The sequence below is a fragment of the Sphingobium sp. BHU LFT2 genome (assembly GCF_018604485.1).
Taxonomy (GTDB): Bacteria; Pseudomonadota; Alphaproteobacteria; order Sphingomonadales; family Sphingomonadaceae; genus Sphingobium; species Sphingobium yanoikuyae_A.
The window spans coordinates 1-222876 of record NZ_JAFCGW010000001.1 but is presented as its reverse complement, the minus strand read 5'-3'; the positions used below and the strand labels follow the sequence as shown (position 1 = coordinate 222876).

218 protein-coding genes, 2 tRNA genes, 2 pseudogenes and 3 riboswitches (1 of these 225 only partly in view) are annotated in these 222876 nt (G+C 66.2%); of the genes and pseudogenes, 119 read left to right on the top strand and 103 right to left on the bottom strand.

The genetic code is table 11. The features are described 5' to 3' along the window. The 7 genes from JQK15_RS01100 to JQK15_RS01070 form a co-directional block, all read right to left on the bottom strand. Positions 1-953, bottom strand: partial view of a sensor domain-containing diguanylate cyclase gene (locus tag JQK15_RS01100; RefSeq protein WP_214862989.1) — the 5' portion only. It extends 43 nt beyond the left edge of the window; the window shows 953 of its 996 coding nt (coding positions 1-953); its start codon is at positions 951-953; the stop codon falls past the left edge of the window. Positions 954-1090: 137 nt separating this feature from the next. Then, positions 1091-1363 (bottom strand): HPr family phosphocarrier protein, encoded by a 273-nt coding sequence (locus JQK15_RS01095; RefSeq protein WP_004208085.1) that lies wholly within the window; start codon positions 1361-1363, stop codon positions 1091-1093. Next, positions 1360-1764: a PTS sugar transporter subunit IIA gene (locus JQK15_RS01090; protein ID WP_004208084.1), complete on the bottom strand. Its 405-nt coding sequence runs from the start codon at positions 1762-1764 to the stop codon at positions 1360-1362. The genes JQK15_RS01095 and JQK15_RS01090 overlap by 4 nt, the downstream gene beginning before the upstream one ends. Before the next feature lie 22 nt (positions 1765-1786). Beyond that, positions 1787-2725, bottom strand: a complete 939-nt coding sequence (gene rapZ / locus JQK15_RS01085) for an RNase adapter RapZ (protein WP_004208083.1) — start codon at positions 2723-2725, stop codon at positions 1787-1789. Then, the gene (locus JQK15_RS01080) at positions 2722-3156 is read right to left on the bottom strand and encodes an HPr kinase/phosphorylase (protein WP_004208082.1); all 435 of its coding nucleotides are present in this window, start codon (positions 3154-3156) and stop codon (positions 2722-2724) included. Before JQK15_RS01080 ends, rapZ begins: the two co-directional genes overlap by 4 nt. A 117-nt stretch (positions 3157-3273) precedes the next feature. After that, positions 3274-4869 (bottom strand): sensor histidine kinase, encoded by a 1596-nt coding sequence (locus JQK15_RS01075; RefSeq protein WP_004208081.1) that lies wholly within the window; start codon positions 4867-4869, stop codon positions 3274-3276. Continuing rightward, complete coding sequence (locus JQK15_RS01070; protein ID WP_214862987.1) at positions 4838-5542, bottom strand: response regulator transcription factor; 705 nt, start codon at positions 5540-5542, stop codon at positions 4838-4840. Before JQK15_RS01070 ends, JQK15_RS01075 begins: the two co-directional genes overlap by 32 nt. Before the next feature lie 284 nt (positions 5543-5826). Between JQK15_RS01070 and JQK15_RS01065 the strand changes: the two genes are divergently transcribed. The 3 genes from JQK15_RS01065 to JQK15_RS01055 all read left to right on the top strand — a co-directional run bounded on the left by JQK15_RS01065 (position 5827) and on the right by JQK15_RS01055 (position 8857). Then, complete coding sequence (locus tag JQK15_RS01065) at positions 5827-7428, top strand: phosphoenolpyruvate carboxykinase (RefSeq protein ID WP_017501612.1); 1602 nt, start codon at positions 5827-5829, stop codon at positions 7426-7428. A gap of 126 nt (positions 7429-7554) precedes the next feature. Next, on the top strand, positions 7555-7872 hold the full coding sequence (locus tag JQK15_RS01060; RefSeq protein WP_004208078.1) for a hypothetical protein: 318 nt from the start codon (positions 7555-7557) through the stop codon (positions 7870-7872). Positions 7873-8008: 136 nt separating this feature from the next. Continuing rightward, entirely contained in the window at positions 8009-8857 is an 849-nt protein-coding gene (locus JQK15_RS01055) for a ferredoxin--NADP reductase (protein WP_010335536.1), read from the top strand. Positions 8858-9025: 168 nt separating this feature from the next. Here the strand turns inward: JQK15_RS01055 and JQK15_RS01050 are convergent, their stop codons facing one another. Both JQK15_RS01050 and JQK15_RS01045 read right to left on the bottom strand, forming a co-directional pair. Continuing rightward, a complete protein-coding gene (locus JQK15_RS01050; protein ID WP_214862985.1) occupies positions 9026-10861 on the bottom strand; it encodes a DUF885 domain-containing protein in 1836 nt (611 codons plus the stop codon). A 138-nt stretch (positions 10862-10999) separates the two neighbouring features. After that, positions 11000-11494: a hypothetical protein gene (locus JQK15_RS01045; protein ID WP_214862983.1), complete on the bottom strand. Its 495-nt coding sequence runs from the start codon at positions 11492-11494 to the stop codon at positions 11000-11002. Positions 11495-11586: 92 nt separating this feature from the next. On the opposite strand from JQK15_RS01045, the gene JQK15_RS01040 reads away from it, so the two are divergent. The 3 genes from JQK15_RS01040 to JQK15_RS01030 all read left to right on the top strand — a co-directional run bounded on the left by JQK15_RS01040 (position 11587) and on the right by JQK15_RS01030 (position 13441). Then, positions 11587-12801 (top strand): tetratricopeptide repeat protein, encoded by a 1215-nt coding sequence (locus JQK15_RS01040; protein WP_214862981.1) that lies wholly within the window; start codon positions 11587-11589, stop codon positions 12799-12801. Positions 12802-12900: 99 nt separating this feature from the next. Further along, positions 12901-13137: a type II toxin-antitoxin system ParD family antitoxin gene (locus JQK15_RS01035; protein ID WP_185703973.1), complete on the top strand. Its 237-nt coding sequence runs from the start codon at positions 12901-12903 to the stop codon at positions 13135-13137. Positions 13138-13150: 13 nt separating this feature from the next. Continuing rightward, complete coding sequence (locus JQK15_RS01030) at positions 13151-13441, top strand: type II toxin-antitoxin system RelE/ParE family toxin (RefSeq protein ID WP_214862979.1); 291 nt, start codon at positions 13151-13153, stop codon at positions 13439-13441. Positions 13442-13553: 112 nt separating this feature from the next. On the opposite strand, the gene JQK15_RS01025 is transcribed toward JQK15_RS01030, so the two are convergent. Then, positions 13554-14000 (bottom strand): NfeD family protein, encoded by a 447-nt coding sequence (locus JQK15_RS01025; RefSeq protein WP_214862978.1) that lies wholly within the window; start codon positions 13998-14000, stop codon positions 13554-13556. Between the two features lie 451 nt (positions 14001-14451). Further along, positions 14452-15423 (bottom strand): SPFH domain-containing protein, encoded by a 972-nt coding sequence (locus JQK15_RS01020; protein ID WP_214862977.1) that lies wholly within the window; start codon positions 15421-15423, stop codon positions 14452-14454. 77 nt (positions 15424-15500) lie between these two features. On the opposite strand from JQK15_RS01020, the gene JQK15_RS01015 reads away from it, so the two are divergent. After that, a complete protein-coding gene (locus JQK15_RS01015) occupies positions 15501-16316 on the top strand; it encodes an HpcH/HpaI aldolase/citrate lyase family protein (protein ID WP_214863910.1) in 816 nt (271 codons plus the stop codon). Between the two features lie 16 nt (positions 16317-16332). Further along, positions 16333-17268 (top strand): lactate/malate family dehydrogenase, encoded by a 936-nt coding sequence (locus tag JQK15_RS27235; protein WP_010335543.1) that lies wholly within the window; start codon positions 16333-16335, stop codon positions 17266-17268. A gap of 14 nt (positions 17269-17282) precedes the next feature. Here JQK15_RS27235 and JQK15_RS01005 read toward each other — a convergent pair whose 3' ends face one another. Beyond that, the gene (locus JQK15_RS01005; protein WP_214862976.1) at positions 17283-18236 is read right to left on the bottom strand and encodes a quinoprotein relay system zinc metallohydrolase 1; all 954 of its coding nucleotides are present in this window, start codon (positions 18234-18236) and stop codon (positions 17283-17285) included. Next, positions 18233-19057 (bottom strand): quinoprotein dehydrogenase-associated SoxYZ-like carrier, encoded by an 825-nt coding sequence (locus tag JQK15_RS01000; RefSeq protein ID WP_214862975.1) that lies wholly within the window; start codon positions 19055-19057, stop codon positions 18233-18235. Before JQK15_RS01000 ends, JQK15_RS01005 begins: the two co-directional genes overlap by 4 nt. Before the next feature lie 104 nt (positions 19058-19161). On the opposite strand from JQK15_RS01000, the gene JQK15_RS00995 reads away from it, so the two are divergent. Together JQK15_RS00995 and JQK15_RS00990 are read left to right on the top strand one after the other, a co-directional pair. After that, positions 19162-19698: a rhodanese-like domain-containing protein gene (locus JQK15_RS00995; RefSeq protein ID WP_251007507.1), complete on the top strand. Its 537-nt coding sequence runs from the start codon at positions 19162-19164 to the stop codon at positions 19696-19698. An 88-nt stretch (positions 19699-19786) separates the two neighbouring features. Next, on the top strand, positions 19787-20230 hold the full coding sequence (locus JQK15_RS00990; protein WP_037512780.1) for a pseudoazurin: 444 nt from the start codon (positions 19787-19789) through the stop codon (positions 20228-20230). 63 nt (positions 20231-20293) lie between these two features. Here JQK15_RS00990 and JQK15_RS00985 read toward each other — a convergent pair whose 3' ends face one another. From JQK15_RS00985 to JQK15_RS00970, 4 genes are read right to left on the bottom strand one after another with little or no spacing between them, the layout of a single operon-like run. After that, on the bottom strand, positions 20294-22798 hold the full coding sequence (locus tag JQK15_RS00985; RefSeq protein ID WP_136186658.1) for an ABC transporter permease: 2505 nt from the start codon (positions 22796-22798) through the stop codon (positions 20294-20296). A 24-nt stretch (positions 22799-22822) separates the two neighbouring features. Next, positions 22823-23515 (bottom strand): ABC transporter ATP-binding protein, encoded by a 693-nt coding sequence (locus JQK15_RS00980; protein ID WP_004208064.1) that lies wholly within the window; start codon positions 23513-23515, stop codon positions 22823-22825. An 11-nt stretch (positions 23516-23526) separates the two neighbouring features. Continuing rightward, positions 23527-24843 (bottom strand): efflux RND transporter periplasmic adaptor subunit, encoded by a 1317-nt coding sequence (locus JQK15_RS00975; protein ID WP_251007506.1) that lies wholly within the window; start codon positions 24841-24843, stop codon positions 23527-23529. A gap of 52 nt (positions 24844-24895) precedes the next feature. Further along, positions 24896-25096, bottom strand: a complete 201-nt coding sequence (locus JQK15_RS00970) for a hypothetical protein (RefSeq protein WP_004208062.1) — start codon at positions 25094-25096, stop codon at positions 24896-24898. A 183-nt stretch (positions 25097-25279) separates the two neighbouring features. Here JQK15_RS00970 and JQK15_RS00965 point away from each other — a divergent pair, with 183 nt between their 5' ends. Continuing rightward, positions 25280-26689: a sigma-54-dependent transcriptional regulator gene (locus JQK15_RS00965; RefSeq protein WP_214862974.1), complete on the top strand. Its 1410-nt coding sequence runs from the start codon at positions 25280-25282 to the stop codon at positions 26687-26689. Then, the gene (locus tag JQK15_RS00960) at positions 26679-28019 is read left to right on the top strand and encodes a sensor histidine kinase (RefSeq protein ID WP_214862973.1); all 1341 of its coding nucleotides are present in this window, start codon (positions 26679-26681) and stop codon (positions 28017-28019) included. Before JQK15_RS00965 ends, JQK15_RS00960 begins: the two co-directional genes overlap by 11 nt. Positions 28020-28037: 18 nt before the next feature. On the opposite strand, the gene JQK15_RS00955 is transcribed toward JQK15_RS00960, so the two are convergent. After that, positions 28038-29084, bottom strand: a complete 1047-nt coding sequence (locus JQK15_RS00955) for an NADP(H)-dependent aldo-keto reductase (RefSeq protein WP_099233684.1) — start codon at positions 29082-29084, stop codon at positions 28038-28040. A 201-nt stretch (positions 29085-29285) separates the two neighbouring features. On the opposite strand from JQK15_RS00955, the gene JQK15_RS00950 reads away from it, so the two are divergent. Next, positions 29286-29936, top strand: coding sequence for a DedA family protein (locus JQK15_RS00950; protein ID WP_004208058.1), 651 nt, complete (start codon positions 29286-29288; stop codon positions 29934-29936). 117 nt (positions 29937-30053) lie between these two features. Further along, positions 30054-30707 carry a YjbE family putative metal transport protein gene (locus JQK15_RS00945; protein WP_048937702.1) on the top strand — a complete coding sequence of 218 codons (654 nt, stop codon included), beginning with the start codon at positions 30054-30056 and terminating at the stop codon, positions 30705-30707. 163 nt (positions 30708-30870) lie between these two features. Here JQK15_RS00945 and JQK15_RS00940 read toward each other — a convergent pair whose 3' ends face one another. From JQK15_RS00940 to JQK15_RS00925, 4 genes are read right to left on the bottom strand one after another with little or no spacing between them, the layout of a single operon-like run. After that, on the bottom strand, positions 30871-31914 hold the full coding sequence (locus tag JQK15_RS00940; RefSeq protein WP_214862970.1) for an AbrB family transcriptional regulator: 1044 nt from the start codon (positions 31912-31914) through the stop codon (positions 30871-30873). Between the two features lie 4 nt (positions 31915-31918). Next, positions 31919-33220 (bottom strand): CitMHS family transporter, encoded by a 1302-nt coding sequence (locus tag JQK15_RS00935; protein WP_097384243.1) that lies wholly within the window; start codon positions 33218-33220, stop codon positions 31919-31921. A gap of 34 nt (positions 33221-33254) precedes the next feature. After that, a complete protein-coding gene (locus tag JQK15_RS00930; protein ID WP_214862968.1) occupies positions 33255-34745 on the bottom strand; it encodes an OprO/OprP family phosphate-selective porin in 1491 nt (496 codons plus the stop codon). 2 nt (positions 34746-34747) lie between these two features. Further along, positions 34748-35821 (bottom strand): ABC transporter substrate-binding protein, encoded by a 1074-nt coding sequence (locus JQK15_RS00925; RefSeq protein WP_214862966.1) that lies wholly within the window; start codon positions 35819-35821, stop codon positions 34748-34750. Positions 35822-35927: 106 nt separating this feature from the next. Between JQK15_RS00925 and JQK15_RS00920 the strand changes: the two genes are divergently transcribed. Together JQK15_RS00920 and JQK15_RS00915 are read left to right on the top strand one after the other, a co-directional pair. After that, the gene (locus JQK15_RS00920; protein WP_004208051.1) at positions 35928-36581 is read left to right on the top strand and encodes a response regulator; all 654 of its coding nucleotides are present in this window, start codon (positions 35928-35930) and stop codon (positions 36579-36581) included. Continuing rightward, positions 36571-37983 carry a sensor histidine kinase gene (locus tag JQK15_RS00915; protein ID WP_214862964.1) on the top strand — a complete coding sequence of 471 codons (1413 nt, stop codon included), beginning with the start codon at positions 36571-36573 and terminating at the stop codon, positions 37981-37983. The genes JQK15_RS00920 and JQK15_RS00915 overlap by 11 nt, the downstream gene beginning before the upstream one ends. A gap of 97 nt (positions 37984-38080) precedes the next feature. On the opposite strand, the gene JQK15_RS00910 is transcribed toward JQK15_RS00915, so the two are convergent. After that, positions 38081-40117: a tetratricopeptide repeat-containing sulfotransferase family protein gene (locus tag JQK15_RS00910; RefSeq protein ID WP_214862962.1), complete on the bottom strand. Its 2037-nt coding sequence runs from the start codon at positions 40115-40117 to the stop codon at positions 38081-38083. A 448-nt stretch (positions 40118-40565) separates the two neighbouring features. On the opposite strand from JQK15_RS00910, the gene JQK15_RS00905 reads away from it, so the two are divergent. Together JQK15_RS00905 and JQK15_RS00900 are read left to right on the top strand one after the other, a co-directional pair. Further along, positions 40566-43193: a TonB-dependent receptor gene (locus JQK15_RS00905; protein ID WP_214863904.1), complete on the top strand. Its 2628-nt coding sequence runs from the start codon at positions 40566-40568 to the stop codon at positions 43191-43193. 50 nt (positions 43194-43243) lie between these two features. Further along, on the top strand, positions 43244-43516 hold the full coding sequence (locus tag JQK15_RS00900; protein WP_125987416.1) for a hypothetical protein: 273 nt from the start codon (positions 43244-43246) through the stop codon (positions 43514-43516). Between the two features lie 4 nt (positions 43517-43520). On the opposite strand, the gene JQK15_RS00895 is transcribed toward JQK15_RS00900, so the two are convergent. From JQK15_RS00895 to ubiG, 3 genes are all read right to left on the bottom strand, one after another. Next, a complete protein-coding gene (locus JQK15_RS00895) occupies positions 43521-44114 on the bottom strand; it encodes a YdeI/OmpD-associated family protein (protein ID WP_214862960.1) in 594 nt (197 codons plus the stop codon). Positions 44115-44257: 143 nt separating this feature from the next. Continuing rightward, positions 44258-44791 carry an energy transducer TonB family protein gene (locus JQK15_RS00890; protein WP_125999715.1) on the bottom strand — a complete coding sequence of 178 codons (534 nt, stop codon included), beginning with the start codon at positions 44789-44791 and terminating at the stop codon, positions 44258-44260. Positions 44792-45176: 385 nt separating this feature from the next. After that, the gene (gene ubiG / locus JQK15_RS00885; RefSeq protein ID WP_214862958.1) at positions 45177-45911 is read right to left on the bottom strand and encodes a bifunctional 2-polyprenyl-6-hydroxyphenol methylase/3-demethylubiquinol 3-O-methyltransferase UbiG; all 735 of its coding nucleotides are present in this window, start codon (positions 45909-45911) and stop codon (positions 45177-45179) included. A 351-nt stretch (positions 45912-46262) separates the two neighbouring features. Between ubiG and JQK15_RS00880 the strand changes: the two genes are divergently transcribed. The 4 genes from JQK15_RS00880 (at position 46263) to JQK15_RS00865 (ending at position 50732) form a co-directional block, all read left to right on the top strand. Then, the gene (locus tag JQK15_RS00880) at positions 46263-47528 is read left to right on the top strand and encodes an aspartate kinase (protein ID WP_004208043.1); all 1266 of its coding nucleotides are present in this window, start codon (positions 46263-46265) and stop codon (positions 47526-47528) included. A gap of 224 nt (positions 47529-47752) precedes the next feature. Continuing rightward, positions 47753-48766, top strand: coding sequence for an NAD(P)H-dependent flavin oxidoreductase (locus JQK15_RS00875; RefSeq protein ID WP_017501365.1), 1014 nt, complete (start codon positions 47753-47755; stop codon positions 48764-48766). Positions 48767-48851: 85 nt separating this feature from the next. Beyond that, positions 48852-49610: a hypothetical protein gene (locus JQK15_RS00870; RefSeq protein WP_214862956.1), complete on the top strand. Its 759-nt coding sequence runs from the start codon at positions 48852-48854 to the stop codon at positions 49608-49610. Between the two features lie 201 nt (positions 49611-49811). Then, the gene (locus tag JQK15_RS00865) at positions 49812-50732 is read left to right on the top strand and encodes a DNA/RNA non-specific endonuclease (protein ID WP_214862954.1); all 921 of its coding nucleotides are present in this window, start codon (positions 49812-49814) and stop codon (positions 50730-50732) included. Between the two features lie 7 nt (positions 50733-50739). Here the strand turns inward: JQK15_RS00865 and JQK15_RS00860 are convergent, their stop codons facing one another. After that, positions 50740-51177 (bottom strand): winged helix-turn-helix transcriptional regulator, encoded by a 438-nt coding sequence (locus tag JQK15_RS00860; protein ID WP_214862951.1) that lies wholly within the window; start codon positions 51175-51177, stop codon positions 50740-50742. Positions 51178-51278: 101 nt separating this feature from the next. Here JQK15_RS00860 and JQK15_RS00855 point away from each other — a divergent pair, with 101 nt between their 5' ends. Next, on the top strand, positions 51279-52019 hold the full coding sequence (locus JQK15_RS00855) for an SDR family oxidoreductase (protein WP_214862950.1): 741 nt from the start codon (positions 51279-51281) through the stop codon (positions 52017-52019). Positions 52020-52146: 127 nt separating this feature from the next. Next, complete coding sequence (locus JQK15_RS00850; RefSeq protein WP_017501361.1) at positions 52147-52467, top strand: DMT family transporter; 321 nt, start codon at positions 52147-52149, stop codon at positions 52465-52467. Here JQK15_RS00850 and JQK15_RS00845 read toward each other — a convergent pair. Next, positions 52439-53134 (bottom strand): winged helix-turn-helix transcriptional regulator, encoded by a 696-nt coding sequence (locus tag JQK15_RS00845; RefSeq protein WP_214862949.1) that lies wholly within the window; start codon positions 53132-53134, stop codon positions 52439-52441. The two genes, JQK15_RS00850 and JQK15_RS00845, sit on opposite strands and share 29 nt — an antisense overlap. 113 nt (positions 53135-53247) lie before the next feature. Here JQK15_RS00845 and JQK15_RS00840 point away from each other — a divergent pair, with 113 nt between their 5' ends. From JQK15_RS00840 to JQK15_RS00820, 5 genes are read left to right on the top strand one after another with little or no spacing between them, the layout of a single operon-like run. Further along, entirely contained in the window at positions 53248-53694 is a 447-nt protein-coding gene (locus JQK15_RS00840; RefSeq protein ID WP_169860156.1) for a VOC family protein, read from the top strand. Between the two features lie 30 nt (positions 53695-53724). Continuing rightward, positions 53725-54087, top strand: a complete 363-nt coding sequence (locus tag JQK15_RS00835; RefSeq protein WP_010337556.1) for a DUF1428 domain-containing protein — start codon at positions 53725-53727, stop codon at positions 54085-54087. Between the two features lie 31 nt (positions 54088-54118). Then, positions 54119-54910: a VOC family protein gene (locus tag JQK15_RS00830; protein WP_214862948.1), complete on the top strand. Its 792-nt coding sequence runs from the start codon at positions 54119-54121 to the stop codon at positions 54908-54910. Next, positions 54910-55401: a VOC family protein gene (locus tag JQK15_RS00825; RefSeq protein WP_010337558.1), complete on the top strand. Its 492-nt coding sequence runs from the start codon at positions 54910-54912 to the stop codon at positions 55399-55401. The genes JQK15_RS00830 and JQK15_RS00825 overlap by 1 nt, the downstream gene beginning before the upstream one ends. After that, a complete protein-coding gene (locus JQK15_RS00820) occupies positions 55398-55865 on the top strand; it encodes an SRPBCC domain-containing protein (RefSeq protein ID WP_214862947.1) in 468 nt (155 codons plus the stop codon). The genes JQK15_RS00825 and JQK15_RS00820 overlap by 4 nt, the downstream gene beginning before the upstream one ends. On the opposite strand, the gene JQK15_RS00815 is transcribed toward JQK15_RS00820, so the two are convergent. Both JQK15_RS00815 and JQK15_RS00810 read right to left on the bottom strand, forming a co-directional pair. Then, entirely contained in the window at positions 55828-56802 is a 975-nt protein-coding gene (locus JQK15_RS00815) for a hypothetical protein (RefSeq protein ID WP_214862946.1), read from the bottom strand. The genes JQK15_RS00820 and JQK15_RS00815 overlap by 38 nt on opposite strands. Positions 56803-57375: 573 nt before the next feature. Continuing rightward, a complete protein-coding gene (locus JQK15_RS00810) occupies positions 57376-58647 on the bottom strand; it encodes an oligogalacturonate lyase family protein (RefSeq protein WP_214862944.1) in 1272 nt (423 codons plus the stop codon). A gap of 239 nt (positions 58648-58886) precedes the next feature. Between JQK15_RS00810 and JQK15_RS00805 the strand changes: the two genes are divergently transcribed. The 4 genes from JQK15_RS00805 (at position 58887) to JQK15_RS00790 (ending at position 63369) form a co-directional block, all read left to right on the top strand. Next, complete coding sequence (locus tag JQK15_RS00805) at positions 58887-59195, top strand: BA14K family protein (RefSeq protein WP_251007505.1); 309 nt, start codon at positions 58887-58889, stop codon at positions 59193-59195. A gap of 74 nt (positions 59196-59269) precedes the next feature. After that, on the top strand, positions 59270-60016 hold the full coding sequence (locus JQK15_RS00800) for an EF-hand domain-containing protein (protein ID WP_214862940.1): 747 nt from the start codon (positions 59270-59272) through the stop codon (positions 60014-60016). A 14-nt stretch (positions 60017-60030) separates the two neighbouring features. Continuing rightward, positions 60031-62754 carry a TonB-dependent receptor gene (locus tag JQK15_RS00795; protein ID WP_214862938.1) on the top strand — a complete coding sequence of 908 codons (2724 nt, stop codon included), beginning with the start codon at positions 60031-60033 and terminating at the stop codon, positions 62752-62754. 78 nt (positions 62755-62832) lie between these two features. Continuing rightward, positions 62833-63369, top strand: a complete 537-nt coding sequence (locus JQK15_RS00790; RefSeq protein WP_214862936.1) for a hypothetical protein — start codon at positions 62833-62835, stop codon at positions 63367-63369. Between the two features lie 68 nt (positions 63370-63437). Here the strand turns inward: JQK15_RS00790 and JQK15_RS00785 are convergent, their stop codons facing one another. Together JQK15_RS00785 and JQK15_RS00780 are read right to left on the bottom strand one after the other, a co-directional pair. Next, a complete protein-coding gene (locus JQK15_RS00785) occupies positions 63438-64604 on the bottom strand; it encodes a pyridoxal phosphate-dependent aminotransferase (protein ID WP_048937677.1) in 1167 nt (388 codons plus the stop codon). A gap of 144 nt (positions 64605-64748) precedes the next feature. Beyond that, positions 64749-65906, bottom strand: a complete 1158-nt coding sequence (locus JQK15_RS00780; RefSeq protein WP_004208021.1) for a pyridoxal phosphate-dependent aminotransferase — start codon at positions 65904-65906, stop codon at positions 64749-64751. 196 nt (positions 65907-66102) lie between these two features. Between JQK15_RS00780 and ptsP the strand changes: the two genes are divergently transcribed. The 10 genes and pseudogenes from ptsP (at position 66103) to JQK15_RS00735 (ending at position 78969) form a co-directional block, all read left to right on the top strand. Then, positions 66103-68376 (top strand): phosphoenolpyruvate--protein phosphotransferase, encoded by a 2274-nt coding sequence (gene ptsP, locus JQK15_RS00775; RefSeq protein ID WP_004208020.1) that lies wholly within the window; start codon positions 66103-66105, stop codon positions 68374-68376. Positions 68377-68450: 74 nt separating this feature from the next. Beyond that, positions 68451-69389, top strand: a complete 939-nt coding sequence (locus tag JQK15_RS00770; RefSeq protein WP_214862934.1) for a helix-turn-helix domain-containing protein — start codon at positions 68451-68453, stop codon at positions 69387-69389. Between the two features lie 96 nt (positions 69390-69485). Beyond that, the gene (locus JQK15_RS00765) at positions 69486-70427 is read left to right on the top strand and encodes a tol-pal system YbgF family protein (protein WP_004208018.1); all 942 of its coding nucleotides are present in this window, start codon (positions 69486-69488) and stop codon (positions 70425-70427) included. 10 nt (positions 70428-70437) lie between these two features. After that, the gene (tilS, locus tag JQK15_RS00760) at positions 70438-71385 is read left to right on the top strand and encodes a tRNA lysidine(34) synthetase TilS (protein WP_169860165.1); all 948 of its coding nucleotides are present in this window, start codon (positions 70438-70440) and stop codon (positions 71383-71385) included. A 130-nt stretch (positions 71386-71515) separates the two neighbouring features. Continuing rightward, positions 71516-71708: pseudogene (locus tag JQK15_RS26720) on the top strand (hypothetical protein). Positions 71709-71808: 100 nt separating this feature from the next. Beyond that, complete coding sequence (gene ftsH, locus JQK15_RS00755) at positions 71809-73755, top strand: ATP-dependent zinc metalloprotease FtsH (protein ID WP_004208015.1); 1947 nt, start codon at positions 71809-71811, stop codon at positions 73753-73755. Positions 73756-73930: 175 nt separating this feature from the next. Then, positions 73931-75553 carry a family 43 glycosylhydrolase gene (locus JQK15_RS00750; RefSeq protein WP_214863902.1) on the top strand — a complete coding sequence of 541 codons (1623 nt, stop codon included), beginning with the start codon at positions 73931-73933 and terminating at the stop codon, positions 75551-75553. Between the two features lie 159 nt (positions 75554-75712). Next, positions 75713-77170 carry an IMP dehydrogenase gene (guaB, locus tag JQK15_RS00745; protein ID WP_010336239.1) on the top strand — a complete coding sequence of 486 codons (1458 nt, stop codon included), beginning with the start codon at positions 75713-75715 and terminating at the stop codon, positions 77168-77170. Positions 77171-77182: 12 nt separating this feature from the next. Then, the gene (locus JQK15_RS00740) at positions 77183-78358 is read left to right on the top strand and encodes an RsmB/NOP family class I SAM-dependent RNA methyltransferase (RefSeq protein ID WP_214862933.1); all 1176 of its coding nucleotides are present in this window, start codon (positions 77183-77185) and stop codon (positions 78356-78358) included. A gap of 92 nt (positions 78359-78450) precedes the next feature. Further along, positions 78451-78969, top strand: coding sequence for a tetratricopeptide repeat protein (locus JQK15_RS00735; protein ID WP_037517267.1), 519 nt, complete (start codon positions 78451-78453; stop codon positions 78967-78969). Position 78970: 1 nt separating this feature from the next. On the opposite strand, the gene JQK15_RS00730 is transcribed toward JQK15_RS00735, so the two are convergent. From JQK15_RS00730 to JQK15_RS00720, 3 genes are all read right to left on the bottom strand, one after another. Continuing rightward, positions 78971-79471, bottom strand: a complete 501-nt coding sequence (locus JQK15_RS00730; RefSeq protein ID WP_214862930.1) for a GNAT family N-acetyltransferase — start codon at positions 79469-79471, stop codon at positions 78971-78973. A 75-nt stretch (positions 79472-79546) separates the two neighbouring features. Next, positions 79547-80182 (bottom strand): hypothetical protein, encoded by a 636-nt coding sequence (locus JQK15_RS00725; protein WP_004208008.1) that lies wholly within the window; start codon positions 80180-80182, stop codon positions 79547-79549. 94 nt (positions 80183-80276) lie between these two features. Further along, entirely contained in the window at positions 80277-81713 is a 1437-nt protein-coding gene (locus JQK15_RS00720) for a sigma-54-dependent transcriptional regulator (protein WP_214862928.1), read from the bottom strand. Between the two features lie 154 nt (positions 81714-81867). Here JQK15_RS00720 and JQK15_RS00715 point away from each other — a divergent pair, with 154 nt between their 5' ends. The 6 genes from JQK15_RS00715 to JQK15_RS00690 all read left to right on the top strand — a co-directional run bounded on the left by JQK15_RS00715 (position 81868) and on the right by JQK15_RS00690 (position 86204). Then, entirely contained in the window at positions 81868-81993 is a 126-nt protein-coding gene (locus tag JQK15_RS00715; RefSeq protein WP_010336245.1) for an aa3-type cytochrome c oxidase subunit IV, read from the top strand. A gap of 36 nt (positions 81994-82029) precedes the next feature. Then, positions 82030-83154 carry an NAD(P) transhydrogenase subunit alpha gene (locus JQK15_RS00710; RefSeq protein WP_214862926.1) on the top strand — a complete coding sequence of 375 codons (1125 nt, stop codon included), beginning with the start codon at positions 82030-82032 and terminating at the stop codon, positions 83152-83154. A gap of 138 nt (positions 83155-83292) precedes the next feature. Further along, positions 83293-83649 carry an endonuclease domain-containing protein gene (locus tag JQK15_RS00705; RefSeq protein WP_214862924.1) on the top strand — a complete coding sequence of 119 codons (357 nt, stop codon included), beginning with the start codon at positions 83293-83295 and terminating at the stop codon, positions 83647-83649. Position 83650: 1 nt separating this feature from the next. Beyond that, a complete protein-coding gene (locus JQK15_RS00700; protein ID WP_004208003.1) occupies positions 83651-83935 on the top strand; it encodes an NAD(P) transhydrogenase subunit alpha part 2 in 285 nt (94 codons plus the stop codon). Beyond that, complete coding sequence (locus JQK15_RS00695) at positions 83935-85356, top strand: NAD(P)(+) transhydrogenase (Re/Si-specific) subunit beta (protein ID WP_037517256.1); 1422 nt, start codon at positions 83935-83937, stop codon at positions 85354-85356. The genes JQK15_RS00700 and JQK15_RS00695 overlap by 1 nt, the downstream gene beginning before the upstream one ends. 155 nt (positions 85357-85511) lie before the next feature. Then, positions 85512-86204: an aspartate/glutamate racemase family protein gene (locus JQK15_RS00690; RefSeq protein WP_214862922.1), complete on the top strand. Its 693-nt coding sequence runs from the start codon at positions 85512-85514 to the stop codon at positions 86202-86204. A gap of 22 nt (positions 86205-86226) precedes the next feature. Here JQK15_RS00690 and folP read toward each other — a convergent pair whose 3' ends face one another. Beyond that, entirely contained in the window at positions 86227-87351 is a 1125-nt protein-coding gene (gene folP / locus JQK15_RS00685) for a dihydropteroate synthase (RefSeq protein ID WP_214862920.1), read from the bottom strand. Between the two features lie 80 nt (positions 87352-87431). Continuing rightward, positions 87432-88565, bottom strand: a complete 1134-nt coding sequence (locus JQK15_RS00680) for a site-specific DNA-methyltransferase (RefSeq protein ID WP_010336249.1) — start codon at positions 88563-88565, stop codon at positions 87432-87434. A 288-nt stretch (positions 88566-88853) separates the two neighbouring features. On the opposite strand from JQK15_RS00680, the gene JQK15_RS00675 reads away from it, so the two are divergent. Continuing rightward, positions 88854-89192 carry an ArsR/SmtB family transcription factor gene (locus tag JQK15_RS00675; RefSeq protein WP_004207998.1) on the top strand — a complete coding sequence of 113 codons (339 nt, stop codon included), beginning with the start codon at positions 88854-88856 and terminating at the stop codon, positions 89190-89192. Between the two features lie 70 nt (positions 89193-89262). Here the strand turns inward: JQK15_RS00675 and JQK15_RS00670 are convergent, their stop codons facing one another. The 8 genes from JQK15_RS00670 to JQK15_RS00635 form a co-directional block, all read right to left on the bottom strand. Continuing rightward, complete coding sequence (locus JQK15_RS00670; RefSeq protein WP_214862918.1) at positions 89263-89691, bottom strand: DUF2147 domain-containing protein; 429 nt, start codon at positions 89689-89691, stop codon at positions 89263-89265. 135 nt (positions 89692-89826) lie between these two features. After that, positions 89827-90816 (bottom strand): type II secretion system F family protein, encoded by a 990-nt coding sequence (locus JQK15_RS00665; protein ID WP_004207996.1) that lies wholly within the window; start codon positions 90814-90816, stop codon positions 89827-89829. A gap of 18 nt (positions 90817-90834) precedes the next feature. After that, positions 90835-91833 (bottom strand): type II secretion system F family protein, encoded by a 999-nt coding sequence (locus JQK15_RS00660; protein ID WP_017501236.1) that lies wholly within the window; start codon positions 91831-91833, stop codon positions 90835-90837. Between the two features lie 62 nt (positions 91834-91895). Continuing rightward, positions 91896-93191 (bottom strand): P-loop NTPase, encoded by a 1296-nt coding sequence (locus JQK15_RS00655; protein WP_214862916.1) that lies wholly within the window; start codon positions 93189-93191, stop codon positions 91896-91898. Between the two features lies 1 nt (position 93192). Continuing rightward, positions 93193-93846: a CpaD family pilus assembly protein gene (locus JQK15_RS00650; protein WP_214862914.1), complete on the bottom strand. Its 654-nt coding sequence runs from the start codon at positions 93844-93846 to the stop codon at positions 93193-93195. Between the two features lie 16 nt (positions 93847-93862). Then, positions 93863-95386: a type II and III secretion system protein family protein gene (locus tag JQK15_RS00645; protein ID WP_214862912.1), complete on the bottom strand. Its 1524-nt coding sequence runs from the start codon at positions 95384-95386 to the stop codon at positions 93863-93865. Position 95387: 1 nt separating this feature from the next. Further along, entirely contained in the window at positions 95388-96401 is a 1014-nt protein-coding gene (gene cpaB, locus JQK15_RS00640; protein WP_125987484.1) for a Flp pilus assembly protein CpaB, read from the bottom strand. A gap of 51 nt (positions 96402-96452) precedes the next feature. Then, positions 96453-96926 (bottom strand): A24 family peptidase, encoded by a 474-nt coding sequence (locus tag JQK15_RS00635; protein ID WP_010336255.1) that lies wholly within the window; start codon positions 96924-96926, stop codon positions 96453-96455. 49 nt (positions 96927-96975) lie between these two features. On the opposite strand from JQK15_RS00635, the gene JQK15_RS00630 reads away from it, so the two are divergent. Genes JQK15_RS00630 through JQK15_RS00620 form a run of 3 tightly spaced genes read left to right on the top strand, consistent with a single transcriptional unit; the run spans position 96976 to position 99227 of the window. Further along, positions 96976-97929 (top strand): alpha/beta hydrolase, encoded by a 954-nt coding sequence (locus tag JQK15_RS00630; protein ID WP_214862910.1) that lies wholly within the window; start codon positions 96976-96978, stop codon positions 97927-97929. Beyond that, positions 97926-99029, top strand: coding sequence for an NAD(P)/FAD-dependent oxidoreductase (locus tag JQK15_RS00625; RefSeq protein WP_214862908.1), 1104 nt, complete (start codon positions 97926-97928; stop codon positions 99027-99029). The genes JQK15_RS00630 and JQK15_RS00625 overlap by 4 nt, the downstream gene beginning before the upstream one ends. A 21-nt stretch (positions 99030-99050) precedes the next feature. Continuing rightward, a complete protein-coding gene (locus JQK15_RS00620) occupies positions 99051-99227 on the top strand; it encodes a YegP family protein (RefSeq protein WP_004207987.1) in 177 nt (58 codons plus the stop codon). A 39-nt stretch (positions 99228-99266) separates the two neighbouring features. On the opposite strand, the gene rnhA is transcribed toward JQK15_RS00620, so the two are convergent. Genes rnhA through ispH form a run of 3 tightly spaced genes read right to left on the bottom strand, consistent with a single transcriptional unit; the run spans position 99267 to position 101664 of the window. Next, positions 99267-99713, bottom strand: a complete 447-nt coding sequence (gene rnhA, locus JQK15_RS00615) for a ribonuclease HI (RefSeq protein ID WP_004207986.1) — start codon at positions 99711-99713, stop codon at positions 99267-99269. Continuing rightward, the gene (gene thrB / locus JQK15_RS00610; protein ID WP_214862906.1) at positions 99710-100699 is read right to left on the bottom strand and encodes a homoserine kinase; all 990 of its coding nucleotides are present in this window, start codon (positions 100697-100699) and stop codon (positions 99710-99712) included. The genes rnhA and thrB overlap by 4 nt, the downstream gene beginning before the upstream one ends. Positions 100700-100704: 5 nt before the next feature. Beyond that, positions 100705-101664, bottom strand: coding sequence for a 4-hydroxy-3-methylbut-2-enyl diphosphate reductase (gene ispH / locus JQK15_RS00605; RefSeq protein ID WP_214862904.1), 960 nt, complete (start codon positions 101662-101664; stop codon positions 100705-100707). 167 nt (positions 101665-101831) lie between these two features. Between ispH and JQK15_RS00600 the strand changes: the two genes are divergently transcribed. From JQK15_RS00600 to tatC, 9 genes are all read left to right on the top strand, one after another. Next, entirely contained in the window at positions 101832-102440 is a 609-nt protein-coding gene (locus tag JQK15_RS00600) for a hypothetical protein (protein WP_214863899.1), read from the top strand. 129 nt (positions 102441-102569) lie between these two features. Beyond that, positions 102570-104297 (top strand): arginine--tRNA ligase, encoded by a 1728-nt coding sequence (gene argS / locus JQK15_RS00595; RefSeq protein WP_214862903.1) that lies wholly within the window; start codon positions 102570-102572, stop codon positions 104295-104297. A 19-nt stretch (positions 104298-104316) separates the two neighbouring features. Continuing rightward, positions 104317-105036, top strand: a complete 720-nt coding sequence (locus JQK15_RS00590; protein ID WP_004207980.1) for an SPOR domain-containing protein — start codon at positions 104317-104319, stop codon at positions 105034-105036. Between the two features lie 55 nt (positions 105037-105091). Then, complete coding sequence (gene nagZ / locus JQK15_RS00585) at positions 105092-106102, top strand: beta-N-acetylhexosaminidase (RefSeq protein ID WP_214862902.1); 1011 nt, start codon at positions 105092-105094, stop codon at positions 106100-106102. A gap of 17 nt (positions 106103-106119) precedes the next feature. Next, positions 106120-106893: a segregation and condensation protein A gene (locus tag JQK15_RS00580; RefSeq protein WP_214862901.1), complete on the top strand. Its 774-nt coding sequence runs from the start codon at positions 106120-106122 to the stop codon at positions 106891-106893. A 17-nt stretch (positions 106894-106910) separates the two neighbouring features. Beyond that, a complete protein-coding gene (gene scpB, locus JQK15_RS00575) occupies positions 106911-107492 on the top strand; it encodes an SMC-Scp complex subunit ScpB (RefSeq protein WP_010336265.1) in 582 nt (193 codons plus the stop codon). 28 nt (positions 107493-107520) lie between these two features. Next, the gene (locus JQK15_RS00570; protein WP_004207976.1) at positions 107521-107760 is read left to right on the top strand and encodes a twin-arginine translocase TatA/TatE family subunit; all 240 of its coding nucleotides are present in this window, start codon (positions 107521-107523) and stop codon (positions 107758-107760) included. A gap of 26 nt (positions 107761-107786) precedes the next feature. Then, entirely contained in the window at positions 107787-108251 is a 465-nt protein-coding gene (locus JQK15_RS00565; RefSeq protein WP_214862900.1) for a twin-arginine translocase TatA/TatE family subunit, read from the top strand. Then, positions 108248-109039, top strand: coding sequence for a twin-arginine translocase subunit TatC (gene tatC, locus JQK15_RS00560; RefSeq protein ID WP_214862899.1), 792 nt, complete (start codon positions 108248-108250; stop codon positions 109037-109039). The genes JQK15_RS00565 and tatC overlap by 4 nt, the downstream gene beginning before the upstream one ends. A gap of 35 nt (positions 109040-109074) precedes the next feature. Here tatC and JQK15_RS00555 read toward each other — a convergent pair whose 3' ends face one another. Further along, positions 109075-109203, bottom strand: a complete 129-nt coding sequence (locus JQK15_RS00555; RefSeq protein WP_004207973.1) for an entericidin A/B family lipoprotein — start codon at positions 109201-109203, stop codon at positions 109075-109077. A gap of 373 nt (positions 109204-109576) precedes the next feature. Continuing rightward, positions 109577-110599, bottom strand: a complete 1023-nt coding sequence (locus JQK15_RS00550) for a cell wall hydrolase (protein WP_502956772.1) — start codon at positions 110597-110599, stop codon at positions 109577-109579. Positions 110600-110752: 153 nt separating this feature from the next. Between JQK15_RS00550 and JQK15_RS00545 the strand changes: the two genes are divergently transcribed. The 22 genes from JQK15_RS00545 (at position 110753) to JQK15_RS00440 (ending at position 135752) form a co-directional block, all read left to right on the top strand. Beyond that, positions 110753-111745: a cysteine synthase A gene (locus JQK15_RS00545; RefSeq protein ID WP_037510479.1), complete on the top strand. Its 993-nt coding sequence runs from the start codon at positions 110753-110755 to the stop codon at positions 111743-111745. Positions 111746-111787: 42 nt separating this feature from the next. Continuing rightward, positions 111788-112105, top strand: coding sequence for a hypothetical protein (locus JQK15_RS00540; protein ID WP_004207970.1), 318 nt, complete (start codon positions 111788-111790; stop codon positions 112103-112105). 6 nt (positions 112106-112111) lie between these two features. Then, positions 112112-113335 carry a Gldg family protein gene (locus JQK15_RS00535; protein ID WP_214862898.1) on the top strand — a complete coding sequence of 408 codons (1224 nt, stop codon included), beginning with the start codon at positions 112112-112114 and terminating at the stop codon, positions 113333-113335. A gap of 183 nt (positions 113336-113518) precedes the next feature. Then, complete coding sequence (locus JQK15_RS00530; protein ID WP_004207968.1) at positions 113519-114016, top strand: division/cell wall cluster transcriptional repressor MraZ; 498 nt, start codon at positions 113519-113521, stop codon at positions 114014-114016. Further along, positions 114013-114960, top strand: coding sequence for a 16S rRNA (cytosine(1402)-N(4))-methyltransferase RsmH (gene rsmH / locus JQK15_RS00525; protein WP_214862896.1), 948 nt, complete (start codon positions 114013-114015; stop codon positions 114958-114960). Before JQK15_RS00530 ends, rsmH begins: the two co-directional genes overlap by 4 nt. After that, positions 114957-115610: a hypothetical protein gene (locus tag JQK15_RS00520; protein ID WP_004207966.1), complete on the top strand. Its 654-nt coding sequence runs from the start codon at positions 114957-114959 to the stop codon at positions 115608-115610. Before rsmH ends, JQK15_RS00520 begins: the two co-directional genes overlap by 4 nt. Continuing rightward, positions 115610-117313: a peptidoglycan D,D-transpeptidase FtsI family protein gene (locus JQK15_RS00515; RefSeq protein WP_214862894.1), complete on the top strand. Its 1704-nt coding sequence runs from the start codon at positions 115610-115612 to the stop codon at positions 117311-117313. The genes JQK15_RS00520 and JQK15_RS00515 overlap by 1 nt, the downstream gene beginning before the upstream one ends. Then, the gene (locus tag JQK15_RS00510; protein WP_214862893.1) at positions 117313-118755 is read left to right on the top strand and encodes a UDP-N-acetylmuramoyl-L-alanyl-D-glutamate--2,6-diaminopimelate ligase; all 1443 of its coding nucleotides are present in this window, start codon (positions 117313-117315) and stop codon (positions 118753-118755) included. Before JQK15_RS00515 ends, JQK15_RS00510 begins: the two co-directional genes overlap by 1 nt. Continuing rightward, complete coding sequence (locus tag JQK15_RS00505; RefSeq protein WP_010336274.1) at positions 118752-120143, top strand: UDP-N-acetylmuramoyl-tripeptide--D-alanyl-D-alanine ligase; 1392 nt, start codon at positions 118752-118754, stop codon at positions 120141-120143. Before JQK15_RS00510 ends, JQK15_RS00505 begins: the two co-directional genes overlap by 4 nt. Continuing rightward, a complete protein-coding gene (gene mraY / locus JQK15_RS00500) occupies positions 120143-121216 on the top strand; it encodes a phospho-N-acetylmuramoyl-pentapeptide-transferase (RefSeq protein WP_017501213.1) in 1074 nt (357 codons plus the stop codon). The genes JQK15_RS00505 and mraY overlap by 1 nt, the downstream gene beginning before the upstream one ends. Before the next feature lie 4 nt (positions 121217-121220). Further along, positions 121221-122534 (top strand): UDP-N-acetylmuramoyl-L-alanine--D-glutamate ligase, encoded by a 1314-nt coding sequence (murD, locus tag JQK15_RS00495; RefSeq protein WP_214862892.1) that lies wholly within the window; start codon positions 121221-121223, stop codon positions 122532-122534. Between the two features lie 62 nt (positions 122535-122596). Next, the gene (locus tag JQK15_RS00490) at positions 122597-123799 is read left to right on the top strand and encodes an FtsW/RodA/SpoVE family cell cycle protein (RefSeq protein ID WP_010336276.1); all 1203 of its coding nucleotides are present in this window, start codon (positions 122597-122599) and stop codon (positions 123797-123799) included. Continuing rightward, positions 123796-124962, top strand: a complete 1167-nt coding sequence (gene murG, locus JQK15_RS00485; RefSeq protein WP_017501212.1) for an undecaprenyldiphospho-muramoylpentapeptide beta-N-acetylglucosaminyltransferase — start codon at positions 123796-123798, stop codon at positions 124960-124962. The genes JQK15_RS00490 and murG overlap by 4 nt, the downstream gene beginning before the upstream one ends. Before the next feature lie 139 nt (positions 124963-125101). Further along, positions 125102-126529 carry a UDP-N-acetylmuramate--L-alanine ligase gene (murC, locus tag JQK15_RS00480; RefSeq protein WP_037517193.1) on the top strand — a complete coding sequence of 476 codons (1428 nt, stop codon included), beginning with the start codon at positions 125102-125104 and terminating at the stop codon, positions 126527-126529. After that, complete coding sequence (locus tag JQK15_RS00475; protein ID WP_004207957.1) at positions 126529-126726, top strand: hypothetical protein; 198 nt, start codon at positions 126529-126531, stop codon at positions 126724-126726. The genes murC and JQK15_RS00475 overlap by 1 nt, the downstream gene beginning before the upstream one ends. 5 nt (positions 126727-126731) lie before the next feature. Beyond that, positions 126732-127640 (top strand): UDP-N-acetylmuramate dehydrogenase, encoded by a 909-nt coding sequence (gene murB, locus JQK15_RS00470; RefSeq protein ID WP_502956783.1) that lies wholly within the window; start codon positions 126732-126734, stop codon positions 127638-127640. Further along, positions 127637-128593 carry a D-alanine--D-alanine ligase gene (locus JQK15_RS00465; RefSeq protein WP_214862890.1) on the top strand — a complete coding sequence of 319 codons (957 nt, stop codon included), beginning with the start codon at positions 127637-127639 and terminating at the stop codon, positions 128591-128593. Before murB ends, JQK15_RS00465 begins: the two co-directional genes overlap by 4 nt. After that, positions 128586-129548: a cell division protein FtsQ/DivIB gene (locus tag JQK15_RS00460; protein WP_214862889.1), complete on the top strand. Its 963-nt coding sequence runs from the start codon at positions 128586-128588 to the stop codon at positions 129546-129548. Before JQK15_RS00465 ends, JQK15_RS00460 begins: the two co-directional genes overlap by 8 nt. A 3-nt stretch (positions 129549-129551) precedes the next feature. Continuing rightward, positions 129552-130835: a cell division protein FtsA gene (gene ftsA, locus JQK15_RS00455; RefSeq protein ID WP_004207952.1), complete on the top strand. Its 1284-nt coding sequence runs from the start codon at positions 129552-129554 to the stop codon at positions 130833-130835. A 108-nt stretch (positions 130836-130943) separates the two neighbouring features. Next, complete coding sequence (gene ftsZ, locus JQK15_RS00450; RefSeq protein ID WP_017501206.1) at positions 130944-132410, top strand: cell division protein FtsZ; 1467 nt, start codon at positions 130944-130946, stop codon at positions 132408-132410. 252 nt (positions 132411-132662) lie between these two features. Continuing rightward, entirely contained in the window at positions 132663-134591 is a 1929-nt protein-coding gene (locus JQK15_RS00445) for a tetratricopeptide repeat protein (RefSeq protein ID WP_214862888.1), read from the top strand. Between the two features lie 9 nt (positions 134592-134600). Next, complete coding sequence (locus JQK15_RS00440; protein ID WP_185703890.1) at positions 134601-135752, top strand: deoxyguanosinetriphosphate triphosphohydrolase; 1152 nt, start codon at positions 134601-134603, stop codon at positions 135750-135752. Between the two features lie 110 nt (positions 135753-135862). Here JQK15_RS00440 and JQK15_RS00435 read toward each other — a convergent pair whose 3' ends face one another. From JQK15_RS00435 to JQK15_RS00420, 4 genes are all read right to left on the bottom strand, one after another. Beyond that, a complete protein-coding gene (locus JQK15_RS00435) occupies positions 135863-136294 on the bottom strand; it encodes a hypothetical protein (RefSeq protein WP_214862886.1) in 432 nt (143 codons plus the stop codon). A gap of 278 nt (positions 136295-136572) precedes the next feature. After that, positions 136573-137814, bottom strand: a complete 1242-nt coding sequence (locus JQK15_RS00430; RefSeq protein ID WP_214862884.1) for a hypothetical protein — start codon at positions 137812-137814, stop codon at positions 136573-136575. 90 nt (positions 137815-137904) lie between these two features. After that, on the bottom strand, positions 137905-138135 hold the full coding sequence (locus JQK15_RS00425; protein ID WP_214862883.1) for an arsenate reductase/protein-tyrosine-phosphatase family protein: 231 nt from the start codon (positions 138133-138135) through the stop codon (positions 137905-137907). Next, a complete protein-coding gene (locus JQK15_RS00420) occupies positions 138132-140471 on the bottom strand; it encodes a GH92 family glycosyl hydrolase (protein WP_214862882.1) in 2340 nt (779 codons plus the stop codon). The genes JQK15_RS00425 and JQK15_RS00420 overlap by 4 nt, the downstream gene beginning before the upstream one ends. A 115-nt stretch (positions 140472-140586) precedes the next feature. On the opposite strand from JQK15_RS00420, the gene JQK15_RS00415 reads away from it, so the two are divergent. Then, complete coding sequence (locus JQK15_RS00415; protein ID WP_214862881.1) at positions 140587-141288, top strand: glutamine amidotransferase; 702 nt, start codon at positions 140587-140589, stop codon at positions 141286-141288. Positions 141289-141306: 18 nt separating this feature from the next. Here JQK15_RS00415 and JQK15_RS00410 read toward each other — a convergent pair whose 3' ends face one another. From JQK15_RS00410 to JQK15_RS00400, 3 genes are read right to left on the bottom strand one after another with little or no spacing between them, the layout of a single operon-like run. After that, positions 141307-142329: an SMP-30/gluconolactonase/LRE family protein gene (locus JQK15_RS00410; RefSeq protein WP_214862880.1), complete on the bottom strand. Its 1023-nt coding sequence runs from the start codon at positions 142327-142329 to the stop codon at positions 141307-141309. Then, positions 142326-143429, bottom strand: coding sequence for a Gfo/Idh/MocA family protein (locus JQK15_RS00405; RefSeq protein WP_214862879.1), 1104 nt, complete (start codon positions 143427-143429; stop codon positions 142326-142328). The genes JQK15_RS00410 and JQK15_RS00405 overlap by 4 nt, the downstream gene beginning before the upstream one ends. Before the next feature lie 28 nt (positions 143430-143457). Beyond that, positions 143458-143727: a helix-turn-helix domain-containing protein gene (locus JQK15_RS00400; RefSeq protein ID WP_004211034.1), complete on the bottom strand. Its 270-nt coding sequence runs from the start codon at positions 143725-143727 to the stop codon at positions 143458-143460. A gap of 296 nt (positions 143728-144023) precedes the next feature. Between JQK15_RS00400 and JQK15_RS00395 the strand changes: the two genes are divergently transcribed. The 10 genes and pseudogenes from JQK15_RS00395 (at position 144024) to JQK15_RS00350 (ending at position 154000) form a co-directional block, all read left to right on the top strand. Then, positions 144024-145370, top strand: a complete 1347-nt coding sequence (locus tag JQK15_RS00395; RefSeq protein ID WP_004211035.1) for a GntT/GntP/DsdX family permease — start codon at positions 144024-144026, stop codon at positions 145368-145370. A gap of 84 nt (positions 145371-145454) precedes the next feature. Continuing rightward, on the top strand, positions 145455-146132 hold the full coding sequence (locus JQK15_RS00390) for a FadR/GntR family transcriptional regulator (RefSeq protein ID WP_017501752.1): 678 nt from the start codon (positions 145455-145457) through the stop codon (positions 146130-146132). Between the two features lie 132 nt (positions 146133-146264). Beyond that, positions 146265-146549: a hypothetical protein gene (locus JQK15_RS00385; protein ID WP_214862878.1), complete on the top strand. Its 285-nt coding sequence runs from the start codon at positions 146265-146267 to the stop codon at positions 146547-146549. 99 nt (positions 146550-146648) lie between these two features. Next, positions 146649-146749: riboswitch (glycine riboswitch) on the top strand. Between the two features lie 176 nt (positions 146750-146925). Further along, entirely contained in the window at positions 146926-148089 is a 1164-nt protein-coding gene (gene gcvT / locus JQK15_RS00380; protein ID WP_214862876.1) for a glycine cleavage system aminomethyltransferase GcvT, read from the top strand. Between the two features lie 26 nt (positions 148090-148115). After that, positions 148116-148487 (top strand): glycine cleavage system protein GcvH, encoded by a 372-nt coding sequence (gcvH, locus tag JQK15_RS00375; RefSeq protein ID WP_004207946.1) that lies wholly within the window; start codon positions 148116-148118, stop codon positions 148485-148487. A 131-nt stretch (positions 148488-148618) separates the two neighbouring features. Further along, positions 148619-149977: an aminomethyl-transferring glycine dehydrogenase subunit GcvPA gene (gene gcvPA, locus JQK15_RS00370; protein ID WP_069337091.1), complete on the top strand. Its 1359-nt coding sequence runs from the start codon at positions 148619-148621 to the stop codon at positions 149975-149977. Beyond that, a complete protein-coding gene (gene gcvPB / locus JQK15_RS00365) occupies positions 149974-151545 on the top strand; it encodes an aminomethyl-transferring glycine dehydrogenase subunit GcvPB (RefSeq protein WP_214862874.1) in 1572 nt (523 codons plus the stop codon). Before gcvPA ends, gcvPB begins: the two co-directional genes overlap by 4 nt. 73 nt (positions 151546-151618) lie before the next feature. After that, the gene (locus JQK15_RS00360) at positions 151619-152335 is read left to right on the top strand and encodes a DUF938 domain-containing protein (protein ID WP_214862872.1); all 717 of its coding nucleotides are present in this window, start codon (positions 151619-151621) and stop codon (positions 152333-152335) included. Between the two features lie 407 nt (positions 152336-152742). Beyond that, a pseudogene (locus JQK15_RS00355) lies at positions 152743-153042 on the top strand (DUF938 domain-containing protein); the annotation flags it as partial. Positions 153043-153118: 76 nt separating this feature from the next. Further along, positions 153119-154000, top strand: a complete 882-nt coding sequence (locus JQK15_RS00350) for a hypothetical protein (RefSeq protein ID WP_214862870.1) — start codon at positions 153119-153121, stop codon at positions 153998-154000. Here the strand turns inward: JQK15_RS00350 and JQK15_RS00345 are convergent. The 8 genes from JQK15_RS00345 to JQK15_RS00310 all read right to left on the bottom strand — a co-directional run bounded on the left by JQK15_RS00345 (position 153957) and on the right by JQK15_RS00310 (position 164405). Beyond that, positions 153957-155948: an ATP-binding protein gene (locus tag JQK15_RS00345; protein ID WP_004207939.1), complete on the bottom strand. Its 1992-nt coding sequence runs from the start codon at positions 155946-155948 to the stop codon at positions 153957-153959. The two genes, JQK15_RS00350 and JQK15_RS00345, sit on opposite strands and share 44 nt — an antisense overlap. Before the next feature lie 122 nt (positions 155949-156070). After that, positions 156071-157303, bottom strand: coding sequence for a serine palmitoyltransferase (gene spt / locus JQK15_RS00340; RefSeq protein WP_010336299.1), 1233 nt, complete (start codon positions 157301-157303; stop codon positions 156071-156073). Positions 157304-157436: 133 nt separating this feature from the next. Then, positions 157437-157682, bottom strand: a complete 246-nt coding sequence (locus tag JQK15_RS00335) for an acyl carrier protein (protein ID WP_010336300.1) — start codon at positions 157680-157682, stop codon at positions 157437-157439. Between the two features lie 164 nt (positions 157683-157846). Further along, on the bottom strand, positions 157847-158125 hold the full coding sequence (locus JQK15_RS00330; protein ID WP_004207936.1) for an ETC complex I subunit: 279 nt from the start codon (positions 158123-158125) through the stop codon (positions 157847-157849). 56 nt (positions 158126-158181) lie between these two features. Next, on the bottom strand, positions 158182-160632 hold the full coding sequence (hrpB, locus tag JQK15_RS00325) for an ATP-dependent helicase HrpB (protein WP_214862868.1): 2451 nt from the start codon (positions 160630-160632) through the stop codon (positions 158182-158184). 118 nt (positions 160633-160750) lie between these two features. Then, a complete protein-coding gene (locus JQK15_RS00320; RefSeq protein WP_214862866.1) occupies positions 160751-162268 on the bottom strand; it encodes an arylsulfatase in 1518 nt (505 codons plus the stop codon). 123 nt (positions 162269-162391) lie between these two features. Then, positions 162392-163171, bottom strand: coding sequence for a TSUP family transporter (locus JQK15_RS00315; RefSeq protein WP_214862864.1), 780 nt, complete (start codon positions 163169-163171; stop codon positions 162392-162394). A 208-nt stretch (positions 163172-163379) separates the two neighbouring features. Beyond that, positions 163380-164405, bottom strand: coding sequence for a polyprenyl synthetase family protein (locus JQK15_RS00310; RefSeq protein ID WP_214862862.1), 1026 nt, complete (start codon positions 164403-164405; stop codon positions 163380-163382). Between the two features lie 161 nt (positions 164406-164566). Here JQK15_RS00310 and JQK15_RS00305 point away from each other — a divergent pair, with 161 nt between their 5' ends. Continuing rightward, a complete protein-coding gene (locus JQK15_RS00305) occupies positions 164567-164845 on the top strand; it encodes a chorismate mutase (RefSeq protein ID WP_004207932.1) in 279 nt (92 codons plus the stop codon). A gap of 5 nt (positions 164846-164850) precedes the next feature. On the opposite strand, the gene JQK15_RS00300 is transcribed toward JQK15_RS00305, so the two are convergent. The 7 genes from JQK15_RS00300 to JQK15_RS00270 all read right to left on the bottom strand — a co-directional run bounded on the left by JQK15_RS00300 (position 164851) and on the right by JQK15_RS00270 (position 171100). Next, entirely contained in the window at positions 164851-165825 is a 975-nt protein-coding gene (locus JQK15_RS00300) for a cupin-like domain-containing protein (RefSeq protein ID WP_214862860.1), read from the bottom strand. 72 nt (positions 165826-165897) lie between these two features. Then, positions 165898-166800 (bottom strand): DMT family transporter, encoded by a 903-nt coding sequence (locus tag JQK15_RS00295; protein WP_214863895.1) that lies wholly within the window; start codon positions 166798-166800, stop codon positions 165898-165900. 45 nt (positions 166801-166845) lie between these two features. Then, the gene (locus JQK15_RS00290) at positions 166846-168306 is read right to left on the bottom strand and encodes a GntP family permease (protein ID WP_214862858.1); all 1461 of its coding nucleotides are present in this window, start codon (positions 168304-168306) and stop codon (positions 166846-166848) included. Further along, positions 168299-169333 (bottom strand): patatin-like phospholipase family protein, encoded by a 1035-nt coding sequence (locus tag JQK15_RS00285; protein ID WP_037517156.1) that lies wholly within the window; start codon positions 169331-169333, stop codon positions 168299-168301. Before JQK15_RS00285 ends, JQK15_RS00290 begins: the two co-directional genes overlap by 8 nt. A gap of 107 nt (positions 169334-169440) precedes the next feature. Further along, positions 169441-170088 (bottom strand): heme exporter protein CcmB, encoded by a 648-nt coding sequence (locus tag JQK15_RS00280; RefSeq protein WP_010336308.1) that lies wholly within the window; start codon positions 170086-170088, stop codon positions 169441-169443. Beyond that, positions 170079-170696, bottom strand: a complete 618-nt coding sequence (gene ccmA, locus JQK15_RS00275) for a heme ABC exporter ATP-binding protein CcmA (RefSeq protein WP_214862856.1) — start codon at positions 170694-170696, stop codon at positions 170079-170081. Before ccmA ends, JQK15_RS00280 begins: the two co-directional genes overlap by 10 nt. Then, positions 170693-171100, bottom strand: coding sequence for a metallopeptidase family protein (locus tag JQK15_RS00270; protein ID WP_004207924.1), 408 nt, complete (start codon positions 171098-171100; stop codon positions 170693-170695). The genes ccmA and JQK15_RS00270 overlap by 4 nt, the downstream gene beginning before the upstream one ends. Positions 171101-171140: 40 nt before the next feature. Here JQK15_RS00270 and JQK15_RS00265 point away from each other — a divergent pair, with 40 nt between their 5' ends. The 3 genes from JQK15_RS00265 (at position 171141) to JQK15_RS27230 (ending at position 173967) form a co-directional block, all read left to right on the top strand. Next, positions 171141-171431, top strand: a complete 291-nt coding sequence (locus JQK15_RS00265; RefSeq protein ID WP_004207923.1) for a 4a-hydroxytetrahydrobiopterin dehydratase — start codon at positions 171141-171143, stop codon at positions 171429-171431. A 35-nt stretch (positions 171432-171466) separates the two neighbouring features. Then, positions 171467-171576, top strand: a riboswitch (SAM-I-IV-variant riboswitch). 57 nt (positions 171577-171633) lie between these two features. Beyond that, the gene (locus tag JQK15_RS00260) at positions 171634-172680 is read left to right on the top strand and encodes a threonine aldolase family protein (protein WP_017501772.1); all 1047 of its coding nucleotides are present in this window, start codon (positions 171634-171636) and stop codon (positions 172678-172680) included. 237 nt (positions 172681-172917) lie between these two features. After that, positions 172918-173967, top strand: a complete 1050-nt coding sequence (locus JQK15_RS27230; protein ID WP_214862854.1) for a hypothetical protein — start codon at positions 172918-172920, stop codon at positions 173965-173967. A 7-nt stretch (positions 173968-173974) separates the two neighbouring features. Here the strand turns inward: JQK15_RS27230 and JQK15_RS00250 are convergent, their stop codons facing one another. From JQK15_RS00250 to JQK15_RS00240, 3 genes are all read right to left on the bottom strand, one after another. Next, entirely contained in the window at positions 173975-174472 is a 498-nt protein-coding gene (locus tag JQK15_RS00250; RefSeq protein ID WP_026109311.1) for a hypothetical protein, read from the bottom strand. Beyond that, positions 174469-176802 carry a patatin-like protein gene (locus JQK15_RS00245; RefSeq protein WP_214862852.1) on the bottom strand — a complete coding sequence of 778 codons (2334 nt, stop codon included), beginning with the start codon at positions 176800-176802 and terminating at the stop codon, positions 174469-174471. The genes JQK15_RS00250 and JQK15_RS00245 overlap by 4 nt, the downstream gene beginning before the upstream one ends. A 793-nt stretch (positions 176803-177595) precedes the next feature. Further along, positions 177596-178297 carry an endonuclease/exonuclease/phosphatase family protein gene (locus JQK15_RS00240; RefSeq protein ID WP_048937476.1) on the bottom strand — a complete coding sequence of 234 codons (702 nt, stop codon included), beginning with the start codon at positions 178295-178297 and terminating at the stop codon, positions 177596-177598. An 89-nt stretch (positions 178298-178386) separates the two neighbouring features. Between JQK15_RS00240 and radA the strand changes: the two genes are divergently transcribed. Beyond that, positions 178387-179754 (top strand): DNA repair protein RadA, encoded by a 1368-nt coding sequence (radA, locus tag JQK15_RS00235; RefSeq protein ID WP_048937564.1) that lies wholly within the window; start codon positions 178387-178389, stop codon positions 179752-179754. A 10-nt stretch (positions 179755-179764) separates the two neighbouring features. Continuing rightward, the gene (locus JQK15_RS00230) at positions 179765-180289 is read left to right on the top strand and encodes a CvpA family protein (RefSeq protein ID WP_037512407.1); all 525 of its coding nucleotides are present in this window, start codon (positions 179765-179767) and stop codon (positions 180287-180289) included. 463 nt (positions 180290-180752) lie between these two features. Here the strand turns inward: JQK15_RS00230 and JQK15_RS00225 are convergent, their stop codons facing one another. Genes JQK15_RS00225 through JQK15_RS00210 form a run of 4 tightly spaced genes read right to left on the bottom strand, consistent with a single transcriptional unit; the run spans position 180753 to position 184644 of the window. After that, the gene (locus tag JQK15_RS00225; RefSeq protein WP_136186738.1) at positions 180753-181649 is read right to left on the bottom strand and encodes an NAD-dependent epimerase/dehydratase family protein; all 897 of its coding nucleotides are present in this window, start codon (positions 181647-181649) and stop codon (positions 180753-180755) included. Between the two features lie 24 nt (positions 181650-181673). Further along, positions 181674-182804 (bottom strand): glutamate 5-kinase, encoded by a 1131-nt coding sequence (gene proB, locus JQK15_RS00220; RefSeq protein WP_214862850.1) that lies wholly within the window; start codon positions 182802-182804, stop codon positions 181674-181676. A 34-nt stretch (positions 182805-182838) separates the two neighbouring features. Then, entirely contained in the window at positions 182839-183933 is a 1095-nt protein-coding gene (obgE, locus tag JQK15_RS00215) for a GTPase ObgE (RefSeq protein WP_004207911.1), read from the bottom strand. 30 nt (positions 183934-183963) lie between these two features. Continuing rightward, complete coding sequence (locus JQK15_RS00210) at positions 183964-184644, bottom strand: TetR/AcrR family transcriptional regulator (protein WP_038292432.1); 681 nt, start codon at positions 184642-184644, stop codon at positions 183964-183966. Between the two features lie 54 nt (positions 184645-184698). Between JQK15_RS00210 and JQK15_RS00205 the strand changes: the two genes are divergently transcribed. Further along, positions 184699-185226 carry a GNAT family N-acetyltransferase gene (locus JQK15_RS00205; protein WP_214862848.1) on the top strand — a complete coding sequence of 176 codons (528 nt, stop codon included), beginning with the start codon at positions 184699-184701 and terminating at the stop codon, positions 185224-185226. Between the two features lie 36 nt (positions 185227-185262). On the opposite strand, the gene JQK15_RS00200 is transcribed toward JQK15_RS00205, so the two are convergent. From JQK15_RS00200 to rplU, 3 genes are all read right to left on the bottom strand, one after another. Continuing rightward, positions 185263-185838 (bottom strand): GNAT family N-acetyltransferase, encoded by a 576-nt coding sequence (locus JQK15_RS00200; protein ID WP_214862846.1) that lies wholly within the window; start codon positions 185836-185838, stop codon positions 185263-185265. Positions 185839-186122: 284 nt separating this feature from the next. Further along, on the bottom strand, positions 186123-186392 hold the full coding sequence (rpmA, locus tag JQK15_RS00195) for a 50S ribosomal protein L27 (RefSeq protein WP_004207902.1): 270 nt from the start codon (positions 186390-186392) through the stop codon (positions 186123-186125). Between the two features lie 27 nt (positions 186393-186419). After that, positions 186420-186716, bottom strand: coding sequence for a 50S ribosomal protein L21 (gene rplU, locus JQK15_RS00190; RefSeq protein WP_004207901.1), 297 nt, complete (start codon positions 186714-186716; stop codon positions 186420-186422). A 190-nt stretch (positions 186717-186906) separates the two neighbouring features. Here rplU and JQK15_RS00185 point away from each other — a divergent pair, with 190 nt between their 5' ends. The 3 genes from JQK15_RS00185 (at position 186907) to ybaL (ending at position 189171) form a co-directional block, all read left to right on the top strand. After that, a complete protein-coding gene (locus tag JQK15_RS00185) occupies positions 186907-187290 on the top strand; it encodes a hypothetical protein (protein WP_097384165.1) in 384 nt (127 codons plus the stop codon). Between the two features lie 53 nt (positions 187291-187343). Next, positions 187344-187472 (top strand): hypothetical protein, encoded by a 129-nt coding sequence (locus JQK15_RS27225; protein WP_257211493.1) that lies wholly within the window; start codon positions 187344-187346, stop codon positions 187470-187472. A gap of 64 nt (positions 187473-187536) precedes the next feature. Then, a complete protein-coding gene (gene ybaL / locus JQK15_RS00180) occupies positions 187537-189171 on the top strand; it encodes a YbaL family putative K(+) efflux transporter (protein WP_214862844.1) in 1635 nt (544 codons plus the stop codon). Positions 189172-189243: 72 nt separating this feature from the next. Here the strand turns inward: ybaL and JQK15_RS00175 are convergent, their stop codons facing one another. The 7 genes from JQK15_RS00175 to JQK15_RS00145 form a co-directional block, all read right to left on the bottom strand. After that, the gene (locus JQK15_RS00175; RefSeq protein WP_004207897.1) at positions 189244-190980 is read right to left on the bottom strand and encodes a DEAD/DEAH box helicase; all 1737 of its coding nucleotides are present in this window, start codon (positions 190978-190980) and stop codon (positions 189244-189246) included. Positions 190981-191296: 316 nt separating this feature from the next. Next, complete coding sequence (gene rplA, locus JQK15_RS00170) at positions 191297-191995, bottom strand: 50S ribosomal protein L1 (RefSeq protein ID WP_004207896.1); 699 nt, start codon at positions 191993-191995, stop codon at positions 191297-191299. A 4-nt stretch (positions 191996-191999) separates the two neighbouring features. Then, positions 192000-192431 (bottom strand): 50S ribosomal protein L11, encoded by a 432-nt coding sequence (gene rplK / locus JQK15_RS00165; protein WP_004207895.1) that lies wholly within the window; start codon positions 192429-192431, stop codon positions 192000-192002. 269 nt (positions 192432-192700) lie between these two features. After that, positions 192701-193237, bottom strand: coding sequence for a transcription termination/antitermination protein NusG (nusG, locus tag JQK15_RS00160; RefSeq protein WP_004207894.1), 537 nt, complete (start codon positions 193235-193237; stop codon positions 192701-192703). 36 nt (positions 193238-193273) lie between these two features. Continuing rightward, a complete protein-coding gene (secE, locus tag JQK15_RS00155) occupies positions 193274-193477 on the bottom strand; it encodes a preprotein translocase subunit SecE (RefSeq protein ID WP_004207893.1) in 204 nt (67 codons plus the stop codon). A gap of 173 nt (positions 193478-193650) precedes the next feature. Continuing rightward, positions 193651-193726: transfer RNA gene (locus JQK15_RS00150), tRNA-Trp, on the bottom strand. A 63-nt stretch (positions 193727-193789) separates the two neighbouring features. Further along, on the bottom strand, positions 193790-194695 hold the full coding sequence (locus tag JQK15_RS00145; RefSeq protein WP_017499834.1) for a YihY/virulence factor BrkB family protein: 906 nt from the start codon (positions 194693-194695) through the stop codon (positions 193790-193792). Between the two features lie 159 nt (positions 194696-194854). Between JQK15_RS00145 and JQK15_RS00140 the strand changes: the two genes are divergently transcribed. Beyond that, positions 194855-196003: a GGDEF domain-containing protein gene (locus JQK15_RS00140; protein WP_214862842.1), complete on the top strand. Its 1149-nt coding sequence runs from the start codon at positions 194855-194857 to the stop codon at positions 196001-196003. 58 nt (positions 196004-196061) lie between these two features. Here the strand turns inward: JQK15_RS00140 and JQK15_RS00135 are convergent, their stop codons facing one another. From JQK15_RS00135 to JQK15_RS00110, 6 genes are all read right to left on the bottom strand, one after another. Next, a complete protein-coding gene (locus tag JQK15_RS00135; RefSeq protein WP_214862841.1) occupies positions 196062-197285 on the bottom strand; it encodes a dihydroorotase in 1224 nt (407 codons plus the stop codon). Next, a complete protein-coding gene (locus JQK15_RS00130; protein ID WP_214862840.1) occupies positions 197282-198277 on the bottom strand; it encodes an aspartate carbamoyltransferase catalytic subunit in 996 nt (331 codons plus the stop codon). The genes JQK15_RS00135 and JQK15_RS00130 overlap by 4 nt, the downstream gene beginning before the upstream one ends. A 54-nt stretch (positions 198278-198331) precedes the next feature. Then, a complete protein-coding gene (locus tag JQK15_RS00125) occupies positions 198332-199942 on the bottom strand; it encodes a phytoene desaturase family protein (protein WP_214862839.1) in 1611 nt (536 codons plus the stop codon). Beyond that, positions 199939-201099, bottom strand: coding sequence for an aromatic ring-hydroxylating oxygenase subunit alpha (locus tag JQK15_RS00120; RefSeq protein WP_214862838.1), 1161 nt, complete (start codon positions 201097-201099; stop codon positions 199939-199941). The genes JQK15_RS00125 and JQK15_RS00120 overlap by 4 nt, the downstream gene beginning before the upstream one ends. An 83-nt stretch (positions 201100-201182) precedes the next feature. Further along, the gene (locus tag JQK15_RS00115; protein WP_017499828.1) at positions 201183-201698 is read right to left on the bottom strand and encodes a phosphoribosyltransferase; all 516 of its coding nucleotides are present in this window, start codon (positions 201696-201698) and stop codon (positions 201183-201185) included. Then, complete coding sequence (locus tag JQK15_RS00110; RefSeq protein WP_026108894.1) at positions 201695-202687, bottom strand: bile acid:sodium symporter family protein; 993 nt, start codon at positions 202685-202687, stop codon at positions 201695-201697. The genes JQK15_RS00115 and JQK15_RS00110 overlap by 4 nt, the downstream gene beginning before the upstream one ends. Before the next feature lie 98 nt (positions 202688-202785). Here JQK15_RS00110 and JQK15_RS00105 point away from each other — a divergent pair, with 98 nt between their 5' ends. After that, on the top strand, positions 202786-203544 hold the full coding sequence (locus JQK15_RS00105) for an enoyl-CoA hydratase (RefSeq protein ID WP_037519131.1): 759 nt from the start codon (positions 202786-202788) through the stop codon (positions 203542-203544). A gap of 24 nt (positions 203545-203568) precedes the next feature. On the opposite strand, the gene JQK15_RS00100 is transcribed toward JQK15_RS00105, so the two are convergent. Beyond that, complete coding sequence (locus JQK15_RS00100; protein ID WP_010336335.1) at positions 203569-204471, bottom strand: DMT family transporter; 903 nt, start codon at positions 204469-204471, stop codon at positions 203569-203571. Between the two features lie 27 nt (positions 204472-204498). Between JQK15_RS00100 and JQK15_RS00095 the strand changes: the two genes are divergently transcribed. Further along, positions 204499-205065, top strand: coding sequence for a helix-turn-helix domain-containing protein (locus JQK15_RS00095; protein WP_251007503.1), 567 nt, complete (start codon positions 204499-204501; stop codon positions 205063-205065). Positions 205066-205291: 226 nt separating this feature from the next. Here JQK15_RS00095 and JQK15_RS00090 read toward each other — a convergent pair whose 3' ends face one another. The 3 genes from JQK15_RS00090 to JQK15_RS00080 all read right to left on the bottom strand — a co-directional run bounded on the left by JQK15_RS00090 (position 205292) and on the right by JQK15_RS00080 (position 206923). Continuing rightward, positions 205292-205744: an immunity 53 family protein gene (locus tag JQK15_RS00090; protein WP_251007502.1), complete on the bottom strand. Its 453-nt coding sequence runs from the start codon at positions 205742-205744 to the stop codon at positions 205292-205294. Positions 205745-205920: 176 nt separating this feature from the next. Then, positions 205921-206244, bottom strand: a complete 324-nt coding sequence (locus JQK15_RS00085; protein ID WP_010338154.1) for a hypothetical protein — start codon at positions 206242-206244, stop codon at positions 205921-205923. Between the two features lie 169 nt (positions 206245-206413). Beyond that, positions 206414-206923 (bottom strand): MarR family winged helix-turn-helix transcriptional regulator, encoded by a 510-nt coding sequence (locus tag JQK15_RS00080; protein ID WP_004207880.1) that lies wholly within the window; start codon positions 206921-206923, stop codon positions 206414-206416. Positions 206924-207085: 162 nt separating this feature from the next. Between JQK15_RS00080 and JQK15_RS00075 the strand changes: the two genes are divergently transcribed. The 5 genes from JQK15_RS00075 (at position 207086) to cobJ (ending at position 211009) form a co-directional block, all read left to right on the top strand. After that, positions 207086-207160, top strand: a tRNA-Gln gene (locus JQK15_RS00075). Positions 207161-207337: 177 nt separating this feature from the next. Then, a riboswitch (cobalamin riboswitch) is annotated at positions 207338-207549 on the top strand. 280 nt (positions 207550-207829) lie between these two features. Continuing rightward, a complete protein-coding gene (locus tag JQK15_RS00070; protein ID WP_214863890.1) occupies positions 207830-208882 on the top strand; it encodes a ferredoxin-like domain-containing protein in 1053 nt (350 codons plus the stop codon). Continuing rightward, positions 208882-209511: a precorrin-8X methylmutase gene (locus tag JQK15_RS00065; protein WP_214862835.1), complete on the top strand. Its 630-nt coding sequence runs from the start codon at positions 208882-208884 to the stop codon at positions 209509-209511. Before JQK15_RS00070 ends, JQK15_RS00065 begins: the two co-directional genes overlap by 1 nt. Further along, the gene (gene cobI / locus JQK15_RS00060) at positions 209508-210230 is read left to right on the top strand and encodes a precorrin-2 C(20)-methyltransferase (RefSeq protein ID WP_169860228.1); all 723 of its coding nucleotides are present in this window, start codon (positions 209508-209510) and stop codon (positions 210228-210230) included. Before JQK15_RS00065 ends, cobI begins: the two co-directional genes overlap by 4 nt. Beyond that, a complete protein-coding gene (gene cobJ / locus JQK15_RS00055; protein WP_214862834.1) occupies positions 210227-211009 on the top strand; it encodes a precorrin-3B C(17)-methyltransferase in 783 nt (260 codons plus the stop codon). The genes cobI and cobJ overlap by 4 nt, the downstream gene beginning before the upstream one ends. Here the strand turns inward: cobJ and JQK15_RS00050 are convergent. Beyond that, positions 210970-211734, bottom strand: coding sequence for a cobalt-precorrin-6A reductase (locus JQK15_RS00050; RefSeq protein WP_214863888.1), 765 nt, complete (start codon positions 211732-211734; stop codon positions 210970-210972). The two genes, cobJ and JQK15_RS00050, sit on opposite strands and share 40 nt — an antisense overlap. Between JQK15_RS00050 and cbiE the strand changes: the two genes are divergently transcribed. From cbiE to JQK15_RS00020, 6 genes are all read left to right on the top strand, one after another. Then, positions 211733-212941 (top strand): precorrin-6y C5,15-methyltransferase (decarboxylating) subunit CbiE, encoded by a 1209-nt coding sequence (cbiE, locus tag JQK15_RS00045; RefSeq protein WP_214862833.1) that lies wholly within the window; start codon positions 211733-211735, stop codon positions 212939-212941. The genes JQK15_RS00050 and cbiE overlap by 2 nt on opposite strands. Beyond that, entirely contained in the window at positions 212938-213300 is a 363-nt protein-coding gene (locus JQK15_RS00040) for a cobalamin biosynthesis protein (RefSeq protein WP_214862832.1), read from the top strand. Before cbiE ends, JQK15_RS00040 begins: the two co-directional genes overlap by 4 nt. After that, positions 213297-214082 carry a precorrin-4 C(11)-methyltransferase gene (gene cobM, locus JQK15_RS00035; protein WP_214862831.1) on the top strand — a complete coding sequence of 262 codons (786 nt, stop codon included), beginning with the start codon at positions 213297-213299 and terminating at the stop codon, positions 214080-214082. Before JQK15_RS00040 ends, cobM begins: the two co-directional genes overlap by 4 nt. After that, positions 214079-215383 (top strand): cobyrinic acid a,c-diamide synthase CobB, encoded by a 1305-nt coding sequence (locus JQK15_RS00030; protein WP_214862830.1) that lies wholly within the window; start codon positions 214079-214081, stop codon positions 215381-215383. The genes cobM and JQK15_RS00030 overlap by 4 nt, the downstream gene beginning before the upstream one ends. After that, positions 215383-216135 carry a precorrin-6A synthase (deacetylating) gene (gene cobF, locus JQK15_RS00025; protein ID WP_214863886.1) on the top strand — a complete coding sequence of 251 codons (753 nt, stop codon included), beginning with the start codon at positions 215383-215385 and terminating at the stop codon, positions 216133-216135. Before JQK15_RS00030 ends, cobF begins: the two co-directional genes overlap by 1 nt. A 131-nt stretch (positions 216136-216266) precedes the next feature. After that, positions 216267-216968, top strand: a complete 702-nt coding sequence (locus tag JQK15_RS00020; RefSeq protein WP_214862829.1) for a TetR/AcrR family transcriptional regulator — start codon at positions 216267-216269, stop codon at positions 216966-216968. A 60-nt stretch (positions 216969-217028) separates the two neighbouring features. On the opposite strand, the gene JQK15_RS00015 is transcribed toward JQK15_RS00020, so the two are convergent. The 3 genes from JQK15_RS00015 to JQK15_RS00005 all read right to left on the bottom strand — a co-directional run. After that, complete coding sequence (locus tag JQK15_RS00015) at positions 217029-219299, bottom strand: arylsulfatase (RefSeq protein WP_214862828.1); 2271 nt, start codon at positions 219297-219299, stop codon at positions 217029-217031. A gap of 171 nt (positions 219300-219470) precedes the next feature. Further along, entirely contained in the window at positions 219471-222383 is a 2913-nt protein-coding gene (locus tag JQK15_RS00010; RefSeq protein WP_251007501.1) for a TonB-dependent receptor plug domain-containing protein, read from the bottom strand. Positions 222384-222675: 292 nt separating this feature from the next. After that, positions 222676-222876 (bottom strand): penicillin acylase family protein (locus JQK15_RS00005; protein WP_214862826.1); only part of this gene is annotated, 201 nt, incomplete at its 5' end.

Sequence of the window (222876 nt, the reverse complement as noted above, 5' to 3'; positions counted from 1 at the left end):
TTGCGACCGCCATGCTTGGCCGCATAGAGGGCGACATCGGCGGCGGCGATCCAGGCGTCGCTGCTGGTCCGGTCTGGCCCGATCTCGGCAATGCCGAAGCTGGCGGTGACGCGCAGCGGCGGGATGTGGGCGATTTCCAGCGCGGCGATGGCATCGCAGAAACGCTGGGCGGCAGCCCCGGCCTGCGCTGCGTTGCTCTCGGGGAGCAGCACGCCGAACTCTTCCCCGCCCAGCCGCCCCAATATGTCGTTCGGGCGCTTGGTCCGGTCGCAGCAGGCGGCGACCTCGCGGATCACGACATCGCCGGCCGGGTGGCCGTGGGTGTCATTGACCCGCTTGAAATGATCGATGTCGAACAGCAGCAGGCTGGCCGGACGCGCATAACGGCGGAAGAGGGCGATATGCTTGTCCATTTCCGCCACGAAGGCGCGGCGGGTGAGGGCGCCGCTCAGATGGTCGCGCTCGGCGATGCGGCGCAGTTCCAGTTGCTCCACCACCAGAGCGCCGAGATTTTCGAGGATGGCGATCTGGCCGGGATCAAATTCGCGCGGCACGGTATCGATCGCGCAGAGGGTGCCGACATTATAGCCGTCGGGCGTCGCCAGCGGGACGCCGGCATAGCTGCGGATATTGGGATCGCCGGTGACCAGCGGATTGCTGCTGAACCGCTGGTCGGAACAGGCATCGGGGACGACCATCGGCACACGGTCGCGGATGGTGTGGTTGCAGAAGGCGATGTCGCGCGGGGTTTCGGTCGCGTCGATGCCGGTGCGCGACTTGAACCATTGGCGATCGCCGTCGATCAGCGACACGACCGACATCGGCACGCCCAGGATCGACCGGACAAGCTGGGTGATGCGATCAAAGGCGGGCTCGGGCGGCGTGTCGAGAATTTCGTAGCGGCCGAGCGCGGCCAGGCGGGCGGCTTCGTCGTTCAATTTCGTGTCGAGCATGGCGCCTATCCACTTGAACCGGTGGCGAATGCTGCCTCCCGATCAGCGGTCGCCCTATGTCGCAAGATGGGGCGGCGGGGCCGTGACGTCAATGTCGGGATGGGAACCCGTCGCGGCAACGCGGCCGCTGGTCGCGCCTATTCCTCGCCGAACTTGTCTTCGACCAGGGCGACGAGCTGGTGCAGGCTGTCATGCGCGTCGGGGCCGGCGGCGCTGATGGTGATGCTGTCGCCCATGGCGGCGCCGAGCATCATCAGGCCCATGATCGACGTGCCGGTGACTTCGCTGCCATCCTTGCTGACGGTGATCTGGGCGGGCAGGCCGCTGGCCAGGGTCACGAATTTCGCGCTGGCGCGGGCGTGGAGGCCGCGCTTGTTGCTGATCCTGACTTCCCGGCTGATATCATTCATGAGGTGCTGCCCAGCAATTCCGATGCGACGCTGATATATTTCTGGCCTGCTTCGCGGGCAGCGGCGACGGCGGCGCGCACGTCCATCACCTTGCGGGCGCTTTCCAGGCGGATGAGCATGGGCAGGTTGATGCCCGCGATCACCTCGATCTCGCCGGCCTTGAGCAGCGAGATGGCGAGGTTGGAGGGGGTGCCACCGAACAGGTCGGTCAGCAGGATGACGCCAGCGCCGTCATTGACGCGCGCGACCGCCGCCGCGATGTCCGCGCGGCGCAATTCCATGTCATCCTCCGGCCCGATGCAGATCGTTTCGATCTGCTGCTGCGGTCCCACGACATGTTCCATGGCCACGACGAATTCCGTCGCAAGCGACCCATGGGTGACGAGTACGAGTCCGATCATCTGCTTCCGCGGCCCACCTTTGTCATGATATTGCTTTCGGGCCTCCCGGTCTGCGCTTCTCCAGACTGTCCTGGGGCGCTGATTCCATATTGCGGTGCGAGACGGTGGGCGAAAAGCCCGCATCTTGCAAGTATCTAGCGACATGTTCGGCGACATGGACCGAGCGGTGGCGCCCGCCGGTGCAGCCGAAAGCCACGGTAATATAGGTTTTGCCCGCTTCGGCGTAGCGCGGCAGCAGGGTCGTCAGCAGATCCTGGATCTTGCCCAGCGCCTCCTGATAGGCAGGGTCGGCCTGGATATAGGCGGCGACATCGGCGTCGAGGCCGGTCTTGGGACGCAAATCCTCGTCCCAGAAGGGGTTACGCAGGAAGCGCATGTCGAACATCAGGTCGACATTGCGTGGCACGCCGCGCGAATAGCCGAAGGAGAGGATGGTCAGCACCGGGTCGGAGAGCTGTTCGCGGGCGAAGCGGGCGCGCATTTCCTGCTGTAGCGCATTGGTCGACAGGCTGGTGGTGTCGATCAGCTGGGCCGACCAGCGGCGCAGCGGTTCGGTCAGTTCGCGTTCGCGGGCGATGCCGTCGGCGGCCGGGCGATCCTGCGCCAGCGGGTGGCGGCGACGGGTTTCGGCATAGCGGCGTTCCAGCTCGGCGCCCGAGCAGTCGAGGAACAATGTCTCGATATCATGGCCGTGCCGTTCGCGCAGCGCCTTGATCCGCTGGACGATGGCATTGGCGTCGAAGCCGCGGGTGCGTGCGTCGATGCCGAGCGCCAGCGGCCGGTCATCCTCCCCGCCATGACCGGCGGGCAGGGGCGTGTCGAGCAGGCGGTCGAGCAGCACCAGCGGCAGATTGTCCACCACTTCCCAGCCCATATCCTCCAGCGTCTTGAGCGCCGTGGTCTTGCCGGCGCCCGACAGGCCGGAGACGAGCAGGATGGTCTTGGGCGCGCTATCGCTCATGTCTTGCCCAGGGCCTTGAGCGCGAGTTCGACCTTGATCGGGGCGGACGCCTCATGCGCGACGACGGCGACCAGCGGAATTTCGACCCCGGCGATGGTGCGGGTGGCGGCGTGCATCGGCATGCGTTCGACCGTTTCGGCCAGGTCGACGATCAGCGCCACCGGCGAATCGCCGACATGGGGCACGGGCACGATGCCGATGCCGCGCACTTCCATCTTGCCGCTGATGGTTTCGGGGGCGGTGGCGATCAGCCGGCCGTCGACCCGCTTGAGCAGGGTATAATCGTCGGAAACCAGCGTCGCACCGCGATCGATCAGGCGCAGGGCAAGGTCGGACTTGCCCATGCCGCTGGCGCCATAGAGCAGCACCGAGCGTCCCTCGATCGCGACGGTCGTTGCGTGAAGCGTCTCTGATGAAAGTGCCCGCACCATGTTCCCCTGCCTTCCTGCTTCTAGCCCCAGTTCGCCGCGTTGGAAATCGAATTGCGTCGATTCACGCGACATCGCAGCGGAGCATTGTGGCCAGCAGGAATGAACAGCTTATTGCTTTCATTCGGACATTATGCCGGGGTCGCGTTCCACGGCCATGGGCAGACGGACGATGAAGCGGGCGCCGCTCAGCCTATCCTCGCGGTCGGCGATGCTGATCTTGCCCTGATGCCCCTCGACGATCGAGCGGGCGATGGCGAGGCCGAGGCCCGAATGCTTGCCGAACGCCTCGCCTTCCGGGCGGACGCTGTGGAAACGGCGGAAGACATGCTCGCGCTCGCCCTCGGGCACGCCGGGGCCTTCATCCTCGACGCTGACCAGCACTTCATTGTCGGCAACGGTGGCGATGATCTGGACCAGCCCGTCGTCGGGCGAGAAGGAGATGGCATTGTCGATCAGATTGTCGAGCACGCGCACGATCCGCTGTTCCTCGCCCAGAACGACCGCGACTTCCTTGCGCGGGCGGGCGAAGGCGAGGCGGATACCGCGTGGCACGCCGCGTGCTTCGCGCGCTAGCACCATGCGTTCGATCAGCAGGCCAAGGTCGATCGGCTCGAACCGGGTGCGGGATAATTGGGCGTCGATGCGGGAGGCTTCGGCGATGTCGGTGACGAGCCGGTCGAGCCGGCGGACATCATCCTGTGCGATCGCCATCAACTGATCGCGCAGGTCCGGCCGGTCCACCCGTTCGAGCGAATCGAGCGCGGAGCGGAGCGAGGCGATCGGGTTCTTGAGTTCATGGCTGACGTCGGCGGCGAAGGCGTCGGTCGCGTCGATCCGCTGGCGCAGCGCATGGCTCATGTCCGACAGGGCGCGGGCGAGCATGCCGATCTCGTCGCGCCGCTCGGGCAGGCGGGGCACGGTGACTTCACGCGCGCGGCCGAGGCGAACGCGCACGGCGGCACGGGCCAGGCGCTGGAGCGGCTGGACGATGGTGCGGGCGAGGAACAGCGACAGCAGCACCGAGGCGAGGACGGCGGCGGCCAGCACGATGCCCAGGCGCAGCCGTTCGGCGCGGACGATGCGGGTGATGTCGCGCGCATTTTCGGTCGCGAGCAGGCCCGAGCCGTCGCGCACGGCGACGGCGGCCGAAATCATGAAGGTGCGGTCGGGCGCGTAGCGGTTCATCGCCTGGGGCTGGCGCGTCTTGGCGGCCAACACCAGTTCGGGCCAGGCGCTGGCGCGATCGACGGCGGGTTCCTCGAAATTGGGCGGGCGATCGGCGGAGACGACGCGGTCGACCGCCTTGTCGAGGAAGCGGGCGACATGGCGCTGCCATTCTTCTTCCGAGGGCAGGCGCAGCCGGTAGCGCGGCGCATCCATGGCGAAGCTGTCGGCCATCAGATTGCCAGCCGCGTCATAGCGGCGCACCCGGTCGCCGGTCTGGCGCGCATAGGCGGCGATCAGCGCATTCTGCCGGTCGGCAGGCGCATTTTCCAGGCCGATGGCGAGCAGCTTCAGCTCGCGCGCCGACTGTTCCAGCCGATCGTCGACGATCCGCGTGCGATAGCTGTCCAGATAGAAGAAGCCGCCCGCCAGCAGGGCGAGCGCGAAGACATTGACCGCCAGGATGCGCGGGGTGAGGCTCAATCGCCCCGACCAGCGCACCGCGAGCGGCGCGTCCTCATTCTTCGGAGAAGCGGTATCCGGCGCCATAGAGCGTGTCGATTGCGTTGAAGTCAGGGTCTACCTCTCGGAATTTGCGACGCAGCCGCTTGATATGGCTGTCGATCGTGCGGTCGTCGACATAGACGTCGTCCTGATAGGCGGCGTCCATGAGCTGGTTGCGATTCTTCACCACGCCGGGCCGTGCAGCAAGGGTTTCCAGGATCAGGAACTCGGTGACGGTCAGCGTCACATCCTTGCCGTCCCATTTCACCCGGTGGCGGGGCGGGTCCATCTCCAGCCGGCCGCGCACGATCGGATCGGATGGCGGCTCATCGGCGGCTTCGGGCGTGCGGCTGATTTCTGCGCGGCGCAGGATGGCGCGGATGCGCGCGATCAGCAGCCGCTGCGAGAAGGGCTTGGAGATATAATCATCCGCGCCCATGGCCAGGCCCAGCGCCTCGTCCAGCTCGTCCGCCTTGGAGGTCAGGAAGATGACCGGCATCTGGCTCTTTTCGCGCAGGCGGCGCAGCAGTTCCAGCCCGTCCATCTGCGGCATCTTGATGTCGAACACGCCAAGGTCGGCCGGATTTTCGGTCAGCGCCTTCAGCGCGGTTTCCGGGTCGGTATAGATGCGCGTGACGAACCCTTCGGTTTGCAGCGCGATCGACACCGACGTCAGGATATTCTTGTCATCATCCACCAGCGCGATGGTTGCGGTCATGCTGCGTCCCGGAACGTCATGATAAAATGGGTGAAGGCATCCAGCGTTAGACGATGGCCGCCGGGCCTGCAAGGAAGGGGCGTTGCAATTGTTGCTGCGACCCGTGCGTCGTTTTTCGGGACGGGCTGTGGTTCGCCCCTATTTGACGGCCGTAACGCAAAGCCCTATGCCGGTATGGCTTGAAGGGGAGGATGTCCGCGCGACAAGGATCGCGGCGCTCCCGGACGGGCCGGTCGCATAAAAAGACAAGCGACTAAGGGACTTTTTACATCAGGAGCTAAGGCGTGCAGGCCAAATCCTCAATCACCCTGGTCGACCAGGGCATCTCCACCCATGCCACCCAGTTTTGGAACCTCGGCACCGCGCCGCTGGTCGAGGCCGCGCTTGCCAATGGCGAGGGCATTTTGGCCAAGGACGGCCCGCTGGTCGTCAAGACCGGCAAGCATACCGGCCGCAGCGCCAGCGACAAGTTCATCGTCCAGGATGCCGAGACGCAGGACACCGTCTGGTGGGGCAAGACCAATGTGCCGATGACGCCGGCGCATTTCGCCGCGCTGAAGGAGGATTTCTTCAAGGCGCTGGGCGAGAAGGACAAGCTCTATGTCGCGGACCTCTATGGCGGGTCGCAACCCGAATATCGGGTCAATGTGCGCGTCATCAACGAGTTCGCCTGGCATAATCTGTTCATCCGCACCCTGCTGGTGCGGCCCGAGGCGCAGGCGCTGGCCGACTTCGCGCCCGAATATACCATCATCGACCTGCCGACCTTCGTCGCCGATCCGGCGCGCCATGGCTGCCGCAGCGAGACGGTGATCGCGGTCAACTTCACCGAGAAGCTGATCCTGATCGGCGGCACCCGCTATGCCGGCGAGATGAAGAAGTCGGTGTTCGGCATCCTCAATTATCTGCTGCCGACCAAGGGCGTGATGCCGATGCACTGTTCGGCCAATATCGGCCCGAATGGCGACACGGCGGTCTTCTTCGGCCTCAGCGGCACCGGCAAGACGACGCTGTCGGCGGATGCCAGCCGCACCCTGATCGGCGATGACGAGCATGGCTGGTCGGACCAGGCGGTCTTCAATTTCGAGGGCGGCTGCTATGCCAAGATGATCAACCTGTCGGCCGAGGCCGAGCCGGAGATCTTCGCCACCACCAAGCGTTTCGGCACGGTGCTGGAAAATGTCGTGATCGACGAGGAAAGCCGCGAGATCGACCTGGACGACAACTCGCTGGCGGAAAATAGCCGCGGTTCCTACCCGATCGACTTCATCCCGAACACGTCGGAGAAGAATCTGGGGCCGGTGCCCAAGAACATCATCTTCCTGACCGCTGACGCCTATGGGGTTCTGCCGCCGATCGCGCGGCTGACCCCGGAACAGGCGATGTATCACTTCCTGTCCGGCTATACCGCGCGCGTCGCGGGCACCGAGATCGGCGTGACCGAGCCGACCGCCACCTTCTCGACCTGCTTCGGCGCACCCTTCATGCCGCGCCATCCCAGCGTCTATGGCAATCTGCTGAAAGAGCGGATCAACAAGGGCGGCGTCACCTGCTGGCTGGTCAACACCGGCTGGGCTGGTGGCAAGGCGACCATGCCGGGGATCAAGCGGATGCCGATCAAGGTCACGCGCGCGCTGCTCAACGCCGCGCTCGACGGCAGCCTGAACAGCGCCGAATTCCGCACCGATCCCAATTTCGGGTTCGAGGTGCCGGTGGCGGTCAATGGCGTCGACAGCCAGATCCTCGACCCGCGCGCGATGTGGGCGGACAAGGACGGCTATGACGCGACGGCCGCGACGCTGGTGAAGGCCTTTGTCGACAATTTCGCCCAGTTCGAGGAGCATGTCGACGATGGCGTGCGCAGCGCGGCGCTGACGGCGGCCTGAATGGGCGCCTGATCGGACGCAGCAATGTAGTGAAGGGGCCGGGGCGGGAACGCTCCGGCTCTTTTGCTTTTGGCGGGGCGCGCGGCGGTGCTATGCTGTCCGCCTATCATGGCAGCGGAGATTAGCATGGGCATGTTCGACAATCTGATGGGCAATCTGGGCGGGCTGGAAGCGATCGCGCAGAAGGTCGGGCTGGAGCCGGAACAGATGCAGGGCCTGCTGAACGAGATCGGCGCCAAGATCGGCAGCGGCGAAACCAGCGTGTCGGCACTGGCAGAGACGGCGGCCGAACATGGCGTGTCGGCCGATGCGCTGCAACAGCTGCTGGGCCAGTTTGGCGGGCCGGAGGCGATATTGGGCCAGCTCGGCGGCTTCCTGGACCGCGATGGCGACGGCAATCCGCTCAATGAGCTGAGCGGCCTGGCCAAGGGGCTGTTCGGCTGAACAGGGTGCGGCGCGGGCCGGCAAAGCCGGCCCTTGGTTGCCCCCAAGTTTTTTTGGCCTTGCCTTCGCGATGCGGTGGGGCCATTTGCGGACTACACCATTATTGCGAATGATCCGCAACTAGCGCCGCCCGATCATGGCGGCGCCGACGAAATGCAAGGATAAGGTCTTGACCGACGTGACGATCGAAAAGCCGGTTCTGGAACCCACCGGCGCGCTTTCCGTGGAAACCGTGCTGTCGGTGAAGCACTGGAACGAGCATCTGTTCAGCTTCCGCATCACCCGCCCGGCAAGCTTCCGCTTCCGCTCGGGCGAGTTCATCATGATCGGCCTGAAGGGCGATAACGGTAAGCCGCTGCTGCGCGCCTATTCGATCGCCAGCCCCGCCTGGGACGAGGAAATCGAGTTCCTGTCGATCAAGGTGCAGGACGGTCCGCTGACCAGCAAGCTGCAGAAGATCGAGCCGGGCGACCAGATCTATCTGGGCCGCAAGCCGACCGGCACGCTGGTGACCGACGCGCTGCTGCCGGGCAAGCGGCTGTTCATGCTGTCGACCGGCACCGGCCTCGCGCCGTTCCTTAGCCTGCCGCGCGACCCGGATGTGTATGAGTTTTACGAGCAGGTCGTGGTGGTGCATTCGGTGCGCCGGGTGAGCGACCTGGCCTTCCGCGACGAGATGGAAGGCAAGTGGGCCGAAGACCCGCTGGTGTCGGAACAGGCCGCCGGCCAGTTCCATTATGTGCCGACCGTGACGCGCGAAGAATTCCCCAACAATGAGCGCATCGACAAGCTGGTCGAGAGCGGCAAGCTGTTCGAGGGGATTCCGGGCGCGGCGAAGTTCGATCCCGAAACCGACCGGATCATGATGTGCGGCAGCATGGAGATGATCAAGCAGTTCGCGGCCTATTTCGAGGAGCAGGGCTTCACCGAAGGCTCCAACGCGGCGCCGGGGCAGTTCGTGATCGAGCGCGCGTTCGTCGGTTAAGGGCTGACGTTAGAGAGATAGGAAGGGCCGGGGGAGCGATCCTCCGGCCCTTTTTTGTTGCGTCAGGTCCGTTCGTCCTGAGCGAAGTCGAAGGACGCGCCGAGCGGAGCGAGGTGCCTCACTGCGTTCGGCAGAAGGCTTCGACTTCGCTCAGCCCGAACGGTTCTTTTACGCCCCTTTCCGGCCCGCGACATAGGCGTCGACATTTTTCGCCAGCACGGTCATCGGCACACCGCCGCCCTTGACCACGGCGTCGTTGAACAGACGGAAGTCGAACTTGTCGCCCAGCGCCTGTTGAGCCATTCCGCGCAGGCGGACGATTTCGCCATGGCCGACCTTGTAGCCGCAGGCCTGGCCCGGCCAGGCGCAATAACGGTCGACCTCGCCCTGCACATCCTCGACGGTGGAGCCGTTGGTGGTGGCGAACCAGTGGATCGCCTGTTCGCGGGTCCAGCGCTTGGCATGAAGGCCGGTGTCGACCACCAGGCGGCAGCAGCGATAGGCGATCGACTGGAGATAGCCCAGCCGCCCGGCGACATCGCCGTCATAGGCGCCCAACTCGTCGCCCAGCTGCTCGGCATAGAGCGCCCAGCCCTCCGAATAGGCGTTGAAGGCGAGCATGGAGCGGATCAGGGGCAGCCTGTAGGTATATTCGCCCTGCCAGATATGGCCCGGAATCCCCTCATGATAGCAAAGCGTCGGCAGCGAATAGCGCGGCCAGATGCTGGTATCGCGCAGGTTGATATAATAATTGCCCGGCACGCTGCCGTCGATCGTGCCCGCGCCGGCATAGGCGCCCGGCGCCCCGGCCTCGATCTCCACCGGCACCCGCTTCACCACCAGCTTGGCCGGCACCAGAGTCGCGAAGGCGCGGGGCAGGCGGGTGCGGATATCGGCCAGGCGCCCGTCGATATAGGAGAGGATCTGCTGGCGACCCTTGTCGTCATTGGGGAAGAGATAGCGCGGATCCTTGCCCATCGCCGTCATCCGCTCGCCCACGGTCCCCTTGGTCATGCCGAGGGATTTCAGCAGCCGATCCATTTCCGACTGAAGGGCCTTGAGCTGTTCCTGGCCCAGCGCATGGACTTCGTCGGGCGACATGGTGGTGGTGGTGCCGGCCTGGAGCGCCCAGCCATAATAGGCATCGCCCTGCGGCAGTTTCCACACGCCCGCATCCATGGTGGCGGTGGTGCGCTGGCGGGTGAGTTCGGCGGCCTGGCGGGCGAGGGCGGGGGCGATGGCGGTGCGGGTGATCTGCTGCGCCTTGGCGGCATGGTCGCCCCGCATGTCGCGGGTGCGGCGCGCGATCGAGGCGACCGGCACCCACTGGTCGATCGGCTGGCCCTGCACCGCCTTCATCTGGCCCAGCGTCTTGTCGAGCAGGAAGGCGGGGGCCACGACGCCGATGCCGGCATCATGCTTCAGCCGCTCGGTCTCACCGTCGAGATTGGCGGCATATTGGGTGAGGCGTTCGAGATAGGCGTCGGCGTCGGCCGGGGTGGCGATGGCGTGATTGGCGTCGAGGAAATCGGGCGTCTCGATGAAGGCGCCGGTATTCTGCGCAACGGCATAGGGCGCGTTGCGATAGGACCAGTTGCTGTTCATCATCGCCATGTCGCCAAAGGGGAAGGCGAAGCCGGCATCGGCCAGTTCATGGGCGGCGCGCACTACCTCCACATCGGTGCGGGTGGCGGGGGACAGGGCGTCGAGATCGACGGCGCGCAGCTGGGTCAGGCGATCCTTCACATGGGCGGCGATCCGGGCCTGGCCGGCCGGGCTCTTGTCGCCCAGGCGCGCTTTGAGCGGGGCGCGGGCGCCGGTATCGAGGCCAAGGCCGCTGGCCGTTTCGGGCGCATCGGCCAGCATCGCCTCGGCCATGCCGGCGAGCAGCGCTTCGGCGCGAGCGTCGGCTGTCGTTGCCTGCGCCAGGGCGCGGGCGGGGAGGGCGGACAGGGCGAGGGCGGAGGAGCCGGCGACGAGGAAATCGCGGCGGGAGGTCGTCATGGGGGTTGGGTCTCCGTAGGAAATCACGCGGCTGGCGCGATTTCCGAGTCATCCGGCGGGGCGCCGGGTTGGAAATCGCACTCTTAACTTCGCATATTTCCCGCACATTTCGACATCTTATTTCCTACCCGCGACAGATCATAATAATCGGGCGATGCAGCCAAGGTCGATCTCCGGCGCGCTGATCGAGAGTTCCGCAACCAGATCGCGCAGGGCGATGCGCTGGCGATGGGGCATGGCGGCGCGGGCGCCGCTGCGCTCGGCACAGATGGTGCGCATCGCCGCCAGCATCACCCGATTGTCGGGCGCGCGGCGATGGCCGACTACCACGCCGCGCCGGACGACGGGGCGGACCTGCGCGCAGCGGGTCAGGGCGATCGCCTGGGCACGGGCGGCATCCAGCCCCATTTCCAGCGCCCAGTCCCAGGCGGCGGCAAAGCTCTCTGCCCCCTGTTTCTGCCGCAGCTGATAGGCCGAGCGCGGCGAACAGCCGACGCTGCGCGCCGCCTGCGCCACCACGCCACAGCGCGCCAGCATGTCGATGAAGGCCCGCTGCGCGGCCGGCGACCAGCCCGACGCGCGCCGGCGCAGCATCGGGACGGAGGTGAAGTGGAGAAGGGGCATGTCGGTCATGCCAGCGAGGCTATCATGGGGGTGGAGGTGTAGGACAGGGAACGACATATGGCCTGCTTGCAGAAATTCATTTCATGGGGCAATCGCATGGAATGTTGCCTGAAATGCCGGTTCAAGGCTGGATTCTGATTGCGCTTGCTGCCGCGGCTTATACGCCTGCGCTGTATGTCTACCGTTATTTGTCCGATAGCCCGGCGCGACACGACGTGACTGCTCCTCCAAAGGATTTCAGTTGGCGGACTCCTCAGCACTTCTATCGAAATGTCCTGATCGTCATTGGACTGGTTGCGTTGGCCAGCTTCATCTTCACATCCACTGCCGAAAATTTCGCGCGATCACCTTCCTTTTTTCCGCTGTTGATTGCAGCAGGCGGTCTTTGGTCGCTGTGGACGGTATATAGAGGGATAGTTTGCGGACAGATCGAACCGCTGGTTCGCGGTTTTTCACGGATTTATGAGCGAACTGAGCAACCCAAGCGTTTCTGGGTTTCGGTGGCCTGGAATGGCTTTCTGGGGTGTCTGTTCCTCTGGCTGGCTTTTGTGACTGCTGGCGAAGCGCCGGATCGTGCGATGCGCGGCAAATGCTCAAATTATGAAGACCATTTCTCACCGAGCGAGGCTGTAGCCGCCTGTAATCAGTTGCTGGCAGGTGATGCGCGCGCCAGCGATCGGTCAGACTTTCTGTTATCGCGGGGTAATGCCCATTACGAACTTAAACATTATCGGCAGGCTCAACGCGATTATGCGGAGTCGATCCGGCTTGATCCCGAAAGCTCCGCTGCCTGGTATAATTTAGGTCTGGTCTATGGGGGCTTGGGTCAGCCAAACCAAGCTTTGGATGCCTATACCAAGGCAATATCTTTTAACGATCGGAACGACGAGGCTTATGCGAACAGAGCAGCGCTCTACCTGAACAGGCAGGAGTTCGATCTCGCAATCAAGGATTTCAATCGAGTAGTTGAGCTGAAGCCTGACGACCCCGAAGCTCTGGAAAATCGCCGGCTCGCATATGCCTGGAAAAAGGATCAGGCCAAGGCGTGGCAGGAGCTTGGCGCTATTGCTGCAGTCGATGAGGAAAGCACTGTTCTTTTGCACCAGAAGGCGTTGCTCAGTCTCAAGGTCAACGATCCGCGCCGGGCAATTGAATATCTTACGCAGGCGATAGCGGGCAATGGTCGCGACAGGTGGGCAATCACCTTGCGCGCGGAAATTTACGATCGTCTTGGCGAGACCGAAAAGGGCAAGGCGGACACCGAAAGGCTCTTGGAATTGAACCGGCTCGATGCAGGGCATGGGCGGCAGCATTGAGAGGCGCAAAGGATACGCTGGTTCTCAACATTGCCTCCAATTGAGCTGTAATATTTTTTGGTATATCCTTGTCTCGCTCTGCGACAGGAAGGTGCGGCGATGGCGCGCAACACATCGGTGACGATCGGCGATCATTTTACCCGCTTCATCAGCGATCAGGTGCAGACCGGTCGCTATGGATCGGCGAGCGATGTCGTGCGGGCGGGGCTGCGTCTGCTGGAAGAGCATGAGGCGCAGGTGCAGGCGTTGCAGGCGGCGCTGATCGCCGGGGAGGAGTCGGGCGCGGCGACGCCGTTCGATTTCGAGGCGTTCAAGGCGGCCAAGCGCGGCTGTTGAGGCGAGCGGGGCGGTGAGACGGCTGCTTTTTACGCCGGCGGCGCAGGCCGACCTGTCCGACATCTGGGATTATAGCGCGGCGACCTGGGGCGTGGATCAGGCTGATCTCTATATCGATGCGATCCGCGATGTCTGTCTGGCATTGGCGGATGGGCGGCGGCCGGGGCTACCGGTCGATGTGCGGCCCGGCTATCGCAAGGCGCCAGCGGGATCGCACATGATCTATTATCGCGACGGTGGCGATCATCTGGCCATTGTCCGTGTCCTGCATGGGCGACAGGATACGGGGCGGTATTTGGCCTGAAGGAGCGGTCGCTCCGCTCGTTGTGGTGCGCGCGCGTGGTGCTACGATCGGGGACGAGTGCTGAATGGATCCCGGATCAAGTCCGGGATGACGGTGGTTTATTGGGGTGGGGTCAGGTGCCCTCCACCCGCAGCACTGCGCCCTCGGCCCCGGTCACGCGGACCCGCGCGCCCGCTTCGCTGTCCGGGCCGCGGGCGGTCCAGACGCTGTCGCCGACCTTGACCCGGCCTTCGCCGCCGCGGATCGGCTCCACGACGGTCACCAGTTCGCCGATCAGGCGGGCGGTGCGGTCGTTGAGATTGGGGTCGGTCGAGGGCACCGGATTGTCCACATACCAGCGCCGCCCGGCCCAGACCGAGGCGACGCAGAGCGCGGCGAAGATCAAGAGCTGGAGCGGAATGCCGATCGGCAGCGCCAGCGCGGCGAGGCCGGTGATGGCGGCGGCGATCGCGATCCAGATCAGGAAGACGCCGGGGATCAGCACCTCCGCAATCGCCAGCAGCGCGGCGAAGACCAGCCAGGCCCAATGATCCTGGAGCATGCTGAGCCAGTCGGTCATGGGGTGGTCCTGTGGTTGGTGGGGTGGGGTGTTTTTATGTCATCCCCGCGGAGGCGGGGATCCATCTCAGGACATGTCGGGCTTGAACCAAGGTGGGGAGATGTCGAAGAGAGGCGCGGGCCTCTCTTCGACCCGCTTTCGCGGGAATGACGGGGGTGGGTGGGGCCAAACACAATCCGTTCGGGCTGAGTTTGTCGACGCCCTTTTCCTTTGGAAGAAAGGCGCCCCCTTCGACTGCGCTCAGGGGAGGCTTCGACTTCGCTCAGCCCGAACGGTGTTTGGGGTGAGCGTTGCGCTGTGCGCTTCTCGACTTGGCTCGAAGCGAACGGAGGTGGTGGGCGCTTCGGGATGGTGGGGGTGGTTCGGGCGCGCGGGATGGCGATGGGGTGTGCGGTGGCCCAGCCGGCTTGGCCTGGCAGTGCTGCCCGATGGCCTCGCATCGCCACCTTCCTCAGCCCTGGGTCTGGCCGAACGGCCCCCGGCGTGGCGCGGCGGGTGGCGTTGGCTGGGTGGGGGTGTCGCCCAGCGCTTCCTTGGCGAGTTGGCCGATGCCGCCGAGCGTGCCGATCAGCTGGGTCGCCTCGACCGGGAAGAGGATGGTCTTGGCATTGGGCGAGGTGGCGAATTGTTGCACCGCGTCGGTATATTTCTGGGCGATGAAGTAATTGAGCGCCTGCGGATTGCCGGCCGCGATCGCGTCCGACACCATCTGGGTCGCCTTGGCTTCGGCTTCCGCCTCGCGCTCGCGCGCCTCGGCATCGCGGAAGGCGGCTTCGCGGCGGCCTTCGGCTTCCAGGATCTGCGACTGTTTCTGGCCCTCGGCGCGCAGGATCTCGCTGCTTTTCAGGCCCTCGGCCTCCAGGATGTTGGCGCGCTTCTCGCGCTCCGCCTTCATCTGCCGGCCCATGGCGTTGACGATGTCGGCGGGCGGGCGGATGTCCTTGAGTTCCACGCGGGTGATCTTGATGCCCCAGGCGTTGGTGGCGTGATCGACCACGGAGAGGAGGCGGGCGTTGATCTCGTCGCGCTTCGACAGGGTCTCGTCGAGGTCCATCGAGCCCATCACGGTGCGCAAATTGGTGGTGGCGAGCTGCATGATGGCGACATAGAGTTCGGACACTTCATAGGCCGCCTTGGCGGCGTCGAGCACCTGGAAGAAGACCACGCCGTCGACCGACACCATGGCATTGTCCTTGGTGATGATTTCCTGCCCCGGAATGTCGACGACCTGCTCCATCATGTTGATCTTGCGACCGACGGCGTAGAAGAAGGCGGGGTAGAAATTGAGGCCGGGCTTCGCCACCTCGGTAAAGCGGCCGAAACGCTCGATGGTATATTGATAGCCCTGCCGCACCACCTTGACGCTGACCGCCAGGTAGAAGAGCACCAGAAACGTGACCGTGAGTGCGAAGGTCGTCACCATATGTCCTCCCCAGAGAAGGGGATCACTATGGCGGCTATTCGTTAACGGGAAAAGGCAAAGTGATGGAGAGACATAAGATGCAGTTGCGCCACGCCCGATCCCTGCTGTTCCTGCCCGCGTCCAACCCGCGCGCGGTGGCCAAGGCACGCACGCTGCCGTGCGACATGGTGATCCTCGACCTGGAGGATGCGGTGCCCGACGCGGACAAGGCGGCGGCGCTGGACGCGGCGGTGGAGGCCGTGGGCGAGGGCTTTGGCGGGCGGCTGATGGCGGTGCGGATCAATGTCGAGGGGATGCCGTCGCACGGGGCGGAGATGGTGGCGCTCAAGCGCACCGCGGCCGACTATGTGGTGCTGCCCAAGGTCGAGAATGCCAAGCAGGTGAAGGATGTCTATTCCGTCGCGCAGAAGCCGGTGATCGCGATGATCGAGAGCGCGAAGGGCGTGCTGGCGGCGCCGGCGATCGCGGCGGGCGAGGGCTGTGCCGCATTGTTCGTGGGCACCAATGACCTGCGCAAGGATCTGAGCATTCCGCCGTCGGCCGGGCGGGCGGGGCTGGCCCATGTGCTGCAAAGCGTGGTGCTGGCGGCGCGGGCGGCGGGGATCGCGGTGTTCGACGGCGTGTTCAACCGGCTGGACGACGAGGCGGGGCTGGAGGCGGAATGCGCCGAGGGCCATGGCTTCGGCTTTGACGGCAAGACGCTGATCCACCCCGGACAGGTGCCGGTGGCGAACCAGGCGTTCGGCCCGGATGCGCAGGCGGTGGCGGATGCGCGCCGGCTGATCGAGGCGGCGACCGGCGGGGCCGAGCGCTTCGAGGGGCGGATGATCGAGGCGATGCATGTCGACGAGGCGCGGGCGCTGGTGGCGCGGGCGGAGGCGGTCGGGCAATAGCGAAAGGCGACAAGGCATGGCGGTACGGTTCGACAAGGTTGCGATCATCGGGACCGGCCATGTCGGCGCCACGGCCGCCTATGCGATGATGCTGCGCGGGCTGTTCACGCAGATATTGCTGATCGATGCGGACGGGCCGCGCGCACAGGCCGAGGCGCTGGACATTGCCGACGCCAATGCGCTGGCGCGGCCGGCCCATGTCCTGCGCGGCGACTATCGGGATGCGGGCGACGCGGCGATCGTCGTCATCACGGCCGGCGCGACCACCCATGGCGAGGAAAGCCGGCTGTCGGTTGCCGGACGCAGCGCCGCGATCGTGGCGGATTGTGCGCGGCGGGTGGTGGAAGCGGGCTTTGGCGGGGTGATGATCGTCGCGTCCAACCCGGTCGATGCGATGGCGCAGGTGGCGCAGCGCGCGTCGGGGCTGCCGGTGGGGCAGGTGATCGGCACCGGGACGCTGCTCGACAGTGCGCGCTTTCGCCGGCGGCTGGCCGACCGGCTGGGGGTGGCGCCGGTGTCGGTCGAGGGACAGGTGCTGGGCGAACATGGCGACAGCGAGGTGGCGGTCTTTTCGGGCGTGCGGATCGGCGGGGTGACGCTGGACCAGTTTCGCGGTGGCGCGGTGCTGGACCGGGCGGAACTGGCGCATGAGACGATGCGGGCGGGCTATGCGATCAACTATGGCAAGGGCCATACAAGCTATGGCGTGGCGACGGCGATCGTGCGGCTGTGCGAGGCGGTGCGGCGCGACGAGCAGGTGGTGCTGCCGGTGTCGACCCTTGCCCATGGCGAATGCGGCGTGGCGGGCGTCTATCTGAGCCTGCCCTGCGTGATCGGGGCGCTGGGGGTGAGCCGGGTGCTGGCGCCGGACCTGGACGCGGAGGAACGGGCGGCGCTGCGGGCGTCGGCAGCGGTGCTGCAGGGCATCATGGACGGGCTGGAATCCCATTGAAAAATCGCCGGCGATCATCCCTCCGGCAGGTCCACCCTGGGCAGAAGTTCCGCCTCCAGCGCGGGATAGAGGTGAGCGACGCTGCGTTGCAGTTCGTAGCGGGCGGCGGCGATGGTGGCGAAGCGGTCGGGGATGGGGAGGGTGCCGGCCTCCACCATGTCGAGGCCGGACCGCACGGCGGTGCGCAGCGTCGCATCGAGCCAGTCGAGCCAGTCGCGGGTCTGGGCGATGGCGCGGGTGCCGCCGGGATCGAACGGGCCATGGCCGGGGATCGCCGCCTTGTGCGGCAGCTTTGCGAGCGCATCCAGGCTTTCGCGCCAGCGGGCGAGGTTTGCGGTCGGGGTGCTGGGCGCGCGGTCGAGGAAGAGCAGGTCGCCCGCGATCAGCGTGCCGGTGCGTTCGTCCAGCAAGGCGAGATCGGCATTGCTGTGGCCGGCGAGCGGCAGCAGTTGCAGGCGGCGGCCGCCGAAATCCTCCGCCGGCTGGTCGATCCGCCGCCCCGGCAGGGCGAGGTCGGTGCCGCGCATCCAGTCGCCGAGCAGGCGATAGAGCGCATCGGAAAAGCCGCGTCCGTCCCGTTCCATGTCGGTGATGGTGCCGGGCAGGGCGGCGACGATGGCAGGATCGAAGGCGGTGATGCCCATGCCATGGTCGGGATGGAGATGGGTGACATAAACGCGCACGACCGGCTGGCCGGTCAGCGTCTCCGCCACTTTCCCGAGCATATGGCCATAGCGGATCGACGGGCCGGCATCGACCAGCAGCGTGCCGGCCGGGGTGGCGATGATCGTAATATTGGCGATCGCGCCGCCATTGGCGAACAGCATCGGTTCGTCGGCGCCATGGATCATCCACAGGCCATCGGCGACCGGCTGCGGATCGATGCGATAATCGTCCGGTGCGGCCCCGGTCAGCAGCGGGAGGGCGCCGGTCATGCCGGCCAGCGCCTGTCGGCGGCTGAGCATCATCGGCCGGTCGCGCCGGTGGCAGCGGGCAGGGGCGATTGGCGGGCGACCGTCACCTTGGCGAGATAGGCGCGGCCATTGGTGTCGCGCGCAGCGATGGAGAGCGTGTCGCCGGGATGGGCGCGGGGCATCAGGGTGATGGCGGGGTCTTCGGCGACGGCGGCCCATATCTCCATCTGACCGAGCAGCCGGCCGTCAGGGCCGGTCACGCGCATCTGTTCGATATGATAGGTCGGGATATTGGCGACGAAGCCGGTGTCCATCGGATGGCGGAAGGTGACGCGCAGCCGGCTGGCGCCGTCGGCCATCGGCCAGGCTTCGCCCCGCATTTCGCCCAGATGCTGGGCCCAGTCGCCCTTCACCCGGCTGACCGGCGGGGCTGAGCAGCCGCCGCCCGCCGCATCGACCCAGCCGCCGCTGACCAGCCATTGGCCGTCCGCCAGTTGCACCGCGCCGCGCACCGGGGTGCGCTGGTCGAGCTTGATGCGTGTGGCGACATAAGGTTCGGCGCCGTCGGGCCGATAATCGATGGCGATCGGGATGGGATTGAGATCGGCGAGGATCAGCATGCGCCTGATTGGATCGAGGCCGCGCGCGTCGAGCGCGACCGGGAAGCTGCGCTGGTTTTCCGCGATTTCGGGATAGCTGACCTTCACGCGCGGATCGAAGCGGACCGGATCGTCGCCGAAGATGGTCTGCGCATGGGCGGTCCACATGGGCGAATGCAGCGGATCGGCGGGATAGGGCGCGCGGGCAGGCGCGATGCCGCCGCTTGCCAGCAGGCAGGACATGGCCATGGCTGTCAGGATCTTGCGCCTGTTCATCCTCTTCTCCCAAAGTCCATGCCTAGCGCCGGACGAAAGACGCTACCATTGCACCTTGGGTCATGATGTCTGGAGAGAGTGGCATGCGGGCGAGGATGAGGCTGATGGCGGCGCTGCTGCTGGTGCCGGGCCCAGTGCAGGCGCAGATGCAGGCGCAGGAGGCGGAGTTGTTCGATGCGGCGGGCTATCGCATCGCTTATTATCGCGGACCCGTGCATCGCCCGCCCGAGGGGGTGGGCAGGATCGCGCCGGCCGCGATCGCCGGGCTGCGGCCGGATATCGACATGATCCTGATCGATGTGCTGCCGGCCGAGGGTGGCCATCGCGCGGCGGACGGACGCTGGCAACTGGCGCAGCCGCATGAGAGCATCCCCGGCGCCCACTGGTTTCCCGAAAGCGGGCGGGGTGCGCCGACGCCGGATATTACCGACTGGTTCGCGCGCGGGGTTGCGCGGCTGACCGGCGGGAAGCGCAACCGGATGATCGTCACCTTTTGCCGCGCGGATTGCTGGATGGGCTGGAATGCGGCGCGACGGCTGCGGGTGATGGGCTATCGCAATATCTGGTGGCTGGCCGAGGGGACCGACGGCTGGCGAGATCTGGGCCGCGAGCTGAAGCCCGTACAACCCGCGCGCCGATAGGACCAAAGGTCAATTGTCTGGCCCCCGTTTTTGGGCATGTTGCACGCTAACGGGGTAGTTCAAACCATTGATTTTCGGGAGAGAGTAAATGCTTCATCGTTCGGTGCTGGCGATCATCGGCGGCCTGGCCATGGCCAGTGCGATGCCGGCCGCGGCCAAGGACATCACCGTCCATATGAAGAACAAGGGCGCCGATGGCGCGATGGTGTTCGAACCGTCCTTCGTGAAGGCGGCGCCGGGCGACGTGATCCATTTCCAGCCGACCGATCCCAGCCATAATGCCGAGACCATCTCTACCATGCTGCCGGCCGGCGCGACGCCGATGAAGGGGGCGATGAACAAGGAGGCGGTGCTGACTGTCAGCAAGCCGGGCCTCTATGGCATCAAGTGCATGCCCCATTATTCGATGGGCATGGTGGCGCTGGTGCAGGTGGGCAAGCCGACGGCGGCCGATGTGACGGCGGCCAAGGCGGTCAAGCTGCCGCCCTTCGCCGCCAAGCGGATGAATGCGGCGCTCGCCCAGGTGAAATAAGCGCGGGCCAGTCCCGCAGACAGGCAGGCCGGTCATCCACCAGGATGGCCGGCCTGTTTCCTGTCATTCGTAGCGCAGCGCGTGGATCGGGTTGGTGCGCGCGACGCGGAAGCTGTGCGCGCCGATGGTCAGGATCGCGATCAGCAGCGCCAATCCGCCGGCCAGCAGGAAGGGCAGGGGCGTCAGCGCGATGCGGGAGTCGAAGCCGTTGAGCCAGTCGCGCATCACCCACCAGGCGACCGGCCAGGCGATGAGGTTGGCGATCAGCACCGGGCGGGTGAACTGCCAGACCAGCAGTTGCACGATCTTGCCCGTGCTGGCGCCCAGCACCTTGCGGATGCCGATTTCCTTGGTCCGGCGCTGCGCGGTGAAGGCGGACAGGCCGAACAGGCCAAGGCAGCCGACGATCACCGCCAGCAGGGCGAAGGCGGCGAAGGCCTGGGCCCGTGCTTCCTCGGCATGATAGACTTCGCGCACGATATCGTCGCTGAAGCGCGCGCTGAAGGGCACTTCGGGAGCGAGCCGCTTCCACACGCTTTCGATCCGCGCCAGCACCGTCGCCGGATTGCCATGATAGCGGATCAGCATTTCGTTATGATTGTCGCGATCGAAGAGGAAGAAGATCGGGTCCATCGGATCGCGGATCGAGCGGAAGCGCGAATCCTGGACGACGCCGATGATGGTGATGGGCACGCTGCCGCCAAATTCGTCGCGCACCAGGCCGCCGCGGACCTGCTTGCCGATCGCGTCCTGCGGTGAGGCAAAGCCCAGCCGCTTGACCGCCAGTTCGTTGACCACGGTATTGGCGCCGCGCGCGGCAAAGGCGCGCTCGGCCTCCGGAACCTCCGGGAAGGGACGGGTGATGTCGTCGATCGGCCGGTTGATGTCGAAGCTCCGCCCGGCAAGCAGCTTGATGCCCATCGTGTCGAAGAATTTGGTGTCGACCTGATAGATGCCCATGCTGATCGGCTCTTCACGGCCGGGCACCAATATGCCGCTATTGGTGTTGTTGGTGGTGCTGATGCCGATATTGGTGCGGCCGACCGAGGTCACGCCGTCGACCTTCTCGATTTCCCGCACCATCGTGTCGAGCACCGGGTCGAGCTGGCGGCGGCTGATGCCCGAAATCTGGATCAGTCCCTCGCGCTTGTAGCCGGGATCGGAATTGCGGGCGTAGAGGGTCTGGGCATAGACCACCGCCGTGCAGATGATGAGGCCGATCGACACGGCGAACTGGGCGACGACCAGCGCGCTGCGCAGCCGGCCCGATCCTTCGGCATCGGCCGCCGACTTGTTCGCCTTGAGCACGCGGGCGGGCTGGAAGCGGGACAGGTAGAAGGCGGGATAGGCGCCGCCGGCCACGCCAACCAGCAGCACCAGGCCGATGATCGGCAGGATGAGGCCGCCGCTGCCGAAATAATGGAGGCTGAGGTCCGCGTCGAGGAAGCGGCTGACCAGCGGCAACAGCAATTCGGTCAGCGCCAGCGCGACCAGCATCGCCACCGCCGAGACCAGGATGGATTCGCCGATGAATTGCAGCACCAGCTGGCGGCGATTGGCGCCCAGCACCTTGCGCAGCGCAACTTCCCGCGCGCGCTGGCTGGCGCGGGCGGTGGCGAGGTTGACGAAGTTGACGCAGGCCATGCCCAGGATCAGCAGGGCGACGATGGCGAAGGTGATGATCGAGCCGCGATCATTGCCCGGCGTCATCGACCCGTTCTGGGCCCGGCCAAGATGGACGTCGCGGACATTGACCAGGGCGAAGTTCATGTCGTCGCCCTGGTTGAAGCGACGGCCGCCGAAAAACTGGTCGGGGATGTTGCGCTTTTCCCATTGCGGCAGCTGGGCATTGATCGCCTTGACGTCGGCGCCGGGCTTCAGCCGGACATAGATCCAGCCCGATTGCCAGCCATATTGGCTGAGGAAATCGGGCGTCTGCGCCCAGTAGCTGGGCGGATCATAGCGGGCGAGCATGGTGAGCTTGAGGTGCGAGGCCTTGGGCAGATCCTTGAGCACGCCATTGACGCGATAGTCGGTCGAGATGCCGCGCGAGATGAGCGTTAGCGTCTGGCCCATCGGGTCTTCGCTGCCGAAGCGGCGCTTCGCCTCGCTGTCGGTCAGCACCATGTCGCCGGGCTTGGCCAGCGCGGTGCGCGGATCGCCCTTCACCAGCGGCAGGTCGAGCACGTCGAACACCGGGCCGTCGACGAATTTCATGTCGTCCACTTCGGTCGCGACGCCGTTGCGCAGCACGACTGGCCCCGCCGAAAGCAGATGGACGGCCGCCGCGATCTGCGGGAAATCCTTCCGCAGCGCCGCCTGCGCGACATAGGGCGCCATCTGCAGGTTGTTTTCGCGGCCACCATGCGGATCGGTATAATAGGTCTGGAACTGGAAGGTCCGGTCCGCCTGCGGCATCCAGGCGTCGAAGGTCAGTTCATTGCGGACGAACAGCAGGATGATGAGGCAGGCGGCCATGCCGGTCGCCAGCCCCAATATGTTGATCGCCGCATAGGTGCGGCTCTTGAGCAGCGACCGCAGGCCGACCGTCAGATAATTGCGCCACATGGGAAGTCTCTCCGTCTTGGGCTATCAGGCGGCGCGGCGCCGTTCCTGCAGGATGCGGCCGTCCAGCATGTGGACGACGCGGCTGGCATAATCGGCATGGGCGGGCGAATGGGTGACCATGACGATGGTCGATCCTTCGGCGTTGAGCGTCTGGAGCATCTTCATCACTTCCTCGCCATGGCTGGTGTCGAGATTACCGGTCGGTTCGTCGGCCAGGATCAGGCGCGGTTCGGACACCAGCGCGCGGGCGACGGCGACGCGCTGCTGCTGGCCGCCCGACAGCTGGCTGGGCCGGTGGCGGGCGCGATGGGCGATGCCGACCCGGTCCATCACCGCCTCGACCTTCGCCTTGCGCTCGGCGGCGGGCATGGCGTGATAGAGCAGGGCGAGTTCGATATTCTCGGCCACGCTCAGTTCGTCGATCAGGTTGAAGCTCTGGAAGATGAAGCCCAGATGTGTCTTGCGGATGCCCGCCAGCCTGGGTTCGGGCAGGCCGGCAATCTCGGTGTCGCCAAAACGGTAGGAGCCGCTCGACGGGCTGTCGAGCATGCCGATCATGTTCAGCAGGGTCGACTTGCCGCAGCCCGACGGGCCCATGATCGCGACAAATTCGCCCTGGAAGATGTCGAGGTCGATCGCGTCGAGCGCGGTGGTTTCGACCATGTCGGTGCGATAAACGCGGCTGAGTTCACGCAGGCTGAGCAACGCTTGGGTCATGTCTTTGCCTTTCACTTCTTTTCGAGGACCAGCCGATCCTTGTCGGCAAACCCGGTATAGGGGGATGTGAGCACCTGCTCGCCGGGCTCCAGCCCGTCGAGAATCTCGATATAGTCGGCGTTGCGCCGGCCGAGGCGCACGGCGCGCTTCACCGCCTCGCCGCCGTCGGGCGTCACCACGAACACCCAGGCACCGCCGGTGTCATTGTAGAAGCTGCCATTGGGGATGAGGCGCGCGCGCACCGGATCGCCCAGCGTCAGCTTGGCCTGGAGCGTCTGGCCGCGCTGGATCTGGGGCGGTTCGCCGTCGAGGAACTGCAGGTCGATCTCGAACTGGCCGTTGCGCACGGTCGGATAGATTTTTGCGACCTTCATCCGATAGCTCTTGCCGTTCCAGTCGACCGTCGCGGTCTGGCCGAGCTGGACGCGGGGCAGGTAGAATTCGTCGATCCCGGCAACCAGCTTGTTGCGGCCGGGGCTGTCGATCTGGCCCAGCCGCTCGCCGCGCGCCATCGACTGGCCGACCTGGATCGAGAAGGCGGAGACGGTGCCGGCGACCGGGGCGCGCAGATTGAGCGCCTCCAGGCTGGCGCGGGCGACGCCGAGGCTGGACTGGAGGGTTTCGGCCGAGGCGCGCAGCTGGGCGAGCTGGCTGGTCTGGAGCCGCTCGTCGGTCTGCTGGGTGCGGGCGAGGACGGCCCGGCGATCGCGCTGATAGCTGAGGTCGTCGCGCGTGTCGGCAAAGGTCCGGCCGGCGACGAAGCCGCGCGCGGCCAGCGGCGCTTCCCGCTCATATTGGCGCTGCGCCTTCTTGAGGTCGAGATCGGCCTCCAGCATGGCGCGCTTGTTGGTGAGCCGGTTCTGCGACAGCGCCAGTTCCTGGCTGCGCATGGAATTGAGCTGCTGCGTCACTTCGGTCTGGCGGGCGAGGACCGACAGTTGCAGTTCGGCGTTGGACAGGCGGGCGAGCAACTGGCCCTTCTGGACGGTGGCGCCATCCTCGACCAGCACCTCTTCGACCCGACCGCCCTCGATCGCATCGAGATAGACGGTGATGAGCGGGGTGACGCGGGCGCGCAGCGGCAGGAAATCGTCGAACCGGCCCTGGCTGACGGTGGAGACGACGATGCGGTCGGCCGGCAGGGTCTGGCTGTTGCTGCTGGGCATATAATACCAGGCGGTGCCGATCAGCGCGATCGCGCCGGCGGCGCCCAGTGCAACCTTGGCGCGCAGCGGCAGGGTCTTGCGCGCCACCACCCGGTCCATCGCGCCGCCACTGGTGGGCGCGGCGGCCCGCGGCGTTTCGCTCGGCATGCTGACGACGCTCATGCGCGGCGGCTCCACTGTCCGATTTCGAACATTGCTTGTCCGATACCGAACATCAGGCGAGGAAGGGCTTGCAGCCGGTGCCGGCGCGGGCGGGACAGCGGAGATGCCCGGCCTCGGCCGCCATCTGGCGCGGCGCTTCGCAGCCGAATGGCCGGGAAGCGGCCTGCGGCGCGGCCATCACCAGCAGGGTGGCGGCGATGCCGAGCAGGATCGAAAGCGGTTTTGACAGCGAGGAGCCGGGCCGGCGATACATTGTCAGTCTCCATCTGAACTTGGGGCACATGCCCTTTGCCGGATGCTTCGCAAGCGGCGTGCCAGTTGCCTTTTTGCGGGCATGTGCGGGACGGGATCCGGGCCGTGACGGGTCTGGCACGGATATTGATTGCACGGTTCCGGACAGGCGCTGTACGGGAGCGAACGGATGACAGAGGGGCGGATGACACAGGAGAAGCCATTTGAGCTGTGCGTCGTCATCGATGATGATGACGACATATTGCTGGCCGCGCGCCTGTTGCTGCGCGCGATCTTTGGCGAAGTGCTGACCTTCCGCGACCCCGAATCCGCCTTTGCCGCGACCGCCGGCCTGACCCCCGAAGCAATCCTGCTCGACGCCAATTTCTCGCGCGGGGCGACCAATGCGGCGGAAGGGTTCGAATGGCTGGGCCGTTTCCTGGCGCGCGATCCGCAGGCGGTGATCGTGATGATTACCGCCCATGCCGGGGTACAGGTCGCGATCGAGGCGATGAAGCGCGGCGCGACCGATTTCGTGACCAAGCCCTGGTCGAACGAGCGGCTGCTGGCGACGGTGCGCACGGCCGCAGCGCTGCGCGCGTCGCGCAAGGCGGTGGCGCAGAAGGACAAGGTGGCGATGATCGCGGCGGCGCCGGCAGGGGAGACGCCGCTGCTCGGCACGTCACCGGCGATGGCGCGGGTGCAGCAACTGATCGACCGTGCCGCGCCGACCGACGCCAATGTGCTGATCCTGGGCGAGAATGGCACGGGCAAGGAATTGGTCGCGCGCGAACTGCATCGCCGATCGCGCCGGGCCGAGCGGATCATGCTGCCGGTCGACCTGGGCGCGGTGGCCGAAAGCGTGATCGATTCCGAATTGTTCGGGCATGTGAAGGGCGCCTTCACCGATGCGCGGTCCGACCGGATCGGGCGGTTGCAGGCGGCCGATGGCGGCACCCTGTTCCTGGACGAGATCGGTAATCTGCCGCTGCACCTGCAGCCCAAGCTGCTGACCGCGCTGGAGCAGCGCAAGGTGACGCCGGTGGGCGCCAACAAGCCGGTGGCGGTGGACATCAGGGTGATCGCCGCGACGAACCTGAGCGCCGGGCAGATCGCGGACGAGGGGCGGTTCCGCCAGGATCTGCTGTTCCGGCTCAATACGGTCGAGATAGTGCTGCCGCCGCTGCGCGAGCGGCGCGAGGATATTCCCGCGTTGATCGCCCATTATCATGCGCTCTATGCCCGCAAATATGCCCGGCCGGTGCATCCGATCGCGCCCGAGCTGATGGCGGCGCTGGTCGCCTATGACTGGCCGGGCAATGTCCGCGCGCTGCGCCATGCGATCGAGCGGGCGGTGATCCTGGCCGGGGACGCACCCTTTGGCATCGAGGATATCCCGCTGCGCAACCATGGCAGTCCCGAGCCGGTCCGGATCGACCGGGCCGCCGTGGTGGAGGCGCCGCCACCGCCCGACGACATGAATCTGGAACGGGTCGAGCGGCGCCTGGTCGAGACCGCGCTGATGAAGCATGGCTATAATATCTCCAGCGCCGCCGCCGAGCTGGGCCTGACCCGCGCCTCCCTCTATCGCCGCATGGAAAAACATGGGCTTTGATCGGCGCTTCTCGATCGGCCTGGCGCTGCGGCTCGTCATGGCCATGGCCTGCCTGGCGGCGCTCGCCTGGGCGCTGATGACGCCGGACCTGGGCGCCGTGCGCATCCTGTGCGCGATCGGCGCGGCGGTCAGCGCGATGGCGCTATGGCATCATGTGCGCCGCGCCAATTTCGAACTGGCCCGCTTTGTCGAGGCGATCGAGTTTGGCGACCTGCAGGCGCGCTTCGCCCGGCCGGGATCGGACAGCGGCTTTGACCAGTTGGGCGCGGCGCTCGATCGCGGCATCCGAAAGCTGCGCGACGATCGGGTGCGCTTGCAGGAGGCGTCGCGCTTCTACGAGGCGCTGGCCGATGATGCGCCCGCCGCGCTGCTGACGATCGCGCCCGATGGCAGGATCGAACCGGTGAACAAGGCGGCGCGCAAGCTGTTCAACCGCCATGCCGGGGTGCGGCCGGACGATTATGCCCCCTATGGCGGCCATTTCGCCGCGACGCTGACCGCGCTGGAGCCGGGGCGCAGCCAGACCATGTTGATCGAGACCGATATCGGGCCGCAGCGCGTGCTGATCCGCTGCGCCAGCCTGACCCGGCTGGGCGGGGCGACGCGGGTGATTGCGGTGCAGGTGATCCAGCAGGCCCTGAATGCGGTCGAGGTGGCGGCGCAGAGCGACCTTATCCGCGTGCTGACGCATGAGATCATGAATTCGATGACGCCGGTGACATCGCTCGCCCGCACCGCGTCGGACCTGATGGCGCAGGCGGACGATGGCGACGATCCGCTGATCGCCGATGCCCGTGCCGCCGTCGATACGCTGGCCCGGCGCGCCGACGGGGTGATGCATTTCGTCGAAACCTATCGCACCATCACGCGCCCGCCGCTGGTCGATCGCCGGTTGTTCGCGGCGCGGCCCTTTGCCGACGAACTGGCCAAGCTGTTCGCGGCCGATGCCGATCGCGCGAGCGTGCATCTGGAGGTGCGGGTCAGCCCGGCCGACCATCGCATCGATGCCGATCCCGACCTGTTGGCGCAGGTGGTCATCAACCTGCTGCGCAATGCGGCGGATGCGGCCGAATGCCATCGCGACCGGCCGGAAGTGTCGCTGAGCATCGCCGCGATCAGCGCCGGGCGCACCCGGATCGAGGTGGCGGACAATGGCCCCGGCGTGCCCGAGGCGCTGCGCCACGACATCTTCCTGCCCTTCTTCACCACCAAGAAGACCGGCAGCGGGATCGGCCTGAGCCTTGGCCGGCAGGTGCTGCTGGCGCATGACGGCACGATCGAGATCGACAGCGCGCCGTCGGGCGGCGCGCTGTTCCGGCTGACGCTGTAGCGCGGCGGCCGGCCCCGATCAGGGGCAGGGGTCGGGCAGGTCGCGATGCACCGCCTCGATCGCGGCGATGGCGTCGGCGCTGAGCGTCAGGTTGACGCTGTCGATGTCGGCCCTGAGCTGGTCCAGCGAGGTCGCGCCGATGATCGTCGCGGTGACGAACGGGCGGCTGTTGACATAGGCGAGCGCGAGCTGGGCGGGATCAAGGCCATGGGCATGGGCGATCGCGACATAGCGGGCGGCGGCCGGTGCCTGGCCGGGCAGATCGTAGCGGACGAACTGGCGCGCGACGTCGCGGCGGGTGCCGGGCGCGATCACCCCGCCCAGATATTTGCCGGTCAGATTGCCGCCGGCGAGCGGCGAATAGGCGAGCAGGCCGACATCTTCACGCAGGGCAAATTCGGACAGGCCGATTTCGAACACGCGGTTGAGCAGATTATAGGCGTTCTGGATCGACGCGATACGGGGCAGGCCCTGGTCCCGCGCCAGGCGCAGATATTCGCTGACGCCCCAGGGCGTTTCGTTCGACACGCCGACATGGCGGATCTTGCCCGCCTTCACCAGATCGGCAAGGGCATCGAGCGTTTCCTCGATCGGGACGGTGTCGGGCCGGTCGGCCAGGGCGGACAGGCCGCGCACGCCGAAGGAGGGGACCGGCCGGTCGGGCCAGTGGACCTGATAGAGATCGATATAGTCGGTCTGCAACCGGCGCAGGCTGTCGTCGATTGCCTGTTCAATGTTCCGGCGGTCCAGCCGGTCCGCGGTGCGGATGCCGCGCGAGGGATCGCGGGCGGGGCCGGCCACCTTGGTCGCCAGGATGATGTCGTCGCGCTTCTTCCGCCCGGCGATCCAGCTGCCGATATAGGCTTCGGTCAGGCCCTGGGTGTCGCGGCTGACCGGAGTGACCGGATACATTTCGGCGGTGTCGATGAAATTGACGCCCTGGCCGACCGCATAGTCGAGCTGGGCGTGCGCTTCGGCTTCGCTGTTCTGCGATCCCCAGGTCATGGTGCCAAGGCAGATCAGGCTGACCCAGAGGTCGGTGCGACCGAGCGTGCGATATTCCATATGTCATGGCCCTTTCGTGGCAAGCGACTGGTTTCTAGCCGTTTGTCGGGAAATGCAAAGCCATGGCGGGATCGGTTGAGAAACTATCATTGACAGCATCCGTCCGGCCGCAGACAGGAAACAGCTCGTCCATCGGTTAACCAAAGGCTCATCGGATCGCCCTAGGTTGCGACTCCTTCCCTGTTGGTGCGTTGATCGAGCATGTCTGACCTGTCTGATCTCATCCTGGACATGATTACCCGCTATGGCTGGTGGAGCGGGCCGATCATCGGCGTGCTGGCCTTTTTCGAATCGCTGGTGGTGATCGGGCTGTTCGTGCCGGCGATCGCCACGATGATCGCGGTCGGCGGGCTGATCGGGGCGGGGCTGGTCGATCCGGCGCCGGTGTTCGCCTGCGCCGTGTTCGGCGCGATCCTGGGCGACTGGGTATCCTATACGCTGGGGCGGTCGGTCGGGCCGGCCATCTATCGCCATCGCTGGCTGCGCGGGCATCGGCTGGCCTTTGCGCGGGCGCGGCTCTTCTTTCGCCGCTATGGCTTCATCTCGGTGCTGCTCGGCCGCTTCCTGGGGCCGGTCCGTTCGACCGTGCCGGTGGTCGCGGGCGTGGTGAAGATGCCGCATGGCCCGTTCCAGATCGCCAATATCCTGTCCGCCCTGCTGTGGGTGCCGGCGCTGCTGCTGCCCGGCTATCTGGCCGGCGGCCGGCTGACCCATTTCGATTTCGAGGCGGAGCATTTCGCGATGATGGCGCTGGGTCTGTGCCTGGTGCCGCTGCTGCTGGGGTGGCTGGCGATCCGTTTCTTCAACAAGCCGCGTCAGCGGCATCGCACCATGTCCGCACAGCGCGGCTGAAAGGTTGATGACAGGCTGCTTCGCTAATCGGCGGCGGCCCAATTCACACCCAATAGGCTGTTCGCTGCGGCGGTGATGTTCTTCACGTCGTTGCCTTGCGGGACGGCGAGAGGATTTATGAACGACATCTGGACTCACATAGTCGCCGATTTTTCCAATCTCGGCTCTCCATCCGCGCTGGCCGCCTTTGGCCAGGTCGTGCTGATCGACATCATGCTGGCGGCGGACAATGCGATCGTCGTCGGCGCGCTGGCGGCCGGCCTGCCGCCAGCGTCGCGGCGCAAGGTGATCGCGATCGGCGTGATCGCCGCGCTGGTGCTGCGCATCGCCTTTGCCCTGCTGGTCACGCAGCTGATGCAGCTTGTCGGCCTGGTCTTTGCCGGCGGCCTGCTGCTGGTCTGGGTCGGCTGGAAGATGTGGCGCGAACTGCGCGCGCATGGCGAACCGGAAGATGCCGAGGATATTGCCGGAAAGGCGGCGCCCAAGGGCTTTGCCCAGGCGGCCTGGGCGGTCGCGATCGCCGACGTCAGCATGAGCCTGGACAATGTGCTGGCGGTGGCCGGCGCGGCGCGGGAGCATCCCGGTATCCTGGTGATCGGCCTGGTCCTGTCGGTGGCGCTGATGGGCGTGGCGGCGAACCTGCTGGCCCGCGTGATCGAACGCTATCGCGCGATCGCCTATTTCGGCCTGATCGTGATCCTCTATGTCGCCGGCAAGATGATCTATGAAGGCGCGATCGACCCGGCCACGGGCCTCATCACCCTGTTCTGAGGCCCTGTTTGGAAAATGCGCGGAAGAGCGCATTTTCGATGCGGCACCGGCCCGCGCCCCCACCCGACCTCCCATCAGGATACCATGTCTGGGCGGTCGGGTGGGGGTGCGGGCCGGTGCGGATGAGCCAGAGGCGCATTTCCAAATAAGAAGGCGGGGCCGGTCAGTCGGCCCCGCTGTTCTTTCCCATGGAGGCAAAGCCGAGCGGCGCGCCGATCAGCACCAGGATGACGCGGGTCAGATGGTGGATGACGACGACGCCCGGCTCCAGCGCCAGGCTGAGCGCAACCATGCTCATTTCGGCGAGACCGCCCGGCGAATAAGCGAGCGTCAACAGCACCGGATCGACCCCGGCCAGCGTGCCGATCCCCGCCGCCCAGGCAAAGGTGACGGCCAGCAGGATCGCCGTCGACCCAGCCGCCAGCGCCAGGATGCGCAGCAATTCCTTCAGCGTCAGGCCGACGAAGCGGCAGCCCATAGTGGCGCCAAGGCCGACCTGTGCCGCGGCCAGTGCCCAGCCGGGAATGCGGAAATCGGCCAGGCCGCTCATATGCACGGCGGCGCTGACCGCCAGCGGCCCGACCAGATGCCAGGCGGGCAGGCGCAGCAGCCGGCCGATCAGCAGGCCCAGAAGCGCGCAGCCCACGCCCCAGAAGAGCAGCGACCAGCTGGCGACATCGCCGGTCACCGGCGTGATGGCGCTGGCCGCGACCGGTGCATGGTCGAGCCGGATCAGGAAGGGCAGGATGAAGACGACGAGGAAGATGCGCGCGCCATGGATCAGGCCGATGGCGCGTTCGTCGGCGCCGCGTTCGGCGCCCATCACCACCATTTCGGCAATGCCGCCGGGCATGCCGGCGAAATAGGCGGTGGCCGGATCGAACTTCGCGACCTTGCGGAAATAGGTGACGCACAGCAGCGCAGCGGTGGCGAGGAAGAAGGGCAGGGCGGCGAGCGGGATGATCCAGTCGCGCGCCTGTGGCAACAAATGCGGGCCAAAGCTGCTGCCCAGCACTACGCCGATCACCGCCGCCATCGGGCGGCGGGTGGCGGCGGAGGCCTGAATCGGCAAACCGGCGACGCTGGCGACCGCGCAGGCCGCCATCGATCCGAGCACCCAGGGCAGTGGCGCATGGATCGACCAGAAAAGCGCGCCGCCGGCCGCCCCGACGGCAAGCGCCGCCAGGAAGCGGAGGAGTGTGTCCAATCCCCTAGGCGACAAAGGGGAAGGCCAGGGCGATCATGCCGACCAGGGTCATGACGATGCCGACCGCGGCGGCGGGCAGCAGGGTGAAGCGCTGATGATCGGCCAGGTCCACGCCCGCCAGGCTGACCAGCAGATAGGTCGAGGGGACCAGCGGGCTGAGCAGATGGACCGGCTGGCCCATCAGCGAGGCGCGGGCGATCGCCATCGGTTCGACGCCATAATGGGCGCCGGCTTCGGCGAGGATCGGCAGCATGCCGAAATAGAAGGCATCGTTGGAGATGAAGAAGGTGAAGGGCATGGAGAGCAGGGCGGTGATCGGCGCCATATAGGGGCCGAGCGCGGGCGGGATGACGCCGACGACTTCCTTGCTCATCGCCTCCACCATGCCGGTGCCGCCGAGGATGCCGGTGAAGATGCCGGCGGCGAAGATCAGCGACACGACCGACAGGACATTGCCGGCATGGGCGGCGATCCGTTCCTTCTGCTGGGCGACGCCGGGATAGTTGACGATCATGGCGATGGCGAAGGCGATCATCATCAGCACCGAGAGCGGCAGCACGCCCCAGACCAGCAGGACGAGCAGCGCCACCACCAGCAGGCCGTTGAACCAGCGCAGATGCGGCCGGCGCGCTTCGGGATATTGCGAGACGCCCAGGTCCGACGGGGCGACCGACTGGCGCGCCTGCACCTTGCCGAGGCGGCGGCGTTCCTTGATCCCGAACCAGAAGGCGAGGCCGAGCAGGAAGGCAAGGCCGGCGATCATGCCGGGGATGAGCGGCAGGAACAGGGTGGCCGGGTCCAGTTTCAGCGCGCTTGCGGCGCGGGCGGTCGGCCCGCCCCACGGGGTCAGGTTCATGATCCCGCTCGTCACCATCAGCAGGCAGACGAGGTAGAGCCGGTTCATGTCGAACCTTTTGTAGAGGGGGAGCAGCGCAGCGATGGTGATGATGTAGGTGGTCGACCCGTCGCCGTCGAGGCTGACGACCGAGCAGAGCACCACCGTGCCCAGCAGGATCAGCAGCGGATCGCCATGCACGATCTTCACCAGCCGGGCGACCAGCGGGTCGAACAGGCCGGTGTCGGTCATGGTCGAGAAGAAGAGGATGGCGAACAGCAGCATGACGCCGGTCGGCGCCAGATTCTTGATGCCGTCGATCATCATGTCGCCAAGGCCGGCGGCCTGACCGGCGATCACGCCGAACAGCGAGGGGATGACGATCAGCGCGACCAGCGGGGTCATCCGCTTGGTCATGATCAGCGTCATGAAGGTGGCGACCATCAGGAAGCCGAGCAGGGCAAGATTCATCGCTGCGTCCTTGAGGGGGCTGGAGGAAGGAGGATCAGAAGGTCACGCCGACACGGGCGCTGACGGTCTGGCCGTCATCGCCGCCCGTGTAGGTGCCGGCGCGGTTGTTGGTGTGCCACTGGATGCCGTTGAGCTGGATCCGGGTGAAGCTGTTGAGATACCAGTTGACGCCCAGCGTCGCGGCCCAGCCGTCGCCGCCCAGCACCAGGTCGGTATAATCGAGATTTTCGTAGCGGGCGGTCAGCTCGATCGCGCCGAGGCCGCCGTCCAGTACGGGATCGAGCACATTGGGCTGGCCGAAGCTGCCGAGGCGCGGGTTGTAGGGCGGCAGTTCGCCGGTCAGGAACAGGCCGCTCGACAGGCTCCAGGCCTTGCTTTCGAAGCTGGGGCGTCCGCCGTCGAGGCGCGCGATGCGGCGGCCGGCCTCACCCATCACCCACAGGCCGCCGACATAGCCGCCCAGTTCCGCGCCATAGCCGGTGGTCGAGCGGCCGCCGAGCAGTTCGCCGGTGGTGACGCGGACCGCGCCGTTGAAGCGGCCGCCGATGACGGTGCTGCGGGTCAGCGTGGTCGCGGCGGAGGACAGGGCTTCGTCGAAGAACCAGCCGCCGACATGGAGCAGCGAGCGATCGGTCCTGATCGGGTTCCAGTGCGCACGGCCGCTGAAGGTGCGGCTGTCATTGGTCGCCTGTTCGCCATCGACGCGGTCGCCGGTCACGCTGAGCGAGGCATGCCAGTTGGGGCCGAACATGCGGCCCATGATGCCGATGCCGTAGAAGCCGCGCTGCGGGATGATGGCGGTCGACACCACGCCCCGTTCCAGGAAGGGGGTGGAGTCCGAACCGGTGCTGCCTTCGAAGGCGCGGTCGTTGAACAGGTGCCCGGCGCGCACGTCATAATCGACCTTGCTGCTGATCTTGTTGCGATAGCCCAGGAAGGCGGTGACGATGTCGACCTCATTCTCCGAAAAATCGCTTTCGAACTGGTAGAAGAAATGCGGGCCGACGCCGCCTTCCAGACCCAGACGCAGCGCGCGCATGCCGGTCGTCGTGGTGTTGCGGCCGCCATATTTCGACCCCATGGTCGAGCTGACGTCGACCAGGATGCGACCGCGCGGCTTGTAGGTGAAGACGCCGTCGGCCGAGCGGAAGACGGGCAGGCCCGCGCCCCATTCGGTGGTGACGCCGGACGGATTGGCGGCGACCGCGCGGGCCTGGGCCACGTCGATATCGGCCGGGCCGGGGGGCACGATCTGCGGCGCGAAGGGGGCGATGACCAGCGGCTGGGCCGTGTCCTGCTGCGCCATTTGTGGCGCGGGCTGCGCAGCGGCGGGGGGCGTCGCGGCCTGGGCTGCGGCCTGCTGCCCCTCGATCTTGTCGAGCCGGGCCTTGAGCGTGGCGATCTCGGCCGCCTGGGCCTTCACCAGTGCGGCCAGGTCATCGGCGCTGGGCGCCTGGGCGAGGGCGGGCGTGGCGACGATCAGTGCCAGCACGGCGCAGCCGCCGCGCAACATCAGATGGGACATGCTTATCGGGCTCCGGAAACGAGGGCCGCCTGCCATTCGCGCAGGAAGCGCTGGCGCGTGAGGCGGTCGAGATTGACGAGAAGCTGCGGGCCGACGCGGATCGAGCGGGCCTGGGCAGCGGGCAGGCGGCGGCCGTTGATATCGGTCCGCACCGGCCAGAGGCTATGTTGCGCGAGCAGCGATTGCCCTTCGCGTGAGAGGAGGAAGTCGAGGAACAGCTTGGCTGCGGCGGGGTGCCGCGCCTCGCGCGCGATGAAGGCGATGCGCGACATCACGATGGTATAATCTTCGGGAAAGACGACGCCGATGCGCGGGTCGCGGCGGGCGCGTTCCTGCGCGTAGGAGCCGATCACATTATAGGCGATCGAGAATTTGCCTTCGGCCACGCCGCGCAGCATCGGTTCGGTGGTGATGTGCAGTTGCGGCCGGGTCGCGGCCATCGCCTCCACCAGCGAACCGGTGTCGCGGGTGATGGCATAATCCTGCGTCAAATAGAGATAGCCGGTGTTCGAGCGGGCAGGATCGAAGGTCGTGACCTTGCCGGTCAGCGCCTTGCGATCCTTGCGCAGCATCGCCTCCAGCGCGGCATGGCTGCGCGGCGGATTGGCAATCGCCTTCTTGTTGTAGACATAGGCGATTGGCTCTGCGGTGACGCCAAAGCCCATATTCTTCCATACCGCATTGGCGGGCAGGGCGGGCTTTTCCGGACTGGCATAGGCCTGGGCAAAGCCATCGTTGATGAGCTTGACCTGCTGGTCCATCGCCGACGACCAGACCAGGTCGGCCGACATCCGGCCGCTGCGCGCCTCGGTCGAGAAGCGGCGGAACATCTCGTTCGACCCGAGGTCGGAATAGCTGACGGTAACGCCGGGATAGCGGCGCTGGAACGCCAGGATGACCGGTGCCATTTCCGACGTGTCGGCATTGGCATAGACGATGACCTGCCGTTCGGCACGGGCATCGCCGATCAGATCGTCATAGGAACGCGGATAGCCGGTTGGCCTTTGCGCTACCGCTGTCGCGCTGGTGACGGACAGGCTTGCCAGCGCCGCCACTATCTGAATAACCCTTCGCATCGACCCTGCTCCTCACATGTTCCGTTCTTCTGTCGGATTGGGAGAGGCAGTTACGAAGCCAAGCTGTCATCAACCTTTCAGCATCGGGTGCCCTATTCGGATTTTGATGATCGAGGATGACGCCGCACTGGCGCGCAGCATTGCAGCCCTGCTGCGGGCGGGCGGCCATGCGGTGGACCATGTCGCGACCGGCGAGGATGCGCTGGCGGTGGTGGGCGGGGAACCCTATGCGCTGGTGATACTGGACGTGGGCCTGCCCGATATCGACGGCTTCACCGTATTGGCGGAATTGCGCCGGCGCGGCGAGAAAGTGCCGGTGCTGATGCTGACCGCGCGCGATGCGCTGGACGACCGGGTGCGGGGGCTGGACCTGGGCGCCGACGATTATCTGCGAAAGCCCTTCGAGCCGCAGGAACTGGAGGCGCGGGTGCGGGCGCTGGGGCGGCGGCGGGGCGGCGATCCGACCCCGGAAATCACGGTCGGGCCGCTGACCATCAATCGATCGACCGGGGCCGCCGATGTCGCCGGACGGGCGCTGGACCTGCGCCGGCGCGAGCTGGCGGTGCTCGAGTCGCTGGCGACCAGGGCCGGGCAGGTGGTGCCGCGCGAATTGCTGATCGGCGAGGTGTTCGGTTTTGACGAGCCGGTCGGCAGCAATGCGATCGAGGTGCATGTGACCCGGCTGCGCGGCAAACTGGCGCCCGACGGGCCGGGTATCCGCACGGTGCGCGGCGTGGGCTATATGCTCGATGCCCAATGAGGGACGGCCATCGGGCGAGGGGCGGGCCATTGCCCTGCGCACCCGCCTGCTGGCGGCGATGCTGGGACCGATGCTGGGCGCGGCGGCGATCATCGGCGTGGGCGGCGCGACGCTGATTTCCGACGTCGTCCGCCGGACCAACGACCGGGTGCTGGGCGGCGCGCTGGGCGCGATCGCCGAAACCGTGCAGGTGGAGCGGGGCGAGGTGACGCTGGACCTGCCGCCCGCCGCTTTCGGCATGCTGGAGAATAGCGAGCGGGACAATGTCTATTACCGGATCGCGGTGGGCGGCACTTTGCTGACCGGCTATGCCGATCTGCCCGCGCCCGACCCGCGGACCATGCCGGTCGACCAGCCGCGGTTCCGCTTTGCCCGGTATCGCGGGCAGGACATTCGCATCGGCGAGGTGAAGCGCAGCCTACCGCGGATCGCCGACCCGGTGATCGTGCAGGTGGCCGAGACGCTGGATAACCGGCGGGCGCTGATGCACCGGCTGATGATCGCGCTGCTGATCGGCGAACTGACGCTGGTGGGGGTGGCGATCCTGCTGCTGCGGCCGGCGCTGGGCTGGAGCCTGCGGCCGTTGCTGCGGCTGCGGCGCGCGGTCGAGGTGCGCGATGGCGGCGCGCGGCCGGATTTCTCGGCGCTGGATGCGGGGCCGCTGCCGAGCGAATTGCGGCCATTGGCGCGGGCATTCAACCGGCTGCTGCGCCAGCTGGACCAGGCGACGGGGGGCGTGCGCCGCTTCACCGCCGATGCCTCGCACCAGATGCGCACGCCGATTTCGGTGCTGAAGGTGCAGATCGAGCTGGCGCGCCGGGGATCGCGCGAGGCGTTCGACGAGATTGCCGATGCGGCGCAGCGGCTGGAGCGGCTGGTGACGCAGTTGCTGGCGCTGGCGCGGGCCGAGGAGGCGGGCGCATCGCCGCCGCTGGAGACGGTGGACCTGAAAGAGGTCAGCGCAGTGGTGGTCAACCGGCTGATCAACCAGGCGATCCAGGCGCATGTCGAACTCAATCTGGAGGCGTCGGACGCGGAAAGCTATCGCGTCGAGGCGCATCGCACGCTGGTGTTCGAGATATTGGCCAATCTGGTCGATAATGGCATCCGCTATAACCGGCCCGGCGGCACGGTGACGATCGCGCTGGCGCAGGGCGAGGATGCGACCCTGATGACGGTCAGCGACGACGGCCCCGGCATTGCGGTGGAGCATCGCGACAAGGTTTTCGAGCGCTTCTTCCGCGTGGGCGGCGCCAGCGCGCCGGAGGGGACGGGGCTGGGCCTTGCCATCGTCCAGTCCGCCGCGTCGCGCATGGGCGCGCAGGTGGAGATTGTCGAGGGTGGCGCGGGTACGCATATCCGCGTGCGCTTTCCGCGACGGGCGGAGAATGGCGGGGTTTAGCGCGCGTCTGCCCACTCGTGCGCAGGCGGCCGCTTCATGGCGCACCCATCCCCGGCCCCTCCCTGGAAGGGAGGGAGGGGAGCAAAGGCGCGCATGATCAGCGCGGCGGCAGGTCGGGATAGCTGTGCGCGATCGGCCCCAGTGCGTCGGCCAGCGGGGCCAGCCAGGGTTCGAAGCGCCGCCAATGATCGACGCCGCCGGTATAGATGGGCTGGCGCACCTGTTCGGAACTGGCGGTGCGCACCGCCCGGTCGGTCTGCCAGAAGGACAGGCAGGCCGCCTCGAAATCGAGGCCGAGATAGGCGAGCAGCCGGTCGACCTCACCCGGCGTGTCGGCGACCATCTGTTCGTAGATGACGCGATGGACCCGGCCCGGCGCGGCCGCGTCATAGGCGGCCATCAGCGCGACATAGTCGCGATAATAAAGGCCTATGTCGGTGAGGTCATAGGTGAAGGCCTGGCCGCGCGCGAAATGCTGTTTCCAGCCGGAAAAGCAGCAGCCCATCGGATGGCGGCGCGCGTCGATGATGCTGGCATTGGGCAGGATCAGCTTGATCAGGCCGACATGCTGCCAGTTGTTGGGCATCTTGTCGATGAAGCGCGGCTTGCCGCTCTGGCGGTGGACGCGGGTCTGTTCGACATATTCCTCGCCCAGACGCTGGCGGTCGGCCGAGGTCAGCGACGCCGCCATGGCCGCGAAATCGGCAAATTCGCCATCGTCCACCCGCGATTGCAGGCGGCTGGCGATCATCATCATCTCGGGCAGTTCCATCGTGCCTTCGACCTGGCTGTGGCTGGCGAGGATCTGTTCGACCAATGTCGATCCGGAGCGCGGCAGGCCGACGATGAAGATCGGGTCGGGCGCGGGACAGCCGCCATCGCCCATGGCGGCGATGTAGGGCGCGCTGAAGGTCGCGGCGGTGGCCGCGACTTCGGTGGAAAATTCGCCGGCATCGTGGCGGATCATGGCGCGGCGCAGACGGTTGCCGGCGTCATAATGGCGGAAGGCGGCTTCGTCCGCCTTGCGATCCTCCTGCGCCTTGCCGAGCGAGAAATGGAGGTGGAAGACATCCTCGCCCTCCGTCTGGCCATCGCGGGCCAGGGTTTCGAGCGCGCGCTCCATCGTGGCGATGTCGGCGGCGTCCAGCTTCACGGTCTTGAGGTTGGCGAGGCTCCACCAGGCTTCGCCCATGGTCGGGCGATGATGCACCGCCTGGCGATAGGCATGGACCGCGTCGGCCTGTCGCCCCAGCGTCTTGAGTGCATGGCCCAGATTCTGCCAGACCTGCGGCTGGTCGGGACGGTCGGCCAGCAGGCTTTCATAAATGGAGCGCGCAGCGTCCTGATCGCCCAGCCGCACCAGCACCGATGCGCGGATGAGGTCATAGCCCGGATTATGGATCGGCGAGCGGGCGAGGGTTTCGGCATGGGCCAGCGCTTCGCTCAGGCGGTTGTTCTGCAGCAGGAGGCGGATCAGGAAATCGCGGGCGAGGTCGAAGCCGGGTGCCAGCGCGACGGCGCGCTCGACATGAGCGAGGGCGGCATTCATGTCGCCGCGCCGCCATTGCACCTCACCCATGAGGCGGGTGCCGGCGGGATCGTCGGGCAGGCGATCGGCGCGCGCCGACAGCAGCGTGGCCGCGTCGTCCAGTCGCCCCTCGTTCATCGCCATTGCCGCTGCCAGCAGGTCGCGATCGCGCGAGGCGGCGTGGACGCCCGACAGGTCGGCGCGCCAGGCATCGCCATCGCGCCCAACCGTGCGTAGCAGCCCGGCCAGCAGGAACCAGCCGCCGGGCACGCCGGGTTGCTGGCGGGTCAGGCTTTCGAGCGCGCCGATCGCCTGGCGCTGGTCGCCGGCTTCCTGCGCGGCCTGGGCCAGTTCCCACAATATCGCGGGGACGGTGGGATGCTGGCGGGCGAGGGGGGTGAGACGGGCCAGTGCGGCCTTGGGCTTGCCGAGGCGGCGCAGCGCCTGGCCGATCAGCAGTTCGGCGGGGGGCAGGCGTCCGGCCCGGCGCAGGATCGCCTCGGCCTGCGCCAAGGCCGCATCGGGGCGGGCGTCGAGCAGGGCGGCGGCATCTGCCAGCGCCGTCTGGATGCTGTCGGTTGCCGATACGGCGGACGCGTTCCCCATAGCCCCTCATATTTGTGCGACTGCTCAAAATCTTATGGTGCCTGCAGGCGGGCGTCGAGTCAGCTTGTCGTAAAAGTTTCAAAAAGTCGCCGAACAGCCGCTTGACAGGGCGTGTCCGATCGGCAGTATCGAATTTAGGACAGTTGTTCTGATTGCTGCAAAAGCGAACTGTCCGGGGATTATGGAACAGATAAACAGCGTGGCCAGCGTCTGGCGGCGATCCTGAAAGAGTCTCTCTTTCGGGCGGGGCATCCTTCGCCCTGTCGGCCGCCGGTGCGCGAGGCCGTGCGAACGCGTGATCAGGGAAGGAGACCCGGAGCACCGGGCGAATTTCGCAGGAGAGGACGAGTCGCAACGCGTATCAGGGGGTATTCGTATGGCCATTCGTCTCCGCTCGCGAAGAGTGCGCACGTTCTGCGCGCTTGGCACGAGCACGTTCCTCACACCGATGATCCTGTCCGCGCCGGCACTGGCGCAGGCTCCGGCGGCCGATGCCGCTGCCGTCGATGCGGCCGCTGCCGATGCCGAGCAGGGTCTGGGCGAGATCGTCGTCACCGCGACGCGTAGCGCGCAGAGCATCCAGAAGGTGCCGATCTCGATGCAGGCGCTGGGCGCCGAGAAATTGCAGGAGCGACAGGTGAAGGGCCTGAGCGATTTCGCCGCCCTGCTGCCGTCGGTCTCGTTCGAGGGCATTGGCCCCGGCCGCAACACCGCCTTCTTCCGCGGTATCGTGCCCGCCGGCGGCGCCTATGCCTCCGTCGGCTATTATCTGGACGACATGCCGATCACCGGCACCGAAGTGCCCGATATCCATGCCTATGACCTGGAACGGGTCGAGGCGCTGTCGGGGCCTCAGGGCACGCTCTATGGCGCGGGCTCGCTGGCCGGCACCATCCGCCTGATCACCAACAAGCCCAAGCTCGACAAGTTCGAGTTCGGCTATGACGTGGAAGCCAATAAATATGGCAAGGGCGATTTCGGCGGCCAGCTGGAATCCTACATCAACGTGCCGCTGGCGCCGACGCTGGCGGTGCGCGCCATGGGCTATTATCGCCGCGACGGCGGCTATATCGACAATACGCCCAACAATGGCACGTTCAACGATGGCAGTTCGTCGACCCTGACACTGGGCGACAACAACCCCAACACATCCTACACGCTCGACAATAGCGACATCGCCAAGGATGATTACAACACTATCCGCGAATTTGGCGGCCGCTTCCAGCTGCTGTGGCAGCCGACCGAGGGCTGGGACATCACGCCCGAGATCACGGCCCAGAAGCAGGTGGCGCGCGGCTATTTCGGTTATGATCCGCGGGTCGGCGACCTGGAGGTCCATGACTATGACCAGACCAAGAATGACGATCGCTGGTATCAGGCGGCGCTGTCGATCCACGGCCATATCGGCGACTGGGACATCGTCTCGGCTACCGGCTATTTCAAGCGCCGCACGCGCACGCTGAACGACTATACCTATTACACGGTCACCTATGACGGCTTCGGGCCGGGCTATGAAAGCTATCTGCAATTCTTCGACAATTGCACGGGCTCAGGCGCCAGCCAGCAGTGCCAGATGATCAACCCGACCCAATATTATCATGCCGACACGCACCGCAACAAATTCACCCAGGAATTGCGGATCTCGACGCCCAAGGACTGGCCGTTCGACGTGACCGTCGGTGGCTTCTACCAGCGGCAGAAGAATGAGCTGAATACCAGCTATGCGATCCGCGGACTGGATACGATCACCGGCTATACCGCGACCGGCGGCGGCGATGTGGCGGGCGGGCTGATCGGCGTGCCGGCCATGTACGGCATCGCCTATGACGAGGATGGCAATCCCTATTTCGATACCAGCGACGTCATCAACGCCAACGGCAATCCGCTGGGCACGATGATCCTGGGCACCCAGGCGGTGAAGGGCGACGCCTTCTATTATGTCGAGCAGGACCAGCTCTATCATGACAAGGCGATCTTCGCCGAAGGCCATTACAACATCACGCCGACGCTGAAGCTGACCGGCGGCATCCGCTATTTCTGGACCGACTATAAGGTTCGAGGCTTTGCCGGCGTGGCCGGATCGGCCGCAGGCGTGGGCTGCACCACGCCGCTGCCCGATGACGAGCGGCTGACCTGCGTCAACACCAACCCCAATGCGGCGGACGGCACCGGCCGCTACAAGGAGGATGGCGAGACCCACAAGGTCGCGCTCGACTGGCAGTTCCAGCCCGACAAGATGGTCTATTTCAACTATTCGACCGGCTTCCGCCCCGGCGGGTTCAACCGGCCGCTGCGCATCCGCAGCCTGGGCAAGATCGTCAATGTCGCGCCGTTCAAGTCGGAAACGCTGACCAATTTCGAGGTCGGCGTGAAGACCACCTGGAACAATATCTTCCGCTTCAACGCCGCCGTCTATTATGAGAAGTGGAACAATATCCAATATGGCGTGGTCGTGTCTGGCGCACAGGGCGCGGGCATGACCGGCAATGCCGGCAAGGCCGAGGTCAAGGGCATCGAATATGATGCCGACCTGCGGCTGGGCAAGGTGACGATCTCCACCTCCGGCGCGTTCAACGATGCCAAGCTGAAGGGCGATTTCTGCAACTTTGCGCTCAATACCGAGACCGAGTCCATTGCGCAGCTGAGCAGCTGTACGCTGGGCGAGTTCGTCGAAGGATCGAGCCCGCCGACGCCGCAGGTCGCGGCCGCCAACGGCACCCGCCTGCCGCGCCAGCCGCGCTTCAAGGGCACGACATCGATCCGCTATGACACCGACCTGGGCGACTATGCCGCCTATATCCAGGGCGCGGCGCTCTACCAGACCGGCGCGACGCAGGATCTGAACGTCGAGAGCAACGAGCTGCTGGGCAATACCAAGGGCTTTGTCAGCTTCGATTTTTCGGGCGGGATCAAGAAGGATGGTTGGAGCGTCACCCTGTTCCTGCAGAACGCCTTCGACAAGCGTGGGCAGCTGACGCGCAACACCTTCTGCTCGATCGACTTCTGCGCCAACAGCTCGCGCACCTTCACGATCAAGCCGCAATTCTTCGGCATAAGGTTCGGCCAAAAATTCTAAACAGGTCGCCGAACAGGATGGCCATGCCCCCCACGATATGCGCGCGGGGCATGGCCATTTTCATCGGGGTGGCGGGCATGCTGCTCGCCATGCCGGTGGCGCCGCGCGCGCAGGAGGATCATTCCGGCCTGACCCGCGCAGCCTATCGCGCCCGATGCCTGATGTGTCACAGCCGCGCCGCGCCAGAGGGTGTCTCGCCGGAGATATTGGCAGGGCTGCATTCCGAACCGGGGCTGAAGCCCGCGGCCGCGATGCCGGGCGTCAGTTGCTGGCGGCGCTGCACCAATTGCTGGCCCGCAGAGCCGCGGGAAGGACGGAAGTAAGTCCCTATTTCTTCTCATATTTCCAGTTGCGGCCCTTGCCCTCGCCAATCCAGTCGACGGCCTGGGCGATGCGCTTGTCGCGGGTGGCGTCGGTCTTCGCCTCATTGATCCACTCGCAATAGTCGCGGACCTTGCCGGGCGGGAAGGCGGCCCAGATGGCGGCGGCGGCCGGGCTTGCGGCAATGGCGGCGGCGAAGGCGGGGTGGACGGGCAAGGGCGCTTTGGGCGGTTTGGGGCCGGTGCGCGGGCGGTCGCCGGCGTCGATCAGGGCCATGGCCTGGGCGATCAAGCCGGCGATGTCGGCATCGGACGGGAGGTCGGCAAGGGCGGTGAGGCGGCCGAACTGGCCCATGGCGTCGTCGCTGGCATCTTCCCTGCCAACCTTGTCATGCCAGAAGCCGAAGGCGGCATGGCCCTTGAAGGCGGCCATGTTGGCGAGATTCTGGTCCCTGTAGGTGAAGAAGGGCATGCCCCATTTGACCGCTTCGCCCATGTCCGGCGAGGCGGCGTGCATCAGCGCGCGGATATGGATGAGGATCGGCCGGGCGAAGTCCGCCTGGGTGGCGATATAGGCGTCGATCCGCGGATCCATGGCCATAGGATGATCCCCCTCGTTGTGCCGCGGGCTTAAGCGGCTGTCCCGATCGGCTGGTGATGCCATCAGCTGGCGGGCAGTGCAACGCACGGGGCGCAGCGAGGGGGACTGCGGGCGCGCCCCTTTACGCGCCCGCAGAGCCTGGCTCAGTTGGCGGCGCGTGGAGTGTCCGGCGTGTCGAGCAGGGCGATGGCCATGGCGGGGCCACCAGCGCGCCGGGCAAAGCGGGCATTATTGTCGAGCGCCTGCCGCTGGAGATCGCGGATCTGCCGGTTGTAGCTGGCCTGGGTCGTGGCGAAGAGGATGGTCGCGACATAATTCTGCCCGGCGCCGATGCCGGCGGGCAGCGGATGCAGGGTCGGGATGCGCTGGACCGCCCGCATCGCCGCCTTGTCGAGCTGGCGCGAGCCGGACGAGTTGAGCAGGGCGATGCCGGCCGGCGCGCCGCTGTCGCTGCAGGCGAACTTGACCTGGACGATGCCTTCCTCCGGCCCGGACAGGATGGTGGGATAATGCAGCCGGTTGGAGAGGATGTTGCCGGTGCGTTCGACCCAGCGGTCGAGCGTGGGCGGGGCGGTGGTGGGCGCCGTCACGTCGATCGAGGGGGCGGAGGATTGGGCGCGGGATGCGGCCGGCAGCAGCAGCGGCACGGCCAGGCAGAGGCAGAAAAGCAGTTTCATGTTTCGATCTCCTGAGAGCGGATGATCGGCCGGGGGCGGGAAGGACGTCGTTGGTCGGCCCGCATGCGGTCGAAGGTGCAGACGGCGACCCGGCAATGTCTGCACCCGCATTTTTTATCAGGCGAAAGATGAAATGACAATTTCGCAAATGAATTTGCCATTTAGATGCTTAAGATGTTTGGGAATTAAAATTTAGTTGCAAATGCTTTTCGTGAGAACAGCGTTTCTTGGGCGACCTCTCTGGCGCTGGATGGCAGGGGAAGGGAGGAAGTCCCGGAAAGCGGGGCGTTATTCCGGCGCGCGGGCCGGCCTGGCGCAGGATGGCGGGGGCACATGTCGACCATGGCGGGACGGTCGACTTGAGGCTGGCGCGCCCGAGTCCTTTTCAGCCCTTGTGGCGCGCGGTCAGAAGATAGTTGATCGCTGTGTTCGCCGACAGGGTGAAGCCGCGCGCCGGATCGAAGGCAAGGCCGCTGCTGTCGGTGACTTCAAGGCCGGCATCTTCGAGTAGGGCGGTCAGCTCATCGGGGGTGATGAACTTGGCCCAGTCATGCGTGCCCTTGGGAATGCCGCCGATGCTTTCGCCGATGGTGATCATGGCGAGGCGCGACATGGGGGTGCGATTGGGGGTGGAGAGGATCATCAGCCCGTCCGGCGCGAGCTTGGCCGCGAGGGCGCGAACGAAGGCGGCGGGATCGGCGACATGTTCGATCACCTCCATCGAGGTGACGAGGTCATAGCCGCTGTCGCTGACCTGTTCGACCGGGGTAGCGCGATAGTCGATGGCGAGGCCCTGGCCCTGTGCATGGGCGACAGCGACGGCGATATTTTCGGGCGCGGCGTCGAGGCCGGTGACGTTGGCGCCGAGGCGGGCGAGCGGTTCGGCCAGCAGGCCGGCGCCGCAGCCGACATCTAGCGCGCGCTTGCCGCCGAGCGGACGGAAGCCATGATCGTCACTGTCCCAATGCCGGTCGATCGCGGCGCGGATATAGGCGAGGCGGACCGGGTTCAGCTTGTGCAGCATCGCGCTCGACCCCTTGGGATCCCACCAGTCGGCGGCCATGGTGCCGAAATGGGCGGCTTCCTTCGGGTCGATCGTCGCGGTCGTCTCAGTCATCATGCACCTTGGGTCTTGCTGGGTGGCGAAGCACCCGTGCCGCCGTTCTAGCAGCGGGCGGCGCCAACGCCAATCTGCCATGCTGTCATGGCTATGTCTTTGAACGCCGGGCATGTAGGAGCGCGGGCAGCGGCAAGGTGGGCGAGCGGATGGCGGGATTGCTTGCCATATCCGTCGCGGCTGCTAATAGGGCAGCCGTTTTGCCCCTTTGGGACATTTTGTTTCACAATTGGAGCAATGTCCGATCCGATTGCATCGGCTCGGCTGCTCCATATCTTTTGTTGGTCGCGTTTTCCGAGTCAGCAGGTGTTCCACCTGCTTCGAAAACGCTTAAAGGACAGGTTCGACAAGCAAATGGCGCGCATCGTGATGAAATTCGGCGGCACCTCCATGGCGGGGATGGAGCGAATTCGCAACGTGGCCGCGCGCGTCAAACATGTCGTCGATCAGGGCCATGAAGTGGCGGTCGTGGTGTCGGCCATGGCGGGCGAGACCGATCGCCTGGTCGGCTTCTGCAAGGAAGCCTCCGCCCTTTACGACCCGGCCGAATATGATGTCGTCGTGGCGGCAGGCGAACAGGTCACCAGTGGCCTGCTGGCGATGACGCTGAAGGCGATCGGCGTGGACGCGCGCAGCTGGCTGGGCTGGCAATTGCCGATCCGCACGATCGAGGCCCATGCCAAGGCGCGCATCAGCACGATCGAGACCGATGCGCTGATCGCGGCGATGCAGTCCGGCCAGGTCGCCGTCATCCCCGGTTTCCAGGGCATGATGGACGATGGCCGGGTGTCGACGCTGGGCCGTGGCGGTTCGGACACGTCGGCGGTCGCGGTGGCCGCGGCGGTCAAGGCCGATCGCTGCGACATCTATACCGACGTCGACGGCGTCTACACCACCGACCCGCGCATCGTGGCGCGTGCCCGCAAGCTGGACCTCGTCACCTATGAGGAAATGCTGGAACTGGCCTCGGTCGGCGCCAAGGTGCTGCAGACCCGGTCGGTCGGCCTCGCCATGAAGGAAGGCGTGGTCGTGCAGGTGCTTTCCTCCTTCGATGATCCCACCCAGGACGACCTCCCCGGCACGCTGATCGTGAGCGACGAGGAACTGGAAGCCAAGCTCAAGGAAACCAAGATGGAACGTCAGCTCATCACCGGCATCGCCCATGACAAGAATGAGGCGAAGATCATCGTCACCCGCGTGCCCGACAAGCCGGGCGCGGTGGCCAGCATCTTCACCCCGCTGGCCGATGCGGCGATCAACGTCGACATGATCATCCAGAATGACAGCAAGGACAATGAGGAGACCGACGTCACCTTCACCGTCCCGCGCGCGGACCTCGCCCGCAGCGTCGACATCCTGGAAGCCAACAAGGACGCGATCGGCTTCCGCCGGATCATCACCGACACCGAAGTCGCCAAGATCAGCGTCGTGGGCGTGGGCATGCGCAGCCATGCCGGCGTCGCCGCCACCATGTTCAAGACGCTGGCCGAGCGCGGCATCAACATCGAGGCGATCTCCACCAGCGAGATCAAGGTTTCGGTGCTGATCGACGAGGACGAGACCGAACTGGCGGTGCGCGTGCTGCATACCGCCTACGGCCTCGACGCCCCGGCGGCTTGACAGACATACTCCCCTCCCTTCTAGGGAGGGGCATGGGGGTGGGTGCGATTGCGTCAGCAATCGCCGCCTGCCTTGGTGGATAGGGAGGAAGCTCGCTTTGCTCGCTACCCACCCCAACCCAGCGGCAGGTAAACAGCGCCCCGCGCTGTTTAGGCCATGCCGGGGGCATGGCCGACCAGCCGCTCTTGAAAGGGAGGGGCTTTTTTATGTTGTAGGATATGACGATGACCACTGCCAAACTCGCTTCCCTGATGGCCCGCGGCACCGAATTTCTGGGCTGCGAGAGCGCGATCCTGTGCGGGGCGATGAGCTGGGTCAGCGAGCGGCATCTGGTGTCGGCCATTTCCAACGCCGGCGGTTTCGGCGTGATCGCCTGTGGCGCGATGTCGCCCGAACTGCTGGACGCGGAAATCGCGGCGACCAGGGCGCTGACCGACAAGCCGTTCGGCGTGAACCTGATCACCATGCATCCGCAGCTGTTCGACCTGATCGCGGTGTGCGCCAAGCATGAGGTATCCCATGTGGTGCTGGCCGGTGGCCTGCCGCCCAAGGGCAGCATCGAGGCGATCAAGGCCAATGGCGCCAAGCTGATCTGCTTCGCGCCCGCGCTGGCGCTGGCGAAGAAGCTGGTGCGATCGGGCGTCGACGCGCTGGTGGTCGAGGGCATGGAAGCGGGCGGCCATATCGGTCCGGTCGCGACCAGCGTGCTGGCGCAGGAAATCCTGCCCGAAATGGCGCAGCAGGTTCCGGTGTTCGTGGCTGGCGGCATCGGCCGGGGCGAGGCGATCGCCGCCTATCTGGAAATGGGCGCGGCCGGTGTGCAGCTGGGCACCCGTTTCGCCTGCGCGAGCGAGAGCATCGCCCATCCCGCGTTCAAGAAGGCCTTCTTCCGCGCGTCGGCGCGTGATGCCATCGCCAGCGTGCAGATCGACCCGCGCCTGCCGGTCATCCCGGTGCGTGCGCTCAAAAATGCCGGCACCGAAGCCTTCACCGCGAAGCAGCGCGAAGTCGCCAACCTGCTGGACAGCGGCGCGGTCGACATGGGCGAGGCGCAGTTGCAGATCGAGCATTATTGGGCCGGCGCGCTGCGCAAGGCGGTGATCGACGGCGATGTCGAGGGCGGGTCGCTGATGGCGGGCCAGTCGGTCGGCATGGTGACCAAGGAAGAGCCGGTTGCCGACATCATCGCCGAGCTGATGGCGCAGGCCGCCACGGCGCTGGAACGCCGCGCGGCCTGATCCCCGCTGCCTGAAAAACAGGCTTTATCGGCTTTTAACCAATATCGGGCATGGTTTCCGGCATCAGATTTGCCGGAGACCGTTCATGCGTGCCTCGATCCGTCACCTGCTCTTGTGCCCGCTGGGCGGGATTGCGCTGCTGTCGGGCTGTGCGGGGCAGCGGGAGGTGGCGGTTGCGCCGCCGCCTGCGCCCGTGCGGGTACAGCCCGTGCCCCAGCCGCTGCCGCCGCTGGGCGCAACGGCCACCATGCAGATACCGGCGATCGGCGCCGACGGCCTGCGCGTCACGCCCAACCGCGATCTGAGCGGGGCGGCGACGCTATGGCATATGCGCATGGCGCTGAACGTGGCGGCCCTGTCCTGCCAGGGGAGCGGCGACGCGGCGCGCCTGCAATATAATGCGCTGCTGGCCCGGCACAGGGCGGCGCTGACGCGGGCCAATGCGCAGGTCGAGGGGGAATATAGGGCGCAGTTCGGTGGGGGCGCGATCGCGCAGCGCGAGCGGCTGAATACTATCGTCTATAATTTCTTTGCCCTGCCGCCGGCGCAGGCGGGTTTCTGTGCGGAGGCGGTGCGGGTGGGGGCGACCGTCAACAGCCTGCCCGCGGACCAGTTGCTGGCCTATGCGCCGACCGGCCTTGCCGCGCTGGAAAAGCCCTTCACCGACTTCTTCGATGCCTATGCCCGCTATCAGACCGACCTGGCGGCATGGCGTTCGGGGCGGACGCTGGCGATGGCGCCGGTGGTGCTGGAGGTCCGGCTGAGCCGGGCGGACCTGATCGCGGATGATGGCGTGACGGTGCCGAAGGGGGCGATGCCGCGTCTGCTGGCGCGCGCCGACTGAGAAAAATCGGCTATTTCCGGCCTTTTTCGCGATGCTCGGCTTGCCGCATTGCAACCAATTGGGATAGCGGGCTTTTAACAGCAACCGGGCGGGGGTTCAGCGGTGAACCACAGGCGGGGCCGTCCTTGGCTGCGCGTTAAGCATATTTCCTCCGGTGGAAATGCCCGGCATGTTGGTCGGGCCAGATCGTCGGAGTAGTTGATGTTCCTGCCACGTTCCCTGTCTTCCCGTCTGTCGCTGCTTGCCCTGACGGCGCTGGCGGCCTGTGCGACGCCGGTGAAGCAAGTGCCGCCCACGCCGCCGCCGGCGGTGGTGCCGACGGTGATGCCGACCCCGCCGCGCTATTCCGCGCCCGACATGGTGCCGCCGGACAAGGATGACGCCGGGAAGTTCATCACCCCCAATCGCGATTCCCAGGGCGACCAGGCGCTGTGGCATGTGCGCATGGGGCTGAACGTCGCGGCGCTGGGCTGTCCCGAGACCAATGGCCAGACGCGCATATTGTATAACCAGATGCTGACCGTGCATGGCGCGTCGCTGAAGCGCGCCAACGACACGCTGGAGGTCAGCTATCAGCAGCGTTACGGCAGCAGCGCGATCCGCATGCGCGAAGTGCTGAACACGCTGGTATATAATTTCTTCGCCCTGCCGCCGGCGCAGAAGGCCTTCTGCCAGAAGGCGGTGGCGACGATGACGATCATCAACGGGCTGACGCCCGACGCGCTGGCCGCCTATGCGCCCAAGGCGCTGGACGAACTGGAGCAGCCCTTCCGCGATTTCTGGGCGGAATATGAGGATTATCTGCGGCGGCTGGAGGAATGGCGCAAGCGCTTCGGCGCGACGGTGAAGCTGGTCGGCCCGGTCGGCGGCGATGATCTGAACGACCATGAACCGCCGGCGCCGACCGCGCCCGCGCCGATGGGGCAGGTGCCGGCCACGCCGATGCAGCGGCCGTCGGACATGATCTTGCCCGATGCGCCGGCTTCTGCGCCCGCGCCTGCTGCGCCGGCCCCGGCTGTTCCGGGAACGCCGAGCGCGCCACCGCCCGTCGTGCCGACCCAGCCGCAGGTGCAGGTGCCCAAATTGCCGTTGCAGCCGGTGCCAGCGCCGCCCGAAAGCTGATCGCCGGTCAGGCGTCGCGCGCGTCGAAGCGGGCGCGGGCGTCCTCAACCGTGGCGAGATTGCGTTCGGCCCAGACCCATACGCCGCAGAAGGCGGCGCTGAGGCTGTTGCCGAGCGGGGTGAGGGCATAGTCGACGCGCGGCGGCACCACCGGATGGATGGTGCGGGTGAGCAGGCCGTCGCGCTCCATCTGACGGAGCGTCTGGGTCAGCATCTTCTGGCTGATCCCTTCGACCGCGCGGCCGACCTCGGTAAAGCGCAGCGTGCCGCGCTCCTCCAGCAATTCCAGGATCAGCATCGTCCATTTGTCGGCCACCCGCCCGATCAGTTCGTTGACGAGTCGCTCGACCCGCGGATCGAGTTCTGTCGGTGGATCATGGTCGAGATATTGTTCGGCGGCCGCTATTTCAGCGGTGGCGAAGCGGGATTCCAGAGGATTTGCCATTTCTTACCTTTGGGTGCCTATGGCACTTTACGGTGCCTTCTTTCCAAAAGAGAGTGTGGGATTAAATTGGTCGGCAAGCAACCAGTCACAGGAGCTTTCCCATGAAAAATTCCGGCAACACCATCCTCATCACCGGCGGCGGTTCGGGCATCGGCGCGGCGCTGGCGCATGAATTCCACGCGGCGGGCAACCAGGTCATCATCGCCGGACGGCGGCAGGCGGCGCTCGACGCGGTGGTCGCGGCGCACCCCGGCATGGCGTCGATGGTGATCGACATGGAAGATTCGGCGGCGATCGCGGCCTTCGCGGCAAAGCTGGTCGCCGATTTCCCGGCACTCGACGCGGTGCTGCTGAATGCCGGCATCATGGTGGCGGAGGACAGGATCGACCTCGCCATCGCCGAGGCGACGGTGGCCACCAATCTGCTCGGCCCGATCCGCCTGACCCATGCCCTGCTGCCACATCTGCTGGCGCAGAAGAGCGCGACGATCCTGACCGTGTCGTCGGGCCTGGCCTTCGTCCCGCTGGCGGCGACGCCGACCTACAGCGCGACCAAGGCGGCGATCCATGGCTGGTCGCTGGCGATGCGCGAGCAGCTCAAGGACACGAGTGTCGATGTGGTGGAGATCGTGCCGCCGGGCGTGCAGACCGACCTGATGCCCGGCCATGCCGACAATCCGCAGATGATGCCGCTCGCCGATTTCATCAGCGAGACGATGGGCCTGTTGCGGCAGGAGCCGACCCCGGCCGAGATCCATGTCGAGCGGGTCAAGTTCCTGAGCGAGGCGACCAAGCGCGGCGAGTTCGACCAGGTGTTCGGGATGCTGAACGGGGCGCATTGAGACCCGCAAAGCTTGCCTCCTGCATGGGGGAGGACTATCTGGGCTTCGTCAAGCGAGGCCACGTCCTCCCCCGCCATGCGGGTTTCAAGTCCGGGACGGCCCGGCTCTCTGCGGAAGGAGAGCCATAATGGCCTGGATTGCCCTGTTTTTTGCCGGATTGCTCGAAATCGTCTGGGCCTTTGCGATGAAGCAGTCGCATGGTTTCACCCGGCTGGTGCCGAGCCTCATCACCCTTGGTGCGATGATCGCCAGTTTCGGCCTGTTGTCGATGGCGATGCGCAGCCTGCCGCTGGGCACCGCCTATATGATCTGGACCGGGATCGGGGCGCTGGGGGCCTTTGCCGTCGGCGTCGCCTTCCTGGGCGAAGCGATCAGCCCGGCGCGGCTGGCGGCGGCGGCGCTGATCCTGTCGGGCCTGGTCATGATGAAGCTGGCGTCGCCTGGCTGACTGTCGAGGGTGCCTTGGGCGGCAGCGGGAAGAGGCGGACGAACCGCTCTGCCAGTGCCCGGTCGCCCTCTACCTGCAGGGACGGCGCCATCGCGGCGAAGGACTGGCCGCCATAGACGATGGCGGCGAGCGCATTCTGGTCGCCGGTGAAGATCAGGTCGGTGCCTGCCGCTTCGCCCCGGTCGATGCTGAAATCGCCGTCATGGAGCGTGGCGCGAAATTCCTCCTCACCGAAACGGAAGCCGATGGTGGCATCCAGATTGCCGATCGCGGCGCGATCGATCATGGTGCGCATCGACATCACCACCGACACCTGGCTCATCGGCATGCCCGGCTGCATCGTCGGCGATCGGCAGGCCCAGCGGCCCAGCACCATGAACAATATTTCCGACTCGCGGCCCCATTCGGTCAGCTCGTAAATCTGGCTGGCGGCGGGTGGGGGCAGGCGGCGGCGGACAAGGATGCTGGCCGCTTCCAGTTCCTCCAGCCGCTGGGTCAGCACATTGGCGCTGATTCCGGGCAGGCTGGCGCGCAGGTCGGTGAAGCGCTTGGGGCCGAGCAGCAATTCCCGCATGATCGGCATCGCCCAGCGATCACCGATCAGATCGAGCGCATGGGCGGTGGCACAGCCATCCTGATAGGCGCGTTTGCGCGGGTTGGGACTCATTGGTTATCTTTTCTAACTTGTCTGTTGCATAATATAATCTTCGGGCGCACAAAGTTCAAGTCGGCGACTCACGACAAGGTGCGAGCCGCCATGAAAGCATGAGGAGAGAGACGATGGCCGATGCGCCCGCGCCGAAGATGATCTTCGTCAACCTGCCCGTCACCGACCTGCCCGCCGCGATCGCCTTCTATGAAGCGGTCGGCGCCGTGCGGAACAATGATTTCGCCGATGACAGCGCGCAGATGATCAGTTTTTCCGAGACGATCCACGCGATGCTGCTGACCCATGAACGGTTCGCCGGCTTTACCCCGCGCAAGATCCCCAATGCCCATGAAACCGCGCAGGTGCTGCTGTGTTTGAGCGAGACGAGCCGGGATGCGGTGGACGCGACGGTGGACAGGGCGCTGGCGGCGGGCGGGACCGAGCCGAACCCCAAGCAGGATCATGGCTTCATGTATGGCCGCAATTTTGCCGATCTGGACGGCCATATCTGGGAAGTGATGTGGATGGATGTCGCCGCCGCGATGGCCGCGAACCAGGGAGAAATTGCCGACGCCTGATGTCGACGACCTTGCAGAAGGAGAGAGACGATGAGCTATATGGACGGGTTCGTGATCCCGGTGCCCAAGGGCAACAAGGAACGCTACAAGGAGGTCGCCGCCTATGCCGCGCCGATCTTCATCGAATATGGCGCGCTGCGCGTGGTCGAATGCTGGGCCAACGACATCAAGCCCGGCAAGGTCAATGATTTCCGCACCGCCGTCATCGCCGAAGAGGATGAGGAAGTCGTCTTCTCCTGGATCGAATGGCCCGACAAGGCGACCCGCGATGCCGGCGCCGAGAAGGTGATGAAGGACGAGCGCATGCAGCCCAAGGAGGGCGAGGACATGCCCTTCATTGGCGCGCGGCTGATCTATGGCGGGTTCGAGGTGCTGGTCGACGCGACCGCCTGACCTTCCCCCTATCGCTGACAGGAGACGGACGATGACCGACTTCAATGGCAAATTCTTCTGGTATGAACTGATGACCAGCGATCCCAAGGCGGCGCTGGCCTTTTATGGCGATGTCGTCGGCTGGACGTCGCAGCCCTTTGGCCCCGATGGCGACTATAATGTCGTCAGCGGCAGCGCCGGACCGCTGGGCGGGGTGATGGCGATTCCGGCCGAGGCCAAGGATTGTGGCATGACGCCCTGGTGGGGTGGCTATGTCGGGTCTGCCGATGTCGATGCCGATGCCGAACGGCTGAGCGCGGCCGGGGGCAGCGTGAAGCGTCCGCCCGAGGATATTCCGGGCGTCGGCCGCTTTGCGGTGATGGCCGATCCGGGCGGCGCGGTGTTCATGCTGCTCAAGGGATCAAGCCCCGAGGGGATGGATGCGCCGCCGCCGATGGCGCCGGGCCATGTCGGCTGGCACGAGCTTTATGCCGGCGATTTCGACAAGGATCTGGCCTTCTATACCGGGCAGCTCGGCTGGTCGAAGGGCGAGGCCATGGATATGGGCGAGATGGGCAGTTATCAGCTTGTCTCGCAGACCGGCTCGACGGACTTTGACGGCATGACCGGCGGCATCATGCCGGTGCCGCCGATGATGCCGGTGCCGCTATGGCTGTTCTACTTCACCGTCGGCGACATCGATGCGGCGGTCGCGCGGGTGACGGCCGGTGGCGGTACGGTGCTGCAGGGGCCGATGGAGGTGCCGGGTGGCGCCTGGATCATCCAGGCGACCGACCCGCAGGGCGCGATGTTCGCGCTGGTCGGCAGCAAGGGAGAGGGGTGATGGACAAAATTTCCCCTTGCCTGTGGTTCGACGGCCAGGCCGAGGAGGCGGCGCATTATTATGTGTCGGTGTTCGGCGGGTCGGTCGACCATGTGAGCTATTATCCCGAGGTCAATCCGTCGCCTTCGCCGCTGCCGGGCGGGAGCGTGCTGCTGGTTGAGTTCAGCCTGTTCGGGCAAAGCTATCAGGCGTTGAACGGCGGGCCGCAATTCACCTTTGACGAGGCGATATCGCTGTCGGTGGCGTGCGCGGACCAGGCCGAGCTGGACGGCTATTTCGATCGGCTGACCGGCGATGGCGGCACGGCCGGCCCATGCGGCTGGGTGACCGACAAATATGGCCTGTCCTGGCAGTTGGTGACGCGCCAGATCATGGACAATTATCATAGCGGCGACCGCGCCGGCATTGCCCGGATGATGCAGGCGATGATGACGATGCAGAAGCTGGACAGCGGCGCGATGCACGCGGCGTTCCTGGGAGAGGCGGCATGAGCGGGACGGCGCATGAGCTGTCGGTCACCTGCCTGATCGATGCGCCGCGCGAGATTTGCTGGAAGGTGTGGACGGACCTGAAGGATGAATGGTTCTGTCCCAAGCCCTGGCGCGCCGAGGTGATCGAGGAGGATATGCGCCCCGGCGGCCGCAGCGCGGTGCAGATGTTCGGCCCCGATGGCGAGGAAACCGGGCCGATGGAGGGCATTTTCCTGGAGGTGGTGCCCGGCGCGCGGATCGTCACCACCGATGCCTATGCTGCCGGCTGGATACCGCAGAGCCCGTTCATGACCGCGATCTGGGACTTTGCGGCGGAGGGCGATGGCACCCGCTTTACCGCGACCGCGCGCCATTGGGACGCGGAGGCCAAGGCGCGGCATGAAGAAATGGGCTTCCATCCCGGCTGGGACGAGATGATGGCCCAGTTCAAGGCGCTGTGCGAGACGTCGGCCGCGAGCGCCTGAGCGGATCGCCGGCGGGCTGGTCGGGCACCAATATTTCCGCCGGGTCCATTTTCGACATGGCGATGGCGGCGCGCATGAAGAGAAGGGCGGGGCGCAGCGATGTGTCGCCGCCTTCCTGCACCAGTTCCCGCAGCGCGCGGACGAACAGGTCGGGCCAGCGTTCGATATCCACGCCCTGGCCACGCAGGATCAGCGCGGTGGCGCTCCAGTGGCGCTGGAGCAGGCCGATCATGTCGGCATAGTCGCGGGAGTCGCCGACACAGGCATCGGTCATCTCGCGGAAGATCGGGCCAAGTAGCAGCGCCGGCTTGCCATCGCCCACGCCCGCCCAGAGCGAGCCGGGATATTCGGCGAGCAGGCCATTCAAGGCATCGCCGAAATAGCGCAGCCGCCCGTCATGGGTGGCGACCTCGATCAGCGGGGCGGCGGTGCCTTCCTGCTCGGCGCGATGGCGCAGCAGCATCTGGCAGGCGAAGCCGGCCAGGGCGCCCAGCGTCTCTTCGGCCGAACGGGTGCGCGGCGGACGGACCCGGTCGAGCAGGCGGCGGGCGAGCGCCTCGTCCGGATCGAGCAGGGCGGGCATGCCCCGTTGCGCGCGATCGACGCGGTGCAGGCCGCGCGTGGCGTGGCGGACCCAGAGGAAGAAGGTGATGCTGAACAGCGCGAAGCTGGCCGCCATCGCGCCGAGCAGCGGCAGCGCATGGGCGTGGCGCAGTGGCGGCAGGAACAGCGCGAGCAGGCAGAGCATCGGCAGCAGGGCGAGCGGCAGCAGGCGCGCAAGGCCGCGGCGCAGGCGCTGCGCGGTGGCCATGTCGGGGATGGCATATTGGCCGCCGATCAGGCCGAACGGCATGAACAGCGGGCGGCCGTCCGCGCCATGGCCAAAGGCGCTGTCGAGGAAGCTGGTGGCGAGAAAGCTGGTCGTGAGGCGGCGCATGGCAAGGATCCGGCAGGAAGGAATGCGGGCGCGCCGCGGCGGCAGCCTGACGGGGAAGCTGTTACCGGAATATGAGGGAATGGGCTGAAGGGGGTGTTTACCCTGTTGGGCCAGATCGCCCGAGATGGAAGCGTCACGCGCATTCGCCGAAGGCGTGAAACAGGCGCTATTCTTTGGTTCTGGGCTGCGTGGACAAATTCGGACTGTCTGCGAGCGACCAGAAGCAGACATTCCTCCCCGGAACGGGGAGGTGGCAGGCGCGGAGCGCCTGACGGAGGGGCAGGTGCCTATTAACGCTGCGCTATTGGGCCTGTGCCCCTCCACCACTCGCTGCGCGAGCGGTCCCCCTCCCCGTGCCGGGGAGGAATGTCTTGTTCCCGCCCAACTCCGTCACCCCAGCGAAGGCTGGGGTCTGAGGCGGTGGCAGAAGGAGGTCAGGCGTCTTGCGCTATCCGTTGCCCGCATGTGCGCCTGCCTGAGATGCCAGCCTTCGCTGGCATGACGGGATAAGGGGCATTGCGCACCCTACCCATCCCCGCCATTCAACGAGCGTCGGGCTTGTCCGCGTGCGGCCTAGCGGGGTTTCGCGGTTTCGACGGCGTAGATGGCGGGGCTGCCGGCGACATTGCTGCGATAGACCAGCCATTTGCCGTCGGGCGTGAAATGCTGGTTGGGTTCGAGCGTGTAGTCGTGGCTTGCGAGATCGACGAGCCGTTCCGTCTCCAGCGTGCCGGTGGCGATCAGCCTGTCGCCGGCCAGCGTGTTGCGGGCGCGCGGGCTGTCGTCGGGGCGGGGGTGGAAGAGGCTGATATATTTGCCGTCATTGGCGCCGTCGCCGGAGAAGCTGCGGCCGTCGGGCGATGAGGCGAAATGATAGGAGCCCTGGCCCGGACGGATCGCATACCAGCGGCGCGCGCCATTGGCGACGTCATGGCCGGCGAGCCAGCGCATCCCCTGTGGCATGATGAGGTCATACCAGATGGTGCGGCCGTCGGGCGCCCAATATTCATGGCCGGCAATCTCGCCCTGCAGGATGCGCTGATGCACCTTGGTTCTGGCGCTGCCGTCGGTGCGGATGGTCCAGATGCGGTCGACCTGCTGCCAGGGGCCTTCATGGCAATACATCAGCAGATCGGGATCGGTCGGCGAGAATTGGACATGGTTGAGCCAGTCCTTCGACGCGGTGATGCGGCGCTGCTGGCCGGTGGCGATGTCGATCGCGAAGATTTCCATCGGCACGCCGGCGGCGAGCCGGGCCTCCATCCATTTTTCCTTGGCGGCGGCGAAGGAGAGGGGGCGGCCCTGATCGTCGGTGCCGCTATAGCTGGGTGAACCAGTCTTGGGATCGCGCTTGCCCTGGGCGGCAATGGCGGGCGGCGGCGGGGCGAGTTCGCGATGGCCGGCAAGCAGCGTGTCGTCCGCATTGATGGATTCGATGCGGCCGCCCGGCATTTCTGCAATGCGGCGGCGCTTGCCGCTGTCGAGATCGACCGACCAGACGATGAAGGACGGCTCGCCCTCGCTGCTGCCGGTCGGGTTGGTGGTATAATAAGCGACATTGGCGCGGTGCCCGACGAACAGCAGCCGGTCGACCTTTTCCTTCAGCACCAGCCGGGTGGTCCAGTTGCTGGTGTCGGCGACGCGGATCCCCTCCGGCGTCAGATAGACCATGCGCTTTCCGTCGGGGGTGAAGGGGTTATAGTTGAAATAGAGGCCGTAATTGCCCGGCCGGTCATCGACGCGGACGATGCGGTGGCCGGTGGTCGGGTCGGTCCAGCTGGCGGGGGAAGCGGCGGGTGCGGGCGCTTGCGCTGCGACGAGCAGGGGGAGGGTCAGCCCGATCATTGCCTGCCTCAACCGCATCCCATCCTCCCAGCTCAAGTTCAATTTGCGGGATTGGATACCGCATATCGGGAATTTGGCAAGGCGGCTGTGATCGCGGCGCGGCGCGTGCTTGCGGGGCCAAGTCTTTGACAGAGGAGGGCAATAAGGCGCGGGCTTCTGAAATATTCGTGAAATGACGGGGCAAAATCGGGTGGCCACAGACGGGGCGGAGATTTTCCACCCAGATGAAAGGCCATGACATGACTTATCCCTCGCTCCTGACCCTGGGCGCCGCCGCGCTGATGGCGACGCTGGGCGCGCCGGCCATGGCGCAGGCGCCGCATCATGGCGCGAGCCAGCCGGTCAGCAGCAAGGCGCCGGCCAAGAAGCCTGCCCCGGTAAAGGCCCAACCGACCAAAGCCCAGCCGGCCAAGGCCCAACCCGTCAAGGCCCAGGGCCGTTCGACCGGCGCGGCGCACCAGAAGGCCTGCCGCAATCGCTACAAGAGCTATGACGCCAGGCTGGACAGCTATCTCTATCGCGGCAAGCGGGTGCGCTGCACGCTCTGATCGCGATCGACGCGGGGCGGTGCCGGGGGACGGCGCCGCCCCGTTCCTGTTTTCATGAAGAAGGACGAGGCGCGATGCGCAAGATGATGATCGGGGCGGCGCTGCTGCTCTGTTCGGCGCCGTTGCTGGCCCAGGGGGGCATGGGTGGCGGCATGGGCGGCGGCGGCATGGGGGGTGGCATGGGCGGTGGCCCGCCCGGCGGTGGCGGCGGCCCTCCCGGTGGCGGCGAAGGCCGGCCGCAAAAGCCGCGCGAGATGAAGCCGATCAAGCGCAGTCAGATCGACAAGATCGTGACCGCCATGTTTGCCGAAGCGGACAGCAATCGCGACGGCATGGTGACGATCGACGAATTGCGGCTGGTGGTGCAGGCGCGGCGCGAAGCGATCATCCGCACGCGTTTCGACGCGATCGACAGCAATCATGATGGCGCGCTGAGCCTGGCCGAGTTTCAGGCGTGGCAGAGCAGCATGGGATCGGTCGCGCTGTCGGAAACGGGCGCGATGGGCGATCAGGGCGGGCCGGTGGCCGAGGCGATCATGCCCAAGCTGGGCGATGACCCCGAGGACGCGATACTGGGCCGGCTGATCGAACCGCTCAATGCGAGCGCGATCGCCCAGGCCAACAGCAATTATGATGCCGGCGCCTCGCTGGAAGAAGTGCTGGCGTTCGAACATGCCCGCTTCGACGCGGCGGACGCCGATCATGACGGGGTGCTGTCGGCCGAGGAGATGCGCAGCCTGATGCCGCGGCGTGGTCCCGGTGGAGGCCCCGGCGGTCCGGGTGGACCGGGCGGCGCGGGCGGACCGCCGCCGCGCAACTGACGGGATTGATGCCGATGCCTTGCCTATCCTTGTCCTGCCGTCGGGCGGGCGGCGCCCTGCTGCGCGCCGGATGCAGCCTGTTCGCCCTATCGACGCCCGCTGCGGCGCAGAGCGTGGCGAGCGACGATATCGTCGTTACCGGACAGGCGCCGCCGGGCGCGGTGATCGGCGATATTCCCGCGCAGAACCAGCTCGGCCGTGCCGACATCGATGCCTATGGCGTCGGCACGGTCAGCGAATTGCTGGACGAGATCGCGTCGCAGACCAGCAGCAATCAGGGGCGCAGCGATGACGGCCCGGTGGTGTTGGTCAACGGCAAGCGGATCTCGGGCGTCAACGAGGTCAGCGACCTGCCGACCGAGGCGATCTTGCGGCTCGACATCCTGCCCGAGGAGGTCGCGCTCAAATATGGCTATGATGCGCAGCGCAAGGTGGTGAACATCATCCTGCACCGCCGCTTCCGATCGGAGGTCGCCAATGCGGGGGCTGGGATCGCGACGGCGGGGCAGGGCGAAAATCTGGCCGGCGACGTGGGCTATACCCGCATTCACGACAATGACCGGGTGAGTGTGACGGCGCGGGCCAAATCCTCCGCCTCGCTGCTGGAAAGCGAGCGCGACGTGATCGTCGATCCGGAAGCCGCGATCGATCCGACCGGGCGGGTCAGTGACGACCGCGCCTATCGCACCCTGTCGCCCTCCACCCGCAGCTATATGCTGAACGCCACGGTCGCGCATCAGTTGAGCGAGACGGCGAACCTGTCCTGGAACGGGCGGGCGGACTACAAGACCAGCAAGGCGCTGAATGGCCTGCCCACCGGCAGCCTGACCGAAGGCGACGAGACGGTCGACCGCATCCTGTCGCTCGATCCGCTGCATCAGGACACGCGCGCGCTGACGCTGAGCAGCGGTGTCAGCCTGAACATCGACCTGTCGAAGACCTGGCGCATGTCGGTGATCGGCAGCTACAGCCATAGCGATAGCCGGACCGACAGCGATCGCGGCTATGATCTGGACGATGTGCAGGCGGCGCTGGACGCGGGCGATGTGGCGGCCAATGGCGTGCTGCCCGCGAGCCTGCTGGGGGCCATGGGCACGCAGAAGGCGCGCGCGTTGCAGGACACGGGCAGCGCCAGCCTGCTTGTCAATGGCAAGCTGTTCAAGCTGCCGGCCGGCAATGTCGGCATGAACCTGCGCCTGAGCGGCGACACGAGCAGCCTGCGATCGTCCAGCACGCTGGATGGGGTGATGTCGCAGCGGACCGCGAGCCGCACCAATGGCGGCGCCCAGATCAGTTTCGACCTGCCGATCGCCAGCCGGCGTAACGGCTTCCTGCCGGTGCTGGGAACGCTGACCGCCAATATGAACGCGTCGGTGACGCAGGTTTCCGACTATGGCACGCTCGGCACGCTGGGTTATGGCCTCAGCTGGACGCCGCGCACCGGCATCACCATCATCGCGGCGGTCAATAATGACCGGACCGCGCCGACGCTGGACCAGCGCAACAGCCCGACCATCACCACCAGCAATGTCCGCGTCTATGATTATGTGCGCGGGCAGAGCGTGACGGTGACGCAGGTGAGCGGCGGCAATCCGGCGCTGACCGCCGACAATCGCCACCAGTTCAAGCTGGGCGCGACGGTGAAGCCGCTCACCAAGGTCAACCTGACCCTGTCGGCCAATTATGTGAGCAGCGAGACGCGCGACGCGATCATCAGCCTGACCGGCGTGTCTTCCGCATTGGAGGCAGCCTTCCCCGATCGCTACAGCCGCGACGAGGACGGGATGCTGACGCGGATCGACACACGGTCCGTCAATGTCGCGCGCGAGGAGGTGAAGCAGCTGCGCTGGGGCCTCAACTTCACGCAGATATTGCGCAAGCCCAAGCGACCCGAGCCGCCGGCCGGCTTTGTGCCGCCATGGCGGCGGGCGGCGGCGCAGGGCGATGAGGGGCAGATGGCGGCGCCAAAGGCGGAGGGTGGTGATGGGCAGCCCGAAGAGGGCGCGCCCGGCGGTGGTCCCGATGCCGAGCAGGATGCGATCCTGGTCGATGGCCACCGGCCCGATGATGCGACACCGATGGGGCCGCCCGGCGGCTTTGGCGGGCCGGATGGCTTTGGTCCGCCGCCTGGCCCTCCGCCCGATGGCATGGGGCCGCCCGATGGTCCGCCGCCCGGCATGGGGCCTGGCGGTCCCGGCGGGCCCGGCGGACGGGGCGGCTTCGGCCCGCCCGGTGGCGGTCCGTTCGGCGGCGGCAGCGACAATGGCGCGCGGCTGCAACTCTCGCTCTATCACAGCATCATGCTGCGCGACGCGGTGTTGCTGAGCGAAGGCGGGCCATGGGTCGACCTGTTGAACGGCGGCACGTTGGGCGGCAGTCCACAGCCGCGCCACAAGGTGCAGCTGAGCAGTGGCGTGATCGACAATGGCGTCGGCATCCGGCTGGACGGCAACTGGCAGAGCGCGTCGCATGTGACCGGGGATCAGACGGCGTCGGGTGGCGACCTGCGCTTTGGCCAACTGGTGACGTTCGACCTGCGGCTGTTCGCCAACATGGCCAACCGGTTCCGCGGCCAGGACTGGGCGCGGGGCATGCGGGTAAGCTTCACCGTCGGCAACCTGCTGAACCGGCGGCAGAAGGTGACCGATGGCACGGGCGCGACGCCGGTCGCCTATCAGCCCGCCTATCTCGATCCCGAGGGGCGGACGCTGATGCTGTCGGTGCGCAAGATATTCTGAACGGGAAAGGGGCGGCCGATGGCAGGCTGCCCCTTCAACCTGATTGAAAATCCATCATAAAATGCGCATCTGGCGTGGATGACCAAATTTTCTTTCCTTGTCCGGATAGGGGCCCCGATCGGCGTCCTGCTGGGGACGCCCGCCGCTGCGCAGGAGACGCCCGACTTTTTCGGCGCGGCGCTGTGCCAGCCGCCTTATTCGACCGACAGCGCGACCGCCCTGTATGAAGCCGCCGAAAAGGTCGCCAAAGCAGATACATCGATGTTGGGGGCAGCGGTCTATACGCTGCCCACGCCGATCGAGCGGGACGGCTTTGTGGCGCGGGCGGTGGTCTTCGCCGGCATGTCGGTCGGCGTGCTGCTGGATGGCGAGGTCGCGGAGGCCGCGGCCGCCCGTTATGGGCTTGCCAGGGAAAAGAGCCGCCTGTTCGGCGCGTCGAGCCTGGGCTTTGCGCGGCAACTGGACGATGCGACGCAGGACATGCGCGAGATGGGGCTGATTTCCGTCGTTGCGCGGCAGGGGCCTGCCCTGGTCGGGCGAACATTGCTGACCTGCGAGTTCGTGTCGCATGAGGATCGCAAGGCGCTGGACAGTCAGGAAGGCGATGCGCCCTGATATGAAAAGGGGCGCCCGGTGTCCGGACGCCCCTCCTTCGTGACGGCTTTGCTATGGGGTGCCGTGGATCAGGCCTTGTAGACCTTGTCCACAGCCGCACAGAATTTCGTCATGTCTTCGGCCGAGCCGACGGTGACGCGCGAGACATTGGGCCAGATCGGCCAGTTGCGGCCGATCTGCACCTTTTCCGGCGAGGCGAGCAGGGCGGCCTGCATTTCCTTGGCCGGCTTCTTCCAGTTGACCATGAACATGTTGGCTTCGCTGCCGGGCTGGACTTCGATGCCCTTCTTGGTGAGCCAGGCGATGGTCTGGTCGCGGGCGGCGATCATCTCGTCGCGGCGCGCCTTGATGAGCGCGGCTTCGGGATAGACGGCGTTGCCGCAGGCCATGGCGGTGATCGACAGGCCGCCGGCCGACGGGCCGAACAGCATCAGGCGCTTCTGCACTTCGGGATCGGCGAAGGTGAGGCCGAGGCGGATGCCGGCCATGCCGAACAGCTTCGAGAAGGTCCGCATGACGATGATGTCCTTGCGGTTGCCGATCAGCGAAGCGGCGCTGGGTGCGTCCGAGAAGTGGATATAGGCTTCGTCTACCAGCAGCATGGAATCGGCCGGCTTGTTGTCGAGCAGCCACTTGATGTCGGCGATCGGCGTGATCGTGCCGGTCGGGTTGTTGGGTGTGCAGATATAATAGAGGCCGGCGTTCGGGTTGGCGGCCAGCATGGCCTTGACGTCATGGCCCTTGCCGACGGCCTGGGGTGCCTTGGCGATCGGCGCCTTGAGGTAATCGGCGGTGCGCCAGGCGGATTCGAAGGTCGGGTCGGCGGTCACCAGGCCCTTGGTCGGCGAGCAATAGGCCGCGACGGTCGAGACCAGCGGGCCACCCGAGCCGGGCCACAGCATCACCTGGGCTTCGGGAATGCCCTCCACCTTGGCGATGGTCGAGACCAGGTCGCCGCGATAATTGTCGGGATCATACCAGTTGCCGACGGCGCCGGCCTTGGCGATGGCGTCGACGCCCGAGGGGAAGGGGCCGGTCCAGCATTCGTTCGAGCCGATGCGCACCGCGCCCTTGATGCCGCGGGCGGCCTGCTGCTGCGCGAAGGCGGGCGCGGCCAGCATTTCGTGCATCGCGGCGCCGGCGCCGATCAGGGCGGCAACCTTGGCAAGCTGGCGGCGCGAATAGCCGCGCTCGATCAGGTCTTCCCGCGCTTCCTTGTCCAACATCATGGTCATGCCGATTGTCCCCTTGTTTTCCTGCGAAATGCCTTGGATTTCGTCTGGAGAAACGAAGGCGGAAACAATTTCCGCAATGCAAAAGGGGCTGCGGCACGCTTTATTTTGCGCGCCGCAGCCCCTTTTTCGTAAGGTCAGGTCAGATCAGGCTTTCCAGACCGCATCCACGGCCTTGCAGAAGGCGTCCATTTCGCTGGCCGAGCCGACCGAGATGCGCGAGACATTGGGCCAGATCGGCCAGTTGCGGCCGATCTGCACCTTCTGCGTCAGCAGGGCGGCCTGCATGTCCTTGGCGGGCTTGCCCCAGTCGACCATGAACATGTTCGCCATGCTGCCCGGCAGCACCTTGATCCCCTTCTTGGTCAGATGGGCGATCGCCTTGTCACGGTTGGCCGCCATTTCGGCCTGGCGCGCCTTGATGAGATCGGCTTGGGCGACCGAGACGGTGCCGCAGGCAACGGCCGTCATCGGCAGCATGGCGGTGACCTGGCCACCGTCATAGCGCATCATCTTTTCCATCAGCGATGGCGCGGCGAAGGTGAGGCCCAGGCGCATGCCGGCCATGCCGAACAGCTTCGAGAAGGTGCGCAGCACCAGCACGTCGTCGCGGGTGGCAGCGAGCTTGGCGGCGCGCGGCGTGTCGGTCCAGTGGATATAGGCTTCGTCGACGACCAGTACCGAATCCTTGGGCTTGTTGGCGGCCAGCCATTCGATGTCGCCGATCGGCGTGATCGTGCCGGTCGGGTTGTTGGGCGAGCAGATATAATAGACGCCGGCATTGGGATCGGCCGCCAGCATCGCCTTCACGTCATGGGCATTGTCCTTGGTCAGCGGCACCTTCGTCACCTTGGCGCCGAGCCAGGCGCCGGTGCGCCAGATCGCTTCATAGGTCGGGTCGGCGGTGACGATGCCCTTGGTCGGCGAGGCGAAGGCGACGGCGACGCGGCTCAGCGGATCGGACGAGCCGGGCCAGGCGACGATGCGGTCGGCCGGAATGCCCTCCACCTGCGCGACGGCGGCGAACAGCTTTTCATGCTCATTGTCGGGTTCGTAGCGATTGCCTTCGGTTACCAGCTTGAAGGCGGCTTCGGCGGCGACCGGGAAGGGGCCGGTCCAGCATTCGTTGGCGCCGATGCGGACCGCGCCTTCGACCGGCTTGGCGGCCTGCTGTGCGGCGGCACCGACGGTGCGCATCGCGACGGCACCGGCGCCGAGCAGCGCGGTCACCTTGGCCAGCTGGCGGCGCGAATAGCCGCGGTCCAGAAGCTCCTGTTCAAACTCCGTTGGCGTGGTCGTTTCCATGATCCCTGACTCCCAGACATGCTTGATGCTGCCTTTGTGGCGTTAGACGAATGTACAGCATGTATCCGCCACGCAAATGAGGAAGATGACCTAGCTTATCAGCGATGCGCAACAATCGTGCTTTTCTGCGGGGTTCATGAACATATCGCGAGGAAAGCGCTTGGAAAGAAAGCCATCCATCTGTTAGCGATTTGCCATGCCCAGTACGCCTGCCGCCGCCGCCCGCCAGATCCTCGTCCGCCTGCAGGAGGTGATGGCGGCGCGCACCAGCGCGCAGGCCAAGCTGAACAAGGTGGTGGAGATCATCGGCGAATCGCTGTCGAGCGAGGTCTGCTCCATCTATCTGGTGCGCGAGGGCGTGCTGGAACTGTTCGCGACCCGCGGCCTGAAGCAGGAGGCGGTGCATGTCACCCGCATGGCCAAGGGCGAGGGGCTGGTCGGGCTGATCGCCACCAATGTCGAGCCGCTGAACCTGGACGAGGCCGCCGCCCATCCCGACTTTTCCTATCGCCCGGAAACCGGCGAGGAACTGTTCCACAGCTTTGCCGGCGTGCCGATCGTGCGGCGCGAGCGCGCGCTGGGCGTGTTGTGCGTGCAGCATGTCGAGCCGCGCAAATATGAAGAGGTCGAGATCGAGGCGCTGCAGACGGTCGCCATGGTGCTGTCCGAGCTGATCGCCAATGCCGAACTGGCCGATGACGGCCCGACCGATGCGCGGGTGCAGGAAACCGGATCGAACATCATGACCGGCCTGCAGCTGGTGATGGGCATGGCGCGGGGCCATGTCGTCTTCCACCAGCCGCGCGTCCATATCGAGCATACCGTCGCCGAGGATACGGAAGCGGAGCGGCAGCGGGTCATTTCCGCCTTTGCCAAGATGCGCGAACAGATCGACCGGATGACCGGCACGGCCGATTTCGGGACCGAGGGCGAGCATCAGGAGGTGCTCGAAACCTACAAGATGTTCGCCTATGACGAGGGCTGGATCCGCCGCATCAACGAGGCGATCGACAGCGGCCTGACCGCCGAAGCGGCGATCGAGCGGGTGCAGCAGCGCACCCGGATGCGGATGCGCCAGATCGACGATCCGCTGTTGCAGGACCGGATGCACGATCTGGAGGACATGGCCAACCGGCTGCTGCGCATCGTGTCCGGGCAATTGGGCACGGCGGCGCAACTGGGGCTGCGGCAGGACGCGATCCTGATCGCGCGCAACCTGGGGCCGGCGGAGCTGCTGGAATATGACCGGCGGCGGCTGAAGGGCGTGATCCTGGAGGAAGGGTCGCTGACCGCCCATGTCACCATCGTCGCCCGCGCCATGGGCGTGCCGGTGCTGGGCCGGGTGCGCGACATTCGCCACCGGGTCAATGAAGGCGACCTGATCCTGATGGATGTCGCTGAAAATGCGCTGCTGATCCGGCCGACGCCCGACATGGAGGAGGCGTTCGAGACCAAGCTGCACATCACCCAGAAGCGGCGGGCGGAATTTGCCGCGCTGCGCGACCTGCCGTCGGTGACGCAGGATGGGGCGCGGATCGAGTTGATGGTCAATGCCGGCCTGCGCGAGGATGCGCAGGCGCTGGACATGGTCGGCGCCGACGGCATCGGCCTGTTCCGCACCGAATTCCAGTTCCTGGTCTCGGCGACGCTGCCGCAGCGCGAGAAGCAGCAGCGGCTCTACAAGGATGTGCTGGACGCGGCCGGCGACCGGCCCGTCATTTTCCGCACCGTCGACATCGGCGGTGACAAGGCGCTGCCCTACATGACGCGCGAGGATGACGAGCATGAGGATAATCCGGCCATGGGCTGGCGCGCGATCCGGCTGGCGCTGGACCGCGACGGCCTGATGAAGGCGCAGGCGCGCGCCTTGCTGGAGGCGAGCGCGGGCAAGGTGCTGAACATCATGTTCCCGATGGTGTCGGAACCCTGGGAGTTCGAGGAGGCGCGCACGCTGGTCGAGCATCAGCGGCAATGGCTGATCGGGCAGAAGAAGAAGCTGCCGGTGGCGGTGCGCTATGGCGCGATGCTGGAGGTGCCGGCGCTGGCCGAGGTGCTGGACCTGCTGCTGCCGCAGCTCGATTTCCTGTCGATCGGCACCAACGACCTTACCCAGTTCCTGTTCGCCGCCGATCGTGCCCATCCCAAGCTGGCGGAGCGCTATGACTGGCTGAGCCTGGCGATCCTGCGGTTCCTGGATCGGGTGGTGCGGATCTGCGAGATCTACAAGGTGCCGGTCGGCGTCTGTGGCGAAATGGGCGGGCGCACGCTGGAAGCGATGGCGCTGATTGGCCTGGGTGTGCGGCGGCTGTCGATCACGCCGGCGTCGGTCGGGCCGGTCAAGGCGATGATCCGCGCGATCGATGCGGCCGAATTGCAGGCGCTGATGCGCGATCTGCTGGACAGCGGGGCGAGCGATCTGCGCGCGCAACTGACCAGTTGGGCCGAGCAGCGGAACATCGAGCTGGCCTGAAAAGACACCGCCCCGGCGTTGACAAGCGCCGTCCCGCAATGAGACAAGGCCGCCAATCAAGGTCGCGGAGCAGCATGGCAGACGAACCCGAATTCGAACCCGTCGCGGACGACGCGACGGCAGCGCAGCCCAGCACCCCCGGCGCCAAGTTGCGCGCCGCGCGCGAGGCGCAGGGGCTGTCGGTGCAGGATATCGCCACCCGGACCCGCATCGCCCAGCGCCAGCTGGAGGCGATCGAGCGGGACGATTATGGCGCCTTGCCGGGCATTCCCTATGCCGTGGGTTTCGCCCGCGCCTATGCCCGCGCGATCGACCTGGACGAGGTGGCGATCGCCGCCGACGTGCGCAATGCCGTGCATAATTCCGACATGGGGGCGACCCGCTACGAAGCGTTCGAGCCGGCCGACCCGGCGCGGGTGCCATCGCGCACCCTGGCCTGGACCGCGGCGGTGATCGGCATCATCGTGATTGCCGGCTTCACCATCTGGCGCACCCAGTTGCTGACCCCGCCGACCGGCGAGGAAATCGCCGAGCAGCAGGCGGAAAAGCCCGCCGCCGCGCCCAAGGTCGGCGTGCAGGCGCCGATTGCGGCGCCCGTGACCGGGCCGGTGGTGTTCACCGCCAATGACGATGTGTGGATGCGCATCGTCGACGAGGCGGGCGAGCGGCTGAAGGACGGACTGCTGAAGAAGGGTGAGAGCTTCACCCTGCCGGCCGGCGCGCGCAATCCGACGATCCTGACCGGTCGCCCGCAGGCGCTGGACGTGACCGTGGGTGGCAAGGCGATCCCGCCGCTGGGCGCGGCCGACCGCACCATCGCCGACGTTCCGGTCAGTGCCGAGGCGCTGCTGGCACGGGCGGCTGCACCGGCAGGGGTTCCGGCGGGCGCTCCTGCACCGGCCGGCCAGCCGCCGCGCGCGCCGACGACGCCCGCGGGCGGGCAGGGGAGCGTGCCGACGCCGGCTTCGTCACCGCCGCCGACCGCCGCGCCGCAGCCCAGCGCGGGCAACTGACCCGTCCCATAGCCGGACAGGCAAGAGCGGGCCGCGCTTTATTGCGTGGCGCGTCCGCCTATGGTTAAAGGCGGAAAGATTTAGTCGGGGATCATCATGCGTTACGCCTTTCTTGCCACCACCGCCATCGCGCTGGCGGCCCCGCTGCTGTCGGCCGTGCCGGCCGCTGCCCAGCAGAATCCCACGGTCGAACTGCGGGTCGACCGGCTGGAAAAGGAAATGCGGGCGGTGCAGCGCAAGGTGTTCCCGGCCGGCACGCCGGTAGAAGCGGAAATCACCCGTCCCCAGACGCCGACCATCGCGCCGGGCAGCCCGACGTCGAGCCCGGTGGCCGACCTGACCGCGCGGGTGGGGGCGCTGGAATCGCAGCTCGCCTCGATCACCGGCCAGGTCGAGGAAAACAGCTACAAGCTCAAGCAGCTGGAAGAGGCGTTCAACCGCTACAAGGCGGAAGCCGAAGCGCGGGCGGCAACGCCGGTCGAGGCCGGCCCGCCGGTGATGCGTCCGACGGTCGCGACCGATGCGCCCGCGCCCAAGCCGGCCGCCGCCAAGCCGACGACCCCGCCCGCAAAGTCGGCCGCCGCGCCGGTGGCCAGCGATGCGCGCAAGACGGCGGTGGCGGCGATCGAGAAGCCGGATACCGGCGATGCGGCGGGCGATGCCTATAGCTATGGCTTCCGCCTGTGGGACGCGAAATTCTATCCCGAGGCGCAGGCGCAGCTCAAGGCGACGGTCGACAAATATGGCGACGGGTCGGTCGGCAGCCGCGCCGCCAACCTGCTGGGCCGCGCCTATCTGGACGATGGCAAGCCGGCGCTGGCGTCGGTCGCCTTCTACGAAAATTACCAGAAGCGCCCGCGTGGCGAGCGCGCGCCCGACAGCCTGGCCTATCTGGGCGAGGCGCTGATCCAGCTCAAGAAGCCTGCGGATGCCTGCAAGGTCTATGCGGAGCTGGAACAGGTCTATGGTTCGACCCTGTCGAGCGGCCTGCGCGGCATGATGGACAAGGGCCGGACCAAGGCCAAGTGCAGCGTTTGAGCCGATAGACGTGCCGGAGCTGGCACCTTCCCATCGCCCCGATGCGCTGCGGCTGGCCGTGCGCGCGCTGGTGGACGGGGAGGAGACGGCCCGGTTCGGCATTGCGGTGTCGGGCGGGCCGGACAGCATGGCGCTGTTGGACCTGGCGGTGCAGGCCTGGCCCGGCCGGGTGGCGGCGGCGACGCTGGATCATGGATTGCGGGCTGAATCCGCGGCCGAGGCGGCGATGGTCGCGCGCTGGTGTGCGGAGCGGCGCGTCCCCCATGCGACCCTGGCGCCGGAGACGGAAGTGTCCGGCAATATCCAGGATTGGGCGCGGCGACAGCGTTATGCCCAACTGGAGGCGTGGCGGGCCGGCGCCGGGCTGGACTGGATATTGACCGCCCATCATGCCGACGACCAGCTGGAAACCCTGCTGATGCGGCTCAACCGGGGATCGGGGGTCGGCGGCCTGGCCGGGGTGCGGGCGCGGGCCGGCCGGGTGCTGCGGCCGTTGCTGACGGTGCGCAAGGCGCAGTTGCAGGCCCATGCCGACCAGGCCGGGCTACCCTATGTGCTGGACCCGTCCAATGCCGATCCGCGCTTCGACCGGGCGGCGCTGCGCAAGCGGCTGGATGGCGTCGACTGGATCGATGCCGAGGCGGCGGCGCGCAGCGCGGCAGCGCTGGCGGAGGCGGAGGCGGCGCTGATATGGACGGTGGCGGGGCTGGCGGCCACGCATATCCATCCATCGACCGATGCCTGGGTGCTGGACCGCACCGACCTGCCGCGAGAATTGTTGCGCCGCCTGCTGATCGAGATGCTATGTTCTGCCGACCCGGAGATCGTGCTGCCGCGCGGCGAGGCGCTGGACCGGGCGATTGCCGCGGCGCGGGCGGGGCGGCAGGCGAGTCTGGGCGACTGGCTGCTGCGCGGTGGCGCGGTATGGACCCTGTCACCGGCACCCCCGCGACGCTGAGATTTTCGGAAAAGTTCCACCGTCCGACGCAAGGTGCCAACGGCCGGTCGCTTTTGGGCGGCATGCTGACCGGTTCTTAACCCATGGGCCGTTAACCACATGGCGTGACCAATAGCGGGATTTGTTCGGAATGATGGAATTTGCGGCGCTGACCTATGGCTTGCTGGTCAGCGTGATCCTCTCGGCCGTGAAAGCGGAACCGGAAGCTGAACAAGGCGCATCCGCCGCTGCTTCTCTACATGGGCTATCTGCTGTGCGGCCTGTCCGCCGGCCTGGCGCTGGTGCTGGCCTATGTTGCGCTGTTCCAGCTGACCGGCAACTGACCATCTGAAAATCGACAGGGCCGGAAATCGGCAGCGGACGGCGCGTCCAGCTTGCGCTTTGCCGGCCACACCCTATCTTGCGGGGTGAAAGAGAGTGATGATGAACGACGAAAAAGACCCACAGGGTAATCCCTGGATCAAGAGTGCGATGATTTGGGCAGGGGTCATCATCGCCCTGCTCCTGTTCGTTTCGCTGTTCGAGCGCCCGACCACCCAGGCCGGCAGCGCCATCGCCTATTCGGAATTCCGCGCCAAGGTGCAGGAAGGCCAGGTCAAGGATGTGGCGATCGCGCCCGACCGGATCACCGGCACCCTGTCGAGTGGCCAGGGTTTCAGCACGGTCCCCGTCAATGATCCCAAGCTGACCGACCTGCTGGACGATTATAACGTCAAATATTCGGGCCAGGCCGAACAGCAGCCCAGCTTCTGGCAGATCATGCTGTATCAGTCGCTGCCGTTCCTGCTGATCCTGGGCATCGCCTTCTTCGTGCTGCGCCAGATGCAGAAGGGCGGCGGCGCCGGTGGCGCGATGGGCTTTGGCAAGTCCAAGGCCAAGCTGCTGACCGAAAAGCATGGCAAGGTGACGTTCGATGACGTCGCCGGCATCGACGAAGCCCGCGAGGAACTGCAGGAAATCGTCGAGTTCCTGAAGGACCCGAGCAAGTTCGCACGGCTGGGCGGCAAGATCCCCAAGGGCGCGCTGCTGGTCGGTTCGCCCGGCACCGGCAAGACGCTGCTGGCCCGCGCGATTGCGGGTGAAGCGGGCGTGCCCTTCTTCACCATTTCGGGTTCGGACTTTGTCGAGATGTTCGTCGGCGTCGGCGCGAGCCGCGTGCGCGACATGTTCGAACAGGCCAAGAAGAACGCGCCGTGCATCGTCTTCATCGACGAAATCGACGCGGTCGGGCGCCATCGCGGCGCGGGCCTGGGCAATGGCAATGACGAGCGCGAGCAGACGCTGAACCAGCTGCTGGTCGAGATGGACGGCTTCGAGGCCAATGAGGGCATCATCATCGTCGCGGCGACCAACCGCCCCGACGTGCTGGACCCCGCGCTGCTGCGTCCGGGCCGTTTCGACCGTCAGGTCGTGGTGCCCCGTCCCGACATTGAGGGCCGCGAGAAGATTTTGGCTGTCCACATGAAGAAGGTGCCGCTGGCGCCCGACGTCAACCCGCGCACCATCGCTCGCGGCACGCCGGGCTTCTCGGGCGCGGACCTGGCCAATCTGGTCAACGAAGCCGCCCTGATGGCGGCCCGTCGCGGCAAGCGTCTGGTCGCCATGGACGAGTTCGAAGCGGCCAAGGACAAGGTCATGATGGGCAGCGAGCGCCGCTCGATGGTCATGACCGACGACGAGAAGAAGATGACCGCCTATCATGAGGCGGGCCATGCCATCGTTGCGGTCCATGAGCCGGCGTCCGACCCGATCCACAAGGCGACGATCATCCCGCGCGGCCGTGCGCTGGGCATGGTGATGCGCCTGCCGGAACGGGACAGCTACAGCTATCACCGCGACAAGATGCATGCGAACATGGCCGTGGCCATGGGTGGCCGCGTGGCCGAGGAGATAATCTTCGGTTACGACAAGGTGTCGTCGGGCGCTTCGGGCGATATCCAGTACGCCACCAAGCTGGCGCGCGACATGGTCACGCAATGGGGCATGTCCGACAAGCTGGGTCCGCTGCAATATGAAGAGCAGCAGGGCGAAACCTTCCTTGGCTATTCGCAGAGCCAGCGCGTCCATATGTCGGACGAGACGGCGAAGCTGATCGACAAGGAAATCCGGGGTCTGGTGGAGCAGGGCTATGCCCGTGCGCAGGAACTGCTGAAGGGCCATGAGGACCAGCTGCACCTGCTGGCCAACGCCATGCTGGAATATGAGACGCTCTCCGGCGAGGAGATCAAGGCGCTGCTGGAAAAGGGCGAGATCACCCGCGACGACGGCACCACGATCAAGCCGTCGGTGATCCCGGCGGCGGGGTCGTCCATCCCCAAGACGCGCAAGCGCAAGGGGCCGTTCGGCGATCCGACACCCGCTGGCGCCTAAGCGCCGAGCAGGCAATGGAATGAAAAAGGGGCGCGGCCATGATGGTCGCGCCCCTTTTTCGTTTCCGGTACTTTTGCGTTTCGGACCATTGCGTTGCGTGCGCGAGCGGACCAGAAGCGGGGCCAGACACCATCAATTTTGGGGAAATATCTTGGCCCATTCCCGCCGTGACGCGATGTTTCTGGGACTGGCTTCGACGGCGGGGCTGGCGATGCCGGGGCTGGGCGAGGCGAGGGCGTCGGATAGCTGTGCCTCTGCGCCGGCCTGGCGCCATGGCGCTGAGGGCGAGCGGCTGGCGGACCTTGGCAATGGCCGTTTTCTGAACCCGGTGCTGTCGGGGGATCGGCCCGATCCCAACATATTGAAGGATGGCGACGACTATTGGGCGACCTTTTCGTCTTTCGACTATTTCCCGGCGGTCGTGATCTGGCATTCGCGCGACCTGGTCAACTGGCGGCCGGTGGGACCGGCGCTGACCGCGCCACTGGGTTCGGTCTGGGCGCTGGACATCGCCAAGCATGAAGGCCGCTATTTCATCTATATTCCGGTGTTCAATCCGACCGATCCCAGCTTTTCGGCGGGGCCGGCCATCCCCTGCAAGATTTTCGTCGTCCATGCCGACCGGATGGAAGGGCCATGGAGCGCCCCCGTCGACATGGACATCAAGGGCTATATCGATCCCGGCCATGCGGTGGGCGAGGACGGTAAACGCTATCTGTTCCTGAATGGCGGCGCGCGGGTGCGGATCAGCGATGACGGGCTGCGCCGGGACGGCCCGATCGAGCAGGTCTATGAGGGGTGGCCGATCCCGGACGACTGGATCATCGAAGCGCAGGCACTTGAAGGCCCCAAGGTGCTGCGCCGGGATGGCTGGTTCTACCTGTTTTCCGGGCAGGGCGGGACGGCCGGGCCGCCGACCAGCCATATGGTGATCGTCGCCCGGTCCCGTTCGATCAACGGACCGTGGGAAAATTGCCCGCATAACCCGATCGTGCGGACGGCGCGGGCGGGCGAACCCTGGTGGTCGCGTGGCCATGGCACGGCGGTGGAAGGGCCGGCGGGCGATTGGTGGCTCGCCTATCATGGCTATGAAAATGGCTATCGCACGCTGGGACGGCAGATGCTGCTGGAGCCGTTCGTCTGGGACGCGGATGGCTGGCCGCGCATGACCGGCGGCGACCTGTCGGCGGCGCTGCCCATGCCGGCGGCCAGGCGCGCGGGCGCGCCGGGGCTTGCGCTGTCCGGCCCTTTCAGGCCGAGCGACATGGGGAGCCGGCTGGCCTTCTTTGCGCCGCAGAAGGATTATCTCGATCGTGCCGCTTTCAGGGATGGTGCGCTGGTGCTGAAGGCGCAGGGCAAGGGGCCGGCGGAGTCATCGCCATTGGCCTTCATCGCCGGGGATCGTTCCTATGAGGTGAGCGTCGATGTCGAACTGGAGGGCGGCGCTCAGGCGGGTCTGCTGCTTTTCTACAATCCCCAATATTTTGTCGGCCTGGGGTCGGACGTGGGGGCGCTGCACAATTACAAGGTCGGGCGCGAGCAGGGCTATCCGCCGCCCGGACCGGCGGAAGGTGGCCGTTTTTCGCTTCGGGTCGTGAATGACGACAATGTCGCGAGCTTCCATATTCGCGGCGCCGGCAAGGCATGGCGCAAGATCATTTCCTATGAAGTGTCGAGCTATCATCATAATCTGGCGGACGGCTTCCTGAGCCTGCGCCCGGCGCTGTTCGTATCGGGAGCCGGGCAGGCGCGCTTTTCCAATCTGCTCTATCGCGGGCGGGGCAGCCAGGGGGCGTAGCGACTGGTCGAGGGCCAAGATCGGGATCGCAAGAAAGGCGGCAAGAAAATCCCCAAGGGGTCTGGCCGTTTTGCGGGTTAATGGTTACATGGGCCGCCACGAATCCCCAGCGGTCCGGTTCCCCTCCGCCCGACCCGCGCAGCAGAAAGTGGCTTTCACATGGACATCCGCCTTGGCCTCACCTTTGACGACGTGCTGTTGCAGCCCGCCGAATCCGATGTGCTGCCCAGCCAGGCGGACACGTCCACCCATGTGACCAAGGCGATCAAGCTGAACATCCCGATCCTGTCGTCGGCGATGGACACGGTGACCGAGGCCGACATGGCGATCGTCATGGCGCAGCTCGGCGGCATCGGCGTGCTGCACCGTAACCTGACGGTCGAGGAGCAGGCCGATGCGGTCCGCGCGGTCAAGCGCTTCGAAAGCGGCATGGTCGTCAATCCCATCACCATCCTGCCGACCGCGACACTGGCCGACGCGCAGATGCTGATGCAGCGCCACAGGATCAGCGGCATTCCGGTCGTCGAGGCGAACGGCAAGCTGGTCGGCATCCTGACCCACCGCGATACCCGCTTTGCCGAGAATCCCGGCCAGCCGGTCAGCGAGCTGATGACCAAGGACAATCTGGCGACGGTCAAGGCCGGCGTCGGACAGGATGAGGCGATGCGCCTGCTGCACGCCCGCCGGATCGAGAAGCTGCTGGTGGTGGACGATAATTATCACTGCGTCGGCCTGATCACCGTCAAGGATATCGAGAAGGCCGTCACCTATCCGCAGGCGACCAAGGATGCGTCGGGCCGACTGCGCGTCGCGGCTGCATCGACCGTGGGCGACAAGGGACTGGAGCGCAGCAAGGCGCTGATCGACGCGGAATGCGACCTGATCGTCATCGACACCGCCCATGGTCACAGCAAGCAGGTGGCGGTCGCGGTCGAAGCGGTCAAGAAGCTGTCCAACCATGTCCAGGTCGTGGCCGGCAATGTCGCCACCGCCGAAGCGACCAAGGCGCTGATCGACGCCGGCGCGGACTGCGTGAAGGTCGGCATCGGCCCCGGCTCCATCTGCACCACCCGCGTCGTCGCCGGCGTGGGCGTGCCGCAGCTGACCGCCGTCATGGATTCGGCCAATGAGGCGCACAAGCATGGCGTGCCGGTGATCGCCGATGGTGGCCTGCGCACGTCGGGTGATGTGGCCAAGGCACTGGCGGCGGGCGCCGGCTGCGTCATGGTCGGGTCGCTGCTGGCCGGCACGGCCGAAGCGCCGGGCGAAACCTTCCTGTATCAGGGGCGCGCCTATAAGAGCTATCGCGGCATGGGCAGCGTCGGCGCGATGGCGCGCGGCAGCGCCGACCGCTATTTCCAGGCCGACATCAAGGACCAGATGAAGCTGGTGCCCGAGGGTATCGAAGGCCAGGTGCCGTTCAAGGGCCCGGCCAAGGATGTCATCCACCAGCTGGTCGGCGGCGTGAAGGCGGCGATGGGCTATACCGGCAGCCGCACCATCAAGGATCTGCAGGAGCGTGCCCGCTTCGTCCAGATCACCAATGCCGGCCTGTCGGAAAGCCATGTCCACGACGTGACGATCACGCGTGAGGCCCCCAACTATCCGACGCGCTAAGGAGCGGGCGGGATGACGCCTGCGGCGCGAGTGCAGGCGGCGATCGACCTGCTGGATGCGATCATCGCCGCCGCCCGTGATGGCGGGCCGGCGGCGGACACGCTGATCGCGCGCTATTTCAAGGAACGGCGCTATGCCGGGTCGCGCGATCGCCGCGCGGTGCGCGACCATGTCTATGATGCGATCCGCCGCGTTGCCGACCGGCCCGAGACCGGCCGTGCGGCGATGATCGGCCTGGTCGAGGCGCAGCCGGAGCTGGCCGCGCTGTTCGACGGATCGGCCCATGCGCCGCTGCCGATCGAGCCGGGTGAAACGGGCGCAGCGGCTGGCGCGGTGCCGGGCTGGTTGCAGCCCTTGCTGGCCGCGCCGGTGGAGCAGGATGCGTTGCTGGGCCGCGCGCCGGTGGACCTGCGCGTCAACCGGCTGAAGGCGACGCCCGCGCAAGTGGCGCCCGAATTGCCGGACGCGACGCCGATCCCCGGCATAGCTGACGCACTTCGTCTGCCCGAAGGCTATCCGGTCGAGCAGAGCGAGGCGTGGAAGCGCGGCGCGGTCGAGGTGCAGGATGCTGGCAGCCAGCTCATCTCGGCGGCATGCGGGGCGCAGGCCGGGCAGACGGTGATCGACCTGTGCGCGGGTGCGGGCGGCAAGACGCTGGCGCTGGCTGCGGCGATGGGCGGCAAGGGCCGGCTGATCGCGGCCGACACGATCCGCAACCGGATCGACCGGCTGGCGCCGCGTGCCGAACGGGCGGGCGTGACCTGTATCGAGAGGTTGCTGCTGGACCAGGGGCATGAGGCGCGCGCGCTGGCGCCGCTGGCGGGGCAGGCGGATATCGTGCTGGTCGACGCGCCCTGTTCGGGCACGGGCACCTGGCGCCGCAATCCCGAGGCGCGCTGGCGCCTGACCCAGGCGCGGCTCGACCGGCTGGTGTCGGAACAGGCCCGGATCCTGGATTTCGCTGCGCCCTTGCTGGCGCCCGGCGGTCTGCTGGTCTATGCTACCTGCGCATTGACCGACAGAGAGGGGCGGGATCAGGTGGATGCGTTTCTGGCGCGTCAGGCCGGCTGGAGTGCCGAGCCGATCGAAGCGGATATGGGCCGCGCCCATGGTCATGGGCTGCTGCTGACGCCCGGCCATGACGGCACCGATGGCTTCTACTTCGCCCGGCTGCGGAGGACCGCCTGAAACAGGCCATGGACAAGCGCGCGCAAAATAGCGACACTTGCCCTTCGGTCTGCGGGCCTGAGTCAATGCCTGAAACATGGCTGGAGATTTTGATGCGTTTCACCCCGGCCTCGATTGCCCTTGCCGTCCTTCTGACCACCGTTTCCAGCGTGGGCCTGACCCAGCGCCCCGATACCCAGATCGAACCGCGATCGATCGAATGGCAGAAGGCGGGCGAGGCGGCGCGCAAGGCGGGCAATCTGACCGGTGCCACCGACGCGCTGGAAAGTGCGCTGGCGGTCGATCCGCGCAACCGTGCGGCCTATATCGAACTGGCCGAAGTGGCGCGCGCGCAGGGACTGCAGGGCAAGGCCATCCGCCTCTACAAGGAAGCGTTGCTGCTCGACCCGACCGACGTGACCGCGATCGCCGGCCAGGGCGAGGCGATGGTCGAGAAGGGCGCGATCGCCAAGGCCAAGGAAAATCTCGCTCAGGCGCAGAATCTGTGCAAGGGCAGCTGTCCTGAAGTCGCGCAGCTCAATGCCGCGATCCAGAAAGGACCGCCGGCAGTGGCGATGACCAGCAAGGAAGCGGTGCCGGGCGCTAAGGCCAACAGCACCGATAATCCGTAATCTATCCGGCTTTCGCCGGTTCGATCGATTTTTCGTAGAAGCGCGTGTCGACCGCCATCCTGGGGAAGGCGGGCGGCAGGTCGTCGGCTTCGACCAGCGCGAAGCCATTCTTCTCGTAGAAGCGGTGCGCCGCCAGGAAACGGGCAGTGGTGCCGAGATAGATTTGGGCGAGGCCGCGGTCGGCCGCCGCGTTGAGCAGATGGTCGAGTAGGGCCTGGGCGACGCCAGCGGCGCGGCCGCGATGGCTGGACGCCACGAACATCTTACGCAGCGCGCCCTGACCCTGGCCGATATCCTTGAGCGCGATCGTGCCGATGATCCGGCCGTCCTCCTCCGCGACCCAGAAGCCGCCGGTGCCGGGCAAATAGAAGCCCGCTATGTCGGTGAGGTCCGGCTGGTCCGCTGCGGTGATGGCGATGCCATATTCGTCGCGCTGGATGCCAAGGATCAGGTCGAGAATGCCCGGCTGGTCGGCGGGGGCGAAGAGGCGGATCAGGGGCAAGGGGCTGGGCTTCCTGGCAGCGGTTCGGAATGATCGATGCGGACGGAAACGAACGACCGCGCCGAAAGCCGCCGGTCAGTTGCTGGCGTTGGCGGCTGGTGCGGGCGTGGCCGTGGCGCTGGCTCCCTCCGGCGTCTGGGCCTTGGGTGCGAAGATACGCAGGCTGTCGAGCAGGGCCTGCGCGATCGGCTGATATTGTTCGCTCAGCATTTCGGGATAGACGAAGGTGGCGGTGACGATCGCGCCGTCAGGCTGTTTCAGCAGGCGCAGCGCGACATTATTGCCTTCGCCGTCATTGGCTGTGCCGCGATATTCATTCTCGCCGATGAAATCGCCATCCACGCCCTCGGCGCCGTCGGACAGTGCCTCGACGATCTGTTGCAGTGTCTGGTCATTGTCATTCTTCTGCCAGAAGACGCGGACGTCGGCCCCTGCGCCGGGATCCTGATAGACGACGCCATCGGCATTGCTGGCTTCGCCATCCTTCATCCAGCCTTCGGGCATGGTGACGGAATAGCCATGGTCGATATTCACATAGTTGCGGCTGTCGCCGGCATCATCCTTTTGCGCGTTGGCCAGCGCATTGGCAGCGGCCGCATTGGCGGCGGCGGCCAGTTCCTCCTGGCTCGGCATGTCCGCGACCGGTTCGGCGCGGCCACAGGCGACCAGCAGCAGGAGGGGGGAGCAGGCGGCGAGGAGGGGCGCTTTCATGCCCCGTTCAAAAGCATAGGCGCGGGGATAATTCAACGCCGTAGCGGAACCCCCGCGACAATATGCCCCGGCAGCAGGGCGCCCGGTCCCGCGATCAGGCCGCGTTGTCGATGCCGAGTTCTGCGAGCTTGCGATAGAGGGTCGAACGGCCGATCCCCAGCCGGCGCGCGACTTCGGTCATGCGGCCGCGATAATGGCCGATGGCCAGGCGGATGACGTCGGCCTCGATCTCGGCGAGCTGGCGGACATGGCCGTCGCCTTCGAACAGGGTGATGCCGGCGGCTTCGCGCGGTGGCGTGGCGGCAACGCGCTGGCGCGGACCACTGGCGCCGCGGGACAGGATATGGGCGGCGACCTGCGGGAAGTCATGCGGGGTCAGCGCATCGCCCTCGCACAGCACGGCGGCGCGGAACAGGGCGTTCTGGAGCTGGCGGACATTGCCCGGCCAGTCATGCTGCATCAGCAGCGCCAGCGCATCGTCGGTGAGGCCCAGGCCCCGCAGGCCCGGCTGGGTCGCGATGCGGGCGAGGAGGTGGCGGCAAAGGGCGGGAATGTCGCCCATACGCTCCCGCAATGGGGGCACGGTCAACTGGACGACGTTGAGGCGATAATAGAGATCCTCGCGGAACCGGCCCGCCTCGATCTCGTCGCTGAGCTTCTTGTTGGTGGCGGCGATGACGCGGACATCGACATGGACGGGGCGACGGGCGCCGATCGGCTGCACCTCGCCATCCTGAAGCACGCGCAGCAGCTTGACTTGCGCGTCGAGCGGCATTTCGCTGACTTCGTCAAGGAAGATGGTGCCCATGTCGGCCGACAGGAATTTGCCGACATGGCGGTCGAAGGCGCCGGTGAAGGCGCCGCGTTCATGACCGAACAGTTCTGATTCGACGAGGTTGGCGGGGATCGCGCCGCAATTGACGGTCACCATCGCCTGCTTGTGGCGCGGCGAGGCGGCGTGGATGGCGCGGGCGACGACATCCTTGCCGACACCGCTTTCGCCCTCGATCAGCACCGGCACGCGCGCGCGTGCGGCCTTGGCCGCGATGGCGAGGGCGGTGCGGAACTGGGGGGCGGCGCCGACTACATCCTCAAACGCCAGCGGGGCGCTGATCTTCTCGGTGAGCGGGCGCAGTTCGCCGCGCACATTGCCCTCCAGCGTCGCGTTGAGCGCGGCGAGCAGCCGTTCGGGCGCGATCGGCTTGGAGAGATAATCGGTGGCGCCCGCGCGCATCGCCTGGACCGCGACGGCGACGCTGTTATGCGCCGTCAGCACCAGGATCGGCAGGGCGGGGCGCTGCGCATGGATGGCGCCGATCAGGTCGGCCGGATCGAAATCCGGGCTCCACTGGTCGATCAGGACCGCGTCGAGCTGCATGCCGTCCTGCGTGCCCAGCGTCGCCAGGGCGGTTTCGGCATCGCTGGCGAAGATGGTCCGCCATCCCGCGCGCGCGGCCAGCGCGGACACCAGCCGGCGCTGTGCGGGCTCGTCGTCGATCAACATCAGCAAGGGAACGCCTTCGCGAACCATCTGGACCCCTCTTGTGCAAACAGGAGGTCATCCTAGGCGCCGGGGGTAAAAGCGCCCTTAACCTGTAAAGATTTTCTTGTGCCCCTACGGCTTGAGGGGGGTGGGGGGACAGGATAAGAGGTTGCACAACGATGTAATAACTAGGGGAACGGATATGGCTTCTGACGGGAACATCCAGAGCGCAACCCAGACCTATGAAGGGTTTGTCGGCTTCGTGAAGTGGGGCACCATCGCCTGCCTCATCGTCGCCGCGATTGTCGTGCTGCTGATCTCCAGCTGAGCCATATCGACGCTATAGGAGGGGGATGCTGATATAATGAAAATTGCGATATTGAAGGAACAGGCTGCGGGCGAACGGCGCGTGGCCGGCACGCCCGAGACCGTGAAGAAATTCATCGCGCTGGGCGCAAGCGTGGCCGTCGAGGCCGGCGCTGGCGCGACAGCGTCGATTGCCGACGATGCTTATGCCGCCGCCGGTGCCAGCGTTGGCGATCGTGCCGCGACGCTGGCGGGCGCCGATATCCTGTTGGGCGTGCAAGGCCCCGATCCGGCCAGCCTTGGTGGCGCTGCGGCGGGAGCCTGGATCGTCGCGGGCCTCAACCCGTTCGGCGAGCGGGCGCGGGTCGATGCCTATGCCGCCGGTGGCTATGAAGCGCTGGCGATGGAGTTCATGCCGCGCATCACCCGTGCGCAGTCGATGGACATCTTGTCGTCGCAGTCGAACCTGTCGGGATACAAGGCGGTGCTGGACGCGGCGGCCGAATATGACCGTGCTTTCCCGATGATGATGACAGCGGCGGGCACCGTGTCGGCGGCCAAATGCTTCGTCATGGGCGTGGGCGTGGCCGGCCTTCAGGCGATCGCCACGGCGCGGCGGCTGGGCGCGCAGGTGAGCGCGACCGACGTGCGCGCCGCGACCAAGGAGCAAATCGAATCGCTCGGCGCCAAGGCGATCTTCGTGGAGAAGGTGGCCGGCATCGAAGGCGAGGGCACCGGTGGCTATGCCACGGAAATGTCCGACGAATATAAGGCGGCGCAGGCCGAGCTGGTGTCGTCGCACATCGCCAAGCAGGACATCGTCATCACCACCGCGCTGATCCCTGGCCGGCCTGCGCCGCGCCTGATCAGCGACGCGCAGATCGCGTCGATGAAGCCGGGCAGCGTGATCGTCGACCTGGCCGTCGAGCAGGGCGGCAATGTCGAGGGCGCGGTCGCGGGCGAAGTGGTCGTGCGCCACGGCGTCAAGATCGTGGGCCATCGCAACGTGCCCAGCCGCCTGGCCGCCGACACCTCGGCCCTGTTCTCGCGCAATCTCTATAATTTCCTGTCCGCCTTCTGGGACAAGGACAAGAATGCGCCGGTGCTGGACGAGGAAATCGGCAACGCCATCCGCCTGACCCAGGGGGGCAAGGTCGTCAACGAACGACTGCTGGCAAGCTGATGCGGGCCATGGTCCCCATCCTCCCCTGCAAGGGGAGGGGGACCAGCCGCAGGCTGGTGGAGGGGTATCGCCCTGTCATGAACGGGACACCCCTCCGTCTGGCTTCGCCAGCCACCTCCCCTTCCAGGGGAGGATGATGTGCTGCAAGGGCAGGCGAACAGGGCACGGCAGTTGCGCAAGGCGATGTCGAAGCCGGAAGTCCTGCTCTGGCAGATATTGAGGCAAAGGCCGCAAGGTCTGAAATTTCGCCGTCAGCACCCGTCCGGTCCCTATGTGGCAGACTTCTACTGCCATGAGGCGCGGCTGGTGATCGAGGTGGACGGCGAAGCGCATGCAAGAGGGGATGCGCCGATGAGGGATGAGCAGCGCGACTGCTGGTTTGCGGAACGGGGACTGTCCGTTCTGCGTCTGCCGGCCGCCGTAATCATGAATGATAGGGACAATGCCGTAGCCGCGATCCTGGCCAGGGCAGTCGAAACAAGTGGGGAGGACTAGAATGGACTTCATTGCCATCCTGTCGATTTTCGTGCTGGCGTGCTTCGTCGGCTATTATGTGGTCTGGTCGGTGACGCCGGCGCTGCACACGCCGCTGATGGCGGTTACCAATGCCATTTCGTCGGTCATCATCGTCGGCGCGCTGGTCGCGTCGGCGGAGGCCGGTAGCCTGGCGGCCAAGCTGCTGGGGCTGGTCGCGGTGGTCTTTGCATCGGTCAATATCTTCGGCGGCTTTGCCGTGACCGAACGCATGCTGGCCATGTACAAGAAGAAGGAGCGCAAGTGATGCACGAGCTTGCGCCCGTCTCGCCCTTCGTTGCGCTGGCCTATCTGGTTTCCGGCGTCCTCTTCATCCTGGCGCTGCGCGGCCTGTCGAGCCCGTCGACCAGCCGTCGCGGCAACCGCATGGGCATGGTCGGCATGGCGATCGCCGTGGTCACGACCCTTTATACCCATGACGTGCTGAGCCTGCCCGAAATCCTGGGCGCCATCGCCATCGGTGGCGGCATCGGCTTCATCATCGCCCGTCGCATCGAGATGACGGCGATGCCGCAGCTGGTTGCGGCCTTCCACTCGCTGGTCGGCCTGGCCGCCGTGCTGGTCGGTGCGGCCGCCTATCTCAATCCCGGCGCGTTCGGCATTCTCGATCCGCTGACGAACGAGATCCACAATGCCAGCCGCATCGAGATGGGGCTGGGCGTCGCGATCGGCGCGATCACCTTCTCGGGGTCGGTCATCGCTTTCCTGAAATTGAACGGCAACATGTCGGGCAAGCCGATCATGCTGCCGGGCCGCCATGTCATCAATCTGGCGACGCTGGCGGCGATCCTGGGCCTGATCGCCTATTTCGTGACCGACCAGTCGCCCTGGATCTTCTGGACCGTGACGGCGCTGAGCTTCGTCATCGGCTTCCTGCTGATCATCCCGATCGGCGGCGCGGACATGCCGGTCGTGGTGTCGATGCTGAACAGCTATTCGGGCTGGGCTGCAGCGGCCATGGGCTTCACCCTGGGCAACACGGCGATGATCATCACCGGCGCGCTGGTGGGCAGCTCCGGCGCGATCCTGTCCTACATCATGTGCAAGGCGATGAACCGCAGCTTCATCAGCGTGATCGCTGGCGGCTTCGGCGCGGAAGCCGGCCCGTCGGGCGGCGGCGCGGCGGCGGTCGACCGTCCCTACAAGCGCGGCAGCGCCGAGGATGCGGCTTTCCTGATGAGCCAGGCGGACAATGTCATCATCGTGCCCGGTTACGGCATGGCGGTCAGCCAGGCGCAGCATGCGCTGCGTGAAATGGCCGACCTGCTCAAGAAGGAAGGCGTGAACGTCAAATATGCGATCCACCCGGTCGCAGGGCGCATGCCCGGCCACATGAACGTGCTGCTGGCCGAAGCGAACGTGCCGTATGACGAGGTGTTCGAGCTGGAGGACATCAACAGCGAGTTCGGCCAGGCCGACGTCGCCTTCGTCATCGGCGCCAATGACGTGACCAACCCGGCCGCCAAGACCGACAAGACGTCGCCCATCTATGGCATGCCGATCCTGGACGTCGCCAACGCCAAGTCGGTGCTGTTCGTGAAGCGCTCCATGGGCGGGGCCGGCTATGCCGGTGTCGACAATGAGGTCTTCTACATGGACAACACGATGATGCTGCTGGCCGACGCCAAGAAGATGGTCGAAGAGATCGTCAAGGCGCTGGCCCACTAAAGTGACCCGATCCACCCGCGCCGGATCGCCCCGTCGACGGGGCGGGTGGATCGTCCTGACTTGTCGAAGCCGGCATCTTTCGTAAAAGAAGGGCTGGGGCACCGACATGCCCGGCCCGCACGGGGCCGGACAGGCGCCCCCATATTGGGAGCGACATGCGTAAACTCGGTCTGATTGGTGGTCTCAGCTGGACGTCCACCGCCCGCTATTATGAGATCATCAACCAGGCGATCCACCGGGCCAAGGGTGGCCAGCACAGTGCGCGGCTGCTGATCGAAAGCCTCGATTTCGCGCAGGTTTCCGGTTGCATCACGCAGGAAGAGTGGGATTGCGCATCGGGCCATCTGATCGGCGCGGCCCAGCGGCTGGAACAGGGCGGGGCGGAAGCGCTGCTGATCTGCGCCAATAGCATGCACCGCATCTATGACCGGATCCAGGCGAGCATCGCCATTCCCATCATCCATATCGCCGATGTCGTGGGCACGCGGATGAAGGCCGATCGGATCGATCGCGCCGCCCTGATCGGCACGCGCAACGTGATGACCGAGAAATATTATCGCCAGCGGCTGGTGTCGCACGGCGTGTCGCTGCTGCCGGCCGATGTTGCGCTGGCCGAGCGGATCGACCGGATCGTCTATGACGAACTGACCGTCGGCAAGATCAACCGCGATTCCGAGCGTTTCATGAAGTCGGAACTGACCGACATCGCCAAGGAGGATGTGCAGGCGGTCGTGCTGGCCTGCACCGAACTGGAGATGATCGTCGACGTGAAGGCCAATGTGCTGCCCATCTACGACTGCACTGAAATCCACGCCATGGCGGGCGTCGACTTCATCCTGAGCGAATAAGGGCAGAGGCAGCCGGGCGCGGTCAGACCGCGCTCAGCCCCGCATCGGCCAGGCCGCGCCACAGATGGAGGGCCTGGACGCTTTCCTTGACATCATGGACGCGCACCATCTGCGCGCCCAGTTGCGCGGCGCGGAAGGCGAGGGCGACCGAACCGCCGAGCCGGTCTGGCGCCGGTGCCTCGTTCGACAGGGCGCCGATCAGGCGCTTGCGGCTGCCGGCAAAGAGCAGCGGTACGCCCAGCCCCTGGAAGGTGGCGAGGTCGTTCACCAGCGCCAGATTGTCCGCCAGGCTCTTGCCGAAGCCCAGCCCCGGATCGACCATGATCTTCTCGCGCGCGATGCCCGCGTCTAGGCAGGCGGCGATGCGGGCATCGAGATAGTCGAACACGTCGGTGACGACATCGGCATAGCCGTTGGGGTTGTCGTGCGGGTCGTCGCCGGCGGAAGGGGCGTGCATCAGGATCACCGGACAGCCGGCGCGGGCCGCGACCTCCAGGCTGCGGGGATCATGTTCCAGCGCGCTGACATCGTTGATGACATGGGCGCCGGCGGCCAGCGCCGCCTCCATCACCGCTGCCTTGCGCGTGTCGACCGACATGGCGACGCCGGCCGCGGCGAGCTTCTCGATCACCGGCACGATGCGGGCGATCTCATCGCCCTCCCATAGCTTGGGCGCCTTGGGCCGGGTGGATTCGCCGCCGACATCGATCAGAGCGGCGCCGGCCGCCGCCATGGCAAAGCCGGCATCGGCCGCCGCCTGCGGGTCGGTCATATGCTTGCCGCCGTCGGAGAAGCTGTCAGGCGTGATGTTGAGGATCGCCATCGTCTGCGGCGCGTCGAAGCGGATGACGCGATCGCCGAGGCTGAGTGGTGCGCGCTGGGCGGAGATGTTCGCGGCCAGTTGGCGGGCGCGTTCGGCCAGTGGATCGGGCAGGGTGGCGGTGATCGCCTCGAACGCGGCGACCGGGATGGTGTCGCGGGCGATGCGGCTGCCGGCATGGCGCGCCGTCAGTTCATAGGCCTGGAACCAGATCAGGCCATTGCCCATCCGCGCCGCCGATCCATCCGCCAGGCCGATCGGGCTCGGCACGAACCAGGTCGGCTTGAGGTAGAGCCGGGCGTCAGCGGGGATGGAGGAGAGGGTCATAAAGCTCCGTTCGCCCCGGACGGGTCGGGGCCATGTCTTGGAAGAACTCTGGCTGCCTCAACCCGAACGGGGGACGGAAATCAAGGCTCGTTGGCGAGCAGATAGGTCTGGCGCAGCGTGTCGATCGGGTGGAGCTTGCCCGCCTTCTCGATATGCCAGAAGGTCCAGCCGTTGCAGCTCGGCGCGCCCTGAAGCGTGGCGCCCAGCTTGTGGATCGAACCGGTGTCGCTGCCCACGGCGAGCGAGCCGTCGGCGCGCACGGTGGCGCTCCAGCGGCGCTTGCTGTCCATCACCACCGAGCCGGGCTGGAGATAGCCGGTTTCGACCAGCGTGCCGAAGGCGACCTTGGGCTGCTGGCGCGCAGTCTGCATGATGGCGAGCGCGGATTCATCGAGCGGCAGCGCCTCGGCAATGCGTTCCTCGGCAACCTCGATATAGTCGGGCTCGCGCTCGATGCCGATCCACTGGCGGCCCAGGCGCTTGGCGACGGCGCCGGTGGTGCCGGTGCCGAAGAAGGGATCGAGCACGATGTCGCCCGGCTTGGTGCAGGACAGCATCACGCGATAGAGCAGCGATTCCGGCTTCTGCGTCGGATGCGCCTTGGTGCCGTTGCGCTTCAGCCGCTCCTGGCCGCCGCAGATCGGCAGCACCCAGTCGGAGCGCATCTGCAGCTCGTCATTGAGCGTCTTCATCGCCTTGTAGTTGAACGTGTACTTGGCGTCCTCGCCCTGGCTGGCCCAGATCAGCGTCTCATGCGCGTTGGTGAAGCGGGTGCCCTTGAAATTGGGCATCGGGTTCGCCTTGCGCCAGATGATGTCGTTGAGGATCCAGAAGCCCTCATCCTGCAAGGCAGCACCGACGCGGAAGATGTTGTGATAGCTGCCGATCACCCAGATCGTGCCATTGGGCTTGAGGATGCGGCGCGCCTGCGCCAGCCACGCCTTGGTGAAGCGGTCATAGCTGCTAAGCGTGTCGAACTTGTCCCAGTCATTGTCGACCGCATCGACGCGGCCGCCCTCGGGGCGGAACAGGTCGCCGCCGAGCTGAAGATTATAAGGCGGATCGGCAAAGATCATGTCGATGCAGCCGTCGGGCAGCTTGGCCATTTCCGCGATACAGTCACCGCGCAGCAGGCGGTTTGCCTCGATCGCCGGTGCCGGCGCGAGCGCAACCGCCTTCTTCCGCCGCGGTGCGACGCGTTCCATGACACCCATGTGTGCAACCCCCATATGTTTCGTCCGTCAGCACTGAGTCCTCAGGAGTCTGCCGTCAAGGTCAGGGATTTAACGGTCGTCGCTGTCAGGATTGCGAGGATGGTGGAGAACGAAGCGGGTAGCCACAACATATTGAGTCATGCGAGTCGCGTGAGACTCATCATCGGGTGGTGTGACTCAAAAGACTCAGCGAGGAGGCGGTTCGCACTTTTTTTAGTTAATGGCGCGACCGAGTCGAAAATCATCCTCCGCTTGACCAATTCATAACCAGATGATTATGAAATTTGCATGACGGAAGTGAAATTCAGAGGCGATCTTGGAGCGAACAGCGATTCACTCTTCAAGGCGCTGTCCGACGGCACGCGACGTGCCCTGCTGGAATATCTGGTGCGCGAAGGGGAGCAGAATGTCGTCGCACTGACCGCCGTGGCCGGCGTGTCGCAACCGATGGTGTCGCGCCATATGGGCAAGCTCAAGCGCGCCGGTCTGGTGACGGCCCGGCGGACGGGGCGCGAAACCTGGTTTGCGGCGCGGACCAAGGGGCTGGGGCCGGTGGTGCAGTGGATGGCGATCTATGGCGCGCTCTGGTCGCAGCGCTTCACGCCGATGGAGCATGCCGGGGACTGAACGGGACCGTATCGACAGAAAAAAGGGGCGCCATATGGCGCCCCTTTCGTTTTCCAGGCTGTGCGCGGAATCAGCGCAGCGGCGTCCAGGTCTGGGTCTTGCAGAAGAAGGCGATGCAGCCCTGCACCTTGAGCGTGCCGTCGCCATTGCGGCTGACCTTGGACGTATAGCTCTTGCCGCTTTCCGGGTCGTAGATCGTGCCCTTCCAGATGTCGCCCGCATCGCTGAAGCCCGACAGCAGGGCAAGGCCGACCAGCGGCTTGGAGCGCAGCGCCGGATCGGGGTTCTTGATGTCGGTCTGCGGGCGGCCGGGCGTGGGCTTCACGATCTTCTCGATCTTGCCGCAGATGCTCTTTCCGCACGGTGCGATCTGGACGATCGCCTTGCCATCGACGGTCGACCAGCGGCCGGTGATGGGCTGGGCCGCATAGGCGGGCAGGGCGGTGGTGAAGGTGGCCAGAGCGGCGATGGCGACGCGAGCGCCGGTCTTGATGGTCATGATGCGATCCTCTCCTTTTGGGTTGAGGGTGAGAATAAGGGAGGAAAATGCGGCGCGCCAGCGCTTCGCTTGCAGTTTACGGAAACGGAAAGAGAGGACGCTACGGCAGCGCCCCCTCCTTGCCCGGAATTTTTTTTAGAAGGCCGTGCTGATCGAGCAGGCGGCCGGACCCAGGATGACGACGAACAGGGTCGGCAGGATGAAGAGAATCAGCGGCACGGTCATGATCGCGGGCAGGCGGGCGGCCTTTTCCTCGGCGCGCATCATGCGTTCATGGCGGAACTCGGCGGACAGCACACGGAGCGCGGAGGCGAGCGGCGTGCCATATTTTTCGGTCTGGATCATGGTCGTGACCACGCCCTTGACCGCGTCGAGCTTCACGCGGGTCGCCAGATTTTCAAAGGCCATGCGCCGTTCGGTAAGGAAGCTGAGTTCGATTGCCGTCAACTGGAACTCATCGCCCAGTTCGGGATAGGCGCGGCCCAGTTCACGGGCGACGCGGCTGAAGGCGGCGTCGACGGTCAGGCCGGCCTCGGCGCAGATGACCAGCAGGTCGAGCGCGTCGGGCAGGCCCTTGCGGATCGCGGCGGAGCGCTTGGCGATCTTGTTGTCGATGAAGAGGTCGGGGGCCTTGTAGGCGAGCAGCAATGCGCCGGCGAAGGCCATGAACCGCTTGGCACCGCCCCATTCGGGATAGATGCCCACGGCATAGAGCAGGATCGCGGCGGTGCCGCCGATCAGGATCGGCATGATCATGCGGCCGAAGATGACGGCGACAGCCCAGTCCTTCGACCGGATGCCGGCCTGGGCCAGGCGGATCTGCGCGTCCTTGAGCTGGTCGTCCTGCAGCACCTTGAGGCTGGTCAGGAAGGACCGCATCTGGTCGGTCGTCTGGTTCTTGTTGACCAGCTTGGCGCGGCGCTTGGCGGTCGAGGCGGTGATGCCGGCCTTGAGCTGCTCACGGCGTTCGTTGAGCGCCTTGACCCGCTTGGCCATCGGATCGCGCACGGTCATCACGGCGTAGAGCGCGTAGAGGGTGGCGAGCGTGGCCAGCGCGGCGAGCAGCGTGCCGAAATCGGTCGCGGTCATGCCGAACAGCGTGCCGGTGGGGGTAGGGGCGTCCATATCTCTATCCGTTCCCCGTCAAATCTCGAAGTTGATCATCTGGGCCATGATGAAGGCGCCTATGGCCATCCAGCACATGCCGCCAATGCCGACGACCTGCATGGTCGAGAGCCCGAAAATGCCCGCCGGATCGGGGGTGAAGAAGGGGCTCATATAGCCAAAGTTGATGTAGCAGATCATGCCGAACACGAGGAAAGGCAGAACGCCGATGATATAGGCCGACGCCTTGGATTCCGACGACATGGCGCGGATCTTGAGCTTCATCTGGGCGCGTTGGCGCAGCACGGTGGCGAGGTTCTGCAGCGTTTCGGCGAGGTTGCCGCCGGTTTCGCGCTGGATCGCCAGGGTGATGACGAAGAACTGGAATTCCGGCGTGCCCAGGCGATCGGCGGTTTCCTGCAGCGCCTGGTCCATGCTCTTGCCGATCTTGATCCGTTCGGTGATCAGCTTGAACTCCTCGCCGACCGGTCCGGGGATTTCGCTCGACACGATGCCCAGCGTCTCGCCGACCGGCAGGCCCGAGCGCAGGCCGCGGGTCAGCAGTTCGAGCGCGTCGGGGAACTTGGCGTTGAATTGCTGGATCCGCTTGTTGATCAGTCGACCGACCCACAGATGCGGCAAGGCAAGACCTGCCGCCAGTCCGACCATCAGCGCGAGCAGGAAGGGAAAGCCGCGCATCAGCAGGAACAGGGTGGTCAGCAGGAAGACCACCGCACAGGACGTCATATATTGGCTGAGCGTCCATTTCTTGCCGGTCATGCGGATGCGCTTGGCCAGATTCTCCGGATTGGGGATCAGCGAGACCAGCATCTTGGCTTCGTTGCCGGTCGCCCGAGTGGAGATGGCCTTGCGCATGCGCGCTTCCATCATCGCCTCGGTGGAGTCGCTGTGACGGCCGCGGATCAGGGCGACACGGCGTTTCTGCGCCTTGTCGGGCGAGGGGCCGGCAAAGGCGACCACGACGAGACCAAGCATGGTCGCGACCAGCACCAAGATCAGAAGGAAATTGCCGTCCATTGCTCGCCCGTTCCCCGTGCGTGAATATGCCTGTGCGCGGCCGCCCTGGAGCGGCCCGCGCGTCAGCCTTCCAGTGCCGTCGCCTTGTCCTTGCGGCGCGACGGGATCATGCTCTTGAAATCACCGATCTTGCCGAGCAGGGAATCCCCCTTCCTGGCTGCCGACTTGCCACCCGGATTGTCGGCTTCATCGCCGGCCAGGCCCAGAACTTCGTCCATCATGGCGGCGCAGGCGGCGCCGACCTTGCTGCCCTTGGCGGTTTCGGCCAGCGTCTTGCCGAGCTTGGCGGCCTGGGCCGCGATGCGCAGGTCGAACGGCACGATCACGTCGACCTTGCGTTCGATCGACTGTTCGAAATCCTTGCGGCTGATTTCCGGCGCGCCGGGATGGACGCGATTGGCGACCACCAGGATGCGGGCCTGCGGTGCATTCGACTTGAGCCAGGACAGGATGCGGATCGTGTCGCGGGCCGCCGCCAGGCTGAGTTCGGTCACCACCACCGCGACATTGACGTCGGTCATCAGGTGGGTGTGCTGGATCAGCATGTTGCGCGGCAGATCGATGATGCTGCATTCGAACGCCTGACGGAACTCCTCCAGCAACTGGTAGAAGGCGCCGCCGTCGGTCATCATCGGCTGGTTGATCGGCGCTTCGGCCGACAGGATGGCCAGCATGTCGCTGGCGCGGACCATGGCACGTTCGATGAACAGGCCGTCGATGCGGCTGGGGTTTTCGATCGCGTCGGTCAGGCCACGGCCCGGTTCCAGATCCATCGCCAGCGCATTGGTGCCGAAATGGATGTCGAGATCGAGCAGGGCGGTCGGGCGCTTCTTCTTCTCGCTCAGCATCCAGGCAAGCGACGTCGCCATGCTGGATGCGCCGACGCCACCACGGGTGCCGACGACGGCAACCGTCATGTGCGGGCGTTCGGGGCCGACGTCGCGCGGGGCGAGGAATACGGCCTGAGCCTGGGCCAGCGCATCGCGCAACTGGTCTGCGCCGAAGGGCTTGAGCAAATAGTCCTGGATGCCGCTGGCGATCAGGTCGCGATAGAGGCGCACGTCATTGACCTGGCCGGCCGCGATCACGACCGTGCCGGGTTCGCACACTTCGGCAAGGCTGTTGATGTCGTTCAGCGGATCGCCGCTTTCCGACATGTCGACGAACAGGATCTGCGGGCTGGCGGTGATCGACAGGCTCTGCACCGCGTTGCGCATGCCGCCCTTGTTCACCTTTTCCGGTGCCCAGCCCATTTCGGAGGCGACCGCACGGAGCAGGTCGAAGCTGTGGTCGTCGCAGACGAAGGCGTGGAAGGGGTCGCGCTGGCCCACGGAACCATGTTTCCAGGGTGCGTTCATCTTACTGGCCTCCGTTCGAGAGCTGCTTGAGGTCGCCCGAGCCGGTCGGCGCCTTGTCGCGATAGGTGGAAATGGCGCGGTTCGAGGTCGCGGTGCGCAATTCGCTGTCCGTGCTCTGGCCGCGGACCAGATCTTCGGGATCGGCAACCATTGCCGCCAGATTGCTGTTCACGCCGCAGCCGAAATTGGACGACGCGCCCAGGCTCATCGGCGTTTCGGCCTTGTTCGACCAGTCGGGGCAGCCGGGGACCGAGGCGGTGGTGCGGCGGACGACCAGACGGATCGTGCCTTCGGGGGCGGAGCCGGCGGCGGCCGAGCTGTCCTGGCCCAGCAGCATGCCGTGGCGGGCGACGACATTGGCGATGTCTTCGCCAAGATCGGGGCTGTAATAGCCGGCGTCGGTGACGATCGCGACTTGGTCGCCATAGCCAAGCTTGATCGTGGCGAACCAGTCGTCGAGGCGCGCGGCCTCGGCGGGTGCGAGGCGAGCTCCACCGGCCTGCACGTCGAACGTGTAGCTGGCATAGCTGACGACCGGCTGATGGACCGAGTCGACGCCGCGATTGGGGCTGTCGGTCGAGCAGGCGGCCAATGGCAGTGCCAGCAGGGCGATGGCGCCGAGGCGGACGAAGGTCTTGCGGGAGGTGGAAGTCATGTCTTTCGTCCTTCCGTCAGAAACTGAAGCCGGGGGTTGCGCCGCCCGACTTGCCGGACGAGCGATCGTCGTCGCGGGCGGCCAGCGCGGGCGCCGCGATCGAGGCCTGCGGGCCGGGCGTGGGCGCCACGGGCGAACCGGGCGCGCGGGTCGGCATATTGGGCTGGGCGCCGCTGACGCCGTCATGCATCTGCTGCAGGAACAGGCCCTGGCCGACATTGGCGTTGCGGAAGCCATCGGTCGGCAGGCGAATGTCGGACGCGTTGACCGGCTTCACCAGATAGGGGGTGACGACGATCACCAGTTCGGTTTCGTTGCGTTGGAAGCTGCGTGACTTGAACAGGCTGCCCAGGATCGGGACATTGCCCAGGCCCGGCACCTTGTTGACCGTGTTGCCGGTTTCATTGTTGAGCAGGCCGGCGATCATGAATGCCTGGCCGGAACCCAGTTCGACGGTGGTTTCGGCAGTGCGGCTCTTGAGTGCAGGCACCGAACTGCTGACGCTGAAGTCCAGGCTCGACACGGTCGGGCGGACGCGCAGCGAGATGCGGCCATCGGCCAGCACGGTCGGAGTGAAGGCCAGTTGCACGCCATATTGCTTGAACTGGATACTATTGCCCGACGACGGACCATTGTTGACCGTGTAGGGATATTCGCCACCGGCCAGGAAGCTGGCGGTTTCGCCCGACAAGGACGTCAGATTTGGCTGTGCCAGCATGGTAGCCAGGCCGCTGGATTCGGCAAGGTCGAGCGCACCGGCGACATCCATGCCGAACAGCCGGGCAACGCCGCCCAAACTGTAGCTGCCGTCAGACGGGTAAGTGAAATTCCAGACGTCCTCATCGCGGTCATAAGTCGCGAAGGCGCGCGAACCGCCTCCCATCATCCCGCGTGTGCTTTCGGTGGCTGAATCCGTGGTGGCGAAGTTGGTGCCGATCTTGTGGCCGACATCCCTGCTGACTTCGGCGATCTTCACCTGCAGCATGACCTGCAGCGGGGTCGCCATCAGCAGGCGGCTGACGACGGTCACGTCCTTGCCAACGAAGGCCTGGGTCAGGCGTTCGGCTTCGGCCGCGTCCTCGGGCGCCTTGATCGTCCCGGTCAGCAGCACCATGCCGTTCATCTTGTTGACGGCGATGTTGGCACCCGGCATCGCCAGGCGCAGCATGTCGTCGATGGTGGTCAGGTTGTTGCCGACCCGCACCGTGCCGGAGAACAGCACCTTGCCGTTACCGGCGGTGACGAAGATGGTCGTTTCACCCGGCTTCTTCGCGATCAGATAGAGCTGGTTGTTGGTCCGGACATGGACATCGACGACTTCGGGGTTGGCGATGACGACGTCCGACATCTTGGCCGGCAGGTTGACGACCTTGCTGCCACCGACCGACATCAGGATCGCATTGTCCTGATCGGCTGCGGGGGCGGCATTGAGGGCGGTGGTCGGCGCGGCAATCATGGCAAGCGCCAGGCCAAGCGCGATCGCCGGGGCGGCGAGCGGACGGGCCGCCTTGTGCCGCGCGAGCATCTGGTAAGCGTTCATCTTACTTCCCCCCGACCGGAACTTCGGTCACATTGGTGCCGCGGGCGATGCGGACGGTCGGCCCCTTGAAGACGGCCGTGCCGACCGGTGCGCCACCCGGAGCTGCCATCGCGGGCATGGCCGCATCAGGCTTGGCCGGGACGCTGCTGCGCTGGTAGCGCGACACGTCGGCGCCCGTGGAATAGGTGGAGCCGCGATCGACCGGGCGGGCCGCGATCTTGGCAATGATCGACTTTTCCGAACCCGGATTGCTGCCATCGGGCAGATCGACGTCGGAACCGGCAATGGCGGCGTCAAGGTCCGATGCGGTGTCCGCGATCGAGCGCAGCGACAGCGACAGCGAGCCGATGGTCTGCGACACGGCGAGCTTTTCGGCGATCTTGGGCGTCACTTCGACCGTGACGTTGGAATAGGTCTGGACGACGGGCTTGCCATCGGGGCCCATGGCGTCGGTCCGCTGGTCGGTGGCGAGCACGCGCAGGTTACGCAGGATCGTTTCCGAAACCTTGAGCGGAGCGCCATCGCCGCCGCCCGAGACCGTCTGGGTCAGCACCAGGTCGATGCGGTCGCCAGGGAAGACGAAGCCGGCAACCGCATTCTGGGCCGAGACCGGCACGGTGACGGCGCGCATGCCGGGGCCGAGCGCGGCGGCCAGGAAGCCGCGGTCACCCGGACGGATGACGGCGCCCTGGGTCAGCGGCTGGCCAGCGGTGATCGCGTTGCGCACGACGCTGCCTGCAAGCTTGAGCGGATCGGCCTGGCCCTTGAGATAATAGGCGGCTTCGATCAGATCCTTGGGCCAGGGCTGGAAGCGGAAGCTTTCCGCGTCCAGGATGGTCCCCACCGGCAGGGCCTTGGTCGCCACCAGAACATGCGGCTGGTCCGCCTCGTTCGGCATTGCGGCCGCGTTCACCTGCGGCGTAGATGAAGAACTCAGCATGCTGCGCGCAAGCAAGGCTGTAGTGACCGCTATGATTAGCGCCCCCACCAGCAGCACGATCTTCTTAGCATCCATGACGAAACTCGCCTTTCTCAAATGGGCGGCCTGCCCCCAGGGGCCCAATCATCACGCAAATTGGTTAAGATATCGTTCGCCAAGTAACCAAAGGGCGGCGATCGATATGGCTACGCCGTAGGGTATTTCGGGTTGGCCCTGCTTCCGGCGGAGGCGGTGGTGGATCACCGTGACGATCGTCACGGCCCCGCCCAGAATCGCCATCAGCGTCAACAGGGTCAGCACCGCCTGCCACGGAAACCACAGCGCCAGCGCGCCGAGCAGCTTCACATCGCCCCCGCCCATCATGCCGAACGCGAACAGCGCGGCGAACAGGACGAAGACCAGCAGGCCGACCAGCAACTGCACCGCCATGCCCGGCCAGAGCGGCAAGCCGCAGGCGATCCACCATAGTGGCGCCAGGGCGGCGACGCCCAGGTTCAGCCGGTTGGAGATGATGCGCGCGCGCAGGTCCGTGATCGCGGCTGCGATCAGCAGGATGCCCAGTGCGGCGATCAGCGCCAGTCTGAAATATTCCCCCAACATGAGGGCCAGGCACTAGACCATATGGCTTACCAAACCGTAACCATGGCCCATGGATTCGCCGATCTTCCCGTCGCCCGCCCTTGACCGTCGCGCCTGGCCAATGGGTGGCCAGCTCGATTATTGGCAGGCCCCCGACGGCTGGTCGATCCGTCGCTATCGGCTGGGCGCTGGCACCCGTGGCCGGATGCTGATCCTCAACGGCCGTGGCGACATGATCGAGAAATATCTGGAGGTGATCCATCACTGGGCGCAGCGGGGCTGGGCGGTGACCAGTTTCGACTGGCGCGGGCAGGGTGGGTCGGGCCGGCTGACCGATGATCCGCTGTGCGGCCATATCGACGACTTCGCCCGGTGGATTGACGATTTGCGCGCGCTTTCAAATGATTGGCGCGCGGAGGGCAGCGGCCCGACGGTCATGCTGGGCCACAGCATGGGCGGGCATATGCTGTTGCGGGCGCTGGCCGAAGGACTGCCCGAGCCGGATGCGGCCGTGGCCGTGGCGCCGATGCTGGGGCTGCATACCGCCCCGCTGCCGCGCTGGCTGGCGGTGGCGATCGCCAATGTCATGTGTGCGATCGGCCAGGGCGAAAAGCGGGCCTGGACGCAGAAGGAAGAGAGCGAGCGGCAGCGCCAGATGCGGCAGAAGCGGCTCACCCATGATCCCGATCGCTACGCCGATGAAATCTGGTGGCGGGACCATAGCCGGGACATCGCGCTGGGGCCGCCGAGTTGGAATTGGGTGCGGCTGGCGCTCGAGTCGACTCAGACGCTGGAGGCCGGAAAAGGGCCGGAGCGAATCGCGACGCCGACCCTGATCCTGGCCGCCTGTCGCGATCAACTGGTGGCGACGCCCGCCATCCGGCGCATCGCGGCGCGCTTGCCCGATGCCCGCCTGCATGTCTATGGGCGCGAGGCCGCGCATGAAATCCTGCGCGAGCTCGACCCGGTGCGGCTCGATGCGCTGGGGCGGATCGACCGTTTCCTGGATGAGGTTGCCCGTTGAACAGACCCGATATCGTGATTGTCGGTGGCGGGATTGCAGGCGCCAGCCTGGGCGCGGCACTGGCGGAAACGGCGCGGGTGCTGATCCTGGAGATGGAGGACAGCGCCGGCTATCATGCGACGGGGCGATCGGTCGCCTTCTGGGAAGAAACCTATGGCGGGCCAGTAGTCCAGCCGCTGACCACGGCCTCGGGCGCGTTGCTGGAGTCGCCCGATCCCGATTTCTTCGATGGTTCCTTTTTGTCGCCGCGCCGCACGCTGCATATCGGCCGGGCCGGGGATGAAGGCTTGCGCGACGCGCTGCTGGCCGATTTTGCCGGGGCGGTCGAATTGCAGCCGGTGGCGCCGGCGAGTCTGGTGCCGGGGTTGCGGCCCGACTGGGTGCTGGGTGTGCTGGAACCGAGTTGCCGCGACATCGATGTCGGGGCGCTGCATCAGGCCTATCTGCGCCGGTTCTGCAGGCTGGGCGGCGAAATGCGGCTGGGGGCCAGGCTGGAGCGCGCCGAACGACAGAGCGGTGGCTGGCGGATCGAGACCCGTGACGGGCCGATCGAATGCGGCCTGCTGGTCAATGCTGCCGGGGCTTGGGCGGATGATGTCGCCACGGCCTGCGGTGTCGCGCCGGTCGGCATCACGCCCTATCGCCGGACGGTGGTGCAGTTGCGGCTGGAGGATATGCCAGCCGACGAGATGCCGCTGGTGATGGACATGCAGGGTGGCTTCTATTTCAAGCCCGAGGGGCAGGGGCGGATCTGGCTGACGCCGCATGACGAGGTCGCCTCGCCCCCTTGCGACGCTGCGCCCGAGGAACTGGCGATCGCGCAGGCCATCGACCGGTTCCAGGCGGCGGTCGACTGGCGGATCGCGGCGGTCGAGCGCAAATGGGCGGGGCTGCGCAGCTTCGCGCCGGATCGGGTGCCGGTCTATGGCTTCGAGCCGGCGGTCGAGGGGTTCTTCTGGTTTGCCGGGCAGGGCGGTTTCGGCATCCAGACCGCCCCGGCGGCCGCGCTGCTGGGCGCCAGCCTGTTGACCGGCACCGCCTTGCCGCAGGCGATTGCCAGCCTCGATATCGCTGCCTATGCTCCCGAACGGTTTCGATAGCGCAACCAGCAGGAGAGCATGATGGCGCACAAGTTCGTGATCGAGAAGAACAAGGCCGGCGAGTTCGTGGCCAAGTTCAAATATAATGCCGAGATCATCTTCTGGACCGAGGGCTACAGCTCCAAGGCGAGCGCGAAGAATGCGATCGAGTCGATCCTGAAGAACGGCCCCGGCGCGCCGATCGAAGAAGCCGAATAATCCGTGCGGCGCGGGGAGGGTGACCTCCCCGTCCCTATCCTATTTGCGGAAGCTTTCCGCCGCGGCGCAGGCGAGGGCATCGGCCCGCTCATTTTCCGGGTGGCCGGCATGGCCCTTGACCCATTGCCATGTCAGCTTGTGCCGGGCGGCGGCCTTCACCAGTTCCTGCCAGATCTCGACATTCTTGACCGGCTTGTTGTCAGCCGTCTTCCAGCCGCGCTTCTGCCAGCCGAAAATCCATTTGGTGATGCCGTCCATGACATATTTGCTGTCGGTGTAGAGCGTCACCTGGCACGGCTTTTTGAGCGTGTTGAGCGCCTCGACCGCGGCCATCATCTCCATGCGGTTGTTGGTGGTCATCGCCTCGCCGCCGGAGATTTCCTTCTCCTGGTCGCCAAAGCGCAGCACCGCGCCCCAGCCGCCCGGACCTGGATTGCCCTTGCACGCGCCGTCGGTGAAGATCTGGACTTGCGGCAGGTCGCTCATGCGCCGAGCAGCTCCGCCGGGTCGGCCTTGGCGTAGAAATCCATGCGGCGCAGATAGGCGAGCGGATCCTTGCGGGTCACCAGTGCATCGGCGGGCGTGTTGATCCAGTCATAGGCGCGGGTCAGCAGGAAGCGCAGCGCCGCGCCGCGGCACAGGATCGGGAAGGCGGCCCGTTCGGCATCGGTCAGGCCATGGGCGGCGGCATAGCCTGCGCCGATCGCGGCCGCGCGGTCGCCAAACCAGGTGGCGCCGTCATTGCTGAAGCACCAGGCGCTGTGGGTGACGGCCAGATCATAGGCGCGAATGTCGGTGCAGCTGAAATAGAAGTCGATGAGGCCGGTGACTTCATCGCCCAGCATCAGGACATTGTCCGGGAACAGGTCGGCATGGATCACCGAACGCGGCAGATCGGCCGGCCAGTGGGCGTCGAGAAAGGCCAGTTCCTCCGCCACGCGGGCGCCAAGGCCCGGCGCAATCTGGTCGAAATCATCGCCACACTTGGCGGCCAGCGCGTGCCAGCCATCCTTGTCGAGCGCATTGCGCCGTTCGCCGGCAAAACCCTGCGCCGCCTTGTGCAGTTCGCCCAGCGCCACGCCGCAGGCGCGCGCCTGGGCCGGGGTCGGTTCGGTCACGGAAATGCCGGTCAGAAACTCGATCAGGCAGGCTGGGCGCCCGCCCAGCTGTTGCAGCCGCTTGCCATCGGTGTCGGCGATGAAGCGCGGCACCAGGCAACCGCGCGCGCCCAGATGGTCGAGCAGGTCCATGAAGAAGGGCAGGTCCGCCTCATCCACCCGCTTTTCATAGAGGGTCAGGATATAGCGGTGGCCCCCAACTCTATCAGCGCCGTCATGGCCGGTGGTTTCGAGCAGATAATTGCTGTTTTCCACCCCTTCGGCGATGCCCTTGGCGGACACCAGCCGGCCGGCATCATAGCGGGTGAGGAAGGCGTCAATCTCTTCGGCGGGAACATGCGTATAAACGGCCATGGGGGTTATGCGACCTCCAGTCCGCGCGGCAGCTTGAAGGAGATATTCTCCTGCGCGGTTTCGACCTGTTCCTCGGTCACGGCAAAGCGCTCGGCGATCCGGTCGACGACTTCGCGCACCAATATTTCGGGCGCGGAGGCGCCGGCGGTGAGGCCGAGCGTCGTCACGCCTTCCAGCCAGGCGAAGTCGATTTCCTCGGCGCGCTGGATCAGGCGGGCGGGGGTGCCCTCGCGCTCGGCGACCTCGACCAGGCGCAGCGAGTTGGAGCTGTTGGGCGCGCCGATCACATAGACGGCGTCGCAGCGGGCGGCGATCGCCTTGACCGCCGTCTGGCGGTTCGACGTCGCGTAGCAGATATCCTCGCCCTTGGGCGCGATGATTGAGGGGAAGCGGCGCTCCAGCGTGGCGACGATCGCGGCGGTGTCGTCGACCGACAGGGTGGTCTGGGTCAGGAAGGCGAGATTTTCGGCGTCTGTGGGCGCCAGCGCCTCGGCATCCTCGACCGTTTCGATCAGCGTCATCGTGCCGTCGGGCACCTGGCCGAAGGTGCCGATCACCTCCGGATGGCCCTTGTGGCCGATGAACAGGATGTGGCGACCGGCGGTCACCATGCGTTCGGCCTGGCGATGCACCTTGCTGACCAGCGGGCAGGTGGCGTCGAGATAGTCGAGGCCGCGCTCCTCCGCCTTGGCCGGCACCGCCTTGGGTACGCCATGGGCGGAAAAGACGACCGGGACGCCGTCGGGCACCTGGTCCAGTTCCTCGACGAAGATCGCGCCCTTGGCCTTCAGGCTGTCGACCACGAACTTGTTGTGGACGATTTCATGGCGGACATAGACCGGCGCGCCATATTTCTCGATCGCGCGCTCGACGATGATGATGGCGCGGTCGACACCGGCACAGAAGCCGCGCGGGGCAGCGATCAACAGGGTCATCGGCGGGCGAGGGGCGGGGCTCTGCGTCATGGGCGCGGCTTAGGGCAATGTCGCGCCCGAAGGAAGGGCCAACGCAAATCACCGCGCTTTGTGTTGCGTGGGCGGCGGGGGATGGATAAGGAAGCCGGACGCCTCTGTCCAAGGGGCATGCTGAGGAATTGCTGCCTGTGACATTGTCCCGAATTGCGTTGACCGGAATGCTCGCCCTTGCCCTTGCCGGCTGTTCTCGCCGGGGGGAAATCGACCCGACGGGCGGTATCGTCACGGTGCGTTCGGCTTGCCCGGTGGCTGCAATCCCGGCCTATACCGGTGACGTGACCCTGTTCAATCCGGCCCAGAGCCGCGATGCCTCCGCGATCGACGTGGTGGCGAACATCACCGATCTGCGCTCGACCTGTTCCGATGGCGCCCAGCTTTATACCCAGGCGACCTTCGTGGTGAATGCGCGTCGCAACGACGCCAGCGCCGCGCGCCAGGTGACCTTGACCTATTTCTCGGCGATCGTGCGCGGCGGCAGCGCCGTCGTCGCCAAGCGGATCGGCCAGGTGACGCTGAACTTCGCGCCGGGCGAATATCGTGCGACCGCGACTGCCACGGCCGGCTCCTATGTCGACAAGGCATCGGCCACGCTGCCGCCGGAAATTCAGCAGAAGATCACGCAGAAGCGCAAGGCAGGCGACGCGGATGCCGCGATCGACCCCTTCGCCCAGCCAGACGTCAAGGCGGCGCTGCAGCGAACCAGCTTCGAGCTGCTCGTGGGTTTCAACCTGACCCAGGATCAGCTCAAATATAACGCGACCCGTTAAGCCCGTTGATTTGTTTCCGTTCGGGCTGAGCGAAGTCGAAGCCCGCCACTGAGCGAAGCGAAGTGCTTCACTCCGTTCAGCCTGGCCCTTCGACTTCGCTCAGGGCGAACGGAGTTGAAGGAAATGCCCGTGTCCCTTTACACCCGTTTCACCGCCCATCTCGATGCCGTGCTCGACGCGCTGGAGGCCGAAGGCACGCTGCCCGCCGGGCTCAACCGCAAGCCGGTGACGGTGGAGCCGCCGCGCGATCCCAGCCATGGCGACCTGGCCACCAACGCCGCGATGGTGCTGGCCAAGCCCGCCGGCACCAATCCGCGCGCGCTGGCCGATGCGATCGTGACCAAGCTGCAGGCGCTGGACGAGGTGGAGGCAGCCAGCATCGCCGGCCCCGGCTTCATCAACCTGACCCTGACCGACCCGACCTGGCGGGCGGAACTGGCGGCGATCCATGCCGAGGCCGCCGATTATGGCCGGTCCGATTTCGGCGCGGGCACGACCGTGAACGTCGAATATGTCTCGGCCAACCCCACCGGTCCCATGCATATGGGCCATTGCCGCGGCGCCGTGGTGGGCGACGCGCTCGCCACCCTGCTGGAATATGCCGGGCACAAGGTGATCCGCGAATATTATATCAATGATGCCGGCGGCCAGGTCGATGTGCTCGCCCGTTCCGCGCATGTCCGCTACCGCGAAGCGCTGGGCGAGGATGTCGGCGCGATCCCCGAGGGGCTTTATCCGGGCGATTATCTGGTGCCGGTGGGGCAGGCGCTGGCCGCCGAATATGGCGACAAGTTCGTTGGCGCGCCGGAAGGCGACTGGCTGGTCCTGTTCCGCACCTTTGCCGTGGCAAAGATGATGGACATGATCCGCAGCGATCTCGCGCTGCTGGGCATCCATCATGACATTTTCTCATCGGAGGCCGAACTGCAGGCGGCAGGCAAGCCGGCCGAGGCCGAAGCCTGGCTGCGCGCCCATGACCTGGTCTATGACGGCGTGCTGGAAGCGCCCAAGGGCGAATTACCCGACGATTGGGAGCCGGTGGAGCTGCCGCTGTTCCGTTCGACCAGGTTCGGCGACGACCAGGATCGGCCGATCAAGAAGTCGAATGGCAGCTGGACCTATTTCGGCGCCGACATGGCCTATCATTTCCAGAAGGCGCAATCGGCCGATCAGCTGATCGACATCTGGGGCGCTGACCATGCCGGCACGGTGAAGCGCATCCAGGCCGCCGTCGCCGCCCTGACCGAGGGCAAGGCGCGGTTCGACGTCAAGCTGATCCAGATGGTCCGCCTGCTGCGCGACGGCGAGCCGGTGAAGATGTCCAAGCGGGCTGGCAATTTCGTCACGCTGGCCGATGTCGTGCGCGAAGTGGGCAAGGATGTCGTCCGCTTCACCATGCTGACGCGCAAGGCCGATGCCCAGATGGACTTCGACTTTGCCAAGGTGGTGGAAGCCTCGAAGGACAATCCGGTCTTCTATGTGCAATATGCCCATGCCCGTATTTCCTCGCTCGGCCGCCGCGCCGAAGAAGCCGGGATCGACCTTCCCGCGCCCGACCTGTCCCTGCTTGGGACGGCGGAGCTGAACCTGGTGAAGCTCGCGGCGCAGTTCCCGCGTGTCGTCGAAGGATCGGCGCAGGCCCGCGAACCGCATCGTATTGCCTTCTATCTCAATGACTTGGCTTCGGCATTCCATGGCTGGTGGAATATGGGCAATGATGATCCGCGCGCGCGCGTCGTGCTGGCGGACGATCCGGCGCTCACCTCGGCCCGGCTTTTCTTGAGCCGCGGAATCGGGCAGATCATCCGCAACGGCCTTGCCCTGATGGGCGTGGTCGCGCTGACCGAAATGCAGTGAGCCGAGCGGAGTTTCGATAATGGGTGACTATGCACGTGGGCGACTTGACCTCGATGACGAGGACCGGCTGCCCTGGCTGGAGCCTGCGCTCGACGAGGCGGATGAGGAGCGGATTTCGCCCCTGCGCCTGCTGGGCCTCATCATCCTGGGGCTGGTGCTGATCGGCGCGGTGGTCGCGGGCATGTGGTGGCTGCAGAACCGCAACGGCGGTGGCGCGGGCGAGGGGCAGCTGATCGCCGCGCCGCAGGGCGACTACAAGATCGCGGCCAAGGAAGCCGACGCCAAGAAGTTCCAGGGCGAGGGCGATGCCAGCTTCGCCGCGAGCGAGGGCGTGGCCCGTGATGGCCAGATCGACCCGAGCCGCGTGCCCGAGGCGCCGATCACCCCGACCGGCGCTGCCCCCGCAGGCACCAAGCCCGCTGTTCCGGCCAAGCCGGCGCAGAGCGTCACCGCCAAGGTCGAGGACGAGACCAGGGCCGCGCCCAAGGCAGCCGCGCCCAAGGCGGCTGGCAGCGGCGTCATCCAGCTGGGCGCCTATGGCAGCGCGTCGGGCGCCAAGGATGCCTGGGGCCGCCTGTCGAAGCGCTTTGCCTATCTGGCGCCGCTTGCCATGTCGGTCGAGCCGGCCGAAGTGGGCGGCAGCACCGTCTATCGCCTGCGCGCCAGCGCCGGCGGGCAGGCGGGCACCGTTTGCGGCAAGCTGAAGGTCGCGGGCGAAAGCTGCATCATCGTCAATTGACCCAAACAGGGCGCGGGCGTCGACAGCCCGTGCCTTAGTCATTAGCATCGGCGTCATGAAACCCGTCATCTTCGGCCTATCCGGCGAAACCCTGACCGCCGACGAGCGCGCCTTCTTTGCCGAGGCGCAGCCGGCCGGCTATATCTTGTTCAAGCGCAACATCGCCGATCGCGCGCAGGTGCGGGCGCTGACCGACGAACTGCGCGCGCTGCACGGGCGTGACGACCTGCTGATCATGATCGATCAGGAGGGCGGCCGGGTCGCGCGGATGCAGGCGCCGGTCTGGCCCAGCTTTCCGGCCGGCGCTGTGTTCGACCGCCTCTATGACATTGCGCCGTCCAGCGCGATCGCGGCGGCGCGGGCCAATGCACGGGCGCTTGCGCTGATGCTGGCGGAGGTCGGTATCACGGTCGACGCGCTGCCACTGCTGGACGTGCGGCAGGTGGGCGCAAGCGACATCATGGGTGACCGGACGCTGGGCGCCGAGCCGATGCGCGTCGCGGCGCTTGGCCGGGCCGTGATCGAGGGACTGGCCGACGGCAATGTGGTGGGCATCGTCAAGCATATGCCCGGCCATGGCCGCGCGCTGGTCGACAGCCATCTGGAGCTGCCGGTCGTTCATGCCGGGACGGAGGAACTGGAAACCGACCTGGCGCCGTTCCGCGCGCTCAAGGACGCACCGATGGGCATGACCGCCCATGTCGTCTACACCGCTTGGGATGCCGACCGGCCGGCCAGCCTGTCGCCGATCGTGATTGAGGAGATTATTCGCCAGCGCATCGGCTTTGACGGGCTGCTGATGTCCGACGATCTCGACATGAAGGCGCTCAAGGGCTCGATACCCGAACTGGCCGCCGGCGTGGTCGCGGCCGGGTGCGACCTGGCGCTCAATTGCTGGGGGCGGATGGACGATATGGTCGGCATCGCCAATCTGCTGCCGGATATCACGCCGGCTGCGCGGGCGCGGCTCGATCGGGCGATGGGCTCGGCCCATGTCGCCGACCTGCCGCCGTTCGAGGAGTTGCTGGCGACCCGCGACACGTTGCTGGCGCTGGTTCCGGCCTGATCGCGGACGCGGGGGCGATGGACGATCTCTTCACCGCCCCGGCCGCGACGCCCGCCGAGGTCCTGACCGTCAGCTTCGAAAGCTGGGAGGGGCCGCTCGACCTGTTGCTGGCGCTGGCGCGGACGCAGAAGGTCGACCTGCGCGAAATTTCCATCCTGGCGCTGGTCGAGCAATATCTGGCTTATGTCGATGGTGCGCGGCAGCTGAAGCTGGAACTGGCGGCCGACTATCTGGTGATGGCGGCCTGGCTGGCCTATCTCAAATCGGCGATGCTGCTGCCCAAGGAGGCGCAGCCCGAACCCAGTCCCGAGGAAATGGCGCTGCGGCTGCAATTGCGGCTGCAACGGCTGCACGCCATGCGCGAGGCCGGCGCGCGGCTGATGGCCGGCGATCGAATCGGGCGCGACGTGTTCGTCCGCCCCCGGCCCGAGGGGCTGCACATGGTGCGGCGGGCGAAGTGGAGCGCCAGCCTTTATGATCTGATCCAGGCCTATGGCCAGATCCGCGCGCGTAACCAGCCCGTGGTGCATATGGTCGCGGTGCGGCCGGTCATGACCCTGGACGAGGCGATCCAGCGGGTGAGTGCACTGGTCGGGTCGGCGCTCGACTGGACGACCCTGGAATCCTTCCTGCCCGACGATCGCGACGGACCGATGGCGAAATCGGCGCTGGCCAGCAGCTTCGTGGCGATGCTGGAACTGGCCAAGCAGGGGCGGGTGGACATAAGGCAGGACGGAATATTCGAGCCGATCTATCTGCGGGCGGCGCTGTCGGGCGATCAATGGGAGTAGTTGCGGTGATCCGGGAGATGGATGATTTCGCGCGCGCGGTGGAGGCGGCCTTGTTCGCGTCGGAGGAGCCGCTGACGCCTGCTGAACTGCGCGCCCATGTCGGCGATGGCGGTGATCTGCCCGCGACGCTGGCCGGGCTGGCGCAGGATTATGCCGGGCGCGGCGTCAATCTGGTCGAGCGCGGCGGGCGCTGGCATTTCCAGACGGCGGCCGACCTGGCGCATATCTTGCGGCGGGAACGGGACGAGACGCGCAAGCTGTCGCGCGCGGCGATGGAGACGCTGGCAATCATCGCCTATCATGAGCCGGTGAGCCGCGCGGAGATCGAGGCGATTCGCGGGGTTCAGGTGGCGAAGGGCACGCTGGATGTGCTGATGGAGGCCGGATGGGTGCGTCCGGTGGGACGGCGCGAAGTGCCGGGGCGCCCGCTCATCTATGCGACCAGCGTAGAGTTTTTGTCACATTTTGGCCTTAGCAGCCGCCGGGACTTGCCGGGTCTGGATGATTTGCGGGCTGCGGGGTTGCTGGATCCGGTGGATTTGGCGCTGGAGGGTCTGGGCGGTCAATCCGTTCTGGAAAAGGATGAGGAAGAGGCCTAGAAAGGCCTCCTTTCAGGAGTATGTGAAAATGGGTTCTTTCTCGCTGATGCACTGGGTGATCGTGCTCCTGGTCGTCATGCTGCTGTTCGGTGGCGGCCGGATTTCCGGCCTGATGGGTGACGTGGCCAAGGGCATCAAGAGCTTCAAGAAGGGCATGGCCGACGACGAGGACGACGCGACGCCGGCAAAGCCCGCGACCCGGATCGAGGGGCATCGCGTGCCCGAACAGGATGCGCCGAGCGCAACCGAAGAAAAGACCAAGGCCTGATCTCTAACGCAGGCTGGTAGTCGCGCATGTTTGGCATCGATTCGACCGAATTTCTGGTGATCGTGATCATTGCGGTGATCGTGATCGGCCCGAAGGATCTTCCGCGCGCGCTCTACAAGGTGGGGCAGATCGTGGGGAAGGCCCAGGGCATGGCTCGGCATTTCCGCACCGGCATTGATGCCATGGTGCGGGAAGTCGAGCTGGAGGAGCTGGAAAAGAAATGGGCCGAGCAAAATAAGCGCATCATGGCCGAGCATCCGCCCGAGACCCAGGTTCCCGAAACCCAGGTCATCGAGCATGCTTCGGCCAGCGATGCGACCGCTGCTTCGGCTGTAGACGACAAGCCGCCTTATGTGGCGGAAGCGCCGGCGGCCCCCGTTGCCGATGCGCCGCCCTATGTGGCGGAGGCCGCGCCGCCACCGGTGGCGGACAAGCCACCCTATGTTGCCGAGGAGCCGGTGGCGCCCAAGCAGGGGGATGCGGCGGCATGATCGGCGATATTGACGACAGCAAGGCGCCCTTGCTGGACCATCTGATCGAGCTGCGCAGCCGCTTGCTCAAATGCGTCTACGCGCTGTTCATCACCGGGGGGATCTGCTTCTATTTTTCGGAGCAGCTCTTCGCCATTCTGGTGCATCCGCTCAAGGAAGCCTTTGGCGATGCCGGCGGCAAGCTGGTCTATACCAAGCTCTACGAAGCCTTTTTCGTGCAGATCAAGATCGCGCTGTTCGGCGCCTTCTGCCTGTCCTTCCCGATCATCGCCAACCAGCTCTGGGCGTTCGTCGCGCCGGGGCTATATGCGAAGGAAAAGAAGGCGCTGCTGCCTTTCATCATCGCAACCCCCTTCCTGTTCGCACTGGGCGCGAGCCTCGCCTATTTCGTGGTGATGCCGACCGCCTTCCATTTCTTCCTGGGCTATCAGGGCAATGGCAGCGGGTTGCAGGTTGAGGCGCTGCCGAGCGCGGACAGCTATCTGGGCCTGGTGATGCAGTTCATCCTGGCTTTCGGCATCTGTTTCCTGCTGCCGGTACTGCTGATGCTGCTCAATCGGGCCGGCTTCGTGTCGCGCGAGCAGCTCAAGGGCATGCGTCGCTACATGATCGTCGGGGCCTTCATCCTGGCCGCGGTGCTGACCCCGCCGGATGTCGTGTCGCAGCTGATGCTCGCGATCCCGCTGCTGCTGCTCTACGAAATCACGCTGGTCGCAATCTGGTTCACCGATCGCAGCCAGGCGAAACGCGCCGCTGCGGAAGCGGCGGCAGAGGAGGTTTCTGCATAAGAAAAGGCCCGCGAAACGCGGGCCTTTTTATCTGATCAGTTGGCCGACTTCTCGACGGCCTTGCCGGCGCTCTGCACGTCCCTGCCAGCGCCTTCCACCGTGTTGCAGGCGGATACCAGCAGCGAGCCGGTGAGCAGCAGGGCGGTGACTATTGTCTTGGTCATCGGTTTCTCCTTCCGAAATATCGGCCGACCGCATGGCGAGCCATATCGGTGACCGCTGGAGAACACGCCTGGAAGGGAAGGGTTCCGCTGGCTGGCGCTGGTTCGACGATGGGGGAGGGGGGGCCGAAAAAGTCTGAGCCCGGAACGCGTCGGGGGGGGGGATGATGCGTTCCGGGCTCATATTTTTTGGATAGCAAGAGCGGGGGGCAAAAGATTTGCTATCCGAAATGCAGAACGAGCGGCAAAGCGGGTGGTTCCCGATTTCCGCTCCTGATCGCGAATTTTAATTGCCCTTGTTTTCAGGCATTTCGCTGGTTGATTGGATGTTAACCTAAAATAATCTCGCCAGGCGAGCGCAAAAAGATGGTGCGGTTCAACCGAGCGGCCGGCCGCTGTTGCGATATTCGGGGCGGATCGTCGATTCCGGCAGATTGTCGATCGGCGCGGTGTGGACGGGTGCGGGGGCGGGCTGCGTCGCCGGTGTGGAGGGCGCGACCGTCGGCAGGGGCACATAGGCGGTTGCCGGCCCCGCGCTCATCAGTTCGACGGGCGTCACCGGCTGGACCGGCCAGATCCGGCGGGCAGGGCCGGATATCAGTTCGCGCCCCGGATAGGCGTCGCCGAAGGCGGCGGGCGTGCCGTTGAAGCCCATGCCGCGATAGAAGATATGGGCGCCGATCACGGCAACCGGCTGAAGCGTAGCGGACCAGGCCGGACGGACGGCCAGCGTATGATAATGGGTGGCAAGGCCCACCGGGGCATAGGCTTTGCCCGACAATGCCTGCTGGGCGATGCCGCGCGCGCGGACCCAGGCGACGGCGTTGGGCAGGCGGGCCATGGCGCCGTCGCAGCTGAAGGTGAACTGGCAGTGGAAGTCTGTGCGTTCCGACCCCTGATAGACGACGCCGCAGACGCTGTTGGGCCAGAGCGGGCTGCGCACGCGGTTCAATACTACCTGTGCCACGGCGCGCTGGCCCTCTTCCGGCTCGTTCCCGGCTTCATAATAGATGGCCGACGTCAGGCAGTTGAGCGCGCGATAGCTGTCGGTTGGGGTGAGCCCGCGGAAGGTGGCGGCCGGCGCCGCCTTGACCTCGGCCAGGCCCATGACATGCGGGCTCTGGATGGTGAGCGCGCCGGGCGGTGGATCGAAGGCGCCTTCGGCATAGAAGAAGGCGGAGCCGGGGAAATTGGCACCCGCCTGCTCGGCCGGATCGGGGCCATGATGATCCTCGGCCAGCATGTCCAGCGGCGCGGCGGTGATGAGATGCGGCACGACCAGCACTGCAAGCGCCACCATGCCCAGGCCGCCATGCCAGATCCATCGTTCCTGTTGTCGCGAAAGCCGCATCATCCAGCCGGTATCGAGCGGGCCCGATTGCCGCGCAGCCTTGGCCATAGCCGATTTTCCTTTCCAATTCCTCCACGGAATCGGGCGGGTCATGTGTCGGGAGTGGGCGACCGGCGCGCAAAGCCGGGGCAAACCGGCTCTTTTCGTGATGCAGCATTCCCTTGCTTGGCAAGCACGTACCGGCTCCGCTATGCGGGGTGCATGCTGCTCCAGAAAGATAGCCTCGCCCTGATCGGTAATACCCCGATGGTGCGTCTCGCCGGTCCGTCCGAAGCCACCGGATGCGATATCTACGCCAAGTGCGAATTCGCCAATCCCGGCGCGTCGGTGAAGGATCGCGCCGCCCTGTTCATCGTCAATGATGCCGAGGAGAAGGGACTGCTGAAGCCCGGCGGCACGATCGTCGAGGGGACGGCCGGCAATACCGGCATCGGCCTGGCGCTGGTCGCCAATGCCAAGGGTTACAAGTCGATCATCGTCATGCCCGAGACGCAGAGCCGGGAAAAGATGGACACGCTGCGCGCGCTGGGCGCGGAACTGGTGACGGTGCCGGCGGCGCCCTATTCCAATCCCGGCCATTTCGTCCACACCTCGCGCCGCCTGGCCGAGGAGACGGAAGGCGCGATCTGGGCCAACCAGTTCGACAATATCGCCAATCGCAAGGCGCATATCGTCGGCACGGCCGAGGAGATCTGGACCCAGATGGAAGGGCGGATCGACGGCTTCATCTGTGCGGCGGGCACCGGCGGCACGATCGCCGGCGTGGGCCTCGGCCTCAAGGCGCATGACGAGAATATCGTCATCGGCCTCGCCGATCCCCATGGCGCGGCGCTCTATAATTATTACGCCCATGGCGAGTTGAAGGCGGAGGGCAATTCGGTCGCCGAGGGCATCGGCCAGGGGCGCATCACCGCCAATCTGGAAGGCGCGCCGATCGACACCCAGTTCCGCATTTCGGACGAGGAGGGGCTGGAGTGGGTCCGCCGCCTGCTAGCCGAGGAGGGGCTGTGCCTGGGCCTGTCGTCGGGCATCAATGTCGCGGGTGCGGTCGCGCTCGCGAAACAGCTTGGGCCGGGCAAGAAAATCGTGACAATCCTGTGCGATACCGGCTTCCGCTATCTGTCGACCCTCTACAACCGGCAGTGGCTCGAATCGAAGGGCTTGACGATATTCCCCTGGCTCGCGCACAATTGACGGGCCGACACGGGTCGCGGCGGCATAAAATAGAGCATGTTCATGGCTGATCATTCCCGCCGACAGGAGGGGTTGCAGCGCGTTCAGATAGGGCTGACCGGCCTGGCAGGCGTTGTCCTGCTGGTCGGGCTGGCGAACATCGTCATCGACAAGGCGCGGGTGGACGATATCGCGTCCGCGCCGCCGGCCGTGCCGACGATCGACGTCAATGCCGCTGTCGCCGCCACCACGCCCAAGGAGCCGCTCGCCGAACTGGGCGTGCAACCCGCGCCGGAAATGGCGCCGATCGTCCCCGATCTGCAGCCCGATCCCAAGATCCGCAAGCCGATGGACCAGGAACCCACGCCGCAGACGCCCTGACGGGCGATGATGTCGCTCGTTCGCTTTCTTTCGCGATTGCTCACCCTGTTGCTGCCGGCGACGCTGATGCTGTTCGCCGGTCTGGCGGCTGCCTGGCGCACCGGGCAGGCGGATCCATGGTGCTGGGGCTGGCCGGCGCTGCTGTTGCTCGTGCCGACGGGGTGGTGGCTGGCGCGGCAGGACTTTCTGCATGCGTTGTGGGTGGGGCTGGGTGGCGCCGGGATGGCGCTGCTCTTCTGCGCCCTGGCCGCTGCACGCATGCCCGATCCCTGGGCCATGATCGGCTTGGTGCTGCTGGTGCTGGCGGCGGCCGGCGGTGGCGCTTTGCTGTGGCAGCGGCGCTGGCTGCCGGCATGTGTCGCATTGGCCGCAGCGCTGCTGCTGCTCGGCTTCGGTCCGGCCCGTCCCATTTCCTCCCAGCCTGATCGTCCGGTGCTTGCCGTCATCACCGCGCTGCCGCTCTTCTGGGAAGAGGGTTGGGCTGGGACAAGGCGGGACGCGCCGATCGTGACGCTGCTGCGCAGCCGGTTCGACGTGCGGCCGATCGATGATGTGCGGGCACTGGCCGCATCCGGCGCGCCGGCCCTGCTGCTGGCGCAGCCCCGACCGATGACGCCGCAGGCGCTGGTCGCGCTTGACCGCTGGGTCCGGGATGGCGGCCGGCTGCTGCTGTTCACCGATCCGCGTCTGCGCTGGCCGTCCGATTTGCCGCTGGGTGACCGGCGCCGGGCGCCGATGGTCGGCACGCTTGGCCCCTTGCTGGCGCATTGGGGTGTGCGGGGCGGGGCGGTGCGCGATCGGGAAATACGCCATTTCCTGCCCGATGGCCGGCTTTTGACGATGGCCGGGATGCAGCCCTTGTCATTGGAGGGGCAGGAGGGCGCTGTTCCGTTGCGGTTGCGGATCGGCCGCGGGGAGGTGCTTCTGCTGGGCGACGCGGACCTGATCGACGACCGGCTGTGGCTGGCCGATCCGGCGCGGCCGCTCGATCCGCGCGCCTGGAGCGCCGATACGCCGGCGCTGGTGGCGCAATGGCTGGGGGCGGAGATGCCGGATGGCCACCGCTGGATGCGCGATGTCGCGGATGTCCGGCTGGGGCTGCGATCGGTGCTTCTGGCTGGGACAGGCTGGGCGATACTGGGTCTGATGCTGCTGCGCCGTCGTTCCGGGCGGAATGGTGCGAGAACAAAAGGTGAAAATAAGCTGGTGAAAGGAGGAAAAAACGGTTAATCCCGTTTCTGACCGGCTTTTCCCAACTTCACCCAACATTTCCCTTTGCAGGTCGCCTCATGCTTGGTAGATATTCCAACATTGGGGTTAGTCAGGCTTTGCGAGAGTCTTGCGCCGGGAGTCGAAAGCGCGATTCCGGCGACGGGAAGCCTGCGCCCTGCTTAAAAGGGGCGAATTTCCAGCGTGTCGGACGTCATTCTCTATTCGGGCAACGCGTTCAGCGTCGCGGACGGCAAGGGCCGTTTCGTGCTGCCCCTGGAGATGCGCCGCCAGGTGAAGCTGGCGAGCGGCGGCGAAAACCGTCTGTGCCTGTCGGTCCATATGGACAATGGCTGCGCCACCGGCTTCGGCCTGTCCCACAAGCTGTTCCTGTTCGAGGAAGTGAATGAGTTGGAGCGCGAGGCGCGCGCCGCCAATCGCCCGTTCAATGGTGATCTGGAGCGCGAGAATCGCCTGGGCACGATCGAGGACGTGAATTTCGACGAGGGTGGCCGCTTCTTCCTGCACCCCGATATCAAGGAAGAGGCCGGTATCACCGACGTCGTGTTCTTCTATGGCGTTGGCCGTTATTTCCAGATCTGGAAGCCCGAGGCGCTGGTCGAAAGCCCGGATCGCCCGGCGCTGATCCGCAACAAGGTGCGCCGCTGGCTGGAACAGCGCGCAGCGGAGGGCGGCAAGTGAGCGCCGCGCCGCATATCCCTGTCCTCCTGACCGAAGTGCTCGATGCGCTCGCCATTACCCCAGGCGAGCGGCATGTCGACGGCACGTTCGGCGCGGGCGGCTATTCCAGTGCCATGGCGGCGGCTGGCGCGCGGGTCTTTGCCTTTGATCGCGACCCCGATGCGATCCGGGAAGGGCAGGCGCTGGCCGATGAAAAGGGTATCACGCTGATCCCCGGCGAATTTTCGCGGATGGAGGAGCTGTTGGCCGAGCGCGGCGTCAGCAGCGTGTCGGGCATCACGCTGGATATCGGCGTGTCGTCGATGCAGCTCGACCGGCCCGAACGTGGCTTTTCCTTCCAGGCGGACGGCCCGCTCGACATGACGATGAGCCAGGGCGGCATGAGCGCGGCCGATTTCCTCAACACCGCCGCGGAAGAGGATATTGCCGACGTCATCTATCGCTATGGCGAGGAGCCGCGGTCGCGCCGGGTTGCCCGCGCGATCGTCGATGCGCGGCCGCTGGAGCGGACCGGGCAGCTTGCTGCCGTGGTGCGCCGGGCGCTGGGCTACAAGCCGCATGACAAGAAGGATCCCTCGACCCGCACCTTCCAGGCGATCCGCATCCATGTGAATCGCGAACTGGAGGAGCTGGAGCGCGCGCTCGAAGCGGCGGAAGCGCTGCTGGAGCCGGGCGGCCGCCTTGCGATCGTGACCTTCCACAGTCTGGAGGACCGCATCGTCAAGCAGTTCCTGCGCAAGCGCAGCGGCAGCGAGGCGGGCGGATCGCGCCATCTGCCCGAGAAGAAGGCCGAGGTCGCGCCTGCATTCGAAAAGCCCGCCAAGGCCGTAAAGCCCGGCGAAACGGAACTGGCGCGCAATCCGCGTGCCCGTTCCGCCACCCTGCGCAGCGCCGTGCGGACCGGCGCCCCTGTTGCCAATGTCCATCGGAGTGCCCGGCCATGATCGCGGTCAAGAGATTGCAGAGCCTGATCTGGGTGTTGCTGGTCGCGCTGGGCGCGCTCGGCGCCTATCTCGTCTCCTTGAAGGTCGCGACCGAGCGCAATGACGTGATGCGGGTGCGGATGCAGATCGCGCAGGCGCGCGGCGATATCCGCTATCTGGAAACCGAGTTCAGCGCGCGCGCCAGCATGCGCCAGCTGGAGCGGTGGAACCAGGACGATTTCATGTACGCGACGCCGACCGCCGGTCAGTATCTGGCGGGCGAACAGGCGCTGGCGCATCTGGATGGCGTCCAGCCCAATGGCCCGGACTATGTCGCACCGCCGGTGATGGTGGCGATGGTCGAGACGCCGGCCGATCTGCCGTCCGCGCCGCAGGCCGCGCCGGCCAGCCCCGCCGCCAGCCAGATCCGCAGCGATATCGCCGTGATCCGCGAGGCGCATGCCGCCGACAATGTCGAGAAGCTGGCCAAGCCCGCCGCGCCTGTGAAGCTGGCCGAACAGCGTGCCAAGGCCGACGCCGACGTGTCGCGGCCCAATCCGGTCGCGCGCCGGGCCGAGCGCATGGCGATGCTGGACGCCAAGCTGCTGGACGACAGCACCATGGGTGACCTCAGTGCGCGTGCGGCGCGCGAGCGAAAGGGAGGCCGCTAATGGCCACGATCATCGTCCAGCCGGGCGGCGCCCGTGCCGGGCGGCAGCGGGTCAACCTGACGGCGATCGCGCATAATCGCCTGATGTTGCTGTTGATCCTGTTCATGATGATCACGGCCGTGCTGATCCTGCGTCTGACCTGGGTCGGCATTTTCGCGAGCGGCAATGGCAATGGCGATGGGTTGTCGGGCTTCACCCCGGCGCGCGCGGACATAGTCGACCGCAATGGCGTGCCGTTGGCGCGGACCATGGACGCCTATTCGATCGCGGTGCGCCCGTCCAAGCTGATCGGCGATCCCGACGAACTGGCGCGCAAGCTGCATGAAATCTTCCCGGACGAATCCGAAGCAGTGTTCGCCAAGAAGCTGACCGGGCGCGGCTGGGCCTATCTGCGTCGCCGTGCGCTGCCCGAGGAAGTGGCGGCGGTGAACGCGCTGGGCGAGATCGGCATCGAATTTCCGCGCGAGAAGGAGCGCCTCTATCCGCAGCGTACGCTGGCCGCGCATGTGCTGGGCTTCGCGCCCAATGCCGAGGGCAAGGGCGGCATGGGCGTGGAGGCCGCGTTCAACGACCGGATGATCGACCCCGCGCAGCGTAGCCGGCCCTTCGCCATGTCGATCGACAGCCGGGTGCAGGGCGCGCTGGAAAGCGAGCTCTATGCCCAACTGGTCCAGACACGGGCCAAGGGCGCCGGCGGCATCATCCTGGACGTCAATACCGGCGAAGTGATCGCCATGGCATCGATCCCGGTGTTCGATCCCAACAAGCTGCAAAATTATGCCGGCAAGCGCTGCTCCGAATCGCCGCTCTGCAACCATATGGTGCAGGCCCGCTACGAACTGGGTTCGGCGTTCAAGCCGCTGTCGATCGCGGCGGCCATGGATGCGGGCGTCGTGACATCGATGAGCAAGCGCTATGACGCGACCGCGCCGCTGGCCGTTGGCGGCTTCCGCATCAAGGACGACCACTCGCTTGGCCGCTGGATCAACGTGCCGGAAATCCTGGTCCACAGCTCCAACATCGGCACCGCCCGGATCGCCGACGAAATGGGCGCCGCGCCGCTGCAGAAGCTGTTCCGCAGCCTGGATTTCGACCAGCGTGCGCCGATCGAGTTCAATGAGCGTGCCGGTGGCCTGTGGCCGACCAATTGGGGCCGGATCACCAGCATGACCACGTCCTACGGCCATGGCATCGCGGTGACGCCGCTGCATCTGGCGGCGGCCTATGCGGCGCTGGTCAATGGCGGCATCTGGCGCCCGGCGACGATCCGCAAGCTCAAGGCCGATGAAGTGCCCGAGGGGCGCCGGGTCTTTTCTGCCGCGACCAGCGCGCGCATGCGCCAGCTGTTGCGGATGATCGTGTCGGCGGGTACAGGGCGTAGCGCCGACGCCAAGGGATTCCGGGTGGGCGGCAAGACGGGTTCCGCTGAAAAGCCCCAGGAAGGGCGCTACAACAAGACTTCGCTGGTGACGACTTTCGCTTCCGCCTTCCCGATGGACAATCCCCGCTATGTGGTTCTCGTCACGATGGACGAGGCGACGGGCCAATATGGCCTGCGCACTGCTGCATGGACGGCGGCGCCCGTGGTGAAGCGGGTGGTGGAGCGCACCGGGCCGATGCTTGGCGTAATGCCGGACGAGCGGCGGGACGTGGATATTTCGGATTTGATGCCGCTGTTGCACGGCGACAAGGAGACAGAGTGATGCGCCTCGGGTCGCTAATCGAGGAGCTGGGCGTCGAGGTCGGTGGCAACACCGGCCTCGACACGTCCGTGACGGGTTTTGCCATCGACAATCGCAAGGTTGCGCCGGGCACCATCTTCGGTGCCTTTCAGGGGCTGCGCGTCAATGGCGAGGATTTTATTGCCGACGCGGTGAAGGCGGGCGCGGTCGCGATCGTCGCCCGGCCGGAGGCGAAGGTCGAGGGCGCGGTGCATATTGCCGACGCCAATCCCCGCCGCCTGTTCGCGCAACTGGCCGCGCGCTATTTCGCGCCTTTCCCGGATGTGACCGTCGCCGTCACCGGCACCAATGGCAAGACCAGCACGGTCGAACTGGCGCGCCAACTGTGGCGCATGCTGGGCCACAAGTCGGCCTCGATCGGGACGCTGGGCGTCACCACCTCGGTCGATCAGGTATCGACTGGCCTCACCACGCCGGACATCGTCACCTTCCTCGCCAACATGTCGGGCCTCAAGCGCGAGGGCATCACCCATGCCGCGTTCGAGGCGTCGAGCCATGGCCTCGACCAGTATCGCACCGAGGGGCTGCCGGTTGCGGCCGGCGCCTTCACCAACCTGTCGCGCGATCATCTCGATTATCATGGCGACATGGACAGCTATTTCGACGCCAAGATGCGCCTGTTCGACGAAGTCGTGGGCGATGGCGGCGCGGCCGTCATCTGGGCCGACGATGAATGGTCGGACAAGGCGATCGAGCGGGCTACGAAGCGGGGGCTTCGTGTGCTGAGCGTCGGGGTGCAGGGGCAGGCATTGCGTCTTGCCAACCGCACCCCGACCCAGTTGGGCCAGACGCTGGAAATCGAAGCCGATGGCAAGCTCTACAAGGTCAATCTGCCGCTGATCGGCGCCTATCAGGCGGCCAATGCGCTGACGGCGGCTGGTCTGGTCATCGCGACCGGCGGCGATACCGCCAAGGTGCTGGAATTGCTGGGTCGGGTCCAGCCGGTGCGCGGCCGTCTGGAACGCGCGGTCATCAGCAAGGCGGGCGCGCCCGTCTATGTCGACTATGCCCATACGCCCGACGGCCTGCGCGCCGCGATCGAGGCGCTGCGTCCCCATACCAGGGGCAAGCTGATCGCGCTGTTCGGCGCGGGCGGCGATCGCGATGCCGGCAAGCGCCCGCTGATGGGCAAGGTTGCCGCCGATCTGGCCGACCATGTCATCGTGACCGACGACAATCCCCGTTCGGAAGAACCCTCCGCGATCCGCGCCGCCGTGATGGCGGGCGCGCCGGGGGCGGAGGAAATTGGCGGCCGCCGCGCGGCGATCGCCGCCGCCATCGGCCAGGCGGGGGGCGACGATATCGTCCTGCTCGCCGGCAAGGGGCATGAGCAGGGCCAGATCATCGGCGACCGGGTGCTACCCTTTGACGATGTCACCGTGGCACGGGAGTGCGCGGGGTGAGCGATCTCTGGACCTCGGCCGAGATCGCAGACGCTACGGGCGGCGCCGTGTCGGCGCCGTTCGCCGTTTCTGGCGTTGCCTTCGACAGTCGCGAGGTGGGCGCGGGCGACCTGTTCGTCGCGATGAAGGGCGAAACGACCGACGGCCACAAATTCGTCGACAAGGCCTTTGCCCAGGGCGCGGCCGGCGCGATTGTCAGCGAACCGGTCGATTATCCCCATGTGCTGGTGGCCGACAGTGCCGTCGCGCTGGAAGCGCTGGGCCGGGCATCGCGCAAGCGCAGCAGCGCGAAGATCATCGGCGTGACCGGATCGGTCGGCAAGACCGGTACCAAGGAAGCGCTGTTCCATGCCCTTGAACGGGCCTGTCCGGGCGGCGTCCATCGGTCGGTCAAAAGCTATAACAACCATGTCGGCGTGCCGCTGAGCCTGGCGCGGATGCCGCGCGATGCGGCCTATGGCGTGTTCGAAATGGGCATGAACCATGCCGGCGAACTGGCTGCGCTGACGCGGCAGGTGCGCCCGAACGTGGCGATCGTCACCGCCATCGCGCCGGCCCATATCGAATTTTTCGGGACCGAGGAAAAGATCGCCGAAGCCAAGGCCGAGATTTTCGAGGGGCTGGAGCCGGGCGGCACCGCTGTCATTCCCTATGACAGCCCGCATGTCGCGACCCTCTACGGCAAGGCGGAGCGCCATGCCGATCATATCCTGACCTTCGGCTTCAGCCCGGAGGCGGATATTTTCGTGCGCGATACCGTGCCGGCGCCGGGTGGCGGCACGCTGGTGACCGCCGCGCTGCCGGGGGTGGAGCTTTGCTTCACCGTCGGCGCGCCGGGCGACCATTGGGTGTCCAATTCGCTCGCCGTGCTGGCCGCGGTCGAGGCGCTGGGCGGCGATCTGGCCGCTGCGGGCCTGGCGCTGGCGGAAATGCCGGGCCTGCCCGGACGCGGCGCGCGCCGCATCCTGCCGGTGGCGGGGGGCGAGGCGCTGCTGATCGACGAAAGCTATAACGCCAACCCCTTGAGCATGGCGGCGACGCTCAAGCAATTGGGGCGCGAGCAGGCCGACCGCCGCATCGCCGTGCTGGGCGGCATGCGCGAACTGGGCAGCCGCAGCACCGAACTGCACGCCGCACTCTCGCAACCGTTGAGCGAGAATGGCGTCGACTATGCGATATTGGTGGGCGAGGAGATGGCGCCGCTGGCCGACGCCCTTGGCGGCCTTGTCGCCTTCGACCATGTGCCGGACGCCGCGTCGGCCACCGATCTGATCAACAAGGAAATGCGTGCGGGTGACGCGATCCTGGTCAAGGGCTCCAATGGCATCGGGCTGTCCCGCCTGGTCGCCGCCCTTGGCGATGCCGCCCGCGACGGAGATAAAGACTGATGCTCTACTGGCTTGCCCAGACCCTGGATTTTGCGGGGGCCTTCAACCTCATCCGCTACCTGTCCTTCCGGGCGGGCGCGGCGATTGCGACCGCGCTGATCATCGGCCTCGTCATCGGCCCCAAGTTCATCGGCTGGCTGCGCGTGCGCCAGGGCAAGGGGCAGCCGATCCGCAGCGACGGGCCGCAGAGCCATCTGGCCAAGCGCGGCACGCCCACCATGGGCGGCCTGATGATCCTGACCTCCATGGTCGTATCGGTGCTGTTGTGGATGGACCTGTCCTCCACCTATGTCTGGGCCTGCCTGTTCGTGACCCTGGGTTTCGGCGCGATCGGCTTCCTCGACGATTATGACAAGGTGACCAAGGCCAGCCACAAGGGGCTGTCGGCCAAGATGCGCCTGGCCTTCGAGTTCCTGATCGCCGGTTTCGCCGCCTGGATGATCGTCAACCAGCATGGCAACACCGCGCTCTATGTGCCCTTCTACAATGGGCCTGCGATCGAGCTTGGGCCTTTCTATTTCCTGTTTGCCGCCTTCGTCATCGTCGCCTTCGGCAATGCGGTGAACCTGACCGACGGGCTCGATGGCCTTGCCACCATGCCGGTCATCATCGCCTGCATGGCGTTCATGGCGATCGTCTATCTGGTCGGCCGCGCGGACTTCGCCACCTATCTGGGCATCCCGCATGTGCCGGGCGCGGGCAACCTTACCATCTTGTGCGGGGCGATCATCGGCGCGGGGCTGGCCTTCCTCTGGTTCAACGCACCGCCTGCCGCCGTCTTCATGGGCGATACCGGCAGTCTGGCGCTGGGTGGCACGATTGGCGTGATCGCCGTCACCGCCCATCATGAAATCGTTCTGGGCGTCGTCGGCGGCCTGTTCGTGGTCGAGGCACTGTCGGTCATCATCCAGGTCTTCTTCTACAAGCGGACCGGCAAGCGCGTGTTCAAGATGGCGCCGATCCACCATCATTTCGAACAGCTTGGCTGGGCCGAACCGACCGTGGTGATCCGCTTCTGGATCATCTCCTTCGTGCTGGCACTCGCCGGCCTCGCCACGCTGAAGCTGAGGTAAGCGGATGATCGTTTCGCAGGCCTTCAAGGGGAAGACCTACGCCGTATTGGGGCTGGCCCGTTCGGGGCTGGCCACGGTCGAGACGCTCGTCGCCAGCGGCGCGCGCGTCGTCGCCTGGGACAGTCGCGAGGAAGCGCGGGCGGCCGTCGCCGACAAGGCGGAACTGGGCGACCCGATGGAGATCGACCTGCCCGGTTTCGACGGCATCGTCGTGTCGCCGGGCGTGCCGCTCAACAAGCATCCGATCGCGATGCGGGCAAAGATCGCCGGCGTGCCGATCATCGGCGACATCGAACTGTTCGCGCTCGCCCGGCCGACGCTGCCGCCGCACAAGGTCGTCGGCATCACCGGCACCAACGGCAAGTCGACCACCACCGCGCTGATCCATCACATCATCGAGCAGGCGGGCTTCCCGGCGCGGATGGGCGGCAATATCGGCCTGCCGATCCTGGGCCAGGAGCCGCTGGAGCCGAACCTGCACGGCATGGGCGTCTATGTGCTGGAATTGTCGAGCTATCAGATCGACCTTACCCACAGCCTCGACTGTGATGTCGCCGTGCTGCTCAACATCACGCCCGACCATCTTGATCGCTACAACGGCTTTGCCGGCTATGTCGCGTCGAAGGCGCGGCTGTTCGCGATGCAGTCGGCCGAACATGTCGCGGTCATCGCGACCGAGGATGAGCCGAGCCGTGGCATCGCCGCATCGGCCCCGGCGCAACTGCGCGAAGTGAAGGCCGCCGATATCGATCCGGAGGCTCAGCTTGGCTGGCCGTCGCTGCAGGGGCCGCACAATGCCCAGAATGCCGCCGTCGCGATCGCGGTCTGCCGGGCATTGGGCATCGATGACGCGACCATCATGGCCGCGCTCGCCAGCTATGCCAGCCTGCCGCACCGGATGCAGGCGGTGGGCACGCATAATGGCGTCCTCTACGTCAATGACAGCAAGGCGACCAATGCCGCCTCGACCGCGCCGGCGCTGGGTGCCTGGCCGGCCAAGGATGGCAAGCCCCGCATCCACTGGATTTTGGGCGGCGTCGCCAAGTCCGACAATCTGGACGAATGCGCGCCTTATTATGGCAATATCGCCCATGCCTACACCATCGGTGAGGCGGGGCACATGTTCGCCGACCTGCTGCGGCCGCACATGGCGGTCGATGACAGCGAGATGCTGAGCGCCGCCGTCCGTCGCGCCGCGCGCATCGCCCAGCCGGGCGATGTCGTGCTGCTGTCGCCGGCCTGCGCCAGTTTCGACCAGTTCCGGGATTTCGAGGCGCGCGGCGATGCCTTTGCCGCGGCCGTGAACGCGCTGGAATAGAACGCACTGGAATAGGCAGGGCGATCGGGGGCAACGGGATGGATAGCGAGGGACGTAAGGGCATGTTCAGGGCGGGCGAACTGGTGAAGGGCTTCAAGACCCGCACCGTGCCGCGCGAGCGTACCGCGCTGGCCATCTGGTTCTGGGAAATCGACCGGGTGCTGCTGTCGCTGATCGTCGCGCTGATGGCGATCGGGCTGGTCGCCGTGGCCGCCGCATCGCCGGTGGCCGCGATCGACCGTTCGACCGCGCAGGTGGCGGTCAATCCGCTGATCTATTTCTATCGCCAGCTGATGTGGGTGTTCATCGGCCTGCCGATCATGCTGGTCATCTCCATGCTGCCCCGGCCACAGGCGCGGCGACTGGCGATCTTCCTGGCCGTCTTCTTCTTCCTGATGTTGCTGTTCGTGCCGTTGCTGGGTTCCACCGTGAACGGCGCCAAGCGCTGGATCGACCTGCCGGGATTCCGCTTTCAGCCCTCGGAATTTCTGAAGCCCGTCTATGTCGTGACGCTGGCATGGCTGCTGTCGCTGCGCGCCAAGGATCAGAGCCTGCCGGTGATGCCGCTCACCGGCGCGATGACGCTGCTGATCGCCGCGATCCTGATGAAGCAGCCGGACTTTGGCCAGACGGTCATCTTCCTGGCCTGCTGGGGCGTGCTGCTGATGCTCTCGGGCCTCGAAATGCGCTGGATCGCCATGCTGGGCGGGCTGGCGCTGGCGGGGCTTGTTGCGGTCTACATGTTCTATGAAAATGGCCGGCAGCGCATCAACGACTTCCTGGGCATTGGCGTCCAGATGGATACCGGCCCGGACCAGACGGACCTGGCGTTCCGCACCATCACCCATGGTGGTTTCACCGGTGTCGGGCCGGGCGGGGGGCAGAACAAGTTCCGCCTGCCCGAAGCCCATACCGACTATATCTTCTCGGTGATCGGGGAGGAGTTCGGCCTGCTCGCCTGCATCGCCATCGCCTGCGTCTATCTGGCGATCGTCGTGCGCGTGCTGCTGCGCCTGCTGGACGAGGAGGATAATTTCACCATCCTCGCCGCAGCCGGCCTCACCACCCAGTTCGGGCTGCAGGCGATCATCAATATGGGCGTCAATGCGCAGATTTTTCCGTCAAAGGGCATGACGCTGCCCTTTATCAGCTACGGTGGCTCCTCTATGCTCGCGCTTTGTATCGGCGTCGGCCTGCTGCTCGCATTCACGCGGCGCAACCCCTTCATGGGTCGGCACACGGTCGTCAAATGGAGTGGTCGATGAGCATTTCCCGTCACTTCGTCCTCGCCGCCGGCGGGACGGGTGGTCATATGATTCCCGCGCATGCGGTGGCAGAGGAACTGATGGCGCGCGGCCATCATGTCGCCCTCGTCACCGATGAGCGGGGCGCGAAGATCCCCGGCATCTTCGATAAGGCGCAGGTCCATGTCATGCCGGCGGGGCGCATGACCAAGAATCCGGCGAGCTGGCCCGGCGCCTTGAAGGCGATCTTGGCCGGCCGGGCGATGGCCCGTCGGCTCAACGACACGTTCAAGCCGACCGCCGTGGTCGGCTTTGGCGGCTATCCCGCCATGCCCGCGCTGCTGGGCGCGCTGGCGGACGGCATCCCGACCGCGATCCACGAACAGAATGCGGTGCTTGGCCGGGTCAACCGCCTGCTCGCCGGCCGGGTCGACGCGATCGCCACCGCCTATCCGCTGGTCGAGCGCCTCAAGGACAAATATGCCGGCAAGGTGCATCTGGTCGGCAATCCGGTGCGCGAGGAAGTGAAGGCGCTGCGCGACGAGGAATTTCCCGCGCTGACCGACGAGAGTGTGTTCCGCGTGCTGGTGATCGGCGGCAGCCAGGGGGCAAGCATCCTGTCGAGCGTCGTGCCCGAAGGGCTGTCGATGCTGCCGATCGCGTTGCGCCGCCGCCTTCAGGTGACGCAGCAGTGCCGCGCCGAGGATATCGAGCGGGTGCGCGCCACCTATGCCGAGATGGAAATCCCGGCCGATCTTGCCACCTATTTCAACGACGTGCCCGAAAAGCTCGGCTGGTCGCATCTGATGATCGCGCGGGCAGGGGCATCGACCCTGGCCGAGCTGACCTGTGCCGGCCGTCCCGCCATCCTGGTGCCGCTACCCAGCGCCATGGACGATCATCAGACCGCCAATGCGCGCGAGATGACCGAAGCCGGTGGCGCCCGCACCATCCCCCAGTCGCGCTTCACCGCGGTGGAACTGGCCAAGCAGATGCAGAAGATGGCGCTGGAACCCGGCGCCCTGCAAAATGCCGCCAAGCGCGCCCGTGCCTGTGGCCGCCCGGATGCGGCGCGCGACATGGCAGACCTGCTCGAAAGCATCGGCCCCGCGCCGATCATGAATGACCCGCTTCGCGTCGGCCCCACGCCGACCACGCTCAATTTGCAGGGCGTCCCTGCATGATCCGCACATATCTCTCCCCGTTCGGGCTGAGCCTGTCGAGGCCCTCTGCTGAGCGGAGCGAAGCCGCTTCGCCTGCGGCTCTGCTGGGCCCTTCGACTTCGCTCAGGGCGAACGGATATTGGAACAAGGAATATCAGGCATGAAGGGTGTCGGCACCGACATCGGCACGATCCATTTCATCGGCATTGGCGGCATCGGCATGTCCGGTATCGCCGAAGTCATGCATAATCTGGGTTACAAGGTTCAAGGATCCGACGTCGCCGAAGGCTATGTCGTGGAAGGGCTGCGCGCCAAAGGCATCAAGGTGATGATCGGCCACAAGGCCGAAAATCTGGGCGATGCCGCCGTGGTCGTCACCTCGACCGCGATCAAGCGGGGCAATCCGGAAGTCGAGCTGGCGCTGGAAAATCGCGTGCCGGTGATCCGCCGCGCGGAAATGCTGGCCGAACTGATGCGTTTGAAGTCCACGGTCGCCATCGCCGGCACCCATGGCAAGACCACGACCACCTCGATGGTCGCGGCACTGCTGGACGCGGGCGGGGTGGATCCGACCGTGATCAACGGTGGCATCATCAACAGCTATGGCTCCAACGCGCGCCTGGGCAACAGCGACTGGATGGTCGTGGAAGCCGATGAGAGCGACGGCAGCTTCCTGCGCCTCGACGGCACGATCGCGGTCGTGACCAATATCGATCCCGAACATCTCGACCATTATGGCAGCTTCGACGCGGTGAAGGACGCCTTTGTCGAGTTCGTCGAGAATGTGCCCTTCTATGGCGCGGCGATGCTCTGCCTCGACCATCCCGAGGTTCAGGCCATCCTGCCGCGCGTGCAGGACCGCCGCATCGTCACCTATGGCTTCTCCGCCCAGGCCGATATTCGCGGCGAGAATGTCCAGCCGGTGCCCGGTGGCAATCGCTTCGACGTCCAGATCCGCGAGCGCGACGGTGCGACCCGCCGGATCGAGGGGATCGAACTGCCGATGCCCGGCCGCCACAATGTGCTGAACGCCATGGCCGCGATCGGCGTGGCGCTGCAGATGGGCATTGATGACGCGACCATCCAGACCGGCTTTGCCAAGTTTGGCGGCGTGAAGCGCCGCTTCACCAAGGTCGGCGAAATCCCGGCCGGCGCAGGCGTGGCCACCGTCATCGACGATTATGGCCACCATCCGGTCGAGATCAAGGCGGTGCTCGCCGCCGCCCGTGAAGGCGCGAAGGGGCGGGTAATCGCCGTGGTCCAACCGCATCGCTTCACCCGCCTGCGCGACCTGATGGATGATTTCCAGCAGGCCTTCAACGACGCCGACATCGTCTATGCCGCCCCGGTCTATACCGCTGGCGAGCAGCCGATCGAGGATGTCGACAGCGCGGCGCTGGTCGCCGGGCTCAAGCGCCGTGGCCATCGCAACGCCGCCACTGTCGCCGATGCGGGCGATCTTGCCCGCGTCATTGCCGCCGATGTCCAGGCTGACGACATGATCATCTGCCTGGGGGCCGGCGACATCACCAAATGGGCGGCGGGCCTGTCCGCTGCGGTCACCGCCAAGGTCAAGGAAACCGCCTGATGTTCGAGCTCTTCAATGTCGGCCTGGAAATGCAGAAGCGCATGATCGACATGCAGATGCAGGGCGTGGAAGTCGCGCGCGACATGGTCGAGGCGGCGCAGAAGCAGGTGCAGACCGGCATGGCGGCGCATCAGGCCGGCGAGGCGGGCATGAAGGCGATGAAGAGCTGGATGAATCTCTGGGGCGTGCGCGGTTGACGGTGATGGCTACTCTCCCGGCCGTTCGCGGCGCGCTCAAGGCCGATGCGCCGCTGGCACCGCTCGTCTGGTTCAAGGCGGGCGGGGCGGCGCAATGGCTGTTCGAGCCCAAGGACGCCGACGACCTGTCCGATTTCCTGGCCATGCTCGATCCGGCGATGCCGGTGATGGCGCTCGGCCTCGGCTCCAACCTGATCGTTCGCGATGGCGGCGTGCCGGGCGTGGTCGTGCGCCTGGGCAAGCCCTTCGCCAAGGTGGAGGCGCTGGACGCGACCACCCTGGTCTGCGGCGGTGGTGCGTCGGGCATCCTCGTCTCCTCGACGGCGCGGGATGCCAGCATTGCCGGTCTCGAATTTCTCCGCTCCATCCCCGGCACGGTCGGCGGCTTCGTGCGGATGAATGGCGGCGCCTATGGCCGCGAGACCGCGGACATATTGGTCGAATGCGATGTGGTGCTGCGCTCGGGCGAACAGGTGACCTTGCTCGCCAGCGATCTTCATTACAGCTATCGCCACTCCAACATGGTCGATGGCGCGGTTGTCGTGTCGGCCACCTTCCGGGGCGAACCCGGCGAGCCGGCCGCGATCCAGGCGGAAATGGACCGCATCGCCACCGCGCGCGAGGAAAGCCAGCCGCTGCGCAGCAAGACCGGCGGATCGACCTTCAAGAACCCGGACGGGCACAAGGCCTGGGCACTGGTCGATGAAGCGGGCTGTCGCGGCCTTGCGCTGGGCGGCGCGCAGGTGAGCGAAAAGCACACCAATTTCCTGCTCAACACCGGCGATGCCACCAGCGCCGACATCGAAGCGCTGGGCGAGGAAGTCCGCCGCCGCGTGAAGGAAAAGAGCGGCGTCGAGCTGGAATGGGAAATCCAGCGTGTCGGCGTTCAGTTGATTGAAGGAAAGAATGCATGAGCCGTGGTCCCTGGCATGTCGCCGTATTGATGGGCGGCTGGTCTGCGGAGCGGCCGGTGTCGCTGTCGAGCGGCGAGGGCGTTGCCAAGGCGCTGGAATCGCGCGGGCATCGGGTCACGCGGATCGACATGGATCGCGACGTCGCCGCGCGCCTGACTGAGACTAAGGCGGATGTGGTGTTCAACGCGCTGCATGGCGTGCCGGGCGAGGATGGCACGGTGCAGGGTATGATGGACCTGATGGACCTCACCTACACCCATAGCGGCCTTGCCACCTCGGTCATCGCGATCGACAAGCAACTGACCAAGCAGGCGCTGGTGCCGCACGGCATCCCCATGCCCGGTGGCCAGATCGTGGCGAGCGAGAGCCTGTACGCCGGCGATCCGCTGCCGCGGCCCTATGTTCTGAAGCCCGTCAATGAGGGCAGCTCGGTCGGCGTGGCGATCGTCACGGCCGAGGGCAATTATGGCAACCCCATTGCGCGTGACAGCGTCGGCCCCTGGCAGGAATTTCCCGAGCTTCTGGCCGAACCCTATATTCGCGGCCGCGAGCTGACCACCGCTGTGCTGGGCGATGAGGCGCTGCTCGTTACCGAGCTGCGCCCCAAGAGCGGCTTCTATGATTTCGATGCCAAATATACCGACGGCATGACCGAACATGTCTGCCCGGCGGAGATACCGGACGAGATCACGCAGGCGTGCAAGGCGATCGCGCTCCAGGCGCATCAGCTGCTTGGCTGCAAGGGCGCGTCGCGCTCCGACTTCCGCTGGGACGACAGCCAGGGCGTCGAGGGGCTTTACCTGCTGGAGGTCAATACCCAGCCGGGCATGACCCCCTTGAGCCTGGTGCCGGAACAGGCGAAAAAGCTGGGTATCGAATATGCCGAGCTGGTCGAGCGGATCTGCGAGGAAGCATTGACGAGGGGGCCGAACATGGGGGCTGGCAATGGCTGAGGCACGGATCCGGCGCGGCGGCACGGCGCGGCTGAGCACGGCGCGGGGCAAGGTGCGCGCCAAGGCCGGATCGGGCCGTGGCCGCCAGCTCAAGCGCCAATCCTCCTTCGATCGGCTGCTCGAACTGCTGCCGATCAGCGAGGATACGCTGCAGAAGCTGGCGACCTGGGCCATCTTCGCGATCTTCGGTGGCCTGGCGATCGCCATCGCCATCTATGCGGGGCTGCCCGACATGGCGCGCCAGCAGGCGGCAAGCCTGGCCGCGCGCGCCGGTTTCGAGGTGGAGAAGGTCGAGGTGCGCGGCGTCGAGCGCATGGACGAGATGCCGGTCTATAATATCGCGCTCGGCCAGGTCGATCGCTCGATGCTCTCGCTCGACCTGCCCAAGGTGCGGCAGGAAATGCTGAAGCTTGGCTGGGTCAAGGATGCGCGCATTTCCCGCCGCCTGCCCGACACGCTGGTCGTCGATATCGTCGAGCGTGATCCGGTCGCGGTGTGGCAGCATGACGGGCAACTGCATCTGATCGACGTGGCCGGCGTGGTGCTGCAATCGGTGTCGGCCGGCGCGATGCCCGACCTGCCGCTGGTGGTCGGCCCCAATGCCAATCTCCAGACCGCCGGGCTCAACAAGCTGATGGAAAGCGCGCCTGCCTTGAAGCCGATGCTGGCTGGCGCAACCTGGGTCGGGAACCGTCGCTGGGATCTGCGCTTTCAGTCGGGGGAGACGCTGTCGCTGCCTGAAGGTGAACAGACATCGGCGGCAGCGCTGGTGAATTTCGCGCGCATGGATGGTGTCAACCGGCTGCTCGGCCGGGGCATCGTCAAGTTCGACATGCGCGATCCCGATCGTTTCGTGCTGCGTCTGCCGCAGGGCCAGACCAGCGATAAGCCGGCAGCGGCGGACGCTAAGGCGGAAAAGACCGCAAGTGCGCCTGCCGCGGGCGAGGAAGGCTAAGTCATGGCACAGCCCAAGGTCGAAAAGCTCATCACCGCGATCGATATCGGATCGTGGAAGGTGTCCGCGCTGATCGCGGGGCGCACCGATACGGGTGAGCTGGCGATCCTGGGCACCGGCCAGCGCGAGAGCCGGGGCGTGCGCCGCGGCTTCATCGCCGACATGGAGCGCACCGAACTGGCCGTGCGCGAGACGGTGGAACAGGCCGAGCGTGTCGCCGGCACCAATATCGAGGATGTCTGGGTCAGCTTCTCGGGCGGCAGCCTGGTCAGCGACGTCGTCACGGTCGAGCGCGACATGGGCGGCTATCGCGTCGAGCAGCCGGACATCGACGATCTGCTGACCACTGGCCAGCAGGGCATCGACCCCGATGGCCGCATCATCCTGCATGCGCAGCCGACCTGCTTCACCATCAATGGCAAGGTGCCGGTGAAGAAGCCGCTGGGCATGCATGCCGATCTGCTGGGCGTCGACATCCATGTCGTGCTGGCGGATGGCGCGCCGCTCGCCAATCTCGACCTGTGCGTGCGTGGCGCCTATCTGAATGTCAATTCGATCGTCGCCTCGCCGATCGCCACGGGCCTCGCCTGCCTGTCGGAAGAGGAGCGCGACCTGGGCGTGGCGCTGGTCGAGATGGGGGCAGGGGTCACCAATGTTTCGCTCTATGCCGGCGGCATGCTGGTGGGGCTGCATTCGATCCCGATGGGCGCGTCCGACATTACCGACGATATCGCTTCGGCCTTCGGCATCCGCCGCAGCCAGGCGGAGCGGATCAAATGCTTCTATGGTTCGGCGATGCAGAACCGCCGCGATTTCCGCGAGATGATCGAGATCGCGACGCCCCATGGCGATGTCGCCATTCCGGGGCAGAGCGCCGGCCCCAATGCGGAAGGCGGCAAGATCACCCGCGCGGCGCTGGTCGGCGTCATTTGCGAACGACTGAACCAGATCATGGCGGAAGTGAATGCGGCGCTGGCCGGCATGGGCTTCAACAGCACCGGGCGCCAGGTCGTGCTGACCGGTGGCGGCGCGGAGATGAAGGGCATTGCCGACTATGCGCAAGGTGCGCTGGGGCGTGCGGTGCGGGTCGGTCGCCCGCGTGGCTTGTCAGCCATGCCCGAAGCGCATAGTGGCCCGGCCTTCGCTACTTTGGCCGGATTGGCGCTTTACGGCGCTTCAAACCCGGTTGATCTTAGGGCGATGGCGCCTGCGCCGCAAACCGTGCATCGTCTGGGCGCCCCGCAATGGTGGCAGCGCATGATGCGGGCGATGCGGACGAATTACTGAGCGAATTTGAACGAAAACGAAAATAGCAGGTGAAATACTCTATTTTCTGGTGTTAACAATTGATGACGGTTGTCACTTCCTGACGAGGAAGCTGAGGGAGCAAAGTATATGAGCATCGAGATCAGCCCGCCGCATGTGGACGAATTGAAGCCACGCATTGCGGTGATAGGCGTTGGCGGTGCAGGCGGTAACGCCATCGCGAACATGATCGCGGCCAGCGTCGAGGGCGTCGACTTCATCGTCGCCAATACAGATGCGCAGGCGCTGAATGCCTCGCCGGCCGAACGGCGCATCCAGCTTGGCCCGCAGATCACCGAAGGTCTGGGCGCCGGTTCGCGTCCCGAAATCGGTCGCGCGGCGGCCGAGGAAACGATCATCACCGTTGAACAGGCGCTGGAAGGCGCCCATATGTGCTTCATCACCGCCGGCATGGGCGGCGGCACCGGCACCGGTGCGGCCCCGGTCATCGCCAAGGCGGCGCGTGAAAAGGGCATCCTGACCGTCGGCGTCGTGACCAAGCCCTTCACCTTCGAGGGCAATCGCCGCATGAAGTCGGCGGAAAGCGGCATCGACGAGCTGCAGAAGCATGTCGACACGCTGATCGTCATCCCGAACCAGAATCTGTTCCTGATCGCCAACCCGAACACGACCTTCAAGGAAGCGTTCCAGATGGCGGACGAGGTGCTGCAGCAGGGCGTGCGCTCGATCACCGACCTGATGATCATGCCGGGCCTCATCAACCTCGACTTTGCCGACGTCCGTTCGGTGATGGGCGAGATGGGCAAAGCGATGATGGGCACCGGCGAGGCGGAAGGCGACGGCCGTGCGCTCCAGGCGGCGGAAAAGGCGATCGCCAACCCGCTGCTCGACGGTGTGTCGATGCGCGGCGCCAAGGGCGTGATCGTGTCGATCGTCGGTGGCGACGACATGCGCCTGATGGAAGTTGACGAAGCCGCCAACCATATCCGCGAACTGGTTGACCCGGACGCGAACATCATCTGGGGCAGCGCCTTCAACGACAATCTGAACGGCAAGATCCGCGTGTCGGTCGTCGCGACCGGCATCGACAATGAAGTCGGCAGCCAGGCCGCACCGCTGACCCAGCCGTTCAGCTTCGCCAGCCGTCCGGCCGTCGCCGTGCCGCAGGCACCGCGTCCGGCACCGGTGGCCGCACCTGCCCCGGCCGCGCCGGTCGCTGCTGCGCCGGCTCCGGTCGCCGCGCCCGAGCCCGAAGCGCTGGAACTGGACGTGCCCGAAGCTCCGGCACCCGCGCCGATCGCTGCGCCTGCCGCCGAAAAGGCGCCGCCGGCCTTCGCGCCTGCGCGTCCCGCCGCCGTCTTCTCCGACGAGGATCCCTCGCAGGATGAACTGCTGCTCGGCGCCGAAGCGGCCGAACCGACCGCACCGGAAGCCGCGCCCAAGCCCGCCCAGCCGGCGCCGCGCGTCGCGACCGGTGGCACGCTGTTCGAGCGTATGGCCGGCCTTACCCGTGGCAGCGAAAAGGCGCCGGGCGCCGAAGAAGGCACGCAGGGCCTGGATATCCCGCGCTTCCTCAACCGCCAGAACAACCAGTAAGGCCAGCGTGCGGGCATAGGCCCGCACCGGCCTGCCAAAGGCGCGCCGTCGGTCGCTTCGGGCGACCCGGCGCGCTTTTTTGTGCAGGTCATTTCCCATTGCTTCCGCGATCCGCTAGACCTTGATCGCTTCGGGCTGAATCAGCCCGAAGCGTGAATCAAGGTCTGAAATCATCGACTAGAGCCTGATTCACGTTATCGGCGGAAGCGCGAAGCGCTTCCCCCTCAAACGATCAGGCTCTAAGGGAGCGATGTGACACGATCTCATCTATGGATTCTCGGCAGCCTGCTTCTTGCCACGGCTGCGCAGGCGCAAACCGACCAGGCCGATCTGGTCCGGCCCTCGGGCGCCGCGGACCTCAACAATAATCTGGCGAAGCTGGCCACCAATCCGCGGGATTTCAACGCGTTGGTGGGGGCAGGGGAAGCCGCGCTGGAGCTGGACGACGCCCGCGCGGCCGCCGGTTTCTTTGCCCGCGCCGACGCGATCCAGCCCAATAATGGACGCACCAAGGCGGGCCTGGGCCGGGTCATGCTGAAGATGCAGAACCCGGCCGAAGCGCTGCGCCTGTTCGACCAGGCAACCCGTGCCGGCTATCCCGAAGCGACCATCCAGGGCGACCGTGGCCTTGCGCGCGACATGACCGGCGACCAGGCCGGGGCGCAGCGCGATTATCATGCCGCCCTGCAACGCACCCCGGACGATGCCGAACTGGTGCGCCGCTACGCCGCCTCGCTCGGTATTTCGGGGCAGGTGGATGCCGCCGACAAGGTGTTGCAGCCGCTGCTCTACAAGAGCGACCGGGCCGCCTGGCGCTATAATGCCTTCATCCTGGCGATGAACAACCGCCAGGCCGAGGCCAAAAAGGTTGTCGACCAGACCATGCCGGCCCAGCTGGCGAGCGCCATCACCCCCTATATGCAGAAAATGCCCTATCTGACGGCGGCGCAGAAGGCGGCTGCGGTCCATTTCGGCCATTTCCCGCAGGTGGTCGCGACCAGCATCACGCCGATCGTGCCGACCCCGCCGGCGCCGGGCGTCCAGCTGGCGTCGCGCGACGCCGCACCCGCCGCCGCCGCTTCGACCGCGCCGGCCCAGGGGGATCGCCGCACGACCCGCAACGGCAGTGGCCGGCAGCGCGGCACGTCGCTGGCCCGCGCGCCGCTCGGCACGCCCGCTGCCAGCCCGCCCGCGCCGACCCAGAGCCGGCCGCCGGTGGCCGCACAAGCCACGCAGCCCACTGTCCCCGCGCCTGCGCCCGCAACCATCCAGCCGCTGCCCTCCGACACGCGCGGACGCCAGCCGGTCGTCCAGCCGACGCCGAGCCAGAGCGCCCGTTCGGAGATGGTGCAGCCGGTGCCCGGTCAGGCGACAGCGCCTGCGCCGACCCCGACACCAACGCCTGCCCCGGTCCGCAGCGCATCGGCCGATGTGCAGGGGCCGCCCGCGCCGGGCCTCGACGCGCTGGATGGCGGCGCCCCGCGTTCGACCGCGCCGGCGCCGACCACCGGCCAGCCAAGCGCCGCTTCGCAGCTCAATTCGAGCGCCCTTGCCCAGGCGTCGAGCGTGACCCCGCCCGCGCCGCAGGGCACGCCGCCCGCGGAGACGCCATCGGCGCCGGTCGCCACCGTATTTACGCCGCCGGCCGACAGTGCCGCGTCGCAGCCGGCGCCGGAGGCGACCCGGAGCCTGGCCGACATCATCCACGCCATCGACGTGCCCGACAGCGAGCGCCGCTCGAACGTGGTCGCGGTCGACCTGGCCGAGGTCGAGAAGCTGCAGGCTGCCCGCCGCGCCGCCGCGCGCCAGGCGGAGGCCGACAAGGCGAAGAAGGCGGCTGCCGCCAAGGCGAAGGCGGAAGCCGACGCCAAGGCGAAGAAGGAAGCCGAGGAAAAGAAGCGGCTGGCCGCCAACCCCGCGCGCAACTGGGTGCAGATCGGCACCGGGCAGAAGAGCGCGCTGGCCTTCACCTTCAAGCGCTTGCAGGGCAAATATGACGCGGTCGCGCCGCAGGATGGCTGGAGCGCCAGCTGGGGCCAGACCTCGCGCCTGCTGATCGGTCCCTTTGCCAGCTTCACCCGCGCCAAAGCGGTCGAGGCGGACCTCAAAAAGGCCGGCGCCGATGCCTTCGCCTGGCAGAGCGACGCGGGCGAGGTGGTCGAGAAGCTGGGCAGCAAATAAGGGGTTCGCATGACGATGCTCGCATCCTACGCCTCTCAGCCCGACCAGAGCCGGGGACGGCTCCATGCCGAACCGGGCGGCGAGATGCGCGGCCCGCGCGATATGTTCCAGCGCGACCGCGACCGCATCATTCATTCGATCTCCTTCCGCCGGCTGCGGCACAAGACGCAGGTGTTCGTGTCGCCCGACGGCGATCATTATCGCGTGCGCATGACCCACAGCCTGGAGGTGGCGCAGATCGGCCGGGCCATCGCCCGCACGCTCGCCCTCAACGAGGATCTGACCGAGGCGCTGTGCCTGGCCCATGACATCGGCCATCCGCCTTTCGGCCATGCCGGCGAGGATGCGCTGGAGGCGGCGCTGGAGGATCATGGCGGCTTCGATCATAATGCGCACACGCTGCGCACGCTGATGCTGCTGGATTCGCCCTATCCGCGCTTTCGCGGCCTCAACCTCAGCTGGGAAATGCTGGAGGGGCTGGCCAAGCATAATGGACCGGTGACCAGGCCCGGCTGGGCGATGCGCGAACTGGACGCGCTGTTTCCGCTGGATCTCACCAGCCATGCCTCGCTGGAGGCGCAGCTGGCGGCGCTGTCGGACGATATCGCCTATGACAATCACGACATTGACGATGGCCTGCGCGCCGGGCTGCTGAGCCTGGAACAGCTTTTGACGGTGCCGCTGGTGCGCCATTGCTGGGACCGGGTGACGGCCCGCTATCCCGACGTGCCGCAGGATCGCCTGCTGCGCGAACTGGTGCGCGAACAGATTGGCGTGATGGCCAATGACCTGCTCACCACCACCCGTGCCAATATCGCGGCCGCCGGGGTGGAGACGGTCGCCGATGTCCGCGCGCTGGGCCGCACGCTGGTCGCCTTCTCGCCCGAACTGGCGGCGCAGGAACGCGAGCTGAAGCGCTTCATGTACGCGACCCTCTATCATCATCCCGACCAGTTGGCCGCCGCCGACCGGGCGCGGGTGATCGTGATGGACCTGTTCCGCGCCTATCTGGCCGATCCCGCGCTGATGCCGCCAGAATGGCGCGACGAATGCGCGCTGGAGGAACCAACCCGCAGCCGCCACATCGCCGACTTCATCGCCGGCATGACCGACCGCTATGCCGAAAAGCGGCATGCCGAGATTTGCGGGGCACTGGTTTAGGCGCGAGCGGCCGGTCGGGGTTCAATACAAAATACCGGAATGGAAAAAAGGGGGCGATGGTGGCATCGGGCTGTGACGCTTAACGACCTTTTTTGCCGTTTAATGGTAAATCATTTGCGCTTCGAAGCGGACATTGCTGGTAGAAGATCGGTAATTGCCGTTCTTCTGACACGCAGCATCCAAGCCGAAGTGGTCTCCAGCATGTGGTTGGGAGTATTTAATCTTCTTGCCTGAACTTCGATATTTTCATCAAAAAGTGCTAGAACATCTAGCAGTGTCCGACGTCGCTCATCATCTTTCAAGCGCACGATGGTCCGAGCGATTTCACCATCTTTGTCCCCTCGAACCGCTAAATATGTTTTCAAGGATTCTGCAGCCTTCGAGCTCGCATCATCGATATATGAAGGTGACCTCAGTGCTGGTAACTCAGCATCGTTTGCCGATGGGAAACGACAAACTTGAGCATCGTTTTCCGCCGAACGGATCAATCCACAATAATAGCATAACTCAACATTTCGGCTACGCCGCCACATGTGCTTCATACCGACCCCCAGTAAAACTAGAAAGCACATTGGTGCCATCTAGTTAATGTCCGGTGTTTGGCATTCCAATGCCGGAAGCCGCCCGTCCGCTTCCCACCCTTTTAGCGCCGTTCCGAAGACCGAACTCGCTGGGGGGGCGAACGGGCAGTATTCGGGGATCAGTTTTCGTTCCCTCCCTCTTCCAACTGGCACATGGGGCGGGGGACTTCATCCTTCTCCCTCCAAGGGAAAAGGAACGGCAAAAACGGGTCGAAACCTCGCCGGCCATTTTCGGCCCATCAGTCGGCGTCGTTTTCTGTAATCTGGAAGCTGCGGATGTGCAGTTTCTCCCCGGGGCGGCGGATGCGGGTGTGGCTTTTTTGCGGAAGTTCCAGGTCGGCCGTCAGCAAGAAGCGTTCGCGTTGCCACAGGCCCGGCGATCCGGCCGCCAGAGCGAGAGGCAAATAGCGGCGCTGGGCCAGCGCTTCGCCGACCAGGTCGGCCCAGGCTTCCGGGGCGACATGGCTGGTCGCTCGGCCTCTACCCACCTGCTCGATCGCGTCGATCCGGCCATCGGGCGTGATGAGATAGCGAAACTCCGCCCAATGGCCCGATGGATTGGCGGGCAGAAGCGCATGTTTGCGCCGGTCGTCGGTCCACAGGACCAGGCTGTTACCCTGGGCTTCTATCCGCGGGCCGACCACCAGCAGGGGCGACGCGGAACGCAGGCCCGACAGGCGGCGCGTCAGTTCCTCCTCGGACAGGCCATTTTTCATCAGTTCCAGTTTCGCCAGCATGATTAGCGCAGCGTCCTGATAGGGGCGGATGGCAGGAACTGTCCGGCTTTTCAATGCGGCGTAGCGGCGTTGCGCCTCGTCATCATAGGCCGGGTCGACACTGGCTGCAGTCGCATAGGCGGTGAGGCCGCGAAACAGGGCGAACCCTTCCATCTCGGGCCAGCCCTGGGCGCTCGCTTCCTTGGCTACGCGGTCGTAAAAACCGGTGGCGCTGCGCATCTTGCCCTGACGCAGAAAGACGTCGCCAACGCGCATCCGCTGCATGGCGATGCGGCGATCATGCAGGGGCAGCCCGGCCTTGAGCGCGTCGAGCGCATCGATGGTGCCGGTGCGGCTATAGTCCGCCAGCCCCTTGTAGGACGCGACGTCGGCATCGAAGTCGAGCAGTTGGCCGACCTGAACCGGATAATCCCGCTGGTGGCGGTGGTTGCGGGCGCGGGCCTGACGCAGCGTATCGCGCGCGCCCTGATGATCGCCTGCCAGCAACTGATTTTCAGCGTGGACGGTGGCAGCCTCCATATCTTCGTCTGGAGGGCATGAGCGGGCGAGGCAGGCCGCCAGCGCCGCAGCGCTGGCATCGATGCGCACGCCGTCGACGATCAGCATGGTATCTTCGTTGTCGGCCGGCGATGGTGCAGGGGGCGTCGAAGGGCGAGAGACGGTCATGGATGCCATGATTGTCGGCCACTTGGAGGCGGACGGGGCAGCGCCAGTGTGCGCGGCCATCATCATCGCGATCAGCATGGATCCTCCATCGGAGCGTCAGCAGCCGTCGGGCGACTATGATCCTGCGCCGGGGCGACCGCAATCCGGAAATGCGATCTGGCCTGCCGCCTACGCGGCGCGGAAGCGCTGCTGGATCTTGCTGCGGTGGGTCTTTTCCATCACGAAGATGGTGTCGGCCCAGCGCAGCATTTCATTGTCCAGCGGCGTTTCCGCATCATGGTTGGTGCCCGCCGACAGGGTCTCGATGCCGGGATGGTCGGCGAAAATCTGTTCGGCGGTCGGGCTGCGCAGCTTGTTCTGGCTGCAGACGAAGAGATAATGCCGGTCCCGCGCCTTCACTTGTCATAGCCGGTCATGGAGAAGGGGCGGGCCTTCACGCCGGTCGCCCATGTCTTGTTGGGGCTGGCCTGCATGGTGAAGCGCAGTTCGCCGCCGGCGCGGATTTCCGCGTCGGTGATATAGCCGCGCTCCAGCGGCTTGCCGTTCAGCGTCACCTGGCCGACATAGCGATTGGCGTCGGACAGGCCGTCGGCAATCACGGTGAAGCGCTGGCCATTCGGCAATGTCATGTCGGCGCGGTCGACGAAGGGGCGGCCGATCACATATTCGTTGCTGCCCGGCGCCACGGGGTAGAAGCCCAAGGCGGTGAAGACCAGCCAGGCCGACATCTGGCCCAGATCGTCATTGCCGGCGAGGCCATCGGGTGTGGGCTTGTACTGGCTGTCGACGATCTGCTTCAGCCGCTCCTGCGTGCGCCAGGGCTGGCCGGCATAGCTGTAGAGATAGGCGACATGATGGCTGGGTTCGTTGCCATGGATATATTGGCCGATCAGGCCGGATATGTCCTCGGCATGGCTATAGTCGATCTTGCTGTTGTCATAATCGAACATGGCGTCGAGCTTGGCGACGGTCTTCGCGTCGCCGCCCAGCAGGCGGAACAGGCCGCCCTGATCGTGCGGCATGAACCAGCTATATTGCCAGGCATTGCCCTCCGTATAGTCGCTGCCATAGTTGATCGCGGTCGGATCGAAGGGGGTGCGGAAGCTGCCGTCCGCCTTGCGCGCGCGCAGGAAGCCGGTCCTGGCGTCGAAGCTGTTGCGCCAGTATTGGGCACGCTTCTCGAAGCGCTGGGCCGTGACCGTGTCGCCCAACTTGCGGGCGAGGCGGGCGATGGTCCAGTCGTCATAGGCATATTCGACGGTCTTGGACGCCGCTTCGGGTTCGCGGTCGATGGGGACATAGCCGAGCTTCATATAGTCGCCAAGGCCGCCATAGGGGGCATAGTCGGCGCTGGCGACCATGGCTTTCAGCGCGGCGGCGCAATCGATGCCCCTGATCCCTTTCAGGCAGGCGTCGGCGATGACCGGGACGGCATGATAGCCGATCATCGTCCAGGTCTCCTTGCCTGCGAATTGCCAGACGGGGAGGATGCCGAAGGGGCTGGTCTTTTGCCCCGCGATCAGCGAGTTCACGAAATCGGCATTTTTCGCTTCGGGCTGGATCAGCGTCAGCAGCGGATGTTCGGCGCGGAACGTATCCCACAGCGAGAAGGTGGAATGCATGGTGAAGCCCCGGCCATCCAGCATTCCGGCATGGACCTGATCGTCCGGCCCGCGCCAGCGGCCGTCGGCATCGCCCCAGACGCTGGGCGCCATCAGGCTGTGATAGAGGGCGGTGTAGACATTGGTGCGCATCGGCTTGGGCGCGTCGATCTTCACGGCCCCAAGCGCATCGTTCCAGGCGGTGCGGGTCTTCGCCCGGATCGCGTCGAAATCGCCCGGCTCGCTGGCGAGGTTGGCGATCGCGCCATCCTCGTCCACGCCCGACAGCGCGACCTTCGCCTCCAGCGGCTTCGTCAGCGTGCCGAAGTCGAGCTGTGCCACCAGCGCGCGGCCGGAAAGGGAGTCCAGCGTCTCGGGGCCGCGACCGGGGCCCTTGAAACCTTTGTACAGGATATCCTTTTCGGTGCTGACGAAGCGGTGGCCGGTCAGCGGCGCGGAAAAGCGGATGGCGAAGAAGATGCGCCGGGGCGTCGCCCAACCGCGCACCTCGCGCGATCCGGTAATCGTGCCGTCGGGGCGGATGCGGATGGAGGACCAGAGGATCTTGCCGGGATAATCATAGATGATCGAGCGCAGGTCCAGCACCAGATGCGCCGCCTTGCCGGTGGGGAAGGCATAGCGGTGGACACCGACACGGGTGCCAGCGGTCATTTCCGCGCGCACGCCCGGATCGGTCAGGGTGACGGCATAATAGCCGGCCGAGGCGATCTCATCGGCCTTGTGCGAGCGGAAGCCGGGCGTCTTGTCGTCGCCGGCCTCCAGCGGGACGCTGTCGCCGCTGACCGGCATCACCAGGAAATCGCCCAGATCGCTATGGCCCGCGCCGGAGAAATGGGTGTGGGAGAAGCCGAGGATCACCGGGTCTTCGTGGCGGTATCCGGCCGCCCAATTATAGGTCTGGCGGGCCGGGCCGACATGGGTGTCGGGCGAGAGCTGGACCATGCCGAAGGGGGCGACGGCGCCGGGGAAGGTGTGACCTTCGCCCGAGGTGCCGATGAAGGGATCGACCGCATCGACCGGCGCGGAAGGCGCTTCTCGGGTCTGGGCGGAAAGCGCGGTGCCGGCGAGCAGTGAGGCCAGCAGGAAAGGGCGAGCGATGCGGGTCAGGATCATGGGGTGCGGTTAAATCACGGGCGGGCGGCCGGGCCAAGCCGATAGCGGCAATTTTCTGTCCCCAAGAAAGGCTGGGCTGGCGTCGGCGGGTTTGGCTGGCTAGCTATCGGGGGTAATGAAAAGAGCGTTGATCGTCCGACATGTGCCGCGCGAGGGTGCGGCAGGCTATCTCCAGCCGATCGAGGCGGCCGGCTATCAGATCGAGCGGATCGATGTGGCCAGCCCCGATTTCGCCGATATCGACCTGACCGAGCCGGACCTGCTCATCATGATGGGCGGGCCGATGGGCGTCTATGAACAGGATGTGCATCCCTGGATCCCGGTGCAGATCGGCAAGCTGTCCGCGCGGCTGGCGGCGGACCGGCCGACGCTGGGCGTGTGCCTGGGCAGCCAGATGATCGCGGCGGCGCTGGGCGCGCGGGTCTATCCGGGTGGGCATATGGAACTGGGCTTTGCCCCGGTCAGCGTCAACGTGGCGGGGGCGGCCTCGCCGCTGCGCCATATCGACGGCGTGCCGGTGCTGCACTGGCATAGCGACACGTTCGACCTGCCCGATCAGGTCGAACTGCTGGGATCAACCGACCGCTATGCGCATCAGGCTTTCCGGCGCGGGCCCAATCTTCTGGCGCTGCAATTCCACGCCGAAATGGGCGAGGATCCGCGTTTCGAGGATTGGCTGACCCATTTCTGGGCCGATCTGGACGTGGGCGGTCAATGCGGCATCGCGCTGCGGAAGGATCATGATGTTCATGGGCCGGGCGCGGTGGCGGCGGGCCGGGCGATGATCGGCGAATGGCTGGTGGGAATCGAGGCGTAAGGAACCCACCTCCTTTCGCTAGCCACTGCGGGCTATCAGCGGCACTGCGGCCAGCCGGTCGGCCGACGTCAGGAACAATGTCTTGCCGTCCTCACCGATGCAGCAATTGGCGATCGCCTTGCCGGTAAGGATCTTGCCGAGCAGCTTGCCATCGGGCGCACAGACATGGACGCCGCCGGGGCCGGTGGCAAAGACGGTGCCGTCAGGCGCGGTCTTGATGCCGTCGGGCAGGCCCGGCTCGCCCGTCGCCAGTTCCCTGGCCATGTCGCGGAACAGGCGCTGGCCGGTCGGCAGGCCGTCGGCGCCCAGACTATAGGCTAGAACCTGCGGGCGTTTCTCGTCCGACAGCGCCAGATACAGCGTGCGGCCGTCGGGCGAGAGGGTGACGCCATTGGGCCGGCGATGGCTGCCGTCGATCAGCGTCACCGCGCCGTCAGGCGTCAGCCGATAGAGGCCGTTGAAGCCGATCTCGCGCAGCGAGGACGTGTCGCCATCGGTCAGGCCATAGGGCGGGTCGCTGAAATAGATGCTGCCATCGCCCGCGATGGTCAGGTCATTGGGGCTGTTGAAGCGCTTGCCCTGATAGCGGTCGGCGAGGATGGTCCGCGCCTTTGTCTTCAGGTCCACCCGCACGATCGCGCGCGTGCCGCTGTCGGCGCCGACCAGATGGCCGTCCCTGTCGATCGCGATGCCGTTGAGGCCGGCTTCGCGTATCTCCTTGGGGATCGCGGTCTGCAGGCCGGAGGGCGAGAGGAAAGGCGACACGCCATCCTTGCGGGTCCAGCGATAGACGATGTTGGAGGGCGGATCGCCGAACAGCAGCGCGTCGATCGGCGCGGCCCAGGTCGGCCCCTCGGCCCAGCGATAGCCCTGCGCCAATATTGCCACCTGCGCGCCGGGCGCGATGATGCGGTCCAGCGCCGGATCGATCCGGTCGATCCGGGCAGAAGAGGGGGCGGCCGGCAGGTCGGCGGCCTGGGCGAGCGCATGGGTCAGCGGCAGGGCGGCCATTCCGGCCAGCAAGGTACGACGATCGATCATGCGGGCAGGGTAACCGTTCGATGCTCCGCCGCCGAGCGATAGATCGCCTCGATCACGCGCAGGTCGGCCAGCCCCTCCTCGCCCGCGACGATCGGCGCGGTGCCGTTCGCGATGCATTCGGGCAGATGGTCGAGCTGGGCGGCAAACTGGTTCTTCGCCGGCGCCGGCAGGCTGCGCGGCGCGGTCACGCCATCCTTGCGGATCATCATCGTCTGGCCGCTATATTGGGTCGCGGGTTCCATATCGATCCAGCCCTGGGTGCCGATCACCCGATAGCCATTATGGCCCGAGCTGTAGCTCGACACGCAATTGGCGATGATGCCCGACGGGAAGCGCAGCATGAAGTCGATCCGGTCCTCCACGGTGGCGAAACGCGGATCGCTGCGGTCGGTGCTGGCGATGGCGCTCACCTCCACCGGCTCCTCGCCGGTCAGGTAGCGCGCGGCGTTGAGGCTGTAGATGCCGATGTCCATCATCGATCCGCCGCCCGACAGGGGACGGTCGAGCCGCCATTGCCCGGCCTTGATCGGAAAGCCATGTTCGGCGGTGATGATCCGCGTCGGCCCGACATGGCCGCTCCGCGCCAGCTCGATCGCCAGCTTGTTATAGGGCTCGAAGCGCGAGCGATAGCCGATCATCAGTTTGCGGCCGGCCTTGGCGCAGGCGGCGATCATCGCCTGGCATTCGGCCACCGACACCGCCATCGGCTTCTCGCACATCACATGCTTGCCCGCCTGCGCAGCGCGGATGCTATATTCGGCATGCAGGCTGTTGGGCAGGACGATATAGACGATGTCGATGTCTGGATTGTCGCGGATGCGGTCGAACTCGGCATAGCTGTAGCGATGCGTCTTGGGGATGCCATATTGGTCGCCATATTGCGCCAGCTTGGCCGGCGTGCCGCTGACCAGCGCGACCAGCTTCGCATGCTCGCAGCCGGCGAAATTGGGCATGATCTGCTGCGTGGCATAATAGCCCAGACCGACAATGGCATAGCCCAGCTTACGCTGTGGCGCGGCGCAGGCGGCCGTGCTGCCCATGCCGGCCAGCACCAGCCCGACGCCGATGCCCCCTATCAACTCCCGTTTCGATCGGTCCATGCGGCGTCTCCCGCCAAGAGGGCAATTTTCAGTCGGCGGCGCGGCTCAGCGCTGGGCGCATCCAGCCGAAATGGCTGGCGGCGATGGCGACCTGGGTGCGGTTACGGACATTGAGCTTGCGCATCAGCGCGGTCATATGGACCTTCACCGTCGCCTCGGCCATGCCCAGCTCATAGGCGATCTGCTTGTTGAGCAGGCCCGAATGGACGCAGCGCATCACCTTCATCTGGGTCGGCGTGAGATGTGGGGCTTCGGGGACCATCTGGTCCTGGCGATCGAGAATATGCAGATCCTGCATCCTGCCTCTCCCTCTGATTGATCCGCGTTGGGGCCTGGACCGGCCCAAGGATTCGTTAGCGCTAACGATACTGGAATCAGTCAGACAGGTTCAAGCGAAAATTTGCAATATTCGGGAAATAACCTAGCGCATGGCCGAAATGCGGCTATAACCTGTCTAACAGATTTTCGGGATTCGCCCTGCGAATGACCGGCTACGCATAGGAAAGAGAGGGTGGGGATGGCGTTACCATATCGTCGATCGGTGCCATGTGGCCGGGCGTTCAGCCAGGGCGGACTACAGGGAGGCATTGGCCGATGACCCCCGCCGACTATCGCCTGCTGATCGCCGCCGTCATCGGCATCGCCCTTTCCATCGCGCTCATCATCCGCGGCCGGCTCCATCCCTTTGTCGGCCTGCTGTGCGGCGCCTTCACCGTCGGCCTGATCGCCGGCCTGCCGATGGAGGAAACCGCCAAGGCGGTCGAAAAGGGCGCGGGCACCATATTGGGCGGCACCGGCCTGGTCGTGGCGCTGGGCCTGGGCCTCGGCGCGATGCTGCAATTGTCGGACGGCGCCGGCGGCCTTGCCCGCTCGGCGCTGCGCATCTCCGGCGTGAAGGGCGCGCCTTGGGCCAGCCTGTTCACCGCCATCGTCATCGGCCTGCCGCTCTTCTTTGAGACTGGCCTCGTCCTGCTGCTGCCGATCGTCGCGTCGGCCGCCGCCGCGCTGCCGGCCGGGCAGAATGGCGATACCGCCAAGCTCAAGCTGATGCTGCCCGCACTGTCGGGCCTGTCGGTGGTCCATGCGCTGGTGCCGCCGCATCCCGGCCCACTGCTCGCGGTCAATGCGCTCGGCGCCAATCTCGGCCTCACCCTTCTCTATGGCCTGATCGTCGGCATCCCGACCGCGATCATCGCCGGCCCCGTGCTCGCGCGCTTCACCGCCCCCGGCGTGAAATTGAACCCGCCGCTGCTCGATCCGGTCAAGGTCGATGTCGCTACCCCCTCGGTCGGTCGCGCGCTCGCCGCCGTGCTGCTGCCGGTGGTGCTGATCGCTGCGGGACAGGCGGTGGCGCTGCTGCCGGCGTCTGTCGCGCCGCATTTCCACTGGCTCGGCTGGGTCAGCGATCCGGTCGTCGCGCTGCTGATCGCGGTGCTGGTGGCGCTGCCTTTGCTGTTCGGCCGCCGCATTACCGACGCGAAGATCCAGAACGCGATCTGGTCCGAAGCGATGGTCCCGGCCGGCGGCATTATTCTGGCGATCGGCGCGGGCGGCGCGCTCAAGCAGGTGCTGGTGACGGCTGGCCTCTCCGACCTGCTGGTCCGTTTTGCCGCTGGCGGCGCGATCTCGCCGATCCTGCTCGCCTGGGGCGTGTCGGTCTGCATCCGCCTGGCCACCGGCTCGGCCACCGTAGCCACCATCACCACCGCCGGCGTGATGCAGGGCCTCGTCGCCGCATCGGGCGTGGAGCCGGAATGGATGGTGCTGGCGATCGGCGCGGGCTCGCTCTTCTTCTCCCACGTCAATGATCCCGGCTTCTGGCTGGTCAAATCCTATCTCGGCACCGACATGCCGGGCACGTTCAAGACCTGGTCGATCATGGAAACCGTGGTCGCGGTGGTCGGCCTGCTCCTGGTGCTCGTCGCCAGCAGCATCTTCTGACCAGGGCGCTGCTGACGCTTGTCGTCGGCAGCCTCTCATGACTAGGAGGCACAGGATGTTGCCCAGCGATCCACAGGTGCGCCGATGAACCAGGCCCGATTGTCCGACCATGCCTATGCCGGCATCGTCGAGATCATCAACGACCAGGATCTGGCGGTCGGGGACCGCCTGCCGTCGGAGGCGGCGCTGGCGGAGCGGTTCGGCGTCTCCCGCGCGATCGTGCGCGAGGCGCTGGTCCGCCTCGCCTCGGACGGCATTACCGAGGCGCGGCGGGGTGCCGGCTCCTTCGTGAAAAGCCGCCCGTCGCAGCGGCTCGCCGCCTTCATGCCGGCAACCGAACTGCCCGCAACGCTCGGCAGCTATGAGGTGCGCTTCGTGCTGGAGGCGGAGGCCGCGCGCCTCGCCGCCACCCGCCGCAGCCCGATCGAAATGGCGCATGTCGAGGAAGGGATGGAGATGCTGCGCACCGCCCTGCTGTCGAGCGAGCCCGCCCATGCCGAGGATATGGAACTGCACCGCCGCATTGCCGAGGCGACCGGCAACCCGGCCTTCCTGATCGCCTTCGACGCGCTCCATGCCGATGTCGACAAGGTGATGCGCGCCGGCGTCGACATCAGCCGATCGCGCCCGCCCGAAGTGATCGCGACCATGTTGCGCGAACATGAACAGATCGTCGCCGCCATCCGCGCGCAGGACGCCGAAGGCGCGGCCCTCGCGATGCGCTGGCATTTGTGGGAAGGGCGGCGACGGCTGATGCCGTGAGGGCAGGCGGATAGCGGCGCACCATGACGGGACAGGAAGGGAGCAAGCTCCACCCAAACTCCCCCAACGGAAACGCTGCGTTGGCGTTCCGCCGGCTGGTCCGGTCGTCGCGCGGGCTTTATCTCTCTGCCCATGACACTGCATCCCCAGATTGCGGCCTTTGCCGCCCAGCTTGACGATCTTTCCCGCCTGTTGCGGGCGCAGGGCGCGCGGCCCTGGGCGGATCGGATCGACCTCATCCAGCGCGCCGTCGCGGATTCCAACTATGCCGGCGTCACCCGCTTCCTGGAGATGTTCGACGGGGAAGGCGGCTTTGCCGAGTTGACCCTTTCGGACGAAGCGGCCGATGCGGCGCTCTCCGAATGTCGGGCGGCGGCGTTGGCGATGGCGCAGCGGCTGGCGCGCGAGGAAGGCTGATCCGGCCATAACCTGCGTCCCTGCGACATTTGCCCGATTGACGCCGCCCGCGCTTTGGGCAAATGCGTGGGGCGTCTCCGGTGCCGAGGATTCGGCAGCGGGCACGATGCGGGAGAGCATGGGCGCCTTTCAGGCTTGAGCCCGTCGCCGAAGGAGCAACCGCCCCGGAATCTCTCAGGCCAAAGGACCGCATCGCGCGTAGATACTCTGGAAAGCGGACGGCCCCGTGCCGTCCCACCGAAGGGGTAAGCCAGCCGGTCCCAGGCCGCTGGTCAAAGCTCTCAGGTTCCGTGACAGAGGGGGTGGCATGCTGGAAGCGCCGATTCGTCGGCCGCGCTGGCCTGTCGCCGCATCCCTCCTACGGAAAGGTCTTGCCATGACCGCCACTGACGACGTCGCCGCCCTCGAAGCGGAACTGCCCCTCGAAGCCCTGCCGCTGGACGCCTGGCACCGTGCCAAGGGCGCGCGCATGGTCGGCTTCGCCGGCTATCATATGCCGATCCAGTATGAAGGCATCATGGCCGAGCATAGCTGGACCCGCGAACATGCCGGGCTGTTCGACGTCAGCCATATGGGCCAGCTGACTTTTTCCGACGAGACCGGCGGCGCCAGCGTCGATGCCGCGCTCGAAACCCTGCTGCCCAGCGACATCAAGGGGCTGAAGCCCTTCCGTCAGCGCTATTCGATGCTGCTGGACGCGGAAGGCGGCATCCTCGACGACCTGATGGTCTCGCGTCCCGGCGACGGTGCATTCGAAGGCGCGGCGATCTACATGGTCGTCAATGGCGCGACCAAATATGACGATATCGGCTGGATGATCGAGCATCTGCCCGATGACGTCACCATGAACCATATGGCCGATCAGGCGCTGCTGGCGCTGCAGGGCCCCGAAGCGGGCGAGGCTATGGCCGCGCTCATCCCCGAAACCGCCGACCTCATCTTCATGCAGTCCGGCCCCTTCACCTGGCGCGGCGTGCCGCTGTGGATCAGCCGTTCGGGCTATACCGGCGAGGATGGCTTTGAAATCAGCGTGCCGGGCGATTCCGTCGCGCTGCTGGCCGATGCCCTGTGCGACCTGCCGCAGGTCAAGCCGATCGGCCTTGGCGCGCGTGACTCGCTGCGCCTGGAAGCCGGCCTGCCGCTCTATGGCCATGACCTGTCGCCCGCCGTCAGCACGATCGGTGCGGACCTGGGCTTTGCCATCCAGAAGCGCCGCCGCGAGGAAGGTGGCTTCATCGGCCATGCCCGCGTGATGAAGGAACTGGCCGATGGCCCCGGTTCCAAGCGCGTTGGCCTGAAGATCGAAGGCCGCCTGCCGGCCCGCGAAGGCGCGCAAATCTATGCCGGCGACGTGCTGGTGGGCGAAGTCACCTCGGGCGGCTTCGCGCCGAGCGTGGGCGCGCCGATCGCCATGGGCTGGGTCAGCCTGCCTTATTCCGCGCTCGACACCGCGCTGGAGATCGAGGTGCGCGGCAAGCGGATTGCAGCGGCGGTTGCGCCGATGCCGTTCGTTCCGCATCGTTATCGCCGCAAGGCCTGAATTACCGCTTTTCGAGGAGAGCAAGCATGAGCCGCTATTTCACCGACGAACATGAATGGATCGACGTTGCAGGCGACATCGCCACCGTCGGCATCACCGATTATGCGCAGGAGCAGCTGGGCGACATCGTGTTCGTAGAACTGCCCGCCGAAGGCACGACCTTCGAAAAGGGCGATGACGCCGCCGTCGTGGAATCGGTCAAGGCCGCGTCCGACGTCTATGCCCCGATCTCGGGCGAAGTCGTCGAAGCCAATGGCGCGCTGGAAGACGAGCCGGCGCTGGTCAACAGCGATGCCGAGGAAGATGGCTGGTTCTTCAAGCTGCGCATTGCTGATGCGAGCGAGCTGGAAGGCCTGATGAACGAAGCCGCCTACAAGAAGTTCGTGGCCTCGCTTTAATCTAGGAGTTCCCCTCCCGCATGCGGGAGGGGTTAGGGGAGGGCGTGTAGCGCCATCTCCTTCACAGACCCTCCCCCGGCCCCTCCCGCATGCGGGAGGGGAGGCTCGTGGGAGAGGGGGGAGAAAACCGAATGCGCTACCTACCCCTTACCGACACCGACCGGCAGGAAATGCTGTCCGTCATCGGCGCCGAGACGATCGACGACCTGTTCATCGACGTCCCCGCCGAAGCCCGCCTGAGCGGCACCATCGCCGGCCTGCCCGATCATGCCAGCGAACTGGCGGTCGAGCGCCACATGGGCGCACTCGCTCGCAAGAATCTGTCGGCAGGGGAAGCGCCCTTCTTCCTGGGCGCCGGCGCCTACAAGCATCATGTCCCCGCCAGCGTCGATCATCTGATCCAGCGCGGCGAGTTCCTGACCGCCTACACGCCCTATCAGCCGGAAATCGCGCAGGGCACGCTGCAGGTGCTGTTCGAGTTCCAGACCCAGGTCGCCCGCCTGCTGGGCGTCGATGTAGCCAACGCCTCCATGTATGACGGCTCGACCGCCTGCTGGGAAGCGATCGGCATGGCCCGCCGCATCACCAAGCGCGGCAAGGCTTTGCTGTCGTCCGGCCTGCACCCCCATTATGTCTCGGTCGCCAACACCATGGCGAAATTCACCGGCGACGCGCTGGTGCATCAGGCGCCGACGCTGGACGCCGCGACCGATATCGACGCGCTGATCGCATCGATCGACAAGGACACGTCCTGCGTCGTCGTGCAATATCCCGACATTCTCGGCCGCATCGCCGACCTGACCCCGCTGGCCGATGCCGCGCACGCAGCCGGCGCGCTGCTGGTCGCGGTCGTCACCGAGCCGGTCGCGCTGGGCGCGATCAAGGCGCCCGGCCATATGGGCGCGGACATCGTCGTGGGCGAAGGCCAGTCGATCGGCGTCGGCCTGCAATTTGGCGGTCCCTATCTGGGCCTGTTCGGCTGCAAGCAGAAATATGTCCGCCAGATGCCGGGCCGCCTGTGCGGCGAGACGGTCGATGCGGCCGGCAAGCGCGGCTTCGTGCTGACGCTTTCGACCCGCGAGCAGCATATCCGCCGCGAAAAGGCGACGTCGAACATCTGCACCAACTCGGGCCTGTGCGCGCTGGCGTTCAGCATCCACATGACCCTGCTGGGCGAGAAGGGCCTGCGCGAGCTGGCGACCCTGAACCACGGCCTGGCCGTGCAGGCTGCCGATCGCCTCGCCAAGGTGCCGGGCGTGACTCTGCTCAACGACGGCTTCTTCAACGAATTCACGCTGGTCCTGACCAAGGATGCGCGCGACGTCGTCCGCAACCTCGCCGACAAGGGCGTGCTGGCGGGCGTTTCGCTTGGCCGCCTGTTCCCGGACGCGCCGGAGATCGGCAACGGCCTGGTCGTCGCCGTGACGGAAACCGTCACGCCGGAGGATATCGAAACCCTTGCCGCAGCGCTTGAGGAGGAACTGGCATGACCATGTTGAAGGAAGGTCGCCCGACCACCCCGCAGGCCGTCGCGCAGGAGCATATGGCCCCGGAAACCGCCACCGGCAACCGCGCGCTGATGCTGGAAGAAAAGCTGATCTTCGAGATCGGCTCGACCGACACCACCGGCGTCGATTTCGCGCCGGCGCCCAAGGTGGCCAGCCGCCTCGGTTCGCTCGCCCGCACCGACAGCATCGGCCTACCCGGCCTGTCGGAACAGGAAACGGTGCGCCATTACACCCGCCTGTCGCGCCAGAACTACGCCATCGATCTTGGCCTGTTCCCGCTCGGCAGCTGCACCATGAAGCACAACCCGCGCCTCAACGAAAAGGTCGCGCGGATGCCTGGTTTCGCCGACATCCATCCGCTGCAGCCGCAGTCGACGGTGCAGGGCGCGCTGGCCGTCATCCATGAGCTGGCCGCCTGGCTGGTGACGCTGACCGGCATGCACTCGGTCGCCATGTCGCCCAAGGCGGGCGCCCATGGCGAACTGTGCGGCCTGCTGGCGATCCGCGCCGCGCTCGAAGCCCGTGGCGACGCCCGCAGCGTCATCCTGGTGCCCGAAAGCGCCCATGGCACCAATCCGGCCACCGCCGCCTTCTGCGGCTACAAGGTCGAGGATATTCCCGCGACCCCGGATGGCCGCGTCGATCTGGAAGCCTTGAAGGCCCGTCTGGGACCGGACGTTGCGGCGGTGATGATCACCAACCCCAACACCTGCGGCCTGTTCGAGCGCGACATGAAGACCATCTCTGACGCGGTCCATGCCGCCGGGGCTTTCGTCTATTGCGACGGCGCGAACTTCAACGCCATCGTCGGCCGGGTCCGCCCCGGCGACCTGGGCGTCGACGCGATGCACATCAACCTGCACAAGACCTTCTCCACCCCCCATGGCGGCGGTGGTCCCGGTTCCGGCCCGGTGGTGCTGTCGGAAGCGCTCACGCCCTTCGCGCCGCTCCCCTTCGTGGAAAAGCAGGGCGACAAGTTCGTGCTGGTCGAAGAGGAAACGGCGGAGGATCACCACGCCCAGACCTTTGGCCGCATGGTCGCCTTCCATGGCCAGATGGGCATGTTCACCCGCGCGCTGACCTATATCCTCAGCCACGGCGCCGATGGCCTGCGCCAGGTCGCGAGCGATGCGGTGCTGAACGCCAACTACATCCTGCGCAGCCTGGATGATGTGCTCGACGCGCCCTTCGGCGGCGCTGGTCCGTGCATGCATGAGGCGCTGTTCAGCGACAAGGGGCTGGCCGAAGGCTTCACCACGCTCGACATCGCCAAGGGCCTGATCGACGAAGGCTTCCACCCGATGACCATGTATTTCCCGCTGGTCGTCCATGGCGCGATGCTGGTCGAACCGACCGAAACGGAAAGCAAGGCCGCGCTGGATCAGTTCATCATGGCCCTGCGGAGCCTGGCGGAACGGGCCAAGGCGGGTGACGAGGCGCTGAAGGGCGCGCCCTATCACGCCCCGCGCCGTCGCCTCGACGAGACGCTGGCCGCGCGCAAGCCGGTGCTGACCTGGTCCGAACCGGATCTGGCGGTCGCCGCCGAATAAGCCGAAAGCAAAGGGCGGTGGAGGATCTCCACCGCCCTTTTTGCATCGGCCGGCCACAGACAAGGATTTGTCCATGACACAGGACGCCCCCGCACCCTGGACGCCGCAGGGCGACGGCCCCGATCCGCGCCGCCATGCCCCCGCGACGCTGCGCAACCGCGATGCGATCGCGGCTGTCCTGCGGGACGAACTGCCCGATGCCGGGCTGGTGCTGGAAGTGGCGAGCGGCAGCGGCGAACATGTCGTCCACTTCGCTGTCACTTTCCCCGCGCTCGATTGGCAGCCCAGTGATCCCGATCCCGCCGCGCTGGCCTCGATCGCGGCGCTGCGCGGCGACGCCAATCTGCCCAATCTGCGCACGCCGCTGCTGATCGACGCGGCGGGCGCCGACTGGCCGATCGATACGGCCGACGCGCTCCTGTGCATCAACATGCAGTCTAACAGTTGTGGGGAAGAAAAATCAGTAGGTTATGTTGCCTGTTTATGTATCAACATGATCCATATAAGCGAATGGGCAGCAACAGTAGGACTATTCAGGGGATGCGAGAGGCTGCTGCCATCTGCGGCACCGCTGATCCTTTATGGCCCGTATCTGGAAGATGGTGTCGAAATTGCGCCGTCGAATTTGGCCTTTGATCGCTCATTGATGGAGCGTAACCCGAAGTGTGGCATTCGTAACGTGTCTGACATAGATAAGGTCGCTGTTGAGTTTGGATTCAAACGGGTCCGGCGGGTTGAAATGCCAGCTAACAATCTGATGCTGATCTACCATCACGACCAAGATATCTGAAAACCGACCATTTCTTGCCGTTTATACTGCTTGCAGCGCTCCCCAGAAGCAGACACATATGCCGTCGAGCGAAAGTATTGGCCATCCGATGAGCGAAGACCTGCGTAACTCTCTATTTTTGTGGTTCAACGGCTTGGCTTTTGCTGCCTTGCTTTGGGCGGGTCTCCATTTTAGCCCGTTGCAGGGGGTTAAGCGCGATTGGATGAATTTGGGCGGAGGGCTGCTCTGCTTGTTTAATTTAGGTTGGCTGTGCTGGGGGCTTTGGCGACGCCGGGCATCCCCCCCAATAGCCCAAGCCGCCCTTCGTAGATTTCTCTGTCAGGTATTGGCTTGAAACAGGGTGGAAGCCGCCGGTCCGCTTCTCACCCAAAAGTGCTGCTCCACTCAGAGTGACCGTGGCGTAGTGGTTAACCATGAACATGGTGCATATCAGCCCCTGGGGCGCTACGCTGGGGCTGCTGGCGCGTGGCGCGCAATTGCTGGCGCCGGGCGCGCCGCTGATCCTCTATGGCCCCTATGTCGAGGATGATGTGCCGACCGCCTCCTCCAATCTGGCGTTCGACCTGTCGCTGAAGGATCGCAACCCGCAATGGGGCCTGCGGACCTTGACCGATGTCGACCGTGCGGCGGCCGATGTCGGGTTGGAACGCACCCGGCGGGTGGCGATGCCGGCCAATAATCTGATGCTGGTCTATCGTCGGGGATAGGGCGCTGATGGTCGTGCGCGCATGATCCGCGCAAGATGCTTCCACCCGGCGGAATCAGGCTCTAAAGCGCTTGGCGATGACCAACAGCCTATTCTCGCTCGTGACCGCCGAACTCAGCGCGCCGGCCGATCCGCGCGCGGCCGCCATGGCCGGGGCGCTGGCGGCGAAATATCCCGGCGCGGCGCGGGCGGTGCTCTTCTACGGCTCCTGCCTGCGCGAGGCCAATCTCGACGGGCTGATGCTCGATTTCTACCTGATCGTCTCCGATTATGAGGCGGCCTATGGCAAGGGCTGGCTGGCGCGCGCCAACCGGGCGATCCCGCCCAATGTCTTTCCGTTCGAACATGGCGGCCTGATCGCCAAATATGCCGTGCTGTCGGAGGCGGACTTTGCCCGGCTGAACAGCATTAATGCGGACAATGTCTCGGTCTGGGCGCGCTTTGCCCAACCGTCCCGGCTGCTGTGGTCGGCGGATGATCTGGCGCGCCAGCGCGCGCTGGCGGCGGTGGCACAGGCCGCGCCGACCCTGTTGTCGCTCGCCCGGCCGATGGCGGATGGGCAGGGCGATGACCCGATCCTGCTGTGGAAGGCCGGCTTTACCCTCACCTATAACGCCGAATTGCGGGCGGAGAAGACGGGGCGCTCGCTCTCGATCGTCGATGCCGATCCCGATCGCTATCGCCGTTTCGGCGCGGCGGCGCTGGCCGAGGGGCTACCGCCGTCACCCGACCATGCGGACAAGGTCTGGCGCGGGCTGCAGCGGCGCGGCAAATATCTGTCGGTGGTGCGCCTCGCCAAGGCGAGCTTCACCTATGCCGGCGGGATCGATTATCTGGCGTGGAAGATCAACCGCCATGCCGGCACCGCAATCGAGATCAAGCCCTGGCAGCGGCGCTGGCCACTGCTGGGCGCGGTCACTCTGCTGCCGCGGCTGTTCCTGGGTGGTTCGATCCGCTGAGCGCGTTCGACAGTGCAAGGCCCAGGGCATTGAGCGTGTAGGGCTTGCGCAGCACTTCATGCCCCCGGAAATCGTCGCTGTCGGTCGCATCGCCGGTGAAGCCGGTGACGAACAGCACCGGCAGATGGCGCATATGGGCGGGCAGGGTGCGGATCATTTCCGGCCCGGTCATGTCGGGCATCAGCACGTCGCTCATGATGAGGCCAATATCGGCATTGTTGCTGAGCAGCTTGGCCGCCTTGCTGGGATGGTCGCAGGCGATCGGCAGGTGACCGAGTTCGGCCAGCGCCGCCATCGTCTGGTTCAGCACGCGCGGATCATCCTCCACCACCAGGATGCGGGTCGGGGGATGGAGCGTGTGTAACTGCTCGCTCGCCGGGGCCTCTGCGGCGGCCTCCTGCTCGGTCAGGATACGGCGCGGCAGGTAGATATGGACGCTGGTGCCGGTGCCCAGTTCGGATTCGATGCGGATTTCGCCCTGGCTCTGGCGCACGAAGCCGAAAATCTGGCTGAGGCCAAGGCCGGTGCCCTTGCCGACCGGCTTGGTGGTGAAGAAGGGCTCGAAAACGCGGGCGGCGACCTCGGCCGTCATGCCACAGCCATTGTCGGTGACGCTGACGGTGACATAGTCGCCGGCCGGGCATTCGCCGATCTGATTGGCGGCAAGCTGGGCCTGGCCGGTCGAGATGGTCAGCTTGCCCCGGCCCTCCATCGCGTCGCGGGCGTTGACGCACAGGTTGAGGAGGGCATTTTCCATCTGATGCTGGTCGACGAAGATGCGCCAGCCGCTCGCCTTGTGGGCGAAGCTGACGATGATCTGGTCGCCGATCGTGCGATCGACCAGATCGGCCATGCCGCGCAGCAGGCTGTCGGGATCGACCGCATTGGGCAGCAGCGGTTCGGACCGGGCAAAGGCGAGCAGGCGGCGGGTCAGCGCGGCGGCGCGATTGGCGCCCTCCATCGCATTGTCGAGATGATGGCCCGCCTCGGCCGGCTTCAGCCGCAGCTTGCGCTTGGCCAGTTCCAGCCCGCCAACGACGACCGCCAGCATATTGTTGAAGTCATGGGCGATGCCGCCGGTCAACTGGCCGACCGCGTCCATCTTCTGCATCTGGCGCAGATTATCCTCGGCGGCGGCGCGTTCGGCGGATTCGCGCTTCAACTGCTCATAGGCGTCCGACAATTCGCTGGTGCGGGCGGAAACGGCCTCTTCCAGCCGGTCGGCGCGTTCCGCCTCCATATCCGCCATGCGGCGCGCGTTGCGCCGTTCGGTATAGGCCGCATTGACCAGCCACAGCGCGAACAGCACGCAGACCAGCAGAGCGAGGCCGACCATGCGCGACGTCTTGCCGACCAGTTCGGTGCGGTCGCCCGCCAGGCTGACGGCCAGGCTGCGTTCGCGCAGCCGCGCATTTTCGGCCTGGATCACCAGATCGATCAGCGCCGTCAGCCGCTTGATATCCTGCGATCGCCCGGCCTGATGGAATTGCGCCAGCGCGCCCATCTTCTGGTCATAGGTGGTGCGCAGGCCGATTTCGCTCAGCGTCTTGCCGCGCTGTTCGAAGGCGGCCTGGAGCGCGCGGACATTGCCGCGCTGCCAGTCGGACTTGCGGGTGGCATAGGTCAGCGACTTGAGCTGGCTGGCGGCGGTGCGCCACTGGTCCTGGAACAGGCGGCCGGTGTCGGGGTCGAGGCTGATGACATAGCGGGCCAGCGTCACTTCGGCGCGGGCGGTCTTGGCCTCGAAGGCGCGGGCGAGCGCCATGATTTCCCAGCTGCGCTGCTGTTCGGCGAGGGCGCGCTGATGATCGCGCGAGGCGCTGCTGGCGCTGTAGAGCAGGGCGCCGAGCGATCCGATCAGCAATATGCCAAGGACCAGGGGCATGTAGCGCCGCGCCGCGGCGCGCCAGCCCCGGTCCTGTTCATCGATCACTTCGCGTTCCGCCATATACCGTTACACTAACCGAACTATGTTAACCGCGCGAATATGCAGGTTAGATGGTTCCGCTGCTGTAGCAGATTCTATCGCAGGAAATACCCGGTCGATCGTCGGAGTGTCGAAAAGCGCGATCAGTTGATCGCGCCGGTGGCCTTGCCGGCGGTTTCGAACATGGCGATGATCTGTTCGACCTGCTCGTCGCTATGTTCGGCGCAGAGCGAGCAGCGCAGCAGGAAGGTGCCGGCCGGGGTTGCCGGCGGGCGCGCCATGTTGACGTAGAGGCCCAGCTCCAGCAGCGTCTGCCACATCGCCACCGCCTGCATCTGGTCGGTCAGGATGACGGCGATGATCGCCGACTGCGGCGTGGCGCTGCCCAGCTTGAAGCCAAGGTCGGTCAGCCCCTTGTGCAGGCGCTGGCTGTTCTTCCACAGATGGGCGCGCTTCTCGCCGGCATGCATCAGCTTGCGGATGCTGGTCGCGGCGGTGGCGACGACGCTGGGCGGCAGCGATGCGGTGAAGACATAGGGACGGCAGACGAGGCGCAGGATTTCGAACTTGGGATGGTTCGAGACGCAGAAGCCACCGACGGTGCCGACCGACTTGGAGAAGGTGCCGACCACGAAGTCGATCTCGCCCTCGACGCCCTGTTCCTCATAGGCGCCACGGCCGTTGGGGCCGAAAAAGCCCATGCCATGGGCTTCGTCGCACAGGATCATGCAATTGGGATGCTTGCGGATGGCGGCGACCATTTCGGGCAGCGGGGCGACGTCGCCCAGCATCGAATAGACGCCTTCCAGCACGACCAGCTTCAGCGCATCGGCGGGCAGGCGGCCCAGGCGCTTGTCCAGATCCTCGACGCTGTTGTGGCGGAAACGGACGATCTCGGCATTGCCCATGGCGCAGCCGTCATAGATGGAGGCGTGGCTGTCGGCGTCGAGCACGACATAGTCGCCCTTGCCCGCGAGGGTGGAGATGATGCCCAGGTTCGCCTGATAGCCGGTCGAGAAGACCATGGCGCCCGACGTGCCGTAAAATTCCTTGAGCGCGTCCTCGACTTCCTTGTGGCCCTGATAGGTGCCGTTGAGGACGCGGCTGCCGGTGGTGCCGGCGCCGAACTCATCCAGCGCCTTCTTGCCGGCTTCGACCACATCGGGGTCGAAGGTCATGCCCATATAATTATAGGTGCCGAGCAGGATGGTTTCCTTGCCCTTGATGATCGCGCGGGTGGGCGAGAGCACCTGGTCCATGACGATCGCATAGGGATCGCGCACGCCCGTCGCCAGCAGCGCCTCGCGCTCGTTGATCAGCGGATCGAACTTGGAGAAGAGATCGCGGGTTTCGGTAGCGATGGCGGCGTCGGTCATAATATCAATGATCCCAAACCCGTTCGTCCTGAGCGAAGTCGAAGGACGCTGCTGAGCGAAGGCGAAGCATGGAGCCTCGGCTCCGCTCGGCAATGGGCTTCGACTTCGCTCAGCCCGAACGGTAGTTAAAGTGTCAGGCGGCCTTGAGCTTGGCGACCGCGTCGACCAGCTGGCCCACGGTCTCGATCTCGGCCTGCATGTTCATGGTGATGATGATGTCGAACTCGTCCTCGATGGCAGCGACGAAATCCATCACGGTCAGGCTGTCCCATTCCAGGTCGCCGGCAAAGGTGGTGGCTTCGGTCAGTTCGACGCCCTTCTTGTTGAAGGGGGCGATCTGCGCTGCGACGCTGTCGAAAATCTCGCTGCGATCGGTCATTATCTCTTCAATCTTTCCATGAAAGCACGGCTTTTGCCGCCTTGGCTTGCTCTTTGGCAAGCGAATAAGGCGTCAATCGGGCAGCATCTGGGGCAAAATGCCTTGTTCGCGGCGCGCCGTGTCGCGCCGCGCTCTGCTATTCCAGCCCCGAAGGGGCGGGAGGATCAGCGGAAATTGTCGGCGTAGGCCTGAATTTTCAGCGTCTTGGGCGGGGTCGCGATGACAGTGTAGGCGATCTTCTCGCGCTCGGCATAGGCGACGGCGGCGTCCTGCGAGGAGAAGCTGAGCTTCAGCTGCTGCTTGGTGTCGCCCGAGCCGGCCCAGCCGGTCAGCGGATCGGCCTTCTTCGCTTCGGCGGGCGCATATTCCAGCACCCACTTGTGAGTCAGCGCCTTGCCGGACTGGAGGGCGTTCTTCTGGATCTGGTAAATGCGCGCGGTCATCGCGATGAAACTCCGTAAAATCGTCATTGTGCGTTGCACCAGCGGTCGCCGTGAAGTCAAGAGTTGCGGCGCGCATCCGCATTTTTGGTGCGCAATGTGGCATTGGCGCTCGCCGGATCGTCGGGCCAGGGGTGGCGGGGATAGCGACCACGCATTTCCTTCGCCACGTCGCGCCAGTTGCCGGCCCAGAAGCCGGGCAGATCGCGCGTCGTCTGGATCGGCCGGCCGGCGGGCGAGGTGAGCGAAAGGACCAGCGGGATGCGCTGGTTGCCGACGGTCGGATGCTGCGACAGGCCGAACAGCGCCTGCACCCGCAATTCCACGCGCGGGCCACCCTCGGCCGCATAGTCGATCGCATGGGTGGAGCCAGCGGGCGATCGGAAATCGGGCGGGGCGAGCCGGTCGAGTTGCTGCTTGCCGTCCCAGCCGATCAGCGTTTCGAGTATGCCCGACAGTTGCGAGCGGTCGATGTCGGACAGGCGGCGTTTGCCCGCCAGCAGCGGCGGCAGCCACTCGTCCAGCGTGTCGATCAGCGCCGCGTCGGACAGTGCCTCGATCCCGGCAAAGTCCGCGCGCATCCGCAGCGATTGCGCCGCTTCCGACCAAGGGAGGAGGGCAAGGCCGCCCTGCCGCACGCCATCGACCAGCGCGGCGACCACGGCGTCGGGGGCGGGGCGGTCGTCGGAGCCGGAGGACAGGCGCACCGCGCCCAGCCGCCGCTCCCGCAGCGCCTCGATCCCGCCATTGGCGGGGCGGAACTTCACCGTGCGATGCTCGGCGATGCGCTCGCCGAACAGAGCGATCACCTCCGCCTCGCCGATGGGAGCAGCCGACAATATGCGCGCGCCGGCGGCGCTGCCCTGCACTTCGCCCACCGCCAGCCAGGTTTCGCTGGCCAGCGGCGAGAGCGGATCGAGGCGGAAGCCGCGCCCGCCCACGCTGGCCCAGTCGGCGCCATCGGCGGAGCGGCGCTTGGCGACGCGATCGGGAAAGGCGAGGGCAAGGCAGAGGCCGACATCGTGCAGTCCACCCTCTGCGGGCGGGCGGGCATCGACCAGCCTGGCCCAGCGTTTCGCCAATCCCCTTCCGGCCTCGGCCCGCTTGCCGCCTTCGCGACGCCAGCGCTGGAGCCGCAGGGTGAGGTCGGTATCCTGCCCGCCCAGGCCGCGTTCGCCGAGCAGGACCGCGATCTCGGCGGCGGTGCGGGCAAGGCCGCGCTCACCGGCGCGCACCAGCATATGGGCGATGCGCGGCGCCAGCGGCAGGGTGGCGAGCGCCTTGCCATGGGCCGTGATGCGGCCGTCGGCGTCGAGCGCCTCCAGGGCGGTCAGTCGCTTGGCGGCCTCGGCCATAGCGGCGGCTGGCGGCGCGTCGAGCCAGCGCAGGCTGGCCGGATCGCTGACGCCCCACAGCGCGCAGTCGAGTAGCAGGCTGGACAGGTCGCTTTCCAATATTTCGGGCGGATCGAAGGGCGGCATGCCCGCGGTCGCCGCCGCTTCCCACAGGCGATAGGCGACGCCGGGCCGCTGGCGCGCGGCGCGGCCGGCACGCTGGGTCGCCGATGCCTGGCTGGCGCGCTCTGTGACGAGGCGGGTGACGCCGGCGGCGCGGTCGTAACGCGGGCGGCGGGCAAGGCCGCTGTCGACGACGATGCGGACGCCGTCGATGGTCAGGCTGGTTTCGGCGATCGAGGTGGCGAGGATCACCTTGCGCCGCCCTTCGCGCGAGGGGCGGATGGCCGCGCGCTGAGCCGCCGGATCGAGCGAGCCGTGCAACATGTGGACCTCGAACGCGCCACCCTCGATCCGTTCGGCGGTGCGCTCGATTTCCCGGACGCCGGGCAGGAAGGCGAGCAGGTCGCCCTCAGCCTCCTCCTCCAGCGCGCGGCGGATGGCGGCGGCCATCTCATCCTCGATCCGCTTTTCGGCATGGCGGCCGATATGGCGCAGCTCCAGCGGCTGGATCTTGCCCTCGCTCTCGATCACCGGTGCGCCATCGAGCAATGTGGAGAAGCGCGCCCCGTCGAGCGTGGCCGACATTGGCAGGATGCGCAGGTCCGGGCGCAGCGCCGCCTGCGCATCGAGCGCGAGCGCCAGGCCGAAATCGCTGTCCAGGCTGCGCTCATGCACTTCGTCGAACAGCACGGCGGACACGCCGGCCAGTTCGGGATCATCCTGGATGCGGCGGACGAAGATGCCCTCGGTCAGCACCAGCAGCCGCGTCTTCGCGCTGACCTTGCTGTCCATCCGCGTCGCATAGCCGACCGTGCCGCCGGGCTGTTCGCCCAGCATTTCGGCAATCCGCTCGGCCGCGGCGCGGGCGGCGAGACGGCGGGGGGAGAGTAGCAGCACCTGCCCCTCGCACCAGGGCTGGTCGAGTAGGGCGGGGGCCACCGCCGTCGTCTTGCCCGCGCCCGGCGGCGCCACCAGCACGGCATTGCTGCCGGCGCGCAGCGCAGCGAGCAGGTCGGGCAGGACGGCATGGATCGGCAGGGCGGGGGCGGTCATGATCCGCCCCCTCTCGCGCCAATCCAGGCAGAGCGCAAGGCGCGCCGGGCAGAAACGGCAATGCCCGAAGCCGTGCGGCTCCGGGCATCGCGTCTATTCCGGCGCTGGCGCGCGAGGGTCAGTCATGGCCCTTGCTCATGAACTGTTCGACGACGTTGGACATGTCGAAGCTCTTGCCGCCCTGGACCGGCGGATATTGGGCGAGCGTCGTCAGATGTTCCTTCATCAATTCGCCCAGCGGCCCGTTTTGCCACGCCACCTTCTGGATCAGATGGCCGTAGGAGTCACTGTTGTCATAGCTTTCGAACGGATCCATGCGGATGTTGAAGACCATCGGCTTGGAGCGGCCGACCATAGTGCCGTAATAATCCTCGTTGGTCGAGAAATGCCATTTCCACGGCCCCATGCGCAACGCTGTGAGCTTCGATTCATTATAGTGGAACACATGGTTCCGCGCCGAATCCTCGGCCTTGCCGGTCCAATAGTCGAGGTTGTTGACGCCATCGATATATTGGCTCTTCTCCTTGAGAACCTGCTCGTTCACGTCCGTCACGCCGGCGGCGACGGCCAGGGTGGTGAACATGTCCTGATGGCACTGGATGCCGTTCTTGAGCTGCATCGGTTCGATCACGCCGGGCCATTTCAGCATCGAGATGACACGGACGCCGCCTTCATAGGTGGTCATCTTCTCGCCGCGCCAGGGCGTGGTCGCGCCATGCGGCCAGGAGGAATGTTCCGGGCCATTATCGGTCGAATACCAGACGATGGTATCCTCCTCCAGGCCGCTTTCCTTCAGCCAGTCGAGCACGATGCCGATATCATGGTCATGCTGCAGCATGCCCGAGCCGTGCAGGTCCGCATCCGACGTGTATTTCTCCGCCGCATAGCGCCATTTGTCGTTGAGCCGGGTGTAGAGGTGCATGCGGCTGGTGTTGAGCCAGACGAAGAAGGGTTCGTCGGCATCCTTGGCCTTCTGCATGAACTCCAGCGCGGGCGGGATGAATTCCTTTTCGTCCACCTCGTGCATCCGTTCCTGGTGCAGCGGGCCGGTGTCGACGATCTTCTGCTTGCCGACCTTGCCGTAGCGCGGATCCTCGGTCGGGTCGTCGACATCGGTGGCCCAGCTGTGGATCACGCCGCGCGGCCCGAATTTCTTCATATAGGCTTCGACACTGCCCGAATGGGCCTTGGCGAAATTCTGGTAATCGCGCTGCTCTTCCTCTTCCGACACGTTGAGATGGTAGAGATTGCCGAAAAACTCGTCGAAACCATGGTTGGTCGGCAGATGCTCGTTGCGATCGCCCAAATGGCTCTTGCCGAAATGGCCGGTGCGATAACCCGCGCCTTTCATGACTTCGGCGAGGCAGGGAGAGGCCGGCTGGAGCCCGAGCAGATCGCCCGGCTGCCCCACCGTCACCATGCCCGAGCGGATCGGATATTGGCCGGTGATGAAGGCGGCGCGGCCGGCGGTGCAGGACTGCTGCGCATAATGATCGGTAAAGCGGATGCCGCCATAGCCGATGCTGTCGATATTGGGCGTGGTATAGCCCATCGTGCCCAGGCCATAGGCACTGACATTCTGCCAGCCGATATCGTCACCCCAGATGACCAGGATATTGGGTTTCTTCTTTGCCATGCCGAGTCTCCGACCATGATGGATCGGCGGAAGGCTAATGGTGGGCGGGCCGCGACGCTGCATGGGGATAATCCCGAGAAGCGGCGGGGACATCCCCGATGCCCGGAGAAGGGGGGGGGGCGCCTAGCCGAACAGATAGACGTGGATCGGGTTCTTCGGATCGAGCAGCATCTTGGTCGTCAGTGCCAGCGACATGATGATGAGCAATGGCTTGATCAGCTTCGAGCCGAACCGCATGGCGAGGTGCGATCCGATCTGGCCGCCGGTGATCGATCCGACCGCCATGGCGAGGCCCGCGATCCAGATGACATGGCCGCCCGCGACCATCGTCAGCAGCCCCGCGACGTTGGAGGCGAAATTGGCGGCCTTGGTCTGGGCGGTGGCGCGCAGCAGCGACAGGCCGCCCAGCGCGATGAAGATGGTGGTGTAGAAGGCGCCGGCACCCGGCCCGAAAAAGCCGTCATAGAAGCCGACCACACCGATCATGCTGGACAGGCCCCACATGCCGACGCGGGCATGGCGATCGGCATCGCTGAGCTTGGGCGAGAAGGTGAAATAGGCCGCCATCGCGATCAGCAGCGCGGGCATCAGCCCGGCCAGGATCGATGGATCGACCCGTTGCAGCAGCCAGGCGCCACCGATCGACCCGATGAAGGCGGCGATCACCGGCCCCTTGTAGGTTTTGAGGTCCATATGGCCGCGCCGGGCATAGGCGACGCACGCGCCGAAGGTGCCAAGGCAGCTTTGCAGCTTGTTGGTCGCGACCGCCGGCACTGGCGGCACGCCGGCGGCGAGCAATGCGGGCAGGGCGATGAGGCCGCCGCCGCCGGCCATCGCGTCGATGCAGCCGGCCATGAAGGCGGCGGCCATGAGGAAGGCGATGGTTTCGGGGGACAGGATCATGATATTTACCCCGTTCGGGCTGAGCGAAGTCGAAGCCCGCACCAGAGCGAAGCGAAGGAACTTCGCCTGCGGCTCAGTTTTGCCCTTCGACTTCGCTCAGGGCGAACGGATATTGGAAGGGGAAACGAGCAGAAGTGCCCGTCTCCTCAACTTATGGTTTGCCGCATTTTTCCGAGTCAGCGGACGTGCCGTCCGCTTCGAAAATGCTTCAATATGCCCGTGCTATCGCGAATTCGACCGCTTCGGTAAGGGCCGCTTTCGCCTTGCCGGCATCGAACATGCCCAGCGCGTCGATCGCGCGCTGCCCATAATGGCGGGCGCGGGCCAGCGTGTCGGCGATGGCGCCGGTCTGGCGCAGCAGCTGCGTGGCGTGGGCCAGATCCTCGTCGCTGATGCGATGGCCCGAGATCGCGGCCTTCCAGAAGGCCTTGTCCTCTTCCGAGCCGCGCGCATAGGCCAGGATCACCGGCAGGGTGACCTTACCATCGCGGAAATCGTCGCCGGCATCCTTGCCCATGGTGGCGCCGTCCGATTCATAGTCGATCGCGTCGTCGATCAGCTGGAAGGCGATGCCAAGGTTGCGGCCATAGACGTCGAGCGCATGTTCCTCCGCCTCGCTGCGGTCGGCGACCACGGCGGAAATGCGGCAGGCGGCGGCGAACAGGGCGGCGGTCTTGGCGCCGATGATGTCGAGATATTGTTCTTCGCTGGTGTCGATCTTGCGCTGGGCGGTCAGCTGGTTGACCTCGCCCTCGGCGATGATCGCCGATGCGCCCGACAGGATCTTCAGCACCTTGAGCGACTCGGCCTCGACCATCAGCTCGAACGAGCGGGAGAAGAGGAAGTCGCCGACCAGCACCGAGGCGCTGTTGCCCCAGATGATGTTGGCGGTCTTGCGGCCGCGGCGCAGGCCCGATCCGTCGACGACATCGTCATGCAGCAGCGTGGCAGTGTGGATGAATTCGACCGATGCGGCCAGCTTGTAATGGCGCGATCCGGCATAGCCGACCAGGTCGGCGCAGGCGAGCGTCAGCATCGGCCGCAGTCGCTTGCCGCCGCCGGCGATCAGATGGCCGGCCAGTTCCGGGATCAGCGGGATGCGCGACTGCATCCGGTCCAGGATCACGCTGTTCACCTGGTTCATGCCATCGGCGACGAGCGCCATGATGGGAGCGAGCGAAGGGGCGCTGGTGCGGCCGATCGGGTGGACGTTGCCGGGGGAGGATGCAGTCATGACAAGCGTCCTCTGGCGGGGCAAAAAGCAGATGGCAAGCGGGAATAGCTTGCCTGCGCGGCGCAATGGCGCAAAAAGCGCGCCGGACGATTGATTGACGCATCGCAGTAACGGAAAAGCCACGCCTTTTCCCGCCGCGATGCCGCTGTGGAGAATGCCAGGTGGACGAGACTTTGAAGCGCTATCGCGAGAGCATCGACAATATCGACGCGGCGCTCGTCTTCATGCTGGCGGAGCGGTTCAAGGTCACCCAGGCGGTCGGCGAATATAAGGCGACCCACGACCTGCCGCCGGCCGATCCGGGCCGGGAGGAACGCCAGATTTCGCGCCTGCGCCAGCTCGCGCTCGACGCCAATCTCGATCCCGACTTCACCGAGAAATTCCTGCGCTTCATCATCGATGAGGTGATCCGCCATCATGAGCGGCTGCGGGAGGGATAAGGGGCTCACCCGGCGGGATAATTTTCATGGCCTGCATTGGGCCAGTGGAAATGCGTGTAGGTCAGCATGGTCGAGAAGCTCTCCGACCGGACCTGATGCCACCAGCCGATCGGGATGAAGAGCAGGTCACCCGGCGTCAGCCGCACTTCGTAGCGCAGAACGTCGCGGGCGCGCGGGTATTGATCCAGCCGCGCCGGATCGGTCAGGTCGCCGACATCGCTGAAGACATGGCGGTTATGCGCCAGCCGATGGGTCTGCGACGGCGGCACCAGCATGACATGCTTGGTGCCCGTCACCTGCGCCAGCAGATTGTTGGTGAGGTCGAAATGCAGTGGGGTGAAGGCGCCCGCGCCGCCGATCCAGAGCATGCCGGGCGTCGGCGCCAGATAGGTGTCGGGATGGCCAAGGTCGGCCTGCAGCGGCGCGAGGGCCGGGCCGTTCGCTGCGCTGTTATAGGCGGTCAGATAGGCATCATTGCCGCCGTCGCGCACCAGGTCGATGAACTGGCGAAAGGGCGCGCGGCGCTTGTGCCGGTCCTTGGCCAGTTCATAGTCGGCGGCCTGTGCGCGGCCGCCCTGATATTCGATTTCCGCCGCGCCAATGGCATCGGCCAGATAGTCCGGCGTCCATTTCGCGCGGGCGGGCCAGCCCTCCATCGCCCCCTTGATCAGGACCGGGCGGCCGGGCGCATAGAAATTGTGCAGGAAGTCCTCGCCCGACAGCGCGTCGGCGGTCAGCAGGCCGGAGGCATAGGGGGACAGGGCGCGCTGCTGTTCCATGACGTTCAACAACCAGTCGCGCCGCTTGAGCGCGAGCGCGCTGTCGTCGCGCGGCGCTGGCGCAGGCTTGGGCGGCATATGGGGCACGGCATTGGCGGACGGCGCGCCAAAGCCGACCTGGCGCAGGGTCATCTGCATCTGCATGTCCGCCGCCTGCGACAGGATCGAGGGAAGCGGCGGGGTGCGGCCGGATTTGCTCATGACCCGCCCTAGCGCGCGATCATGACCGCCATGTTGCAGGATGTGACGAACCTGTGACGGCGCGGTGGCGGTTCAGGCCGGCTCCACCACCTCGGTCCGTTTCGGCTGCGACCGGCCCAGCAGCACGCCGCCCAGCGCCAGCGCGAAGCCGGCGATCTGCACCGGGCCGAGCTTCTCGCCGAACAGCAGCCAGGCCTCGACTGCGGCCAGTGGCGGCACCAGCAGCAGCAGCATCGACATGCGCGTCGGTCCCTGGGTCCGCACCAGCCACACCAGCAGCGACAGGCCGGCCGCCGACAGGCCCAGCACCGACCAGCTGAGGCCGATCCACAGCATCGGGCTATTGTCCCAGCGCCATTCGCCCACGATCAGGGTGGCGGCGATCGCCACCAGTGCGCCGCCGGCATTCTGCACCGCGCCCGACACCCAGATCGGATCGCCGCCGATCGTGCCGCGCTGGATCAGCGTGCCGCCGGTCATCGCCAGCACCGCGACAATGCCGGCAACGGCGGGGATCAGGGTGATCGCGCCCGCGCCCGACTTGGCGATCGCCGGCATCAGCACGCAGCCGACGCCCAGGATGGCGATGGCAAGGCCGGTCCAGGCGCGCGCGGGCAAGCGCTCGCCCAGGATCGCGACGCTGGCGACCGCGACCATCAGCGGCTGGGTCGCGCCCAGCAGCGACATGATGCCGGCCGGCATGCCATGGCTGACCGCCCACCAGCTGAGCGTGAGGTAAAGGCCATGCAGCATCGCGCCTGCCGCCAGATGCAGCCCCAATCGCCGGCCGCGCGGCCAGGGCTGGCGCCCATGCAGTGCCAGCGCGCCCAGCAGCAATGCGGTCAGGCACAGGCGCGCTGCCAGGATCAGTTCGGGCGCGCCATGGGGCACCATCGCGCGGGCGACGATGAAGCCGGTGGACCAGATCAGGACGAACAATAGGGATGCGATAATGCCGAACATGGCGCAGCCCATGGCCGATGCGCGCGCGCCTGTCGACCCGGCCAACGGGCGAAGGGGTCAGAAGCTGCCGATCATCGATCCGATCAGGATGACGGCGACCAGTGCCGCAAGCGAGCTGACGATGCCGGCCATGGCGATATCCAGATAGGATTCGCGGTGGGTGACGCCGCTCAGCGCCAGCAGGGTGACGATCGCGCCATTATGCGGCAATATGTCCAGCGTGCCCGACCCGATCACGGCCACACGGTGCATGATGGCGGGGTCGGTGCCGGTTCGCACGGCGATGTCCATATAGGTCGGCCCCAGCGCCTCCAGCGCGATGGTGAGCCCGCCCGATGCCGATCCGGTGAGCGCGGCGAGCAGGTTGGTCGCCACCGCCAGCGACACCAGTGGCCCGCCGCCCATGCCCAGCACCCAGTCGCGGATCATGTGGAAGGCGGGCAGCGCGGCGATCACCGCGCCGAAGCCGACCAGGCTCGCCACGCTGATGATTGGCAGCACGGCGGCGTTGGCGCCCGAATCGATGCTGTCACGCAGGCTGACGAGGCGGCCCCGGTTGCACAGGATGATGGCGAGCGTCGCGATCATCAGCGCGGCCGTCACCGACCATATGCCCGCGACCGCGCCCAGGCTGGTGCTGCCCCATAACGGCTCCGCCAGGAAGGGCGCGTCCCAGGTCGGGAACAGCCAGAGCGAGAGGATGAGGTTGCAGCCGATCATCACGCCGATCGGCAGGAAGGCGATGCCGAGCGAGGGGCGGTCGTCGGTGGGTGCCCCTTTGTCCATCTCTGCGGGGTCGAAGGTGGAGGCCGTCGTCGTATGCTCGCGCATCCGCGCGCTGTCGACCGGCGCGGCGGGGGAGAGGCTCGGGGCATAGCCTTCCTGCCGGGCGGCGGCGGCTGCCTGCGCCCGCAGCAGCCAGCCCAGCCCCACCGCCAGCATGATGACCGCGGCGATCAGGCCCAGGCCTGGCGCCGCATAGATGGAGGTGCCGAAGAAGGGCATGGGAATGACATTCTGGATCGCTGGCGTGCCGGGCAGGGCGGTCATGGTGAAGGTCGATGTGCCCAGGATGATGGTCGCGGGCACCAGCCGCCGGGGGATGTCGCCGGCGCGGAACAGCGCCTGCGCCATCGGCACCAGCACGAAGAAGGCGACGAACAGGCTGACCCCGCCATAGGTCAGGATCGCGCCGGCCAGCACCACCGCCATGATCGCGCGGCCGGACCCGAGCCAGCCGATCATGGCATCGGCAATGGTGCGCACCGATCCGCTGTCGTTCATCAGCTTGGCGAAGATCGCGCCGAGCAGGAAGAGCGGGAAAAATTGGGCGAGGAAGCCGGCGGCGGCGACCATGAAGATCTGGGTCCAGCTCGCCAGCATCGGATAGCCCGAAAAGCTGGCGGCGATCATCGCCAGCGCCGGGGCGAGGAACAGCACGCTCCAGCCGCGATAGGCCATGGCGATCAGCGCGCCGAGCGCGACCAGTATGCCAAGGAAGCTGAGCGCCTCAGACATGGGCGAGCAGCGCGTCGATATCGAGCGTCGATTCCCGGCCGATCGCCTGGCCATGATCCTTCAGGAAATCGTCCGCCGCCTTGCGCCCGATCTTCTTGAGCTTCCACAGGAAAGCCCATTCGGCGTTCAGCTTGGACGAATGGCCGAATTGCAGCATGTCGGCGCTGGCGATGCGGTGGATACGCATCTTCGCCCATTTCTCGCCCTCGCCATGGCCGGGATCGGCGACCTGGCGCAGCAGCGCCATCATCCGGATTTCCTGCAACAGCACCGCGTTGAAGGAAATCTCGTTCAATCGGCTGGCAATGTCGCGTGCGGCGTAGAGGTCGGTGGCGCGCTCGACCGGGTTTACCTGGATCAGGATGGTGTCGTCCGAATCGCAGTCGCGCACCAGCGGCGTCAGCGTCGGATTGCCCGAATAGCCGCCATCCCAATAGGCCTCGCCATCGATCTCGACCGCGTGGAACATGGTCGGCAGGCAGGCGGAGGCGAGCAGCACGTCGGGCGTGATCTCCGCATTGCGGAACACGCGGGCCTGGCCGGTGCGCACGCTGGTCGCGGTGATGAACAGGCGGATCGGGCTGGCGGCGAGATGATCGAAATCGACGCATTCGTTGAGGATGTCGGTCAGCGGATTGAAGCCGCCCGGATTGAGATCATAGGGCGAGCAGAGCCGCGCCATCAGGTCCATGCCGACATAGAGCGGCGAATAATCGAGCGTCCAGCGGCCGAGCGCTATGTCGAGCGGGCTGCGGCGGAACGGGCTGAACATTGCCCCGTCCGATACCTTGCTCCAGAAGCGGGTGAGGGCGCGGCGGGCACCCGGCGCGCCGCCATGGGCATAGCCGCTGGCCAGCACGGCCGCGTTCATCGCCCCGGCCGACGTGCCGGATATGCCGTCGATCCGCAGCCAGGGTTCCTCCAGCAGGCGGTCGAGTACGCCCCAGGTGAAGGCGCCATGGGCGCCGCCGCCCTGCAGGGCCAGGTCGATCAGGCGGCTTTGCGGCTCGGCAGTCGGATCGGGCATCGGGCACCTCACGCTTGGCGGGCATGCCCCGCTATCGGAGTTTGTTGCGATGCAGCATGGGACCATTGCGGCCCGCCAATGTCAACGCCTTGCGCGTTGCACAAACCTCATTCCCGGCCCGCGCGGATCGCCGCGCCGCCCGCGATCGGCGTGATCGCGACCAGCAACAGCGATGCGGCGCCCAGGAATTTGAACGCGGCGCCGCTGCCGTCGCCCAGCGTGCCCGCGCCAAAGATCAGCAGCGGCACCGCCAGCGGCAGGGCGAGCAGGCCCGCAAGCGCGCCCGACGAGCGCAGCCCGGCGGTCAGGGTCGCCACCAGCAGGCCAAGCGCGGCGAGCGCGGGGGTGCCGATCAGCAGCCCGGCCTCCAGCGTCAGGATCGTGGCGCCATCCAGCTTCAGCAGCGCGGCGGCGGGCAGGGCGGCGATCATCAGCGGCGGGCCGAAACCCAGCCAATGGGCGATCAGCCGGGCGATCACCACCATCTCCTCGCTGATGCCGCGCAGCGCGATCTGGTCCAGGATGCCGGCATCGCGATCGGGCGCGACCAGCCGGTCGACCGGCAGCAGGCTGGCAAGCAGCGCCGCGATCCACAGCATGCCGCCGCCGGTGCGGGCGAGCAGGGCGGCGTCGGGTCCGACCGCAAAGGGGTAGAGGCTGGCGACCAGCAACAGGAAGGCGACCGGCAGCCACAGCCCGGCCGAGCGCCAGGCCTGGCCCAGGTCGCGGGCGACGAGCAGGGCGATCAGTCGCATGACGCCTCCTGCGCCGGGTCCGGCACATGGGCGGCCATCTCGATCCGCACCGGATCGGTCAGCGGCAATGGCTGGTGCGAGGCGGCGACGACGATGCCGCCGGCCGCCACATGGTCCGCCACCGCCGCGCCGAGCAGCGCGACCGACGCATCGTCCAGGCCATTGGCCGGTTCGTCGAGCAGCCAGATATCCGCGCCGCTGGCAATCACGCGGGCGAGCATGGCGCGCTTGCGCTGGCCGGTGGAAAGCATGCGGACGGGCACGTCGCGCAACGGGGCGAGCGCCATGGCGTGGAGCGCGCGGTCGAGCGCGGCCGCATCCACCCGGTCGAGCCGTGCCCAGAAGCCGAGTGCGCAGTGGAGCGGCAATTCCATGTCGAGCGCCAGTCGCTCGTCGGCCAGCGCGACGCTGCCCTGGCGGTCGATGGTTCCGGCGTAGGCGGGCAGCAATCCGGCGCACTGGCGCAGCAGGCTCGACTTGCCGATGCCGTTGGCGCCGTGCAGCAAGGCGCTGCCGCCAGCCGCCAGCACCAGGTCGATGCCGGCAAAGAGCAGGCGTCCGCCGCGCAGACAGGCCAGGCCCGACAGGCGCAGCGCCGCGCCGCTCATGGGGCGACCATATCCTCCAGCACATGCATGTCGATGTCCGACAGGCCGAAATGATGGCCGATCTCATGCACCACGACATGGGTGATGAGCGCTTCGAGCGGCACGCCGGTTTCGACCCATTCGTCGAGCAGCGGGCGGCGGAAAAGATGCACGGTCGGCGGCAGGTCGCCGGTCTGCGCCTCCTGCCCGAAGGGACGGCCGCTATAGAGGCCGGTCAGGCCGAACGGATCGTCAATCTCCATCTCCTTCAGGATATCGGCGTCGGCGAAATCCTCCACCAGCATCACGACATTGGAGAGATAGGAACGGAAGGGCTCGGGCAGGCGGCTCAGGGCCTCCAGCGCGAGTGTCTCGATTTCCTGTGGGGTAGGGGCGAAGCGGAACGATTGACCAGTGTCAGGCATGGCTGTCACATAGGCGAAAGAAATAACGCAGGATAGAGAAATGCTTGCCAGACTGAACGAAACGGAACGGGCGATCGCGCTGGCGGATTTGCCCGAATGGACGGCGGTCGCCGAACCGGACGGGATTGCGCGCAGCTTCACCTTTCCCGATTTTGTCGCCGCCTTCGGCTTCATGACGCGCGTCGCGCTGCTGGCGGAAAAGGCGGACCATCATCCCGAATGGTCGAACGTCTATAATCGGGTCGAAATCACGCTCACCACCCATGATGCCGGCGGCCTGTCGCAGCGCGACATCGATCTGGCGAAGGGGATAGAGGCACTGCTGCGCTGACGCTTGACGCGGCATCGCCCGGCCGATAATCGCCCCGGCAACATCAAGAGTCGGGCCAACGTCCGACACCAACCTGCTCCCCGAGCAAGGTGGTGCCCCTCGCCAAGAGGGGGATGTGGCCGGACCGGCAATCCAACGGGACACGCAGCCACGACGACGTTGATCCGATGCTTGGTCACACACCAGCAGACGGAAGCATGACGTGCCCATTTCCACACAGCAATTTGCCAGCGACAATTATGCCGGGGCCTGCCCCGAGGCGCTCGACGCGATGCTTGCGGCGAACAGCGGGTCGGCGACGGCCTATGGCGAGGATGAATGGACCCAGCGCGCGGCGGACAATTTCCGCACCCTGTTCGGCGGCGATGCGGAGGTCTTCTTCGTCTTCAACGGCACCGCCGCCAATTCGCTGGCGCTCGCGGCACTGTGCCAGTCCTATCATAGCGTGATCTGTTCGGCCGCCGCCCATGTCGAGACCGACGAATGCGGTGCGCCCGAATTCTTCTCCAACGGGTCGAAGCTGCTGGCGGCACCATCCGTCGATGGCAAGCTGACGCCCGACGCGATCCGGCAGCTCGCGACCAGCCGGTCCGACATCCATTTCCCCAAGCCGCGCGTCGTCACCATCACCCAGCCGACCGAGACCGGCCTTGTCTACACGGTCGAGGAAGTGCGCGCGATTTCCGCCGTGTGCCGCGAACTGGGGCTGAAATTGCATATGGACGGCGCGCGCTTCGCCCATGCCTGCGCCAGCCTGGGCTGCGATCCGGCGGAGATCAGCTGGAAGGCGGGCGTCGACGTGCTCTGCTTTGGCGGCACCAAGAATGGCATGGCCGTGGGCGAGGCGGTGATCTTCTTCGATCGCGCGCTGGCGCAGGATTTCGACTATCGCTGCAAGCAGGCGGGACAACTGGCGTCGAAGATGCGTTTCCTGTCGGCGCCATGGATCGGCCTGCTGGAAAGCGGCGCCTGGCTGCGCAATGCCCGCCATGGCAATGATTGCGCGCGCCGGCTGGCGGCGGCGATCGCCGACCTGCCCGATGTCAGCCCGATCTTCCCGGTGGAGGCCAATGCGTTGTTCTTGTCGGCCCCCGCGCCGGTGCTGGACGCGCTGCGCGCGCGTGGCTGGCGTTTCTACACCTTCATCGGCGGCGGCGCGCGATTCATGTTCGCCTGGGATGCGCAGGTGGAGCGGGTCGACGAACTGGCCCGCGACATCAGGGAAGCCTGCCTGGCGGTCGCCGCCTGACCACAAGCTGATCCGAATAGGCGCAAGGACATGGGCGGGCTGGTGATCGTGCGCGCTGCGCATGTCCTTGTTGCGATATCGAAATGTCATCATGCAGCGGGGTCGGATAGCGGGATGATCCGTTGAGGATGCTCCAAAGCGGATGATCTTGCCTGGTCCAGCCAATTGATAAGAGGCGCTGATCCGGGCCTTCATCACGCCGCCGGCACAGGGGCCGGCGCGTGGACGGAGGCTGTCATGAAGAAGATCGGATGGTTGCTGCTGGGCGTCATGGTGCCGCAGCCGGGGCAGGCGCAGGAGGCGGCGCCGATGGCCGAAGCGCGGGCGGCGATCGAGACCGCCAATCTGGCCGCGCTGCCGCCGGAGGTACGGGCTGCGATCGGCCGGGCCTATTGGGCCACGGAGACGGTGCAGATACGGGGCGTCGAAAAGGTGAAGGGCCAGACGATCGCTGCCAAGGAAATGGTTTTCAAGAAAAATTCGATGATCGAATTTACCGGCGCACACCCCTGGGTATTGTTATTTGCCAGACGGATGCGGATCGAAGACCCACAATCTTTGCTGAGCATTCAACGCAACATGGCGCTGCTGGCAGGGCCGAAGGGCCAAGCTGGCGCAACCGGCGCTGGCGGGCGCAAGGGCAAGCGCACGGGTGCAAATGGTGGTCCGGGTGGTCAGGGCGGCAGTGGCACCGATGGCCGCCCCGGTGGCACGATCGCGGTGCCCGACATCTATATTGTCGTTGGGCGGCTGGAGGCGATCAATACACCGGAGCAGATCAACCAGGCGCGCATTGCCGTCGATTTTCGAGGCGTGCCGGGTGGTGCGGGTGGAGCCGGTGGTTCAGGGGGCAAAGGCGGAGCCGGCGCTGGCGGGCAAGACGGCAGAGCGAGTTGGAAAGTTTGCGAGAGTGGCCCCGGCAATGGAGGCAATGGTGGGCGCGGTGGTTCGGGCGGGAATGGCGGCGCAGGGGGAAATGGCGGCAATGGGGGGCGTGTCTATGTCATCGGCCTGCCCGTAGTGACGGATATCTTTACCGCAGGCGATATTTTGACAAGCGGTGGAGCGGCTGGAAAGGGCGGCGGAGCGGGAGCCGCTGGTGCAGGCGGATCGCACGGGTCGCATGGTTCGCGGCCGGGCATGTGTCGCGGCGGGCGCGATGGCGATGATGGCAAAGCGGGACGTGCGGGGAAAGCTGGAGGAAATGGCCAGATCGGCGGTCGTGGCAGCATCTATGCGTTCCGGCTGAACGCGCTTCAGTCGCTCGAAACGCCGCCCTCACCCTGAAGCGGCCTCAGGGTTCCTCGCCCTCGATCCGGGCGTCATAGCTGCTCAGCGCGCTGATGACATCCGGCATCTTTTCGTAGCGCTTGCGCAGCAAGGCCAGCTTCGCGTCGGTGCCGGAGCAGAGTTCGGCGACGCTTTCCTCGATATAGGCGCGCCGTTCCGCATCATAGGGTTCCTCGCCGCGGAAATGGTCGCAGCTGTCGCGGTCGACCATGAAGGCGGTGACTTCGCGCGGGAAGGGGGCGGGCTGGGCCGCATTGCTCGACGGCGGCAGGTCGAGCGAATTGGTCGGGCCGGGCGGGCCGACGGTGACGATCGGCGCCGGGCGCGAAGGCAGGACGGCGGGCGGAGCGGGTGGCGGCGGATCGGGCTGGACCACGGCAACAGCCACCTGTTGCGGTGCGCTGACCGGGGCGGCCTGTGCGCTGTCATCGGACGAGCCCTTGCAGCCGGTGACGAGCACCAGCGCCAGCATCATCGGAAACAGCTTCAAACGCCCCTTCACCCGATTTCCTCCCGCAGTCCGGCGATCAGATCCGCAACATGCGGCAAGCGCGACTCTTCCTCGTCGAGGATCGCCAGAAACGCCGCCCGCCTATAGTTGCGCAGCGCCCCTTCGGGAAGACGGGTTGGGGCAGGAATTGCGGAAATTACGATATCCAGCAAACGCTCCACCCCATGGAGCCTGCCCCACAGATAGTCATTCTCCCGATAGACCCGGCTGAAAAAGGCACCAAAATTGTTGAATTCAATGCCTTTTAGCGTGGCGTTGGCGCCCCCGGCGCGGATGGCGGTGCAATCTTCGGGCGAAATCCGGTCGACCTTGATCGGATCATATTCATCGACAGCGTCACCCTGAAGCAACGGTAACGTCGCGATGTCGGAGAAGGGGAAGCCGAGATAGGCCAGCAACATGGTGCGGCGCCCCGCCTTGGGCAAGTTGGCGAGCGCCTCGGCCAGCAGCATGTCGGCCGCCTCGTCGCGGGCACGCAGGCCGCGCGCCTGCGCCATCGCCTCCAGCGCGGCACCGGCGTCGGTCGGCACCTGCGCCGCGGCGGCGCGGACATGGTCATTGTAGAAATCATTGCCCTCGCATTCGGTGTAGAGGGCGAGCGCGCGATAGATGGCGTCGTGCATCGCCTGCACCGCTTCGCTGTCGGCATCGGCCTCTAATTCCAGCGTCTCGGCCAGCCGCCGCGCCAGGAAGCGCAGGCGGCGGATGCGGAAGGCCAGGTCATGGGTGCGGAAGAAGAGGACGGGCGCGGCGGCGGAGCCGGCATCCTCGGTCAACTGGTCGGCGCCGATCGCGCGCACCTGCTTCCAGATCGCCTGGCGATAGGCTTCGCGCATCATCGGCGCATCCTCGCCGCTCAGCTGGAACAGCCGCGCGGCCAGATCCTCGACGATGCCCGACAGTTTGAGATGGGCATAAGCGGGGAAGGCGAATCCGGCCGATGCGGCGGCGCGCTGCTGCGCCTTGCCGCGCCAGGCGGACAGGCGCGCCGGCGTTGGCCGGTCGAGGAACAGCATGCGGCCGATCGCCCCCTCCACCTCCGCTTCGATACCGGGGCGCAGCGCCTGGATGATCCGGCCCATGCGGCGGATGCGGGCGGAATGGCGGTCGATCGCCTCCAGATTGTCGCGGATCGGCTGTTCGCGCGGAATGTCCGACAGCGCGCCGAAGATGGTGCGGAAAAAGCCGGGGAGCGGCATATTCTCGCCGGTCGGCGCGGCTTCCTCCTCGCCCTCGCGATTAAGGTGGATCGACCGGTGGCCGGGCTTGGGATCGATATAGACGAAGCGGCGATCGACCTCGCGCCGCGACGGCCGGTTCTTGAGCGCGCCGATCGCCTGGGCAAAGGGGGCGTTGGCCAGCACCGATCCGTCGATCAGCACCGCGTCCTCGGCCTCGCCCCGTGCCGCCCGGCGCGGCAGCACGCGCGCCAGAAAGGCGTCGCGGCCGGGCCAGGCGCGGTGGCGGCGCTTCAATACCCGGTCCAGTTCGCGCACGGTGAAGGGTGGAAAGGCGCCGGGGAAGCTGGCGGTGGCGCGCGCGGCAAAGACCAGTTCGGCCGGATCGGCAAAGCCGCTGGCGCTGCCGCCCCGGCCGCGAAAGCCGATCGACAGCCGATGCTCGGTCTCGATCACCTGGGGCGGGCTGTTGAGGCTCAGGCTCTGCACATGGCCGTCGAAATCGGTGACGGTGACGAACAGGTCGAGCGGATGGCCGTCGGGCAGCAGCGACGGCCCGGCCGGCGTGGCGGCCATGGCGTCGAACGCGTCGAGCAGCATGGTCGAGAATATTTCCCCGCCAAAGGGCGGCTCGAACCAGCGCGAACGGATGAAGCGCGACAATTTCATCCGCACCTCTTCGCGCGTGTCGGGCGCCACCGTGCGCTCGACCGCGTCGCCGGGGCGGCGCGCGGCCATCCATACCAGCGGCGTCGCCCAGAATTTGGTCAGCGCGCGGGCGGGGCGGGCGTCGGGATCGAGCAGTTCGTCGACATCGGCATTGTCGAGCCACAGCGCAGTGAGTGGCTCCAGCGACTGGCCGGTCTCGATTGCCTGGGCCAGGAAGATGCCGTTGATGCCACCCGCGCTGGCGCCGGCGATGATGTCGGGCAGGATGCGCAGCCGCGTGCCGCTCGCCGCCTCGATATCGGCGAACAGTCGATGATAGACCGCCTCGCTCGCCCCCTGCGGCGCCACCCCGTCATGAAAAGCCCGGCTCGCCCGCGTCAGGTGCCAGATTTCCTTGGTGATGCCGTGCATGTAGACGGCCAGGCTGATCCCGCCATAACAGACGAGCGCGAGGCGTAATTCCTTCTCCCTCATGGGGATAGGGATCGCAAAGCCAGGCCGCCTTGTCGAGAGGCGGAATGTCCCCCCCCTGTCCGAAAGCGGGAAGGGGGGGCGGAGGTGGGTGGCTAAGCAACGGCCTGTTTTCCACCGTCATCCCCGCGCAGGCGGGGATCCATCTCTCCAGCGTCGGACCAGATGCAAGGTCAGGGGATGGATTCCCGCCTACGCGGGAATGACAAAATGGGGTGGGGAGCGGAATGGCGGCTTAGACGCGAGCCAAAGCCAATAGCTGACGGAAAACCTACGAAGGTCGGTTTGGGTTTTTGGGGTTTGGTGCCCGGCGCTGCCAAAGCCCCCAGCACAGCCAACCGAAATTGAACAAGCAGAGCAGCCCCCCGCCCAAATTCATCCAATCGCGCTTAACGCCTTGCAACGGGCTGAAATGGAGACCCGCCCAAAGCAAGGCAGCAAAAGCCAAGCCGTTGAACCACAGAAATAGAGAGTTACGCGGGTCTTCGCTCATTGGATGGCCATTTCTCCCGTGGCTCGATGGTACCGGCATTGGTTAGAGGCTGCAATCGGTGAGTATGACGGAACGGCCTGACGTCTTGAACTGGTCGTTTCTTGCAAGTTCTAGCCGGCGTCATCCTGACGAAAGTCAGGATCCATTCTGCGCTATGGCGGATGGGGAGCGCTGAATGGATCCCGGATCAAGTCCGGGATGACGGAACCGGCAAGGTCCGCTTTTCTGACCGACGATCGAACAAGCCGACGACAGTGAATGGTCGTCTTCAGACCCTCAGCCATCCCCAACACGCGCCCGCATTCACCCGACCCGGAATTCCGCCCAGATCGGCAGATGGTCCGACGCCTTGCGCGCGGCGGCGCTTTCGTGGACGCCGCTGTCGACCAGGCGAATGCGGCCGCAATGCATGATCCTGTCGAGCCGGGCGACCGGGCGGCGGGCGTGGAAGCTGCGGCCGCAGGGTGCGAAGCTGTAATGGCGGGCAAAGTCGGCGAGGCAACCGCGTTCGGCGCTCCATTCGTTGAGGTCGCCCATCAGCACCGTCGGCAGGGCATGGCCCTGGGCCGCGGCATGGATGACCGCCGCCGCCTGCTTGCGCCGCCACAGGCCCGACAGGTCGAGATGCATGCCGAATACGCGCAGGGTCGCGCCCTTGATCGCGACCTCCGCCATGGTCGCGCCGCGCGGTTCCAGGCAAGGGAGGTGCAGCACGTCATAGGCGGCGACCTCCGCCTCCTTGCGGACGATGATGGCATTGCCGTGCCAGCCCATGCTGTCGGTCTGGACGTTGAGAGGCACCGGCTTGTAGCCACTCTGGCGGTCGAGCAGCAGCGGCGGGATCGCGGCATAGCGTATGCCGAAGCGCCGGTCGGCCTCCTGCAGCGCGATGATGTCGGCATCCACCTCGTTCAGCACGTCGATCACCCGCTCGGGTGAACGGCGGCGGTCGGTGCCGATGGCCTTGCGGATATTATAGCTGGCGACGCGGATCGTGGCGGACATGCTGCTTCAATGCGCCAGCGGCGCGGGGGTTTCCAGCCTCGATGCAAGATCGCGTTTGTGTTCCTTTTATGTTCTGTTATGCGTGGGCGATGGCCAAGGCAAAGCGCAAATTCGTCTGTCAGCAATGCGGCACCGTCTCCGGCCGGTGGCAGGGGCAGTGCGATGACTGTGGCGAATGGAACAGCATCGTCGAGGAAGCGGCCGAGACCGTCTTTTCCGCCAAGCATGACCTGCAGGGTGGTGGTCGGGCGATCACGCTCATCGGCCTCGACAGCAAGGTGGAACTGCCCGCGCGCACCAGCACCGGCATCGCCGAGTTCGACCGGGCGCTGGGCGGCGGCATCGTGCCGGGATCGGCGACGCTGATCGGCGGCGATCCGGGCATCGGCAAGTCGACCCTGTTGTTGCAGGCGGCAGCGCGGGTCGCCTCGCGCGGGCTGACCGTCGCCTATATCAGCGGGGAGGAAGCGTCGGACCAGGTGCGGCTGCGCGCCCAGCGGCTGGGCCTGGGCAATGCGCCGGTGCAGCTGGCGAGCGCGACATCGGTGCGCGATATCCTGACGACACTGAGCGACGGCGTGCCGCCCGCATTGCTCATCATCGATTCGATCCAAACCATGCACAGCGACCTGATCGAGGGTGCGCCCGGCACCGTCAGCCAGGTGCGCGCGTCGAGCCAGGAACTGATCAAGTTCGCCAAGCAGCGCGGCACCGCGCTGATCCTGGTCGGCCATGTCACCAAGGATGGCAGCATCGCGGGCCCGCGCGTGCTGGAACATATGGTCGACACGGTGCTGGCGTTCGAGGGTGAGCGCAGCCACCAATATCGCATCCTGCGCGCGATCAAGAACCGCTTTGGCGGCACCGACGAGATCGGCGTCTTCTCGATGGTCGCCGAGGGGCTGGAGGAGGTCGCCAACCCGTCCGCCTTGTTCCTTACCAATCGCGACGAGACGGTGACCGGCGCCACCGTCTTCCCCGCGCTTGAAGGGACGCGGCCGGTGCTGGTCGAGATTCAGGCGCTGGTGGTGCGGCTGTCGAGCGGGGCAACGCCCCGGCGCGCGGTGGTCGGCTGGGACAGTGGCCGGCTGGCGATGATCCTCGCCGTGCTGGAGGCGCGCTGCGGCCTCAGCTTCTCGACCTGCGAAGTCTATCTCAATGTCGCGGGCGGCTATCGCCTGTCCGATCCGGCTGCCGATCTGGCCGTCGCCGCCGCTTTGATGTCGGCCTTGTCGGAACGGCCGGTGCCCGCCGATGTCGTACTGTTCGGCGAGATTGCGCTGTCGAGCGAGATCCGCCCCGTCTCGCACACGCCGCTGCGGCTCCGGGAATCGGCGAAACTGGGCTTCAACCGCGCCTTCGTGCCGGCGTCGGGCGCGGACGGAGTGAAGGGGATTTCGGTCAGCGGCTTCCGCACCCTTGCGCAGCTGGTTGACCAGATGCTCGGGCGCGGATAGCCAGCGCGGCATGAACGCCGTCGATATCCTTGTCCTCCTCCTCATCGGCGGTTGCGCCATATTCGGCCTGCTGCGCGGGTTCGTGACCGAAACCCTCTCGCTCATCGCCTGGGTCGCGGGCATCTTCGCGATCAGCCTGTTCCACGCTTCCGTCACCGAATTGCTGACCAGCTTTGTCGGCAGCGAGAGCGGGGCGGCGGTGCTGGCCTTCTTCCTGATCTTCGCCGTCACCTTTGGTGCGGGCAAGCTGCTCGCCCGCGCGATCGGCCAGCGTACCCGCCAGTCGGTGCTCGGCCCGATCGACCGGGTGCTGGGCGGCGGCTTCGGCGCGATCAAGGGCCTGATTGGCGCGACCCTGGTCTTCCTCGCCTTCTCCCTGGTCTATGACACATTCTACGGTAGCGGCGCACGCCGCCCCGACTGGCTGTCCGACGCCCGCACCTATCCGCTGCTCAACGCCAGCGGCAAGGCGATCAGCGAATTTGTCGACGAACAGCGCGCGCAGAAACCGGCGGAGTCCGATCCGGCGGCGTGACCGGGTTGGATGGCTTACGGCCATCCCACCGACGTCATGCTGAACTTGTTTCAGCATCCATCAAGCCTAACAAACCATTGGTCTATTGGGAGGAATGGACCCTGAAACAAGTTCAGGGTGACGATGATGGGATGGGCGGTTCTTGATCGAAACTCGATCCGTCACGCCCGCATGCCGCTGTCCTACAACTCTGCCCCTGTTCTAATCTGGGGCATGACGCTGCCGCTCATCCTGCCTCCGCTATCCATGCAAATGGCGCGCGACGGGTGCGTCGTTGTCGCTGCGCTGGTGCGCGGGTGGGGCCTTGTCGGGGCGTGCCGGGCGCGTCTGCCGAACCTGCCATGGCGCGTTACCGGCGCGTGGGCGGTGCATCATGGGAGCGAAGCAGGTGCAAATGCCCGGAAAAGGCCGTTTACACTATGAACTTCGGTCGTGACCCGCGCGGCCCGTGTCCTTGGGCGGGCTACAGCCAGCCCTTGGCGCGATAGGCTTCGACGGTGGCCTTGAGCCCTTCCTCGGTCGGGATCTGCGGCGTCCACAGCCGCTTGGGCGGCTGCTTGCGCTTGGCGACGACCCAGTCGGGATGGCAGAAATAATCGACCCGGTCGGGGGTCAGCTTGGCGTTGCGGCCGCGCACCAGCCGGTCGAGCCGGGCGGCGGTCGCCAGCAGCCATTGCGGCGTCGCGAAGGTGCGGACATTGCGGCCCACGGCCCGGCCGATCGCCTGGCCGAATTCCTGATGGTCCCAGCCGCCGGGCGTCGCATCGTCCGCCTCATAAGTGCGGGTCTGGCTCTGCTCCTTTTCGCAGGCGAGCGTCAGCAGCAGGCGGGACAGATCGGCGACATGGATCACCGACAGCCGGCCGCCGGGCGGCAGCAGCATGATGCCGCGCTTGGCCATGCGGAACAGCTCCAGCATCTCCTGGTCATTGGGGCCATAGATGGCGGGCGGGCGCACGATCGTCCAGTCGAGGCCGCTGGCCTTCACATGGCGTTCGGCCAGTTCCTTCGACCAGCCATAGTCCGACATGCCCGGCTCGCGCGCGGCGAGCGAGGAGACATGGACGAGCCGGCGCACACCGCGTTTGCGCATGGCGTCGACCACGGCCATCGTGCCGCGCGCATTGCCCGCCTCGAACCCCTCGCGGTCGGGCGCGTTCACCACGCCCGCGATATGGATCACGGCATCGGCGTCGCGCACCAGCGTGTCGAGCGCGGCGGTATCGTCGAGCGAGCCGGGCACCCATTTGAGATGGGCGCGGGGTGGCTGCGCCCGGCGGGTGAGGGCGTTGACCTGAAGACCGGCGGCCAGCGCCTGATCGAGCGTTTCGGCGCCGACGAAACCCGTCGCGCCGGTCATGGCAATTCTAAGGGACATAATAGGTCAGACCATCGCCATATGGTCGCGATGGACCAGCACGGTGCGGGACATTTCGCCGAGCAGGGCGGGAATGTCCTCGCTGCGGCGGCCGGCGATCTTCGCGGCGGCCTCGCTGTCATATTCGGTGAGGCCACGGGCGATCACCCGGCCGTCCTGATTGAGAATGTCGACCACGTCGCCGCGCGCGAACACACCCTCGACCTGCGCGACGCCGGCCGGGAGCAGGCTGTTGCCCTTGCCCAGAGCGGCTTCGGCGCCGGCATCGACGATGATCCGGCCGAGCACGGTGAGGCGGCCCGAGAGCCAGCCCTTGCGCGCGCCCTGGCTTTCGGCGGCCAGGAAGATGGAGCCGCGGCCGCCATTGGCCCAATGGCTGAGCGGGGCGTCGACCTTGCCCGAAATGATGGCGAGATGGGCGCCGGCGCCGGTGGCGATCTGGGCCGCCTGGATTTTCGACACCATGCCGCCCGACCCCATGCCCGAAGCCGAACCGGTGTCGGCCATGGCGGCAATGCGCGCGTCGATGCGCTCTATCCTCTCGATCAGCATGGCATTCGCATCGGCGTGCGGGTTGGCGGTGTAAAGCCCGTCCACGTCCGACAGCAGCACAACCGCGTCGGCCCGTGCCGCCTGTCCGATGCGCGCCGCGAGCCGATCATTGTCGCCAAAGCGGATCTCCGCCGTGGCGACGCTGTCATTCTCGTTCACCACCGGCACGACGTCGAGCGCCATCAGTCGCTCCAGCGTGGCGGATGCGTTGAGATAGCGGCGGCGATGCTCCAGATCGTCGAGCGTCACCAGCATCTGCGCGGCGGTAATGCCCTTTTCATGCAGCAGGCTGGCCCAGCATTGCGACAGGGCGATCTGGCCGGTGGCGGCCGCCGCCTGCGCATCCTCCAGGCTGCCGCGCCCGCCCTTGGGCAGCTTCAGCCGGCGCGCGCCCAGCGCGATTGCGCCTGACGACACGATGATGACCTGTTGCCCGGCCGCCTTTCGCGCGGCGACATCGGCCACCAGCGTGCGCAGCCAGTCGACGCGCACTTCCCCGGCCGGATCGACCAGCAGCGCCGACCCGATCTTGATGACCAGGCGGCGGACTAGGGCAGGGGGAAAGCCGGACAGAGTGTCGGTCATGATCGCTACTGAATAGGAGGGCGGGGTGATCCGTTCAGATCGGCGACCAGGTGGCTTCGCCGTCGCTGTCGTCGGCGTCGTCCTCTTCACGATCCTCGTCGAGCATTTCCAGCACGGCGTCGAGCAACGGGGTGACGCCTTCGCCGGTCGCGCCGGAGATGATGAAGACATCTTCCACGCCGGCCTGCTCGCGCAACTGTTCGGCAATGTCTTCCATCAGTTCCTGGCCCAGCAGGTCGCCCTTGTTGAGCACCACGATCTGCGGCTTTTCGTCCAGCCCGCCGCCATAGGCGGCGAGTTCGTCGGTGACGATGCGGAAGGCTTCGACCGGGTCGTCGCCGGTCGCGTCGATCAGGTGCAGCAGCACGCGGCAGCGTTCGATATGGCCCAGGAACCGGTCGCCAATGCCCGCGCCCTCGGCCGCGCCCGCGATCAGACCGGGAATGTCGGCCAGCACGAATTCGCGATCACGGTGCAGCACCACGCCAAGCTGCGGCTTGGTGGTGGTGAAGGCATAGGCGCCGACCTTCGCCTTGGTGTTCGTCACCTGGTTGATCAGGGTCGACTTGCCGGCGTTGGGCATGCCGACCAGGCCGACATCGGCCAGCAGCTTGAGCCGCAGCCAGACCCACATTTCCTGGCCCGGCCAGCCGGTGCCATGCTGGCGCGGCGCCCGGTTGGTGCTGGTCTTGTAGGACAGGTTGCCACGGCCGCCGTCGCCGCCGCGCAGGAAGCTCACACGCTGCCCGACCTCGGTGAAGTCGGCCAGGATTTCCTGTTCCTCATATTCGGGATAGCCGTCTTCGTCCTCGGTCCCCTCGATCGGCTGGGGATCGGACAATATCTGGGTGCCGACCGGCACCTTGACGATCAGGTCGTTGCCGCCGGCGCCATAACGGTTCTTGCCCATGCCGGGCATGCCGCGCTGCGCCTTGAAATGCTGGGTGTAGCGGAAGTCGATCAGCGTGTTGAGGCCGGCCACGGCCTCGAAGATGATGTCGCCGCCCTTGCCGCCATTGCCGCCGTCCGGGCCGCCATATTCGACATATTTTTCACGCCGAAAGCTGACCGCGCCGGGACCGCCCCAGCCGGACTTGATATAGATTTTTGCTTGATCGAGAAAATGCATGGCGCGCCCATAGCGTCTTCTTGGGCAAAATTAAACCTTAGCTTGCGACACTTTTGCCGTCGCCGTCAACCGCGCTTCTTCGGTCAGGGCGGAGACCAGGCTGCGGGCCGCCAGTTCGCGCGCTTTCTCGCGATTGAGGCCCAGCGCAGCGGCCATCGGGCCGCCCATCTGCGAATCGCCCAGCGCCAGCAGGACCAGCATCAGCGTATTGTCGCGGATCACCTCGGCCAGTTGCGGGCGGAGCGCCGTCGCGGCCAGCTTGTCGACCAGCCGGTGGATCGCATCGACCACCGGGTCGAGCGCATCCTCATTGCCCGACGCCAGCATCCAGCTGGCCAGCGCGCCGGCGCCGCCCGCGTCGAACGCGTCGAAGGTCATGTCGACGATCCGCCGGGGCTCGACCTCGCCGCGCCGGGCAGCATTCACCGCGTCGCCGATCGTGGCGGTGATGGCATCGGCCAGATAGCCGGCCAGCGCCTTCTGCAGGCCGGCGGCCGATCCGAAATGATGGAGCAGATTGGCGTGGGTACGGCCAATGCGATTGCCCACCGCCTTTAGCGTGACAGCCTGCGGCCCTGCTTCCAGCAGCAGGTCGCGGGCGGCTTCCAGCGCAATCAGGCGACTTTCGTCGGGGCTGAGGCGCGAGCGCTTGAGGGGGATCGGTTCGGGCAACGTGCCCTGCCCATGACACAGGGGCGGGGGGAAGGCCATAGCCATGTGCGGGGTTGCTTGACCGGCCCCTGCGCGGCCGCCCATAGATTGGCGATGACCGATGCACCGATCCTCACCACCGACCGCCTGATCCTGCGCCCGCATCGGGTGGAGGATTATCCTGCCTGCCAGGCGCTATGGGCCGATCCCGACGTGGTGCGCTTCATCGGCGGCGCGGCGCTCGATGCGCAGGCGGTCTGGTTCCGCATCCTGCGCTATGCCGGCATGTGGGCGCTGCTCGGCTATGGCATGTGGGCGATCGAGGATCGCACCAATGGCGAATTGCTGGGCGAGGCGGGGCTGCTGAGCGCGGCGCGGGGCCTGGCTGAACTGGACGGCGTGCCGGAAGCGGGCTGGGTGCTGGGGCCGGCCGCCTGGGGGCGCGGCATCGCGACCGAGGCGATGGCGGCGATCTTTGCCTGGACCGATGCGCATCTGGATGTGCCGTCGATCCGCTGCATCATCGCGCCCGACAATGGCGGGTCGATCAAGGTGGCGGAGAAACTGGGCTTTGCCGCGCTGGCCGAAGTCGATTTCCATGGCGCACCGACCCGTGTATTCGATCGGCCCTGTCAGAGGTGAGGGGCGGGCGCCCTGATCGGCGCCCGCGCACTTCAGTCAAGCGGCAAGCGCCGGCAGCGCGTCGCCATATAGGTCCATCGCAAAGTCCACGCTGATGCGGGCGGCCTCGCCCTCGTCGAACACCAGGCAGTCGGCCTCGGCCCCGCGAGCGGGGCTATAGCGCCGCTCGATGGTGCCGTTGGCGCGGAAACCGATCTTGCGCAGGACATGGCCCGACGCACGATTGTCGGCGAAATGGACGGCGCGGACAGCGGGCAGATTATGCGCGCGGGCGATGCTCATGACGGCGCGGGCCGCCTCCGTGGCGAAGCCCAGGCCCCAATAGGGGCGGGCAATCCAGTAGCCCAGTTCCGGCGTGCCATCCTCGGCCTCGTGGATGCCGCAGCCGCCCACCAGGCGCGGCGCGCCTTGGGTGCGGGTGAAGGCCAGCAGGCGCGGCATGCGCGAATCCTGCGGCAGTGCCAGGAAGGCTTCGGCATCGGCCAGGCCATAGGGGGCGGGTGCGCGGCTCAGATTGCGCAGGACCGCGTCATTGCCGATGGCCTGGGCCAGGGCGGGGGCATCTTCCATCCAGCCTGGCCGCAGCAGCAGGCGGGGGGTACGGGCGAACATTCACGTCTCTCCTCTTCGTGCGCGCCAATAGCTGCCAATCATGACGGCTTGACGACGGTCTTCTCTGGCTGAGCCCCGCCCGCACGACGCGCGAGAAGGTCAGTAGTTCCAGAGGTTTGAGGGAAATCGGGAGGAGTGCCCGGTGATGTTCGTCAGAACGGAAAAAGGGCGCTCCCTGTGAAGGGGCGCCCTTTTTTCCCTCGATCCCGATCGGCGCACTTATGTGCGAAGCCGATCAGGCGGGACGTCCCTTTTGCGAAGGACGACCCGTCATCGATCGTCCGTTATTCGGCTGCCGCGGCTACCGCGTCGACCGATACATATTTGCGGCCGAGCTTGCCGTCGTGGAACACGACGCGACCTTCGCCCAGGGCGAAGAGGGTGTGATCCTTGCCCATGCCGACGTTGCGGCCGGGATATACGCGGGTGCCGCGCTGGCGAATGATGATGTTGCCGCCGATCACTTCCTGACCGCCGAACTTCTTCACGCCAAGGCGCTTCGACTCAGAATCGCGACCGTTACGCGACGAACCGCCAGCTTTCTTATGTGCCATGACCTAAACTCCTTATCTAAGCTGCGCTCAGGCGATCGACACGATCTTGAGGATCGTGTGATTCTGGCGGTGGCCGTTCTTGCGGCGATAGTTGTGACGACGACGCTTCTTGAAGACGATGACCTTTTCGCCCTTCGCCTGCGCAATGATTTCGGCTGCGACGGTCAGCTTGGCTGCGTCCTTCAGGTCGCCGCCTTCGCCGGCCAGCAGGACGTCGTCCAGCGTAACCTTGTCGCCGGCTTCGCCAGCGAGCTTTTCAACGACGATCTTATCTCCGGCGGCGACGCGATACTGCTTGCCGCCCGTGCGCACGATAGCGAACATGGCTTGGTCTCTTCTCGTTCAAATCTGCTTTACGCAGATCGTCGAGGACAAAAAGCCTGTTCGACCCGCGCGGGAATGTGGCCCGGTAGTGGAATGACTCGATTCTGTCAACCGCCATGGGCCCAGCTTGTGGGCTGGTTTTTGGCTCTTAGTCTTCCTACATCGGTGATGGAAGGGAATATAAGCGCCGATGAGCAGATTACATCCCCAGGATGCGACCGGCAAGGGCAGGCTGCCCTTCATCGCATCGCTGTGGGCTGCGATCCTGGTCGCGCTTCTGTGTGCGATCGCGCCGGACGGCCCGCCTTCCAGCAAGCTCAATGGCTCCGCCTTCAGTTCCGCCACGACCGGCGTTGTGCTCAAGGCGCGCTCGCTGCCTGCGCCGCATCTGGCACGTGCGCCCCGCCCTGATGGGGATGGGGTGGCCTTGCCCTGGCTGCTGGCGGCGGCGCTCGCCCTCATGCTCTCCTGGCGCCGTCTGGCGCCTGACGCGCCCCTGCCGCTGCCGGCAGGCCGCTACAGCCATCTTCGCGCGCGGAGTCGCCGCGCCCGCGCCCCGCCCGCCTTCCTCTGACATTTTTCCCGCCCGCCATGGCGGGCGTCCGTCAGACAGAAGGAATTGAGATCATGCCCCGCAAAAGAAAGATGCGCGGTGGCCGGCGCAATCCGCCCGGCTGGTTCATGCCCGTCGTCATGGCAGGGCTCGGTGCCGCCGGCGCCCTGCTCTCGATCGCGATGCTCGGCATCGTCGAATAATAGACAATGTTCCGCGCCGGCGGCAGGATGAAGGCCTGCTGCCGGCGGACAGGGAAGGATATTCATGCCTCACCACACGCCCCTTATCGGGACGATCGTTGCCGGCCTCGTCGTGGCCTTCATCATGGGTGCCATCGCCCATCGCCTGAAATTATCGCCGCTGGTCGGCTATCTGGTCGCCGGCATCATGGTCGGCCCCTTCACCCCCGGCTTCGTCGCCGACAGTGGCCTGGCCAATGAACTGGCCGAAATCGGCGTCATATTGCTGATGTTCGGCGTCGGCCTGCATTTCTCGCTCAAGGATTTGTTGTCGGTCAAGGCGATCGCCGTGCCCGGCGCGATCGTGCAGATCGCGGTCGCGACCCTGCTCGGCATGGGCCTTGGCTATCTGATGGGCTGGCCGCTGATGGGCGGGCTGGTCTTTGGCCTGGCTTTGTCGGTCGCCAGCACGGTCGTGCTGCTGCGCGCGTTGCAGGGGGCGGACCTGGTGGAAACGCGGCGGGGTCGCATTGCGGTCGGCTGGCTGATCGTCGAGGATCTGGTGATGGTCCTTGCCCTCGTCCTCCTGCCGGCGCTGGCGGGGGTGATGAACAATGCCGATGCGGGCGGCGGGGCGAGCGCGCTGATTGCGCCGCTGGTCGGCACCTTGCTCAAGGTCGTCGGCTTCGTCGTGCTGATGCTGGTGGTGGGCCGTCGCCTCATCCCCTGGGCGCTGCACTGGGTGGTGCATAGCGGATCGCGCGAACTGTTCCGCCTCGCCGTGCTGGCGATCGCGTTGGGTGTCGCTTTCGGTGCCGCCATCGTGTTCGACGTGTCCTTTGCGCTGGGCGCCTTCTTTGCCGGCATGATCCTGGGCGAAACCCCGCTCAGCCGCCGTGCGACCGAGGAGACGCTGCCGCTGCGCGACGCCTTTGCGGTGCTGTTCTTCGTGTCGGTCGGCATGTTGTTCAACCCCGCGGTGGTGATCGAGCAGCCGCTGCCGCTGCTGGCAACGGTCCTCATTATCGTCGTCGGCAAGTCGATCGCCGCCTGGGGCATCGTCCGTGCCTTTGGCCATCCCAATGTCACGGCGCTGACGATTGCCGCCAGCCTGGCGCAGATCGGCGAATTTTCCTTCATCCTGGCGTCGCTGGGGGCGGGGCTGGGCGTGTTGCCGGCGGAGGCGCGCGACCTGATCCTTGCCGGTGCGATCGTGTCGATCTTCATCAATCCGATCCTCTTCTCGCTGATCGTGCGCGATCACAAGAAGGAGGAAGATGAGACGCAGGCGGACACCGCGACCGATCAGCCGCGCCTCGGCCATGTCATCCTGGTCGGCTATGGCCGCGTCGGCAAGCTGATCGCCAAGCGGCTGGCCGAGCGCCATGTCCAGTTCGTGGTGATCGAGGGCGATCCCGAACGGGTCGAGGAAGCGGAAGAGGCCGGCCTGTCGGTGGTGCGCGGCAATGCGCTGGAGGACCGGCATTTGCTGGCGGCGGGCATATGCGAGGCGCGCTATCTGCTGATCGCGGTGCCCGAAGGGTTCGAGGGCGGCGCGATCAACGAGCATGCCCGCCATCTCAACCCCAATCTGCAGGTGATCGCCCGCGCCCATAGCGATGCCGAGGTCGCGCATCTCGAAGCGCTGGGCGTGCGCCATGTCGTCATGGGCGAACGCGAACTGGCCGGGCGCATGCTGCAGCTTTGCGGCGTCGGCTGAGGGACAAAGAAAAAGGGCGGTGAACGATGATCGATCGTTCACCGCCCTTTTCAGGACGTCATGTTACGGGCCTTAGCCGCGCGGCTTGCGCGGGCCGCCGGGACGCTTGGGTCCGCCCTTGAAGGGGCGGGGGGCGTAACCGGCCGGGCGGGGGCCACGATCGTTCGAGCGATTGCCCTGACGGCGATTGTCGCGGGCCTGCTCGCGCGGGGCGCCGTCGATCATCTCGAACGCCACGTCGGCGCCCTCGTCATTGGCCTCGCCCGAGCGCTTGACGGCCGACATGAAGCGGCTGGCGATCGCGCGCGGGATTTCGAACATGGTTTCGTTGGTGGTGATGCGGATGGCGCCAATGTCACCGCGCGACACATGACCACGGCGGCAGATCAGCGGCAGGATCCAGCGCGGATCGGCATTCTGGCGACGGCCGATGTCCATGCGGAACCACTGGGTATCCTCGAAGCCCGGACGCGGCCCTTCCTGGCGCGGCGGCGCTTCGCTGCGGTCCAGCAGTTCCTCGGGCGCGGGCAGCGAGGCGCGGGCGCTCTTCACCAACATCGCGGCGATTTCCTTGGCCGACTTTTCCGCCAGCAGCTCGGCGCCCAGTGCCCAATCGGCCTCGTCCAGCTCGGCCTTTTCCATCAGGGTCGAGCGCAGGCGGGCATTATCCTGTTCCAGGATCGCTTCCTTGCTGGGCGGGGTGCCCCATTCGACGGGAATCTTGGCGCCACGCAGCATCGATTCGACGCGGCGGCGACGCGGATAGGGGACGATCAGGACAGCGGTGCCCTTCTTGCCGGCGCGACCGGTGCGGCCCGAACGGTGCTGCATCGTCTCGGCGTCGCGCGGCAGTTCGACATGGACCACCAGCGTCAGGCTGGGCAGATCGATGCCGCGCGCGGCGACGTCGGTGGCGACGCAGACGCGGGCGCGCTTGTCGCGCAGCGCCTGGAGCGCGTGGTTGCGCTCATTCTGGCTATGCTCGCCCGACAGTGCCACGGCGGCGAAGCCGCGCTCGGTCAGGCTGCTATGCAGGTGGCGGACATTGTCGCGCGTGGCGCAGAACAGGATCGCGGTTTCGGCTTCATGATAGCGCAGCAGGTTGACCACCGCATTCTCGATGTCGGACGGGGCGACGGTGACGGCCTGGTAGCTGATGTCGCCATGGCCGCGTTCTTCGCCGACGGTCGAGATGCGCAGCGCGTCCGACTGATAGCGCTTGGCCATCGCGACGATCGGCTTGGGCATGGTGGCCGAGAAGAGCAGGGTGCGGCGATCTTCCGGCGCGCTGTCCAATATGCCTTCCAGATCCTCGCGGAAGCCCATGTCGAGCATTTCGTCCGCTTCGTCGAGGACGACGGTGCGCATTCCCGACAGGTCCAGTGCGCCGCGTTCCAGATGGTCGCGCAGGCGGCCGGGGGTGCCGACGACGATATGGGCGCCATGGCTGAGCGCGCGGCGTTCCTTGGCGGCGTCCATGCCGCCGACGCAGGTGGCGATGCGGGCGCGGGCGGCGCCATAGAGCCATTCCAGCTCGCGGCTGACCTGCAGCGCCAGTTCGCGCGTCGGCGCGATCACCAGCGCCAGCGGCAGGCCGGCGACGGGCAGCTTGTCGCCGCCGGTCAGCAGTTCGGCGGCCATGGCCAGGCCGAAGGCGACGGTCTTGCCCGAGCCGGTCTGTGCCGACACCAGCAGGTCGCGGCCCTGCGCTTCGTCCTGCGTCACTTCGGACTGGACCGGGGTCAGGCTCTCATAGCCCTTGGTGGTCAGCGCCTGGGCGAGCATGGAGGGGAGATGTTCAAAAGACATTTTTTCGTTTTCCATCGGTAAAGCGACCCGCCATTCCCGACGGATACGTGAAGACCTGCCATGCTCCCGCCATGGAGAGCCCAGGGGTAGGTCGCGTCCCTGGTTCCAAAATCCTCCCCTTGTCGGGGGAGGGGGACCGTCGACATCGCCGACGGTGGAGGGGTGTCCCCCTATGGCGCAGGCGGCGAATGCCCCTTTGCCCGGCCTTGTGGCCCTCGGGCCGCTTCTTGAGTGAGCGGCTGGTCCTATAAAATAAGAAGGCCGCCTTCCCCCGCAAGGAGGGAAGGCGGCCCCTTTAATTCTTATCCCAGCGGGATCAGATCGAGGCGACTTCGGCCACGTCGACCTTCACGCCCGGACCCATCGACGACGACAGGGCGATCTTGCGGACATACTTGCCCTTCGAGCCCGAGGGCTTCGCCTTGACGATCGCGTCGACGAACGCGTCGAAATTCTTGCGCAGGTCTTCAGCCGAGAAGCTCGACTTGCCGAGGCCAGCGTGGATGATGCCGGCCTTTTCGACGCGGAATTCGATCTGACCACCCTTGGCGGCCTTCACGGCTTCGGCGACGTTCGGCGTGACGGTGCCCAGCTTCGGGTTCGGCATCAGGCCCTTGGGGCCCAGAACCTTACCCAGGCGACCCACCAGACCCATCATGTCGGGGGTGGCGATGACGCGCTGGAAGTCGATGTTGCCGGCCTGGATCGATTCGAGCAGGTCTTCGGCGCCCACGATGTCGGCACCGGCGTCGAGCGCCTGCTGGGCCTTGTCGTTGCGGGCAAACACGGCGACGCGAACGTCCTTGCCGGTGCCGGCGGGCAGGGTGACGACGCCACGGACCATCTGGTCGGCGTGACGCGGGTCAACGCCCAGGTTGATCGCGATTTCGACGCTTTCGTCGAACTTGGCAGTGGCGTGGGTCTTGATCAGGCCCAGCGCTTCGTCAACGCCGTGCAGCTTTTCGCGGTCGATCGCGGTCGCCAGGGCCTTCGCCTTCTTGGTCAGCTTTGCCATGGTCTTAGCCCTCCACCACTTCGAGGCCCATCGCGCGAGCGGAACCTTCGATGATCTTCGTTGCAGCGTCGATGTCGTTCGCGTTCAGGTCAGCCATCTTCGCCTGGGCGATTTCGGCGAGCTGGGCGCGGGTGATCTTGCCAGCGACGACCTTGCCCGGCTCCTTCGAACCCGACTTCAGGTTGACGGCCTTCTTGATCAGGTAGGTGGCCGGCGGCTGCTTCGTCACGAAGGTGAACGAACGGTCCGCATAGACGGTGATGATGGTCGGCAGCGGGGTGCCCTTGTCCATCTTTTCCGTCGAGGCGTTGAACGCCTTGCAGAATTCCATGATGTTCACGCCGCGCTGACCCAGGGCAGGGCCGATCGGCGGCGAGGGGTTGGCGGCTCCGGCGGGCACCTGGAGCTTGATATAGCCCGTAATCTTCTTGGCCATTTTCACTCACTCTATAGCTGGCAGGCCTGCTGGGCAGATCTGCCGGTTCAAGTTTAGCGGTCTAGCGGCTCCCGCAAGGGAACCTCCCGCACATGTCCAGCCGCCCGAGGGGAGGCATGGAAGCGCGGCCCTATAGCGACCTTCTTGTCCAAAGGGAAGGGGGAGTCTGTCATTCGGTCGATTCGGCCGAAAGCGCAGGGCTTCCCCAACAAAAAGGGCCGCCGGCTGAAAAGCGGGCGACCCTTTTTGAACAGCCTTGCGGCGGCTGGTTACTTCGACAGTTCGACCTGTTCGAAGTCCAGTTCCACCGGGGTGGCGCGACCGAAGATCGACACCGACACCTTGACCCGGTTCTTTTCGAAATCCAGTTCCTCGACCACGCCGTTGAAGCTGGCGAAGGGGCCGTCCAGCACCTTGACGCTGTCGCCGATTTCGTAATCGACATTGACCTTGTGCTTCGGGGCGGCGGCGGCTTCCTTCTGGGCGCCGAAATAGCGGGCGGCTTCGCTCTCGCTGATCGCCTGGGGCTTGCCCGACGAACCGAGGAAGCCGGTGACCTTGGGCGTGTTCTTGACGAGGTGATAGACGTCGTCGTTCATCGCCAGCTTGGCAAGGACATAGCCCGGCATGAACTTGCGTTCGACCTGGACCTTCTTGCCGCGCTTCACTTCAGTCACGGTCTCGGTCGGAACCTCGACCTGCTCGACCAGTTGCGACAGGCCCATGCGCTCGGCCTCGGTCAGGATCGATTCCTTGACCTTGTTCTCGAAGCCCGAATAGGCGTGGATGATGTACCAGCGCGCCATGTTACCGTCTTAAACTCCCTTTTGAACGCCGAGCGTTCAACGACCCGATGCGAGGCTCAGCAGCCACTGGACGATCGCACCGAAGAAGGTGTCGATACCGAAGAAGAAGATGCCCAGCAATGAGGTCATGATGACGACCATGATCGCGGTCATGATCGTTTCACGGCCGGTCGGCCAAACGATCTTCTTCGCTTCGGTCTGCACCTGATTGACGAATTCGCTCGGAGAAGTCTTCGCCATCGCGCTGTCAGCTCACCTTCAAAATCAATACCAAAGCGCGAAACGGCGGTCCGCCCTCCCGTTTCCCGCGATAAGTCGGTGTCGGGGGAGGCAGTCGCGCTTCGCGACCGATGCTTCGCTAAGCGCACTTAGCCGCGAACCCGTGATTGTTCAAGGTTCGCGGCTAGTTCGCTTGGCAGGAGTGGAGGGACTCGAACCCACGGCATTCGGTTTTGGAGACCGACGCTCTACCAACTGAGCTACACTCCTGCACTGGCCCGAGCCAGCGAAGGAGGGCGCTTTAGCGTGGCCTATCGGGGAGGGCAAGCGACTTTATGCAACTTCTTCAACAAGAATATGCGCGCTGGTCTGGCGCTCGGCTTCCGCGTTGATCTGGGCGCCCAGCAGCACGATATAGGCGGAGACGAACAGCCAGAGCTGCAGGATCACCACGGCCGCGAGCGAGCCATAGGTCTTGTTGTAATCGCCGAAGGTCGAGACGTAGAAGGAGACGCCCAGCGTCGCCACCAGCCAGAACAGCGTCGCGGCGATCGACCCCACGGTCAGCCATTGCCATTGCACCCGGCGGCGATGCGGGCCGAAGCGGTAGATCAGGCCGAAGATGCTGCTGGCGAGCAGGCCGGCGCAGATCCAGGTCGTCGCCTTGATCGCGAACAGCACGCCCGGTCCCCAGTTGGTCAGCAATTTCTGGAGCAGGCCGATGATCGTCGCGGTCACGACGCCGGCGACCACCACCAGCACGGCGGAAAAGGTGATTCCCATCGACACGCGATAGAAGGCGAAGATGTTGCGCCCTTCCTTCTGCGCATAGACGATGTTGAGTGCCTCCATGATCGCGGAGGCGGCGCGGGTGGCGCCATAGACCGCCAGGCCCAGCGCCAGGAACAGGCCGAACCCGATCGCGGGCTTGCGCGCGCTGACCATGCCCAGCAACTGGTCGTTGATCAGTTGGGCGGCATCGGCGGGCACGACGGTGATGATCGCCTGCATGTGGCGGGCGACGATCTGCGGGTCTCCGACCAGGCCATAGGTGAGGACGACGGCGGCCAGCAGCGGGGCGATCGACAGGAAGGCATAATAAGCGACGCCGGCGGACAGCAGGCCCAGATGATTGGCCGACATGGCGGCATAGACGCGCTTCAATATCTCCCACCAGGCACGCGGCGGGATTTTCCATGGCGCATCGACATGCACCTGCTGGGCGATCGTTTCGGTCATGATTGTCCCCTGCTGAACAGGGGTAGCGCCTGAACGGCGATAGGGTTCCCTGATTCGCCTCTCTCATGGTTTTCCCCGGTTAGGGTTTCCCGTTGTTGGAGGATTAACCCCCTTTCGCTACCAACGGCCGCTCGCGGCGAGGCGGCAGGGAGCGGACAAGTGGCGGAAAAGCGCTGGCAACAGCGGCTGAAGGGCTGGGACGGCCCGTTCACGGCACCAGTGCCGGACAGCGCGCGCGAGGCCGTGCTGGATACCCAATATCGCCGTTTCCATCAGGCGCTGCCGCTTTTGTGCCTGCTGATCATGGCCAATGCCGTCGCCATGGCGCTCGCGGTGATGGGCGATCTGCCCTTGTGGCAACAGGTGACGCCGCCTGCGCTGATCTTCCTGGCCTGTGCGATATCCCTGCTGCGCTGGCGCGGCGTGCCGATCGCGACCGACGCCAGGGTGCAGGCGCGCAGTCTGAAACGGGTCGCGCATGTCGCGACCGCGTCCGGGTTGGTGGCGGGACTGTGGGCGGTCAACGCCTTCACTGAAACCGAAATCTATTATTGTATGGTGGCGCCGGTATTCATCGGCATCGGTGCGCTGGTTGCGGCGACGACCTTGCTCAGCGTGCCACGCGCGGCGATCGGGGCGATGGGCGCGGCGGTGTTGCCGATCCTGATGAAGATGGCGCTCTATGACAATCTGGGCGTGCGGGCGATGGCGGTGATGATGGCGATCGTCACGGTGATGCAGGCCAATCTGGTGCTGGGCAAGTTTCGCGAGACGGTAGCGATGCTGGTGTCGCAGCGCGAACTGGCGCGGCTGGCCGGCACCGATGCGCTGACCGGGCTCGACAACCGGCTGAGCTTCATGCGGGCGATCGAAGAGCGGGTGGAGCGGGGCGCAGCCTTCAGCGTGCTGCTCGCCGATCTCGACGGCTTCAAACAGTGCAATGATCAGCATGGCCATCAGGCAGGGGATGTCCTGCTGACATCCTTGGGCGGTCGGTTGCGCGCCTTGATGCCGGACGCGGTGAGCATTGCGCGGCTGGGCGGCGACGAATTTGCGCTGCTCCATGACGCGGAAACCGATGTCGACGCCCTGCATCGGCGCATGCCCGGCATCCGGCAAGCGATCGCTGCGCCGGTAGGCTGGCAGGGGCGCAGCCTGTCGGTGGGCAGCAGTTTCGGCATCGCGACCTTCCCGCAAGACGGGGCGGAGGCCGCCGCCGTCCTGCATGTCGCCGACACGCGGCTCTATGCGGACAAGCGGCAGCGCAAGGGGCTGCGATTTGTGGGGCCGCAACGCCAGATCGCTTAGGCCTTGATTCACGCCATCGGTGAAAGCGCCGAGCGCTTCCAACACAGACGATCAGGCTCTAGAAAAACTGTCCGCCCTTCATGATGCGGCGAGCGCGACCCTGCACCGGCACCTTGTCGAACGGCGTGTTGCCGGCCGAGGCAGCCATCTTCGCCGAATCGACGATCCATGGCGCGTCGGGATCGACCAGGATCAGGTCGGCGGCGCTGCCGGGCGCGAAGCTGCCGGCATTGACGCCCAATATCTGCGCCGGATTGGCGCTGAGCAGGGTCATCAGCCGGTTGAGGCTGACATGGCCCTCGCGCACCAGGTTGAGCGACAGGGCGAGCAGCGTTTCGGCGCCGGCCATGCCGGGCGACGCGTCGGCGAAGGGCAGGCGTTTGTCCTCCGGACCGCGCGGATCATGGCCCGATGTGATGACATCGACGGTGCCGTCGGCAACGGCGGCGATGCTGGCATGGCGGTCGGCATCGGATCGCAGCGGCGGCGACAGGCGCGCAAAGGTGCGGAAGTCGGTCATCGCCTGATCGTTGAGGAACAGATAGGCCGGGCTGATGCCGCAGCTGACCTTCAGCCCCTCCGCCTTGGCGGCGCGGATCAGGTCGAAGCCGGCTTTGGTCGTGACCAGACGGAAATGGATGGCGGCGCCGGTCTCGCGCGCCAGCATGATGTCGCGCGCGATCGCCATCGCCTCGGCGCAGGCCGGGGCATGGGCCAGGCCCAGGCGCGTCGCGGTCTCGCCGCTGGTCGCCACCGCCTTGGCGGACAGGCCGCCATCCTCGGCATGGGCGATGACGGTGAGGCCCAGGCCCGAGGCGTAGGAGAGGATGCGCAGCATCACGCCCGAATCGGCGATCCACTGGCGACCGGTGCCGACCGCCTTGGCCCCGGCGATCTGCATCAGGCCCATTTCGGCCATTTCCGTGCCCTTGAGGCCGCGGGTCGCGGCGGCGATCGGGTGGACCCAGAAATCGGGCTTGCCCGCGCGGGTCGCTTCCCGGATCAGGCCGACCTCATCCAGCGGCGCGCGCTGGTCGGGCATCAGCGCGGCGCGGGTGATGCCGCCAAAGTGGAAGGCCGGCTTGTCGGTGGCGAAGACGCCCAGGTCTATGAGGCCCGGCGCGACCACCAGCCCGCCGGCATCGACCTGCTGCGCGTCGGCGGGAATGTCGACCGCGCCGGTGGCCAGGATGCGGTCACCCTCGATCAGGACGGTGCCGGGGGCAAGGGCATCGCCGGCCGGATCGGCCAGCTTGCCGTTGACGATTGCGATCCTGCTCATGCCCAGCCTTCCACACCACGCGCCTGGCGCGTCAAAACATCCAGGCACGCCATGCGCACCGCCACGCCCATCGCCACCTGTTCGGTGATCGCCGACCGATCGGGATCGTCCGCCACCGTGCTGCTGATCTCGACGCCCCGGTTCATCGGGCCGGGGTGCATGACCAGGGCATCGGGCTTGGCGATCGCCAGCCGTTCGGGCGTCAGCCCGTAAAGTGCGTGATATTCGCGGGCCGACGGGATGAAGGCGCCGTCCATCCGCTCATTCTGCAGGCGCAGCATCATGACGACATCGGCGCCCTCCAGCCCGTCTTCCATCCGGCTATAGGGGGTGGCACCCAGCATCTCGACCTCGGGCGGCAACAGGGTGGGCGGGGCGACCGCACGCACCTGTGCGCCCAGCGCGGCAAGGCAGAGCATGTTGGAACGGGCGACGCGGCTGTGCAGCACGTCGCCGCAGATGGCGACCACCAGCCCCTCGAACCCGCCCTTGCGGCGGCGGATGGTGAGCGCGTCGAGCAGCGCCTGCGTGGGATGCTGGTGCCAGCCATCGCCTGCGTTCAGCACCGGGCAGTCGACCTTGTCCGCGATTAGCGCGACCGCGCCGGAACTCGCATGGCGGATGACGATCACGTCGGCGGCCATGGCGTTGAGCGTCATGGCGGTGTCGATCAGGGTCTCGCCCTTCTTCACGCTCGACTGGCCGGCGTGCATGTTGACGACGTCGGCGCCCAGCCGCTTGCCGGCAATCTCGAACGACAGCAGGGTGCGGGTGCTGTTCTCGAAAAAGGCGTTGATCTGGGTCATGCCCGCCAGCCGGTCGTCATGCTTGCGCGCCTGGCCCTTGTTGGTGCGGGCCCAATGTTCGGCCTCGTCCAGCAGGAAACGGATTTCCCAGGGCTTGAGGTCGGCGATCGACAGCAGGTGCCGGTGCGGGAACAGCGCCCGGCCAGTCAGCTCGGGCGTTGCATCAGGAATGAAGATGTCGGGCATGAGCCGGGTCTTTAGGCCAGGCTTTCGGTTGGGGCAAGGCGGGGAAAGACCCGATCAGGCCCGGCCGCGCCATTTCCCCCACAGGGCGCGATCCTTCAGCACCTCGCGCGCGGCATTATGGCCTGGCGCGCCGGTGACGCCGCCGCCCGGATGGGTGCCCGCGCCGCACATGTAGAGGCCCTTCACCGGCCCGCGATACGCGCCATGCCCCAACACAGGCCGCGCCGCCCACATCTGGTCCAGCGTCAGATTGCCGTGCATGATGTCGCCACCGACCAGGCCGAACTTGCGTTCCAGGTCGAGCGGCGAATGGATCTGGCGGGCGATCACGCTCTCTGCGAAGCCCGGCGCATGGGCCTCGACCGTGGCGATGATATGGTCGGCCGCGGCCTCGCGCTCATCGTCCCAGTTTCGCCCATCGGGCAGTTCGGGCGCGAATTGCTGGCAGAAGAGGCTGGCGACATGGCATCCCTCGGGCGCCAGGCTGTCGTCGATGGTCGACGGGATCAGCATCTCGACGATCGGCGCCTTCGACCAGCCGTCGCGCTTCGCATCCAGATAGGCGCGGTCCATATAGTCGAGCGTCGGCGCGATGATGATGCCCGACTGGTGATGCTCGCCAATGCCGGGCAGGCAGGTGAAGTCGGGCAGGGCGGACAGCGCGACATTCATGCGGAAGGTGCCCGATCCCGCCTTGAACGCCCTGATGCGCTTCAGAAAGTCCGTGGGCAGATCGGCCGGTTGCATCATTCGCTCATAGAGCAGCTTGGGGCCGACATTGGCGATGATGCTGGCGCCCATCACTTCCTCGCCGCTGACCAGCTTCACGCCGACGGCGCGGTCGCCATCGACCAGCACATGATCGACCGGCGCCTCCAGGCTGATCTCGACACCCATCGCCTGCACGACCTTCGCCATGGCCTGGGTGATCGTGCCCATGCCGCCGACACTATGGCCCCAGGCGCCTTTCTTGCCGTTCACCTCGCCGAACACATGGTGCAGCAGTACATAGGCGCTGCCCGGCGTGTCGGGGGAGGCGAAATTGCCGACCACAGCGTCGAAGCCGAAGGCCGCCTTGACCGCCTCGCTCTCGAACCAGCTGTCGAGGAAGGTTCGGGCCGATTTGGTGAACAGGTCGAGCACGTCGCGCTGTTGTTCGATATCGAGCCCGGCGACACGGCGCCCCTGTTTCAGCGCCTCGACCACCATGGTCAGGCCATCGCCGACATTGGGCGGGCTTTTCAGCACCAAGTCGCGCAACACGTCCGCGACGACTTCCAGCTCGTCATAATAGGCCGGCAGAGTGGCGGCGTCGCGCGCGCTGAACCGGGCAAACTCGGCCTGCGTCCGCTCCAGCCCGCCGCCCAGCTTCAGATAGCCGCCATCGGGCTGGGGCAGGAAATTGCTGATCGGCCGCTCGATCACGCGATAGCCATGATCGGCCAGTTTCATGTCGCGGATGACCTTGGGATTGAGCAGGCTGACCGTGTAGCTGGCGGTCGAGTTGCGGAAGCCGGGATGGAATTCCTCGGTCACCGCCGCGCCGCCGACGACATCGCGGCGCTCCACCACGCGCACCCTGTAGCCGGCACGGGCCAGGTAGAAGGCGCAGACAAGGCCATTATGGCCCGCGCCGATGATGACGGCGTCATAGGCTTTGGTCATGCGATGTGGCTCCAGCCGGGGGCAGGGGCGCGATGCTGACGCGCCTGCGGAATGATGGTGCGCATCCGCGCGCAGAAATGGCGCAGCGCGACTTCCTGGTCGCTCAGCGGGCCGACGGTGAAACTGTCCGACGCCATGCCGGCCTGCACGCGGGCGACAAGTTCCGTATCCTCGGCATTGACCTGACGGTTGATGCGCCAGTTGAGATAGCGCGCAGCCTTCATCTCGCGGCGGCTATCGGGCAGCGCATAGCTGATCTCGCGGATCAGCGTCTGGGTCGGCGAGACCGGCAGCCACTGCATGAAATCCACCTGGTCGGGATAGATGTCGAAGGCGAAATTGGGCCAGAGCTTGAAATAGGTCCAAAGCCTTTGCCGATCGGGCGGCAGATGCGGGACGGCCGGCAGGAAATGCTGATAGGCGCGCTCGGACAGGTTGGCGGACGGGCGATCGAGGATCGGCCCCCACATCTTGTCGGCATAGGGGCTGGCTTCGACGCCATAGCCATCGCCCATCAGCCGCTTGAGGCCGGGATGGGCGACTGCGATATGCAGGCCATCGGAATAATTGTCGCCGATATTCTTCCAGTTCACCGCACGCGGGCGCAGCGTGACGCGGCCCAGCGCGCGCAGTTCGGAAAAGCGATAGGGCGCGATCTCGTCGATATAGGGCGCCATCATCTGCGCCACCGACGGCCCGCCATCATCCTCAAGCCGGATGAACAGGAAGCCGTGGAAATTCTCGATATCGACGGGGGAAAGTCCATGCCTGGACCGGTCGAGATTGCCATAGCTGCCCGCCATCGGCAGGCCCGTCAGGCAACCGTCCAGACCATAGGTCCAGGCATGGTAGGGACAGACCAGCTTTCTGGTGCGACCCGAGGGCCCGTCCACTAGGCGCGCGCCGCGGTGGCGGCACACGTTGGTAAAGGCGCGGGCTTCGCCGTCATCCCCGCGGATGACGATGACGCTCTCGCCAAGATAGTCCAGCACATGGAAATCGCCCGGCGCCGGCAGGTCGCTGTCATGGGCGACGATCTGCCAGCTCGGGCGGAAGATGCGACGGGTTTCGACGGCGAAAAATTCGGGATCGCTATAGGTCCATGCCGGCAGGCTATAGCCCGCGTCCGGATCCGGTCCGCATCCCGTCTCGCCCATCTACCCCGCATGCCCCATTGCAGTTGTACGCTTGTATAACGAGCGGTCGGGGAATTTCCATTATATTTTTGTGACAGCTATTTTCAGCTGGTCCGTTCGGGCACTTCGCCCCAGTCGGACAGGATCGACGCGCGGCTGGCGACCGCTTCCCAGGGGAAGACGAACCAGTCCTTGGTGACGACACGGTCGATCGTGGTCGCGCGATATTCGACCTTGGCGGCCGAGCTGACATTGTCGATCAGCACGGCAAAGCGCAGATGATCGGCCGGCGCGCCGGCCAGCGCCGCGCGCAACTGGTTGATCGTGCGGCCGCTGTCATTGATGTCGTCGACGAACAGCAGGCGCGATCCTTCGAGCGCCATTGCCACCAGCTTGTCGAGCAGTTCGTCGCAAAAGCCCGCGACCTGGGCCGACAGGTCGACTGACAGCATCGGCTGGCTGATGGCGTGGGACAGATAGGTGGCCGGCACCAGCCCGCCGCGCCCGACGCCGACAATATAGTCGGGCCGCCAGTCCGATTTGGCAATCGCGCCGGCCACGGCGTCGATGTGGGAGAGGAAGCTCTCCATCGGAATGTCGGTCAGGATCGGTTGGGTCATGATATGGTTGCCATCTGCGAATCGGCCCTATCGGCCGCCTGCGCCCCATAGCGCCGTGCCAGCAGGGCACAAGCCATCAGCTGAATCTGGTGGAACAGCATGACCGGCAGGATGATCGGCCCGACGGCCGCTGCGGGGAATAGGACACCGGCGATCGGCACGCCCGAAGCGAGGCTCTTCTTCGAGCCGCAAAATTGCAGCACGATCGCATCCTCGCGGGAAAAGCCGAGCAGCCGGCCAAGCCCCCAGGTGAAGAGCAGCACGATCACCAGCATGGCGATGCAGAGCAGCGCGAGCAGCGCCAGTTCCGCGCGCGAGACCCGGTGCCATAGCCCTTCGACCACCGCCGCGCTGAAGGCGGAATAGACCACCAGCAGGATCGAGGTGCGATCGACCCGGCCGACCAGCGTCTTGTGCCGCGACACGAAGCCGCCGATCCAGGGGCGGGCAAGATGGCCGAGCACGAAGGGCAGCAGCAATTGCAGCATGATCCCCTCGACCGAGGAAAGGGAGATGAGGTTGCTGCCGCCGCGCTGCATTAGCAATGCCACCAGCAGCGGCGTCAGCACGATGCCGAGCAGGTTGGAAAAGGACGCGCTGACCACGGCGGCGGCGACATTGCCGCGCGCAATCGCGGTAAAGGCGATCGAACTTTGCACCGTCGATGGCAGCAGCGCCAGGAACAGCAGGCCCGCGCGCATATTCTCCGGGATCGCGCCGATCTGTTGCAGCAGGATGCCGACCAGCGGGAAGAAGAGGAAGGTCGTGCCCAGAGTCGCGAGATGGAGTTGCCACGCCTTGGCACCGCCCCAGATCGCCTCGCGCGACAATTTTGCCCCATGCAGGAAAAAAAGCAGCACGATGCCGGCATCCGCAACGATCGATGCGACATGGGCGCCCTGGCCGCGTGCGGGCAGGACCGACGCTAGGGCAACGGTGCAGAGCAGCAGGACGAGGAAGGGATCGAGGATCAGGCGCAGGCGAGTCATCATGTTTCCGGGCATAGGGAAGGGGCTTGGAAAAGGATAGACGCCGCCCCATCCTCTGGGCCAACAGCCTTGGCACAGAGTATCGGGAGAGAATTTGCGTGAGCGACCATATCGCCATCATCGAGACGAACGGCGTGCTCGAAATCCATATCGACCGGCCCGACAAGAAGAATGCGCTGACCGGGCCGATGTACCGCGCGATGATCGCCGCGCTGGCCGATGCGTCGAGCCGGCCGGAGATTGGCGTGGTGCTGTTCGCGGGCCGGGGCGACGCCTTTTGCGCCGGCAATGATCTCAAGGACTTCATGGCCGGGCCGGAGGGCGGCGCTGCCGCCTTCGATTTCATCAGCGCGATTGCCGCCTTCGACAAGCCGATCGTCGCGGCAGTGCAGGGGCTGGCCGTGGGCGTCGGCACGACGATGCTGTTCCATTGCGACCTGGTCTATGCCGCGCCCGACGCGCGCTTCGTCATGCCCTTCGTCAATCTGGGCATCGTGCCGGAGGCCGGCTCCAGCCTGCTCGCGCCCGCGATCATGGGCCATGCCAGGGCGGCCGCGATGCTGATGCTGGGCGAGCCGATGGATGCGGAAGGGGCCGATCGCGCCGGTTTCGTGACGGCGATCGTGACAGGGGAGGCGCTGCTCGACCATGCCCGTGCCAAGGCCGCGGCGCTGATGGCCAAGCCGCCCCAGGCGCTGATGGCGACGCGCCGGCTGATGAAGGGTGATCCCGCCGCCTTGCAGGCGCGTATCGCCGAAGAAGCCCGGCTGTTCCGCGAAGCGCTGGCCTCGCCCGAAGCGCAGGAGGCGTTCATGGCCTTTTTCGAAAAGCGCGCGCCGGTCTTCAAGCGGGCCTGATCGAAGCGCGGCCGGGGGAAGGGATCAGTCCTTGCCCCGTCGCTCGAACTTCAGTTCGCTCACGATCACGGCGGCGATGATCAGCAGCGCGCCGGCCAGCGCCGTGGCCGGCTGGCGGTCGCCCGCGATCCGGCCCAATATCCCGGCCCAGACCGGCTCGCCGGCATAGATCAGGGTCGCGCGGGTCGGCGATACGGTGCGCTGCGCCCAGTTCATCACGAACTGGATCAGCGCCGTCATCGCGCCCAGGCCACAGGCCGACAGGATCACCGTCCAGGAAAAGGGCGGGATCGCCTCACCCATCGGCGCCATCAGGCCGAAGGCGAGCAGCGACGTGACCGCCAGTTGCACCAGCGTGACGCGGGCAATGTCGACCTTGCCGGCCCACAGGCTGATGAAGATGATTTCCAGCGCGATCGCCAGCGTGCTGATCAGCGTCAGCGCCTCGCCCTTGCCCAGCGACAGCCCTTCGCGCGGGGCCGCGATCAGGATCAGGCCGGCAAAGGCCAGCGCGACGCCGACCCAGCTGGTCCAGCGCGGCCGCCGCCGCAATATCGCCCATTGGAGGATCGGCACCAGCGGCACATAGGCGGCGGTGATGAAGGCCGATGTGCTGCTGGATATGGTCTGCAGCGCCCAGGTCTGGAGCGTGTAGCCGCAGAAGATGCCAAGGCCGATCATCGACCCGGCCAGCAGTTCGCGCGCCGTCAGGCCGCGCAACACCGGCCAGGCGAGCGGCAGCGCCAGCAGCGCCGCCGTGCCGAAGCGCATCCCCACGAAGAAGAGCGGCCCGCTCTGCTGCATGGCATGATGCACGATCAGGAAGGTCGCGCCCCACAGCACGGTGATCCCGATCAGCGCGAGTTCGGGACGGCCGATCATCAGCCGGGGCGCAGGGCTCTTGTCGAGGGCGGCATTGTGCAACATAATGCACATCGCGTTATGAGCAATATATTGCACAGTCAAGTCGAAGTCCCGCGCCCGGACGTTCTTTCCCATGTCGCGGGCAATATCCGCCGCCTGCGCGCCGCCAAGGGGCTGAGCCAGGATGCGCTGGCCAGCGCGGCCGGAGTCAGCCGGCGCATGCTGGTCGGGATCGAGAGCGGGGAGGCCAATGTCAGCCTGTCGACGCTCGACCGGTTGGCGCAGGCGCTGGACGTCAGTTTCTCGCACGTCGTGCGCGCGCCCGACATGCCGGACAATAGCCGGATCGATACCCTCGCCTGGCAGGGCGAGGATGCGCATAGCCGCGCGACCCTGCTCGGCACCGTGCCGGCCGCGCGCGAGGCGGAGCTATGGACCTGGTCGCTGGCACCGGGCGACCGCTACCCGGCCGAGGCGGACGCCGCCAACTGGCACGAGATGCTCTATGTGGTGGAAGGGGTGCTGACGGTCGAGATGGATTCCGGCACGCGCACGATCGCGGCGGGCGACTTCCTCATCTTCAGCAGCGACCGCCCCTATGTCTTCGTCAATCGCGGAATCGACCTGCTGCGCTTCGTGCGCAACGTTGTGTTCTAGACAGCGCGGACAAATGCCGGGAGGGGTGGGGTGCGGACTGGCCCTTGTCCCGTCATGCCAGCGAAGGCTGGCATCTCAGGCCGGCGCACGCGGCATAAACGGATAGCGCTAGACGGCTGGCCTCTTTCTGCTGCCGCCTGAGACCCCAGCCTTCGCTGGGGTGACGGAGTTGGGTGGGAAGCGGAATGGCAGGTTTCCAAACCAAAGAAAGCGAAAGCCGACGCCGCTATGCTGACGCCTCAACCCATCGCCGAAATACACCTATGGCCGACGACAGGTCCAGCGGCCCGCAACTCACATCGAATGAGTGGCCTTCCACACGCGCTACCCACCAACTACCGCTTCGCTGCCACTCTTCGAAATCGTCGCCGATTTTTCCGTGCTGAACACGTTCGAATGCGATGTCTTGCATTGGGGTGTCGGTTAGGTTGATCTTGATTGTCCATCCGGGATTGTCGAGCGTATCGATCTTCACTCCATAGGAGTGCTCCCAATCGCCGTCGCATTGAGCCAGATACCACTGGCTTAGCCAATTCAGATTGTCTTCAATCATGTTACCAACATCGACCAGCGAACAAATGTCTGCAATCAGGAATAAAGTGGCAGGTCGATAAAGGCTACAACTGGTCGAATTTCGACAATCTCCACATCCGTCACCCTGACGAAAGTCAGGATTCATTCTGCACTACGCCAGATAGGGAGCGCTGAAGCGATCCCGGATCAAGCCTGTCCTGAGCCTGTCGAAGGGGCCGGGATGACGAAGAGGGAAATAGCCACTTCCAGTCGCGTCCAGGTCGCCCGGATATAGCCTCGCGGCCCGAGGCCGGGCCTCCCCATGGGGAGGCCCGGCACGTCTCAATGGCTGTCGTTGCGCAGGTCCTTGCCGGCCTGCTCCAGCGAGGCGCCGACATCCTGCTTGGCTTCCTTGCCCTCGCGCTTGGCGTCGTCGGCCGCCCGGTCGGTCGCGGCGCCGATCCGGTCCGCGCCATTGTCGATCGCGGCGCCCGCGCGGTCGAGGCCGTTGTCGATCTTGGCGCCGGCATCGTCGACGGCGTTGCTGACGTCATTGCCGATCGCGGAGCCGGCATTTTCCAGATTGTCCGATGCCTTTTCCGAGCAGGCGGACAGGCTCAGGCCCAGGGCGGACAGGGCCGTGATGGCCAGAAGGGGTGCGCGCATGATGTCTCCTCATTGCGTTGGCAAGGCTTGGGCAGCGCCGCATCATATCTGACGCGGCGCTGCCTAATCTCTTGTTGTCGCATCGTTTTAAGCGGAAAACCGGTTCCCACTTTTCCGCACGACGCTCCTAAAAGCGCGGCAGCGGCCATAAGGTTGCGTGGTTTCGCGATCAGCCGCCGCTGAGGCCGAACACCATCGACCGGTCGGCATCGGGGATCAGACCCTCCATCACCCGCCAGAAACCGGTGACGGAACCCTGTCCGGCCTGGGCATAGGCGGCCGCCATCTTCTCGCGCAGCGCGCGGAAAAGCTCGGCCTCCAGTGCGCGGCCGGCGGCGCTGAGGCGCAGCAGTTTCTGCCGCCGGTCGCTGCTGCCCGGCCGGGTCTCGATATAGCCGCGCTCGATCAGGTCATTGAGCACCCGGCCGAGCGATTGCTTGGTGATCGCCAGCAGGCGCAACAGATCCTTCACCGTCAGGTCAGGCTGGCGCGAGATGAAATAAAGGGCGCGGTGATGGGCGCGGCCCAGGCCCTGCGCCGCCAGCCCCTCGTCGATCGAGCGGGTGAGCGCGGAATAGCCGAAATAGAGCATCTCGATGCCGCGCCGTATCTCGTCCTCGCGCAGGAACAGCGGCGAGGCCGGTGCGATCTGGCTGGGCGAGGGGGCTTGGACGGACATCGGCGCGGGTTTCCGGCTGGAGGGGAGGGGGTGTGGCGTTGATCCCTAAGATGGGTTGGGCGGGAAGGAAAGGGAAAGGCGAAGTCCATCGTCAGGAGGGCTTTTCTTTCGTGCATCAGCCGCTATATGGCGGTCCCGCGCTGACTTGGATCGGCGCATTGCTGGGGCGTCGCCAAGCGGTAAGGCAGCGGCTTTTGATGCCGCCATGCGCAGGTTCGAATCCTGCCGCCCCAGCCATAATTTTCGGTATCCGACGCCGCGTCGCTTTCCTTGCTTCCGGTTTCCGTTTCGGCATCTTCCGTCGGTATGCCTTGGGCGTCGAGCCGGCAGCGGGACTGCCGATACCCATTCCGCGTCTTGGCTAAGCCCGATGTTTCGACTAGGGCATCAACGATGTGCCGGTTCATGCTGGCGCATTGCATAACTGACGCCGGTGTTCCGCAAGGAACTTAATCGGGAATGCGGTGCGGGGGCCTGGCCCCTTATTCCGTGGCTGTCCCTGCAACTGTAAGCGGATAGCGCGATGCACGAGCCCGTGAGGGCAGCCACTGGACAGGGCGTCCGGGAAGGCGTGCATCCCGCAACGACCCGCGAGCCAGGAGACCTGCCGGCGTTTCGGTCGCTCTTGTCCTGACCCAGGGGTTGGTCATGGCACGGTCTCTCTTCCGTCTGGGCGGCGAAGCGTGTGGCTGGGGCTGCACGGCCGCGTGGTGTCGGGCGCCTGTCGCGCCTGCCTGCCGCCTCGCGCCGACCGGCGATGCCGGCAAGCCCCGCCTGGTTGCGTCCCGGCGCGCGGAGGATTTGCCTGTGAGCCAGACCGGCGCGGGCAGGGATAGGGCGACCGCGAACCATGCGGTGGCCCACGGGCCGGCCGTTCGGGGCTGGTGTCCCGATGCCTGGCGCCCGATGGCGGCGGGCGACGGGCTGATCGTGCGCGTGAAGCCGCGCCTCGGTCGTCTTTCGGCCGACGACCTGGCGGCGTTGGGCGCGGCGGCGATCGCCCATGGCAACGGCCTGATCGACATGACCCGGCGCGCGAACCTCCAGATCCGCGGCGTGCGCGACGAAAGCTGGCGCCCCTTGCTCGACCGGCTGCTCGACCTTGGCCTGGTGGACCGCAATGCCCGGCGCGAGGGCGCGCGCATGATGATGGTCGTGCCGGACTGGCGCGAAGGCGACGACAGCCATCGCATCGCCCGCCAACTGCTCGATCGCCTGGACGAACTACCGGACTTGCCGGGCAAGATGGGCTTCGTGATCGATGCCGGCGCCGCACCGCTCCTGTCGGGCGAAGCGGGGGATTTTCGCATCGAGCGGGCGCGGGACGGCGGCCTGATCTTGCGTGCGGAGGGGCGGGCACAAGGCGTGCCGGTGGACAGCGGCGGCGAAGTGGATGCGCTGCTCGCGCTCGCCCGATGGTTCGTGGAGAGCGACGGCGCGCGCGCGGGGCGCATGGCCCGGCATGATGCGCCCCTGCCGGATTGGGCAACGGGCAGGGTAGAGGTGGCGGCGCCGCGTGCTCGGCTGATGCCCGGCGCATGGGATGGCGGCATGGCCTATGGTCTTCCCTTCGGCCAGATCGATGCGCGGCATTTTCTCGACGCGCCGGCCATCCGGCTGACCCCGTGGCGCATGCTGCTGGCCGAAGGACAGGTGCCTGGCCTGTCCGCCGACGCTGCCGACCCGCTGATCCATGTGGAGGCCTGCCCCGGCGCACCTACCTGTCCGCAGGCGAGCGTGGAGACGCGCGATCTCGCCCGCCAGCTGGCCCCCCATGTGGCGGGCCGCCTTCATGTCTCCGGCTGCGCCAAGGGCTGCGCCAGTTCGATTCCGGCCGACATCGTGCTGACGGGGCGGGACGGGCGCTACGACTTGGCCTTCCACGCTCGCGCAGGATCGGTGCCCGTCCGTCCTGACCTCACCGCCACCGACCTTCTTGCCCATTTCGGAGCCTGTTGATGCCCCATGATTATGAGAGGGACGGCGCGGCAATCTATCGCCAGTCCTTCGCCACCATCCGCGCCGAAGCCGACCTCGGGCACTTTGTTGCCGAGGAGGAGCCGGTCGCCGTGCGCATGATCCATGCCGCGGGCATGGTGGACCTTGCGGGCCATATCCGCTTTTCGCCGGGCTTTGCAGCGGCGGCGCGGCAGGCCCTGGCCACAGGGGCACCGGTGCTGTGCGATGCGCGCATGGTGTCGGAAGGGGTCACGCGCGCGCGCCTGCCCGCCGACAATGCCGTGCTCTGCACCTTGCACGACACCGCCGTGCCGGACATGGCGCGGGCGATGGGCAATACCCGGTCCGCCGTCGCGCTGGAATTGTGGCGGCCGCATCTTGCTGGGGCACTGGTTGCCATCGGCAATGCGCCCACGGCGCTGTTCCACCTGCTCGACATGCTGGAGGATCCGGCCTGTCCGCGCCCCGCAGCGATCATCGCCTGCCCGGTCGGCTTCGTCGGCGCGGCGGAATCCAAGGCGGCACTGTGGGCGGCGCAGCCGGCCCCCTGCTGCGTCGTCGACGGGCGGCTTGGCGGCAGCGCGATCACGGTCGCGGCGATCAATGCGCTGGCGAGCCGCGCGGAATGAGCGGCACCGTCTATGGCGTGGGCCTTGGCCCCGGCGCGCAGGACTTGCTGAGCGTGCGCGCCGACCGGCTGGTGCGGGGAGGACGGCATGTCGCCTATTTCCGCAAGGCCGGCCGACCGGGGCAGGCGCGCCGCATCGCGCAGGGCATGTTGCGGGACGATGCAATCGAACTGGCGATGGAATATCCGGTGACGACCGAAATTCCGGTCACCGATCCGCGCTATAACGACTGCCTTGCCGCCTTCTATGCCGATTGCACCGGCCGGCTGCTGGCGATCGCGGAGGCGGGCGAGGATGTGGTCGTCTTGTGCGAGGGCGATCCCTTTTTCTACGGCTCCTTCATGCATCTGCACAGCCGGCTGTCGGGTCTGGTCCCGGTCGAAGTGGTCCCCGGAATCATGGGCATGTCGGGCGCCTGGAATGCGACCGGCCTGCCGATCACCTGGGGTGACGATGTGCTGACCGTGGCGATGGCGACGCTGCCGGAGGAGGAACTGGTCCGCCGCATCCGCGATACCGACGCGCTGGTGGTGATGAAGATCGGCCGGCACCTCGCCAAGCTGCGCCGCGCGGTGGCGGCGGCCGGGCGCAGCGATGAAGCATGGCTGGTCGAACATGCCGCCATGCCGGAACAGCGCGTGACCCGGCTGGCCGATGTCGACAGGGTCACGCCCTATTTCTCGATCCTGCTGATCCACGGCCAAGGGCGCCGGCCATGAATCTTGCGGCGGGAGAGGGGGGCTGGATCGCGATCGCGGGGCTTGGGCCAGGGGGCGAAGCGCTGGTGACGCCGGAGGTCGACGCCGCGCTGGCTGCCGCGACCGACGTGGTGGGCTATATCCCCTATGTCGCGCGGGTCGCGCCGCGTGCGGGGCTGGCGTTGCATCCTTCGGACAATCGGGTGGAACTGGACCGGGCGGCCCATGCGCTGGAGCTGGCGGCGCAGGGGCGGCGGGTCGTCGTCGTCTCCTCGGGCGATCCGGGCGTCTTTGCCATGGCGTCCGCCCTGTTCGAGGCGCTGGAGGCCGGACCTGCCCACTGGCGCGACATCGACATTCGCGTGCTGCCCGGCATCACCGCGATGCTGGCTGCTGCGGCGCGTGCGGGCGCGCCGCTTGGCCATGATTTCTGTGCGATCAACCTGTCGGACAATCTCAAGCCCTGGTCCCTGATCGAAAAGCGGCTGCGGCTGGCGGCGGAGGCGGATTTCGCCATGGCCTTCTACAATCCCCGGTCGGCGTCGCGGCCGGAAGGGTTCGTGCGCACGCTGGCGCTGTTGCGGGAACTTTGTGGCGACGCGCGCCCGATCCTCTTTGCCCGCGCCGTCACCACCGCGCAGGAGACATTGCATATCGTGCCGCTGGGGCAGGCGCGCGCGGACATGGCGGACATGCGCACCATGGTGATCGTCGGGTCGAGCCGGACTCGCATCATCGAGCGCGCGCGCGGGCCGATCCTCTACACGCCGCGCGGCATCCCCGACGAGGCGGCGGGATGAGCGATCCAGTCGAGCACATCCTCGGGCCGGTGGAACTCCTGCCGGTCGGGCAGCGCGGGCCGGTCGATCATCAGCACGCGCAGGCCCAGCGCACGCGCGGCGTCCAGCTTGGCGGCTGCGCCCGTGCCACCGGCATTCTTGGCGACGATCAGGTCGATGCGATGGTCCCGCAGCAGGCTTGTGTCGTCCGCCACCGTGAACGGGCCGCGATCCACGATCAGGGCATGATCGGGCAGGGGCGGCGGCGCATCCGGCGCATCGACGAAGCGCAGCAGATAATGATGCTGGGGCTGGGCGGCGAACTCCTCCACATGCATGCGCCCCAGGGCCAGCATGATCCGCTGAGGCGGCCCGTCGAGCGCCGCCACCGCCGCTGCCATGTCCGGCACCGCGTGCCAGCGATCGCCGGCGACGGGCGTCCAGGGCGCACGGGTCAGCGCGGCATGGGCGATCCCCGCCCCATGCGCGGCCGCCACCGCATGGGCGCTCATCGTCGCGGCAAAGGGATGGGTGGCGTCGACCAGATGGGTGATGCCTTCCGCGCGCAGATGCGCGACCAGTCCCGCCACCCCGCCAAAGCCGCCGACCCGCACGGGCAGGGGTTGTGCCCGCGGGCTGGCCGTGCGTCCGGCATAGCTGAAGGTCGCGCGGATGCCGCGCGCCGCCAGCAGGACCGCCAGCGCGCTTGCCTCCGTCGTGCCGCCCAGCAGCAGGATATTGGGCATGGATGACATGAATTCTCCTCCCTGGTTGACGATCGTCGGCATCGGCGAGGACGGGATGGACGGCCTATCTGCGGCAAGCCGCGCGGCACTGGCGGCGGCGGACCTGGTCATGGGGCCGGCCCGGCACCTCGCGCTGCTGGGCGGGATTAGCGCGCCAATGGTCGAATGGCCAGTGCCCTTCGCGGACGGGATCGCGCGGCTGCTGGCGCATCGTGGGCGGCCGGTGGTGGTGCTTGCGTCGGGCGACCCCTTCTGGTTCGGCGCGGGCAGCAGCATCGCGCGCCATCTGGCGGCGCATGAATGGTGCGCGCATCCCGCGCCCTCCACCTTCGGGCTGGCGGCGGCGCGGCTGGGCTGGGCGATACAGGATGTCGCGTGCCTGGGCCTGCATGCCGCGCCGCTGGATCGGTTGCGTCCGCACCTCGCGCCGGGCGCGCGGGCGCTGGTGCTGCTGCGCGACGGGGCGGCGGTGGCGGGGCTTGGCGCCTGGTTGTCGGCCAGGGGATTTGGCGCGTCGCGCCTGCATGTGCTGGAAAGCCTCGGCGGCCCGCGCGAACGGATCCGGTCGATCGAGGCGGGGGCGACGATACCGGCCGACATCGTTCATCCCGTGGCGGTCGGGCTGGAGGTCGCCGGTGACGGCCCTGTCCTGACGGTCGCCAGTGGTCGACCCGACGCGCTGTTCGACCATGACGGACAGATCACCAAGGCGCCGGTGCGCGCCCTGACCCTGTCGGCGCTGGCGCCCCGGCCGGGGGACTATCTGTGGGACATTGGCGCCGGGTCGGGATCGATCGCGATCGAATGGCTGCTGGCTCATCCGGCCAATCGCGCCTGCGCGGTGGAGGCCGATCCGGCCCGTGCGGATCGCGCCCGCGCCAATGCCCGTGCGCTGGGCGTGGATCGGCTGGAGCTGATGATCGGTCGATCGCCGGACGTGCTGCCTGATGGTCCGATGCCGCAGGCGGTCTTCATCGGTGGCGGTCTGTCGCAGGCGCTGCTGGAACGGCTGGAGGCGCTGCTGCCACCCGGCACGCGGCTGGTGGCCAATGCCGTGACATTGGAGTCGGAGGCGCTGCTGGCGCTCTGGCACGTGCGGCGGGGCGGCAGCCTGCTGCGCATCGAACTGGCCGACGCCGCGCCGCTCGGCAATCGCCATGGCTGGCGGTCGCGCTATCCGGTGGTGCAGTGGAGCGTCACGCTATGATCGTCGCAGGCTTCGGCTTCCGTGCCGGCGCGACCACCGCGTCCCTGCGCGCGGCGCTGGCGGCGGCCGGTGACGGACGGGATGTCACCCATCTCGCCACGCTGGCGGACAAGGCTGAGGGACTGGCGGAACTCGCCGCCCAACTGGCCCTGCCGCTCATCCCGATTGCGGCCGATCGCCTCGCGTCCCTGCCCACCATCACCCGCTCGCCGGTCTCTCTGGCCGCGCGCGGCACCGGCAGCGTCGCCGAGGCCTGCGCCCTGGCCGGCGCGGGGGAAGGCGCCCGCCTGCGCGCCGCCCGCAGCCTTTCCCCCGATCGCATGGCGACCTGCGCCATCGCTCAAGGAGCATCATCATGACCGTCCATTTCATCGGCGCTGGCCCCGGCGCGCCCGACCTGCTGACCCTGCGCGGCCGCGATCTGATCGCGGCCAGCCCGATATGCCTCTATGCCGGATCGCTGGTCCGGGCGGAGGTGCTGGGTCATTGTCCGCCGGGCGCGCGCATCGTCAACACCGCGTCCATGGACCTAGACGCCATCATGGCGGAGATCGCCGCCGCCCACGCCGCCGGGCAGGATGTGGCGCGGCTCCATTCCGGCGACCTGTCGGTCTGGTCGGCCATGGGCGAGCAGATTCGCCGCCTCCGGGCGCTGGACATCCCCTTCACCGTGACGCCCGGCGTGCCGGCCTTCGCTGCGGCGGCCGCCGCGCTGGAGGTGGAACTGACGCTGCCTGAACTGGCCCAGTCGCTCGTCCTCACGCGCACGCCGGGGCGCGCCAGCACCATGCCGCCGGCCGAGAGCCTGACCAATTTCGCGGTGACGGGCGCGACCCTGGCGATCCATCTGTCGATCCACAATCTGGCGCAGGTGGTGGCCGATCTCATGCCGGCCTATGGGCAATCCTGCCCGGTCGCGGTCGTGTGGCGGGCAAGCTGGCCCGACCAGCGGATCGTGCGGGCGACCCTCTCGTCGATCGAGGCGGCGGTCGCGGGCAGCATGGAGCGCACCGCCATCATCCTGGTCGGCCCGGCGCTGGATGCGGCGGATTTTGCCGAAAGCAGCCTCTACGCGCAGGGCTATGACCGGCGTTTCCGGCCCCAGCATGCCGGATCGCGCTACGCCGGGTCGTCCGAGTGACGGTGCCGGGCCTGCTCGTTTCGGCGCCCGCATCGGGCACCGGCAAGACGACCGTCACGCTCGGCCTGCTCCGCGCGCTGCGCGACGCGGGCGTGACGGTGCAGCCGTTCAAATGCGGGCCGGACTATATCGACCCGGCCTTCCATCGCGCCGCCTGTGGCCGGCCGTCCTTCAACCTGGACAGCTGGGCGATGGACGGCGCGCTGCTGGACCGTGTGGCGGCCGAGGCCGGGGATGCCGACATGATCGTGGCCGAAGGGGCGATGGGCCTGTTCGACGGGGTGGCGGGTCGGGGTGCGGCCGGCCATGGCACCGCCGCCGACGTGGCGCGCCGCATGGGCTGGCCGGTGCTGCTGGTGCTCGACATATCCGGACAGGCGCAATCCTGTGCGGCGACGGCGCTGGGCTTTGCCCGTTTCGATCCCGATGTGACGATTGCGGGCGTCATCCTCAATCGCGTGGCGAGCCCGCGCCATGAACGGCTGGCGCGCGCGGGACTGGCGGCGGCGGGCGTTGCGGTGTTCGGCGCCTTGCCCCGGCACGCGGACCTCAGCCTGCCCGAACGGCATCTGGGGTTGGTGCAGGCCGGCGAGCAGGAGGGGCTCGATCAGGCGCTGGAGCGCCATGGCGCGCTCATGCGGGAGCGGGTCGATCTCGCCGCGGTTCGGGACGCGGCCCGCTCGGACGGCGTCACGGCCGGCGGGCGTCTGCCCGATCCCCCGGCACAACGGATCGCCGTGGCGCAGGACGTGGCTTTCTCCTTCCTCTACCCGCATCTCCTCGAAGGCTGGCGACAGGGCGGGGCGCAGATCATGCCCTTCTCCCCGCTGGCCGATGAGGCGCCAGCGGAGGATGCCGACCTGATCTGGCTGCCCGGCGGTTATCCCGAACTGCACGCCGGGACCATCGCCGGCGCGCAGCACTTCCTGACGGGCCTGCGCCGCCATGCCGAGGATCGGCCGGTCCATGGCGAATGCGGCGGCTATATGGTGCTGGGCGATGCGCTGATCGACCGGGACGGCACCGCCCATCGCATGGCCGGGCTGCTCGGCCTTGTCACCAGCCATGCGGATCGCCGCCTGCATCTGGGCTATCGGCGGGCGGAGCTGCTGGCGCCTGTCGCGGGGCTGCGCGCCGGCACCATGCTGCGCGGCCATGAGTTCCATTATTCTACCATCCTGGGCCAAGATGACGCGCCGCTGATGCGGGTGACCGATGCCGATGGTGCGGCGGTCGCGGAAACCGGCTCGCGGCGCGGCTGGGCCAGCGGTTCCTTCTTCCACATGATTGCGAGCGCATGATGATCGACCTGCATCTGATCGGCATCGGCACCGGCAATCCCGATCATCTGACGGCCCAGGCGGTGCGGGCGATGAACAGCGCCGACCTCATCCTGCTGCCGCGCAAGAGCCGTGCCAAGTCTGACCTTGTCGACCTGCGCCGCACCATCTGCGCGGCCGTGCTGACGCGGGCGGTGCGCGTGGTGGAGTTCGACCTGCCCGTGCGCGATGCGCGCGGCGACTATATGGGCGGCGTCCATGACTGGCACGATGCCATCACCCAGGCCTGGGCCGGACAGATCGCGCGCCACCTGCCCGATGGCGGTCGCCTTGCCCTGCTGGTCTGGGGCGATCCCTCCCTTTATGACAGCAGCCTGCGGATCGCCGACCGGCTGGCGGAGAGAGGGCTGGCGATCCGGGTAAGCGTCGTGCCGGGCATCACCAGCCTGCAGGCGCTGACCGCCGCCCACGCCATCCCGCTCAACCGGCTCGGCGCGCCGGTCGTCATCACCACCGGGCGCCGGCTGCGCGACGATGGCTGGCCGGCCGACGGCGACAGCGTCGCCGTGATGCTGGATCAGGGCTGCGCCTTCGACACGCTCGATCCCGTCGGCATCCATATCTGGTGGGGGGCCTATCTCGGCATGGAGCATCAACTCCTGGTCGAAGGGCCGCTGGCGGTCGTGCGGGACAGGATCGCGGGGCTCCGCGTGCAGGAACGGACCCGGCATGGCTGGATCATGGACATCTATCTGATGCGCAGGGGGGCATGATCCTGGCGGCGGCGCGATGCGCGAAAGCGGGCCGGTGCTGCTAAATTCCGCGCTCCCCGCTTGTCGAAAGGGGCTGGTTTCCAGCGCCATCCGGCAATAATTTGACCTGCAATTGCCGGGAGAGGATTGCCTTGCCAGAGTTGAGCGCCGCCAGGAAGCGGGTGCGCCATGCAGAGCCGCCGATGGTGCGGCTCGTCCGTGCCGCCGAAACATTGTTCGCGGCGCGCGGCATCGATGCCGTGTCGATGCGCGAGATTGCCACGGCCGCCCGCTGTGGCGACACCAATGCCGTCACCTATTATTTCGGGTCGAAGGATGGGCTGCTCGCCGCCGTCTTCGGCGCTCGCGTGGAACAGATGGATCCGGTGCGCGGCCGGATGCTGGCGCGGGCGGAAGCCAGCGGCCATCTGCGCGATCCGATGGCATTGCTGGGCATATTGCTGTTGCCGCAGCTCGACCTGAAGGATGAGGCCGGATCCCATCCCTATGCCCATTTCCTGCTGCATTTCGCGACCCAATATTGGTCGCTGACCTCCAGCCTGTTCGCGGCGGTCGAGGACAGGGCACAGAACCTGTTCCGGGTGATCGGCCATCTGCGCGCGCTGATGGAGGGGGTGCATCCCGACGTCGCGCGCAACCGTATCCTGCTGTGCAACATGATGCTGCAGAGCCTGCTGGTTCGCTGGGACCATATGCCGCCCGAGGATCGCACCGTGCCGCTGGAGGCGCATGTTCGCGACGTGATGATGAGCGCGCGCGCCAGCCTGCTGGCCCCGCCGGGCGACGCCGAACTGCCGGTGTCGGTGGAGGCCTGGCTGGCGCGCTATTGCTAGAGCATTTTGAAGTCAGCTGGCACAGTTGACGGCTGGCAATATGCGGAAAGCAAAGGGCCCCTAGGGCAGGCTGATATCCACCTGCTCGATCGTCCCGGTGAAGTGGCTGCTGGCCACATCATAGGCCGGATCGACCGGGCTGACACTGTCCTGGCCGACCTCGAAATCCTCGGTATGCGACACGACGAGCGCGAAGGTGCGGTCGATCCGGCCGCGCGCGACCTCCTTTCCATCCACCAGCAGCGTGGCGGTGGCGCCGCTGGTCGGCGCTTCCCGGTCCATGACAAAGTGCAGGCCGATATCGTGCCGCCCCGCCGTCAGGGGCGCGGTGCCGGCAATCCGGCTCATATGGGCCGGGGTCAGATTATAGGTGAAGCTGGGCCGCCCCTTGTCCAGGAACAGGCTGTAGCCGCCGAAACGGCCGCCATGCACGGCGATGACGCCCCGGCCGCCATCGGCCGGCACGCTCACCTGCGCGCGGATGGTGAAGGAATGGCTAACCAATCCCGGCGCCGCGCTTTCCGGAATGGGACCGATCGGGCCATGATAGGTGAACAGGACACGCCCGGCATTATGGTCAGGTCGGCCCTTCTGCCCGCCTTCGCTGCCATGGATCGGCAGGATGCCGGCGGTCGCCGCTTCGGCCCAGAACAGATCCTTGAGCGCGGCAAGTTTTTGCGGATTGGCAGCGGCCAGATCATGCGCTTCGCTGAAGTCCGAGCGGGTATCATATAGCTGCCAGACGCGCTGGTCGATCGGCACGGGCGGCGGCGGCGTGCGTTCCCACGGCGTCACCATCGGCGCGGTCGCAGCCACCCAGCCATCCTTGTAGACGCTCAGATTCTGCGCCATCGCGAACACCTGGGTCGTGCGGTGCGAGGGGGCGTCCTTGGCGGCGAAGCTGTAACCCATGCTGATCCCGGTGATGGGCTTTTGCGGTATGCCGTCCAGTATCTCGGGCGCCTTCACCCCCGCAGCCTCCAGCACGGTCGGCATGATGTCGCTGACATGGTGGAACTGGCTGCGCAGCCCGCCCGGATCCTGGATATGGCGCGGCCAGGACATGACCATGCCGTTGCGTGTGCCGCCGAAATGAGAGCCATAGCGCTTGGCCCAGGGGAAGGGAGCGTTGAGCGCCCAGCCCCATCCGCCGGGGATCAGATTATAGGCATGTCGCGTGCCGATATCGTCGATATGGGCAAGGGCATAATCAGGATTTTCCTTCACCCCGCTCAGCGCCGACTGCTCGAACAGCTTGCCGTCGAAACTGCCCTCGGCGCTCGCGCCATTGTCACCCTGGATATAGATGATCAGCGTGTTGTCGATCTCGCCATTGTCGCGCAGCCGCTGGATGACGCGGCCGATCTGCGCGTCGGCATAGGCGAGCGAGGCTGCATAAGCCTCCATATAGCGGGCATAGAGACGCTTCTGATCGGCGGTCAGGCTGTCCCAGCGCGGCAATGTGTCGGGCCGGGGCGCATCGTCCGCCCCCTGCGGGATCACGCCCAGCCGCTTCTGCCGGGCGACCGTTTCCGCCCGCATCGCGTCCCAGCCGGCATCGAATTTGCCGCGAAAGCGTGCCATCCAGTCGGCGGGCGGCTGGTTGGGGGCATGGGCGGTGCCGGTCGCATAATAGAGGAGAAAGGGCTTGTCCGGGGCGGCTGCATGCTGCTCGTCGATCCAGCGGATCGCATGATCGGCCAGATCATGTTCCAGATGATAGGCGGGATCGGCTGGTGCCTGCACATGCGCGGTATTTTCGACCAGATTGGGTTCGGCCATGCTGCTGTCGGCGCCCAGGAAGCCGTAGAAATATTCGAAACCCAGGCCCGTGGGCCAGCGATCGAATGGTCCGGCGCGGCTCATTTCCCATTCCGGGGTGACATGCCCCTTGCCGATCATCGCTGTATTATAGCCATTTTCCTTCAGGATCTGGGCCATGGTGCCGGCGCTTTTGGGGATCAGGCTGTTATAGCCGTCATAGCCTGTCGCCCAGTTGGCGACATAGCCCATGCCGACCGCCTGCGGATCGCGCCCGGTCAGCAGCGAGGCGCGGGTCGGCGAACAGATGGCGGTGGTGTTGAACTGGTTATAACGCAGTCCGGCCTGCGCGAGCGCGTCGAAGGTCGGCGTGGGGATCGGGCCGCCAAAGGTGCTGCTGGCACCAAAGCCGACATCGTCGGTCATGACGATCAGGATATTGGGAGCCCCGTTGGCGGCGCGGACTGGCTGAGGCCAGATGGGCGGCGAGGATTCCGCCGGCGTGCGGCCATAGATTTTCGCGGCCGAAGCATCGGAGGTCTGGGCGACGGCAGGCGCTGAGAGCGCCATGAGCAGCGCCAGGGAGGATGCCGCGCTCAAGCCCCTGCTGGACGGGCGACGGACGGGACGGGGCGAAGCATGGGGCAAGGCGACCTCCTTGGACAAAAAAGAGACGCCGGTTGCATTGGCAGCCGGCGCCCAGGGAGAGAGATACGGCGGCACCAGGCCGCCGTCCGGCTTTCAGAACTTGAAGCGGATGCCACCTGTGAATGCACGGCCCACCGTATCGTAAAGCGCGAAATTGGTGGCGATGTTGACGCCCGGAATGGTGCCGGGGATCAACGGCGGATCCTTGTCGAACAGATTGTTGACGGTGCCGAAGAATTCGACATGACCGTTGGACACGGGCAAGCGGTAGCTGAGCGTCATGTCGGTATAGCCGACCGCCCCGATCGTCTGGTCAAGGCCATTTTCCAGGCCGCCGGGGATGCCCAGCTTCACCTTGCCGATCAGCTGCTGGTTGAGGAAGACGCCGACCCGGCCAATCTCGTAATTGACGCTAAGCGTGCCACGCCAGCGCGGGCGGCCCTCCGGTGTACTGCTGATCGTGCTGATCCCGGCATATTCCAGCACGGGCGCGGTCGACGACTGCTGGGTCTGATAGGTGTCGAGATAGCTGGCATAGAGGCGCAGGCCCAGATTGCCGCCGGCCAGTTCGGTCCGGTAGGACGCGTCGAAATCTATGCCGCTGGTTTCCAGGAAGGCGATATTGGCGGGCGCCACCCGGATCTGGCTGGGGAAGGATGTCGGCGTGTCGCGGGTGACGAGCGCACATTCGGGCGCGGTGCCGCCGCTCTGGCTGCAATTGTTGACGATCTGGGTCAGGCTCAACGTGCCGATCGCATCCTTGATCTTGATCCGGTAATAATCGACCGACAGGCTGAGCCCTGGCAGGAAGGACGGCGTGATGACTGCGCCGAAGGTCAGCGTATCGGCCTTTTCCGGTTTCAGATCGGGGTTGCCGCCCGTCACCTGCGGCACATTGGCGGTGATGCCGCTGACCGGATCGACCAGCAGGCTGATCGCGCTCTGGTCGCCGGCAAACAGCTCGAACAGATTGGGTGCGCGGATATCGCGCGAGACCGACCCGCGCAGCAGCAGGTCGCTGATCGGTTTCCAGGTGGCGCCCAGCTTCCAGGTCTTGACCGATCCCGACGTGCTGTAATCGGTGTAACGGCCGGCCGCATTCAGGCTCAGTTCCTGCGCAAAGGGCTGGTCCTTGAGCAATGGCACCGCCAGTTCGCCGAACACTTCCTTGACGCTCAGGTCGCCCGACGCCTCGCCGACATTGGTCAGCCAATAATGATAAACCGACGAAGGCACGCCGCGCAGGCCGGCGAAATAGGCGCTGCGTTCCGCTGTCGTGTCTAGATCGGCGGGGTTGGCATTGCTGGTCAGGCGCAGGCTCTGGCGGCGATATTCCGCACCCAGCGCGACGTCGACCGGACCGGCGGGCAGGTCGAACAGGGCGCCCTGGATGCTGGCCGACATGGCGTTCTGCCAGATGCGGGCGCGGTAACGCGACGTACCCACGACATAGTCATAGCCAGGCTGACTGGCATAGGCGTCGCCGGTGGCCAGCAGATTGAAAGGCTGGCAGTTGGCGTAGCGGGCAGCGATCGTCGGATCGGCGCTCAGGCTGGCCCGGCAGATGGTCTGGCCGCTGCCATTGCGCACGGCATCGGTCGCGGCATAGAAATGCTGCCAATCCCAGACGCCTTCCTGTGCGACCGAGAAATTGGAGTCGCCATGGTTGAAGGCGACATTCCATTTCCATTTGTCCGCCAGCGTCCCTTCGAACCCGGCATTGACCATCCAGTAATCGGTGCGTTCCGTCGTGTGGGGGCGCGGCGAATTGGCGCCATAGCGGGCGAGGGTGATCGACTGGCTGGTCGGGGTGAAGGCGGCCTGAAGTTCGGCCGGCAGATAGGGATTGCCGCTGTAGAGCGTGGCGGCCGTTGGCGGCACCAGGCTGTTGGCCAGCGAGGTGTAGGACAGGTCGCTGCGCGAGAAGCTGCCCTGGACATAGCCGGTCACGTCCGGCGTGAAGTCCCAGCTCGCCCTGCCAAAGGCCTGATAGGTGTGCAGCGGGGCGACCGCCTGGGTATCGGGCGAGATCGCATACCCGTCTCCCCCGACAAAATAGCCCGGCGATCCGGTTGCCGTGCCGTTGCTGAACGGCACCAGCGCGCCATTGGCGTCGAACCGGTAATTGGTGAACGGCCCTGACGTGATCTTACCATATTCCGATGCGGCGCTCAGCGTCACGCCGGATGCGATCATATAGGGATTGAGCGTGCCGCCGGGCGAACAGGCGGTGGGATCGGCCGCAGCATTGGGATTGGTGCAGCCGACAGTGCTGCCGACATAGCTGTAGGCGCCGCGCCCCAGCTTGCGGTCGCTGCGCAGCATGCCGTCATTTCGGAATGTCTCGGCACTCAGCAACAAATGGCCGCGATCGCCACCGAAGTCGAAGCCGCCGGCGATGCCGAAGCGATAGCCCTGATTGTCGCCGCGCTGCGAGGTAGACCCCTGGGCAACGCCGGTCAGGCCGGTAAATTTCTTGTCGAGCACGAAGTTCACCACGCCCGAGACCGCGTCGGAGCCATAGGCCGCCGACGCGCCGCCCGTTACCACGTCCACCCGCTTGATCAGCAGGTTTGGAATGACATTGACATCGACCGTGCCGAGATAGGTGGTCGGCGCCACCCGCTGGCCATCGAACAGGATCAGCGTGCGCAACGGCCCGACGCCGCGCAGGTTCAGCACATTGCCGTGCGCCGCGGTATTGGCGAAGTTCATCGAACTGCGCGACGGGCTGGACGAGTTCTGGAACTGCGGCAGCTTGTTGAGCGCGTCGGGAATGTTGGATGGGGTCGCCTTTACCAGCTCTTCGGTCGATGCGACGGTCACCGGCGTCGGCGCGGTATAGCCATCGCGCACGATGCGGGTTCCGGTGACGACGATATCCTGGGCTGATGCCTGTCCGCTCTGGGCGTCCGTCGGCGGCGTGGCCTCCTGGGCGGCGGCCGCGCTGGCCATCGTGAACAGGGCGGTACCCGTCAGGAATAATGAAGACGCTCGTCCTCGCATTGCACTTCTCACCATCCTCTCGGCTTATTTTTATCCGACAGTGCAATTTTGATATTAACGCAGTTGATTGAAGTCAACGCAAATATGCGTGGAGGGTCATATTTTCGGATGGCGAGCGGTCTGGGCAGGGGGCGTGCGCATCACTGAGCCGCAACGCCGGGTTGCGACGGCGAGGCTTTGATGGGCGAAGAGGGGTAAAAGGGGAGCGGCTTTGTGCCTGCGTGATGCAGCACAGCCGCATCCATTCGCGCGCGCCGGGATGCAGCACCTGCACCCCGGCGCGCGCTCCTTGTCAGAACGCGGTCTTCTCTTCCAGATGCCCTTCCACGTCAGCACGACTGATCCAAAGGGTGCGGAACTTCTTGTCGGCCAGCAATTGCAACTGGTCGCTATTGTGCCGGGAACCGGGCTGGCTGCTATTGCCATAGCTCATCAGGCCGACGGCCTTCATCGGCGTGCCGAATTCGACCATGGAAACCCATGTCTCGCCATG

Excerpts from the sequence above, each read along its gene's own strand:
- JQK15_RS00040 (WP_214862832.1), top strand. The coding sequence starts at position 212,938 with ATGATCGTCGCAGGCTTCGGCTTCCGTGCCGGCGCGACCACCGCGTCC.
- JQK15_RS00990 (WP_037512780.1), top strand. The coding sequence starts at position 19,787 with ATGCTTCATCGTTCGGTGCTGGCGATCATCGGCGGCCTGGCCATGGCC.
- JQK15_RS00700 (WP_004208003.1), top strand. The coding sequence starts at position 83,651 with ATGGACTTCATTGCCATCCTGTCGATTTTCGTGCTGGCGTGCTTCGTC.
- JQK15_RS00920 (WP_004208051.1), top strand. The coding sequence starts at position 35,928 with ATGATCGAGGATGACGCCGCACTGGCGCGCAGCATTGCAGCCCTGCTG.
- JQK15_RS01075 (WP_004208081.1), bottom strand. The coding sequence starts at position 4,869 with ATGGCGCCGGATACCGCTTCTCCGAAGAATGAGGACGCGCCGCTCGCG.
- JQK15_RS00410 (WP_214862880.1), bottom strand. The coding sequence starts at position 142,329 with ATGATCGATCGTCGTACCTTGCTGGCCGGAATGGCCGCCCTGCCGCTG.
- JQK15_RS00980 (WP_004208064.1), bottom strand. The coding sequence starts at position 23,515 with ATGACCCAAGCGTTGCTCAGCCTGCGTGAACTCAGCCGCGTTTATCGC.
- JQK15_RS00430 (WP_214862884.1), bottom strand. The coding sequence starts at position 137,814 with ATGCTGATCGCGATGATGATGGCCGCGCACACTGGCGCTGCCCCGTCC.
- JQK15_RS00115 (WP_017499828.1), bottom strand. The coding sequence starts at position 201,698 with ATGACCCAACCGATCCTGACCGACATTCCGATGGAGAGCTTCCTCTCC.
- secE (WP_004207893.1), bottom strand. The coding sequence starts at position 193,477 with ATGGCGAAGACTTCTCCGAGCGAATTCGTCAATCAGGTGCAGACCGAA.
- rplA (WP_004207896.1), bottom strand. The coding sequence starts at position 191,995 with ATGGCAAAGCTGACCAAGAAGGCGAAGGCCCTGGCGACCGCGATCGAC.
- JQK15_RS00930 (WP_214862968.1), bottom strand. The coding sequence starts at position 34,745 with ATGTCCCATCTGATGTTGCGCGGCGGCTGCGCCGTGCTGGCACTGATC.
- JQK15_RS00345 (WP_004207939.1), bottom strand. The coding sequence starts at position 155,948 with ATGGCGGAACGCGAAGTGATCGATGAACAGGACCGGGGCTGGCGCGCC.
- JQK15_RS00350 (WP_214862870.1), top strand. The coding sequence starts at position 153,119 with ATGACCAACAGCCTATTCTCGCTCGTGACCGCCGAACTCAGCGCGCCG.
- JQK15_RS01015 (WP_214863910.1), top strand. The coding sequence starts at position 15,501 with ATGCAGTTGCGCCACGCCCGATCCCTGCTGTTCCTGCCCGCGTCCAAC.
- JQK15_RS00270 (WP_004207924.1), bottom strand. The coding sequence starts at position 171,100 with ATGCCTGACACTGGTCAATCGTTCCGCTTCGCCCCTACCCCACAGGAA.
- JQK15_RS00870 (WP_214862956.1), top strand. The coding sequence starts at position 48,852 with ATGCGTGCCTCGATCCGTCACCTGCTCTTGTGCCCGCTGGGCGGGATT.
- JQK15_RS00720 (WP_214862928.1), bottom strand. The coding sequence starts at position 81,713 with ATGGTTCGCGAAGGCGTTCCCTTGCTGATGTTGATCGACGACGAGCCC.
- JQK15_RS00440 (WP_185703890.1), top strand. The coding sequence starts at position 134,601 with ATGACGATGCTCGCATCCTACGCCTCTCAGCCCGACCAGAGCCGGGGA.
- spt (WP_010336299.1), bottom strand. The coding sequence starts at position 157,303 with ATGACCGACGCCGCCATCGCTACCGAAACCCGCGATCTCTTCTCCAAG.
- JQK15_RS00420 (WP_214862882.1), bottom strand. The coding sequence starts at position 140,471 with ATGATCCTGACCCGCATCGCTCGCCCTTTCCTGCTGGCCTCACTGCTC.
- JQK15_RS00520 (WP_004207966.1), top strand. The coding sequence starts at position 114,957 with ATGATCGCGGTCAAGAGATTGCAGAGCCTGATCTGGGTGTTGCTGGTC.
- JQK15_RS00230 (WP_037512407.1), top strand. The coding sequence starts at position 179,765 with ATGAACGCCGTCGATATCCTTGTCCTCCTCCTCATCGGCGGTTGCGCC.
- JQK15_RS01020 (WP_214862977.1), bottom strand. The coding sequence starts at position 15,423 with ATGGTGACGACCTTCGCACTCACGGTCACGTTTCTGGTGCTCTTCTAC.
- JQK15_RS00645 (WP_214862912.1), bottom strand. The coding sequence starts at position 95,386 with ATGAACGCTTACCAGATGCTCGCGCGGCACAAGGCGGCCCGTCCGCTC.
- ftsH (WP_004208015.1), top strand. The coding sequence starts at position 71,809 with ATGAACGACGAAAAAGACCCACAGGGTAATCCCTGGATCAAGAGTGCG.
- rnhA (WP_004207986.1), bottom strand. The coding sequence starts at position 99,713 with ATGAGCGACCTGCCGCAAGTCCAGATCTTCACCGACGGCGCGTGCAAG.
- JQK15_RS00825 (WP_010337558.1), top strand. The coding sequence starts at position 54,910 with ATGGACAAAATTTCCCCTTGCCTGTGGTTCGACGGCCAGGCCGAGGAG.
- JQK15_RS00890 (WP_125999715.1), bottom strand. The coding sequence starts at position 44,791 with ATGAAACTGCTTTTCTGCCTCTGCCTGGCCGTGCCGCTGCTGCTGCCG.
- JQK15_RS00680 (WP_010336249.1), bottom strand. The coding sequence starts at position 88,565 with ATGGGTGTCATGGAACGCGTCGCACCGCGGCGGAAGAAGGCGGTTGCG.
- JQK15_RS00010 (WP_251007501.1), bottom strand. The coding sequence starts at position 222,383 with ATGCGAGGACGAGCGTCTTCATTATTCCTGACGGGTACCGCCCTGTTC.
- JQK15_RS01050 (WP_214862985.1), bottom strand. The coding sequence starts at position 10,861 with ATGACGACCTCCCGCCGCGATTTCCTCGTCGCCGGCTCCTCCGCCCTC.
- JQK15_RS00620 (WP_004207987.1), top strand. The coding sequence starts at position 99,051 with ATGGCGCACAAGTTCGTGATCGAGAAGAACAAGGCCGGCGAGTTCGTG.
- JQK15_RS01090 (WP_004208084.1), bottom strand. The coding sequence starts at position 1,764 with ATGATCGGACTCGTACTCGTCACCCATGGGTCGCTTGCGACGGAATTC.
- rplU (WP_004207901.1), bottom strand. The coding sequence starts at position 186,716 with ATGTTCGCTATCGTGCGCACGGGCGGCAAGCAGTATCGCGTCGCCGCC.
- JQK15_RS00130 (WP_214862840.1), bottom strand. The coding sequence starts at position 198,277 with ATGCCCGACATCTTCATTCCTGATGCAACGCCCGAGCTGACTGGCCGG.
- JQK15_RS27230 (WP_214862854.1), top strand. The coding sequence starts at position 172,918 with ATGAAGAAGATCGGATGGTTGCTGCTGGGCGTCATGGTGCCGCAGCCG.
- JQK15_RS00240 (WP_048937476.1), bottom strand. The coding sequence starts at position 178,297 with ATGTCCGCCACGATCCGCGTCGCCAGCTATAATATCCGCAAGGCCATC.
- JQK15_RS00535 (WP_214862898.1), top strand. The coding sequence starts at position 112,112 with ATGATGTCGCTCGTTCGCTTTCTTTCGCGATTGCTCACCCTGTTGCTG.
- JQK15_RS01080 (WP_004208082.1), bottom strand. The coding sequence starts at position 3,156 with ATGGTGCGGGCACTTTCATCAGAGACGCTTCACGCAACGACCGTCGCG.
- JQK15_RS01055 (WP_010335536.1), top strand. The coding sequence starts at position 8,009 with ATGGCGGCGCCGACGAAATGCAAGGATAAGGTCTTGACCGACGTGACG.
- JQK15_RS01040 (WP_214862981.1), top strand. The coding sequence starts at position 11,587 with ATGTTGCCTGAAATGCCGGTTCAAGGCTGGATTCTGATTGCGCTTGCT.
- scpB (WP_010336265.1), top strand. The coding sequence starts at position 106,911 with ATGGATGATTTCGCGCGCGCGGTGGAGGCGGCCTTGTTCGCGTCGGAG.
- JQK15_RS00090 (WP_251007502.1), bottom strand. The coding sequence starts at position 205,744 with ATGAATCCTGACTTTCGTCAGGGTGACGGATGTGGAGATTGTCGAAAT.
- JQK15_RS00335 (WP_010336300.1), bottom strand. The coding sequence starts at position 157,682 with ATGACCGATCGCAGCGAGATTTTCGACAGCGTCGCAGCGCAGATCGCC.
- gcvPB (WP_214862874.1), top strand. The coding sequence starts at position 149,974 with ATGACCATGTTGAAGGAAGGTCGCCCGACCACCCCGCAGGCCGTCGCG.
- obgE (WP_004207911.1), bottom strand. The coding sequence starts at position 183,933 with ATGCATTTTCTCGATCAAGCAAAAATCTATATCAAGTCCGGCTGGGGC.
- rapZ (WP_004208083.1), bottom strand. The coding sequence starts at position 2,725 with ATGAGCGATAGCGCGCCCAAGACCATCCTGCTCGTCTCCGGCCTGTCG.
- JQK15_RS00850 (WP_017501361.1), top strand. The coding sequence starts at position 52,147 with ATGGCCTGGATTGCCCTGTTTTTTGCCGGATTGCTCGAAATCGTCTGG.
- JQK15_RS00395 (WP_004211035.1), top strand. The coding sequence starts at position 144,024 with ATGACCCCCGCCGACTATCGCCTGCTGATCGCCGCCGTCATCGGCATC.
- JQK15_RS00770 (WP_214862934.1), top strand. The coding sequence starts at position 68,451 with ATGGCAGACGAACCCGAATTCGAACCCGTCGCGGACGACGCGACGGCA.
- JQK15_RS00970 (WP_004208062.1), bottom strand. The coding sequence starts at position 25,096 with ATGTATCGCCGGCCCGGCTCCTCGCTGTCAAAACCGCTTTCGATCCTG.
- cbiE (WP_214862833.1), top strand. The coding sequence starts at position 211,733 with ATGGATGACATGAATTCTCCTCCCTGGTTGACGATCGTCGGCATCGGC.
- rplK (WP_004207895.1), bottom strand. The coding sequence starts at position 192,431 with ATGGCCAAGAAGATTACGGGCTATATCAAGCTCCAGGTGCCCGCCGGA.
- JQK15_RS00590 (WP_004207980.1), top strand. The coding sequence starts at position 104,317 with ATGGGTGACTATGCACGTGGGCGACTTGACCTCGATGACGAGGACCGG.
- JQK15_RS00290 (WP_214862858.1), bottom strand. The coding sequence starts at position 168,306 with ATGTCTGAGGCGCTCAGCTTCCTTGGCATACTGGTCGCGCTCGGCGCG.
- JQK15_RS27235 (WP_010335543.1), top strand. The coding sequence starts at position 16,333 with ATGGCGGTACGGTTCGACAAGGTTGCGATCATCGGGACCGGCCATGTC.
- JQK15_RS00065 (WP_214862835.1), top strand. The coding sequence starts at position 208,882 with ATGCCCCATGATTATGAGAGGGACGGCGCGGCAATCTATCGCCAGTCC.
- murC (WP_037517193.1), top strand. The coding sequence starts at position 125,102 with ATGAAGGGTGTCGGCACCGACATCGGCACGATCCATTTCATCGGCATT.
- JQK15_RS01060 (WP_004208078.1), top strand. The coding sequence starts at position 7,555 with ATGGGCATGTTCGACAATCTGATGGGCAATCTGGGCGGGCTGGAAGCG.
- JQK15_RS00540 (WP_004207970.1), top strand. The coding sequence starts at position 111,788 with ATGGCTGATCATTCCCGCCGACAGGAGGGGTTGCAGCGCGTTCAGATA.
- JQK15_RS00935 (WP_097384243.1), bottom strand. The coding sequence starts at position 33,220 with ATGAATCTTGCCCTGCTCGGCTTCCTGATGGTCGCCACCTTCATGACG.
- JQK15_RS01025 (WP_214862978.1), bottom strand. The coding sequence starts at position 14,000 with ATGACCGACTGGCTCAGCATGCTCCAGGATCATTGGGCCTGGCTGGTC.
- JQK15_RS00915 (WP_214862964.1), top strand. The coding sequence starts at position 36,571 with ATGCCCAATGAGGGACGGCCATCGGGCGAGGGGCGGGCCATTGCCCTG.
- JQK15_RS00910 (WP_214862962.1), bottom strand. The coding sequence starts at position 40,117 with ATGGGGAACGCGTCCGCCGTATCGGCAACCGACAGCATCCAGACGGCG.
- JQK15_RS00675 (WP_004207998.1), top strand. The coding sequence starts at position 88,854 with ATGACGGAAGTGAAATTCAGAGGCGATCTTGGAGCGAACAGCGATTCA.
- JQK15_RS00125 (WP_214862839.1), bottom strand. The coding sequence starts at position 199,942 with ATGACCAAAGCCTATGACGCCGTCATCATCGGCGCGGGCCATAATGGC.
- gcvT (WP_214862876.1), top strand. The coding sequence starts at position 146,926 with ATGACCGCCACTGACGACGTCGCCGCCCTCGAAGCGGAACTGCCCCTC.
- ybaL (WP_214862844.1), top strand. The coding sequence starts at position 187,537 with ATGCCTCACCACACGCCCCTTATCGGGACGATCGTTGCCGGCCTCGTC.
- tatC (WP_214862899.1), top strand. The coding sequence starts at position 108,248 with ATGATCGGCGATATTGACGACAGCAAGGCGCCCTTGCTGGACCATCTG.
- gcvH (WP_004207946.1), top strand. The coding sequence starts at position 148,116 with ATGAGCCGCTATTTCACCGACGAACATGAATGGATCGACGTTGCAGGC.
- JQK15_RS00830 (WP_214862948.1), top strand. The coding sequence starts at position 54,119 with ATGACCGACTTCAATGGCAAATTCTTCTGGTATGAACTGATGACCAGC.
- JQK15_RS00925 (WP_214862966.1), bottom strand. The coding sequence starts at position 35,821 with ATGCGAAGGGTTATTCAGATAGTGGCGGCGCTGGCAAGCCTGTCCGTC.
- JQK15_RS00360 (WP_214862872.1), top strand. The coding sequence starts at position 151,619 with ATGACACAGGACGCCCCCGCACCCTGGACGCCGCAGGGCGACGGCCCC.
- JQK15_RS00415 (WP_214862881.1), top strand. The coding sequence starts at position 140,587 with ATGAAAAGAGCGTTGATCGTCCGACATGTGCCGCGCGAGGGTGCGGCA.
- JQK15_RS00120 (WP_214862838.1), bottom strand. The coding sequence starts at position 201,099 with ATGGGCGAGACGGGATGCGGACCGGATCCGGACGCGGGCTATAGCCTG.
- JQK15_RS00400 (WP_004211034.1), bottom strand. The coding sequence starts at position 143,727 with ATGCAGGATCTGCATATTCTCGATCGCCAGGACCAGATGGTCCCCGAA.
- JQK15_RS00475 (WP_004207957.1), top strand. The coding sequence starts at position 126,529 with ATGTTCGAGCTCTTCAATGTCGGCCTGGAAATGCAGAAGCGCATGATC.
- JQK15_RS00460 (WP_214862889.1), top strand. The coding sequence starts at position 128,586 with ATGGCTGAGGCACGGATCCGGCGCGGCGGCACGGCGCGGCTGAGCACG.
- JQK15_RS00695 (WP_037517256.1), top strand. The coding sequence starts at position 83,935 with ATGCACGAGCTTGCGCCCGTCTCGCCCTTCGTTGCGCTGGCCTATCTG.
- JQK15_RS00510 (WP_214862893.1), top strand. The coding sequence starts at position 117,313 with ATGCGCCTCGGGTCGCTAATCGAGGAGCTGGGCGTCGAGGTCGGTGGC.
- JQK15_RS00550 (WP_502956772.1), bottom strand. The coding sequence starts at position 110,599 with ATGGCCAAGGCTGCGCGGCAATCGGGCCCGCTCGATACCGGCTGGATG.
- JQK15_RS00960 (WP_214862973.1), top strand. The coding sequence starts at position 26,679 with ATGGGCTTTGATCGGCGCTTCTCGATCGGCCTGGCGCTGCGGCTCGTC.
- JQK15_RS00845 (WP_214862949.1), bottom strand. The coding sequence starts at position 53,134 with ATGAGTCCCAACCCGCGCAAACGCGCCTATCAGGATGGCTGTGCCACC.
- JQK15_RS00975 (WP_251007506.1), bottom strand. The coding sequence starts at position 24,843 with ATGAGCGTCGTCAGCATGCCGAGCGAAACGCCGCGGGCCGCCGCGCCC.
- JQK15_RS00815 (WP_214862946.1), bottom strand. The coding sequence starts at position 56,802 with ATGCGCCGCCTCACGACCAGCTTTCTCGCCACCAGCTTCCTCGACAGC.
- JQK15_RS00875 (WP_017501365.1), top strand. The coding sequence starts at position 47,753 with ATGACCACTGCCAAACTCGCTTCCCTGATGGCCCGCGGCACCGAATTT.
- cobI (WP_169860228.1), top strand. The coding sequence starts at position 209,508 with ATGAGCGGCACCGTCTATGGCGTGGGCCTTGGCCCCGGCGCGCAGGAC.
- hrpB (WP_214862868.1), bottom strand. The coding sequence starts at position 160,632 with ATGACCGCCCCCGCCCTGCCGATCCATGCCGTCCTGCCCGACCTGCTC.
- JQK15_RS00965 (WP_214862974.1), top strand. The coding sequence starts at position 25,280 with ATGACACAGGAGAAGCCATTTGAGCTGTGCGTCGTCATCGATGATGAT.
- JQK15_RS00735 (WP_037517267.1), top strand. The coding sequence starts at position 78,451 with ATGCGTTTCACCCCGGCCTCGATTGCCCTTGCCGTCCTTCTGACCACC.
- JQK15_RS01045 (WP_214862983.1), bottom strand. The coding sequence starts at position 11,494 with ATGACCGACATGCCCCTTCTCCACTTCACCTCCGTCCCGATGCTGCGC.
- mraY (WP_017501213.1), top strand. The coding sequence starts at position 120,143 with ATGCTCTACTGGCTTGCCCAGACCCTGGATTTTGCGGGGGCCTTCAAC.
- JQK15_RS00555 (WP_004207973.1), bottom strand. The coding sequence starts at position 109,203 with ATGACCAAGACAATAGTCACCGCCCTGCTGCTCACCGGCTCGCTGCTG.
- JQK15_RS00080 (WP_004207880.1), bottom strand. The coding sequence starts at position 206,923 with ATGTCCGTCCAAGCCCCCTCGCCCAGCCAGATCGCACCGGCCTCGCCG.
- JQK15_RS00265 (WP_004207923.1), top strand. The coding sequence starts at position 171,141 with ATGCTTGCCAGACTGAACGAAACGGAACGGGCGATCGCGCTGGCGGAT.
- rpmA (WP_004207902.1), bottom strand. The coding sequence starts at position 186,392 with ATGGCACATAAGAAAGCTGGCGGTTCGTCGCGTAACGGTCGCGATTCT.
- nusG (WP_004207894.1), bottom strand. The coding sequence starts at position 193,237 with ATGGCGCGCTGGTACATCATCCACGCCTATTCGGGCTTCGAGAACAAG.
- JQK15_RS00580 (WP_214862901.1), top strand. The coding sequence starts at position 106,120 with ATGGACGATCTCTTCACCGCCCCGGCCGCGACGCCCGCCGAGGTCCTG.
- ispH (WP_214862904.1), bottom strand. The coding sequence starts at position 101,664 with ATGACGCAGAGCCCCGCCCCTCGCCCGCCGATGACCCTGTTGATCGCT.
- cobJ (WP_214862834.1), top strand. The coding sequence starts at position 210,227 with ATGAATCTTGCGGCGGGAGAGGGGGGCTGGATCGCGATCGCGGGGCTT.
- JQK15_RS00515 (WP_214862894.1), top strand. The coding sequence starts at position 115,610 with ATGGCCACGATCATCGTCCAGCCGGGCGGCGCCCGTGCCGGGCGGCAG.
- JQK15_RS27225 (WP_257211493.1), top strand. The coding sequence starts at position 187,344 with ATGCCCCGCAAAAGAAAGATGCGCGGTGGCCGGCGCAATCCGCCCGGC.
- JQK15_RS00900 (WP_125987416.1), top strand. The coding sequence starts at position 43,244 with ATGGCCATTTTCATCGGGGTGGCGGGCATGCTGCTCGCCATGCCGGTG.
- JQK15_RS00660 (WP_017501236.1), bottom strand. The coding sequence starts at position 91,833 with ATGGACGGCAATTTCCTTCTGATCTTGGTGCTGGTCGCGACCATGCTT.
- JQK15_RS00570 (WP_004207976.1), top strand. The coding sequence starts at position 107,521 with ATGGGTTCTTTCTCGCTGATGCACTGGGTGATCGTGCTCCTGGTCGTC.
- ftsA (WP_004207952.1), top strand. The coding sequence starts at position 129,552 with ATGGCACAGCCCAAGGTCGAAAAGCTCATCACCGCGATCGATATCGGA.
- JQK15_RS00690 (WP_214862922.1), top strand. The coding sequence starts at position 85,512 with ATGCGTAAACTCGGTCTGATTGGTGGTCTCAGCTGGACGTCCACCGCC.
- JQK15_RS00330 (WP_004207936.1), bottom strand. The coding sequence starts at position 158,125 with ATGACCGCGCGCATTTACCAGATCCAGAAGAACGCCCTCCAGTCCGGC.
- JQK15_RS00905 (WP_214863904.1), top strand. The coding sequence starts at position 40,566 with ATGATCCTGTCCGCGCCGGCACTGGCGCAGGCTCCGGCGGCCGATGCC.
- JQK15_RS00795 (WP_214862938.1), top strand. The coding sequence starts at position 60,031 with ATGCCTTGCCTATCCTTGTCCTGCCGTCGGGCGGGCGGCGCCCTGCTG.
- JQK15_RS00895 (WP_214862960.1), bottom strand. The coding sequence starts at position 44,114 with ATGGCCATGGATCCGCGGATCGACGCCTATATCGCCACCCAGGCGGAC.
- JQK15_RS00955 (WP_099233684.1), bottom strand. The coding sequence starts at position 29,084 with ATGGAATATCGCACGCTCGGTCGCACCGACCTCTGGGTCAGCCTGATC.
- JQK15_RS00210 (WP_038292432.1), bottom strand. The coding sequence starts at position 184,644 with ATGGCCTTCCCCCCGCCCCTGTGTCATGGGCAGGGCACGTTGCCCGAA.
- JQK15_RS00835 (WP_010337556.1), top strand. The coding sequence starts at position 53,725 with ATGAGCTATATGGACGGGTTCGTGATCCCGGTGCCCAAGGGCAACAAG.
- JQK15_RS00435 (WP_214862886.1), bottom strand. The coding sequence starts at position 136,294 with ATGAAGCACATGTGGCGGCGTAGCCGAAATGTTGAGTTATGCTATTAT.
- JQK15_RS00245 (WP_214862852.1), bottom strand. The coding sequence starts at position 176,802 with ATGAGGGAGAAGGAATTACGCCTCGCGCTCGTCTGTTATGGCGGGATC.
- JQK15_RS00100 (WP_010336335.1), bottom strand. The coding sequence starts at position 204,471 with ATGTTGCACAATGCCGCCCTCGACAAGAGCCCTGCGCCCCGGCTGATG.
- JQK15_RS00200 (WP_214862846.1), bottom strand. The coding sequence starts at position 185,838 with ATGTTCGCCCGTACCCCCCGCCTGCTGCTGCGGCCAGGCTGGATGGAA.
- JQK15_RS00280 (WP_010336308.1), bottom strand. The coding sequence starts at position 170,088 with ATGCGACTGATCGCCCTGCTCGTCGCCCGCGACCTGGGCCAGGCCTGG.
- murB (WP_502956783.1), top strand. The coding sequence starts at position 126,732 with ATGGCTACTCTCCCGGCCGTTCGCGGCGCGCTCAAGGCCGATGCGCCG.
- JQK15_RS00865 (WP_214862954.1), top strand. The coding sequence starts at position 49,812 with ATGTTCCTGCCACGTTCCCTGTCTTCCCGTCTGTCGCTGCTTGCCCTG.
- JQK15_RS00145 (WP_017499834.1), bottom strand. The coding sequence starts at position 194,695 with ATGACCGAAACGATCGCCCAGCAGGTGCATGTCGATGCGCCATGGAAA.
- JQK15_RS00630 (WP_214862910.1), top strand. The coding sequence starts at position 96,976 with ATGGATTCGCCGATCTTCCCGTCGCCCGCCCTTGACCGTCGCGCCTGG.
- JQK15_RS00880 (WP_004208043.1), top strand. The coding sequence starts at position 46,263 with ATGGCGCGCATCGTGATGAAATTCGGCGGCACCTCCATGGCGGGGATG.
- JQK15_RS00765 (WP_004208018.1), top strand. The coding sequence starts at position 69,486 with ATGCGTTACGCCTTTCTTGCCACCACCGCCATCGCGCTGGCGGCCCCG.
- cpaB (WP_125987484.1), bottom strand. The coding sequence starts at position 96,401 with ATGGATGCTAAGAAGATCGTGCTGCTGGTGGGGGCGCTAATCATAGCG.
- JQK15_RS00385 (WP_214862878.1), top strand. The coding sequence starts at position 146,265 with ATGACACTGCATCCCCAGATTGCGGCCTTTGCCGCCCAGCTTGACGAT.
- JQK15_RS00110 (WP_026108894.1), bottom strand. The coding sequence starts at position 202,687 with ATGACTCGCCTGCGCCTGATCCTCGATCCCTTCCTCGTCCTGCTGCTC.
- JQK15_RS00635 (WP_010336255.1), bottom strand. The coding sequence starts at position 96,926 with ATGTTGGGGGAATATTTCAGACTGGCGCTGATCGCCGCACTGGGCATC.
- JQK15_RS00310 (WP_214862862.1), bottom strand. The coding sequence starts at position 164,405 with ATGACTGCATCCTCCCCCGGCAACGTCCACCCGATCGGCCGCACCAGC.
- JQK15_RS00225 (WP_136186738.1), bottom strand. The coding sequence starts at position 181,649 with ATGACCGGCGCGACGGGTTTCGTCGGCGCCGAAACGCTCGATCAGGCG.
- JQK15_RS00985 (WP_136186658.1), bottom strand. The coding sequence starts at position 22,798 with ATGTGGCGCAATTATCTGACGGTCGGCCTGCGGTCGCTGCTCAAGAGC.
- JQK15_RS00545 (WP_037510479.1), top strand. The coding sequence starts at position 110,753 with ATGCTGCTCCAGAAAGATAGCCTCGCCCTGATCGGTAATACCCCGATG.
- JQK15_RS01000 (WP_214862975.1), bottom strand. The coding sequence starts at position 19,057 with ATGAACAGGCGCAAGATCCTGACAGCCATGGCCATGTCCTGCCTGCTG.
- JQK15_RS00050 (WP_214863888.1), bottom strand. The coding sequence starts at position 211,734 with ATGCCCAATATCCTGCTGCTGGGCGGCACGACGGAGGCAAGCGCGCTG.
- JQK15_RS00320 (WP_214862866.1), bottom strand. The coding sequence starts at position 162,268 with ATGGCAAAGAAGAAACCCAATATCCTGGTCATCTGGGGTGACGATATC.
- JQK15_RS00860 (WP_214862951.1), bottom strand. The coding sequence starts at position 51,177 with ATGGCAAATCCTCTGGAATCCCGCTTCGCCACCGCTGAAATAGCGGCC.
- JQK15_RS00840 (WP_169860156.1), top strand. The coding sequence starts at position 53,248 with ATGGCCGATGCGCCCGCGCCGAAGATGATCTTCGTCAACCTGCCCGTC.
- JQK15_RS00205 (WP_214862848.1), top strand. The coding sequence starts at position 184,699 with ATGACCGATGCACCGATCCTCACCACCGACCGCCTGATCCTGCGCCCG.
- JQK15_RS00665 (WP_004207996.1), bottom strand. The coding sequence starts at position 90,816 with ATGGACGCCCCTACCCCCACCGGCACGCTGTTCGGCATGACCGCGACC.
- JQK15_RS00790 (WP_214862936.1), top strand. The coding sequence starts at position 62,833 with ATGACCAAATTTTCTTTCCTTGTCCGGATAGGGGCCCCGATCGGCGTC.
- JQK15_RS00650 (WP_214862914.1), bottom strand. The coding sequence starts at position 93,846 with ATGACTTCCACCTCCCGCAAGACCTTCGTCCGCCTCGGCGCCATCGCC.
- JQK15_RS01035 (WP_185703973.1), top strand. The coding sequence starts at position 12,901 with ATGGCGCGCAACACATCGGTGACGATCGGCGATCATTTTACCCGCTTC.
- JQK15_RS00740 (WP_214862933.1), top strand. The coding sequence starts at position 77,183 with ATGACGCCTGCGGCGCGAGTGCAGGCGGCGATCGACCTGCTGGATGCG.
- JQK15_RS00405 (WP_214862879.1), bottom strand. The coding sequence starts at position 143,429 with ATGGACCGATCGAAACGGGAGTTGATAGGGGGCATCGGCGTCGGGCTG.
- JQK15_RS00070 (WP_214863890.1), top strand. The coding sequence starts at position 207,830 with ATGGCGGCGGGCGACGGGCTGATCGTGCGCGTGAAGCCGCGCCTCGGT.
- JQK15_RS00565 (WP_214862900.1), top strand. The coding sequence starts at position 107,787 with ATGTTTGGCATCGATTCGACCGAATTTCTGGTGATCGTGATCATTGCG.
- JQK15_RS00175 (WP_004207897.1), bottom strand. The coding sequence starts at position 190,980 with ATGTCTTTTGAACATCTCCCCTCCATGCTCGCCCAGGCGCTGACCACC.
- murG (WP_017501212.1), top strand. The coding sequence starts at position 123,796 with ATGAGCATTTCCCGTCACTTCGTCCTCGCCGCCGGCGGGACGGGTGGT.
- JQK15_RS00315 (WP_214862864.1), bottom strand. The coding sequence starts at position 163,171 with ATGATCCTGTCCCCCGAAACCATCGCCTTCCTCATGGCCGCCGCCTTC.
- JQK15_RS01095 (WP_004208085.1), bottom strand. The coding sequence starts at position 1,363 with ATGAATGATATCAGCCGGGAAGTCAGGATCAGCAACAAGCGCGGCCTC.
- JQK15_RS00135 (WP_214862841.1), bottom strand. The coding sequence starts at position 197,285 with ATGAGCAGGATCGCAATCGTCAACGGCAAGCTGGCCGATCCGGCCGGC.
- JQK15_RS00085 (WP_010338154.1), bottom strand. The coding sequence starts at position 206,244 with ATGCGCGCACCCCTTCTGGCCATCACGGCCCTGTCCGCCCTGGGCCTG.
- JQK15_RS00465 (WP_214862890.1), top strand. The coding sequence starts at position 127,637 with ATGAGCCGTGGTCCCTGGCATGTCGCCGTATTGATGGGCGGCTGGTCT.
- JQK15_RS00670 (WP_214862918.1), bottom strand. The coding sequence starts at position 89,691 with ATGACCATCAAGACCGGCGCTCGCGTCGCCATCGCCGCTCTGGCCACC.
- folP (WP_214862920.1), bottom strand. The coding sequence starts at position 87,351 with ATGACCCTCTCCTCCATCCCCGCTGACGCCCGGCTCTACCTCAAGCCG.
- JQK15_RS00820 (WP_214862947.1), top strand. The coding sequence starts at position 55,398 with ATGAGCGGGACGGCGCATGAGCTGTCGGTCACCTGCCTGATCGATGCG.
- JQK15_RS00285 (WP_037517156.1), bottom strand. The coding sequence starts at position 169,333 with ATGCCCGATCCGACTGCCGAGCCGCAAAGCCGCCTGATCGACCTGGCC.
- JQK15_RS00295 (WP_214863895.1), bottom strand. The coding sequence starts at position 166,800 with ATGGGCTGCGCCATGTTCGGCATTATCGCATCCCTATTGTTCGTCCTG.
- JQK15_RS00185 (WP_097384165.1), top strand. The coding sequence starts at position 186,907 with ATGAGCAGATTACATCCCCAGGATGCGACCGGCAAGGGCAGGCTGCCC.
- nagZ (WP_214862902.1), top strand. The coding sequence starts at position 105,092 with ATGAAACCCGTCATCTTCGGCCTATCCGGCGAAACCCTGACCGCCGAC.
- ubiG (WP_214862958.1), bottom strand. The coding sequence starts at position 45,911 with ATGATGACTGAGACGACCGCGACGATCGACCCGAAGGAAGCCGCCCAT.
- JQK15_RS00855 (WP_214862950.1), top strand. The coding sequence starts at position 51,279 with ATGAAAAATTCCGGCAACACCATCCTCATCACCGGCGGCGGTTCGGGC.
- JQK15_RS01005 (WP_214862976.1), bottom strand. The coding sequence starts at position 18,236 with ATGATGCTCAGCCGCCGACAGGCGCTGGCCGGCATGACCGGCGCCCTC.
- JQK15_RS00390 (WP_017501752.1), top strand. The coding sequence starts at position 145,455 with ATGAACCAGGCCCGATTGTCCGACCATGCCTATGCCGGCATCGTCGAG.
- guaB (WP_010336239.1), top strand. The coding sequence starts at position 75,713 with ATGGACATCCGCCTTGGCCTCACCTTTGACGACGTGCTGTTGCAGCCC.
- JQK15_RS00780 (WP_004208021.1), bottom strand. The coding sequence starts at position 65,906 with ATGGAAACGACCACGCCAACGGAGTTTGAACAGGAGCTTCTGGACCGC.
- radA (WP_048937564.1), top strand. The coding sequence starts at position 178,387 with ATGGCCAAGGCAAAGCGCAAATTCGTCTGTCAGCAATGCGGCACCGTC.
- cobM (WP_214862831.1), top strand. The coding sequence starts at position 213,297 with ATGACCGTCCATTTCATCGGCGCTGGCCCCGGCGCGCCCGACCTGCTG.
- proB (WP_214862850.1), bottom strand. The coding sequence starts at position 182,804 with ATGACCGACACTCTGTCCGGCTTTCCCCCTGCCCTAGTCCGCCGCCTG.
- murD (WP_214862892.1), top strand. The coding sequence starts at position 121,221 with ATGATCGTTTCGCAGGCCTTCAAGGGGAAGACCTACGCCGTATTGGGG.
- JQK15_RS00800 (WP_214862940.1), top strand. The coding sequence starts at position 59,270 with ATGCGCAAGATGATGATCGGGGCGGCGCTGCTGCTCTGTTCGGCGCCG.
- thrB (WP_214862906.1), bottom strand. The coding sequence starts at position 100,699 with ATGGCCGTTTATACGCATGTTCCCGCCGAAGAGATTGACGCCTTCCTC.
- JQK15_RS00725 (WP_004208008.1), bottom strand. The coding sequence starts at position 80,182 with ATGAAAGCGCCCCTCCTCGCCGCCTGCTCCCCCCTCCTGCTGCTGGTC.
- JQK15_RS00995 (WP_251007507.1), top strand. The coding sequence starts at position 19,162 with ATGGCGGCGCTGCTGCTGGTGCCGGGCCCAGTGCAGGCGCAGATGCAG.
- JQK15_RS00015 (WP_214862828.1), bottom strand. The coding sequence starts at position 219,299 with ATGGCGCTCTCAGCGCCTGCCGTCGCCCAGACCTCCGATGCTTCGGCC.
- JQK15_RS00715 (WP_010336245.1), top strand. The coding sequence starts at position 81,868 with ATGGCTTCTGACGGGAACATCCAGAGCGCAACCCAGACCTATGAAGGG.
- JQK15_RS00655 (WP_214862916.1), bottom strand. The coding sequence starts at position 93,191 with ATGAACGCACCCTGGAAACATGGTTCCGTGGGCCAGCGCGACCCCTTC.
- JQK15_RS00785 (WP_048937677.1), bottom strand. The coding sequence starts at position 64,604 with ATGACCATGATGTTGGACAAGGAAGCGCGGGAAGACCTGATCGAGCGC.
- JQK15_RS00805 (WP_251007505.1), top strand. The coding sequence starts at position 58,887 with ATGACTTATCCCTCGCTCCTGACCCTGGGCGCCGCCGCGCTGATGGCG.
- JQK15_RS00710 (WP_214862926.1), top strand. The coding sequence starts at position 82,030 with ATGAAAATTGCGATATTGAAGGAACAGGCTGCGGGCGAACGGCGCGTG.
- ccmA (WP_214862856.1), bottom strand. The coding sequence starts at position 170,696 with ATGAGCGGCGCGGCGCTGCGCCTGTCGGGCCTGGCCTGTCTGCGCGGC.
- JQK15_RS00945 (WP_048937702.1), top strand. The coding sequence starts at position 30,054 with ATGAACGACATCTGGACTCACATAGTCGCCGATTTTTCCAATCTCGGC.
- gcvPA (WP_069337091.1), top strand. The coding sequence starts at position 148,619 with ATGCGCTACCTACCCCTTACCGACACCGACCGGCAGGAAATGCTGTCC.
- ptsP (WP_004208020.1), top strand. The coding sequence starts at position 66,103 with ATGCCCAGTACGCCTGCCGCCGCCGCCCGCCAGATCCTCGTCCGCCTG.
- JQK15_RS00810 (WP_214862944.1), bottom strand. The coding sequence starts at position 58,647 with ATGATCGGGCTGACCCTCCCCCTGCTCGTCGCAGCGCAAGCGCCCGCA.
- cobF (WP_214863886.1), top strand. The coding sequence starts at position 215,383 with ATGATCGACCTGCATCTGATCGGCATCGGCACCGGCAATCCCGATCAT.
- JQK15_RS00300 (WP_214862860.1), bottom strand. The coding sequence starts at position 165,825 with ATGAGCAAATCCGGCCGCACCCCGCCGCTTCCCTCGATCCTGTCGCAG.
- JQK15_RS01070 (WP_214862987.1), bottom strand. The coding sequence starts at position 5,542 with ATGACCGCAACCATCGCGCTGGTGGATGATGACAAGAATATCCTGACG.
- JQK15_RS00750 (WP_214863902.1), top strand. The coding sequence starts at position 73,931 with ATGTTTCTGGGACTGGCTTCGACGGCGGGGCTGGCGATGCCGGGGCTG.
- JQK15_RS00490 (WP_010336276.1), top strand. The coding sequence starts at position 122,597 with ATGTTCAGGGCGGGCGAACTGGTGAAGGGCTTCAAGACCCGCACCGTG.
- JQK15_RS00600 (WP_214863899.1), top strand. The coding sequence starts at position 101,832 with ATGCTCGCCCTTGCCCTTGCCGGCTGTTCTCGCCGGGGGGAAATCGAC.
- ftsZ (WP_017501206.1), top strand. The coding sequence starts at position 130,944 with ATGAGCATCGAGATCAGCCCGCCGCATGTGGACGAATTGAAGCCACGC.
- JQK15_RS00950 (WP_004208058.1), top strand. The coding sequence starts at position 29,286 with ATGTCTGACCTGTCTGATCTCATCCTGGACATGATTACCCGCTATGGC.